Below are 176,043 nucleotides of genomic sequence, written 5' to 3' on the forward strand. Positions count from 1 at the left end.
AGCGCGCCGTTCCCCGCGCCCCTTACGGGGCGCACCCGTCGGCCCGTGCCATAGAGGCACCGAAGTGTTGTCCGTCCGCTGCGCGTGCGTCGTGGCTGAGCGCGCCGTTCCCCGCGCCCCTTGCGGGGCGGGGGGGCTACGGGGCCGGTCTGCCTGTTGCCACCGCGTAGAACGCTACCGCTGCTGCCGCTCCTACGTTCAGGGAGTCGACTCCGTGGGCCATCGGGATGCGGACCCATTCGTCCGCTGCCACCAGGGCCTGGGTGGACAGGCCGTCGCCCTCCGCGCCGAGCATGAGGGCGACCCGGTCCATGCGGTGCGGGGCCACCTCGTCGAGGGTCTTGGCCTTTTCGTCCGGGGTGAGTGCGAGGAGGCCGAAGCCCGCCTCGCGGACCGAGTCGAGACCCTTGGGCCAGGAGTCCAGGCGGGCGTACGGCACGGCGAAGACCGCGCCCATGGAGACCTTCACCGAACGCCGGTACAGCGGGTCCGCGCAGTCCGGTGAGAGCAGGACCGCGTCCATGCCGAGGGCGGCGGCCGAGCGGAAGATCGCGCCGATGTTCGTGTGGTCGTTGACCGACTCCATGACGACGACCCGGCGGGCCGTGCGGAGCAGGTCGTCGGGGGTCGGCAGCGGTTTGCGCTGCATGGAGGCGAGCGCGCCGCGGTGCACGTGATATCCGGTGACCTGTTCGGCGAGGTCGGGGCTGACCGCGTACACCGGGGCCGGAAGTTCGTCGATGACGTCGCGCATGACGTCGACCCACTTGGCGGACAGCAGCATCGAGCGCATCTCGTAGCCGGCGTCCTTGGCCCGTCTGATGACCTTCTCGCCTTCGGCGATGAACAGGCCCTCGGCCGGTTCGCGCTTGCGGCGCAGCTCCACGTCGGTCAGGCCTGTGTAGTCACGCAGGCGCGGGTCGGCTGGGTCCTCAACGGTGATGAGATCGGCCACAGGGTGATACTGCCTTGTCCTGGGTGCGGTGCCAACGGCTTGGAACGGGTTGTGTTACCCGGGGTTACTCAGATGTCCCGTCGGAGGTCCTGTCGGACGTCTCGAACGAACCGTCCGCGCCCACGGTCACGACCTCCCCGATGACGATGACCGCCGGCGGCCGGACCTCCTCGGCCCGGACGGTCTCACCGACCGTCGCCAGGGTCGCGTCGACGCGGCGCTGCGCCGCGGTCGTGCCCTCCTGGACGAGCGCCACGGGAGTGCCGGGCGCCTTGCCGTTCTCGATGAGGGTACGGGCGATCGCGCCGATCTTGTCCACGCCCATCAGGACGACGAGGGTGCCACGGAGCTTGGCGAGCGCCGCCCAGTCGACCAGGGAGCGTTCGTCGTCGGGGGCCACATGGCCGCTCACGACCGTGAACTCGTGGGCGACTCCCCTGTGCGTGACCGGGATGCCGGCCGCGCCCGGCACGGAGATCGAACTGGAGATGCCCGGGACGACCGTGCACGAGATGCCCGCCTCGGCCAGCGCCTGGGCCTCCTCCATGCCGCGGCCGAAGACGAAGGGGTCGCCGCCCTTGAGCCGGACCACCGACTTGCCCTGCAGGGCGTGCTCGATGAGCGCGTTGTTGATGGCCTCCTGGGCCATGAAGCGCCCGTACGGGATCTTCGCCGCGTCGATCACCTCGACGTGCGGCGGGAGTTCGGCGAGCAGGTCGCGCGGGCCCAGGCGGTCGGCGATGACCACGTCCGCCTCGGCGAGGAGACGCCGGCCGCGGACCGTGATCAGGTCCGGGTCGCCGGGGCCGCCGCCGACCAGGGAGACGCCGGGCGTACGGGTGCGGTGGTGGGGGGCCACGAGGGTGCCGTCGCGCAGGCCCTCGACCACCGCGTCACGGATGGCCGCGGTGTGGCGGGGGTCGCGGCCCTTGGCGTCCGTGGTCAGGACGGCCACCGTGACGCCCTCGCTGTGTCCCGTCGCCGGGGTCCAGGCGGTGGCCTCGTCCGCGTCGTCCGCGCGGACGCACCACACGCGGTGGGACTCGGCCTCGGCGGAGGCCTCGGCGTTCGCCGCGGAGTCGGGGGTGGCGATCAGGACGTACCAGGACTCCGCGAGGTCGCCCGGCTCGTACCGGCGCCTGGTCCAGGTCAGTTCGCCGGCGTCCGCCATGGCCTCGACCGAGGGGGTCGCGGACGGGGACACGAGCTGGATGTCCGCGCCCGCCGCGATGAGGGCCGGGAGGCGGCGCTGGGCTACCTGGCCGCCGCCGAGGACCACGACGCGGCGGCCGGCGAGGCGGAGGCCTACGGGGTAGGCGGGGTTTTCGGCCATGGAGGTGCGGCTCCTCATGCGGGTGGTGCGGGGTGGCGCGCTGCGGCGGTGGAGCGGGCCTGACGTGCGGATTTTATGGGGCGGGGTGGTGGGGGGCTGGGGTGGGTGGGGGTACTTTCCCCTGGCCCGCCCCTTCCCGAAACCGGGGCTGCGCCCCGGGCCCCCCGCGTGTGCGGGTCCGTCGTCGGTCCGTGCCCACCCGTTCCGCCTTGCGGAACGCCTGCCCACAGACCGACGACTCGCGCCTACTTCTCGGTCACACCCGCCGAGTCGAACGTCGCCACCTCGTGCATCGCCCTGGCCGCGCTCTGGACCACCGGGAGGGCCAGGAGGGCGCCCGTGCCCTCGCCGAGGCGGAGGTCGAGGTCGACCAGGGGGCGCAGGCCCAGCTTGTTGAGGGCGGCCACATGGCCGGGCTCGGCGCTGCGGTGGCCGGCGATGCAGGCCGCCAGGACCTCGGGGGCGATCGCTCGGGCCACCAGTGCGGCGGCGCCGGCGCTGACGCCGTCCAGGATCACCGGCGTACGCAGGGACGCGCCGCCGAGGAGGAGGCCCACCATCGCGGCGTGTTCCAGGCCGCCGATGGCCGACAGGACGCCGATCGGGTCGGCCGGGTCCGGCTGGTGGAGTTCCAGGGCGCGGCGGACGACCTCGGTCTTGCGGGCCAGCGTCTCGTCGTTGATGCCGGTGCCGCGGCCGGTGACCTCGGCAGGGTCGCTGCCGGTGTAGACCGAGATCAGGGCGGCGGACGCCGTGGTGTTGGCGATGCCCATCTCACCCGTGATCAGTGCCTTGTTCCCGGCCGCCACCAGGTCGCGGGCGGTCTCGATGCCCACCTCGATGGCCGACCTGACCTCCTCGCGGGTCAGCGCGGGCCCGGTCGTCATGTCGGCCGTGCCCGCCCGTACCTTGCGCGGCAGCAGGCCGGGCGTCGCGGGCAGGTCGGAGGCCACGCCCACGTCGACGACGCAGACCTCGGCGCCGACCTGCGCGGCGAAGGCGTTGCAGACCGCGCCGCCGCCGAGGATGTTGGCCACCATCTGGCCCGTGACCTCCTGCGGCCACGGGGTGACGCCCTGGGCGTGCACGCCGTGGTCGCCCGCGAAGATCGCGACGGCGGCCGGTTCCGGGATCGGGGGCGGGCACATCCGGGACAGGCCCGAGAGCTGCGCGGAGATGATCTCCAGCATGCCCAGGGCCCCGGCCGGCTTGGTCATGCGCTTCTGGCGCTCCCAGGCCTCGCCGAGGGCCTTGGCGTCCAACGGCCGGATGTTGGTGATGGTCTCGGCGAGCAGGTCGTGCGGCTCCTCGCCGGGCAGGGCGCGACGGCCGTACGTCTCCTCGTGGACCACCCAGGACAGCGGGCGGCGCTTGGACCAGCCCGACTGCATCAGCTCGGGCTCGTCCGGGAACTCGTCGACGTATCCGACGCAGAGGTAGGCGACGACCTCAAGGTGCTCGGGCAGGCCGAGGCCGCGGACCATCTCGCGCTCGTCGAAGAAGCTGACCCAGCCCACGCCCAGGCCCTCGGCGCGGGCCGCGAGCCACAGGTTCTCGACGGCGAGCGCCGAGGAGTACGGGGCCATCTGCGGCTGGGTGTGGCGGCCCAGCGTGTGCCGGCCGCCCCGGGTCGGGTCGGCGGTGACGACGATGTTCACCGGGGTGTCGAGGATGGCCTCGATCTTCAGTTCCTTGAACTGCTTCGCGCGGCCCTTGGGAAGCGACTTGGCGTACGCCTCCCGCTGGCGTGCGGCCAGTTCGTGCATCGAACGCCGGGTCTCCGCCGAGCGGATGACGACGAAGTCCCAGGGCTGCGAGTGGCCGACGGACGGCGCCGTGTGGGCCGCCTCCAGGACACGGAGCAGGACGTCGTGCGGGATGGGGTCGCTGCGGAAGCCGTTGCGGATGTCGCGGCGTTCGCGCATGACGCGCAGGACGGCCTCGCGCTCGGCGTCGTCGTAGCCGGGCGCGGCCGGGCCGGTGGACTCACGTGTCTGGGCCACTGCGGCCGTGCTCTCTTCCTGGTCGGCGGCCCTGGTGTCCAGGTCTTCCGCCTGCTGTGCGGCTACGGGCTCGGGGGTGTCGTCCGCGGCCTCGTGCACGGGGAGCGTCCCGGTCCCGGGGGCCGGAGCGGGCTCCCGGGGGGCCGGCAGGACGAGGATCGGCTCGTCGTCCAGCTCGTCCTCGGACGCGGTGTCGGGCCCTGCGGCGGGTACCGGCGCGAGCGCCGGCTCCGGGGCGGATTCAGCCACGGGCTCCGGCGCGGGCTCCGGCGCGAGCTGCTCGACGGGCGCCGTGGGCGGGGCCGCCGCGTCTTCGCCGGTCTGCTCGGCCGGCTCCTCCGGGAGGGGCGTCACCGGCATGCCGTGCGGCGGAGTGGGGGCCAGGTGCGGGGTGGTCGGGACCGTGCCCTCGACCGGTACGAACTGTCCGACCTGGGCGGCCGGATCGGCTGGATCAGCCGGGTCGGCCTGTCCGGGGTGCCCCGCGGGCTGCTCCGGCGCCGCCTGGAAGTCGTCCTGGAGCTGGGCCTGCTCTCCCTGCGACGCGTCCCCGGAGGTCTGGTCGGCGGGCGGTGCGGGTGCCTCGGCGTGCACGGCGGGGCCGGGCTGCACCGGCTGTGCCGGGTCGGGCACACCGGCGCTCGGGTCGGCACCCACCTGGGGCTCTACGGCCTCCGCGGGCACCCCGGGCTCGACAGGCGCGGCGAACTGCGGGGCCTCGGCGGTGTCCTGGACCTGGGCCGTGACCTGGGCCGCCTCCGCGGCGACGGGCTCGGCCTCACTCGGCTGAGACTGCGGCTGCGGCTGCGGCTGCGGCTGCGGCTGCTGGAATCCGGCCTGCGGTCCGGCTTCGGCGAAGGGGGCGGCCGTGTCCTGAGACTGCGGGACCGGTGCCTCGTACTCGGGGTGCTGCGGCGCGTCTTCCGCCGTCGGGGCGACGGGGGCCTCGGCGGCGTACGGTCCGGCCTCGTCCTCCGACGGGTGGGCGAAGTGGACGGCGGCCGGTGCGGCCGGGAAGGGCGCTGGCTGCGGGGCGTGCGGGAAGTCGGGAAGCGCCTGGGCGTACTCGGGTCCGAGGCCGCCCTCCGGAGCCTGCGGGAACAGCGAACCGTCGGCGAGCTGCGGGGCCTGCGCGTAGTCCTGCACCAGAACCGGTTCCGGGAACTGGACCGCTTCCGGCGCCGGAACGGCTTCCGCGGGCTGTGCGACGCCGGCCGGCTGGTCCGGGGCCGGGGGCTGGAGCAGCAGTTCCGGCTGCGGAGGGACGTACGCCTGCTCGGCGGCCTCCTCAGGAGCCTGCTCGGCGGCCTGCGGAGTCTCCGGAACCGGTACGGCAGCCGGCGCCACCGCCGGATCGTCCGCCCCGGCGCCACCGGTGGGCTCCACGACGGACTGTGCGGACGACACCTCGTGCACCGGGTCGGCACCCGAGGCGTCGTGCCCCTGCGCCTGCGGGGCCCCGGGCGCCTGCTCCGCCGCCGGAGCCTCGGCCGCCTGCTCCGGTGGAGCGGGAACCTCCTGGCTCTCGGCGGGCGACGGCCCGGCTCCCGCGTCGGATGTCTGCGCGTCGGGCGCCTGCGCGACCGGCGCGGCTCCCGCCGTCACGGGCGCGCCCGCGTACGCCCCCGCACCCTCCGGGAAGACCGTTTCTGCAGGCGTCCCCTCGGAGACGACCTGTGCCACGGGAGGCGCGACCTGGACCTGAGCCCGGGCGCCCCAGGGAGACGCGCCCTGCAAGGCGATCTCGTCACGCGGTGCGTCGAGGTACTCGGGGCCGGGCGCGGCCGGAGCGGCGTGCCGTACGGGGAACGCGGCGGCCGGGGCCCCCGCCGGACCGCGGTCGGCGAGCGAACGCACCGGGCTGCCGGCGCCGTCCGGGGTCGGCGGGCCGAGGTGCAGCGGGCGGCGGGCGACGGGCGGCTGCGGCGCTGAGGTGGACATCCGGACGGCGCTGAGGTCGACCGAACCACTGTCGCGGCCCGACGTCTCGTGCGGACCGGGCTCGTGGACGGCCTCGACGACCGGTACGGGGACCGGTGGGGCCACCTCGTTGCCCCACGCGCCCTGGGCGCCCGGCAGCAGCAACAGGTCTTCGTCTTCGGCGGTGGGCTCGGAGAGGTAGGTGTACGCGCCGGGGGCGGGGACGCCCGGCTGCTCCACCATGCCTGCGTTCTCCGGCAGTCCCTCGCCCGGGACCTGGCCGGTGTCGGTCATGCGTACCCCTCGCCCATCGGTTTAGTGCTCCTACGACCTGCTCGTCCGGGGCGGCGCACCGACCGCCCGTCATGAGAACGAGCACACGGGCCGGGCGGCACGAACGACCGGTCGACAAAGCCATTAACTGGCATTGTCGCGGTCGGCCCGCCCCCGCGACAGGGTGATCCGTCACGGCCCGCTGTGGACTGCGCCACTTTGCGCGTCCTCCGGTTCTGCCGTACCACACGCCCCTCAAAATGGGTGCGTTTCGCGGGCATTGACCGGCGAAATACCGGACAAGCCGATTGCAGTACAACGATCGGCCAGCCTACCGCGCGCAGTACGACAACAGGATCACAGGACGGCGATCAGCCGGCGTCCCGAAGGGGCGCGGGGAACTGCGCGGGCAGCCACGACGCACCCGCAGACAACGCACCTGCCGCCGGCCCAGCACCCCGCGGAGCACTCCGCGGAGCCCCCCGGGGCAGCGCTGAAGCCGGACTACAGCCGGCGTTCCAGTTCCCCGGAGAGCAGGAACGCCACACTCCGCTCCTTCTCCGTCCACGCGCGCGTGTCCAGTTCCACGGACTGCAGAAGGGCGCACTCGACCCGGTACCCGTGCTCGGTCAGGTCCCGTCCGATGAGTTCCGCGGCATCGCGGGTGGCCGCGTGCGTGACGATCCGCTCGGGACGCCGGTCGGCGACGGCGGAGACCACCGCGGCGCCGCCGCCCCCGACGCGTACGACGTCCGGCTCGGGGAGGTTCTCCAGGATGTGCGGGGCGGTGCCGTGCGTGATCTGGAGCTGGACACCGAACCGGCGGGCGGTCGCCATCGTGCGGGCGCAGGCGTCCGCGTCGCGGTCGACGGCGATGACGGCGGCGCCGCAGCGCGCGGCCTCCGTGGCGAAGGCGCCGCTGCCCGAGCCGATGTCCCAGACGAGGTCGCCGATCCGCGGCCCCAGGCGGGCGAGTTGGGCGGCGCGCAGGACCTCGGTCTCGCCCTCCCCCAGCTCGTCGCCGTACGTCTCGTCGGGCAGCGCCCAGCCGCGCGGACCGGTCCCCGGGTCGCGGCCGGCGATCCAGCCGCCGCCCTCGGAGGAGGTGACCGGGCCGCCCATGACGATGACGACGTTCGGGTCGCGCCAGGTGTGGTCGGCGACCTTGTCCGAGGTGAGCATCGAGACGCGCTCGCGCTCGGTGCCGAGTTCCTCGCAGATGACGAAGGTGCGGTGGACTCCGTCGAGGAGCAGTCCGAGTTCGGCAGGTCCGGCACCGGGTGAGGTGAGGACGGCGACCTTGGTGTGGGCGCGGCACACATTCACCGCGCGTCGCAGGGTGCGCCGGTGTGCGACGACCACCTGTGCGTCGTCCCAGGGCATCCCGGCGCGGGCGAAGGCGGCGGCCACGGACGAGACCGCGGGGACGACCTCGACCTCCAGGCCGAACTCGGGGTCGCGCAGGGTGCGTACGACTCCGAAGAAGCCGGGGTCCCCGTCGGCGAGGACGACGGCCGTGCCGCGGTGGGCGGCGACGCGGCGGGCCGCGAGGGCGACACTGCCGAGCCGGATGCGTTCGGCGGCCGCGGGCACCTCGGGGAGTGCCAGGTGGTGTGCCGCGCCCGCCACGAGTGTCGCGGCGCCGAGAGCCGAGCGCGCCGCGTCCGTCAGCGGCGAGCCGTCGCAGCCGATCACCGTGACCCGGTCGGCCATCGTTGTCAGTCTCCTGGAGTCATCGCAGGTCGTCGGATGGGCGGCGGGCCGCCGGGCAGCCGCCCGGAGCCCCGTGAGCGTACCTCGTGACGTCCGGGGGTGTCGGTGGGGGTCTCGGCGCGGTGATCGGGGGGCTGTCGGTGCGGTTCGCGCTTCGCGGTGGGGATGCGGGCCGGGGGCCGGGGGCCTTCCGGTTCAGCCGGTTCAGTTCCAGTCGGAGTACGCGGTGAAACCACCGGTGTCGGCGAGTTGCTCGGCGATGCCCTCGATGTCCTCGGGAAGCAGGCCCCACACGATGAAATCGGTGCGCAGGTCCTCCCAGCGCCCGTCCTCGGTGCGGGTGCGCGCTATGCAGGCGCCCCGCAGGACTCCCTCGCTGATGCAGCCGATCTTCTGCGCGACCTGCTGGGAGGCGGTGTTGTCCGCCGCCGTGCGCACTTCGAGGCGCTCGAACTTCTGGTCGTTGAAAAGCCATTGGGCGGTGGCGAGCGCCGCCTCGGAGGCGTAGCCCTCGCCGCGGGCCCAGGGGGCGGTGATGTACGACAGCTCCGTGGAGCGGACATGCCAATTCGTGTTGCCGAGCTGGATGATGCCGACCAGGCGCTGGGTGAGGAACTCCACGACGACCAGGTCGAGTCCACGGCCGGCGGTGCGCTCGGTGGGCGCGTACTCGTCGATCCACCTGCGGGCGGCGGCCTCGGTGAACGGCTGCGGCACGGACGTCCAGGCCGCGACCTGTTCGTCGTTCATCATCTCCGTGAAGGCCGGAATGTCCTCGTCCTCAAGAGGGCGCAGCACCAACCGCTCCGTGTTCAGGGAGATGTCGGGGAAGGTGTTCGTCATGCGCCGCTCCGTAACCATCAGGGACCGTCGGGCCTGCTGAACTGCCCAGCATGCAGCATGCAGGCACCGAACTGCACCACGGAGTCGGCTCCTTGTCGACGAGTCGACACCGTGGCGCAGCGGGAACGGCTCGGGGACGGCCGCGGTCAGGCGTCACCCGGAAGTGACGGGCAGCACCGATCCCTTGTACTTGTCCTGGATGAACTTCCGCACCTCGTCCGAGGTCAGGAGCTCGGCCAGCTTCTCGACCCGCGGGTCGTCCTCGTTGCCCTTCTTCACGGCAAGGAGGTTCGCGTACGGGTTGTTCTTCGCGGACTCCAGCAGGATCGCGTCGTCGGCCGGGCTGAGGCCCGCATCCTGGGCGTAGTTGTTGTTGATGACCGCGGCGGCCACGTCGTCCAGGGAGCGCGGCAGCTGCGCCGGTTCGAGCTCCTTGAACTTGAGGTTCTTCGGGTTCTTCACGATGTCGCCCGGGGACGCGGTCGTACCGGCCCCCTCCTTCAGCGTGATGACACCCTCGGAGGCGAGGAGTTTCAGGGCGCGGCCCTCGTTGGTGATGTCGCTGGGCACCGCGACGGTGACTCCGTCGGGGAGGTCGGCGACGGCCTGGACCTTCTTCGAGTACACGCCCATGGGCGGCAGGTACGCGTCCACGACCGGAACCAGGTCGGTGCCCTTGGACTTGTTGAAGTCGTCCAGGAACGGCTCGTTCTGGTACAGGTTCGCGTCGAGCGAGCCCTCCTGGAGCGCGGTGTTCGGCAGGACGTAGTCCGTGAACTCCTTGATCTCCAGGTCGAGCCCGTTCTTCGCGGCGAGGTCCTTCTTGATGTACGACAGGACCTCGCCGGCCGGGACCGCGGTGGCGCCGACGATCAGCGCGCCGCCGTCACCTCCGCCGCCGGATCCCTCGTCCCGCGCACCGCAGGCGGTCAGGGTCAGGCCGAGGGCCAGTGCGGCGGCGGCCGCGGAGATGACGGGCTTGCGCATCGTCGGCGCCTTCCTCAGGTGGTTCGGTGGTTCGGGTGACTCGGACGGTGCGGAGCGGTCGGTCAGAAGGACGCGATGACGGAACCGGCGTACTTGTCCTCGATGAACTTCTTGACCTCGGCGGAGGTCAGGAGCTTGGCGAGCTTCTTGACGCGCGGGTCGTCCTCGTTGCCCTCCTTGACGGCGAGGAAGTTGCCGTACGGGTTGTCGTCGGCGGACTCCAGCACGAGGGCGTCCTCGGAGGGCTTGAGGTCGGACTCGATGGCGTAGTTGCCGTTGATGACCGCCGCGTCGACGTCGTCCAGGGAGCGCGGGGTCTGGGCCGCCTCCAGCTCCTTGAACTTCAGGTTCTTCGGGTTCTTCGCGATGTCCTTGGGGGTCGCGTCGTTGCCCGCGCCGTCCTTGAGCGTGATGATCCCGTTGGCGTCGAGGAGCTTGAGCGCCCGCGCCTCGTTGACCGTGTCGTTCGGGACGGCGACCGTCGCGCCGCTCTTCAGCTCGTCGGCCTTCTTGATCTTGCTGGAGTAGAGGCCGAGCGGCTCCAGGTGGACCGTGACGACGGGCACGATGTGGGTGCCGTTCTTCTTGTTGAAGTCGTCGAGGTACGGCTGGTTCTGGAAGTAGTTGGCGCCGACCGAGCCGTCCTCGGTCGCGGTGTTCGGCAGGACGTAGTCCGTGAACTCCTTGACCTGGAGGTCGAGTCCCGCGTCCTTCGCGAGGTTGTCCTTCACGTAGTTCAGGATCTCGGCGTGGGGCACGGGGCTGGCGGCCACGATCAGCGGCCCGCTCGTGTCGGAGGCGTCGTCCTTGTCCGAGCCGCAGGCCGTGAGGCCCAGGGTGAGGGCTCCGGCGGCGAGGACGGCGGTGGTGAGCTTTACGGCGTTACGCACGAAAAGTGCCTTTCCATTTGGGCTGGGTGACCCCGCGAAGGGTGTGCGGGGACGTCTGAGGGTGTGGGGTGGGGACGCCTACGAGGAGGGGCGACGCGTCCGGGATCGCTGCGGCTGTACAGAGATCTCGGAGGGTCTCGGAGGTCTCAGTCGACCTTGCTCACGTCGGCCGCGGGCGTTTCGGCGGAGGTGCCCGCGTCCGCGGGACCTGAGCCGGAACCGGAACCGGCCTCGGTGTCGCTGTCGGTGGTCGCCCGGGAACCGGAGTTCGCCGCGGCCCTGCTCCTGAGCAGCCTGAGCCGCGGCGCGGCACCGGACTGACCGCCGCGCCGGTGCAGCCCCCGGGCGGCGTAGTCGCCGACGAACTGGATGAGGGAGATGACCACGGCGAGAACGGCCACGGTGATCCACATCAGTTCGGTCTCGAAGCGCTGGTAGCCGTAGCGGATGGCGATGTCTCCGAGGCCGCCCGCGCCGACGGTGCCGGCCATCGCGGAGTAGCCGATGAGGGCGACGATCGTCGTCGTGGTGCTGGAGATCAGCGACGGGAGCGACTCGGGGACGAGCACCTTGCGTACGACGGTCCAGGTGTTGCCGCCCATCGACTGCACGGCCTCGACGAGCCCGCCGTCCACCTCGCGGACAGCCGTCTCGACCAGGCGCGCGAAGAACGGGATCGCTCCGATCGCGAGCGGCACGATGGCGGCCTCACGGCCGATGGTGGTGCCGGTGATCGACCGGGTGAAGCCCATCAGCGCGACCATCAGGATGATGAACGGCATCGAGCGGGCGATGTTCACGACCTGCCCGATGACCTTGTTCAGCACGGTGTTCTGCAGCAGGCCGCCCCGGTCGGTGAGGACCAGCAGGATGCCCAGCGGCAGACCGCCGACGACGGCGATGACCGTCGACCAGCCGACCATGTAGAGGGTGTCCCAACACGCCTGCTCCAGCAGCGGCTGCATCTCGGACCAGGTCACTTGGCACCTTCCTTCACCAGCGCGGACGCCAGAGCCGCTGCTCCGACGAGCTCGATCTGCAGTCCCTGCTCGCGCAGGAAGCCGATCGGCACGACGTTGTCCTCGTACCGCCCGGGAAGTTCGATGCGCATCCGGCCGACCTGCCGGCCCGCGACCGTGTCCATCGCGGCGCCGAGGATCGAGATGTCGATGTTGTACGTGCGCGAGAGCTGCGAGATGACCGGCCGGGTCGCGGCGTCGCCGTGGAAGGTGACGTCGATGACCGTGCGGTCGTCGCCGGAGGCGTCGCCGCCGACCGGGAAGAGCGCGGCGGCCAGCTCGGAGCCGGGGGTGGCGAGCAGTTCGGTGACGGTGCCGGACTCGACGATCCGCCCGTTCTCCATGAGCGCCGCCGAGTCGCAGACGGTCTTGACGACGTCCATCTCGTGCGTGATGAGCAGGACGGTCAGCCCCAGCTGACGGTTCAGGTCGCGCAGCAGGTGGAGAATCGAGCGGGTGGTCTCCGGGTCCAGGGCGCTGGTCGCCTCGTCCGACAGGAGCACCTTCGGGTCCCCCGCCAGGGCGCGGGCGATACCGACGCGCTGCTTCTGGCCGCCGGAGAGCTGGGCCGGGTAGGACTTGGCCTTGTCGCTGAGACCGACCAGGTCGAGCAGTTCCAGCGCCTTGCGGGAGCGTTCCTTGCCCGACTTCCCGAGGATCTCCAGGGGCAGCTCGACGTTGTCCTGGACGGTCCGCGTCGACAGCAGGTTGAAGTGCTGAAAGACCATGCCGATACGGCTGCGCGCCTGCCGCAGCTCCTTGCCCGCGCGCGGGCCGCGCCCGGCGAGGGCCGTGAGGTCCTGTCCGGCGACGCTCACGGTGCCGGCGGTGGGGCGCTCCAGCAGGTTGACGCAGCGGATGAGGGAGGACTTGCCGGCGCCGGACTGTCCGATGACGCCGTACACCTCGCCTTCGCGGACATGCAGATCGACGCCGTCCAGGGCGGTGACCTCTCGGCCGCGTGAGCGGTGAGCCCGATAGATCTTCGTCAGGCCTGTTGTCGTGATCACTGGGGTTTCCATCACTGTCGAGTGCGGGGCGTGGGTGTGCGCCGGGCACGGGGACGTTCCGGTCGGAACGCGGCACGGTCGTTCACGCGGTGGCGTGGAGAACCAGGCTTCGGCAGAACCGCGTGCGCGGGGCAGGCTCAGTCGCGTACGAAAAAGGGGCGTACGGGCAGACGTGAGCGGACTCGCTTCGGGGCGCGAGGCTGGGGGCGGTGCGGGGGCCCTCTAGAAGGCGCACATTCGACACATACAGCGAGCACCGGGCGTCATGGTCGCCTCGGTCGCAAGGATGCGGCTGCTCGTCGTGGTCATGAGAAAATTAAAGCAGATCTTTGCGCGGGACAGGGAACCGCTGTCCGCATCACGGACAGCGGTGGACACCCCCTGGACACCTCTCAGTCCCCGACGGAGAGCTCCACTCCCTCGTCGGTGACCAGTGCTGACACGGCCGAAAGGTCCTCGACCACGACATCCGCGATCAGCTCGGCGGCCCGGTGGGTTGTGGTCAATGCCACGGTGGTCATCCCGGCCGCGCGACCCGCCTGGAGACCCGCGGGCGCGTCCTCGAAGACGACACAGCGGGCCGGGTCCACGCCGAGCCGCCGGGCGGCGAGCAGGAACGGCTCGGGGTCGGGCTTGCCGCGCGTGATGTCGTCGGCGGCGACCAGGTTCTTCGGGCGGATGCCGACCTCGGCGAGACGGGCCTCGCCCAGCCGCCGGGTGGCGGAGGTGACGACGGCCCAGCGGTCGGCGGGCAGCGAGTCGAGGAGGGCCTTCGTCCCGGGCAGCAGGTGCACACCGCCCACGACGTCCTCCACCTCCAGCTGCTCGATGCGCACGACGGCTTCGGCGACCCTGGCGGCGGGCAGCAGGTCGGCGGCTATCTCGGCGGCCGGGCGGCCGTGCAGCTCGACCCGGGCGAACTCCTCGGCGGTGATCCCGTACTCCGCGGCCCACCTGCTCCAGCATCGGTACACCGAATCGAGGGACGAGACGAGTGTTCCGTCGTTGTCGAACAGCAGGGCGTCGGCATGGATCTTCATGCCGTCGACCCTACGGGGCACCCCGGGGGCGAGCGCATCGGGCCTTTTGGCCCGTAATAGGGTCGCGGCATGCTTGATGCCCTGACGGTCGCGACGGCCGTCGCCGCGCTCGCGCTCGCCGCCTGGTGCGGCTGGGCCGCCTACCGGGACCAGCCGACCAAGGACTGGCACTTCATCGGCATGGCCGTGGTGACGCTCCTCACCCTCGTCCAGCTGGTGGTCGGCATCGTCCTGCTGGCCCGCGGCGAGAAGCCGGAGCAGGGCACGACGATCTTCGTGTCCTATCTGATCGGCGCGCTCGCGTGCATCCCGGCGGCGGGCTTCATGTCCCTGGCGGAGCGCACCCGCTGGGGTTCGATCACTGTCGCGGCGGGCGGCGTGGTCCTCGCCGTCCTGCAGGTACGGCTCTACGACATCTGGGGAGGCTGAGATGGCGGTGCCCGCCGAGAATCCCGGGACGCCCGAGAATCCCGGGACGCCCGAGGACTCCGGGACGTCCGGCAAGCCCGGCCGCACGCGCCTCATCAGCGGCCCCGGCATGCTGCTGGTCTGGCTGTACGGGGTGATGGTCGTCGGCGCCGTGTCGCGCTCGGCCGTACAGATCGCGACGGAGTTCGACAAGGCGCCGCTCGCCTACTCGCTGTCCGCGGTGGCCGGCCTCGTGTACGGCTTCATCACCTACTCGCTCGTACGCGGCGGCGAGCGGGCCCGCAGGGTGGCACTGGTGTGCTGCGCCGCCGAACTCGCGGGCGTCCTGATCGTCGGCACCTGGACGCTGGCCGACCCCTCCGCCTTCCCCGACGCCACGGTCTGGTCGGACTACGGCATGGGCTACCTGTTCATCCCGGTCCTGCTCCCGATCACGGCGATGTTCTGGCTGCGCACCTCACGCAAGCAGGGGGTCAGCGCCCCGTAGGGCGCGCCCCTTCAGGGGCGCGGGGAACTGCGCGCTCAGCCACGACGAACCCGCTGAATCCCACCGGCCACCGGGCGGAGCAACCGCGCGGAGCGCTACGCGCTGGCGACGAACGCGCCGGCCTGCGCATCCTTCGCCAAGGTCACCAGACTGAGCCGCTCATCGACCCGCTCGGTCGACACGGCCTCGTACCCGTGCTTCCGGTACAACCGCAGATTGCGGTCACTGCGATGCCCCGTGAAGAGCTGGAAGCTCTTGGCGCCGGCGTCCGCAGCGAGCCGCGACTCGATCGCGTCGAGCAACCGCCCGCCCAGTCCATGCCGCTGCATCCGCGGGTGCACGATCAGCTTGTCGATCCGGGCCGTGCCATCCGCGCCCACGGAGCCGCGCACCGAGGCCACCACCTCGTCGCGGAGCCTGGCCACCAGGACCGTGCCGTCCGTGAGCTCCGCCTTGAGGGAGTCCAGCGGCTGGGTGAGGGGCTCGATGCTGTAGTCGCCGTACAGCTCGGCCTCGCTCTGGTAGCAGAGGAACTGCAGTTTGAGGATCTGTTCGGCGTCCTGTTCGGTCGCCGCCGAGATGGTCACGCTCATGCCCATGTGTGCATGCCTCCCGCTCACCTGTTCCGCCGGTTGTCCCTCACTCCTATCCCCGCGGTTCATGCGCCGCAACCTCCGATGTGAGCATTCGGCGCAGACAACTCAGGCATCTGGAACGATCCGGACCGAGACTGCCCTGTGAGATACCCAACTCCCCCGCGATCTCCCGGTACGTGAGGTCTTTCGGGGACAGCAGAGCCGCCATGAGGCGCGGGCAGCGGCCCGGCAGCCGACGTACGGCGGAGTGCAGGGCCCGGCGCCGGGCGGCGCTGAGTGCCAGCTGCTCGGGGCCCGGCCGGGTGTCGTCGGCGGGCTCGGAGACGTACGGCCGTTCGATGTTCGCGGTGCGTCCGGCGCGGCGCGCCTCGGTGCGGACGGCGACGCGCAGCCAGGCGGCCGGATCGGCGGGCGGGCCGTCCGTGCCGAGGCGCTCCAGGAGGCGCACCCAGACGTCCTGTTCCAGGTCGCTGGACTCGGCCCCGGTGGCATATGCCTCGGCCGAGGCCTCGGCGACGAGCAGGGGGCGCAGTGTGTCGAGCATGTCGTGGGTCATATGCGGCACGACGCGACCGCCCCGGCGCGAGGTTGCCGGGACGGCCGTGCGTCACCCGACCGGGTTCGCGGGCGCGGTCGTTGACGACCGCGCCCGCGGACGGATCGGCTCCGGATCAGTTCTGGATCAGCTCTGGATCGGTTCTGGATCGGTTCCGGGTCAGTTCTTCTTGAGGAAGTCCTCGCGGGCGAGGAGGCCGGTGTCCGGGTTGTCGGTGAAGACCCCGTCGATGCCGGTGGCGAAGTACGTGGCGAAGGCGCCGAAGGCGTCACCGTAGGCGTCCGCGTCGGTGCCCTTGCGGAAGTTCGCGGGCAGGAAGGGGTTCTCGTTGCGCATCGTGTACGGGTGCAGGATCAGGCCCTCGGCGTGCGCGTCCCGGACCAGGGTGGTCGGCGTGGTGAGGTTGCCGCTCGCGTCCTTCGGGATGATCAGGTCGAGGGTCGGTCCGATGCCCTGCGCGTAGGAGGCGATCCACTTCAGACCCGCGGGCTTGACCAGGTCGGCGACCGTACGCGGGTCGCCCGTCTCCACGAAGTCCCAGGGGCGGGTGTTCACCGCGGACAGGAGCACGGCCAGCGGGTTGTCCACCAGCTTGTTCAGGCGCTGGATGCTGGTCGGCTCGAAGGACTGGAGGATGACCGGCGAGTTCTTCTTGTGAAGGCCGTGCCTGCGCAGCACCTTGGCGACCCGCTCCTCCAGGCCGAGGCCCAGCTTGCGGAAGTAGGTGGGGTGCTTCAGCTCGGGGTAGATCCAGACCTGCCGGCCGAGCTTCCTGCTCTGCTCCTCACGCCAGCGCAGCACCTCTTCGAAGGTGGGGATCTCCCAGCGGCCGTCGTAGAGCGTGTTGTGCGGGCGGTTGGCCGGAACGCGCTCCTTGGCGCGGAGGGTCTTCAGCTCGGCGAGCGTGAAGTCCTCGGTGAACCACCCTGTCGTGGAGACCCCGTCGAGCAGCTTGGTGACCTTGCGGTCCGCGAACTCGGGGTGCGCGGCGACGTCCGTCGTACCGCCGATCTCGGGCTCGTGGCGGCAGACGAGGTGGCCGTCCTTGGTCGGCACCAGGTCGCCGGCCTCGATGATGTGCGCGCCCGTGTCGAGGGCGAGCTGGTAAGAGCCGAGCGTGTGCTCCGGGCGGTAGCCGCTGGCTCCGCGGTGCCCGATGACCGTGGGCCTGGGCAGGCTCTTGTAGCCGCCGTTGTAACTGCCGCTGCCGTGCTTCTCGGCGGCTCTCGCCGTGGCCGGCAGTCCGAGGACCGCTCCGCCGGCGCCGAGGACCGCGGCCCCGAGCAGTGCGCGCCGGCCCGGGGTGGTCCCGGTGCGGCCCTCGTTCGAGTCCTGCGTGTCCTGCGTCCCCTGCGTGCCCATGAGCGCTCCTCCGCATACTGCCCTGCACCTGTCAAAGCGGGACTGATCGTAGGTGGGGTGCGGTGACGGGTGGGAGACCTTGGACGGAACACGTGGGTGACGGTGGGTGTCTTCCTGCCACTGTCCCTGGGGGCTGCGCCCCCAGACCCCCTGTCGCGCTTGCGCGCTCGTCCTCAAACGCCGGACGGGCTGAAGAAGAAAGGCGGTCGGCGGCAAACGGAAGTTTGGACAGCCGTGGGTGGGAACCTGCCCCATGAGGGCTAACTCGTGCGGATTTCGTCACACCGTCTCGTACGGATGACGGCCGTGTGACACGGCACCACCCCAGGTAAACAAGGGTCAACAGTGCGTATCCAGTCGGTGAACCCGATGTGCAAGACCCCGGCGCGCGCGAGTATCGTCCTCACCTGCACAGACTTGAAACCCACACAGACTTGTCACCCACCCCTTGACACCGGAGGGCCCGTTGTCCCGCTTCGCGCTCATCAAGGCAGTGCTCGGACCGATCATGCGCCTGATGTTCCGCCCACGGGTGGAGGGTGCGGAGCGCATCCCGGGCACGGGTCCGGTCATCCTGGCCGGCAACCATCTCACGTTCATCGACTCGATGATCATGCCGCTGTTCTGCGACCGCCAGGTCTTCTTCATCGGCAAGGACGAATACGTCACCGGCAAGGGCCTTAAGGGGCGGCTGATGGCGTGGTTCTTCACCGGCTGCGGCATGATCCCGGTCGACCGGGACGGCGGACGCGGGGGTGTGGCGGCGCTGATGACGGGGCGTCGGGTGCTGGAGGAGGGCAAGGTCTTCAGTATCTACCCGGAGGGGACCCGGTCTCCCGACGGGCGGCTCTACCGGGGCCGCACCGGTATCGCGCGGCTCGCGCTGATGACCGGGGCGCCCGTGGTGCCGTTCGCGATCATCGGTACGGACAAGATCCAGCCCGGTGGTGCGGGGTTCCCTCGGCCGGGGCGGGTCACCGTTCGGTTCGGTGAGGCGATGGAGTTCTCGCGGTACGAGGGGATGGATCGGGACCGGTACGTGCTGCGGGCCGTGACCGACTCCGTGATGGCTGAGGTCATGCGGTTGTCGGGGCAGGAGTATGTGGACATGTACGCCACGAAGGCGAAGGAAGCGGCGTAGCTCCGCTGGGTTTTTGACCGGGTGGTCGTCGGCCTGTCGGGTGCGGGCCGTCTTGGGCCGGTCGCGCAGTTCCCCGCGCCCCTGAGGGGGTGACGGCCGGTGGCACAGTGCGGGTCGTATGTGGTCGAGCGCGCCGTTCCCCGCGTCCCTGGGTGGTGGGGCGCGGGGAACAGTTCGTACGTGATCGTTGTCGTGGGCTGGGCGCGCCATTCCCCGCGCCCTCTACGGGGCTACAGCTTTTGGTTTCTCAGTAGGTGCCATGCTGCCGCTGACGCGGCCAGCAGGACCAGCGCGCCCAGGCCTGCTGCCAGGGCGACGCCGTCCACGAAAGCCGTGCGGGCCGCGTCCAGCAGGGGCTCGGGGGTGGGCAGGGCCGAGGACGCCTCCACCGCTCCGCCGAGGGACTCGTGGGCCGCGTCGGCCACGTCCCGCGGGGTGCCCGCCGGGGCCGTGAAGCCCGCGTAGACGCCCGTGACGATCGAGCCCAGCAGGGCGATGCCCAGGGCCGCCCCCAGCTCGTACGCCGTCTCGGAGACCGCGGACGCGGCGCCCGCCTGTTCCCTGGGCACGCTGGAGAGGATCACGTCGGCGGTCACGGTGAAGGAGAAGCCCGCGCCGACGCCGACGACCAGCAGGGCCGCGCCGAGGAGCGGATAGCCGGTGGACTGGTCCAGCACGGTCAGCGCGGCCAGGGCGAGCCCGATCGCGGCGAGACCGCCAGCCACGACGGCACGTACCGAGTACCTGCGAGCGAACGTTCCTGCGACCAGTCCCGCCGCCACCGCGCCCACCGCCGCGGGCAGTTCGGCGAGGCCGGCCTCCAGCGGGCCGCGTCCCTGCACGAGTTGCAGGTACTGCGAGAGGAAGAAGACCACTCCGGACAGGCCGAGGATGGTCAGCAGGTCGGCCAGCACCGCTCCGGAGAAGCCGCGGTTGCGGAACAGCCGCATGTTCAGGAGCGGGACGGGGAGGGTCAGTTGGCGGCGTACGAAGCCGTACAGCGCCGCCGCTCCGAGCAGGGCCGCCGCGCCCGCCGTCGCGTTCGGACCGTGCGACGCGGCCTCCTTGATGCCGTACACGATGCCGACCATGCCGACGAGGGACAGCACGACGCTGAGGAGGTCCCAGGGGCCGGGCTCGGGGTTGCGGGACTCCGGCAGGAGCTTCACACCGACCAGGACGAGGACCGCCATGACGGGCAGGTTGATCAGGAAGACCGAGCCCCACCAGAAGTGTTCGAGCAGGAAGCCGCCGAGGACGGGGCCGACCGCCGTACCGGCCGAGGCGGTGGCGCCCCAGATACCGATGGCGAGACTGCGTTCGCGCGGATCGTGGAAGAGGTTGCGGATGAGGGCGAGCGTGGCGGGCATCAGCGTGGCACCCGCGACACCGAGCAACGCCCGCGCCACGATCAGCAGTTCGGGCGTACTCGCGTAGGCGTTGAGCACGGAGACCAGGCCGAACGCGACCGAGCCGACAAGCAGCAGCTTCTTGCGGCCGACACGGTCACCGAGACTGCCCATGGAGACGAGCAGACCTGCGATGACGAACGAGTAGACGTCACCGATCCACAGGAGCTGATTGCCGGAAGGCTTCAGGTCCTCACTGATGTAGGGGGTCGCGAGACCGAGGACGGTCGCGTCGACGGCCACCAGCAGCACGGCGAGGACGAGGACGGACAGCGCGAGCCAACGGCCCGGTCGCTTCTCCGTCTCCGCCGCGAACGCCGGCCGCGTCGTGCTGGTCATGATTCCTCTCTCCGTAGTGCGCCGCCGAGCAACAGCTCGACGATCATGTACTGGAAGTCCTTGGCCGCCACCCGGCCCTCGCTCACGGCCCACGCCCCGGAGGCGAAGAGCCCGTAGAGGGCTTCGGTGAGCCAGGCCGGAGTCAGGTCGATACGGAACTCGCCGCTCTCCTGGCCCCGCCGGAACAGCGCCGCGATCCGGGCGTCGATGCGGGACCAGCCCGCGTTCTGCTCCTCGCCCTCGAACAGCTGGTTCTCGGTGTAGAGGAAGCCGAGCAGTCCCGCCGCGCTCTCGAACTCGCCCACCAGACGGCGTACGGCCTCGCGAGCGGTGCCGTCGTCGAGCCGGGCCGCCCCCAGCGCCGCCTCGCACTCCTGGATGCCCAGCTCTTCGAGCGCCCTGACGAGCGCGTCGCGGCCCGCGAACTGGCGGTGCAGGGTCGCCCGACTGATCCCGGCCGCCTTGGCGACCTCGTCCATGGTGGCGGTGGCTCTGCGGGTCAGCAGGGCGGCTGCGCTGCGCAGCACATGTTCACGATCGACGGCCATGAGACAACCATAGCCCACATGAGACATGAATGTCTCATGTGGGGCATGTGACGCTCACCAGGAGGGGTCGGGGAACGTCAATAAGGGGTGGTCGGGCGGGAGAGGTCAGTGCCAGGGCAGGCCTGCGCGGTGCTCCCAGTAGGCGCCCGGCTCCTCGGCCAAGGTGTCGAGGCGGGCCGCCTGGCCGTCGTCGAGATCGACGACCGCGGCGTGCAGGTTGGAGGCGAGCTGGTTGGTGGTGGCCGCGCCGGAGAGGACCACGCCCGCCCAGGGGCGGCGCAGCACGAAGGCGAGGGCGACCGCGTCGGAACCGGCGCCCGCCTCCTCCGCGATCGCGTGCACGGTGGGCGGCGCGTGCGGGTCGGCGAGGCGGCCGTTGGCCATGCCCTCCTTGATGATCACGGTGAGTCCGGCCTCGTGCGCCTCGGCCAGCGCGGGTCCCGCGGAGGTGTCGAGGATGTTGTACGTGGCCTGGACGGTCCGGAAGAGGGGCGTCGAACCGACGGTCACGGCGAGCGCGGCGCGGATCGCGTCGGCCTGGGCGGGACCGCTGGTGGAGAAGCCGACGGTCAGGCCCTGCACGGCGGCCTCGGCCAGTTCGGCGTGCAGTTCCTTGTCGGTGAGGGCCGGGCTCTCGGGCGTCACCGAGTGGATCTGGTAGAGGTCGAGCCGGTCGCCGAGCAGTTCGGCGCTCTCGGCGCGCTGCCGCACGTACGTGGTGAGGCTGTGGTCCTTGATCTCGTGGGCCTCGGCGTCCGTGCGCCAGTCGGCGGTGTAGGTGTAGCCCCATTTGCTGCCGACGACGATGTCGTCGATGGCGGGGCGCGCGGTCAGCCAGCTCGCCAGGAACTCCTCCGAGCGGCCGTACGAGCGGGCGGCGTCGAAGTAGCGGACGCCTTGGGCGTAGGCGGCGTCGAGGAGTTCATGGGTGCGGGTGCGCAGCGTTTCGACGCTGCGGTCCGCTCCGAGGTCTTCGTCCCGGCCGAGGGTGATGTAACCGGGGCGACCGATTGCGGCGAGGCCGAGGCCGATGTGGCAGGTGGGGGTGGTGGCTGTTGCCAGTCGGGCGAAGGGCATCGCAAGCTCCGTTGGTCGGCTCCGGGCGGCTGTCCGACCAACGTATCCCGATGACCTTCCGGCGGGCGGGTGGGTGGGCCGTCGCCGGGTGCGGGTGCGCTGTGGCTTGTCGCGCAGTTCCCCGCGCCCCTCACAGGGCCGGTTGTCTGGTGCGGGTCGTGTGTGGTTGCCCGCGCAGTTCCTCGCGCCCCTTGGGGGGTGACGGCCTGTCGTCCGCTGCGGGTGCGTCGTGGTTGCTCACGCCGTTCCCCGCGCCCCTTAGGTGGCGACGGCCCGTCATCCACCGCGGGTGCGTCGTGGTTGCTCGCGCCGTTCCCCGCGCCCCCGAAAGGACCGTTGTTCGCTGCGGGTGCGTCGTGGCTGAGCGCGCCGTTCCCCGCGCCCCTTAGGGGCGAAAGGCTGGGGCGCAGCCCCGTTTTTCAGGGGCGCGAGGAACGGCGCGGGCAACCACGGCGTGCCCGCAGCATTCGTCCGGCCCTCACCCACCTCAGGGGCGCGGGGAACTGCGCGACCAGCCACAGCGCGCCCGCAGCACGCCACCGGCCGCCACCCCCCAAGGGGCGCGAGGAACGGCGCGGGCAACCACGGCGTGCCCGCAGCATTCGTCCGGCCCTCACCCACCTCAGGGGCGCGGGGAACTGCGCGACCAGCCACAGCGCGCCCGCAGCACGCCACCGGCCGTCACCCCCCAGGGGACGCGGGGAACGGCGCGGGTGACCGTGGCGTGCCCGCAGCGGTCGGCCGGGCGGTGTCTCCCGAGGGGCGCGGGGAACTGCGCGCAGTCGGCGGCCGGGCCCAGTGGCCCCGGGCTTCCGGACGCCGTTCGGGCCTACCGCCTCGACTTCGCCGTGGACCACGCGTGCTGCGTCGCCACGTCCGACTTCACCTCGGTGAGTTGGACGGCGACCGCGCTCGGGGCCGTGCCGCCGCGCGCGGAGCGGGACGCCAGCGCGCCGGGGACGTTCAGGACCGACCGCACCTCGGGTGTGAGATGCGCGGAGATCTTCGCGAACTGCTCGTCGGTGAGTCCGTCCAGTTCGACCCCGTCGGCCTCGGCGGCCTTCACGCACTCCCCCGCGACCTCGTGCGCGACCCGGAACGGCACCCCCTGCTTCACCAGCCACTCGGCGATGTCGGTGGCGAGCGAGAACCCGGCCGGGGCCAGTTCCTCCATCCGTTCGCGGTTGACGGTCAGTGTCGCCATCATCCCGGTGAAGGCCGGCAGCAGGACCTCCAGCTGGTCGCAGGAGTCGAAGACCGGCTCCTTGTCCTCCTGGAGGTCGCGGTTGTAGGCGAGCGGGAGGGCCTTGAGGGTCGCCATCAGGCCGGTGAGGTTGCCGATCAGACGACCGCTCTTGCCGCGCGCCAGCTCCGCGATGTCCGGGTTCTTCTTCTGCGGCATGATCGACGAGCCGGTGGAGAACGCGTCGTGCAGGGTGACGAAGGAGAACTCCTTCGTGTTCCAGATGATGACCTCCTCCGCGATCCGCGAGAGGTTGACGCCGATCATCGCGGTGATGAAGGCGAACTCGGCGGCGAAGTCCCGCGAGGCCGTGCCGTCGATGGAGTTGCCGACGCTGCCGTGCTCGAAGCCGAGGTCCTTGGCGACCGATTCCGGGTCGAGGCCGAGGCTGCTGCCCGCGAGCGCGCCGGAGCCGTACGGCGACACCGCGGTCCGCTCGTCCCACTGCCGCAGCCGCTCGGCGTCCCGGGAGAGGGCCTGCGCGTGGGCCAGGACGTGGTGGGCGAACAGCACCGGCTGGGCGTGCTGGAGGTGGGTGCGGCCGGGCATCGCGACGTCGGGGTGCGCCTCCGCCAGGCCGACGAGCGCGTCCTGGAGTTCGGCGATCAGGCCGCCGATGATCCGGGCGTGGTCGCGCAGGTACATCCGGAAGAGCGTGGCCACCTGGTCGTTGCGCGAGCGGCCGGCGCGCAGCTTGCCGCCGAGGTCGGGGCCGAGCTGCTCCAGGAGTCCGCGTTCCAGGGCGGTGTGGACGTCCTCGTCGGCGACGGTGCCGACGAAGGAGCCGTCCGCCACTGCGGTCTCCAGCCGGTCGAGGCCCGCGAGCATCCGGGTCAGCTCGTCGTCGTCGAGGAGGTGCGCCTTGTGCAGCACGCGCGCGTGGGCACGTGAACCGGCGATGTCGTAGGGCGCGAGCCGCCAGTCGAAGTGGACGGACGCGGACAGCTTCGCCAGTGCCTCGGCGGGACCGTCGGCGAACCGCCCGCCCCAGAGCCGTACGTCACCACTGTTGCTGCTCACTGGCTGCGCTCCTCAGAACGATCAGGACGATCAGAACGATAGGGAAAAGACGCCCACAAGGGCGCCCCTCAGGGGCGGTGGGAACTGCGCGACCGGCCCGGTACGACCCGCACCTGACGACGGTACCGACCGTTTCCGCAGTACATCACCGCACCGCCATGCATGATTATGCAGACTGACGCATGATTCGTCAATCCAAGGCGCCCGGGACGTCGCCCACAGCGTCGGAGTGGCGCGCGGCGACCGAATTTCCGCGTCCGTTGAACGCGAGAAACCGCTTACCCGTACTCCACCCCGAACGCAGGCGCCGCGTCCGTGAAGCACCTTCGAACCCCACTTCGAAGTCACCGCCCCCTCCCCTGACCCAAGTGAGGCATCCCCATGTCCAGGGCTCTTCCGAAGTACAACAAGCGCCGCGTGGCGATCATCGGCGGCGCGGCCGCGGTGGCGTTGTCCGGAGCGGTGATCGCAGGTTCCGCCCTCGCCGGGGAGACGTCCAGGAGCAACGAAGGCCAGGCCTCCACCCTCGCCTCCCCCGGCACGATCAGCTGCCCCGCCGTGGACGGCAGTCTCCCCGCGATCCCCGCGTCCGCCCAGGACGAGGTCACCAGGAACCTCGCCCTCCTGGACACCCAGATCGCCGAGGCCAACCAGCGGCTCATCGACACCGTCGGCCAGGGCGGCGCCAACTTCGTCCAGAACGCCATCCTCGGCCCCCTGGAGGACAAGCGCGTCGCCACCCTCAACCGCATCGAGACCGCCATCGGCCGCACCGCCGCCAAGCCCGAGGGCCTCGAAGCCCTCGCCCCCTGCGAGCTGAACGCCGACGGCGCTGCCGAAGCGGGCGGCGAGGCGGGCGAGGAGGCCGGGGCCGAGCCGACCGGGGCGGCCACGGAGGAGGCCGGCGGGAACGCGGGCGACACCGGCGGAGCCGAGGACACGGGCGACACGGGTGACGCGGGCGCCGTCGGTACGGTCGACTGCCCCGCTGTCGAGGGCAGCCTGCCCGCGATCCCCGCGTCCGCCCAGGACGAGGTCACCAGGAACCTCGCCCTCCTGGACACCCAGATCGCCGAGGCCAACCAGCGGCTCATCGACACCGTCGGCCAGGGCGGCGCCAACTTCGTCCAGAACGCCATCCTCGGCCCCCTGGAGGACAAGCGCGTCGCGGTGCTCAACCGCATCGAGACCGCCATCGGCCGGGCCGCGGCCAAGCCGGAAGGCCTCGAAGCCCTCGCGGCCTGCGAGCTGAACCAGTAGAGCCGGCGCCACCCCCACGGGCGCCCCGCGCGCCCGCCGGGGCGAGCCCGGGCTCCGGGACCCGGGGCCACACGGCCCCGCGGGTCCCGGAGCCCGCTGTCCGCCGTCAGCCGTCAGCCGTCAGCCGTCAGCGCAAATAGTTAGACAGGCGAAAGACTTTCGCCGATAATCAGCGACCATGGGAAAGACCTACGAACGCATAGACGGCCGCCTGCGTACGTTCATCGAGGCGCAGCCCCTCTTCTTCACCGCCACCGCGCCATTGTCCGGCGACGGCACGGTCAACCTCTCGCCCAAAGGACTGACCGGTTCGTTCGTGGTCCTCGACGACCTCACCGTCGCGTACCTGGACTTCGCCGGCAGCCACGCCGAGACCATCGCGCATCTGCGGGAGAACGGCCGGATCACCCTGATGTGGTGCGCCTTCCAGGGCCCGCCGAACATCGTCCGCGTGCACGGCCGGGGCGAGCCGGTCTTCCGCGACGACCCCCGGTTCGAGGAACTCCTCGCACACTTCCCGGACATCACCCCCGACCCGCACGGCCTACGGGCGATCATCGTGGTGACGGCCGAAGTCGTCCGGGACAGCTGCGGTTACGCGGTGCCCTTCATGTCGTACGACGAGGACCGCGACCTGCACGCCAGGCGCTTCGCGCGCGAGGACGACGCCTCGCTGAACGCGTACTTCGAGAAGAAGGAGCACATCGGGACCAGCATGGACGGCCTCCCCGGGCTGCCGCTGCCCCTGCCGGCCCGTACCGTCTGAGCATGCGCCCCGGAGCCGCCGTACTCGCGACCGTCTCTCTCCTCGTCCTGGCCGCGGGACCGGTTCCCGAGGGCCGGGCCCCGCTGCCCGAGCGGATGGCGGACACGGGCGGCGGGAGCCAGCTCATCACCGCGCGGGCCGCCCGCACCTCCTCGACGACCGGCACGGTCACCTGGTGGGACCGGCGTCACGGGCACTGGGTGAAGACCGGTTCGGCGCCCGCGCGCTTCGGCGCGAAGGGGCTCGTCGAGGGCGGCTCACGCGAACAGGGCACGAACACCACACCCACCGGCCTGTACGACCTGCCGTACGCCTTCGGGATCGACCCGGCGCCCGAGGGGACGCGCACGCCGTACCGGCCGGTGCGGCGGACCTCCTGGTGGTGCCAGGACAACGACTCCCGCTCCTACAACCGGTGGACCGACCCCCGCCCGGCCGACTGCCGCGCCGCCGAGTCCGAGCACCTGATCTCGTACGGGACGCAGTACGCGTACGCCCTCGTCATCGGTTTCAACTACGCGCGGCCCGTACGCGGACGGGGCGCGGGGATCTTCCTGCACGTCAACGGGCCTGGGGCGACGGCCGGTTGTGTGTCCGTGCCCAAGGACGCCATGCGGCGCATCCTGAACTGGGCCGAGCCCGGCCGCAGTCCGCACATCGCCATCGGGACGGACCACGGGCCGACCGCCATCGCTCGCCACTAGGTGGTGGCCGACTCCGGTTACCGCGAGTCTCAGCAGTTCACGGCTTGCCCCGCGGCCCGTTGAACACACAGCCGTCCCGGGACGTACCAGTGGGCCTAGGGGTCACTCCCCCTTCCCAGCGTCCCCCACGGAGGAACCGTGAGCACGATCGCCGGCGGTCGCGCCGCGCGGCGCCAGACGATGCGCCGTATCCGCCCTCGCCGCTCCCCCGCCATCGCGTTGCTGATCGCCGTATGGGCGGGCGCGGCGGGCGTCGTCTGGCTCTGGTGGAGCAACACGCCGGCCATCGCCGACGACAAGGGCCGGATCCTGAACGCGGGCCGGATCACCGGTCTGCTCGCCGGCTATCTGATGGCCCTCGTCGTCCTGCAGATGGCCCGGGTACCCGCACTGGAACGCCGCGTCGGCTCGGACCGGGTCGCCCGCTGGCACGCCATGAGCGGCCGTTACATGCTGTGTCTCGTCCTCGCCCACATCGGCCTGACGATGTACGGCTACGCCCTCCAGGCGAACACCGGGGTCGTCGAGCAGACCATCGACTCGGTCAAGACCCTGCCCGACATGGGCAAGGCGGCGATCGGCACGGGTCTGCTGCTGTTCATCGGCCTGATCTCGGTGGGCGGACTGCGCAAGAGGATCCCGTACGACACCTGGTACCACATCCACCTGCTCACGTACGTGTCCGTGTACCTGTCGTTCTGGCACCAGCTGTCCACCGGCAACGACTTCGCCGTCGAGCCCGCCGCGACCACCGCCTGGTACGCGCTGTACGGGGCGGTCACCGCGCTGGTGATCTGGTACCGGGTGATCACGCCGGTCCGGCTGAACCTGCGCCACCGGATGCAGGTCGAGGAGGTCGTCGAGGAGGCGCCCGGCATCGTCTCCGTGCTGATCAGCGGGAAGCGGCTGCACCGGATCGGCGCCGAACCGGGGCAGTTCTTCCGCTGGCGGTTCATGGCGCCGGGCATGCGGCTCAGCTCGCACCCGTACTCACTGTCGGCCGCGCCGCGCCCCGGGCTGCTGCGGATCACCGTCAAGGCGCTGGGCGACCACAGCACCGCGCTCAAGGGACTCAAGCGGGGCACGCGGGTGTGGGCCGAGGGCCCGTACGGCGCCCTGACCGCGTCCCGGCGCAGCCAGGGCAAGGTGCTGCTGATGGCCGGCGGCGTGGGCATCACCCCGATGCGGGCGCTGTTCGAGACGCTGCCGGCGGAACGTGGCGACCTCACCCTGCTGTACCGGGCCAACAGCACCCAGGACCTGGCGCTGTGGGACGAGTTGTCGGCCATCGCCGACGAGCGCGGTGCCCGGCTGATGTACGCGGTGAACAGCCCCGACGGGGAGCGCCCCGACATCAACCCGGAGACGCTGCGCCAGAAGCTGCCCGACATCGACGACCACGACGTGTTCCTGTGCGGGCCGCCCGGCTTCGCCGAGGGCGCGTACACCGCACTGCGCGGCGCCGGCGTACCCGCCCGCCGCATCCACCACGAGTCCTTCGAACTCTGAGAACTCTTCAGAACTTTTGCGAATCCTGAGAATCCTGAGGAACGGGAGTCCGGACCCATGAAGAAGAGCCATCCCCTGCGCCGTGTCGTGCTGGCCGGTGCCGCCACGGTGTCCGGCATCGTCCTGCTGCTGGCGCTGAAGCCCGCGTCGGACCCGGCGGCGGCGTCCGCCGACAGCGCGGCGCAGCAGCAGGCGTCGGCCGCGCCGCAAGGTTCCGGAGGGGTGCAGGCCGCGGGCGGCACCGAGGCCCAGACGCTCACCGGTGACGTCGTCAAGACCGACTACGGCAACGTCCAGGTGCGGATCACCGTGGCCGGCGGGAAGATCACCTCGGCCGCGGCCCTGCAGTCGCCGACCGGCGGGCGCAGTACGACGGTCAGCACCGACGCGGTGCCCAAACTGAACAAGGCGGCCGTCACGGTCGGCAGTGCCGACATCGACGCCGTGTCCGGGGCCACCTACACCAGCGGCGGCTACAAGAAGTCGCTCCAGTCGGCCCTGGACAAGGCGGGTGCGGCGGGTGCGGCCGACGGTGGCTCGGCCGAGGCGAGCGGCACGGGGGGCACGGGGGGCACCACCGGTGGCGGCAGTGGTTCGGGGGACGCGAGCGGGTCCGGGGCCGGGGCCGCGCAGGCGAAGACCGTCACCGGCAAGGCCGTCACGACCGACTACGGGCCCGTGCAGGTACGGGTCACCGTGACCGGCGGGAAGATCACCAAGGCCGAGGCCGTGCAGCAGCCCAAGGGGGGCCGCAGCGACCAGATCAGCGCGGACGCGGTGCCGAAGCTGAACGCGGCGGCGGTCGCCGCGGGCAACGCCGACATCGACGCGGTGTCCGGGGCCACCTACACCAGCGGCGGCTACAAGGAGTCCCTGCAGTCGGCCCTGGACCAGGCCGGTGGCTGAACCCGCTGAACCTGCCGGGTCCGCGGGGTCCGCCGAGTCCGCGGGGGCGCCCCTTGCCGTGCGGCACGCGGAGGAGGTGATGGGGACGGTCTTCTCCTTCGACGTACGCGGGGGCGAACCCGAAGCCGTACGGGCCGCGTTGGCTGCGGCGGTCGCCGAACTCCACGTGGTGGACGAAGTGTTCAGCACCTACCGTCCGGACAGTCAGATCTCCCGGCTGGCGCAGGGGGTACTGACCGTGGACGAATGCGATCCGGAAGTCGCCGAGGTCCTCGAACTGTGCGCGGAGGCCGAGCGGTTGAGCGACGGCTGGTTCAGTTCGACGTACGCGGGGTCCGTCGACCCGACCGGCATCGTGAAGGGCTGGTCCGTCGAACGGGCGGCCCTGCTGCTCGTGGAGGCCGGGGCGAGCGGGGTGAGCGTGAACGGCGGGGGTGACGTGCAGATGTACGGCGTGCCGGGGCCGCACCGGCCCTGGCGGGTCGGGGTGGCCGACCCGTTGCGGCCGGGCGGGCTGGCCGCGGTGGTGTCCGCGGCGGGAGTGGACCGGCTGGCGGTGGCCACGTCGGGGTCCGCGGAGCGGGGTACGCACATCGTGGATCCGCGTACCGGGCGCTCCGCGGTGACCGATCTGGTGGCGGTGACCGTCGTGGGGCCTCGGATCACATGGGCGGACGCGTGGGCGACGGCGGCGTTCGCGATGGGGTCGCGGGAGGGGTTGGCGTGGTTGGAGTCGTTGCCGGACGTCGAGGCGTTGCTGATCACCGCGGGGGATGAGGTGCGCTGCACGGGGGGTCTGGCCGACCGGTTGGGGTGATCCGACCTGCGGCCGCGTACGGGCCGCGCCCTGACGGGGCACAGCCCCCGGTTTTCGGGTGCGGCTGCGTCGTGGTTGCTCGCGCAGTTCCCCGCGCCCCTGAAAGACGGGGGCTGCGCCCCTGTCTTTCATCCTGGAGCGCCGACCCGCCCCACGCTTTCAGGGGCGCGGGGAACTGCGCGGCCAACCACCACGCACCCGCAGCCGGGGAGCAAGCGAAGCCGGGGCGCAGCCCCGCTTCCCAGGGGCGCGGGGAACTGCGCGGCCGGCCACCACGCACCCGCAGATGGGGAGAAGTGGCGGGCGGCGCAGACCTCAGTGGTGGTTCTGGGCCAGGCGCAGCAAGTGGTCCGCCAGGGCCTGCCCGCCCGTCGGGTCGCGGCTGATCAGCAGCAGCGTGTCGTCACCCGCGATCGTCCCCAGGATGTCCTGCAGTTCCGCCTGATCGATGGCCGAGGCGAGGAACTGCGCGGCGCCGGGCGGAGTCCGCAGAACCACCAGGTTCGCCGAAGCCTCCGCGGAGATCAGCAGCTCCGCGGACAGCCGCCGCATCCGCTCCTCCTTCGCCGACTCCCCCAGCGGAGCGCGCGGCGTCCGGAAACCCCCCTCGCTCGGCACCGCGTAGATCAGGTCGCCGTCGTTGTTGCGGATCTTCACCGCGTTCAGCTCGTCCAGGTCCCGGGACAGCGTCGCCTGCGTGACGTGCAGCCCGTCGTCCGCGAGCAGCTTCGCCAACTGGCTCTGCGAGCGCACCGGCTGCCGGTTGAGGATGTCCACGATCCGGCGGTGGCGTGCGGTGCGGGTCTGCGGAACAGCGGGTCCCGCGTGGTCGTGATCCTGCGCCTGAGTCATCGTCGTCTCATTCTCCGGTCATTCTCCGGTTCGTCCGTCCCCGTTGGACCCGTTGGTCCGGTCGGTCACCGTGTCGAGAACACCGGGGAGGGCCCCGAGGAACGTGTCCACCTCGTCCTCGGTGATGTTCAGGGGCGGCATCAGCCGTACGACATCGGGGGCGGGCGCGTTCACCAGGAGGCCGGCGTCCTGAGCCGCCTGTTGCGCTCGGGGCGCGAGCGGCTCGGTGAGCACGATACCCAGGAGGAGCCCGGAGCCACGGACATGGTCGACCAGCGGGTGTCCGAGGGACTCGATTCCCTCGCGCAACTTCTCTCCGGCCCGCTTCACGTTCTCCAGCAGGCCCTCGGACTCGATCGTGTCGAGTACGGCGAGCCCCGCGGCGCAGGCGACGGGGTTGCCGCCGAACGTCGTGCCGTGGTGACCGGGCTTCAGGAACTGCGCGGCCCGTCCGAAGGCGACCGTCGCACCGAGCGGCAGGCCGCCGCCGAGGCCCTTCGCGAGCGTGACGATGTCGGGCAGGACACCCTCGTGCGCCTGGTACTCGAACCAGTGCCCGGTCCTGCCGACCCCGGTCTGCACCTCGTCCAGGACGAGCAGGCTGCCGGTGGCCGCGGTGATGGCACGGGCCGCCTTGAGGTAGCCGGGGGGCGGCACGACGACGCCGTTCTCGCCCTGGATCGGCTCGATGACGACGAGCGCGGTGTCCTCGGTGACGGCGGCGGCCAGCGCCTGCGGGTCCCCGTACGGGACATGGGTGACGTCGCCGGGCAGCGGCAGGAACGGATCCCGCTTGCCCGGCTGGCCGGTGAGCGAGAGCGCGCCCATGGTGCGGCCGTGGAAGCCGCCGTCGGTCGCGACCATGTGCGGGCGGCCGGTCAGCCGGCCGATCTTGAAGGCGCCCTCGACGGCCTCGGCACCCGAGTTGCAGAAGTAGACGCGGCCCTCGCGTCCGAAGAGCTGGAGGAGCCGTTCGGCGAGCGCGACGGGCGGTTCGGCGACGAACAGGTTGGAGACGTGGCCGAGGGACGCGATCTGCCGGCTCACGGCTTCGACGATCGCCGGGTGGGCGTGGCCGAGCGCGTTGACCGCGATCCCGCCGACGAAGTCCAGGTACTCCGTGCCGTCGGCGTCCCACAGCCTGGTGCCGGCGCCGCGGACGAGGGGCAGCCGGGGGGTGCCGTAGTTGTCCATGAGCGCGCCCTGCCAGCGCCGGGTGAGCTCATCGTTGGCAGAATTGGCGGTGTTGGCGGTGTTGGCGGTGTTGGCGGTGTTGGCGGTGTTGGCGGTGTTGGCGGTCATGCGTCGGCGTCCCCCTCCGCATCGGGCACGACCATCGTGCCGATGCCTTCGTCCGTGAAGATCTCCAGCAGGATCGAGTGCTGGACCCGGCCGTCGATCACGCGGGCGGTGTTCACGCCGTTGCGCACGGCGTGCAGACAGCCCTCCATCTTCGGCACCATGCCGCTGGCCAGCTCGGGCAGCAGCTTCTCCAGCTCCTTGGCGGTGAGCCGGCTGATGACCTCGTCGGAGTTGGGCCAGTCCTCGTACAGCCCCTCGACGTCGGTGAGGACCATCAGTGTCTCGGCGCCCAGCGCCGCAGCGAGTGCCGCAGCCGCCGTATCAGCATTGACGTTGTAGACATGTCCGTCGTCCTGACTGCGGGCGATCGAGGAGACGACCGGGATCCGGCCGTCGGCGAGCAGTGCCTCGATCGCGCCCGTGTCGATCGCGGTGATCTCGCCCACCCGCCCGATGTCGACCAGTTCCCCGTCGATCTCGGGCTGGTGCTTGACGGCGGTGATGGTGTGCGCGTCCTCGCCGGTGAGTCCCACGGCGAGCGGCCCGTGCTGGTTGAGCAGTCCGACCAGTTCGCGCTGGACCTGTCCGGCGAGCACCATCCGTACGACGTCCATGGCGTCCTCGGTGGTGACCCTGAGGCCCGCCTTGAACTCGCTGACGATGCCGTGCCGGTCCAGGGCCGCGCTGATCTGCGGGCCGCCGCCGTGCACGACCACGGGCTTGAGCCCGGCCTGGCGCAGGAACACCACGTCCTGGGCGAACGCGGCCTTCAGGTCCTCGTCGATCATGGCGTTGCCGCCGAACTTGATGACGACGGTCTTGCCGTTGTGCCGGGTCAGCCAGGGCAGCGCCTCGATGAGGATCTGCGCCTTGGGCAGCGCGGTGTGCTTACGGGTGGCGCTCATGACGAGTACGCGCTGTTCTCGTGGACGTACTCGGCGGTGAGGTCGTTGGTCCAGATAGTGGCGGTCTCGGTGCCCGCGGCGAGGTCGGCGACGATGTGGACCTCGCGGTAGCGCATGTCGACCTGGTCGCGGTCCTCGCCCACAGAACCGTTCTTGCAGACCCAGACGCCGTTGATGGCGACGTTCAGCAGGTCGGGCTCGAAGGCGGCGGAGGTCGTGCCGATGGCGGAGAGCACGCGGCCCCAGTTGGGGTCCTCGCCGTGGATGGCGCACTTGAGGAGGTTGTTGCGGGCGATGGAGCGGCCCACCTCGACGGCGTCGTCCTCGCTGGCCGCGTTGACGACCTCGATCCTGATGTCCTTGCCCGCGCCCTCGGCGTCCCGGATCAGCTGCTGGCCGAGGTCGTCGCAGACGGCCCGTACGGCTTCGGCGAACTCCGCGTACTCGGGCGTGATCTGCGAGGCGCCGGAGGCGAGCAGCAGCACGGTGTCGTTGGTCGACATGCAGCCGTCGGAGTCGACCCGGTCGAAGGTGACCTTCGTGGCCGCCCGCAGCGCCTTGTCCAGGCTGTCGCTGTCGACGTCGGCGTCCGTGGTGAGGACGACGAGCATCGTGGCGAGGCCGGGGGCGAGCATGCCCGCGCCCTTGGCCATGCCGCCGACGGTCCAGCCGTCGCCCTGCACGACCGAGGTCTTGTGGACGGTGTCGGTGGTCTTGATGGCGATGGCGGCCTTCTCGCCGCCGTGCGGGCTGAGCTGGGCGACGGCCTTGTCGATGCCCCGGCGCACCTTGTCCATCGGCAGGAGGATGCCGATGAGGCCCGTGGAGCAGACGGCGATCCAGCCCGGGGAGTGACCGCCCGTGTCGTCGAGCCCCGCGCTGTTGAGGGAGTCGGCGGTCTTCTCGGCGGTGGCGTGCGTGTCCTGGAAGCCCTTCGGTCCCGTACAGGCGTTGGCGCCGCCGGAGTTGAGGACGACGGCGGTCAGCTGACCGCCCTTGAGGACCTGCTCGGACCACAGCACCGGCGCGGCCTTCACTCGGTTGGAGGTGAAGACGCCCGCGGCGGCGAGGCGCGGTCCGTTGTTGACCACGAGGGCCAGGTCGGGGTTGCCGTTCTCCTTGATCCCGGCGGCGATGCCGGCCGCCGTGAACCCCTTGGCTGCCGTGACACTCACGGTGCGACTCCGATCGTGGAAAGCCCGGTGGCCTCGTCGAGTCCGAGGGCGATGTTCATGCTCTGGACGGCACCGCCCGCGGTGCCCTTGGTGAGGTTGTCGATGGCGCTGATCGCGATGATGCGCCCCGCGGCGGCGTCGTACGCGACCTGCACCTGAACGGCGTTGGAACCGTGGACGGACGCGGTGGCCGGCCACTGCCCCTCGGGCAGCAGGCGCACGAACGGCTCGTCCGCGTACGCCTTCTCGTAGGCGGCCCGCACGGACTCCGCCGTGACGCCGGGCTTCGCCTTGGCGCTGCAGGTGGCGAGGATGCCCCGGGACATCGGGGCGAGGGTCGGGGTGAAGGAGACGGTGACGGGCCCGTCCGCGACCGCGCCGAGGTTCTGGATCATCTCGGGGGTGTGCCGGTGGCCGCCGCCGACGCCGTACGGGGACATGGACCCCATGACCTCGCTGCCGAGCAGATGCGTCTTGGGGGACTTGCCGGCGCCGGACGTGCCGGACGCGGCGACGACGACGGCCTCGTTCTCGGCGAGGCCGGCCGCGTAGGCGGGGACGAGTGCCAGTGTGACGGCCGTCGGATAGCAGCCGGGGACGGCGATGCGCTTCGACCCCTCCAGCGCCGCGCGGGCGCCGGGCAGCTCGGGGAGGCCGTAGGGCCAGGTCCCGGCGTGCGGGGAGCCGTAGAACCGCTCCCAGTCGGCCGCGTCCTTCAGCCGGAAGTCGGCGCCCATGTCGACGACCAGGACCTCCGGGCCGAGCTGCTCGGCCACGGCGGCGGACTGCCCGTGGGGCAGCGCCAGGAAGACGACGTCGTGCCCCGCGAGGATCTCGGCCGTGGTCTCCTGGAGTACGCGGTCGGCCAGCGGGAAGAGATGTGGCTGCAGCGCGCCGAGGCGCTGTCCCGCGTTGGAGTTGCCGGTCAGGGCGCCGATCTCGATCTCGGGGTGCACCAGAAGCAGACGCAGCAGTTCCCCGCCCGCGTACCCACTCGCTCCGGCCACTGCCGCACGTACCGCCATGGAACCCTCCTCTTGGATGGCATGACTATACGTTTCGCTGCACGTTTATGCAATCTTGTTCGGGCTCCCCGGGCGGGACCTGCTGTGACAAAGACCGATAGATGGCCCCTCCGATCGATAGCTGGCCTCAACCGACCCAGGTCAATCACTTTCCGGACAAGTGCTGCGTTGCATGGCCTCCAGACCCCCCTAGCTGCTGTCCTGGCCTCATGGACACGGAAGCGCACGACGTCGTGCCGTCCGAGCGATGCGGTCTGGAAGATCTGATTACCTCGCATGCGCCGTCCGACTCGGTGCGCGCTCGACTGTCGTTGGACGAGGGTTGGACGCGCTCTTGGAGCACTACCTGGCGACTGGACGGCGACGAGGTCGTCTGGCCCGTGCGCGACCTCGCGATGGCGCCCGTTCTGCTGTCCCAGCCAGTGCGCCACTTCACATGGCGAGCGCGACAACGACACCGGCCCGGCCTTCAGTTCCTGGTATCGACAGGCCGCCATCACGGATTCGAGTCACTGGAGGAGGCCCGACTACTGCTGACGCTGGACTTTCTACGAGTGCAAGAGGTCCTGCCCCAGCCATTCCGGCTGCGCTTTGCCCATTCCGATGGACACCGCGAGCACACACCCGATTTCCTGGCTGTGATGGAGGACGGCTCTCGCTGGCTGTTCGATGTACGAACCAACCCAATGATCAGTAAACTGGCAGACCTGTTGAAATTCTCCGCAGCGGCCGAGGTGGCGTTCTCCTGCCATTGGCGGTACACGGTTGTCACCGGTTGGCGACAGTACGTGTGGTCGGTACTTGATGCACTTTCGGCTCAGCGGCGCCGTCTCGATGATCCTTTGGGAATCCAGACGGAACTTCTCAACGCTGCAGTAGTCAAGTCAAGAACTTTCGGTGAACTCGTAAGACGTACCTCGTTGCCAGCCGTGGCTAGGGCACACGCCCTGCATCTGGTGTGGCATCGCCGTCTAGGAGTGAATATGAACAGTCCTCTTATTGACGACTCCCCAATCTGGCCGACTGAGGAAAGTAAGAAATGACCGTCCGAGAAAGGTTACTCCAGCTTCAGGTTGGGAGTCGGCTGCGTTTCGACGGCATGGATTACGAGGTAACCGGAATTGAACCGCAGTTCGGTCGAATACTACTACTCGGGGAAGACGGCCAAGTAGAACAGCGCTCGTTTCGCTGGCTGGTCCAGCACCCTGATTGTCGAGGGTTACCTGCTGCACCCGCGGCAAGATTCGATGATCGGCAGCCCTTGGCGTGGGAGGACTTGACCAAGGAACAACGGAGCAAAGCTCGGATCAGGGCCGAGCATCTATTGGAGACTGAAACCGGACATAAATCCGGCGACCCAACACGACCCCAGCCCGGTGAACCGCGGCCGGCCTACGATCCAGCTCGCACCACAGTGGGGCAGCGGCGTTGCGCGAAGGTGGCCGAGTTAAAGGCCTTTCCTCGCGAGGAAGCGGCCGCTCTTGGGTTTTCGCAGGTAAGCGAGCGTACCCTGAGACGAATGGCGGCAGCTTGGCGTCGCGACGGACTGCTGGGATGCGCAGATGGCCGATGGCTCCGAAAATCTGGCGGCCGCCCCAGCATTACAGATGCAGCACGGGAGGCGATCTTCGCAGTACGGAAAGAAACCCTGCACCGCTCCCGAATCAGTATGCGTAGCCGGGAGCGGCTAATTCATCAGTACATGCGTGAAAACTTCGGATCAGAGGCAAGCGTTCCAGGTTACGACACCTTGCGAAAGGTCTGGCGCGAATGGTTTGGGCCCGGCGGTGCTCGACAACGCTATGTCCGTTCAGCCCAGCAGACGGAATCCTCTACCTCGCGAGTGGTGATACACCGCCCCGGCCAGGTAGTGGCATTGGATACCACAGTGCTGCCGGTGAAAATCCGTGAAGCAGTATTCGGTGATCCTGTCTCAGCTCATCTGACACTGGCGATGGACTGCTACTCACACTCACTTGTCGCTTTCCGCCTCACATTGATCTCCGACACATCTATCGATGTGGCGATGCTGCTACGCGAGATGACGATGCCGCTGCCGATGCGGGCCGGTTGGGGCGAGGACATGGAGTGGCCGTACCCGGGCGTGCCTGCAGTGGTGGTATCACAACTAGCCGGTCACAGCGCAGCCGCGCTGCCGTTCATGGCCCCAGAAACAGTCACAACCGATCACGGTGGCCCTTACAAGAACCACCACTTAGTCGAAGCCGAGCGCGTGTTGGGGTGCAACATTCTCCCCTCTCGCGCCTTAAGGCCCACCGACAAGCAAGCCGTCGAACGTGCCTTTGGCGGCAGCCGGAGTTTGCTATGCGAGGTGCTCCCTGGCTACACCGGCGTCGATGTTGCCGATCGGGGCGCCGACCCCGAGGGGGACGCGACTCTGACACTGGACCAAATGGAACACCTCATCGCGACATGGATTGTGAAGGTGTGGCAGAACCGCAGACTCGGTGAGTACGCACCGGCCTGGGGCCCAGGCGAGGAACACAGCCCGAACACGTTGTTCGCCGCGGCAATGAACCAGGGCGGGTTCGCTCTGCAAATTCCCAAGCCAGGACTCTATTACCAATTACTGCCACGACACTACGTAAAAATCCATGCCCAACGAGGCGTAAAAATTGGTGGCCTATGGTACGGAAAAGACCACCCTGCTCTGCGCGAGCATTGGAACAAACCGTCGAGCCGTGGCGGCAGACACAAAGGCAAGTGGGTCACTCATGCCGATCGCCGAGACCGTCGGACTACGTTCTTTCAGGATCCCACCGACGCGGAGATATGGCACGTTCTGCGATGGAACGGCCTGCCGGACGAAAACGATGTGCCAGCCTTCTCCTCTACAACAGCAGCGACGCTGCTAACCGCAGCGCGCCAGAGAGGGATTCGCCCCCACAGTGATGCCGATCTGCTGCCAGTCCTGTTGGAACTGCTCGGTGGCATAGCTCCAGCAGATGAGTGGCCCACTGCGATGAGTAAAGGTGCACGCGCCCGGCACGCCCGCCGCACGGCACAAGCTGCGGCAGCCCGTGCTGACCGACCGGGCATCGACGAGTTCGCATACGGGTCATCAAGCACCGAGATCTCTCCCATTACTTGGGCTCGCGATGCACGCGCCACTGAGAGCGCCGTCACGTCGGAGATGCATCGTCGACGCACGGCGGCTGTTCCCGGTAGGCCGGAGCCACCGCCCAGCCTCGGTGACACGCTCCAGCATCGACATTTATTCGCGGCGCTGGACGCAGACGATGAGCCAATCTGCGACACGAGGGCGGAAGCTGAGGACGTATGACAGAACGGCCGGATAGCGCTGCCTGGTTGGCCCGTTTCGTGGGAGGCCGTACACCGCCCACACGCGAGACGTTGCGAGGGTGGGAGCGGTGGCGCAAATCTCGAAACGACTTCCTGCCCGCTCCGCGGATGGATGCGACTGCTTGGCGCTTAATGAGTCCCCGAAAACGGGCACTCCACGATCTGCACCGAGCCGCCACGCACTCCAATCTGCCCGTTCTAGCGACCCCTATGGCGAGGAAAGTCGCTACGAGGCTCACCACTCGACTGAAGACCAACTGGCTCAAACAGAAGCCCACAACTCGGGCCGGCGTGATGATCACCGGAGGAGGAGCACAGGGCAAGACAGAGACCGTGTGCGAGATCGCAGCGACATTCCAAGACGAGTGGGAGCGACTCGGTCAGCTAACTGCCGTTGCGCAGCCGGGCACCCGTGACCTGATTGCGCCGATCGCATATGTCCAAACACCTGTGACGGCTAAGCCAAAGAGCACCTGCAAGGCCATCCTGAACTTCTACGGCGCACCGATTACCAGCCGGATGGATCTGCCAGATCTGGTTCACCAAGTTGCTGCGTCGCTAAGGGATCACGGGACACGTGTTCTGGTACTGGACGACATCACCCGGCTTCGCATGCACCGCGCTGACGATCAGGATACTCTCGACCTGATCCGTGCCCTCATGAGTATGCACGTCACGCTCGTTCTGGTAGGCGTAGACATTCCCTCTTCTGGACTGCTGAGAGAGGGGCGTTTCGATAGGCCACGCAGTCAAGTCTCATTCGCCTCCGCTACGAGCAGGGGAGCATTTGGCCTTCAGGCTACTCAGACCGAGCGTAGATTCGATCTGGTCGAACTCGATCGATTTCGCTACGACACTCCAGATCAAATAGCTGCGTGGGTCCAGCACCTTTCCGGGGTAGAGGAATGCCTAAGACTGCTGAGGGCATCCACAGAAATGCTAACTGGCGGCACAATGCCCGAATATCTTCACCGGCGCACCAACGGAGTTGTCGGACTGCTCGAACGGTTGATCGAGGATGGCTGTGAGGAAGCGATGAGCTCAGGATCCGAATGCCTGACGGAGTCCCTCCTTGAAGGTATCGACATTATTCTCGGTAATTCTTTCGACCAGACATCTCGTGAAGCACCCAAAATACCCAAACACAATCCGACCAGCAGCAGAAGGACACGCAACCGAAACGGAAGCTTTGACGACAAGGGACCATCTTCTATAGACGCCGGCGCGTAAGGTGGGATACCCGCGGCCATTGCCCCGAAGCTTGGAACCTCTAACAGACGAGACACTGACCGGATATCTGCTACGCCTATCCCATCGCCTCAGCGTTTCACCCGCCCACATAGCGCAAAGAATCGGCCTGAATATCGCTCCCACTGGAGGGCGCCTTCGACGCAATCTGATACTTGAACTCACCGACGTCGAAATTGACATGGTTTGCGCGACGACCCGACTTGCCCCCGTTGAGGTTGACTCCATGACCATGAGAACGTGGATTATCCGCTACCCGGCTCTCGGCGCATCATTGCAACATCACAACATTAGACCTCAACTTGATCCGTGGCTGACGCCTGATTTATCTCGCTACTGCCCTCAATGCCTCGCAGGCGACGGAAGCGAGATTCAGAATCGCCACGGAGGGCCCTGGAAAAAGGAGTGGCATCTACCGATCATATTTTCCTGCATCGCTCATAATCGCTTCCTGCAGAGCGGATGTCCAAGCTGCCTCCAGCCAACCCACTCGACTTGGCAACCTTCTCCATTAATCGCACGTAGCGGCGATGGAACACTTCACCCCACTCAATGCCGACAATCAATAGCGGGAAGGCGGCGGGGAGCAAAGCCCTGCGGAAATCAACTCGCCAGCACCACCAAACAGGTAGACCCGCCCCTCCTGAGTCCGGATTTACTAGCCTTCCAGAAATACATCAATTCCTTCTTGACTTCCGAACGCACAACGGAGGAGAGCTCTGCATACTTCACAGACCTTCGCATTGTTTGCGCGCTCTTGGCTACCTCCTGGCCTCACTCCCGCCACCTGGTCGCACGTAATCTCACAAAAGCAGTCCAAACCCACGTTCGCTTGCTGCAAGAGCGCCGCGGCGATCAGCCTTGGGGAAAACAGAGCTATAGAACCCTCGATTCACCACCAGCTACACCCCAAGCTTGCGCTGGTCTCTTCAGAGCCGCCGATAGAATACTTTGTTCCGAGGACGCGGATCTCCCAGATGTCCTTACCCATTACTTTGAGACGTCCTTTGTTGACCGCAACTCTGGTGGAACTTGGAAACGTCTCGCAGGCAGGAATCTTAACCATTGCTCACAGCGTCTGCGGCAGGCCACGAAACCGCTCACATATTCTTTTTCTCCTATAGAGTTACTGGACCCTCATACGGTCTGCAATTACAAGCCCTATCATATTCCTGCCTGGCTGGAGCCTGAATGGTATGTGAATTACTTCGGACGGCTCGATCCAAATTCTGCTCGCACAATCCGTCGCATCGCCGCAGTGAGACTACTCCAATGGGCAACCGGTGGCACCCCGAGCGAGGCAGCAAACATCCTCGACATTCCTGCAGATAAAATCACCCGACACATCGAAACAGGAAAATACACATGGAATCCAGAGAACGAGGAGAGAGCTGAATTCGCTACAGCACTGCAGTCTTTAGCGAATGATTTGAGTACTTATATCCCACTCATTGATTACCGGCATCGGCGAACCGCCCTACGCAACTGGTCTATTCCACTAAAGTCCTGGCATGAGCTGTCCCGGCTACTTCCAGTGCAATATGGGAAGCAGCCGATCCTTGACGACCGAAAACGTCAGGTCGCTTCCATTCTCGTCTGGACTCGCATAACGCATGGCGAGCACTTATTCGCTCCGCGCCCAATTGAAGAGCGCCAACCTGAGGAGATTCGCCGAGACTGGGCCGCCCGTCGTGCCACCACTTGGCATCAACTATGCGGCCGTTCCGATCCGGGACCTCACTACTCATGCCTTCGTCAGCTACTTACCATATACGCGGGAAAACTTGCACAGCAGATCGACGCCAGCGCTCCAGGGGCATCGTCCATCGTTGAAGCACCTAACACACTTCCCTGGAGAGAAACCTGATGCTCACGTTCGCCTGTCGAGGGGTTCGCTTGGCTTTATCGTTTACAACGGAGGCGATACATGCGATACCTACCTTCCTTGGCTGTGAGGATTAGAACCCAAGCATGGCAGAACTAGCGTACGCCTGACGCGCTTTCTAACTTGGCAGTTTGCTTGGCTGTGGACTTGCACCTTGTATTGCATAGGCCACGTTGCGCGAGCCACTAGTGCATGTAACTGTTCATGCCTACGCACATGGCTTTTATCGTCTTGCGGCTAGCGCCAGCACAGCCGCAAGTACAGAGCCAACGGCCAAGGTGAGGAACAGCCCGTCGTAGCCGCCCATTTGTCCCGCCAGTGCTGCTCCCGCCCAAGGCGCGAGCGCCGCGGCCACCGTGGCCGGAGCGATCAAGAGTCCGGACAGGCGGCCGTAGTTCGTTGTTCCCCAGCGGTCGCTGACCGCGGTGGCCTGGAGGAGCGTGAGGTTGCCGCGTACGACTCCTGCGAGGACGGCGAGCAGGATCAGCAGCGGGATCGGGCCGGGGATGAGGGCGAGCGCTGTCGTGGTGGCGCCGCCCGCGGTGAACAGGACCGCGGTGCGAGTGGTGACGCTGGTGGTGCGGGTCAGGGTGGCGTAGAGGGTGCGGCCCAGCGTTTGGCCGGCTCCTCCGAGGCCCAGTGCCCAGGCGGCTGTTGAGGGGCTGGCGCCTCGTTCGATCATCAGCGGGACCATGCCGAAGACGACGGCGTACATGGCGAAGCCGGAAGAGGTGAAGGCCAGGACCAGGAGCAGGAAGGGGCGGCTGCGGGCGATCGGTGTGCGGTTGGGTGCCGGTGTGGACGGTGGGGCCGGTGGCCAGGGGGCTCGTAGGGCCAGGGCGTGCGCGGGGATCGTCACGGCCGCGAGGATGACCGCGAGCACGACGTAGGTGGCGCGCCAGCCGAGGTGGTCCGCGAGCAGGGCGGTGAGCGGGGCGAAGATCGTGCTGGCGAGTCCGCCGGCGAGGGTGACGATGGTCAGGGCGCGTACGCGGTCGGGTCCCCACCAGCGGGTGACGGCGGCGAAGGCGGGCTGGTAGAAGGTGGCAGCCATGGCGAAACCGGCCAGGAGCCATCCGGCTGTGAAGACGTAGAAGTTCGGGGCTGCGGCGATGGTCAGGATGGCCGTGACCGCGAGCACGGAGCCGGTTGTCATGACGGTGCGGGGGCCGCGGCGGTCGAGGATGCGGCCGATGGGGATGCCGGTGACGGCCGAGACCAGGAGGGCCGCGGAGAACGCCGCGGTGGCGGCGCTGGTGGACCATCCGGTGTCCGCTGTCAGGTGCGGGAGCAGGACGGGGAAGGCGTAGTAGACGATGCCCCAGCTGGTGATCTGGGTGGCGCAGAGTGCGGGCAGTGCGGCGCGGGGCCGCGAGCGGCTCGTTGGCCCGCCGGTCGCGGCCTCGTCGGTGTGCAGGTGGGTCATCAGCAGATCAGCAGCAGCCGCCACCGGCGGCGACAGGTTCGCCCGCGTTGGCATCCGTGTCGGAAGCGATCGTGCCTGAGGTGCAGCAGCTGCTGCCTTGCTGCTTGGCGAGGGAGTCTGCGTCGGCTTTCACGACGTACACCTCCCAGGGTTCTTGGCCGGGGCCGTGGACCCAGACCTTGTCCTGGAGTGCATAGCAGCAGGTGGTGTCGTTCTCTTCGTCGGTGATCAGGCCTTCTGCGCTGAGGCGGGTGGTGGCGGCGTGGACGGCTTCGGTGGTGTCGACTTCGACTCCGAGGTGGTCCATGCGCGTGTGCTCGCCCGCCGTGCCTTCGATGAGGACGAGCTTGAGCGGGGGCTCGGCGATGACGAAGTTGGCGTAGCCGTCGCGGAGTTTGGCGGGCTCGGTGCCGAACAGTTTGCTGTAGAAGGCGATCGAGGCTTCGAGGTCGGGGACGCGCAGGGCGAGCTGTACACGGGACATGATCTTTCCTCCTGGCGTAGGAAGGACGCGTCCGGCCGGGCTTTGGCCGAGGCGCGATGGTGCAAGGCCGGGCGACAGCCGGTGGTCAGCAGCCGCCGGATGCCTCGGGCCTGCCGATCTGGAGGGCGGACGTGGCGGATCCGATCTGGACCAGGGCGGGCGCGGGGGCGCAGCATCCGCCGCTGCTCTCCTCGGCAGCCGCCTCGTCGAAGAGTCCTGCGCCGCCGCAGACTCCGGTCTCGGGCAGGGTCAGTTCGACGCGCTCGGCTGCTTCCTGGTCTCCGGCGAGGGATGCGGTGATGGAGCGGACCTGCTCGTATCCGGTCATCGCGAGGAAGGTGGGGGCGCGGCCGTAGGACTTCATGCCGACGAGGTAGACGTCCTTCTCCGGGTGGGAGAGCTCGTTGACGCCGTGCGGGTAGACCGTGCCGCAGGAGTGGACGTTGGGGTCGATGAGAGGGGCCAGCGCGGTCGGGGCCTGGAGGCGTTCGTCGAGGCCGAGGCGGATCTCGGACAGGAAGGTCAGGTCGGGGCGGAAGCCGGTGAGGACGATGGCCTCGTCGACCGCGTCGAGGTGTCGGCCGTCCTCTGCGATGAGGATCAGGCGGCCGTCTTCGTCTCGTTCGATCGTCTCGGTGCGAAAGCCGGTGACGGCGTCGGCGTGGCCGTTGTCGACGGCTGCCTTGGCGGCCAGGCCGAGGGCTCCGCGGGCGGGGAGCTGGTCGGCTTCGCCGCCGCCGAAGGTGGAGCCGCTGATGCCGCGGCGCAGGATCCACACGGCGTGCGTGCCCGGTTCGTTCTGGGCCAGGTCCGCGAGGGTTGCGAGCGCCGTGAAGGCGGAGGCTCCGGAGCCGATGACCGCGGTGCGCTTTCCTGCGTAACGCGACCGTACGGACGGGTCGTTGAGGTCGGGGACGCGGTAGGTGATGCGGTCGGCCGCCGCGTTCTCGCCGAGTGCGGGCAGGCCGCTGGCGCCGGCTGGGCTCGGGGTGGTCCAGGTGCCGGAGGCGTCGATGATCGCGCGGGTGAGGAGGCGTTCCTCGCGGCCGTCGGCGGTGGTGAGGTGGACGACGAGGGGCTGGCTGTCTCGGTCGGCGTCGACGATGCGGTCGCGTCCGGCGCGGGAGATGCCGGTGACGGTGGCGCCGTAGCGGATGCGGTCGCCGAGGGTGTCGGCGAGGGGCTGGAGGTAGCCTTCGGCCCAGTCGCCGCCGGTGGGGTAGGTCGTCGCGTCGGGGCGGCTCCAGCCGGTGGGGGCGAGCAGCTTCTCGGCGGCGGGGTCGGTGAGCTCGCTCCAGGTCGAGAAGAGCCGGACGTGGGACCAGTCGCGTACTGCGCTGGCGGCTACCGGTCCGGCCTCCAGGACCAGGGGTGTCAGCTGCCGCTCCAGGAGGTGGGCGGCGGCGGCCAGGCCGATGGGGCCGGCTCCGATGACGACAACGGGCAGATCCTGGGCAGCGGGCGCAGTCACGACGGGCTCTCCTCGGTTTCGATGTTTGTCGATGTCCTCTGGTCATCAGGATGCACCCGGGTTCGATGTGCGTCAACATAGAGGTTCATCGAAATAACCTCGCCCGTTCGGGCAGATCCAATCCCCTTCGACTCTTGGCAGGTGATTAGATGAGTGTCAACATAGAGGCATGTCGAAGTTAGTCTCTGTCTCCGGTGCTCCGGACGCCACGACGTCTCTGGCTTGCTGCCAGCCGCTGGGGCAGGAAGAGCTCTCCGCGCCCGACGCGGAGAGGATCGCGAGCATGTTCAAGGCCCTTTCAGACCCGGTCCGTCTGAGGCTGTTCTCCCGGATCGCCGCGCAGCCCGGCGGTGAGGCGTGCGTCTGTGACATCCAGGACGTCGGCGTTTCCCAGCCCACGGTCAGCCACCACCTGCGCAAACTCCGTGAAGCGGGTCTTCTGGTCTCCGACCGGCGGGCCAGCTGGGTGTACTACCGGGTGGCCCCGGGCGTGCTTGCCGGCATGGCGGGTCTGTTGTCAGCAGCGGCGTGAGCTGAGCCGGTCGCCGAGTGGCGGCGCACTCCGGTGGGTTGAGGGCTGAGCCGCCCCGGACCGGCCGTGCCCGTCCACTCGCATTCCCAGCCGGACGACGCTGGGGTGAGGAGAAGAGATGTCCCGTGAGGCCGCGGAGCCTGCCGAGAACGCGGAGTGCTTCCAGCTGAGCGCGGCGGATGCGGTCTGGTGGGCCGGCGTCTTCAAGACACTGGGCGATCCGGTACGCCTGCAACTGCTGGTCCATCTGGCGGCACGGCAGGGAGCGGAGGTCGCGGCGCACGACATCTGCGATGTGGGAGTGGCTCAGTCCACCGTGAGTCATCACCTCAAGCGGCTGCGGTGCATGGGGCTCGTGGAGAACAGGCGGGAAGGGCGCATCGTCTACTACCGCATGGGCGCCGGGGTCCGTTCGGCGCTGATGCAGATCCTTCAGCGCGACCAGGCCGAGGCACCCACGATGCCGTCGGCGCCCGAGGCAGCCAGGGCGCCCCTGGTGGAAGACTCCAGCCCGTTGCCGCCCTGAGGGTGAAGCGGCGGCGCCGGGCCGGAAACGGTTGCGGGCCCTGAGCCTTGCCTGCTCAGGGCCCGCTGATCAGTCCGGTACGGCTGCTCCTACGAGGGCTCGATGATGAGCGCTGCCGTCAGGAGACTGCGGCGGCGGCCGGGGATACGGTCGCCGGCTGGTCCAGGTGGACCGTGGTGTCACACAGACGCTCGACCTGCGCCGGGTCGTGGGAGACGAGAAGGACCGTCCGGCTGCCGCGCAGGGCCGCGATCGACTGCTCGACCGTGTCGCGGCTCTGTTCGTCGAGTGCGCTGGTCGGCTCGTCCAGAAGCAGGCACTCCGGTTCCAGGGCCAGCGCCCGGGCCAGGCACAGGCGCTGCCGTTGCCCCGCGGACAGGTTCTGCGCCGGCGAGTCGAGCCTGTCGGAGACCTCCTTCCACAACCCGGCCTCGCGCAGGGCCTGTTCCGCTCGCTCCTTCAGTACTTCCCGCGGGGCCCGCAGGATGTGCCGCAGCCCGAACAGGGCGTTGTCGAGGATGCTGCCGCCGAAGACGACCGGTGTCTGGGGTACGAGGACGATCTTTGCTCTGAGGTCGGCGTCTCCCTTGCCGGGCGCGATCGGCCGCTCCAGCACCTGCAGGTCGCCGTCCCGGGTGAGGCCGGTCGGGAGGAGGTCCACCAGAGCACGCAGGACGGTGGATTTCCCGGCGCCCGACGGCCCGCACAGCCCGGTGGTGGAACCACGCTCCAGGCTGAAGGAGACCGGCCCGACCAGGGTCTTGTCGCGGCTGAGCACGCGCAGTTGACGCACGGCGATTACGTTGTCCATCGCTCTCCTTCGAAGCGGTTGCGCAGCGCGACCGCCGCGCTGAGGAGTACTGCGGTGATCAGTACGAGGACCATGGCGCTCCCCCAGGCCTGGGTAACTGCCTGGGGGTCGCCCGAGTCCTGGGAGAGGGTGAAGATGTGCGTGGGCAGCGCCTGGACCGGCGATTCCACGACGCCGCTCGGGAAGGCGGGAGCCCCGAAGAAGACGGTCGCCGTGAACAGCAGCGGCGCGGTTTCTCCCGCTGCGCGGGCCAGGCCGAGGAGCAGGCCGGTGAGCGTGGCGGGCCAGGCATAGGGGACGACGACCGAGCGGATGAACTGAGCTCGCGTCAGCCCCAACGACAGGGCGCTCTCGGTCAGTTCCGGTGGCATGCTCCGCACGCGCGCTGAGGTGGCCAGGGCGATCACCGGGATGACGACCGGCACGAGCACAATGGCTCCCGCCAGCCAGGATCTGCCCCATCCCATGGTGCTGGACAGGATGACGAACCCGGCCAGCCCCAGCAGGATGGTCGGCGCTCCGCCCAGCACGATCGTCAGGGTCTGCAGCAGCCGTGCGACCCGTTCGGATGCGTGGACGCCGATCAGGATGCCCGCGCCGAAGCCGAGCGGGAGCGCGATCAGACCTGTGGTGACGATGAGCAGCAGGGTGCCGACGATCTGGTCGCGTACGCCTCCGCCCGCGGCGCCCGTGGCCGAGGTGAACCAGAAGGACGGGTTGAACGCGGAGCTTCCCCGCGTCACCAGGAGGGCGAGCATGCCGAGGAGAAGAGCGGTGGGCAGCAGCAGTGCGCCCAGACGCAGTCCCATGGCGAGCCGGTCGCGCTCAACGCGCATCCGGGGCGCGCCGCGGAAGGCGGGGGCTCGCTTGTCCGACGTACCGCGTTTTTGGCCTCGGGTGCCCCAGATGGTGGCCGCGGCCACAAACGCCAGGAGGACGAGGCCCAGTCCGCACAGCGCGGCGAAGTAGGGGCCGGATGTGCCGGCCAGCACCGGTTCGGGGCCGGCCAGTTTCGTCGTCAGTGTCTGCCCGGGATGCACCAGCGAGTGGAGGAACCCGTCGAAACTGGTGGGCAGTCGTCCGTCGGCCCGGCCCACCACCAGGAACACGGCGATGGCTTCGCCGAGCGCGCGGGCCAGGCCGAGCAGGACGGCGGAGCGCATGCCGGGCCGGGCGAGCGGCAGCACCGCGGAGCGGATGACCTCGCGGCGGGTCAGGCCCAGCGAGAAGGCGGCCTCCCGGTAGCGGTCGGGCACCGCGGTGAGCGCGTCGACGCTCACCGCCACGATCGTCGGCGTGATCATGACAGCGAGGACGATCCCGGCAGCCAGGAGACTGTCCCCGCCGGGTACGTCCCCGATCCAGGCAACGACGGGCCGGATGACCATGATGCCGATCAGGCCGTAGACGATGGACGGTACGGCGGCAAGCAGCTCCACGCACATGCGCAGCAACCGGGCCACGCGGGGCGGCAGGTACTCCGACAGGGCAAGGGCCGCTCCCCAGCTGACGGGTACGGCCAGGATCAGAGCGAGGGCGCAGACGACGGCCGTGCCGTAGATCATGGCGAGGCCGCCGTAGGCGGCGTTGGGAGGGCTCCAGGAAGCGTCGGTCAGCAGGGCCGTCCAGTCGACCGAGCCGCTACTGATCCCCGCGACGAGATAGCCCACGACCACGAGGAGGAGGGCTGCCACGGCGAACACCCCGGCGCCCGTCCAGCTCCAGACCCATTTCGAGGGGCGTGGCCGTATTGCTGCGTCAGGTGGCGCGGCATCGCGCGCCAGTGTGGTGGTCATCGGCTACTTACCGATTTCCTTGAGCGTCAGATAGCCGTGCTTGGTCATCAGCTTCTGGCCCTTGGTGGTCAGGACGTAGTCGATGAACTTCTTGGCCGTCCCCTCCGGCTTGCCGTCCGTGATGAAGTACAGCGGCCGGGACATGGGGTACTTGCCGGAGGCGATGTTCTCGGGTGACGCGGCGATGCCGTCCAGGGTGACCACGGCCAGGTCCTTGTGCCCCTCGACGAAGCTGGTGGACAGCGGGGCCACCGAGCCGGGGGTCGACTTCAGCTTGTTGCGGGTTTCGAGGTTGCCGCCCACGATCGCGAAGTTGTCCGACTCCGGCGGCGCGGGGGCCTTCTTGTCGCCGTAGATGTACTTGTCGAGCACCTCGCGGGTCCCGCGGCCGGGTTCCTTGTCGTAGACGAAGACCTTGAGATCGGGTCCGCCGACTTCGGACCAGTTGGTGATCTTGCCTTCGAACAGGTCCCGTACCTGATCCACGGTGAGGTTCTTGACGCCGGCGTCGGCGACCTTCTTGGTGACGATGATGCCGACGGCGTCCGAACCGATCTGGGTGGATTGGAAGTCGGTGTCGGGGCTGGCGGCCTTGTCCTCGTCCGCGAGGGGCTTCGAGCTCATCGCGATCTTGATCTGGCCTGCGGCGAGCTGGGAGATGCCGCCGGCGGAACCGCCCTGGGTGGCGACGGTGATATCGAGTCCGTCGGCCTTGAGGGCCTCGGCGGCGTCCGCGGCCACGGGGGCTACCGTGGTGGAGCCGCTGACCTGCAGAGCACCTGATCCTCCCGCCTTTCCGTCGGCGCAGGCCGTGGCAAGGGACGCGAGGACCAGAGCGGTTGAGGCGAGGTGGGCGAGGCGGCGCTTCGTGCTGAACACCAGTGGGGCCTTTCTGTCTTCATGGGATACCGCGGCGTGGATGTGGGCATGGGTGTGCGACATTTCTCGGTCCCCTCTGCGGCGGTCACTGAGGTGACGGCTGGAGGGAAACCGGCCTGACGTAGCTCTGCGACGACAGGTGCACACCTGTGCCGTCCGCGCTGTGGCTGGTGTTCATCTCGCTCGTGTGGAGCGAGGCGAGGCGGCCGGGCGGGCGGGGCAGGAGTCGGGGTGTGGGCAGCGGAACGCGGGCACCGGCTGGAGCCGGCACCACGAAGGACGTACGTATGAACATGTCAGATCCTTAGGGAATGGCGGTGCCCTGAAGGGATTACGCGGGCAGCACGAACCCCAGAGGGCGGCTGCCTGCGCAGGCTGCAGACGGATCTGTAGCGGTGCAGTAGGGACGGCGCTGTGCGTCGTCATGGCTGTGGTGCCTTCGGCTCAGGGCCGTCGGCACCGCGGTGACGGAGTGCTCCTCCTCAGCGGGTGAAGGTGATCCAGGCGTGGCCGAACGCGGCCAGATGGACGCGGAGTCCGTCGGTCTCCTGCGTGGTGTGCAGGGCGCCGCGGACGAAGTGGGCCTGCTGGCCTGCGGTCTCGGGCAGGAGAGCGTCCAGGCTCGCCGAGACGGCGTCGCTGGAGGGGTTGTGCAGGCACAGCACCTGGCACGAGCGGTCGGGCGACTCCCGAAGAACCGCCCACACGCCTCCCGCGACGGCGAGCGGCCGCACGGTCGAGTCGTCCGCGAAGGCGGACGCGATGGAGGGCGGCAGCGGACAGCCCGCCTGATCGGCGGGGCCCTGGAGGGTGGCCTGCAGCGAGGCGAGCAGTGCGGGGACCGCGTCCTCGGTGCGTACCGTGGCGGCGGTCGGGGTGGGGGGACTCATAGAAGGGGCCTTCCTGTCATGGCGGATCCGGTCTTGTGTCCCAGCAGGTGCAGGACCGTGGGGGCGACGTCGGCGAGCGTTGCCCGCTGGGGCAGCGCGGCAGTGGCTTCCTTGTTCGCGGGCACCACGACGAGGGGCACCGGGTGGGTGGTGTGCCCGCCGTAGGGGCGGCTGGTTCCGTCCGGTGCCTGCTTGGTCATCTTCTCGGCGTTACCGTGGTCGCCCACGAGCAGCAGCCACCGGCCCGACTCGGCGGCGGCTGTCGCGATGCGTGCCACCGCGGCGTCGGTGTGTTCGCAGGCTTTGACGGTGGCCGCGTAGTCGCCGGTGTGGCCGACGACGTCGATGTTGGCGAGGTTGGCGATGACGAGGTCGACTTCAGGGCGGGCCGCGGCGTCGAGGACGGCGTCCGTGACCTGGTCGAGGTTCATCTCTGGGCGGGCCTTGTAGTCGGAGGCGCCGGGGCCGGTGATGCGGACGTGTTCCTCGACGCTGCGTGCCGTGCTGTCACGCCCGTTGATGTAGTAGGTGACGTGCTCGAACTTCTCGGCCTCGGCGATGCGCACGCTGCGTACACCTGCGGCGGTGAGTTCGTCGGCCAGACCTCCGGAGGCGTCCGCCCGCTGCACCAGCGCGGGGATGTCAGCGCGGGTGTCGTACTGGGCCAGGCTGAGGGTGTCCACCGTGCGCGCGGTGGCCGCAAGGTGCTCCAGCAGGCGGTCGGCGAGCTGCTGGATGCGGTCGCTGCGGAAGTTGAACCACACCAGGCCGTCGCCGTCGGCGATGCGCGCTCCCGGTGCGTCCCGCAGGATGCTCGGGTCCACCCACTCGTCGCCGCGCTCGGAGGCGTTAGCGGCTTCGGCCGCGGTGTTCACCTCGGTGCCCTCCGCGTCGGCCACCAGGTGGACGGCCCTGTCGGTCAGGTCGAGGTTGCCGGCCTTGTCCATGGCGTAGCCGCGGCCGATGACGCCGGCGATCGCTCCGGTGCCGGCTGCTGCGGCCAGTTCGGTGACCTGCGTCAGGTAGGTCTCGGCGGTGCCGTCGGCCACGTCGCGTCCGTCGGTGATCGCGTGGATCCACACACGGGGCACCCGCCGGGCGGCGGCCGCGGCCAGCAGCTCGCTGAGATGCCCGACGTTCGCGTGGATCTGCCCGTCCGAGCACAGGCCGACCAGATGCAGCGCCCCTCCCCTGACCGCGAGCGCGTCCAGGAGGGAGACCAGGCGCGGGTTCTCCCGCAGCTCACCGGAGTCGATGTGCTGCTGGACCAGGAGGCTGTCGTAGGGCAGAGGCCGTCCCGCTCCGATGACCATGTGGCCGATCTCGGAGTTGCCGACGGTGCCCGGCAGCAGCCCCACCGCCTCACCGGACGCGTAGGCCAGCGTGGAGGGGTAGCGGCCGGTCAGCTCGTCCAGAACAGGCGTGGATGCGGCGTCGACAGCGTTGTCCGCAGCCGGCGGGGCGTGGCCCCAACCGTCCAGTACCAGCAGGATGCCCGGGTCGCCGGGCGTGGTGTCCGGCGCGGTCACTTGGTGCTCTCCAGGGCGGGGTGGAGGGTGTCGAGGGTCTGCCAGAAGGTGGGGAAGGACTTTGCGACGCAGCCCGGGTCCTTGATGACGACGCCTTCGGTGCGCAGGCCGGCGATGGCGAAGGTCATGGCGATGCGGTGGTCGTCGTAGGTGTCGATGGTCGCCCCGTGCGGGGTGCCGCCGGTGATGTACATCGCGTCGGGGAGTTCCTCGACCTCGATGCCCATCTTGCGCAGTTCGGTGGTGACGGCGGCGATGCGGTCGCACTCCTTGACGCGCAGCGAGGCGATGTTGGTGATGCGGGTGGTGCCTTCGGCGTAGGCGGCGACGGCGGCCAGGGACGGTACGACGTCGGGCATGGCCTCCATGTCGATGTCGATGGCGCGCAGCGGGCCGCCGGTCAGGGTGATCTCGTCGTCGGTGACCTGGGTACGACAGCCCATCCGCTCCAGGGCGTCGACCAGGTGGACGTCGCCCTGGTGTGAGCCGGAGCCGATGCCGGGGATGACGACGCGGCTGCCCAGGATGGCGGCGGCGGCCAGGAAGTAGGACATGCCCGAGGCGTCGGGCTCGACGGTGACCTCGCCGCCGCGGGCCTGCTGGCCGGCCGCGACGGTGAACGTGCGGTAGCCGTCGCGTCCGACGTGCACACCCATCTCCTTGAGGGCGGCCAGCGTCATCTCGACGTACGGCTTGGAGACCAGTTCGTCCGCGATGGTGATGTGGGTGTCGTTCTCGGCGCGCAGCGCGTTGATGATCAGGCTGGAGGTGAACTGGCTGGAGACGAGACCGTTGATGGTGGTGGCGCCGCCCTTGAAGGAGCCGCCCACGACGCGGATCGGCGGGCTGCCGTTGCCGCGGACCGCGGTGGCGTCCACACCGAGCGGCGGCAGCGCCTGCAGCAGGTCGCCCATGGGCCGCTCCTGCATGCGGGTGTTGCCCGTGATGATCGTGGTGCCCTGGGCGTGGCCGGCCATGGAGATCAAGAAGCGCAGGGGGGTGCCGGCGCCGCCGACGAAGATGTCGTCCTTCGGGGCGCGCATGGGCTGGCCGGTGGGGGTGACGTGGATGCTGGCAGTGGCGTGGTCGACGGTGCAGTTGACGTGGCCGAACGTCTCGATGGCGCGGGCGAAGTAGAGGGTGTCGTCGGACAGCAGGGCGCCCTTGATGACGGTCTCGCGGCCCGAGAGGGAGGCGATGGCCAGGTAGCGGTTGGTGTAGCTCTTGGAGCCGAGGACGTTGACGCGTTCGTCGAAGGCCGCCAGGGGCAGCACGGATACCTCTTCGGCCTTCAGGCGCGGGTCGGGTGTCGCGTTCATACGGTCCTCCGTGGGGTTGCGCGGATGCGGGCCTTGGGGCTGGTCAGGCTTTGACGACGCGGCAGGCGAAGCATTTGTAGGCCTGCTGGCCGGAGAGGTTGTCGTAGTACTGGTCGTCGGGCAGCGTGTTGGCGGGTTCGTAGCGCGGGTCGTCGAAGAGGTCGCCGACCTTCTGGGCGGGGCCGAAGGTGTTGGGGACGAACACGGTGTCGGGCCGGATGCCGTCCCAGAAGAGTGCGGTGCCGCTCACGGCGCCCCGCGGGCTCTCCACCCGTACGTCGTCGCCGTCGGCGATGCCTGCGCGCTGGGCCGTCTTCGGGTGGATCTGGATGAAGCGGATGCCGTTGAGCTGTTTGCCGGTGGGGGTCCAGTGGGTCATCTCGGCGAAGTGCACGACGCTGGGCCGTCCGGTCATGCCCATCAGCGGGAAGGTGCGGTGCACGTCACCGTTGCCGGGCACGCCCAGTCGCACCGGGTGGGTGAGGGCCTGCGGGTTGATGGGGCTGGTGACCAGCTTCTTGCTGTAGGCCACGGTGGGGTGGGCGCCGGTGACCTCGGGGTGGGTGTAGAAGATCGGCAGCGCGGTGTGTCCGGCGGTCGACAGGCTCTTCTCCAGCGCGGGGGTGGTGAGTTCGACCTTGCCGCTGGGGGTGAGGAAGCGTTTCCCCCGATGCGCTGCGTCCAGGGATTCCGCGGCCTCGTACCAGCTGGGGTGGTCGAGGTAGAGGGTGCTGACGCCGGGGTGCTCGGGTGTGGGGCACGGCCAGCGCAGCGGCTCGGTGCGCTTGCTCATGCGCTCGCGCGTCATGCCGCCCGCGCCGGGCGTGTGCTTCACGAAGTCGGCCCACAGGTTCTTGTAGTCCATCCACCGCTTGGGGAACGCCTCGCGCCATTCCTTCGCCGGGCGGCGGGTGTCGAGGTCGGCCAGCGCGTGGGCGAGGCCGATCCAGATCTCGTAGTCGGGGCGGGACTGGCCGACGCGGTCGACGACTTGGTCCTGCCAGCGGATGGCGCGGTCGTCGCGGCGCATGTAGACGCCTTCCATCTCCAGTCCGCTGCAGACGGGCAGGATGATGTCGGCGTAGGTGGCGGGCTCTTCCATGAACAGGCCGGTGTAGACGTAGAAGTCGAGCTGTTCGAAGGCTTTGCGGACCTTGGTGGTGTTGGCGGAGGACACCAGCGGGTTGCCCTGGGTGATGACGGCGCGCAGCTGGTAGGGCTGGCCGGTGAGGATGGACTCGGCGAAGTAGTCCGGGCCGACCGGCAGGGCTTCGCGGCGCTCGGGCGTCTCGGCTTCCAGAGGCGGCAGGTGCAGGTCGCCGGGCCAGGTGTTGTGCATGAAGTTGCAGCCGCCGCCGGGCTTGCCGATGTTTCCGGTGATCGCGGCGAGGAACGTGAGCACCCGGTAGGTGTCGAAGGCGCCGAGCTGGTGCGAGATGCCGGCGTTGCAGAAGATCGCGGCGGGTTCGGCGCCGGCGTACTCCTCGGCCATGGCCGTGATGGTGGCGGCGGGCAGGCCGGTGACCTTCGCGGCCCAGGCTGGCGTGTAATGGTGCTTGGCCAGATGGGCACGCAGCTCACCGAAGCCGGTCACCCACCGGTCGATGAACGCCTGGTCGTACAGGCGCTGTTCGACGATGTGGTGCAGCATGCCGAGCAGCAGGGCCAGGTCGGTGTGGGGCTTGGGCGCCACCCAGCGGTCCGCGGCTGCTCCGGTCGGGGTCAGGCGGGGGTCGACGACGGTGAGCGTGGCCTTGGTCTTCTTGCGTTCGCGCAGCAGGTAGCCGAACGTCACCGGGTGGGTCTCGGCCTGGTTGGTGCCCAGGAACAGGTAGTGCCGGGCGGAGCCGAGGTCGTCCTTGCCCGTGGCGCCGTCGATGCCGTAGCCGTTGGTGAAGTTGCCCAGGCCGAAAGTGGCCGCGAGCGCGTTGCCGCCGGCGTCGTTGCAGACCGGGCCGACGTCGGTGTTGTTCGGACTGCCCAGCATCGCGAACAGGCGGCCCACCAGAGAGCCGGTGCCGCGCGGCATACGGCCGGTGGTGCGGTTGGCGATCGTGTGCACCTGGCCGGTGTCGCGCAGGTGCAGCAGCTTGCGGGCGATGGTGCGGTAGGCCTCGTCCCAGCTGATGGCCTCGAACTTGGAGTTCGCCGCACCCTTCTTGCCCGAGACACGACGTAACGGGGTGGTGAGGCGTTCCTTGTTGTAGACCAGCTGCGGCATCATCTCGGCCTTGACGCAGACCTGGCCGTGCTGGACGGGGTCGCCGTCCTCGCCGCGGACGGCGATGATCCGGTCGGCCTTGAGGTCGACGTTGAGGCGGCAGTTGGAATTGCAGAACTGGCAGGCCGTGGCCACCGTCCGGTCCGGGGTCAGGGCCGCCGACTGGTCGGTGAAACTCGCGCCCGGAACACTGCCCGGGGTGTCGGGGCTGCCGGACTCGGCGGCGCTGGCCGCCACCAGCGGCAGCAGAACAGGGGCACCCAGGCCGGCACTGCCGACGACGCTGCCCCGGACAAATCCTCTTCGGGAGATCCCATGCTGGTCGTGCTTCATGCGCGTGAGTGATCCTTCCGCCTGGTGTGGGGACAAGGCGGGCATGGCGGTGCCCGCGGCCGTGCGCACCCGGGCGCACGGCCGTGTCAGAAATTGAGGGGCAGCGAACGAAGCTGCGTCAGAGGGCGTGCTGGGGCGACGGCGTGCTCGCCGACACTCGCACCGCGTTGAGGAAGGTCTTCAGAATGACGTGCTCATCGCCGGGGGCGGAGGACAGTTCGGGCTGGAAGAGGCTGCCCATGAAGAACGGGTGGCCGGTGATCTCCAGGGCGCGCGGCGCGCCGTCGCTGTCCCAGGCGCTGATCTGCAGGGAGCCCTGGCTGGCGGCGCCCATGAAGTCGGCCGTCAGCCCGTACTCGCAGTGGAAGACCTCCTCGACGTTGGTCGTGCCGTAGATCGAGGCGAGCAGCGAGTCCTCCTTGACCGTCAGGGGGGCCTTCTCGCCGCGGAAGGAGCATGTCAGCGGGGTGACCAGGGGCAGGAGCTTCTCCGGGTCCTCGTCCACGCCTTCCGCTTCGGGAAGGTGCAGCACGTTCTGCGCGTGCTCGATGAGGGCGCTGAAGAACCCGCCGCAGGTACCGAGGAAAGGCAGCGCGTTCTCACGGGCGTGGCGGACGGCGAGGTGCACGCCCTTCTGGTTGAAGTACGGCGCCCCGGGGACGACCCAGATGCCGTCGAACCCGTCGAGCCGGGAGGCATCGTGGATGTCGACCGTCGGAACCCACTCTGTGACTACGTCCCACTGCTCGCGCATGGCATCGATCTTGGGGTGAGACGGCTCATCGTGGTTGCCACGATCGCCCACCAGGGCAAGGCGAGGCTGCGCAGAGTCTGACATCGTTTTCCCTTCAAGGATTGCGGGCCAGGCGTGGGACAGCCGTCGCCAGCGACCGTTCCAGCCTCGTAAAACCGCAGCGAGCAGTGCGCCGACCGCACGACCGCTGCGTTCTGGTGGGGATGTGATGTGGTGTCAGGAACCGTGCCGCCACAGCGCGGTTGAAGGGTGAATGGAGCGCGCAATACGCCTACGGCACGGCCGGGCACATTAATGAGCCAACCGTCTGCCTGTCGGGTCCATGCAACGTCTTTCAGCCCCCCTGGCACCAGGACGGGCCCGCTCGTACAGGCCCCCGTGCTGCTTCTCGCTCAATGTATCGATGGCGGTCAAAGTATTCGAGACCCGGTTTTCAGCCGACGGTCTTTTTCCGCCAACCCCGCTCAACACCGCTCACGAACCACCACTCCGAGGCACGTTTCCGCAGGCCATCAGGGAGCAATCGTCGGTAACAGCACACACCGAAGCCCCTGCACAGCCAGCGGCGCGCCACGTCGACGCGAAGAGTTGCCATCGCGGACATGACCGACCTCCTTCAAGTCTCCGCAGGTCAATGCCACTTCGAGCCACATGCGGGCGCAGAGTGGAGATCTCGGGTAGATGGCTGAAACGAGCATCCAAAGCAAGCCGTTATCAACAGCATTCACTGTTGATACCACTCGATGCTGGTTAGTCTGTGGACCGCCGGAGGTCGGCCCTCATCCCCCGTGGAGACCGGCCTCCGGCGCCCCATCACAGGCAGCCCCGCGCACGAACACGCCCCGGGCCCGCCGCTGTTGGCGTCCCCCAGCCTGATTGCTTCCTTGAGGAGATCTTTGTGAACCGCCCTGCCGGACATCCCCGCCGATGGCAGATTCTGGCCATCCTGTGTCTGAGTCTGGTTCTGATCGGGCTTGACACCCTGATCCTGAATCTGGCCCTGCCCAGCATCCAGAAGGACCTGGACGCCAGCAGCAGCCAGTTGCAGTGGACCGTCGACTCCTACGCACTGGCCTTCGGCGGACTGCTGCTGATGGCGGGAGGACTGTCGGACCGCTTCGGCCGCAAGAAGCTGCTCGCCATCGGACTGGCCGCCTTCGCAGTGACCAGCCTCGGTGCCGCGTTCGCCTCCAGCCCCGAACTGCTCATCACTTTCCGCGCCACGATGGGCATCTCGGCAGCCTTGATGATGCCCGCCACCCTGGCCATCATCAAGGACGTCTTCCCGCCGGAGGAACAGGGCAAGGCCATCGGCATCTGGTCGGGCGCCGCCGCGGTCGGCGTACCGCTCGGCCCGGTCGTCAGCGGCCTGCTGCTGGAGCACTTCTGGTGGGGCTCGATGTTCCTCATCAACGTGCCGCTGGCGGCCATCGCGCTCATCGGCGGCTTCAAACTGATCCCCGAGTCCAAGGCCGACGGCCACCCCGGCCTGGACCTCGTCGGCGCGCTGCTCTCGGTCGCCGGGCTCGTCGCCATCGTGTACGGCCTGGTGGAAGCCCCCCACAACGGGTGGGGCGACATCGTGACCCTCGGCTCGCTCCTCGCCGGCGTCGCACTCATGGTCGGTTTCGTCCTGTGGGAGAAGCGCACCGAGCACCCCATGCTCGACATCGGCCTGTTCCTCAACGCCCGCTACGGCGGCGGCGCCTTGGCCATCGCCTGCACGTCCTTCGGCCTCTACAGCGGCCTGTACCTGCTCACCCAGTACTTGCAGTCGGTCCTTGAACTGGACCCGCTCGGCGCCGGTCTGCGGATGCTGGCGATCGGCACCATGATGATCGGCGCTCCGCTCTCCGCCAAGCTCGTCGAACGCACAGGCCTCAGGAACACCGTGGTGATCGGCCTGGCGCTGTGCGCGGTCGGGCTCGGCGTTCTCGCCGGACTGCAGATCGACGACGAAGCACAGGCCCTGTGGGGTCTTGCCGTGTTCGGCCTCGGCATGGGTATCGCCCTCCCCGCCGCCGTGGACGCCATCCTGGCCGTCTCCGCGGCCCGCCAGGCGGGCGCGGGATCCGCTGTCGCCGACGTGGGCATGCAGGTCGGCGGCGCCCTGGGCATCGCGGTCAGCGGCAGCATCATCGCCACCCTCTACCGCGACGACCTCCCCAAGGCCGCGCAGGTGCCGGGAGAGGCGGGCGACGCCGTACGCGAATCTCTCGCCGGTGCCTCCGCCGTCGCGCAAGAGATCGGCGGGGCGGCCGGCGAGCGGGTGCTGTCCGCCGCTCAGGAGTCATTTGTGCACGGCTTCACCGGCACGTTGACGGTCGCTGTCGCGGTCGCAGCCGTCGGAGCGATCGCCTCCGCGTTCATCCTGCCCCGCGGGCAGACGGTGGAAGAGGACGGGGCTCCGGCGGCGGACGTGCCCGCGGAGCCCGAAGCCGACGCCCGGACCGGCTCGTAGTCGGGCACGGCCACCATGCGTAGGATCGAACGCGCAGTTCGCCCCGCCTCCAACAGCACCCGCGCCGCCGGTGCCGGCCCGAGCGACGGGCGCGGGGGCGACAAGGAGGTGGTGATGGCCCGGCCATCAAAGCTGAGGGTCGCGGTCAGCGATCCCGGGCAGTGGCTCAGCGAGCGTGAGCGTGCACAGTTGCTGGCTCCAAAACTGCGGGCGCTGGCGGACGAGACGCGGTTGACGCTGATTCTGCTGATCGCGCAACGACCGCGCACGGTGAAGGAGTTGCAGGAGGCCACCGGGCTGAGCCAGACGCTGGTCAGCCATCACCTGGCGCCACTGCGCGAGCAGGAGCTGGTGGAGGCGATCCCGCAGGGGCGCAGCAACCAGTACGTGATGTGCTGCTCGGCGCTGGCGGAACCGCTGCGCATGTTTGCCAGTTTGGCGGCTCTGGATCCGGAGACGGTGGCGGCCTGTTTGGAGCCTTCCGCCCCGGCCGCCGCTACCGAGGGCTGACCGCCGCCTGCACGCCGAGTCCTGCCTCTGCCCATTGGGGAGAGGCAGGACTCACATGCAAGCCCGAGCATGGCTTCAAGCGCTCCGACTCGTTCCGATGCCAACGACCTGCCCTGATAGCCCACCAACTGAGCACGTGATCGCTGCCGAGGCGGAGTTGATGCGCAGGTAGGATCTATCCTCGGCCACGTCGTCTGCGGCCTCATGCGTAATGCTGCCCCGCCAGCTCGACGATTTCTCGCTTACGGTCTACATCGAAGACCCCGCCGGTCGACAAGGGATGCTCTCGACCTTTAGTGCGGCCCACGATGCCCTATCCGCAAGCATGTGGGGCCCGACCAGGGCCAAGCGGCCCGGCCCCGCAGGCGAGGAGGGGAGCACCACGTGACAGCGGTACCTGCTGTCACCATGGCCGTCATCGTCAACTGCGGCCGGATCCTCATGATCCGGCGCAGCATCGTCGAAGGTGACCTCGTCTGGGCGCTCCCCGGCGGCAAGGTTGAGACGGGCGAGTCCGCCGAGCAAGCGGCAGTGCGGGAGACGTTGGAGGAGACCGGGCTCGACGTCAAGGCCCTCCGGCGTCTGGGAGAGCGCACCCAACCCGACACAGGCCGGCAGATCGTCTACGTCGCCTGCCGGGCCGTCGGCGGCCAGGCGCGCGCAGCCGCTTCTCGGGAGGTCTCCGATGTCGCCTGGGTCGAACACGAACAGATCCCTGAGTACGTACCGCAGGGGCTGTACGGGCCCGTGCAGGCCTATGTCGACGGTGTGGCCGGAGTCGAAGGGAAGGCGCTATACCCCGGCGACCGTTCAGATGCCATGCTGCTGCATTCCCTGCGGAAGGACCGGCAGATGCCCAGCAAGAAGCTTATGGACCCGCGACGGTTCGGTGATCACATCACCACACGGGCACGAATAGTGGGCTACGACCTAGCCACCAAAGACGGCCAGGCCAGGCTGGCCAAAGACAGCGGCCTGCCGGAGGCTGACATAGCGGCCATCACGGAAGGAAAGTACAAGCCCTCCGTCGATCCGTGGAAGACCTTCGCCGAGATCTTGGGCGAACGCCACAAAGACATGCTCTGTATGGTCGGCCGCCTCGCGCCTAGCGGCACCAGGCCGCCCAAGAAGAGCGTCAAGCAGACTGCTGGCGAACTAGGCATCAAACAGCCGAAGACGGTGGCCATCTTCGAGGCCCTCGTGACCGCGCTACTGAACTCCGAGAAGTAGTAACTCCCGCTACGGCGCCGGCTCTCAGTTGACCGTCTCCTGCCCGCAGCCCGCAGCGAGTTCGGCCAGGGCGACGCGCTGCCGGTCGTCGACCGTCAGTTGCCGGTGCACTCTGTTGCCACGCAGTCGATGGTGTACGTGCAGCGGGCGTCGGCGAGCGGGGGCTGCCGTCTTCCCTCGTTCGGCGTCGTCTGCGCTTGCACGTCCTGTCCCTGCTGCAAGCGCCGCAGCTCGTTGCGCACGGGCGACGTTGCGCTGCCCATAGAGGGAAGTGGTGCCGGACGACTCGCCAGGGTCACGGTTCGCATGTGCAGGCGGCATCGAGGTGTCGGCCGTCAGGCCAGTGCCGCAATCGCTGAACCCATGGTCCACGTCCTCGGTGATCATGAATCGGTGCGGTTCCGTATCACCGACTGTGCGGCCCGCTGCGCTGCGGCGACCAGCGGATCGTAGCGGCGCTCCGCCACCCACGCGAGGGCCGAGGTACAGGGAGGGATACCGTCGACATCGACGTAGGTGAGGCCGGGACGGCTGAAGAAGTCACGGGCCACTGCGGGCAGGAAGGACATGCCCTCGCCCTGCGAGATGGCGTGCAGCAGTGCCTCAATGTCCGCGGCGATCGGGCCGTAGCGCACAGGGGTGCCGTCGGGACGCGGGTCCACCGCCCAGAAGCTCCACCACTCTCGTGGTGTCTCAGGCGGGAAGTTCACCACCGGGTATCCGTTGAGCTGCGCGATGGTGATGCGCTGGTGCGCCGCCAACGGGTCGCTGCTCGATATGCAGGCCACTCGGGGCTCGGTCGCGAGATGGAGCAGCTCGATATCGTCCGACACCGGTGGGCGAAGGAAAGCGATGTCAACCTCCTGCCGGTACAGGGCAGCCAGATGGTCGGCGATGGTCAGGCTGAGGATCTGTATCTCCACATGGGGCTGCTGGCGGCGCAATTCCCCTAGAACCGCGCGGGTCTGTGGCATGGAGGCCTCGGCACCGATGGTTCCCACTGTCAACCGCCCGGCGAGCTGACGCTGCTGCACTTCCGCGGCCCGGCGTAAACGGTCTATCGCTTCAACCGCCGCTCGCGCCTCGGGCAGCAACGACCGACCCGCCGAGGTGAGCGCGACTGACCGGCTGGTGCGCTCGAAGAGACGTACTCCAAGGCGTTTCTCCAAGGTGCGCATTTGTTGACTCAGGGCGGATTTGGTGACGAACAGGCGAGTGGCGGCGTAGCCGAAATGGAGTTCTTCACTCAGCACGAGGAAGAACCTCAATTGCTGCGTGCTCGGTTCTATCGACGTTGCGAAGTCTACGACGTGAGGATGTTTCGGCCTCTTCGGTGCGACCATACAGGAGAGCTTAACAATCCCACCGGATCTCTCACCATCGGCTGACTGCCGCAGGCCAACGCGCCGTGCCAGGCTGAGGGACACCGACGTCGACGGTCTACCAGTGCCGACCAAGTGGGCTCTGTACATGGCAGGCCGGCGACGCGTCCTGCCTCACACCAGTGAGACAGGAACAAGAATGGAAAGAGGTGTGCCATGCGTCGTAAATTGAAAGCAGCCGGTGCTGCCGTTTCTTTGGCCATGTCTCTCGTGCTGCTGCCGTCGGCGGCTTCAGCGGCGTCGGGGAATGACGTTTCAATTCAAGCCTGCGGATACTACGAGACTCAGACGGACGCGTATTACAACCACTGTGTGAACAATCCCCCGCCGGGGGTCGGGGCGCGACTGCAGGTGGACTACGACTGGACGCCGTTCGACGGATATGAGTGCGTGCGGCCGGGCGAGACGCACCTCGGATCCACGAGCGACATCGACAACGCCTGGTACCTCAGCACCTGCCGATTCGCATAGCAGCACGCTCAAGTCGGATCAGCTTCACGGGCTGGCTCGTCGAGCTGCACGGGGTTCCCGCCCTGCGAGTCGGCTCCGCCCTCCGGGGGGAGGGCGGAGCCGACTCACTGAATGTGCGGGCACAACATAAGGGATGGCGCCGTTTTCAATTGATCTCCGGTACGGGGTGAGGAGGATGAGCCAGCAGCCTCGGAGGCCCCCCGCGACACCGATGAGTATCGTGATGATGACCGAATCTTTGCCGGGCGTGAGCGCCTTAGCCATGGGGGGGACACCGTATGGGCAGTGTCCCGGTTGTGCAGGGCAAGCAGCATCCACCCGATCCTCCTCGGCAGGTTGCAGCCCAGTGCCGTTGGTGTGGACCCGCCTGTTGAGGCAATTCCAGACACCAACGGCACACAGGTCAGTTGCCGTGCAGGTCCTGCTGGAACCGTTCGCGAATACCGTCTGGAGTGAGGGCGTTGGTGGCGCGCGGCGGTATCGCGCCAGTGCGTGGCAGGGTCCGCACGCTGATCAAGTGCGGTCCGGGTGCGGCCTTGGCGTTCAAGACTGCAGTGCGCAGAGCATCCTCGTTGTCGCAGCCCTCCGCGGTGCGGTAGCCGGCTGCGAGGGCCGCGGCCGGGAACGAGGTGTTGCCCGAGGTGGTCGACTGGCCGCCGGTGGACTCGTGGATCTGATTGTCGAGGATCACGTGGATCAGGTTGGCGGGTGCCTCGTGTCCGATCATCGACAGGGCGCCGAGGTGCATCAGCGCGGCGCCGTCGCCGTCCAGGACGACGACGGTGCGTTCGGGGTGGGCCAGCGCGACGCCCAGGCCGAGCGACGAGGCGTGGCCCATGGAGCCCTGCATGTAGAAGTTTCCGGGGCGGTCGGCGACGGCGAAGACGTCGCGGCCGGTGAAGCCGGTGGTGGCGATGACGGATGCGTCGGGGCAGGTGTCGGTCACCACGCGGATCGCGGTGCTGCTGGCCAGGCCCGTGGGCGTCTCGGTCTCCTGGGCAGCTGCCTTGCCGATGGCTCCGCGTTCGACAAGGACGAAGGGGGCCCGCCGGTCGGCCAGGTCCTTGTCCGCGGCGTCGAGGATCTCGGTGAACCGCTCGATGCCGTCCGCGGCGTGCAGCGTGTAGTGCGGGCTGCCGACGCTGTCGAGGATGCCGTGGGTGGATGGGCCCATGACGGCGTGCTGCGGCTCGTCGCTGGCCGGGTCGGGCCAGCCGCGCAGGCTGGCGAAGGTGAGGATGGGCAGTTGGTAGGTCATCACCAGTGAGGTGAGCGGGTTGATGAGGTTGCCCAGTCCGGAGTTCTGCAGCATGACGTAGGCGCGCTGCCCGCCCAGGGCGGCGCCTGCCGCGACCGCCAGGGCGTTGCCCTCGTTGGGGGCGGGGACGTAGCGGCCGGGCTGGGTGCTGAGGTGGGCGATGGGGCCGCCGAAGTGGGAGCAGGGCACACCGCTGGCGGTGGTGAAGCCTCGGTCGGCGAGGATGTCGCAGAAGTCTTCAGCGGAGATCATGGGCGGGGCAGCTCCGTTTCCGTGGCGGGTGTCGCGGCGGCCTGGGGTGTGGCCGCCGGTTCGTCGGTGGACGCTGCCTGGCGGCTGCGGCGCCTCATCTTGATGCCCTCGATGATGATCGGGATACCGGAGATCAGGACGATGCCGATGACCATGCCTTCGATGTTGTCGCGGACGAAGGCGATCTGGCCGAGGTAGTAGCCGACCAGGGTGAGGCTGACGGACCACAGGACGGCACCGATGACGTTGAACAGGAAGAACGTCCGGTAGGTCATGCGGCCGACGCCTGCGGTGATGGGGATGAAGGTGCGGAACACCGGGATGAAGCGGGCCATCACCAGGGCTTTGGGGCCGTGCTTGAGCATGAATTCCTGCGCGCGTTCGGCGTTCTCCTGCTTGAAGAAGCGGGAGTTGGGCCGCCTGAACAGTGCGGGGCCTATCTTGCGGCCGAAGGCATAGCCGAACTGGTCGCCCAGGACGGCGGCGACGGCGATGGCGAGCATGACCACCCATAGGGGCTGGTGAAGGATCTGGTCGTTGGCGACCAGGAGGCCTGCGGTGAACAGCAGTGAGTCGCCGGGCAGGAAGAAGCAGACGATCAGGCCCGACTCCGCGAAGACGGTGGCCATGATGCCCAGCAGGCCGAAGGTGGAGATGAGTTGTTCGGCATCGAGTAAGGGTGAGGCAGCGAGGTTCAGCATGGCCGGAGGTCCCTGGGTGGTGAGGCGGGAAATGGAAGATCCGGGAGCCGGCCCGTATGGGGGCCGGCTCCCGGAAGCGCGGGCTACTGGGCCCAGTGGGGTCGGTGGTCGATGCGTACGACGGCGCAGGTGATGGAAACTCCGCCGCCGTGGGCGACGATGAGGACGTGGTCGCCCGGCCCGACCTGGCTGGTGGCGACGAGGTGGTCGAGGCCGACGATCTGGTCGTTGACCGTCAGGTGGCCGAGGTTGCGGCCGAAGTCGAGCAGTCCCAGGTCGGTCGAGAGGCCCATCGGGTCGAGGATGACCTTGAGGTAGCTCTCCTGGCCGGTGAAGACGTGGGCGACGCGGGTGACGTCCGCCGGTTCCAGGCCGGCTTCGGCCAGGGTGCGCAGGGCTATCTCGGTCCGCAGTTCGCCCTGGCGGCGTACGACTTCGGCGACGGTCTCCTCCAGACCACCGGCGGCAGCCAGACGTTCCTTGAAGTCCATGCTGCGTCCGACCGTCAACGACGGGGGGAAGAGCGGCTCGGCGCCCCGGTACTGCTCCTCGACCTCGGCGGTGGAGCCGGTGTTGATGGACAGCAGGCTGGCGAAGCCGTCGGTCTTGGACAGCAGGACGGCGCTGCCGGCGTCACCCAGCACGCCGTTCTGGATGCCGAAGGCCCACCGGTTGAAGTTCGGGGTGCCGACGTTGTCGGCGCCGGTGAGCAGGGCGGTGGTGCGCTCGGGGACGGCCTGGAGGTAGCAGGCGGCCAGTTCCAGCGAGCCGATCAGGCCGCTGCAGGCCTGCCAGACGCGGAAGGAGGGCACGTCGCGGTCGGTGATGTGGCGCAGGATGTAGTGCTGTGGCGACCAGCCTTCTGGGCCCTGCTCGTGGCCGCAGGCGTGGATGTGCATGTCGATGTCGTGCGGGTGGGTCTGGGAGCGTTCCATGGCCTGGCGGGCTGCGGCGACGGCCATGTCGGGTGCGGGCATGTCGTCGGCGACGGCCGCGCCGGTCCAGCCGTACCACTCGTAGTCGTCGGCGTCGTACAGGCCGAGTGCGACGGCCTTTCGGGCGTCGACGATCTCGGGGATGTAGGTGCCGAGACCGGCTATGCGGATGTCTGTGGTCTTCACGGGTGGCTCGATCCTCGTCTGTCGCTCGGTCAGGCCGAGGCGTTGGCTGAGTTGAGTTCGGCGGTCAGCGCCTGGACGACCGTGGTGATCGTGCCGTCCTTCAACAGCTGCACCATCGGCAGCTTCACCTGGTACTCCCGCTCGATGCGGTTGCGCAGCTCCACCGCCATCAGCGAATCCATACCGAGCCGGTTCAAGGGCCGGCTGACGTTGAGGCGCTCCGCTCGCAGCCCCATCACGACCGCCACCGCTTCCTTCACGAAGGCCAGCACCGTGTCGTCGGTGCCGTTGACCGGTGCCGCGTCGTCCTCGACCGGCTGCGCCCGCAGTTCCGGCTTCGGCTGCGGAGCGGCGGTCTTCTCGGGCTGGACCGGGACCGGGGAAACGGCTGCCGGTGCGGGCACACGGGGAGCTGCCGGGGCCGCCGCGGCGGGGGTTGTCGGGGCAGGCGCTGTCTCGGGCTGGGAGGCCGAGGGGTTGGCGGAGTTGAGTTCGGCGGCCAGGGCCTGGACGACCGTGGTGATCGTGCCGTCCTTCAACAGCTGCACCATCGGCAGCTTCACCTGATATTCGCGCTGGATGCGGTTGCGCAGCTCCACCGCCATCAGCGAATCCATACCGAGCCGGTTCAACGGTCGGCTGACGTTGAGGCGCTCGGGCTTCAGACCCATCACCACGGCCACTTCCCGCTTGACCGACTCCAGCAGTTCCGTGCTCGGCGCGACGGCTGCGGGTGTCTGCACGGTGTCGGCCGACCGGGGGGCGGGGATGCGGGCCTTCTTCGGCGTCGCCGCGGCGGGTGCGGGCTTCGCCGCGGGCTTGCTCGGGGCGGGTGTCTCTACCGCGACGGGTGTGGGCACCGCCGGGGCCGGGGCTGCGATGACCGGTGCCGGGCCGGACGCGGCCGTGCGGGTCGTGACGGTGAGGTGCTGCAGCAACGGCGCGGTGGCCGCCGTCGGGTAAGCACGTGCCCAGGCGGGCCAGTCAGCGCGCAGGACGGCGGTGTGCAGGCGCCCTGAAGCGAGGATGCCGCCCAGGACGGCGAATCCGTCGTCGGGGCTGAAGGAGGACATGCCCTGGGGCAGGAGGGTGCGTTCTTCCTGCTGTTCCTTGCGGGCGACCATGCCCACGCTGTCCCAGAAGCCCCAGTTGATGACGGTGGCCGGTCGGCCGTGTGCGTTGCGGTGGTGGGCCAGGGCGTCGAGGAAGGCGTTGCCGGCCGCGTAGCCGCCGAGCATGGGCGAGCTGAGGATCGCTGAGCCGGAGGAGAAGAGTACGAACGCGTCGACTTCCTGGTCGTGCAGGAGGCGGTGCAGGTTCCAGGCTCCGGAGACCTTGGCCGCCAGGACCGTGTCGAGGTCGGCGGGGGTCATGTCGCTGAGCGGGGCGTAGTCGATGACGCCTGCCGCGTGGAAGACGCCGCGGACGGGCGGCAGGCCCTGGCGGTGGCGGCCGGTCAGCAACCCCTGCATGGCCTGGTGGTCGGCGACGTCGGCGGCCTCGTACTGCACGCTGACGCCGCGCTCGGCGAGTTCGTCGAGAACGGCGAGCGCAGCAGCGTGCGGGTGGTCGGCGGGCAGCGGGGTTCCGCTGGCGGGCAGGGGGCTGCGGCCGGTGAGCAGGAGGTGGCGGGCGCCCTGGTCGGCGAGCCACAGGGCGAGCCGGCCGCCGATGCCGCCTGCTCCCCCGGTCACCAGGTAGGTGCCCTCGCCATGAATGGCGACGGCCGGTGTACGTGCTGCCGACTGCGTGTTGGAGGCGGTGTGGTGACTGAACGACAGGACGATCTTGCCGGTGTGGCGGGACTGGGCCATGAACCGGAACGCGTCAGCGGCCTGGCCGGCGGGGAATTCCGTGTGCGGCAGGGGCTGCAGGTCGCCGCGTTCGACCAGGGCGGCTGCGGCGCGCAGGATGCGTCCGGCACGCTCCGGTGCGTTCTGGATCATGTGGACGACGTCGACGGCGTGGAAGGACAGGTTGCGGGCGAACGCGCCCAGGGGCAGCGGGTTGTCGTCGAGGATGTCGCGCTTGCTCAGTTCGAGGTAGTGCCCGTAGGGCGCCATCAGGGAGAGGTTGGCAGGGATGGCCTCGCCCGCCAGGGTGTTGAGGATGACGTCGAAGCCGTTCTCGCCGGCGGCGGGGCGGAAGGTGTCGGCGAAGTCCAGGCTGCGGGAGTCGGCGACGCGGTCGACGCCGAGCTTGGCGAGGAGTTGGCGCTTGGCGTCGCTTCCGGCGGTGGCGTAGATCCGGGCGCCCTTCCAGCGGGCGACGTTCAGGGCGGCAAGTCCGGTGCCGCCCGTGGCTGAGTGGATGAGGATCTTGTCGCCGCGGTCGATACGGGCGAGGTCGTGCAGCGCGTGGTAGGCGGTCAGGTAGGAGGCGGGCAGCGTCGCGGCCTGCGCCGAGGTGAGGCGGGCCGGCTTGGGAGCGGTCAGGCAGGCGCGCGTGACGACTTCGCTGGCCAGGGAGCCGTCGGCGAAGGCGATGACCTCGTCGCCGATGGCGACATCGGTGACGCGGCTGCCGGTCTCGGTGACGGTGCCCGCGCACTCCCAGCCGAGGGTCGGTGGCTGGTCGTCCTGTCCCGGGTACATGCCCAGGGTCAGCAGGACGTCGCGGTAGTTGACTCCGGCGTGGGCGACCTGGATGCGGACGTCGTCGGGCCCGAGGGGCCGGCGCGCGGCGGGCTGGAGACCAAGGTCGTCCAGGACGCCGGGGGTGGGCAGTGACAGGTTCCGCGGTCCGTCGTCGGCGGCGGGGGCCGGGCGCAGGCGGGCGGCGAGACGCTGGCCGTCGCGCAGTGCCGTCTGGTCTTCCGTGTCGGGCTTCTGCAGCAGGTCGGCCAAGGCGGGGATGCTGTCCGGGGACCGGTCGAGGTCGACCAGGCGGGGGCTGAGAGCCGGGGTCTCGGCGGCGAGGGTGCGGCCCAGGCCCCACAGGGGTGCCTGGAAGGGGTTGCGGACCGTGTCGGCGGGGCTGGTGGACTGGGCGAGCTGGGTGATCAGCCAGAGCGGTGGGTGGCCGAGGGAGTGCTTGTCCAGGGCCCTCATCAGGTGCAGGACGCTGTGGCCGGTGAGGAGTTGGGTGCGGCCGATCTCGGTGGCGGTGGCGTCGAGGCCGGCCTGCGCGTCGAGTGCCCACAGGTGGATGACGCCGCGGCAGGTGCCCTCACGGGCGATGTCGGCCAGGGTGTCGACGTAGTGGTCGGGGTTGGCGGGGTCGAGGCGGTAGCGCTCGCCCGCTCCGGCCATACGGCCGGCCGCTGCGGTGATGGCGATGACGCGCTCGCCGCGCCAGGTCAGTTCACGGATGAGGGAACGGCCGGTGGGGCCGCTGTCGGTAAGCACCAGCCAGAAGCCGTCCGGCTGCCGGGCGGTGGCCGAACCCTGGTGCGGGGCGGCTTCCCAGGTGAGGGTGTGCAGCCAGGACTCCTGTCCGCCGGAAGCGGGTACGGGCGGGACGGCTTCGGTGGCGGTCACAGTGGTGTCCTCGTGGTGCGGTGTCAGCGGTGCGGGGGCGTGGCCGGCCAGGTATTGCAGGCGCAGGCCGCGCATCTGGGCCAGCAGCCGGCCGTCGTCGTCGCGGATGTCGATGTCGGCGCTGAAGGAGTCTTCGCGGGGGGCGGGCAGCAGGCGGGCGTGGCTGTGCATGGAGGCGGTCGGCCGGCCGAAGAAGCGGACTTCGTCGATGCCTCCGAGGACGAAGACGCCTTCCTCGCCGGGAGCGGTCAGCGGCCGGGCGGCGGCCATGGAGTGGCCGCTGGCGTCGAGAAGGGCGGGGTGGAAGTGGTGCTGCTCCAGGCCCTCGCGCAGTTCGGCGGGGCAGATCAGGTGGGCGAGGACTTCCCCGTCGGTGCGCCACAGTTCGGCCACGCCCTGGAAGGCGCCGTTCCACTGGTTGCCGCGTTCGGCGTTCCAGGGGTAGAAGTCGGCGGCGTCCTGGTGCTCGCCGCACCGGCCGCGGATGGCGTCCAGGGGTTCGGCTCCGGCGGCGGCCTGCGCGGTGAGGGGGCGGGCGGTGGCTTCGGTGTGCAGCGTCCAGTCGACGCTGTCGGTGTCGGCGTCCCGGCTGTAGATGGAGCAGTGCAGGCTGCCGTCGGCGGCGGGGGTGGCGACGACCCGTACCTGGGGCGGCGGTGCGGACTCTTCCAGGAACAGGGCGCGGTGGTAGTGCACGTCGGCCAGTGACAGCGCGCCGTCGCCGAGCACGATGCGCGAGGCTGCGCCGACGAGTTCGAGGTGGGCGGTGCCGGGAAGGATGATCGTGTCCTGGATGCGGTGGTCCCGCAGATAGGCGTTGCGCGTCAGGTCCAGGGGGCCCTGCCAGATCCGGGTGGTGCCCTCGCCTGCGAGCTCCGTGCCCAGCAGCGGATGCGATGCGGCGGCAGCGGTCGAAGGGCGCGGAGTCGCCGCGTCGGCCGGGGTAGGAGCGGACGGTTCGGCAGCGTTGGGGGCGGGGTCGATCCAGTGCCGGGTGCGCTGCCACGGGTAGGTCGGCAGGGGCACGTAGGAGCCGGGGCCCGTCAGGGCGTCGAAGTCGAGCGGCACGCCCGCGGTGTGCAGCAGGGCGGCGAAGGTGAGCAGGCAGCCGCGTTCGTCGTCCTGGCGGCGCAGGCTGCCGACGGCCGTCACTTCCTGGCCGTCCGCGCGGCCGGTCTCCCGGATGCCGTTGACCAGCAGGGGGTGTGGGCTGACTTCGATGAATACGGTGTCACCGAGGGCGAGTTGCCCGCGGACGGCGCCGACGAAGTCGACGGGCTGGCGGATGTTGCGTACCCAGTAGTCGGCGTTCATGGCCGACCCGTCGATGACTTCGTTGAGCAGGGTGGAGTGCAGCGGGATGGTGCCCGGCCCGGGGTTCAGGTGTGCCAGTTCGGCCAGGAGGTCGTCGCGCAGGGCGTCCATCTGCGGGCAGTGGGAGGCGAAGTCCACGTTGACACGGCGGTTGGCGACCTCGCGGGTGTCGAGGTCGGCCAGCACCTTGGCGAGGGCGTCTCCGTCACCGGACAGCAGGGTGGAGGTGGGGCTGTTGATCGCCGCGACGGCGACCTTGTCCTCGTAGCCGGCCAGCGCGCGGGCCGCTTCCTCGGCGGGCAGTCCGACCCAGGCCATGGTGCCGCGTCCGGAGAGCCTCTTGGCGAGGCGGCTGCGGCGGCAGATGACGGCGGCGGCGTCGGTGAGGCTGAGGGATCCGGCGATGTAGGCCGCGGCGGACTCGCCCATGCTGTGGCCGATGACCACGTCGGGCTCGACGCCCCAGGAACGCCACAGCTGGGCGAGGGCGATCTCCATGGCCCACAGGGTGGGCTGGATGACGTCGAGTTCCTTGAAGCGGTCCTCGTCGCCGAAGCGCAGGAGGTCGATGACCGACCAGCCGGTCTCGGTGCGGATGGCGGCGTCGCACTCCCGCATGACGTCGTGGAACACGGGTTCGGTGTTGAGGAGTTGGCGTCCCATGCCGACCCACTGCGAACCCTGCCCGGGGAAGACGAACGCGATCCTGGGCGGGCTGGTGGGGTCGGTGTAGTCGCTGTAGGACAGGCCGGGTTCGTCCTGCCCGTCGGCGAAGGCGCGCAGGGCGTCGGCTGCTTCGCTGTGGTTGTCGACGGGGACGGCCAGGCGTGCGTCGTGCAGGGTGCGGCGCAGTGCTGCGGAGTGGCTGATGTCGCGCAGGCTCTGGGCGGCTCCGTCGCCGGTGAGGTGGTCCGCCATGCGCCGGGCGGCGTCGACGAGGGCCTCGGGGCTCAGTGCGGACAGGGTCAGCAGCTCGGTGCGAGCCGGCTCCTGGTCGTGCGGGGCTTCGGCCTGGGGTGCGGGGGCTGCTTCGAGGACCAGGTGGGCGTTGGTTCCGGAGAAGCCGAAGCTGCTGACCGCGGCGACGTGCGGGCGGTCTCGGTCGGGCAGCGCGGTGGCCTGCGTGGGGATCTGCAGCGGCAGTTCGTCCCAGGCCACGGCCGGGTTGGGGTTGTTCAGGTGCAGGTTGGGCGGCACGGTGCCGTTCTCCAGGCACAGGATTGCCTTGATGAGTCCGGCGATGCCGGCGGCGGCCTCGGCGTGACCGATGTTGGTCTTGATGGAGCCGACCAGGCAGCGCTCGTCGTCGGCGCGGGGGCCGATCACGTCGGCGAGGGCCTGCAGTTCTACGGGGTCGCCGACGCTGGTGCCGGTGCCGTGGGCCTCGATGTAGTCGACGTCGGCGGGGTCGATGCCGGCGTTGGCGTAGGCGCGTACGAGCACGTCGCGCTGGCCTTCGACGGCGGGGGTGACGAGGTAGCCGGAGCTCTGGCCGTCGTTGCCGATGGCGGAGCCGCGGATGACGGCGCGGATGCGGTCGCCGTCGGCGAGGGCGGCCTTCAGCGGCTTGAGGATGACGGCGCCGATGCCGTCGCTGCGGACGAATCCGTCACCGGAGGCATCGCCGAACTTGCAGCGTCCGTCGCTGGCGAGCATCCCCGCGCCGGAGTAGACGACGCCTTCTTCGGGCAGCAGGACGATGTTCACGCCGCCGGCGATCGCCAGGTGGCATTCTCCCAGCCGGAGGGCCTGTACGGCGTTGTGCACGGCGACCAGGGCGGAGGAGCAGGCGGTGTCGACGGTGAAACTGGGCCCGCGCAGGTCGAAGGCGTAGGAGAGACGACCGGAGGTGATGGCGCGGGAGGCGGCGCCGGTCATCGCGTACAGGTCGAGCTGGTCACGCCGGTCGTACTGCAAGTGCCAGTAGTCGCCGCCGAGTTGTCCGATGAAGACGCCCGCGTCGGAGCCCGCGAGGCGGGCGGCGGACTGTCCGGCGTCTTCGAGTGCTTCGTAGGCGGTTTCCAGCAGCAGCCGCTGCTGGGGGTCCATGCGGTCGGCCTCGCGGGGAGAGACTCCGAAGAACTCCGCGTCGAAGGCGTCGATGTCACGCAGGAGGCCGCCCCACCGGCTGACGGTGCGCCCGGGCGTACGGGGGGCGGGGTCGTAGACCGCGTCGATGTCGTAGCGCTCGGAGGGTATTTCGGTGATGGCGTCGCGGCCCTCCAGGAGCATCTTCCACAGTTCCTGAGGGCTGGTGGCGTCGGCGAACCGGCCGGCCATGCCGATGATGGCGATCGGTTCGCTGACAGGGTCTGCGGCAGGTGTGGGGTCGTGCGGCATGGGTGTCCTTCCGGGCATGGCGAAGCCGTTCACTGGAACGCAGCACGTGTGGGACCCATTGCGTGCACGCGGCGAGCTGACGGCAGTGCCTGCTCGGTGGCGGGCGTGCACGCGAATGGTGTTCGAAGGTGGCGGGAGAGTCGGCTCCGTCTACGAGGACGGTGGCGCGGCGCATGGCGAGTGCGTCGTGCGGTCGATGAGCCGTGGCGGCTTGTCGGCGAAGCCACCGGTCTTCCAACGTTGTTGCGGCACAGGGCAGTTGCCCGTTGCCGAACGCCCCCGTTGTTTCGACATGTATCGAGATTGGCTTGTGAAAGCATACTTCGCAACGCGCGACTCGGTGACGCTAGTCACACGCCGTAGATCTCTGGGTTCAGGTTGACATCCATCGAATCAGGAAAGATCCTGGAGTCTTGATTCGTCATTTGTCTATATAAGCGTCGGCGATCAACCGGCCGCGACAGCGGCGAACGGGCCGCCGCCGACGCCACGCAGAGACCCTCGACAGGAGTCGATCTCGTTGAGCGAACAGACCACCAGCTCGGGCCCGGGCCAGACCGGTCAGAACGCCGGGGCCGAGACCGGCGGCGCCTGCTGTGCGGGCATCGCCGATCTGCGTCGGCGGGCCGAACAGGCCGCAGCACTCCGCGCCGAGCGGACCGCTTCCGGCGCGGACGGCACCACACCGTCTCCCGCACCCTCCGGCGCCGCGTGATGCCGCCGACCGCCTTAGTCCCCGCGTCTGAAAGGACACGACACCGTGGTTGACCACAGCCTCGACCAGCTCCCCGTCGCCGTGATCGGAGCGGGCCCGATCGGCCTGGCCGCCGCCGCGCACCTGGCCGAACGCAACGTCCCCTTCGTAGTGCTGGAAGCCGGAGACACCGCGGCGGCAGCAGTACGGTCCTGGTCCCACGTCCAGCTGTTCAGCCCCTGGGAATACAACACCGACCCGGCCGCCCAGCGCCTGCTGGCCGAGGCCGGCTGGCAGGAGCCGGACGCCTCGGAGCTGCCGACCGGCGGAGACCTGGTCAAGCAGTACCTGCAGCCGCTGGCCGAACTGCCCGCCCTGGCCCCGCACATCCGCTACGGCGCGACCGTCACCGCTCTGAGCCGGCTGGGCATCGACCGGCTGCGCACCGCCGGCCGCGAGCAGGCTCCCTTCGTCGTCCGCCTCGCCGACGGCGAGGAACTGCTGGCCCGTACGGTCATCGACGCCTCCGGCACCTGGCGCCAGCCCAACGCCGTCGGCGCCAACGGACTGCCCGCCCACGGCGAGCAGGACGCGGCCGCGTGGATCACCCACGGACTGCCCGACGTGTTCGGCGCGGACCGCGATCAGCACGCCGGGCACCACACCGTCGTCGTCGGCGCCGGGCACTCGGCGGCCAACACCCTGCTGGCTCTGGCCGAGTTGGCGGACGCAGCGCCGGGTACCTCCATCACCTGGGCCATCCGCAGCGCCGACCCGTCCGCCTCGTTCGGCGGCGGCAGCGACGACGAGCTGCCCGCGCGCGGCGCGCTCGGTTCGGGACTGAAGATGCTGGTGGACACCGGCCGCGTCACCCTGGCGGCGAACTTCCGCACCCACAGCATCCGCCGCACGGGCGACAACCAGGTCGAGCTGATCTCCACCCAGGGCGGCGAACAGAGCATCACGGCCGACCGGATCGTGGCAGCCACCGGCTTCCGCCCGGACTACGGCATCAGCGACGAACTGCGCCTGGAACTGGACCCGATCATGTCCGCGCCCCGTGCGCTGGCCCCGCTGATCGACCCCAACCAGCACTCCTGCGGCACCGTCACCCCGCACGGCTACCGCGAACTGGCCCACCCCGAGCCGGGCTACTACATCGTCGGCATGAAGAGCTACGGCCGCGCCCCCACCTTCCTCATGCTCACAGGCTACGAGCAGGTGCGTTCCATCGCCGCGGCACTGGCGGGAGACCTGGAGTCCGCCCAGTCGGTGGAACTGCAGCTGCCGGAGACCGGGGTGTGCTCGGTGACGGCCGGCGGCGAGGCGATCGCCCTGCGGCTGGGCCTGAGCAAGGAGGAGCACGAGCAGCTCCTGCACGTCACCGCCAAGTACCTGGGCACCTCGGCCACCGCGGCGGACGCGGTCCTGTCCGCGGCCACCGAACTCGGCATCGACCACACGGCGGCACTCCAGCTGGCGGCCTACGCCGCCGACCAGTTCGACGCGCCCGGCGCCACCGGCTGCTGACAGCACGCCCCGGGGCCGTCTGCTCCCTCACGCCAACAAGCGCGAAGGAACAGACGGCCCCGGGGCCGTTCGCCAGGAGACGCGACCCGTCAGGAGACGCGGTGCACCTTGTGCTGGGCCGCCTGCGCCCGCGGGCGCACCACCAGCAGGTCGATGTTGACGTGCGAGGGCCGGGTCACCGCAAAGGCCACCACATCGGCGACGTCCCCGGCGACCAGCGGGAAGGGCACCCCCGCATAGACGGCATCGGCCTTCTCGCTGCTGCCGCGGTAGCGGTTGAGGGAGAACTCCTCGGTGTGCACCATGCCGGGTGCGATCTCGATGACCCGCAACGGCTGACCGCACACCTCCAGGCGCAGTGTCTCCGCCAGCACGTGGGCTCCGTGCTTGGCGGCGCTGTAACCGCCGCCGCCCTCGTAATTGGTGAAGGAGGCGGTGGAGGTCAGTACGACGACCACGCCGTCGCCGCTGGCGACCAGCAGGGGCAGCAGCGACTGGGTCATGTGGAGCGCACCGACGACGTTCACGTCGTACATGCGCTGCCAGTCAGCCGGATCAGCCTGGGCGATCTCCTCGGTCCCGTACGCGCCGCCCGCGATGTTGACCAGCACGTCACAGGATTCGAGCTGTCCGGCGAACGCGGTCACGGCCTCGCGGTCGGTCACGTCGAGCGGATGGACCTTCGCCGTCCCGCCGTCGGAGTGCACCTGCTTGGCAACGGCTTCCAGCCGGTCCGCTCTGCGCGCCGTGAGCACCACGGTGTAGCCCTGGCGGGCCAGTTCCCGCGCGGTGGCCGCGCCGATGCCGCTGCTTGCTCCGGTGATCACAGCCGTACGCGACTGAGTGGGCTCTGCCATCAAACGGTCCCCCACACCCTTGATTAGACGGTTATCTAAACAGGTGATCTTGGCATCCTGTTGAACGAGTGTCAACATAGACGCATGTCGAAGCTTCAGGAGAAGGTGGCCGCGCTCCCGGCCGAGCGGTGCTGCCCAGCCCTGACCGAGAGGGAACTCACGGCGGAAGAGGCCGAACTCACCGCCGCCATGTTCAAAGCCCTGGGCGACCCGGTGCGGCTGCGCCTGTTCTCCAAGGTGGCTTCGCACCCGGACAGTGAGGCCTGCGTCTGCGACATCGCCGACGTCGGCGTCTCACAGCCGACCGTCTCCCACCACCTGAAGAAGCTCAAGGAGGCAGGCCTGCTGACCTCCGAGCGGCGCGGAACGTGGGTCTACTACCGGGTCGAGCCGTCGGTGCTGGCCGCCATGGGGCATCTGCTGACGCCGACGCCTGCGTCCGCCCAGGTGGCCTGACTCTCCTCACCCGCCACCCCGGCAGTACCTGCAACCTCGGCGACCGGTGCCGCGCCTCGCAGACCCTTTCGCCGACGATCCGGCGCGTCATCCGCCGCGACTGTGCACAAGCTCGACAGCAGGCGCTGGGCGACTTGCCCTTCCAGTCGGGTCGAAGGTTTACCGTCGGCCGTATGGCGACCTACCGCATCTCGCAGCTGGCCGAGCGCTCCGGTGTACCAGCGACGACGCTTCGCTACTACGAGGGCGCCGGTCTGCTGTCTGCAGATCGGACTCCGGCCGGCTATCGGGTGTACGGCGAGGCGGCGGTCGAGCGGCTGGGGGTCATCGGTGCGGCCAAGCACTTGGGGCTGCGGCTGGAGGAGATCGTCGAGCTGCTCGCGGTATGGGAGGCCGGTACCTGCAGTGAGGTGAAGGCCGATCTGCGACCGCGTATCTGTGCACGTCTGACCGACGCCGAGGCCCGTGCCGCCGAGTTGGCCGCGTTCACTGCCTCACTGCACACGGCCCTGGAACGCTTGGACGCATTGCCCGACCGCGCGAGCCCCTGTGATCCGCAATGCGGCTTCCTCTCGCCCGTGGCGTCCGGCAGCAGCCGTCCACCGGTGGATGTAGTGCTCTCTCCCAGTCGTCAGGCTGCCGAGTCCGAGGCTTGGCGCACGGCGCCGGTGGCCTGTTCCCTGATCGGCGAGGGCCTGGCCGAACGGACCGTGCAGTGGCGCGAGGCGGTCGACGGTGCCGTGCGGGCCGCGGTGCCGGACGGGCTGCGGCTGACGTTGCCCGTCGAGCGGACCTCGCGGATCGCGGAACTGGCCGCGGCCGAGCAGCAGTGCTGCGCGTTCTTCGACTTCCGTCTCCACCTCGACGGCCCTCACCTGCACCTGGAGGTCCGTGCGTCCGCCGAGGGGACAGGCCTGCTCAACGACCTGTTCGGCACGGCCGCCTGACCGTGTTGCCTCTGCCAGTTCCTGTTCGTTTCCCCTGCTCCGGAAAGTCTCCGCCGTGCTCGTCGCCCGTTCCATCGCCCTGTTCGTCGTCGCCGCGCTGTTCGAGATCGGAGGCGCCTGGCTTATCTGGCAGGGCATCCGCGAGCACAAGGGCTGGATCTGGATCGGGGCCGGCGTCATCGCGCTCGGCCTGTACGGGGTGGTGGCCACCTTCCAGTCCGATGACAACTTCGGCCGGATCCTCGCCGCGTACGGTGGCATCTTCGTCGCCGGTTCGATCGCCTGGGGCATGGCCGCCGACGGCTACCGCCCCGACCGCTTCGACATCATCGGCGCACTGGTCTGCCTCGCCGGGATGGCGGTCATCATGTACGCCCCGCGCGGCCACTGAATCGCCGCACAAATCAGAGCAGGGCCTGGGCTGCGTACAGCGCGCCCAGGGCAGCGGCGAGGGTGCCGAGCAGGAGCCGGAGCGCGGTTTCGGGCAGGTGCGGCTGGAGACGGGCACCGAGGTAGCCGCCGACCAGTCCGCCTGCGCCGTAGGCCACGCCCAGCAGCCAGTCGGGGGCGACGGGCCCTGGACTGACCAGGGCCAGCACGGCGTAGGCGGCGGCCCCGGCGAGAGAGGTGGTGAAGGTCGCGGCAAGGGTGGCCGGTGCGATACGGGCCATGGGCATACCGCGCGCAGCGAGGATGGGGCCGAGCAGGGAACCGCCACCGATTCCGTAAACCCCACCGACCATTCCGACCGTGAGAGCGAGGGCGGCGAGAGCGGGCGCCGACGGCCCGTGCGCATTGGACCGTACGCAGGTGGGGTGCAGGGTGCGCAGGCACAGCCAAGTGCCGAGCGGCAGGAGGAAGGCGGCGACCAGGACGCGGAAGACGCCAGGGCCGGGGAGGGCGAAGACGCGGACGGCTGCGCCGGCGATGACGCCGGGCAGTGTCCAGGCGACAAGGCGCCGGGCCAGGGGGCCGCGCAGAGCGCCGTCGCGGCGGTAGCGCCACAGTGCGCCGGGCCCGGCCACCACGTTGAACAGCAGGTTTGTCGGTGTAACCGCGGGGCTCGGCACGCTGAGGACGCTGAGCTGGACGGGTAGCAGGAAGACCGCTCCGGACACGCCGACCGGAGCGGTCACCGTCGAGATCAGCAGGCCGGCCGCGAACCCAGCCCAGATCGTCCACTCCACCGCTGCCCCCACCGTCCCTCAATCGCCCGTTCAGTATCGGCTGACCAGGATGCGCGGGGGCAGTTGGGCAACGAGATGTTCACGAGCAGCAGGCACAGCCCGGCGCACAGTCGCACGCGACGGTCTCGGCCGCGGTGCTCTCGGCGGGGGCGCGGGTGTGGGCAACGGGAGCGCAACAGCCCTTGCCCTGCCAGGCGTCGCGGCCTTCCTTGGCCGCGACGGCTGCGATGACGAGGGCGGCGATCGGGTCGGCCCAGGCCCAGCCAAGCGTGGCGTTGAGGACCAGGCCGGCCAGGAGTACGGCGGACAGGTAGGTGCACAACAGCGTCTGCTTGGAGTCGGCGACCGCGCTGGCGGAGCCGAGTTCGCGGCCGGCCGTGCGCTGAGCGGCGGACAGGAAGGGCATGACCGCGAGCGAGAGCGCGGCGATCACGATGCCGAGGACGGAGGGTTCGGCATCTCCCGTCCCGACGAGGGCACGGACGGCGTCGATGCCGACGTACGCGGCGAGAGCAAAGAACGACACCGAAATGATCTGCAGCGTCCGCCTCTCCCGGGCCTGGCGCACTGTGTGCTCGCGGGCGGAGAACTGCCAGGCGACTGCTGTGGCTGAGGAGACCTCGATGACCGAGTCCAGGCCGAAGCCGATCAGAGCCGTTGAGGAGGCGAGCGTCCCGGCGGTGATGGCGACGCCCGCCTCGATGACGTTGTAGGTGATGGTCGCTGCGACCAGCAGCCGTATCCGGCGGGCCAGTGCGTCGCGGCGGGCCGGGGACGGGCCGATACCGAGGGATATCTCGGCGGTCATCTCAGCAGCAGCCCTTCTCGTCGGCGTCCGCGCAGGTTTTGTCGGCCGCGACCGCCACGACGGCGGTACGCAGGTCGTCCAGTGCATGTCCGAGCCGTTCATCGGCGAGCTCGTAGCGGGTGCGGCGGCCTACGGGCACGGCGACGACGAGGCCGCAGTCCCGCAGGCACGCCAAGTGGTTGGACAGCCGCGTACGGGAGATCTCCAGGGCGTCGGCCAGGTCGGCGGGATGGGCAGGGGCCTCGCGGAGGGCGAGGAGGATCCGGCAGCGGATCGGGTCGGCGAGGGCGCGGCCGAACCGCGCCAGCACCTCGATATCAGCAGCGAGAGTCAGCACACCAACGACAGTACATGAATTCCTGAATTCAGGAAGCTATGAATTCAAACCCACGACCCGCCCAACAGTGGACGCGGGCTCACTGCCGCGAGCTCCACACGGATCCTCATCCGCACGAATGGAATCCACCCTCCGAGGCTTGCCGGACACCCACTCACGTCACATCCAGGCATTGACATGCCCGGGACGGCGGCACCATGCTGACCTTACTTCGGCGTTCATCGATACAAGCCGGTCGGTTGTACCTGCTGCCGTGCGCGCACGGCTGTCCGCAACCAGACAACCGACGTCCACGGCGACATACACCGCTCGCTCCCGATGTCGCTCCAGCGGCAGACCGGATGCAACCCACAACCATGCGTCGTACGCCAGATTGCGGGCGCGCACCAGGATTTGGCATCGACCGTGACAGAAGGAGCTTCACGTGACGCGTGTGTCGGAGTCCGGGCTGCCCATCGAACCGGTTTACGGGCCGGTCGACTTGGAGGGCTGGGACCCGGCGGAGAAGCTGGGCGAGCCGGGTGCGTACCCGTTCACCCGCGGCGTCCACCCGTCCATGTACACCGGTCGGCCCTGGACCATGCGGCAGTACGCCGGTTTCGGCACGGCCGTGGAGTCCAACGCCCGCTACAAGCAGCTGATCGCCGACGGCACAATGGGCCTGTCGGTGGCGTTCGACCTGCCCACGCAGATGGGCCACGACTCCGATGCGCCGATCTCGCACGGTGAGGTCGGCAAGGTCGGCGTGGCGGTCGACTCGATCGACGACATGCGGGTGCTGTTCGGCGGGATCCCGCTGGACAAGGTGTCGACGTCGATGACGATCAACGCACCGGCCGCCCTGCTCCTGTTGATGTACCAGTTGGTCGGCGAGGAGCAAGGCGTGTCGCCCTCGCAGCTGACGGGCACGGTCCAGAACGATGTGCTGAAGGAGTACATCGCCCAGGGCACGTACATCTTCCCGCCCAAGCCTTCTCTGCGTCTGACCGCGGACATCTTCAAGTACTGCCAGGCCGAGATGCCGAAATGGAACACCATCTCGATCTCCGGCTACCACATGGCGGAGGCAGGTGCCTCGCCGGCGCAGGAGATCGCTTTCACGCTGGCGGACGGCATCGAGTACGTGCGCACGGCGGTCGCGGCCGGCATGGACGTCGACGACTTCGCGCCCCGCCTGTCGTTCTTCTTCGTGGCGCGTACGACGATCCTGGAGGAGGTCGCCAAATTCCGTGCGGCGCGCCGGATCTGGGCCCGGGTGATGCGGGACGAGTTCGGCGCGAAGAGCCCCAAGTCGCTGATGCTGCCGTTCCACACGCAGACGGCAGGGGTGCATCTGACGGCTCAGCAACCTGAGGTCAACCTCGTCCGGGTTACTGTGCAGAGTTTGGCCGCCGTGCTCGGTGGCACGCAGTCGCTGCACACGAATTCTTTCGACGAGGCGATCGCCCTGCCGACGGACAAGTCCGCTCAGCTGGCCCTGCGTACCCAACAGGTCCTCGCATACGAGACGGACGTGACGGCGACGGTCGACCCGTTCGCGGGCTCGTACGCCGTCGAGAAGATGACCGACGACGTCGAGGCCGCCGCGATCGCATTGATGAGACGGATCGAAGACCTGGGTGGCGCGGTCGCGGCGATCGAACAAGGCTTCCAGAAAGGCGAGATCGAGCGCAGCGCCTACCGGGTCGCGCAGGAGACGGGCTCCGGCGAGCGGGTCGTGGTCGGTGTCAACCGGTTCCAGCTCGACGCGGAGGAAGCGTACGAGCCCCTGCGCGTCGAGCCGGCCATCGGAGCCCAGCAGGCAGAACGGTTGGCGAAACTGCGGGCCTGGCGTTGCCAGGAGCGAGTGGACGCCGCCATCGCCCTTACCCAGAAGGCAGCCGCAGGCACCGACAACGTGCTGTACCCGATGAAGGAAGCGCTCGCGGCGGGCGCCACCGTCGGCGAAGTGTGCAATGCGCTGCGCGAGGTGTGGGGCGTATACGTCCCACACGACAGTTTCTGACCTGTACGACTCGTCGTCGTCCTCAGCCGCCCGCTGCCGGGGATCTGCCAGCCCGTTGCGCCCACCCCCTACCCGGCGTACGCCGTCAGCGCACCGATGCAGAGATCGGACGGGGTGCCGGTTTCAGTTCTCCACGTACAGGCCGTCGAGATACACCTGCAGAATGCGCGGGCTGAACTGGTCGGTGGCGGACCAACTGGTGCCTGGCAGTGGGCGGCTGAGTTGGATGACAACCCCCATGAACTCTTCCAGGGAGATATCCGCGCGTATCTGTTGCGCCTGCTGCGCACGGCTCAGCAGGCGCTGCGCGGCGTGCACCAGACGCTCTCTCTGCTGAGCCAGTCCCTGCCATTCCTTGGTGAGTTCGTCCGACACGCAGCACAGAGCGGCGAGCCGCGCACGGGCGATGGCCTGCGCGAAGCTGCTGAGCGCGGCAAACGGATCGTCTTCCCGGGCGGCGGCCTCTTCCGCCGCGTCGGCTCCGGTCACGACAATCCGCTCCAGTGCTGCCGCGAGGAGGGCATGGCGTCCAGGAAAGTGGCGGTAGAGAGTCGCGTTGCCTATTCCTGCGCGGCGCGCAATCTCGTCCAAGGAAGCCTTCGGCCCCTGCTCCCCGAACAACTCCTGGGCGACGGCCAAGATCCTGTCCCGGTTGCGTGCAGCGTCCGTCCGCAGTCCCCTCCAGTGACATCCTGTGGCGTCCGCATCCGATTCCCGAGCCCGCATGCGTGCCCCTCTCAACTCCGCCGCCTCTCCCCCGAATTATGTGCCGTTCCTTGCACCTGTAGTCGCAGTACGGCAGGGCCAGCCCGCCCGTCTTCCCTATCCGCTCATCTCAGCGTTACAGACTCCGCGGGGCGGTCCGGCCCGCCCATACTCCAGGGCCGCACGGGCTGTGCCGCAGGTCTTCGACCGCGCCTCGCCGGAGCAGTCCCTGCAGCGCATCAGCTTTCGTGTGAGGTGGACGTCAGCTGTCGGTCGGCGCTGAACTTCCTTCGCCAGGCCAGGGAGACGTACACGAGGGCGACCAGGACCGGCACTTCGATGAGCGGGCCGACGACGCCCGACAAGGCCTGTCCTGAGGTGACACCGAAGGTGGCGATGGCGACCGCGATCGCCAGCTCGAAGTTGTTGCCGGCAGCCGTGAAGGCGAGCGTCGCCGTGCGGTCGTACGCCAGGCCGATCACTTTGCCGAGGGCGAAGGTACCGAACCACATGACCGCGAAGTACACGAGCAGCGGCAGCGCGATACGGACCACGTCCAGCGGCTGGGAGGTGATCGTCTTTCCCTGCAGGGCGAAGAGGATGACGATCGTGAAGAGCAGGCCGTACAGGGCCCAGGGGCCGATCTTCGGGAGGAAGTTGGACTCGTACCTCTCGCGGCCGAGTTTCTTCTCGCCGATCCGGCGGGTCAGGAACCCGGCCAGGAGCGGGACTCCGAGGAAGATGACGACGTTCAGGGCGATCTTCCACATGGAGATGTCGAGGTGCTCGCCGTCGCCCAGGCCGAGCCAGCCGGGCAGCAGGTCGAGGTAGAACCAGCCGAGCAGGCCGAACGCCAGGACCTGGAAGACCGAGTTGAGCGCGACCAGGACGGCGGCGGCTTCGCGGTCGCCGCAGGCGAGGTCGTTCCAGATGATGACCATGGCGATGCAGCGGGCGAGCCCGACGATGATCAGGCCGGTGCGGTACTCGGGCAGGTCCGGCAGGAAGATCCAGGCCAGCGCGAACATGATCGCGGGGCCGACGATCCAGTTGATGACCAGCGACGCGGCCATGAGCCTGCGGTCGCCGGTGACGGCGTCGAGCTTGTCGTAGCGGACCTTGGCCAGGACCGGGTACATCATGATCAGCAGGCCGACGGCGATGGGCAGCGAGATGCCGCCGATCTCGACCTTGGCGAGAGCGTCGTTCAGGCCGGGGATGAGCCTGCCGAGGCCCAGGCCGAGGGCCATGGCGGCGAGGATCCAGACGGCGAGAAAGCGGTCGAGCGTCGAGAGCTTCGCGACGACCGAGGGGTCCTCGGTGGTGGTCGCGGGTGCTTCGGTGGGGGTCACGGACAGGCCCTCTTGTTGTCGGCGGCGCTGCGAGCGGACGCGGCCAGGTCGGCGAACTGGCCGGCGAGCCGGTCGATCACGTCCGGGCGGAGCTTGTAGTAGGTGAACCGCCCGCACGGCTCGGTCTCGACGACCCCCGCCTCGCGCAGCACCCTGAGGTGGTTGGAGAGGTTGGTCTGCTTGGCACCGGTCTCCTCCACCAGGTGGGTGGTGCACAGCGTTTCGCGGGCGAGCAGGGTCACGATGTGGAGTCTGAGCGGGTCGGCTAAAACACGGATCAGATCAGTGTCGACTGATGTCAGCATGCACTGATACTGTCACATCAGTCGGGGCTGATACCAGTCCGGGCTGACCTTTGGGCCCGCCAGCAGCACCCACTGGGCCCATGACCCGTAGAAGGGGGTCACCAATGAACGCATCCCCACCCCCGGTTTTCCCCGATCAGCGCCTTGCAGCAGGCGTGTCCCGGCTCGCGTCGCGTTACCGCGGCCAGTTCTCGGCAGAGACCATCCAGCGAGTCGTCATCGACTCCTACGACCGTCTCGCCCAGCCCGCCCGCGTCCGCGGTCACCTCGTCGTGCTCGCCGAGCGCCTCGCCACCGAGCGTCTTGACGCTCTCGCCCACGTCGAGGAACAGCCCGACGTCGGACTGCCCCGAGTGCTGTTCGTCTGCGCTCACAACGCCGGCCGCTCCCAGATGGCGGCCGCCCTTCTCGCCCATCGCGCGGCCGGGCAGGTGGTCGTCTCCTCCGCCGGCACGCACCCGGCCTCCGAAGTCGAACCGGCCGTCGTCCAGGTGCTGACCGAGGCCGGCCTGAATCTCGGCGACGCGTTCCCCAAGCCGCTCACCGAGGAGGTCGTCCAGGCCGCCGACGTCGTCATCACCATGGGCTGCGGCGACGCCTGCCCGGTCGTACCGGGCCGCCGCTACCTCGACTGGCCCATCAGCGACCCCGAGGGCGCACCGATCACTGTCGTACGCGATATCCGCGACGAGATAGACGCCCGCATCACCGACTTGCTCGATTCCCTGCCGCACGCCTGACGGGCCGGCCGCTCCACCTGATCCACCTCGTAAAGGAAGAACCGATGTCCCCGACTCCACTCGCCTCCGTGCTGTTCGTCTGCGTCCACAACGCGGGGCGATCACAGATGGCCGCCGGATTCCTCAACCACCTCGCGGGCGACCGGGTCGAGGTCCGCTCCGCTGGTTCGATCCCGGGCAACCAGGTCAACCCGGCCGCCGTCGAGGCCATGAACGAGGTCGGCGTCGACATCTCCGACCAGAAGCCGAAGATCCTCACCACCGAGGCCGTGCAGGCGTCCGACTACGTCATCACGATGGGCTGCGGGGACGCCTGCCCGATCTTCCCTGGCAAGAGGTACCTGGACTGGGACCTGGAAGACCCGGCCGGCAAGGGCGTCGAATCCGTGCGCCCCATCCGCGACGAGATCAAAACCCGTATCGAGACCCTGATCGCCGAGATCGACGCCGACCAGGAGCCCTGATTTAGCAGCCTGCCAACAAGTCACGGTTTGGTAGGCGTCGACGCATTGCCAGCCGAAACCCCGCCTCGCTTACGGATGGGCAGCCGAGCCCGAATGTGCTCGTGATGGAGGAAAGGATCGAAGGCCTCCCACTCGGTCACGGCAATATCTGCGGCAGTGGGACTTGCCGCATGCTGAGTGCAACGCTGCGTACGCCAACGCAGTTGCTCCTGATAGGGCAGAGCCATGAGGTCATAAATAGCCATGACCTCGTTGATCAAGGCAAGTTGCCCCCGCTCGGCAGTAGCAGGTACCAGGTTCCACTGACCCGCCGGACCGTGCGAGTCGGCCACGGTGCGGGTGCATCGATGGCGCCGCCGAGTTTGAGCAACACACTGAATCTCATCGATGGGACGGGCAGCCAGGTAACGCACGCACAAGAGCTGCACGATTGGCCGGGCCGGGCGGCATACGGTCAGCGGTGCCGTTCGGCCAATCGGTGCGGCGACCGGCTCGAAGACGCCGTTGTCGACCAAACGGCGCATGTTGACGGCAAGACTGCGACGCAAAGCAGCCAACCTGGACACCGTTGCCGAATCAACGTCGCGGGCGGGGCAAACGACCGCATGCGGCAGGCGGCACCATGCACTGCCATCGTCGGCTGGATACGCAACTCCGGAACTGACGTGCCAGCGGCAGGATTCGGGCACTGTGGCTGCCGGTAGTTCGCGCGGGTGGAGTCGCACGGGCCGCTCGTTGCCGCGGTGGTACCACTCGATCCAGTTACCGCAGTCCCTGCAGCGATCTGGTTGGCCACAACGCAGGAGCCGGCTGGCACCGCCGGGCTCAAGGCGTAGCGATCGGCGGTGATGAACGGTTCGATAGCCCTGATCCCGGCGGTGCAGGGAGGAAGATGAGGAACGCATGTCCGTGAAGGTGCCAGGCAACACGCCGCACTAGTGGCGCCAGGGCCGATCGAGTCCCCCGGATGGCCTTAATCTGTGAAACGTATTGCCGACCATTCGGTCACGCGTTCGCCACCTATCGCTGGTTCGAGTGGTCGGCGCGACCCCCTACAGGTGGCAGTTAGGCGCCCGCCTGCCCTGTCGACTCGTGCCCTTCACACACGGTTCCGAAGAGTTCAACGAATGGTGCATTCAATGCGTGCGCGAGGGCGTGCCAGGTTTTGAGGGTGCCGATAGTGCGCCCCTGCTCGATCTCGATGAGAGTCCTCCTGGCCAGGCCGCTTCGGGCAGCGAGCTCGTCGTAGCTCCAGCCTCGCGCCGCCCGCAACCGCGCGAGCTCCAGACGCAGCGCCTCAAAATTCGGATCGGGCGGGAAGATCGTCACTCGACAATCCGACGGTGCAGACCACTGCCCTGTCAGTGCAGAGCTCTGCCCTATTTCTGCAGGTGGCGACATCGACGTCAGGGCAGAGGTCTGCACTACCGTGTGCGGGCCGCCCTCTCCCTCTGCGGGTACGGCGCGGAATACGACGGGAGGAACACGCCCCCCATGAGGCTTTGCACCACCCGGCCCACAGTCCGACGCACCTGGACCGTGGAACTGCGCGCACTGCCCGGCGGACCGGTTCTCGTCTGCCAGGAGTGCCCGCGCAGCGGACGCGCGCTCAACAGCTCATCCGCACGATCAGAACTCCTCGCCCATCTGGCACGGCACGCCCGCCACGAACTCCTCGCACCCCACCTGCGCACATGCCAGTGTTACGAACGTGGCTGCAGCTGGCATCCGCGCCACCGCGGCTGCAGCGGGCCTATCCGACTCGTGCTCGCCCGCGATCGCGGTGGCCGAATGTGGCGCCTGGCCGACGCATGCACAGCCTGCGCCATGGCCACCTCGCAGGCCGCAGTCGTCCCGGACACGCTCTTGTCATCCGCACCTCCCGCGCCGCTCGGGCGCGCACGACGTAGAGGGCGCCGCTTCAAGAAACCGGACCAGCAGACCCGAGTTCGCGAAATGCTCAGCTACCTCGCGGCTGCGCTACCTAGTGACGTTGGCGCTGCCGCCCGACTCATTGCCTTGCAATGCATTCTGCGCATAAACGACTCAGCACAGGTCAGCCTGCCCACAGGCGTGCTGCGCAGCCTGCGGCTAGGGTCCGATTCGGCGCCGTGGCGGGAGCTTGAACAGTCACGGTGGCTGCATGCCGACCCTCCCCTTCCACCCCGCGCCAGCGCCGTCGTGACCGCGCAACTGCTTGACGCCGGACTGTTCATCCAGCACCCGGCGCGGCCCGATCGACTCAGGGCCGCCGACTGGGCACTACGCGCCGCCTCCCGAGCCCAGTCTGGCTCGGCACCGGTTGCCCGACTAGTCGCAGTCTGCCTCGCGTCTCACACGGAACCGGAAAGCAGGTACGCAAGTTCCGAGAGAGACCGTTTGGCTCACGAATGCGGTTTGACCGGCGCGGCGTTCACCGGCGCACTCGACCAGTTGACGGCGGCGCGATTCCTCAGCTCTTGGCGCCTCCACTCAACATCGGGCGATCTTGAGTGGACACTGACAAAGACTCTCAGCCACGGAGGCTAACTGGAGATCAGACGCGCAGCAATCGGCGTCAGGTGCGATCCGTCCGTAGGCTGGCCAACTCCACGCACAGCTATCGCACATATTCGCGCGGTCAGGCCCTGTCCAATCTGACACCGTCCACAACCCACACCTTTGCGGTAAGACGGAACCCGCCCGACGACCTACACCCGGAAGCAGTGTCCGCTGAGTCGCGTTCCCGAATTCGTCGGATGCGCATGCATCAGCTGCGTCAGCTCACAAGCCCGAGATTAATGAGGCGGAATCCCATCGCCGATTCACTGACGTCGAAAACCTCAGCCAATGCGCTGGTGCAGCGATCCGGATCTTGGCGGACCGCACCGGGCAACTGCTGCAGCATCGATCGAACAAGGCTTGCCGGCATGAGGAGACTGGCCGCGAAGGTGTTCGCTTCGATCTCTTCCCGGTCGGTTGCCATGCTGGAGGTCTTGTCACGGAGGTTAACCCGGACAGGCCGGTCCAGCACAACATCGCGCCCTGGATGCAACAGGAAGTGACCCAGTTCGTGGGCGATGGTGAATCGTTGGCGGTGATCGGAATGGGTGTCGTTGACGCCTACGACAGGGGGTTGACCGTCTTGGCGGACGAGCATGCCTGAGACGTCTCCATCCTTAAAGGCACTCCGCGAGACAACGATGCCGAGGTGAACGGCAAGCCGCTCCACTCGGACGGGTGGGGCGGTCTCTCCCGCTTCCGCCAATAGGCGTACCGCCGCCTGCTCCGCCCGACTAGCCACGACCTGCCTCCTTCTGCGCGTTGGCCAGCACGTTCTGAGCCCAGCCACGTACGTCTTCCGGAACCTCGTCCAAAACGTCTGAGCGGCCGTCGGGCGCGGGCAGCAGCGATTCGGCGTCCACCCGCAGCACCGCCGCGAACTCGAACAGCATGTGCAGCGCGACCCTCTGGCGCCCCTTCTCAATGTTGCTGATTGACGTGCGATTGAGCCCGACGGCACCCCCCAGCTCCTGCTGGTTCATCCCTTGGGCGGCACGCGCCTTACGGACCCGCTCCCCGAATGCCTCGTAGAACTCGTCCATGTGTTCGCATCCTCTCGCACCCACGCCCGTCTTTCCAGTCTCACAAACACTGTTGCCAAGAGTGGAACACTCATGGTTTGCTAAAGTGGAAACCAGGGGGGCCTGAGTCCAGAGAGGTACAGATGGTTCGCAAAGAGACCCTTGCGTCGCTCGTCGACAAAGGACGCCGCAAGATCCAGGTGACCGACGAAGAACTCGACGAGGCCAAACGCCGCCGCCGACTCCTCGCCAGGTCCGCCCTCCGGGCCTTCCCTGGATCGACTACCTACTTCAACGGCAGCATTGCGCACGGCGACGCCAACACCCCGCTGACAGATGTCGATCTGGGCGTGGTCCTGACTGCGGAGGACGCCAAGCCATACGGACCGGGCAAGAAGAGCGCCCTATCCCTCATGGAAACGGTGCGGGACGTGATCCACGAGGACCTCGATGAGGAGTTCCCGAAACTCACGATCGAGGTAGTCGGCCGACGCCGTGCCGTTCTGGTGCGTTTCGGAGACCCGGTGACGAACGGGCAGCCAGACTTCACCGCGGACGTCATGACCGCGATCCCACACCCATCGGGCTGCGGGCTGTACATCCCGAACACAAAGATCGCGGACCAGTGGGACCGCGCCGATCCGATCACCCACACGAAAATGGTGCTGCAGGCCATCGAGGACACAAAGGTGATCTTCGCCCGTACGGTCCGGCTGCTGAAACACTGGAACGGCACCCACAGCAAGCCCCTGTGCTCGTGGAACATCAAAGCCCTCGCCCTCGGGTGTCTCGGTGAGCCGATGCCCCTGGTAAACGCACTCCAGGTCTTCTTCACCCACGCAGCAGACGAGATCAACAAGGGGCGTACACCGGACCCGGCCGGCGTGGCAGGACCCATCCCTCTGAACATGACGCGCCCCGAAGTTCACAAACGGCTGTGCACTGCCCGCGACTACATCAACCTCGCGATCGAGCACGAGGCCGCCGGACGCCCGCTGAGCGCCCAGCACGCCCTCCACCAGATCCTCCCCGAGTTGGTCCCGGATGCGAACGCCACACAGGAGGAAGCCGACAGACTGGCGTCAACCGTCCGCTCAGGCGGCACCGCTGCCACCGGCCTCGGGCTCGCAGTCGGACTCGTCACGCCCACCCGGGCCTGGGGAATCTGACCCATGCCGACCTGGTACGGGGTCCAGCCTGCCTGGTGGGCCCCGCTCGAACGCGATGCCCGACGGCGGATCGGCTCCGCCCTCCGGCACACCTACCGTCACGGTTCACTGACGTACGAACTCACTGGCCTCGACGTCACGGGCGAGCCAGAGCCGGTCGACGTCCGCATCAGCTTCTACAAGGACCCGCCCTACCCGACGTACGGTCTGAAGCCACAGGACTTCCCCCGTGTCCACGCTAAACAGGGGGCTCTCTCGAAGCATCGCTACTCGGCAGACGACGCCCTCTGCCTCTGGCACCCGCTGGATCCAGAAGAGCGAAGGTGGACGAGTTCGAAAGGACTCCTGGACCTCATCGAGATAGTGCGCACACACTTGTTCCTCGAACACTACTGGCGGCTCACCGGCGGTGAGCACGACGGCCGGTGGCTGGTGGAGGATGCCCCACATGGCATGCCGGGGAGTGGTGCGTGGAGGTCATCGCGGCGACGGACAGCGGGTGGACGTGGGCTCAGACAACCGCGCTGATCGTGCCTTTCATCGCCGTGTTCGGCGCCTTCTTGACCTACGCCCTCAACCAGCGGGCGGTACGACGAGAGCGTCGGGCCAAGACCTTCGCAGAAGCCCTGACTGCGGTCGAGGAATACCTGGAGATGCCCTACCGCATACGGCGTCGCCCGGAGTCCTCGGCCCAGGTCCGACAGGAACTTACGGACGAGGTGAGCAGCCTCTTGGCGCGTATGGCATTTCACCAGGCCTGGCTCCAGATCGAAGCGTCGTCCGTAGCCGGACCGTACGCGACTCTCGTCTCCACGGCCCGTGCAGAAGCTGGTGCACAGATGAGTCTCGCCTGGCAGCAGCCCCCCTTGACGTCCGACGACAGCATGAACCTCGGCTCCGCCTATCCCCGCGACCGGTCAAACGGCGCCCGAGCCAGCTGCATCGACGCGATGCGCCGCCACCTCTGAAGACGTGGACACGCTGGCGGTCCAACGGCAACCGGGAACACTAGTGCGGTGTGAAGCTCGCCACGCTCGACAGCGCCGACTGGGCCGGGGTGGAGAACTGCCGCGCCCAACAGAGGCAATCCACGCGACGAGACAGGGTCTATGTCCGTGATGTCGCACCCGAGTGAGGCCAACTATCAGTCCTTAACGCGGCCACAATGGATCCTCGCAGACTCTCCTACCAGGCAACCCTCCAGACGCTGAGGCCAACTATCAAACCTCGTCACACCTGCGCGACGGAGACCCATGAAGATCCACGGAGATCGCCGGCTGACCCCTCGCGACCCCGTCACGCTGCGTCGCGGGCGGTACCGGCGACACACCCGGGACGCCGGCCGGACCGCGGCGTCCCCCGCAGGCGCCCGCGCCGGTGTGCGCCGGCACGTCCGAGGCGGATGGGGCTGCCCGGAGCCGTGAGGCCTCCCTGTTCCGACACAATGCTCCAGCCCTCTGCGCCCGGCCGCGAGCGGCCCTATGATGCACTCAGCGTGACCGCCCCGTCGGCTCGGCCGTATGCCGCCCCGACGGACGGCGAGGGGGAGGTACGGGGGCGATGGACAGAAACGATCTCGGGGCAGCCACCTGCCCGTCCACGGCGGCGAGAACTCTCACGATCCGGTGCTGTTGATCAGCCGGCCGACTTGGCATCCGGCCCGCGTTCCGGACAACTCCGCCTTTTTTCAACGCTGTTGACACCCGCGGATTCCCGCAACGACCACGCCGACGGGCAGAGGGACCCGGCGGGGGTGACAGTCACACCGAGTTGGACCGCACCAGGGGGGAAACATGGTGCACTCATCACTGCACGGCCGGGGGGCACTGTTCGACACCGAACCGCCGGGGCTCGCTCCGCGGCTCACCGGCCTGCGGCCCTACCAGCACATTCCCACGCCGTACGAACACCAGGGGGAACTGCCCTTCGTGGTGCTCGCGGGCGGGAGGGGCCTCGGCAAGAGCGCGGTCCTCGGCGAACTGCGTTCCGCCTATCGCGGCCACACGCCTGTCGCGCTGATCGACGGGGAGGACGCGCAGTTCGACCGGCCCTCCCCGGACGGGCACGCCGAATCCTGGTCGCCCGTGTCGCAGGCGACGGTGACGATCGCCGAGCAACTCGCCGAGCCCGTCACCGGCGCAGGGCGCATCAGTTTTCCGCGCCTGGCATCCGGGCTGCTCGCCGTCGCCGCCGGCGGCTGGAGCGACCGCGATCTGCCGCGGATCAGGCAGGAGGCCGAGCGGATCCTGCTGATGAACGACACCGGGTCCTGGGTGGCCGGGTTCGCGGGACGGTGGATCGGCAAGGTGGTGGCGAAGCTCGTCGCGTCGTTGTCGGAGACGGGGCCGGTGGTCGAGCCGATCATCGAGGCGGCTCTGGAGGCGTTCGGCGAGGGCGTCGCGCCGACCCAGCGGCGGCTGCGCAAGGGAGCCGCGTGGTACTGCGACTACCCGAACGCGGGCGGCAACCCGAAGCTCGGACTGATCCTGCTCTCCGGGCACTTCAGGGCGGGCGGGGCCTCGCACACCCACGCGGAGCGCTATCTCGTACGGGCTCTGCTGGCCGATCTCGACGACGCGTACGCGGGGGTCGTGCAACGTGCACACCGCCTGGGGCGGCCGGTCGTACTGATCGACAACGTCCAGGAGCCCGCCGGGTTCCATCTCATGGAGTCGGTGCTGCGGGACCGCGCCGACGGCATCGCCGACCGGGTCGTCTTCTTCGCCGCGCTGCGCGGCCACGGCCATCCGGCGCTGCGCAACACCGTCCGCCGCACCCTGCCCGAGCTGGCCCGGGGCAGCGGCTGGGTGCCGGGCAGCGCACCGTCCTCCCGGGCCCTGCTGGTCGCGCTGCCGCCGCTCTCGCCCGACGAGACCCTGCACATGGTGAACGCCGCCTGCCCGGGACAGCCGACACATCCCCAACTCCCGCACGCGGTCCATCGGTTGACCGACGGGAATCCGCTCGGCATCGCCCTGATCGCCGAGTCGGCCCGCCAGAACCTGCCCCAAGGGGCGGTGTCACTCGGGGAGTTGCTCATGGCCGACGTGGCCCTGCACGACGACCGCACCGGGCACCCCGCCCACCGGGAGCTGCTCGACCGGCTCGCGCCGGACGACAGACTCGACGAACTGACCGTCCTTGCCGCCGCGCACGACCGTGACTCGGCCTTCGTGCTCGCCGAGACCGGGCTCCCGGACGACTTCGGCACCGCCGGTGTCCTCGATCTGGAGGAGCGGCTGGCCCAGGAGGGCCGCCCGGGAACTCCCGGGCACTTCGTCGGCGACCCCTTCCTCCGTGTGCTCCTCCTGCTCCGGCTGCACCGTCACGACCCCGACCACGCGGCGTGGCAGTGGGTCCACCGCACCCTCATCGACCACTGCCGCGGCACGTCCCCGGACCACTCCGGCTACCGCGTCCGTCACGAACTCGCCCTGGGCAACGTCGATTTCGCGGTCGCGCACCTGCGCGACACCTTTCTCAGGCTGGACACCTGCGACTGGCTGTCCGCGCTCGTCCTCATCGCCTCGGCGCCCTGCTACGACGCGTACGACCCCGAAGGGCGGCACCTGGGCAACGAGCTGTACGACGACCGGGGAGCCGTCGCGCTCGGCCGCACGGACGCCGCACAGCACCTCCCGGACGGCGTGGACGTGACGCTCCATCTGCGCGTACGACGCATCCTGCACGCCGTCTGGCAGTTGACCGATCCGCTGGTGCTGCCGGACCCGAGGGTGACCGAACGGCTGCGGTGGGAGCTGGAACAGCTCTCCAACCAGAAGCCCGCGGGCAGTGAAACGCTCTGGCGGGCCTCCCGGGACTGGCCGGCGGACGCGGCGGCCGGGCGGCCGTTCCGTGTCCCGGGCGACGACGAGGAACAGAACGGGGGCCACTGATGGCAGGCATGACAGCGGGCTGGCCGGCGTGGCTGCGTGAGCACGTCTGGGAGATCCGTTTCCGCCGGTACGTCGCCCTGATGCTCGCGGTCGTCCTGGTGGCCGCCGGCGTGTGGGGCGGTATGACGCTCGCGCGGGAGGACCGGAGCTGTGCTCCCGGAATCGAACGGCCCGAGGGCAGCGACGAGTGCGTGGGCGTGTCGACGACGGCGTACGACTTCGGGCAGCGCCGGCTCACCGACGTCATAGCGGCGATCGACCGGGAGAACGACTCCATCGCCTCCCGCGCCCGGGTCACCGTGGCGGTCTTCCAGCCGTTCTCCACGGCCGACAACGACACCCTGCGTGAGCTGCAGGGGGCCTACCTGGCCCAGTACGAGGCCAATCACCACGAGAGCGGGCAGACTCCCGCCGTCCGGCTCGTCCTCGCCGACCCCGGTGCGGACAGCGCCCACTGGCGGGAGACGGTGGACGCGCTGGGACGCATGGCGAAGGGGCCCGACCGGCTGCGGGCGGTGACCGGCATAGGAAGCAGCACCGACACCAACAAGGAGGCCGTCAGGGAGCTGACCCGGCTCGGCATCCCCGTCATCGGCACCTCCATCACCGCCGACGATCTCGCCAACGGCCAGAACGGGAAGGACCCCTTCCCCGGTCTCGCCCGGGTCGCTCCCACCAACACCGATCTGGCCCGTGCGCTCACCTCGTCCGCGAGGATCTCGACCGACAGGGCCTATCTGGTCTACGACAAGCCGGGCGATCCTTACACCCGTACGCTCCGGCAGTCCTTCGAACGACTGCTGAAGGGCTCGCCGTACCAGCCCTCCGCGTTCCATCCACCCCAGGACCGCACCCGGGAAGGGGCCACGGCCAACGCCTTTCGCAACATCACCTTCAACATCTGCGACACACCGCGCACCACGGACACGCTGCTCTTCGCGGGCCGCCACACCCAACTGCGGCAGTTCGTCAACGCGTTGGGCAGGCGCGGCTGCCTGGACAGGAAATTCACGGTGCTCACCGGTGACGAGGGGTCGTACCTCACGAGCGACAAGGAGCTGGAGACCGCCGCGCTGGGCCGCAACCTGACCGTGCGCTACACCGCTCTCGCGCACTTCGACGCCTGGACCGACAACCCGCCCGCGCGGGGCGGTTCACGGGCCGACGCGCGAACCCTGGCCAAGTTGCTCGCGCAGGCCGAGCACGAACCCGTCGGCCCCATCGGCAGCGCCCCCCTCGACGGCGGCCAGCTGACGGTCGCGTACGACGCCACGCGTCTCGCCGTGAAGGGCATCCGCCAGGCCACACCCGACGGCAGCAGGTTCCCGGGCCTCGCCGACGTCGGGGACGTGTGGCCACAGCTGCGGGGCAGTCTGCGGGTCTACGGCGCGAGCGGCTGGCTCTGTCTCGACAACCACGGCAACCCGTACGACAAGGCCGTGCCGATCGTGGAGTTGACCCCGGCCGGCGGCTCCGAGTTCGTGGAACTGGCGTGGCCGGAGGGCCGACCGCCGAAGGACAACTGCCTGCCACCTGCCTAGACCGGGGCACCCGGACAGGAGCGGTGTGCCGAGCGCTATATTCTTCGTCCTCAGGGCGGAGCGACGTAACGGTGGCACCGGAACCGACATCCCGCCGCAGAGAGTCTTGGACACCAGCCCCGTCCCTACGGACGCGCGTGTCTCGACTGCCTGGAGGGCGTGTCAGGTGTACCCGCTGCAAGATTCCGACCCGACGAACATGGGCCGCTACCGTCTACTGGGCCGGCTCGGTTCCGGCGGCATGGGAAGCGTCTACCTCGGCCGGACGCCCGGGGGCCGGCCCGCCGCGGTCAAGGTCATCAACGCCCATCTGCAGTACGACCCGGCGGCGTTGCAGCGCTTCCGCCGCGAGGTGGAGACGCTGGGGACCATCCGCAACGCCTTCACGGCGGCGCTCATCGACGCCGAGGTGGACAGCCCGCCGTTCTGGATGGCGACCGAGTACGTGCCCGGTCCGACGCTGGCCGACGCGGTCGCCGCGGCGGGGCCCTTCCCGGTCGACCTCGGCCGTGCCGTGCTGGCCGCGCTGGCCGAGGGACTCGCGGACGTCCACGTGCACGGTGTGCTGCACCGGGACATCAAGCCGCAGAACGTCATCCTCTCGGCCACGGGTCCCCAGCTCATCGACTTCGGGATCGCCCGCAGCGACGACATGGCGAACATCACGCAGGTCGGCACCGCGATAGGCACCCCGGGGTTCATAGCCCCGGAGAGCCTGACCCGCAGCGAGGCCGGTCCGCCGTCCGACGTGTTCGCGCTCGCCGTCACGCTGGCCTACTGCCTCACCGGCCGCGCGCCGTACGGGCAGGGCTCGCTCGCGACCGTCTCCTACCGCACCGTCCACGAGGACATGGACCTCGCCGGGGTTCCCGCGGAGATGGCCGAGCTGCTCGCCCTCTGCGCGCACAAGGACCCGGCGATGCGCCCGGAGCCGCAGCGCATCGTGGAACTCTGCGCCAGCGAGACCGACATCGTGCGGCATCCCGCCTACCAGCGGATCATCGCCATGGCGCCCGCCTCGGACCCGACCGCGACGGCGACCACGGCCGTGGCGGCTCCTTCCGCGTCGCCCGCGCCCGCGGCGCCGTACGCACCCACGGAGATCAACGCCGGCACGCCGGCCGCCGCCGAGCCCGCCCCGCCGACCGTCGCCCAGACACGGTTCCTGGCGTCTCCGCCGTCGACCGGACCGGCCGGCACGCCCGCGCGCGGCACCCGGCCGCCCTGGTACCGCCGCACCCCGCTCATCGTCGCCGGCGCGGTGGTCACGGTCGCCGTCGTGGTGGCCACCGTGTTCGCCCTGCAGGGCGCCGGTTCGGACGCCGAGGCCAAGGACCCGAAGGGGTCAGCGAGTCGTGACGGCTCCCACCGGAGCACGGACGGCGCGGACGATCCGGAGGCGAGCGGGAAGCCGGAGGCGAGCGAGGAGCCCGAGAGCCCCACGCCCCTGCCGGAGACGCTGACGGTCCAGCCCCGGCGGACCCTGCAGACGGGTGAGTTCCTGCAGACCGCGCACCTGAAGCTGATCATGCAGCCGGACGGCAACCTCGTCGCCTACGACGCGAACGACAAGGCCACCTGGGCGTCGCTCACCTCCGGCGAGAACTACAAGGCCGTGTTCCAGGAGGACGGCAACCTGGTCGTCTACACCGCCGACGACAAACCGGTGTGGGCCACCAACACGGGCTACCCCGACGGAGGAGCCGTCCTCGAACTGCGTGCCGACGGCAGCTTCGCCGTCACGAAGAACGGCCAGGACCTGTTCCTGAGCACCAACGACACCACCGAGAAGGGCTGACCCGTCCGCGCACCGGGGCGGTCCGGGCAGCCGCCACCACGCCCGGACCGCCCGGCCGGTCACCCCTTCTTGATCCGCAGGAACGTCACCGAGTTCGCCGGGAAGGTGTACGTGAACTTCCTCGCGACTCCCGAGAAGGTGGACGCGACCGGTGCGACGGCCGTGGCCGTCTCGGTGTTCACGGCGTCGGGCGCGGCGGCGAGGGTCGTCACCTCGGCCCTCGGGCGGACCTGCGCGCTTCCGAGGTCGACCGCCGTACGGGCGTCCACGGCCTGGGCGTTGACCACCTTCACGATCAGGTCACCGGTCTTCTTGTCCTTGGTGACCACCTGCCGGAACGGCTCGGCGGGCTTGTCGTCGGTGAAGCCGCCCCACTCCTGGCCGTCGAGGTAGAGGGTGACCTGCCGGCCGCGCACCTTGATGTCGATGTCGTAGGCGCGGCCCGTCTCGATGGACCCGGCCTTGGAGACCAGCGTGGACTTGCCGCCGTCCACGGCCTGTTCGACGGCGGACTGGGTGTTGTTCCAGCCGCCCAGGTTCCACCAGTAGTAGTTACCGGTGTCCTTGACGCCGAAGGCGACGAGGAAGCCCTCCTTGCCGGCCTTCTTGGTGGCCTTCACGTGCACGTCGTAGTCGTGCCAGGCGGGGTCGCCCGCGGAGACCATGGTGTTCTCGGCGGCCTCGTCGCTCTGCACGTACTGCCCGTCCTGGACGCTCCAGCTGCCGCCGCCGGTGTGGGTCCACCGCGAGGCGTCACCGGAGAAGTCGTCGGCGAGCAGTTCGGTACCGTCCGCGCCGGTCACCTTCACATCGTCGTACGCGGCGCTCGTCGCCCATGTCGACAGGCCGACCGCGCCCGTGACGGGACCGATGACCGACGGTGTGCCGGTCGCGCGCGACGGTACGACCCGGTCGCCGACATTGCGCATGAAGAGCTTCTGCACCTCGTAGTTGGCGGAGTTCCAGGACGCGTGGTTGTTGAACCAGATCAGGTCCGGGCGCCACTGCACGTAGTCCTCGTTGGCGAGCAGCGGGGCGTACGAGGCGAGCTTCACGACGTCCGCGTTACGCTCCAAGCCGGTCATGAACGCGGCTTCGGAGAGGGCGTTCCTGAAGGTGTTGCCCTGGGAGGCGTACTCGCCGAGGAAGACCTTGGGGCCGCTGCGGTCGTACGAGTCGTAGCGGTCGTTGTTCTGCAGGAACCACTGCGGGCTGTTGTAGTAGTGCTCGTCGACCAGGTCGACGTTCGCTTCCCGGTTGAGCTTCCAGGCCGTGTCGAAGGTCGAACCGCTGTCATCCGGCCCGGAGTTGGAGACGACGGTGACGTCCGGGTACTTCGCCTCGACGGCCGCGCGGAACTGCTTGAACCGCTCGAAGTACTCGTTCGGCAGGTTCTCCTCGTTGCCGACCGCGAGGTGCGTGAGGCCGAAGGGCTTCGGGTGGCCCATCTTCGCGCGCTTCTTGCCCCACTCACTGGTCACCGGCCCGTTGGCGAACTCGATGAGGTCCAGGGTGTCCTGGATGTGCCGCTTGAGGAGCGCGTCGTCGTCGACGGCCTGGTTCTGGCCGCAGCCGGTGACCAGGGCGGGCACCACAGGCAGCGGCATGGCTCCGATGTCCTCGGAGAACTGGAAGTACTCGTAGTACCCGAGTCCGTAACTCTGGTTGTAGCCCCAGAAGTTGGCGTTCGTGGCGCGCTGCTCGACCGGGCCGATCGTGTCCTTCCACTGGTACGCGCGCCTGCGCTCCCAGCCGGACTCCTCGTCGTACCCCTTCATGCTGCCGGTGTTGACCAGGCAGCCGCCCGGGAAGCGGACGAAGCCGGGGTCCAGGGCGGCGATCTTCCGGGCGAGGTCCGCGCGCAGGCCGTGACCCTTGTACGTGTCGCGCGGGATCAGCGAGATCATGTCGAGCGCGGCCGGGCTGCCCGACGCCACCGTGAGTCGCCCGGTGGCGCTGGTACGGGTCGCGGTGAGGCGTGCCGTGTACCGGGCCCAGCCGCCGCGCGCGGTGACGCGGCGGGCCTGCGCCAGTTCGCCGTCGGCGTCCTGGAGGGTCACCGTGAGGGCGGCGGATCCGTCGGCGCGGGCCCATACGGAGAAGTCGTACGTCTCGCCCTCCTGCACCGAAAGGCCGGTGTTGTAGCCGGAGTTGGTGACGGACGAGCCGGCGCCCAGGGCGAGGTAGGTGCGGTTGCGGGCGTTCAGCCGGCCGTCGTCGTCCGCGGTCGCCGCGGTGCCGGTGGTGGCCCAGGAGGTGAGCGGGGTGTACGAGCGGTTGTCGGCGGTCGAGTACTCGAACGACCGGTTCTGCACCAGTTCCGCGTAGAGCCCGCCGTCCGCGGCCCGGTTGATGTCCTCGAAGAAGACGCCGTACATGGTGTCGTCGATCTTCGCGCCCGTGGCCTTCGGGTCGACGGTGATCGCGTAGTCGGTGGCGTCCTCGGCGGCGGCGTTCACGGGCGTGGCGCTCACCGGCGTGGCGCTCACCGGGGGCGGGACGAGGAAGGAGGCGGCCAGCAGGGCGGTGGCCGTGAGGGCGAGTCTCCACCGAGTGCGGGTGCGGGCATGTGACATGGATCCTCCGCGGCTCTGAGAGGTGCGTCTGAGAGGCAGTACACGTTCGAGATACCGGACGCTGATCAATACTTCGAACGGCAAGATAGGTAGGGGGCAGGATCACGTCAATGGGTTGGACAGGAGAGGCCGCGGTGACGGAGGGGATGGCCGGATTCCGGCCGGTGGACGATGTACTGGCATACCTGGCCGGGAGCTGGCACGTGGAGCGTTCCGTGCGGGACCTCGCGAGCGGAGCGGACGGCACGTTCCGCGGGGTGACGGTGTTCGAGCAGGTGAACAGCGACCCCGGGCTGCTCCACCACGAGTCCGGCACCTTCGTGTGGCAGGGCGTGGCCCGGCCCGCCGAACGCACCCTCAGGTTCCTGCCGGGCGAGGGGGCGAGCCGGGCCGACGTACGGTTCGCCGACGGCCGCCCCTTCCACGACCTGGACCTCGCCACCGGCAGGTACGTCGCCGACCATCCGTGCTCGGCGGACCTCTACCGGGGCGAGTTCACCGTGTACGACGCGGACCGCTGGCGGACGGTGTGGCGGGTGGGCGGCCCCGCCAAGGACCTGGTTCTCACGACCGACTACACGCGCTCGACCGACTACACACGCTCGGTCTGAGCGTCGAAGCGGAGGTTCCAGCGGCCGGCCCAGCCGATGAGGGTGGCCGTCGACAGCGGGCGCACGTCGAAGTTCCAGTATGTCGACGGGTGCGACTTCAGGGCGTAGACGAGCGCGGCGCGGACGACCGCGGGTTCCGCCACGGCGACGATCCGGCCGCCGTCGTCGGCGGGGCGGGTGTCGAGCCAGCCGCCGATCCGCTGAATGAACTCCGCGAGCGGTTCGCCGCCGTGGGCCGCGGAGTACGGGTCGGCGAGCCAGGCGTCCACCGCCTCGGGCTCACGGGCCATCGCCTCACCGAGGGTCATACCGCGCCAGCGGCCCATGTCGCAGTCCCGCAGGGCCGGCTGGGCCAGCGGCGCGAGACCCAGCGCGTCCCCGGTGGCCCGGCTGCGCGGGGTCGGCGAGCAGTACCGCAGCTCGGCGGCGGCGAGCGGGATGAGGGCATGGGCGACGCGCTGCACCTCGCCCCAGCCCGCCTGGTCCAGCGGCCGGTCGTCGTCGAAGCGCTCGGCGAGCAACGAGGAACCGCGGGCGGCGGCGATCAGCGTGACCCGAACATGCATGCGGCGATGGTGAGCGCCGGAACTGCGCAGGTCAAGAGCTGATCGACGGCACACACGGAATGCTCACGCGAAGGCCCGCACAAAGTACGTGGACGACCCACGGAAGGAGAATCCAGACACCGTCAATCGGCACACCGTCCATCGGGGCACCGTCACTCGAAGTTCAGTGCCATCCACCGGTCGGGCCGGTCCAGCGCCTTGAACCCGAGCTTCTCGTACACCCCGTGCGCGTCGTGCGTGGCGAGCAGCACGCGGCGCAGACCGAGGGGTCGCAGGTGGTCGCGGACTGCGGTGACCAGGGCGGTGCCGAGCCCCTTGCCCCGTGCGGACCTGTCGACGTACACATCGCAGAGCCAGGCGAAGGTGGCTCCGTCGGTCACCACGCGCGCGTACGCCGCCTGGTCGCCCGAACCCGTCTCGTACGCCCCGAAGTTGAGCGATCCGGCGATCGCGCGCTCCTGCTTCTCGCGCGGTCGGCCGAGTGCCCAGTACGCGTCGTCGGCGAGCCAGCGGTGGACCCGGTCCACGTCGAGGCGCGCGGGGTCGGTGGAGATCTCGTAGCCCTCGGGCAGGCTGGGTATGTCCGTCATGGCGGGAGAGTCGCAGGTCAGGCTTCCGCTGTCGAACCGGTTTCGGCGCAGGCCGCGCGCAGCCTGCGGACGCCCTCAGTGATCTCGGCGGTGCTCGCGACCGCCGCGAAGCTCAGGCGCAGGTGGGCCGCCGGGGGTTCGGCGCTGAAGTAGGGGCGGCCCGGGGTGACGGCCACGCCCGCGCGCAGGGCGGCGGACAGGAGCGCCGACTCTCCCCCGGAGCCGAAAGCCTGGGAGGTGCCCCCGGTGCCGTCGGGCAGGCGCAGCCACAGCTGGTAGCCGCCGGACGGGATGTGCGGCAGGGCGAGTTCGGGCAGCTGCAGGCGCAGCGCGGCGGCCATCGCGTCGCGCCGGACGCGCAGTTCGGCGGAGACGGCTCGCAGATGGCGGGGCCAGGCGGGCGAGCCGACGAGTTCGAGGGCCGCCTCCTGGAGGGGGCGCGGTACGAAGAAGGTGTCGACGACCTGGATGGCCCGCAGCCGTTCCAGTACGGGCCCGCGGGCGGCCAGCGCGCTCACGCGGAAGCTCGGCGAGGTGGCCTTGGTCAGCGAGCAGACGTGCACGACGACTCCGTCGGGGTCGTCCGAGGCCAGCGGACGCGGCAGCGGGCCCGCGTCCTCGTGCACGAGCCGGCGTACGAAGTCGTCCTCGATGACGAACGCGCCCGCCGCGCGAGCGATCCGCAGCACCTCGCCGCGCCGCTCGGGGGCGAGCACCGCGCCGGTCGGGTTCTGGAACAGCGGCTGGCAGACGAAGACGCGGGCGCCGGTGGCCCGGAAGGCGTCGGCGAGCAGGTCCGGTTTCACCCCGTCCCGGTCCACGGGCACGGGCACGGGCCGCAGTCCGGCCGCGCGGGCGATCGCCAGCATGCCGGGGTAGGTGGGCGACTCGACGAGGACCGGGGCGCCCGGCGGGGCGAGTGCGCGCAGGGCCGTGGTCAGCGCGGACTGGCCGCCGGCCGTGATGAGCACCTCGGCGGCGGTGATGGCGCCGCCGATGCCCCGCGCGAACCACTCACGCAGCTCAAGCAGTCCCTCCACCGGCGGGCGCGCCCAGACGCCCGGACGGCGGCCCGCCCGGGACAGCGCCGCGGCCATCGCCCGTTCCGGCTGCAGCGAGGGGTGCAGATAACCGCCGTTGAACTCGATGACTCCCGGCGGCGGCGCGGCCAGCGAGACGAGCACGCCCGAGGCGTCCACCGTGCGGGGTACGAGTTCGGTCGTGGCGTCCGCGCTGAGGGCGACCTCCTGCCAGGAGGTGTCCCCGACGGCGGGACCGGCGGCGCGCGGCTCGGCCCGGAACGCCCCCGCCCCGGGCCGGGTGACCACCAGGCCCTCGGCGGCGAGCCGGGCCAGCGCCCGGGACACGGTCACGGGGCTCACCCGGAACCGCTCGACGAGTACACGACTGGACGGCAGCTTTCCACCGGGAGAGTAGCGGTCCAGCTCGTTCCGCAGCCGATCGGCCAGTTCAGCGACGCTGCTACGCTCATGCATGAGAGCAGAGAATAGCGCTACCACGCGGACCTCGATAGCGGTGACCGGCACACCCCGTCCGTCCGGCACACCCCGTCCGCCGGGCGCACCCCGCGCATCCGGCACAACCGGCGGCCCTTCCGGGGACATCCGGGACTCCGGCCACGCGGATCCCCGTACCGGAACGCTCATGGCCGCGCTCGGTGTCGTCGCCTTCTCCCTCACCTTTCCCGCCACCGCGTGGGGCCTGGAGGGCTTCGGCCCCTGGTCGCTCGTGGCCGTGCGGAGCGTCCTGGCCGCGATCGTCGCGGGCGGCTGTCTGCTCGCCCTGCGCGTCCCGCTGCCCGGCCGCCGGCACTGGGCGGGGCTCGCCGTCGTCGCCGCCGGAGTCGTCCTCGGCTTCCCGATGCTCACCACCCTCGCCCTGGAGACGTCCACCACCGCGCACGCCGCGGTCGTCGTCGGCCTGCTCCCCCTGACCACCGCCCTGTTCTCCGCCCTGCGCGTCGGCACCCGCCCCTCCCGCACCTTCTGGGCGGCGGCGTCCGCGGGCGCCGCCGTGGTCATCGCGTTCACCGTGCAGCAGAGCGGCGGCGCCCTGAGCAGCGCGGACGCCTACCTCTTCGGCGCCCTCCTGATCTGCGCGGCGGGGTACACGGAGGGCGGCCGGCTGGCCCGCGTGATGCCGGGCTGGCAGGTCATCGGCTGGGCGCTGGTCCTGTGCCTGCCGCTCACCGTGCCGGTGGCGGCGATCGCCCTGTCGTACGAGCCCGTCGAGCTGACCGCGCACAGTGTGACCGGGCTGCTGTGGGTCGCGGTCGGCTCGCAGTTCGTCGGCCTGGTCGTCTGGTACCGCGGGATGGCGGCGATCGGCATACCGAAGGCCAGCCAGCTGCAGCTGGCACAGCCGCTGCTCACCCTGGTGTGGTCGGTGCTGCTCCTGGGCGAGCACCTGACCCCGGCCGCTCCGCTGACGGCGGCCGCCGTACTCGTCTGCATCGCGGTCACGCAACGGGCCCGGGGCTGACCGGTTCGTCCGGCCCGGCCCCAACGCGCGCCACCCGCCGTAGACTTGCGGTCACGAAGCGCCACTCCCGTGCGGAACGAGGAGGCCCCACAGATGCAGGCAACGGTAGGCGACCATCTGCTGGTGCACGGCAGGATCGTCGGGCAGCACGACCGGGTCGCGGAAGTCATCGAAGTGCTCGGGCAGAAGGGGAGTCCCCCGTACCGGGTCCGCTTCGAGGACGGTCACGAGTCCCTGATGTCACCCGGCCCCGACTGCGTGGTCCAGCACCACGAGGACACCCCCCGGTGAATGAGCGGGTGCGTCAACGCGTGAATCAGCGTGTGGATCAGCGTGAGGGCTTCGCCGGCTGCTGGTAGTGGTCGGCGACCACCCTCGCCATGGCACCGATCCGGTCGGCGGCCACTTCCTTGGCCGAGAAGAAGACATGTCCGGCCACCTGCGGATGGTCCGCGGCGAGAGTGAGATGCCCGGACAGCTCGGCCGGGTCCTGCCAGGCCGCGGGCTGCGCCGGGTCACCGGCCTTGTACAGCGCCTCGCCCACGTACAGCTTCGTCCTGGTGCCCTGCGCGACCTGCGACCACCAGGGGACGAGCTTCGCGTAGTCGGCCGCGGCGAAGCCGATGTTCCAGTACAGCTGTGGGCAGATGTAGTCGATCCAGTTCTCCCGGACCCATTTCCTGGTGTCCGCGTGCAGGTCGTCGTACGTCTGCACGCCGGCCCGGCTGTCCGAGCCCAGCGGGTCGGTCGTGGCGTTGCGCCACACCCCGAAGGGGCTGATCCCGAACCGCGTGCCGGGCCGGACCTCCTTGATCCGGGCGGCCGTCTCCAGCACCAGCCGGTCGATGTTGTCGCGCCGCCACGCGGCCCGGTCGGGGAACAGCCCGCCGTGCGCGGCGTACGCGGCGTCGTCGTCGAAGACCTGGCCCGCCACCGGGTACGGATAGAAGTAGTCGTCCCAGTGGACGGCGTCCACGGCGTACTTCTTCACCGCGTCCAGCATCGCGTCCTGCACGAAGGCGCGGACCTCGGGCAGACCGGGGTTGTAGTAGAGCTTCCCGCCGTAGGGCACGATCCAGTCGGGGTGCACGCGGGCCGGGTGCGAGGCGACGAGCCGCGTCGGGTCGGTGTGGTTGGCGACGCGGTACGGGTTGAACCAGGCGTGCAGTTCGAGCCCCCGCGCGTGGGCCTCCTCGACGGCGGTGCCCAGCGGGTCCCAGCCGGGGTCCTTGCCCTGGACCCCGGTCAGGTACTGCGCCCAGGGTTCGAAGGGTGAGGCCCACAGGGCGTCTGCGGTGGGGCGCACCTGGAAGATCACGGCGTTCAGCCGGCGCTCCACCGCCGTGTCGAGGTGCGCGAGCAGTTCGGCGCGCTGCTGCGCCGCGCTCAGGCCGGGCTTCGAGGGCCAGTCGCGGTTCGCCACGGTCGCCAGCCACATACCGCGCAGCGCGCCGGCCGGGTCCCGGCGCCGGTGCCGGCGGCCACCGTGCCCGCCTCTGCCTCCGCCGCCTCCGCCGCCGCCCCCTCCCCCGGACAGCTCCGCCGCCACGGCCACTCCCGCGGTGACGAGTCCCGACAGTCCGGCCGCCGCGGTGAACGCGAATCCCCGTCGTGACATACGCCCCATGCCGCACACCCCAAACGCAGTGGGTCCGCCCGGTCACGGACCGTCTACGTCGCACAGCATGCACGACCCGGCCCGCCGTACGTGGACAGATCCGGAGTAACGTGCGTGGCGTCGGCGGGTACCGGACAACGGACACCCGCCGGACCCATGACAGTGAGAGCGGACAGTGAGAGCGAAAGGGACGATGTGACCGACATCGAACGCGTCGGAGTGGTGGGCTGCGGCCAGATGGGAGCGGGCATCGCCGAGGTGTGCGCCCGCGCCGGCCTGGATGTGAAGGTCGCCGAGACCACTGGTGAGGCGTTGGAGATTGGCCGGACCCGGCTCTACAACTCGCTCTCCAAGGCCGCCGAGCGCGGCAAGATCTCCGAGGAGGAGCGGGACGCCACCCAGGCGCGCCTCTCCTTCACGACCGACCTCGGCGAGTTCTCCGACCGCGATCTGGTGATCGAGGCGGTCGTCGAGAACGAGCAGGTGAAGACGGAGATCTTCCAGGTGCTCGACCAGGTGGTGCTGCGGCAGGACGCGATCCTCTCCTCGAACACCTCCTCCATCCCGCTGGTGAAGCTCGCGGTCGCCACGTCGCGGCCCGACCAGGTCATCGGCATCCACTTCTTCAACCCGGCCCCGGTGCAGAAGCTCGTCGAACTGATCCCGGCGCTGACCACGTCCGAGGGCACCATCAGCCGGGCGCAGTCCCTGGTGGAGAAGGTCCTCGGCAAGCACGCGATCCGTGCGCAGGACCGGTCGGGCTTCGTGGTCAACGCGCTGCTGATCCCGTACCTGCTCTCCGCGATCCGGATGTTCGAGTCCGGTATGGCGAGCCGTGAGGACATCGACAACGGGATGGAGCTGGGGTGCGCGCACCCCATGGGGCCGCTCAAGCTGTCCGATCTGATCGGGCTCGACACGGTGGCTTCCGTCGCGTACTCGATGTACGAGGAGTACAAGGAGCCGCTGTACGCGGCTCCGCCGCTGCTTCAGCGGATGGTCGACGCGGGGCGTCTTGGGCGGAAGTCGGGGTCCGGGTTCTACACGTACCCGTAGGCGGCCCCGCCCGGCGGTTCGGGGGCTGCGGCTGCTTGTCGGGTGCGGGTCCGCTGTGGCTGGGCGCGCAGTTCCCCGCGCCCCTTAAAAGCAGGGGCGCCGGCGCCCCCTTAAGCGCCCGGGCCCTCGCCAAGCCGAAATAGTCACCCTCCGTATAAGTCTTGGCCTGTGCGGGCCCGGCTCTCTTTTGAGGGCCGGGCCCGCCGTATTCACACACCGTGTGCGCTCCGGGCCCGCATATGCCCCTCGCACACGCTCCCCACGCACCCACCAGCACTGTTGACTTTCCGTGCACATGTTAGGGATGTGACGACTACGGAAAGGAGCGGACACGTGACCGCCGACCCGGAGCATCCCGTGGTCCGAGGAGAAGTCGCAGAGTTACGTCGCCGTCTCGATGTGGCCCATGCCACCGTCGAGGGGTGCATGACTCTGCTCAGTCATCGCGCCGAACAGACCGCCAAGGAGCTCGACGACCTGAGTACCCGGGTCATCGCGCTGGAGCACACCCGCTGGCCGCTGCGCGCGGTCGCGGTCGTCACGGCAGTGGGCGCGCTGGCCGTGGCGGTCTGGCAGGCTCTGGGCCATTGAGCCCGTGGACGCGGTGGGGGATCAGGGCAAGGCGTCCTGCCCGAGCCTCAGATGGTGCAGGAGGAGCAGCGCGGCAGCCATATTGGCGGCCGGAACCTCACCGCGGGCGACCATGTCGGGAGCGAGCTTCAGGGGAACCCATTCCCGGCGGTCGGACTCGAAGTCGTCCACAGGATGCCCGATGTACGCGCCTTCGTCGGCCCAGTAGATGTGGTGCCGGGCGTCGGTGAGCCCGTTCGAGGGCTCGACGCTCATCAGATGGCGCAGAGGTCCCGGCCGCCAGCCGGTCTCCTCCTCCAGTTCGCGGGCCGCCGCGACGGCGATGTCCTCACCGTCCTCGACGACACCCGCGGGAAGCTCCCATCCCCAGCTGTCGGTGATGAAGCGGTGCCGCCACAGCAGCAGCACCTCGTTCGCCTCGTTCACGACAGTGGCCACGGCGACGGGACGCAGCCGTATTAAGAAGTGATCGAGATGCCGCCCGTCGGGCAATGCGACATCCGCGAGATTGACGCTGAACCAGCGATTTGCGTACACGATTTGTTCGTTCTGTTTCGTCCACTGCACTTTTCTGCCACCTTTCGACGGGTAGGTGGCAATATCGCAGCAGGAGTGTCCGCACAGCAGGCTCGCAGTGGGCCGCTACCGGCGCAGTGGCAGGCGCAGAGGCAGCCGCCGGGAGAGCTCGTGGCCCCCCGGGCGGTCGGGACGGTCGATGGTCGGAGCTGTTCCTAGAGCGGCACGCGCAGCGCTCCGTCGATGAGTTCGGCGGCCTCGGAGGTGCCCGCGCATCCGCTGGCCACCAGGTGTTCGCGTACCGCCCGCAGTCTGTCGCGCAGCCGCTGGGACTCCATCCCCCGGGCCCGTTCGGCCATTTCGACCGCGGTGACCACCGCTCTGTCGGCGTTGCCCTGGCGCAGTTCGATCTGGCTGAGCATGGCGAGCCGGTGCACCCTGCCCCGGTCGTGCGCCGGGTTGTCCACGGCTGCCGCGGCGTGCTCCTGGGCGGCGCTCAGGTCGCCGAGGCTCAACAGCGCCTCCGCCACCTGCACATTGACCAGACCGGGCTGGACATAACCGGTCTCGTCCGGCTCGTAGCCGCGCCGGATGCGGTCGGCGGCCTGCTCGGCCCGCCGGATGCAGGACAGCGCGCTGCTGCCGTCACCGAGGTGCGCGTACGCCTTGGCCTGCATCGCGGAGAGGTCCGACGCGAGCGCCGGCGTGATGTGGCGCCCCGCGGCGCGCAGCGCGGCCTCGGCGAAGGCGACCGCCTGCCGGTGCTCACGCATGAACAGCGCCTGGTTGACGAGCAGTGCGATCACATAGGCGCCGAGTCCCCTGTCCCCGCTGGCCTTCGCGAGCCTGAGCGCCTGGTGGAAGTAGCGCTGGGCGAGCCCGTGCGCGTCGGAGTCGTACGCGCAGATGCCGGCGATCGCCACCAGGCCGCCGGTGGCCCGGTGGAGCTGCCGGCCGGTGGCGTCGGTGTAGCTGCCGCGCAGGAGCGGCGCGGTCTCGGAGTTGAGGAATCCGACGATGCGCGTACGGGTCGCGACGCCGCCGGCCTTGCGGTACATCTGCTCGTAGTGGGCGCGGGCGGCGCGCAGCATCTCGATGTCGGACATGCGGACGCGGTGCCGTCCGCCGCGTGAGACGTCCACGTCCTCCGGCGGATTCTCCCACTCCCACACGGGCATCACGGCGGGTGTGCCGGTGACGGCGGGGGCGCCCAGTATGTGCGGGCGCTGCTGTTCGTCGGAGCGCCACAGGGCGGTGGCCCGCTCGACGAAGCCGGAGAGCGTCGTACCGTGCGGTGTGGCCGGTTCGCCGGGTACGCCGAGGCCGATGTCGTCGAGCGTGACGGGCCGTTGGAGGCGGGTGGCGAGGACCTCGCAGATCAGGTCGGGCACCTGGCCGCGGGGGCGCTGGCCCTTCAACCAACGGGCCACGGCGGTGTGTTCGTAGCGGAGTGCGAGACCGCGCACCCGTCCTGCCTGGTTCACATGGGCCGCGAGTCCCGCGTGGGAGATTCCGGCCTCGTCGAGGATCGCGTCGAGCAGAGTGTTGGGCTGCATGAAGGCCATCCGATGGCTGGGTGCAGACGGTGCTTTTCAACCTAGCGCCTCTCCCTTCACACGGGGTGTGAACGGAGTGCCCGGATCCGGGCAGTGTGCGCGCTGTCGCGGAGAGTGGTGAGCCGGTTGACTGAACTGCCTCGCAAGAGGCCGGCCGGGCCGCCGGCTCCCCCTCGTACAGTGCGGCGGCCCGGAATTACGCCGTCCGTCCCGCTGCCTGCCCGACACTCCGTGGCGGGCGGACGGTGCCGTTCCACTGGGCTGGGCTTGGCAACTGGGCGTTTGCTGTCGGGTGCGGGTTCGATGTGGCTGGTCGCGCTCACGCGGCGGAGCCGCATATGTCACAGCCCCGCGCCCCTAGAGGGGCGTTGCCAGTTGCTCTCGGTGGGCTGTCTGAACCTGGGTTCTGCCGTTGGCCACTACCAACAGGGCCACGTCGTCCGTCGGGAAACCGTCTGCGTGGGCCAGCAGCTGGGTGAAGACCGTGCCCAGGACCTCCTGGGGGGCGGTCGGGTGGGTGCGGGTCGCCTCGGTCAGGGCGGCGGGGAGGGGGAAGAAGCGGCCCTGGCTGTCGCGGGCGTCCTCGACACCGTCCGTGTACAGGAACAGTGCCTCGCCCGGCAGCAGGGGTCCGCAGCGGACGACGGGCAGTTCGGTCGGGAGCGGGAAGGCCCCGAGCGGCGGCAGCGGATCACCGAACCCCAGATGCTCCACCCGGTCCCCTCCCCCGGCCCCGCCCCCGCCCCCGCGCAGCAGATACGGCCATGGATGCCCGCAGTTGAGGGCGCGCATCTCGCCGTCGCGGCCGATCTCCAGCAGCAGCACGGTGACGAACTCCTCGGCGACCGGGCTGTCGGGGTCGGGTCCGGACGGCCCGGACGAGGGGTGCCCGGCCTTGGCTCGCTCCCTGAGGTGCCGGGCCATGGCACGCTCCAGTCTGCGCAGCACGCCGGGGAGTTCGGGTTCGTCGTGGACGGCCTCGCGGAAGCTGCCCAGTACGGCGGCGACAGTTCCGATGGCGGCCAGTCCGTGCCCGCGGACGTCGCCCATCACGACCCGGACGCCGTGCTCCGTACCGATCACCTCGTACAGGTCGCCGCCGACACTGGCCCCTCGGTCCGCGGAGACCTGGGCGGCGGCGACGTTCAGGCCGTCGACGCTGGGCGGCAGCGGACGCAGGAGGACGCCCTGAGCGGCCCCCGCCACTCTGCGGATCTGCCGCAACTCGCGCAGCAGCCCTCGTCTGACGTGCAGGATCAGTCCTGTGCCGACGGCGAAGAACACGGCGCAGGTGGCGATCCGCGCGCCGAGCCCGTTCTGCTGGGCGAGCGGACAGGCCAGTTTGTAGGTGATCGCCACCGCGCCCCAGGCGGTGGGCAGTCCCAGCGCGAGCAGCCGGCGCAGCCGCTGCCGACGGCGGGCGCCGGCCCTGGTGCGACCGAATGTCAGGTGTTTCCCCCGGGGCCCCGCCCGACGGGGCACCCCAGCCTTGCTACGGATCATGCCGACGGCCCCCCTAGGCCCTGTCCAGCACAGGCACCGGCCACTTCGGCCGGGTCGATTCTGTCGACCCCACCCCCCGCCCACCCCGAACCCCCCACACTTGTCACCCAAATGAGTGATCCCCCACAAACACCACAAAGGACGCCCCCACAAGGAGGCGCCCTCAGCACTCAAGCGGCGCGGGAACCCGCGCGCCCAGCCCCCGAAGGGGCGCGGGGAACTGCGCGACCGGCCACGATGCACCCGCACCCGACCAGCGACCGCAGTCCCCCGCCACCACACCAACTAGCGGAGCTAACTCCGCAGAACAGCCCCCGTACGCGAGCCCGCCAGGGCAACCGCCGCATCCCGCGCGGCAGACGCCTCGTCCACGGTCAACGTGCGATCCCCCGCGCGGAAGCGCAGCGCGTAAGCGAGCGACTTCCGCCCCTCACCGAGCTGCTCCCCCTCATACACGTCGAACAGCCGCACGGACTCCAGGAGTTCACCCGCGCCCTCACGCAACGCGGCCTCGACGTCGGCGGCCGGGACGTCCCGGTCGACGACGAGCGCGACATCCTGCGTGGCGACGGGGAACGTGGAGATGCGCGGCGCGGCCGGCACACCGACGCCCGCCTGCTCCAGCAGATCGAGCTCGATCTCCATGGCGCAGCTGCGCTCCGGCAGATGCAGCGCCTTGACGACCCGCGGGTGCAGCTCACCGGCGTGACCGACGAGCGTCTCCACGCCGTCCACCGTGACGTACAGCGCGGCGCAGCGCCCCGGGTGCCAGGGCGCGTGCCGGTCACCGCGCACGGTCAGTTCGACACCGGCCTCCCGGGCGACGGTACGCGCGGCCTCGACCGCGTCCGCCCAGTCGGCCGGACGGCCCTTGCCCCACCAGCCGGCCTGCTCACGGGCGCCCGCGAGGACGACGGCGGCGCGGCGCGGCTGCCGCGGCAGCGCGGAGTCGATCCCGGCGATCTCCTCGTCGGTGGGCCGGCGGTCGACGGGCAGCCGCTCGGCCTTGTGCTCCTGACCGGTCGGCCGGAAGACCAGACCGGTCTCGAAGAGCGCGAGGTCGTGCGAGCCCCGGCCGTCGTTGCGGCGCAGCGCGCCGAGGAGCCCCGGCAGCAGCGTCGTACGCATCGCGGGCTCTTCGTCGGAGAGCGGGTTGGCGAGCGTCACCACGGTGCGGCGCGGGTCGTCAGCGTCCAGGCCGAGCTGGTCGAGCACCTCGGTGCCGATGAACGGGTAGTTCAGCGCCTCCACGTACCCGGCGCCGGCCAGCGCGCGGCCGACCCGGCGGTGCAGCCGCTGCCGGTCGGTCAGGCCCAGGCCCGCGGGGGGCTTGGGCAGCGTCGAGGGCAGGTTCTCGTAGCCTTCGAGCCGGATGACCTCTTCGGCCAGGTCGTTCGGGTCGGTGAGGTCGGGCCGCCACGACGGCACGGTGACGATCAGCTCGTCCTGGCCGTAGACGTCGCAGCCGACCTGCTGGAGGCGGCGTACGACGGTCTCGCGGCCGTAGTCGACGCCCGCGACCTTGTCGGGGTGGTTCGCCGGGATGGTGATGGTGTGCGGCGCGGACGGGGAGATGACCTGGGTGACACCCGCGTCGGCGGTGCCGCCCGCGAGGAGGACCAGCAGGTCGACCGTGCGCTGCGCGGCGGCGGCAGCGGCCTCGGGGTCGACGCCCCGCTCGAAGCGCTTGGACGCCTCGGAGGCCAGCTTGTGCCGGCGGGCCGTACGCGCGATGGAGATCGGGTCGAAGTGCGCGGCCTCGACGACGACCTCGGTGGTGGTGCCCTCGGTGTCGTCGATCTCGGTGTTGGCCCCGCCCATGACACCCGCGAGACCGATGGGCCCGCGGTCGTCGGTGATGACGAGGTCCCCGGCGTCGAGCGTGCGCTTGGCGCCGTCGAGGGTGACGAGCTTCTCGCCCTGCTCGGCCCGGCGCACCCCGATCGCACCCTGGATGCGGGAGCGGTCGTACGCGTGCAGGGGCTGGCCGAGCTCCAGCATCACGTAGTTGGTGATGTCGACGGCCAGCGAGATCGGGCGCATGCCGGCCTTCTGGAGGCGGCGCGTCAGCCAGATCGGGGAGCTCGCCTCGGGCGACAGACCGGTGACGGTCCGTGCGGTGAAGCGGTCGCAGCCCAGCGGGTCGGCGACCTGGACCGGGTACCCGAAGGCGTTCGGGCCGGGCACGTCGAGCAGCGCCGGGTCGCGGAGGTCGAGGCCGTAGGCGGTGGCGGCCTCACGGGCCACACCGCGCATCGACAGGGCGTAGCCGCGGTCGGGCGTGACGGCGATGTCGAGGACCTCGTCGACCAGTTCCAGCAGCTCGATCGCGTCCGTGCCGACCTCGTGCTCGGGCGGCAGGACGATGATGCCGCCGCTGCCGTCGTCGCCCATGCCCAGCTCGTCGCCGGAGCAGATCATGCCGTGCGAGGTCTTGCCGTACGTCTTGCGCGCGGCGATCGCGAAGTCGCCGGGCAGGACGGCGCCGGGCAGGACCACGACGACCTTGTCGCCGACGGCGAAGTTGCGGGCGCCGCAGACGATCTCCTGCGGTTCACCCGTGCCGTTGGCGCTGCCGACGTCGACGGTGCAGAAGCGGATGGGCTTCTTGAAGCCCTCCAGCTCCTCGATGGTCAGCACCTTGCCGACGACGAGCGGCCCCTTGAGGCCGGCGCCGAGCTGCTCGACCCGCTCGACCTCAAGGCCTGCGGACACGAGCTTGGCCTGCACGTCGCGGCCGGTCTCGGTGGCGGGGAGGTCGACGTACTCCCGCAGCCAGGAAAGCGGGACCCGCATCAGATCTCCATCCCGAACGGCCGGGTGAACCGGACGTCACCCTCGACCATGTCTCGCATGTCTTCGACGTTGTGGCGGAACATCAGCATCCGCTCGATGCCGAACCCGAAGGCGAATCCGCTGTACTTCTGGGGGTCCACACCGCAGGCGGTGAGCACCCGCGGGTTGACCATGCCGCAGCCGCCCAGCTCGATCCAGCCCTCGCTGGAGCAGGTGCGGCAGGGACGGTCGGGGTTGCCGACGGACTCGCCCTTGCAGACGTAGCAGAGCATGTCCATCTCGGCGGACGGCTCGGTGAAGGGGAAGAAGTTCGGCCGCAGCCGGGTCTTCATGTCGGCCCCGAAGAGCGAGCGGACCATGTGGTCCAGGGTGCCCTTGAGGTCGGCCATGGTCAGGCCCTCGTCGATGGCGAGCAGCTCGATCTGGTGGAAGACCGGGGTGTGCGTGGCGTCCAGCTCGTCCGTGCGGTACACGCGGCCGGGGCACACGATGTAGACGGGCGGCTCGCGGTCCAGCATGGCGCGGGCCTGCACCGGCGAGGTGTGGGTGCGCAGCACGACCCCGGACTCGTCGCCGGAGCCCTCGGCGCCCCGCGCGCCCTTCGCGCCCTGGACGAAGAAGGTGTCCTGCATCTGCCGGGCCGGGTGGTCCGGGGTGAAGTTGAGGGCGTCGAAGTTGAACCACTCCGCCTCGACCTCGGGGCCCTCGGCGATCTCGTATCCCATGGACACGAAGACGTCCGCGACCCGCTCCATCATGGTGGTCAGCGGGTGCCGGGCGCCGGCCGGTACGCGGTCGTGGGGCAGCGTGACGTCCACGGCCTCCTCGACCAGCACACGGGCGTCCCGCTCGGCCTCCAGTTCGACCTGGCGGGCGGCGAGTGCCTTGTTCACCGCGCCGCGGGCCTGGCCGACGAGCTTGCCGGCGGCGGCCTTGGCGTGCGGGGGCAGGGCGCCGATCTCGCGGTTGGCGAGGGCCAGCGGCGAGGCGCCCCCGGTGTGGGCGACCTTGGCCTCCTGGAGCGTGTCGAGGTCACCGGCGGCGGCGAAGGCGGCGAGCGCCTCGTCCCGCATGCGCTCGATCTCTTCCGGTTTCAGTGCCTCGACCTCAACAGGGTCGTACGACTTGTTCGGTGCCGACATCTCTTCCCGTGCTTCCGATTGGTTGGCCGACGGTCCCCGTCGTGACTCGCGGGACGCTGTGTCCCTGAAAAGCCCTGTCCCTGAAATGGGGACACAAAAGTGCCAAAGGCCAAGTCTAACGGGGGTGAGTGCCCGGCTCGGACGCCTGGTCCGGGCCGGGCCGGGTGTGCGAATGCGCCCGTGGGGGCCGCTTCGGCGTTACTGCAGATACGCCGGGGTGCCCACGGGCAGCGTAAATCGGAACTGTGCGCCGCCCTCGGGGGCGCGGCCGACGGTGATGGTGCCGCCGTGGGCTTCGACGATGCCCTTGACGATGTACAGCCCGAGGCCGGTGCCGCCGCGCTTGCTGCCCCGCCAGAAGCGGGTGAAGACGCGGTTCATGGACTCCTCCGGGATTCCGGGGCCCTCGTCGCTCACCGTGACCGACGTGCAGACGTCCTCCCCTTCGCGGGGCGACGGCGCGGGCTCCACGTCGATGGTGACGGTTCCCTCGCCGTGCCGCACCGCATTTTCCAGCAGATTGCTGAGGACCTGGTCGACCTTGTCGGGGTCGGCCCACAGGTCGGGCAGCGGCTGGCCGATGCGCAGCAGGAAGCGGTCGGCGGACTGTCCTGAGGCCACGTACGCCTGGATGTGGCGGCCGACGGCGGCGCCTATGTCCACCGGCTGCCGCCGTACCTCAAGGCGCCCGGAGTCGATGCGGGAGATGTCGAGGAGTTCGGCGATGAGGCGGGTGACCCGGTTGGCGTCCGCGTCGACCGTCTCCAGCATCAGCTTCTTCTGGTCGTCGGTGAAGCGCTCCCACTTGGCGAGCAGTGTGGCGGTGAAGCCCTTGACGGAGGTGAGCGGCGAGCGCAGTTCGTGGGCGACCGTGGCGATCAGCTCGGCGTGGCTGCGCTCGGTGCGGCGGCGGCCCTCGGTGTCGCGGAGCGAGACGACGACCCGGCGGACCGGTCCGGTGGGCCGCACCCGTACGTACCGCGCCGTGACCAGGACCTCGCGGCCGCCGGGAAGCAGGAGGTTGCGCTCGGGCTGCCCGACCCGGATCGCGAGTCCGCCGTACGGGTCCGTCAGCTGCCACCAGCGGCGGCCTTCGAGGTCCTCCAGGGGCAGGGCCCGCTCCAGATGGTGGCCGAGTGCCTCGGCGGCCGGGGTGGCGGTGATCCGGGCGGCGGCGGCGTTGAAGCAGATCACCCGGCCGCGTTCGTCGGCGATCACGAGGCCGTCGGGGAGGTCGTCGGGGTCGATGCCGAGCTCTTGGATGCTCGCGGGATCGGCGTGCCGGGGCGCGGGCGCGCTCCGCACCTCGTGTGCCCGCAGCGCGCTCTGCGCACCGCTCGTGCCGACACTCATCCCCGTACCCCACCTCTCGTCCGGCATCCGGGGCCAACCTCCCTGCTCAAGCGCAGCCGAGAGCTTGGGGGGCGGGTCCCCGGGCCCGTCACCCTACTAGCTGGGAGTGACCGGACGGACCCCCTCAGGAACGAGCACGGCGGGCACGCTGCGCGCGAGCCGACGCGTAGAGACATACGGCGGCGGCCGTCGCGAGGTTCAGGCTTTCGGCCTTGCCGTGGATCGGTACGCGCACGACGGCGTCCGCCAGCGCACGCGTCTCCGCCGGGAGCCCCCACGCCTCGTTGCCGAAGACCCAGGCGGTCGGCCCGCCCATGGTGCCCTTGTCGAGTTCGTCGTCGAGGTCGTCCTCGCCCGCGCCGTCGGCGGCCAGGATGCGTACGCCGGCGTCCCTGAGCCCTTGCACGGCCTGCTCCACGGGGACGCCGACCGCGACGGGCAGGTGGAACAGCGAGCCGACCGACGCCCGTACGGACTTGGGGTTGTAGAGGTCGACGGAGGCGTCGGTGAGGACGACGGCGTCGGCGCCGGCCGCGTCGGCGCAGCGCAGCACGGTGCCCGCGTTGCCGGGGTCCCGGACGTGCGCCAGGACGGCGACCAGCTTGGGCCGGGCCGCGACGATCTCTTCGAAGGGGGTGTCCAGGAAGCGGCAGATGCCGACGAGTCCCTGCGGGGTGACGGTCGTCGAGATGTCCGCGATCACGTCGTCGTCGGCGAGGTGCAGCCGGGCTCCGGCGTCCCGGGCCTCCCCCACGATGTCGGCGTACCGCTCGGCGGCGTCGACCGTGGCGAACAGTTCGACGAGCGCGGGTTCGCCGCCGACGCGGTGGGCGGCGGCCTCCCGTACGGCCTGGGGGCCCTCGGCGAGGAACAGCCGCTCCTTGCCCCGGAAGCTGCGCCTGGCGAGCCGCCGGGCGGCGGAGACGCGCTGCGAGCGGGGGGAGATCAGCTCGGGGCCGGTGGGCATGGCTTCACCTTCGGTTCACGGGCAGCGGCGGAGCGCCCTCTGTTGTTTCCGCCGCGGCGGTGCTCTGCCACGACGGCGGATTCCGGCGGTGCCGATCCGGCCGACTCCACGCGCAGCGAGAAGAAACCACATGAGAACAAAACAAATGTGGGCCCGCAGCCGTGAGGCGAGCGAGCCCACACACAGGTTCCGGCCGAGGCCAGCGCCAGCGTCACGCAGCCTTGGGCGCGTTGACGTCCGACGGCAAAGCCTTCTGCGCGACCTCGACGAGCGCGGCGAACGCGCCCGCGTCGTTGACGGCCAGCTCCGCGAGGATCTTGCGGTCCACCTCGATGTTGGCGGCGTTCAGACCCTGGATGAGGCGGTTGTACGTCATGCCGTTCTGGCGGGCCGCAGCGTTGATGCGCTGGATCCACAGCCGGCGGAAGTCGCCCTTGCGCTTCTTGCGGTCGTTGTAGTTGTAGACCAGGGAGTGGGTGACCTGCTCCTTGGCCTTGCGGTACAGACGCGAACGCTGACCGCGGTAGCCGCTGGCGGCTTCGAGGATCGCCCGGCGCTTCTTGTGGGCGTTGACTGCCCGCTTGACGCGTGCCACTTGTTAACTCCTTGTAGCGGGACCGTGGTGGTCGTCACACGGTCCGAAATCGACTGGGTCCCGGTCCTGACGTGCGGCGCCGAAGCGCCGGACGTCACTTGCCGAGAAGCTTCTTGATCTTCTTGGCGTCGCCCGGGGCCATCTCGGCGTTGCCGGTGAGGCGGCGCGTCACGCGCGACGACTTGTGCTCAAGCAGGTGGCGCTTGCCGGCACGCTCGCGGAGCACCTTGCCGGAGCCGGTGATCTTGAAGCGCTTGCTGGCACCGCTGTGCGACTTGTTCTTCGGCATGGCGCCGTTCTCTCCTCGTCGGTGGCGTTCCTGTGCCCGGTCGTCAGACCGGGCACAACGGAACGTCATATGTATCGGTTGACGTCCCCGGACTCGCGTCCGGAAACCCCTGGGACTCGCACCCCGGGATCAGGCTTCGGCGGGAGCCTCGGCCGGGGCCTCTGCGGCCTCGGTCGCGGCGACCTCCTCGTCGGAGATGTCGTCACCCGCGTGGTTCTGCGACTTGCCCGGGTTGGCCTTCGCCTCCGCCTTGCGGGCCGCCTGGGCCTCGCGGGCTTCGGCCATCGCCTCTGTCTTCTTCTTGTGCGGGCCGAGAACCATGATCATGTTTCGGCCGTCCTGCTTCGGGTTCGACTCGACGAACCCGAGGTCCTCGACGTCCGAGGCGAGCCGCTGCAGCAGTCGGTAGCCGAGTTCCGGCCTGGACTGCTCGCGACCACGGAACATGATCGTGATCTTGACCTTGTCGCCCTGCTTGAGGAACCGGACGACGTGACCCTTCTTGGTGTCATAGTCGTGCGGGTCGATCTTCGGCCGGAGCTTCATCTCCTTGATGACCGTGTGCGCCTGGTTCTTGCGCGCCTCACGGGCCTTCATGGCCGACTCGTACTTGAACTTGCCGTAGTCCATGAGCTTGCAGACCGGCGGACGCGCGGTCGCGGCCACCTCGACCAGGTCGAGGTCGTACTCCTGCGCAAGCTCCAGGGCCTTGGCAAGCGGAACAATCCCGACCTGCTCACCGCTGGGACCGACAAGTCGTACCTCGGGAACGCGAATCCGGTCGTTGATGCGGGGCTCGGCGCTGATGGATCCTCCTCGGATAGCACCACACGGCTGTCTGGCAGACAGCTCGCGTACGTCTTCTCACTGAACCAACCGCCATGGGACATGAAAAATGCCCCGGACGGGACACAGGCGGTGGCTCCAAGGATGACCGGAGCACCGCCGCGGTCAACCGCGGGGCGCATATCCAGCGGCTCCATCGTCCGTACGGAACGATGGGGGCCGCCTGACCGGGTGACCCGCCTTCCCGGAGGATGGTCGGGTGGGAGTTCGGAGCCTCCACTTGTGGGCCGGGCACAGGAGTGTCCGGCCGGTCGTTACACAAGGTTAGCAGTTCCCCCCGGGTGGTGCGAATCGGTGTGCGCGCACCGGTTCCGGCTCTCGCGCGCGCGGGGTGTACGCGTCTCCCGCGGGCGGGGCCCGGCGGGCCGGGGCCTATCGTGTGGGGCATGAGTGACACCCCTCCTGAGTCCCCCGGTTTCGACGACATGACCCGCGACATCGCCGAGGTCCCCGCGGTCGAGGTCCTGGTCACGGTCGCCGTGAACCTGATGAGCGCCGCCGCCGTGAAGCTCGGCCTGTCCGAGGAGGGCGACAAGTACAAGGACCTCGACGAGGCCCGCAAGCTGGTCCACGCCCTGGCCGGGCTGCTCGACGCGAGCGCGACCGAGATCAGCTCCTTCCACGCCTCGCCGCTGCGCGACGGCCTGAAGTCGCTGCAGCTGGCGTTCCGCGAGGCGTCGCTGGTCCCGGACGAGCCGGGCCAGGGCCCGGGCGAGAAGTACACGGGTCCGGTCTACGGCTGATACCGACCGCCTCCTCGCACGGGGCGTATCTACTGGCGTACGTACAGGGGCTCGCCCGGTGGCGTCGCCTCGGCCGGCAGGAGTGCCAGGTCGAGGCCGCGCACCAGGCGGGCCCTCAGTGTCTCGTCGGCCGCGAGCCGCCGGGCGACGGCCTGCGCGGCGCCGGCCGGGTCGGCGGCCGGGTCCAGCACGAGGGCCAGGGTGCCGTCGGCCCGCCCGGGGCCGAGGTGGGCGCGCAGCACCAGGGGCTCGGCGGCGACCGCGGCGCGTACCGCGGCGACCACGGCGGGGTCGGCCAGCGGGTCCGTCGTCGTACGCCCCTCGGCGAGCGCCAGCAGCGCCGGTCCTGTCAGCTCGTACGCGACCGGTCCCGCCAGGTCCAGGACGACCGTGTCGGCCTTCTCGTGCGCGGCGGCCTGGAGGGCCTGGCGCAGGGGTACGGCGACGGGGCGGGCCGCCGGGTCCCAGCGGGCCAGCGACTCCGTGGAGGTGAAGGCGGGCAGCGCGGTGCGGTCGCCGGCCTTCAGGGTGGGGACGGCCATGTCGCTGGTCTTCTCGCGGCGCAGACCGTTCTCGTCCTCCTCGACCTCGCCGAGCACGGCGACGACCGGTACGAGGAGCCGCGCGTCCTTGAGGGCCGCCAGGACGGGGCCGTGCGCGGACCTGTCCTCGGCCCAGGCCGCGAGCGCCGCGCTCAGCCGGGGGTCGGCGGAGCCGTCGTCGTCGGAGAAACCGGGGTCGGGGATGTTCTTGTTCGCCACGGGAGCCGAGCCTATCGGTGGCGCCCGCCCAGCTGATCCGCCGGGCCGACCGCTTGATCCGCCGGCCGACCGCGCGCTTTGCCCGTCCCTGCCCGCGCCTGTCCGTCCCGGAAACAGGCTGTTCACCGGACTCAGGGGTTTCTCAGCGATCCCTGACACGCTTCTCACACGCGTCTAACCGGGCGCACAGTGGCACGCCCCAGGCTCGCGGCATGTTCCCTCACAGAGCACGCCGGCACGGTGACCGCCCGTCCCGCGCCAGGCCGCTCGGGCACGCGGCGATCGCCTCCCTCGTCCTGCTCGGCGCCACGGCCTCGGGGACGGTGTACGTGACGGCGCGGGCGCACGACGCCGGTGAACTCGTATCCTCCTCGGCGTCCCGGACGACAGCCACCAAGGAGGCGACCGTGGAACCTGTGACGGCACCCACGTCGGCGGAGCCCGCCTCCGTGTCCGGGGACGCGCTGCTCGCCGAGGCGATGGAGTCCGTCCCTGTGGAGGCCGGTGCGCGGCTGTCGGTGGCGGTGCTGGACACGGAGTCCGGGCTGAGCGCGGTGTACGGGGACGCGGCCTTCGACACCGCGAGCATCGTGAAGGCCGACATCCTGGCCGCGCTGCTGCTGCAGGCGCAGGACGCGGGGCGGGAGCTCACCGCGCAGGAGAGGACGTACGCCTCCGCGATGATCCGCGACAGCGACAACGCGTCCGCCACCGCGCTGTGGAAGGCGATCGGTCAGGCGCGGGGGCTGGCGGCGGCCAACGCGCGTCTCGGCCTCGACGACACCGAGGGCGGCGACGGAGCGCTGTGGGGACTGACGCAGACCACGGCCGCCGATCAACTCACCCTGCTGGGGCAGGTGTTCGGGGATACGGCCGACTCGGAGCTGGACGCGGGCTCCCGGTCGTATCTGCGGGGGCTGATGGGTGACATCGCCGCGGGGCAGGACTGGGGGGTGTCGGCCGCGGGGCCGGCCGGGTTCGCCCTGAAGAACGGGTGGCTGCCGCGGACCGCGACCGGACTGTGGGACATCAACAGCGTCGGGCGGGTGGAGGCGGACGGCCGCGAGTACCTCGTCGCGGTGCTGTCGGACGGCAACTCCACGAAGGCCGAGGGGATCTCGATGGTGGAGGCGGCGGCGAAGGCCGCAGTGCGCGCCCTGACGGAGCCCTCCGAGAACTGAGGCTCGCCGCAGGTCGCTGAGGCTTACGGGATGTCGGAGTGGCGGCTTACGGGGTGTCGGGGTGGCGGGGCCGTCTGCTGCCTCGCCAGAGGATGGTCGCCATGACGAGGAGGACGCCGCCGACGCTGCCCGCCAGGGGGCCTGCCCAGGCGGTCGAGGGTCCGTCGTCCTCGGCGGTGTCGGGGCCCTTGCCGAAGTACTGGTCGGAGTTGGCCGCCGCCCTCAGGTTCTCCGGCTTCAGACCGGCCGCCGCCTTGATGGCGGCCGCCGGGTCCACGAAGCCGTATCCCAGGGAGTCGTCACGGCCGCCGGAGGGTGCGTTGCGGGCCGTGTCCTCAAGGAGGTCCTTGATCTGCGCCGGGGACAGCCCGGGGTGCGCGGCCTTGACCAGGGCGACGGCCCCGGAGACGAAGGCCGAGGCGGCGCTGGTGCCCCAGCCCTCGTAGTACTTGCGGTCCGGATCGGCTATCACCACGTCGACGCCGGGGGCGCTGACCGTGGCGTACCAGCGGCGGGTGGAGAACGAGGCGCGGGTCCCGTAGCGGTCGACGGCGGTCGCGGCGATCACACCCGGGTAGGCCGCCGGGTACGAGATGTGGTCGCCCTTCTCGCCGCCGTTGCCGGCCGAGGCGATGACGGCGGCGCCCTTCTTCAGGGCGTACTGCACGGCGGCGTCCTCGGCGGGCTCCGGGTGGGCGGACTTGGAGTCGTCGCCGAGGGAGAGGTTGATGACGTCGGCGCCGTGGTCCGCGGCCCAGCGGATGCCTTCGGCGAGGGCGTTGCCGCGGGTGTTGCGGGCCTTGCCGCGGGCCGAGTCGCCGTCTTCGAGGATCACGCGGACCGGGAGGATCTTCGCCTCGGGGGCGATGCCCATGACTCCCTCGTCGCTGCCCGAGCCGTGTCCGTGGCCCGCGATGATGCCGGCCATCGCCGTGCCGTGCCGGGCCCAGGGGCGGTCTCCGCGGCCGGCGCCGAAACCGACCATGTCCTTGCCGTCGAGGACGTTGCCCGCGAGGTCGGGGTGTTCGTCGTCGACACCCGTGTCGAGGACGGCGACGGTGATGCCCGCGCCCTTCGTCGTCTGCCACGCCTCGGTCGTGTGCATCGCCTCCAGCGCCCACTGCTTGGCGCGGATGCCGTCGGCGTGGGCGGCGGTGGAGGGCAGGAGGGCGAGGCCCGCGGCCAGCGTGACGACCAGCAGGCCCCTCGCGCGGGGCGGCGCTCCGCGGGCTCCGCGCGGGGTCCGGGGGCTCATGACGGCTTCTCCGTGGCCGAGTCGACGGTCTTGCGGAGGCTGCGCTCGACGCGGTCGGCGAGGCCCTGCGCGTCGTGGCCGAGGCCCGCCTGGGCGGGCGCGGTGGTGGCGCCGGCCTTCATCGCGTCCGCGGCGGGCTGCGGCTCGCCGACGGGACGGCCGTCGGCGAAGCCGGAGACCGCGTAGGTGACGACCGGGGCGTCGGTCAGGACCGACAGGGCCCACGACGCGCGCTGGCCGTCACCGAAGCCCTCGGCGACGGTGCCCTTCGCCGCGTACGTACGGGGCATGAGGTCGCCCCGGCTGTCGAGCTTCTGCTCCTCGAAGCGGCGGTGCAGTACGGCCATGGCGGCGGAGTCCGCCTTCGTGAACAGCAGGCCGACCGTGGTGACGTGGCTGCGGGTCGCGTCCGTGTACGTGGCCCGCAGGAGGCGCAGGCAGCCGGCGGGCGCGAGGGCCTTCTGCAGGAGCGGGTCGAAGGCGTCGCCGCAGCCGCTGTCGGGGGCGACGGCGATACGGGTCCAGGTGCGGTCGGAGCCGCCGGGGCCCGCGCCGTCGCCCTTGACCGTGGGCGGGAAGAGTTCGTCGACGGGCACGCTGTGCCAGAGGTCGCCGGCCGCGGTGAACGCGTCCGGCTTCCCGGCTCCGTCCGAGCTGTCCCCGGTGAGCCAACTCCCGGTCAGCGCACCGCCGATGAGCCCGAGCCCCAGCACCACGCAGGCCGCGGCGGCGGCCACGCTGCTGCGCCGGCGGGGGCCCGTCGGACGCACCCGCGCGGTGTCGGCGTCGTACGTGTCCGGGTCCGCGAGGGACACGAACGGCCTGAGCGGCGGCTCGGCGGGGGGCGCGGGTGCGTGCCGGACCGCACCCGCGAAGGGCTCCCCGGTGAAGGACTCCCCGATGAACGGCTCACCGGGCCCGGACATCGCCCTGCCGGACGGAGCCGTACGCGGCGGCGCCGGGGCAGGCTCGGCGGGAACGGGCCGCAACCGGGTCGTGGTCTCCGACGGAGGCTGCGCGTCCGCCCCACCCCGCCCCACGAAGGCCTGATGGGCCCCGGGCACCGGCGGCGGCGCGAAGGCCCGCAACGACGGCCCGCCACCGGCCCCCTGACCGACGTCATCACCGGCCGCACGGGACTCGCTCCGGTCGGGTCGCTGCCCTGAGGTGCCACCGGCCGTTCGGGGCTCGGCCCGATCGGCGCCGGGCCGTTGCGCGTAGCCGCCGCCGACCCCTCCGGGCGCGCCCGGAGGACGGGCCGGGGCCGCACCGGACCACTGCGTGCTGTCGCCACCAGCCGCTCCGGCGACGGGCCGCGGCGCGGTGTCGCCACCGGCCGCCCGGGACTCGCCCCGAGCGGCGCCGGGCCGCTGCGCGGAGCTGCCGTCGGCGGCTCCGGGCGCGGTCGCAGGACGAGCTGGGGCCCCGCCAAGCCACTGCGCGGCGTCGCCGCCCACCGCACGGGACTCGGCCCGATCGGGGGCGGGCCGTCGCGCGAAGTCAGCGCCCGGCGCTCCGAGCTCGGTCGTACGGGGCTCGGTTCGGTCGGTGCCGGGGCGTTGCGCGGTGTCGGCGGTGTTTGTCCGGGGCTTCGTCGCCGGGCGGGGCGGCCGTTCCGGGTCGTTCGGCGGCGTGGGGTGCGGGGCGCTCGTGGGACGTGGTGGGACCTCGGGGCGTCGGGTGGTCGACGGGGCGCCGGGTTCGTTCGCGGGGCGGAGCGGGAAATCCTGCTGGTCGGAACGCGGGGGCCGCCCGGGAGTCGTGCCCGGACCCGACTGCGTACCCCCTGCGTCCGCCGGACGCGCGGCGGAACGCGACGGGGGCTGTGCCGAGGGGACGCCCGGTGCGGCGCTCGACCACTCGGCGCCTGCCATGGGGGCACGCGGCTCCGTCGTGGGGCGCGCTGGGGCAGCGGCACGGGCCGCGTCCGCCCCGGTGCCGGGGCGCGGCGTGACGCCCGCCCACTCGGCGTTCCCCGGAGGGGCCGGCGGAGTGTCCGGGTAGCGGGTCGAAGCCTGCGGGGGCGAGGCCGTCTCAGGAAGGGGGCGCTGTCCGCTCTCGCCGGGGCGGAGGTTCGGGAAGCGCGTTGTTCCGGTGGGCGCCGCTTCCTCGGAGGTGCGCGGTCGCGGCGGCGCCCCGACAGGGCGGCGCGGTCCGAACCAGCCGCCCCCGGTGGACTCCCCGCCATCACGATCCGAGGCCGAGGCCGCCTTCGACGTCGAAGGCGAAGGCGAAGGCGAAGGCGAGGGTGCAGGCGGTCGCCGGTCCGTGTTTCCGGGCCACTCCGAAGGGTCGCGGTCACCGTCCGCCGCAGGCGTCCCCGCAGGCGTCCCCGGCGGCGTCGCCGGACGCGGAGGAATGGAGGCGCGGCGCGCTTCCGTGCTCATGCACCCCCCGTTTCCTCGACCCCGGACGACCGAGACTGACCGAAGGAACCCCTCCGGATCCGTTCCCCGCTTGCGTGCGCGTCACTCTACGGGCTGACGCCATGCCCGTGGGAACCAGTCCGCAGGCCCGGGGCATCTGCCCGGAACGTCCCCCTACCCTGCGGTAATCCGGTCTGGCAGGCTTCGCACATGACAGCCCGCGCCGCAGACCGAGCCCGATACGACCGGGCCACCGCCCACCTCGACGCCCCCGTCGCGATCGTGGACCTGGAGGCCTTCGACGCCAACGCGGACGACCTCGTCCGGCGGGCGGCGGGCAAACCCGTACGCGTCGCGAGCAAGTCGGTGCGCTGCCGGGCCCTGCTCGAACGCGTCCTCGCCCGCGACGGTTTCGCCGGACTGATGTCCTACACGCTCGACGAGTCGCTGTGGCTGGCCCGCTCCGGTTTCGACGACGTACTGCTCGCCTACCCGTCCGCCGACCGGACCGCGTACGCGACACTCACCGGTGATCCCAAACTCGCCGCCGCCGTGACCGTCATGATCGACGACCCTGCGCAGTTGCAACTGATCGACGACGCTAGGGACGGCGGACGCGAAGAGGTGCGCGTCTGCCTGGAGTTGGACACCGCGCTGAAGATGTTCGGCGGCCGGGTCCGCGTCGGCGCCCGCCGCTCGCCCCTGTACTCCGCCGCCCAGGTCGCCGACATGGCGCGTACGGTCGCCCGCCGGCCCGGTTTCCGGCTCGTCGGGATCATGGCGTACGAGGGACACATCGCCGGGGTGGGCGACGCCCTGCGGGGGCGCCCTTTGCGGTCGCGTGCGATCCGGCTGATGCAGGCGACGGCCCGCAAGGAGCTGGCGCAGCGCCGCGCGGACGTCGTGCGGGCGGTCCGGGCGGTCGCGCCGGACCTGGAGTTCGTCAACGGCGGTGGCACGGGCAGTGTCCAGCACACCGCGGCCGAGGACTCGGTGACGGAGATCGCGGCGGGATCGGGGCTGTACGTCCCACGTCTCTTCGACAACTACACGTCGTTCAGCGGGCGTCCGGCCGCGCTCTTCGCGCAGCCCGTCGTGCGCCGGCCGGGCGTCGGCGTGGTGACGGTCCTCGGCGGCGGCTACCCGGCGTCGGGCGCCCCCGGCCCCGACCGGCTGCCGGTGCCGTACCTCCCCGAGGGGTTGAAGTACGACTCCCAGGAGGGCGCGGGCGAGGTGCAGACGCCCCTGCTCGGCTCGCCCGCCGACGATCTGCTGATCGGCGACAAGGTGTGGTTCCGGCACGCGAAGGCCGGGGAGCTGTGCGAGCGGTTCGACGTGCTGCATCTCGTGGAGGGCGACAGGGTGACGGCGTCGGTGCCGACGTACCGCGGCGAGGGTCACACGTTCCTCTAGGCCCCGAGGCACCCGTTCCTGTGGTCCGGGCCCGGAGGGACGCCACCCGGGCCGGGGACACCGGCGGGGCGCTACTGCGTGGGTCCGATGCTGCTGCCCACGCCCCCGCCGGTGTCCGCGTCGCCGACGGGCCGGATCCCCTTGGTGATCCGGTCCATGTCGGCGAGCGGCGGCCCCTCCGCGCCCGCGTCGAAGACGTACCGCACCATGACCAGCGACTCCGAGCCGACGCTGGACGGGAACGCCATCGACTGGACGTAACCGCCGGGCCCCGCCTCGGTCCTGACACGCCAGCGCACGAAGTACCCGGTGCGCCCAGCGACCGCGACCTGGCCCTGCTCTACCAGCCGGTGGGACGTGATGCCGTGGAAGGGCCGCTCGTCGATCTTGTTGCGGTCGTACGCCAGATCGGCCGCGTCGGAGATGTCGTCCCGGGCGAGCGCCGCGGTGGACTTCTCGTCGTTCGCGGTCACCGTGCGCGAGAAGACCGTGCCGTGGCGGCAGAGGCCGTCGTCGCCCGGACAGTCGTACGTCCCTGGTGTGGTCATCACGACATCGGTGTCGGACACGTTCTCGGGCCTGGCCCAGCCGTCGAGGAGGGGCAGGGTGATGCCGTTCAGCTCGTCCACGACGCGGCCGGGATCGGCGGACGGCTCCGGGGCGGCCTCCGAGGAAGAGGACGAGGACGGCGGGTCCGCCGGTACGGAGGTCGTGGGCGCGGCTATCGCCCCGGGGTCGCCGTCGCCGTCGTCCTTGCTCAGGACGACGGCACCCGTGACGATGGCCGCGACCAGGACGGCCGCCGCGGTGGTGAGGGCGACCGCCTTCGCCCGTCCGGAGCCGTCGGCCGCCGGCATGGGCACCGTCGGGGCGGGACCGTACGACTGCGGGTGCGACTGCTGCAGTTGCTGCTGTTGGTGTCCCTGCTGCTCTGTCCCGGGGGCTCGGCGGTGCTCGGTCCAGGCGGTCCCGTCCCACCAGCGCTCCGTGTGCGGGGCGGAGGGGTCCCGGTACCAGCCGGGCGGGGTCGTCATACTCATCCCGGCACTCTAGGACGTGTCCGGCGCGGGCACAGGGCCGTCCGCCCGACGGGCCTGCGGTGGTGTCCCGACAGGCCCTGGGGCGGTGTCCCGACGGGCCCTACAGCGGTGTGACGTACGCGCCCGAGATCCCGCCGTCCACCAGGAAGTCCGTGGCGTTGACGAACGAGGAGTCGTCGCTGGCGAGGAAGGCCACCGCGGCGGCGATCTCGTCCGCCTCCGCGAACCGCCCGAGCGGGATGTGCACGAGCCGTCGCGCGGCCCGCTCCGGGTCCTTGGCGAACAGCTCCTGGAGAAGGGGGGTGTTGACCGGCCCGGGGCACAGGGCGTTGACCCGGATGCCCTCGCGGGCGAACTGCACGCCCAGCTCACGGGTCATCGCCAGCACGCCGCCCTTGGACGCGGTGTACGAGATCTGCGAGGTCGCGGCGCCCATCCGGGCCACGAAGGACGCGGTGTTGATGATGGACCCCTTGCCCTGGCGCCGCATGTAGGGGATCGCGGCCTTGCAGCACAGGTACACGGAGGTGAGGTTGACCTCCTGGACGCGCTTCCAGGCCTCCAGCCCGGTCTCCAGGATCGAGTCGTCGTCGGGCGGTGAGATGCCCGCGTTGTTGAAGGCGATGTCGACGGACCCGTAGGTGTCGTTCGCGGTCCGGAAGAGCTCTTCGACCTGGTCGGGGTCGGTGACGTCCACCTTGACGAAGATCCCGCCGATCTCCTCCGCGGCGGCCCGGCCCCGGGTCTCGTCGACGTCGCCGCAGACGACATGGGCGCCCTCGGAGGCGAGCCGGCGCGCGGTGGCGAGGCCGATCCCGCTGCCCGCGCCCGTGATGACGGCGGTACGGCCGACGAGGCGGCGGCAGACGACGGCGTCGGTCGATGAGGCCGTCGAGGCGGCCGTCGAGGCGGCCGGGGTCGATGAGGTCACTGTGCGGGGCCCTCCGTGCTGATGAAGACGTTCTTGGTCTCGGTGAAGGCGGTCAGGGCGTCCGGGCCGAGTTCGCGGCCGATGCCGGACTGTTTGAAGCCGCCGAAGGGGGTCCAGTAGCGGACGCTGGAGTGGGAGTTGACGGACAGGTTCCCGGCGCGGACGGCGCTCGACACGCGCAGGGCGCGGCCCACGTCCCGGGTCCAGATGGAGCCCGCGAGGCCGTAGTCGGTGGCGTTGGCGAGCCGGATCGCGTCGGCCTCGTCCTCGAAGGGGAGGACCACGGCGACCGGCCCGAAGACCTCTTCGACGGCCACGCGCGCGTGGGGCTCGACCCCGGTCAGGACGGTGGGCGGGAACCAGAAGCCGGGCCCGTCGGGCGCGGTGCCCCGGATACCCGCCAGGTCGTCGGTGACGTACGACCGTACGCGTTCCAGCTGGGCCCGGGAGATCAGCGGGCCCATGGCGGTCTTCTCGTCGGACGGGTCGCCGACGACGACGGACTCGATCGCGGGGGCGAGGAGTTCGAGGAAACGGTCGTACGCCGGACGCTGGACGAGGATGCGGGTGCGGGCGCAGCAGTCCTGGCCGGAGTTGTCGAGGAAGGACATCGGGGTGGCTGCCGCGGCGGCCTCGATGTCGGCGTCGGCGAAGACGATGTTGGGGCTCTTGCCGCCGAGTTCGAGGGTGACGCGCTTGAGCAGGGCCGCCCCCTTGGCGAGCACCTGTTTGCCCACGGTCGTCGATCCCGTGAAGACGATTTTCGCGACACCGGGGTGCTCGACGAGCGCGTCACCCGTGACGGGGCCCGCGCCCGGCAGGACCTGGAACAGATGCTCGGGAAGGCCTGCCTCCAGGGCGAGTTCGGCCAGCCGCAGGGCCGTCAGCGGGGTCGTCTCGGCCGGCTTGAGGACGACGGCGTTCCCGGCGGCGAGCGCGGGGGCCGTGCCCCAGGCCGCGATCGGCATGGGGAAGTTCCAGGGCGCGATGACGGCGACCACGCCCAGCGGTTCGAGGATCGTGACGTCGAGACCGCCGGCCACCGGGATCTGGCGCCCGGTCAGCCGTTCCACTCCCCCGGCCGCGTAGTCGAGCAGGTCGCGGACGTTGCCCGCCTCCCAGCGGGCGTTGCCGAGGGTGTGCCCGGCCTCCCGGACCTCCAGCCGGGCGAGTTCTTCGAGGTGTTCGTCGACGACGACGGCGAACCGGCGCAGCAGCCCGGCCCGCTCGCCCGGTGCGAGGGCGGCCCAGCGGACCTGTGCCGCACCGGCCCGTACGACGGCCGCGTCGACGTCCGCCGGGCCGGCGCCCGGGACGGTGGCGACGACTTCTTCGGTGGCCGGGTCGAGCACGACGAGTTCGTGCCCGTCGTGCTGTGCGGGCCGGGTGGGGGTGTGCGACAACGAAGGACCTCTCACATGCGTTCGAAGGAGCGGCGCAGCTCCCAGTCGGTCACCGCGGCGTCGAAGGCGTCCAGTTCGACGCGCGCCATGTTGCGGTAGTGGGCGACCACCTCGTCACCGAAGGCGGCCCGGGCGATCGGGCTGTTCTCCCAGACCTCGGCGGCCTCGCGCAGGGTGGTGGGCACGTGCGCGTAGTCCGCGGTGTACGCGTTCCCCGTGCACGCCTCGGGGAGCTCCAGCTTGTGCTCGATGCCGTACAGCCCGGCCGCGACGAGTCCCGCGACGGCGAGATGCGGATTGACGTCGCCGCCGGGGAGCCGGTTCTCGAAGCGCATCGAACGGCCGTGCCCGACCACGCGCAGCGCGCAGGTGCGGTTGTCGTACCCCCAGGCGACGGCGGTCGGCGCGAACGAGCCTGGCTGGAACCTCTTGTACGAGTTGATGTTGGGCGCGTACAGGAGGGAGAAGTCCCGCAGCGCAGCGAGCTGCCCTGCGAGGAAGTACCGCATCACCTGCGACATACCGCCCTCGCCGTCACCCGCCATCTTGTTGGTGCCGTCGGCGTCGGCGAGCGAGAGGTGGATGTGGCAGGAGTTGCCCTCGCGCTCGTTGTACTTGGCCATGAAGGTGAGCGAGACGCCCTCCTGGGAGGCGATCTCCTTGGCCCCGGTCTTGTAGACGGCGTGCTGGTCGCAGGTGACCAGGGCCTCGTCGTACTTGAACGCGATCTCGTGCTGCCCGGGGTTGCACTCGCCCTTGGCGGACTCGACGGTCAGCCCGGCCGCCGCCATCTCGTTGCGGATACGCCGCAGCAGAGGTTCGATGCGTCCGGTGCCGAGCACCGAATAGTCGATGTTGTACTGGTTCGCGGGCGTCAGGCCACGGTAGTTGGCGTCCCAGGCGTGCTCGTAGGTGTCCTTGAAGACGATGAACTCCAGCTCGGTGCCCACCTGGGCGGTGAAGCCGTGCTCGGCGAGCCGCTCCAGCTGGCGGCGCAGGATCTGCCGGGGCGCGGCCACCACGGGCGAGCCGTCGTTCCAGGCGAGGTCGGCGACGAGCAGGGCCGTGCCCTCGTTCCAGGGAACCCGACGGAGGGTGGCCAGGTCCGGATGCATGGCGAAGTCCCCGTACCCACGCTCCCAGGACGACATCTCGTAGCCGTCGACCGTGTTCATGTCGGCGTCGACCGCGAGGAGGTAGTTGCAGCCCTCCGTGCCGTGCCGCAGGACGTCGTCGAGGAAGAAGCGTGCGGCGAACCGCTTGCCCTGGAGCCGTCCCTGCATGTCCGGGAAGGCCAGGACGACCGTGTCGATCTCGCCGCTCGCGACGAGGGCGTGCAGTTCCTCGACGGTGAGCGGGGGTGTGCGGTCTGCCACGGGAAGGGCCTCCTTCGGTTCGGCCAGGAACCGTCCAGGAACCGTCCCCGGCCATCCCCTGCCATCTCTGGCCGTCGACGATCGGCAATGGCCCTAAGGTATTGCGGGGAACCATTGCTTGGGAAGGGGGCGCGGCCGGATGCCGGACTCTGATCCACACGGTCACGGCCACGGCGACCGGCTGGCGCCGGTGCTGCGGCCGGTGCGCGCGGGCAACGGCTTCGAGGAGGCGCTGGAGCAGATCCTCCAGATCGTCCGGCTGGGTCTGGTACCCGGCGGTGAACGGCTGCCCGCCGAGCGGGAGTTGGCGCAGCGGCTCAGGATCAGCCGGGTGACGCTCCGCGAGGTCCTGAAGGTGCTGCAGGACCAGGGACTCGTCGAGTCCCGGCGCGGCCGGTACGGGGGCACGTTCGTGCGGGCGCGCGCCGAGGCGGCCGGGGCGACGGGCGGGGCCGCGCTGCGCCGGCGCGTGGAGGGGGTCGACATCGAGGACGTACTGCGCTTCCGTGAGGTGCTGGAGGTCGGCGCGGCGGAACTCTGCGCGGCGCACGGCCTGTCCGGGGCGCGGGCCGGGCTGCTGCGCGAGGCACTGGCCCGCACGCAGGACGCTCCGCTGGCCGAGTACCGGCGCCTCGACACCCTCCTCCACCTCACCCTCGCGGAACTGTCCGGGTCGCCGACCCTCACCGCCCAGTACGCGGCCGTCCGCTCGACCGTGAACGACCTCCTCGACTGCATCCCCCTGCTGGTACGCAACCTGGAGCATTCGCAGCGTCAGCACACGGCGCTCGTCGAGGCGGTGCTGACCGGGGACGCGGACGGGGCGCGCGGCGCGATGCGAGAGCACTGCGCGGGTACGGCGGCGCTGCTGCGCGGTTTCCTGACATAGCCGGGCGCACGGCCGCTTCACCGGCAAAGGTATGAACGCGTAACCTTTAAACATTTCTCGGCGGGAGTGGTGGACGTGGGGAGCACGGGGACGGCCGACCGGCCACTGATCGGGGTCAGTACGTATCTGGAGACGGCGCGGTGGGGGGTGTGGGAGCTGGAGGCCGCGCTGCTGCCGGCCGGCTATCCGCGGCTGGTCCAGGCGGCGGGCGGAGTGGCCGCGATGCTGCCGCCGGACGACCCGGCGTACGCCGCGGGGGCCGTGGCCCGGCTCGACGGCGTGGTGATCGCGGGCGGCCCCGACGTGGACCCGGCGCGGTACGGGGCCGAGCGCGACCCGCGCTGCGGGCCGGAGGCGCGGGCCCGTGACAGCTGGGAACTCGCGCTGATCGAGGCGGCGCTGGCGTCCGGGACGCCGGTGCTCGGCATCTGCCGGGGGATGCAGCTGCTGAACGTCGCGCTCGGCGGGACGCTCGTCCAGCACATCGACGGGCATGTCGAGGCGGTGGGGGTGTTCGGACGGCATGCGGTGAAGCCGGTGCCGGGGTCGCTCTGCGCGGACCTGCTCGACACGGAGTCGTCGTCCGTACCGACGTACCACCACCAGGCGGTGGGGCGCCTGGGAACCGGCCTCGTAGCGAGCGCGTTCGCGGAGGACGGGACGGTGGAGGCGGTGGAGCTTCCTGGGCCCGGGTGGGCCCTGGGCGTCCAATGGCACCCGGAGATGGGTACGGACCTACGCGCAATGAAGGCCCTGGTACAAGCATCCACCCCCACACCCCCCTGACCCGAGGCTCCACCCCCGCCCCCACCGAACGCCACGTCTCGACTGCGGGCCGCCGGGGGCGCCCCTATGGGGGCCCTCCGGCTCGGATGCCGACCGCGGACCGATGGGGGTTGCCCGCGCCGTTCCCCGCGCCCCTAGAGGGGTGGGCCCTCCGGCTCGGATGCCGACCGCGGACCAGTGGGGGTTGCCCGCGCCGTTCCCCGCGCCCCTAGAGGGGTGGGCCCTCCGGCTCGGATGCCGACCGCGGACCGGTGGGGGTTGCCCGCGCCGTTCCTCGCGCCCCTGACGGGGCGAGGTGCGTCATGTCGCGGGGGACGAACCTACGAACCACCCCCACCCCCACTCACCCAGGGGCGCGGGGAACTGCGCGACCAGCCACAACGGACCCGCAGCCGACATTCCAGCCTTACCCCCTACCCCTAGGGGCGCGGGGAACTGCGCGGGCAACCCCTACCGGCCCGCAGCCGACACCCCGACCCGAAGGACCCACCCCCCAGGGGCGCGGGGAACTGCGCACTCCCCCACCGGCCCGCAGGCACGAACCGGCCGGAGCCACCCCAGGCCCACCCAGGCGCGGCGCAGCGGGCCGCAGGCGGCCCGTCAGGACCGCGTCAGGGCCAAAAGATCCCGCGCAGGCCCCGCCGGCCGATGCCCCGTCGGCCACACCGCCCGGAGGGCCCTGCTCAGCCGAACCCCTTCCACCGGAATCTCCACCAGCCGCCGCGCGGACAGCTCCTCGCCGAGGGCCAGTTCGCTCAGGACCGCTGGCCCCGCCCCCGACGCCGCGGACGCCTTCACCGCCGTCGTCGACGACAGTTCGATCAGCGGGCGGGCCAGCCCGCCGAGCGCCGCGTCCAGCACCTGCCGCGTCCCCGACCCCTCCTCCCGCAGGATCAGCGGCGTTCCCGCCAACTCCCCCGCGTCGAGCGCGCGCCGCCGCCGCGCCCACGCATGTCCCGGCGCGGTGACGACGATCAGCCGGTCGTGCGCGATGACCACCGAGTCGAGCCCGCCCGCCACGGACACCCCCTCCACGAACCCGAGGTCGGCCTCCCCCGAGAGCACCCGCTCGGCCACCACCGTTGAGTTCCCGGCGAGCAGCGACACCGCCGTGTCCGGCCGCTGCCCCCGCAACGCGATCAGCCACCCCGGCAACAGGTACTCCGCGATCGTCATGCTCGCGGCAACCCGCAGCCGCGAGTCCCGCCGGTCCCGCAGCGCCTGCGCCCCCGCGTCGAACACCTCCGCCGCCTCCACCACCCGCCGGGCCCAGTCCGTGACCAGCGCCCCCGCGTCGGTCAGCCGTGACCCTCTGGGTGACCGCTCCACCAGCGCGACCCCCAACTGCCGTTCCATGGACCGGATCCGGCTGCTGGCGGCGGGCTGGGTGATGCCGAGTTCCCGCGCCGCCCGGCCCAGGCTCCCGAGCCGCGCCACGGCGAGCAGCAGTTCCAGCGCGCCCAGCTCGGGCACGCGGTGCGACAGCCCGCCCCCGCTTCCCGCCGCTCGAACCGGCTGGTCGTCCGTCCCGTCGCTCCGACTCATAAACCTACCTTATGCCCCCATAGGCCGGCACTCCCTGGTGACCGCCCCGCCCGGGCGGCACCGTGGATCCATGGTCACCGCCGTCCCCCGCCTTTCCACGCCCACAAGGCACACCGAGCTCGCCGATCCCACCGATCTCCCCGGCCTCGCCCACCCCCGCGCCGCCGCCACCGCCGTCCGTCACCTCGGACCCAACTGGTACGCCCCCGTCATGGGCACCGCGATCGTCGCGACGGCGGGCGCCGGCCTGCCACTCGGCGTCCCCGGACTGCGTACCGTCTGCACGGTGTTCTGGGCGCTCTCCCTGGTCTTGCTCATCGGCCTGCTCGCCGCGCGGGCCGCGCACTGGATCCACCACGGGGACCGGGCGAGGGCCCACCTCATGGACCCGGCCGTGGCACCGTTCTACGGGTGCCTCTCGATGGCCCTGCTCGCCGTCGGCGGCGGCGCCCTCGTCGTCGGCCGGGACTGGATCGGCACCCCGGCCGCGGTCGCCCTGGACGCCGTCCTGTTCACCGCCGGCACCCTGACCGGGCTGGCGGCCGCCGTGGCCGTCCCGTACCTGATGATCACGCGTCACCGGCTGGACGCCTCCCAGGTCACCCCCGTATGGCTGCTCCCCCTCGTCGCCCCGATGGTGTCCGCGGCCCTCGGCCCGCTGCTCGTACCGCATCTGCCGGCGGGCGCGCCCCGCGCGACCCTGCTGCTCGCCTGCTTCGCGATGTTCGGCCTCAGTCTGCTGGCCACGCTGGTGATGCTGCCGATGATCTTCGCCCGGCTCCTCACGGGCGGTCCGCCGCCGCTCGCCCTCACCCCGGCCCTGTTCCTGGTCCTGGGTCCGCTGGGGCAGTCCACGACGGCCGTGGACAAGTTCGCCGTCGCCGCGCCGGGGGTCGTACCGGCCCCGTACGACCAGGGTCTCGGTGTCCTGGCGGTGCTCTACGGTGTGCCCGTGCTGGGTTTCGCGCTGTTCTGGCTCGCGCTGGCCGGCGCGCTGGTCGTGCGGGCCCACCGCCGGGGCATGGGCTTCACGATGACCTGGTGGGCGTTCACCTTCCCGGTGGGCACGTGTGTCACGGGCGCCGAAGGCCTCGGACGGCATACGGGGCTCGTGGTCCACGACGGCCTCGCAATCGCCCTGTACGCCCTGCTGCTGGCCGCCTGGGCCGTGGCCGCCGTGCACACCGTCCGGGGCCTGCTCAGCGGACGGCTGCTCGCAGCGCCTCGGCCAGTACCCGTGGGGCCTGCGCCAACGACGGCCCGTACCACGTGAGATGCCGTCCGTCGACGAGCGCGCACGGCACCCCGGGGAACTCCTCGGGGCCGTCGTCCCGGGTGAAGCGGTACGGCTCGTCGGGCAGGACGAGCAGGTCGAGGCGGGCCGCGCGCAGTGCGTCGGCGGTGACCCGCGGATAGCGCTCGGTGTGGTCCGCGTACGCGTTGTCGACGCCGAGGCGTGCCAGCAGGTCGCCCGCGAAGGTGTCCCGGCCCAGGACCATCCAGGGGCGCCGCCAGACCGGCACGGCCGCGCGCAGCCGGATCGGCGGGCGGGGCGGGTCGAGCCAGGCCGCCTCGGCCTCGTCCAGCCAGCGCGGTCGCCCGCGTACGCCGCACGCCCCGCTCACGCGCTCCAGTTCGCGGAAGGCGCCCGGCAGATCCCGTACCTCGGTGACGAGGACCTCGATGCCCGCCTGCCGCAGCGGGCTCAGGTCGGGCTCGCGGTTCTCCTCCTCGTTGGCGATCACGAGGTCCGGGGCGAGCGCAATGATCCGCTCGACGTCCGGGTTCTTGGTGCCGCCGACACGTACGACGTCGAGTGCGGCGGGGTGGGTGCACCAGTCGGTCGCCCCGACGAGCACGCCGGGCGCCGACACGGCGACCGCCTCGGTCAGGGACGGGACCAGCGACACCACCCTCGGCCGCGCTCGCGTGCCCGGGCCCGCGCGCCGCTCACCGGCTGAGATCGTCGACCGCCTCGATGTGGTCCGCGACCGCGACGACCAGGACGCGGGTGTCCTCCTCGGTGGCCCGCCAGCGGTGGCGCACCCCGCCGGTCAGATACAGGGTGTCGCCCTTGCCCAGCCGGTACGCGCGGCCCTCCGCCTCGACCTCGACGACGCCTTCGGCCACGTACATCAACTCGTCGTTGCGGTGCTGGAACTCGCGGCCGGCGTCCTGGTCGCCGGAGAACTCCATGGCGTGCAACTGGTGGTGACCGCGCACCAGGGGGCGCACACGGGGCTCATGGGTGAACTCGGAGTCGTCGGCGCGCACCACGTCGACACTGCGCGCCGGGTCGGCGGCGGCCAGCAGCTCCACGCGGGTCGTGCCGAGGGCGTCGGCCACGCGTTCCAGTGAGCGCGTACTGGGCCGGGCCCGTTCGTTCTCGACCTGGCTGAGGAACGGCACCGACAGGCCGCTGCGCTCCGCGACGACGGCGAGGGTGAGCTCCAGCGCCCGGCGCCGCCGCCTGACGGCCGCGCCCACTCGAAGGGATTCCTTGTTCTCGTCCATCGCTTCGGCTCCCCCCTGTGCGTCGTCGGTGCGCGGGTTCCTGATGTGTTGTCTGCACCCTACGGGTGTTCGCCAAACCGTTTCATGCGGCCGTCACATTGCCGTAAACATTGCCGCATCCGTCGTGTATATGCGGAGAGGGGCGGACGGCACCGTACGGCACCGTCCGCCCCTCCTCGTCCGTACTCGTCCGCTGCTACGGAGTCATACGTTCCACCATGTCCGGGTGCTCCTTGAGCCACGCGGACACGGCGTCCTCCTCATGTCCCTGGCCGCGGTCCTTGATCTCGGCCTCCAGGCTGCCGAGTTCGTCCTCGCTCATCTTGAAGTTCTTGATCCACTTGGTGAGCTGCGGATACTCGCCGGGGAACTTCTTGTTGGAGATGGTCCGGATCGTGTTGCCCTCACCGAACAGCTTCTTCTCGTCCGAGAGCTTCGTCAGCTCGTACTCGCTGTAGGCCCAGTGCGGGGACCACAGGACGACGGCGACGGGCTCCTTCTTGGCGTACGCGCGCTTCAGCTCGGCCAGCATCGCCGGCGTCGAGCCGTCGACGACCTCGTACTCCTTGTCGAGCCCGTAGCCCGGAAGCACGTCCTTCTTCAGGAGGTTCATCTCGCCGGTGCCCGGCTCGATCCCGATGATCCTGCCGTCGAACGTGTCGGCCTTGCCCTTGAGGTCCGCCAGGGACTTGACGTCCTTGACGTAGGAGGGCACCGCGATCTCCAGAGACGTCGGCTCGTACCAGGTGCCGAGGTCCTTCAGGTTGTCCTTGTGCTTGTTCCAGTAGTTCGACTGCGCGTACGGCAGCCAGGCGTCGAAGTTGAGGTCGATGTCGCCCGAGGCCAGGCCCGTGTAGACCGGGCCGACGTCCATCTGCTTCAGGTTCAGCGTGTAGCCGCGCCGGGCCAGGACGTCCTTCCACAGGTACGTGACCGCGACGTCCTCGTCCCAGGGGAACCAGGCGACGTCGATGGCCTTCTTCGCCTCGGCGGGGGTGCCCGACGAGGAGCTCGCGACCGGGGCCAGCTCGTCGACGACCTTGGAGTTGCTCTTCAGCCAGGTGCGCACGGCGTCCTGCTGAGCGCCCTTGCCCGCCTTGTTGATCTCCGCCTCAAGGCCGGTGAGCTGCTCCTCGGTCATCTTGAAGTCCTTCAGCCACTTGCCGACGACCGGGTCGTCCTTCGCGAACCCCTTGCGGGACAGCGTGTGCACACCGTCGCCCTTGCCCCAGGCGTTCTTGGTGTCCTCAAGCTTCTTCAGCTTGTACTCGCTGTACGCCCAGTGCGGCGACCAGAGCGTGCCGACGAACGGCTCCTTCTTGGCGTACGCGCGCTTCAGCTCGGCCAGCATCGCCGGCGTCGAGCTGTCGACGACCTTGTACTCCTTGTCGAGCCCGTACTCCTTGAGGACCTTCTTCTTGAGGAGGCCCATCATTCCGGCGCTGGACTCGATGCCGGTGATCTTGCCGTCGAACTCGCCGGCCTTGCCCTTGAGGTCCTCAAGGGAGTCGATGCCGTCCATGTAGGCCGGCACGCTCAGCTCCAGGGACGTCGGGCCGAACCACGAGCCGAGGTCGTCGAGCTGCTTGCCGTACTTCTTCCAGTACTCCGCGTGCGTGACCGGCAGCCAGGAGTCGGTCTGGAAGTCGATGTCCCCCTGCGCGAGGGAGGTGTAGAGGGGGCCCGCGTCGAACTGCTTGACGTCGACCTTGTAGCCGCGCTGCTCCAGGATCTCCTTCCACAGGAAGGTGGAGGCCACGCCCTCGTCCCACGGGATGTAACCGATGGTGATCTTCTTGCCCTGGCCGACGTTCTTGGAGTCGGACGCGGCAGTCTCGGTGTCGTCGGAGCCGAACATGCCCATGCCGCCCGCGACGAGCGCGAGGACGACGACACCGATCACGGCGACGGTGGGCTGCGGACGGTAGGTCCAGATCTTCAGGCCCTGCGCGGCGCGCAGCTTGGCGGCGGCGCGGCGGCCGAGCGGCGAGACCTGCGTGCCCAGCGCGCTGGTCATCCGGTCCAGGTAGATGGCGAGGATGACGATGGCGACGCCCGCCTCGGAGCCGAGGCCGACGTTCAGCTGGCCGATGGCCTCGTTCACGTCACCGCCGAGCCCGCCGGTGCCGACCATCCCCGCGATGGCGGCCATGGACAGACCCAGCATGATGACCTGGTTGACGCCCGCCATGACGGTGGGCAGGGCCAGCGGCAGCTGGACGCGCAGCAGGATGTTGCCGGGGGTGGTGCCGAACGCGTCGGCGGCCTCGACCAGTTCCTTGTCGACCTGCCGGATGCCCAGCTCGGTCATCCGGACGCCGGGTGCCAGCGCGAAGATCAGGGTGGCCACGATGCCCGCGGGGGCGCCGGTGCCGAAGAACAGGATCGCCGGGATCAGATAGATCATCGCCGGCAGCGTCTGCATGAAGTCGAGCACGGGCCGCACGATGGCGCTGACCCGGTCCGAGCGGGCCGCCCAGATGCCGACGGGCACGGAGATGACGAGCGCGATGATCGTCGCCACCAGGACCAGCGACAGGGTCACCATCGCGTTCTCCCACAGTTCGAGGGAGTCGATGAACGCGAATCCCACGAAGGTGAGGAGACCTGCCGAGGTGCCGCGCAGCCAGAACGCGATGACCGCGAAGATGCCCGCGAGGAGGAGTGGTTCGGGGGCCTGGAGGACGGCGTTGATGCCGTCGTAGGCGCCGAGGAAGACGGTCTTGAAGAAGTCGAAGAGCCACGCCATGTGGTTCAGCAGCCAGTCGACCGCGTCGTTGACCCAGTCGCCGAAGGGGACTCTAGGCATCGGTCTTCACCGCCCCGAGGGTCTTGCCGCCGGGAGAGTCGCAGGGCGCGGGTTCCCCCTGCTCGTCACCGAGGAAGCCGACGAGCCGCCGCCGTGGCACGACTCCGACCAGCTTCCCCTTCTTGTCGACGACGGCGACGGGATGCGTCAGCCGCGCGCTGATCGCGCACAGGTCGCCGAACGAGGAGTCGGGCCTTGCTGTCTCGCAGCCGCAGTCCGCCTCGTTGCCGCGCAGCTCCGTGTCCATGACGGAGGCAGCGGTGAGGACGCGGGAGCGGTCGACGTCCTGGGTGAAGGAGGCCACGTAGTCGTTCGCGGGGCGCACGAGGATGTCCTCGGCGGTGCCTATCTGTACGATCCGGCCGTCCCGCATGACGGCGATGCGGTCGCCCAGGCGCATGGCCTCGTTGAGGTCGTGGGTGATGAACACGATGGTCTTCTTGAGCTTCTTCTGCAGTTCGATCAGCTGGTCCTGCATGTCGCGGCGGATCAGCGGGTCGAGCGCGCTGAACGACTCGTCCATGAGCAGCAGGTCGGCGTCGGTGGCGAGGGCGCGGGCGAGGCCCACGCGCTGCTGCATACCGCCGGACAGTTCGTCGGGCCAGGACTTCTCCCAGCCGGCGAGGCCGGCCAGGATCAGGGCCTTGTTGGCGCGCTCGTGGCGTTCGGCGCGCGGCACCCCCTGCACCTCAAGGCCGTACGCGGCGTTCTCCAGGACGCTGCGGTGCGGGAAGAGCGCGAAGTGCTGGAAGACCATGCTCACCTTGCGGGAGCGCACCTCGCGCATCTCACGGTCGTTCAGCGCGGTCAGGTCCTGCCCGTCGAAGACGACGCGTCCCGCGGTCGGCTCCAGAAGGCCGTTGAGCATGCGCAGCAGCGTGGACTTGCCGGATCCCGAGAGTCCCATGACGACGAAGATCTCGCCGGGTTCCACCGTGAAGGAGGCGTCGATCACCGCGGCGGTGGTGCCGTCGGCGCGCAGTTCCTCACGGTCGGCTCCCCCTCGCAGTCGCTCGACGGCCTCGCCGGGTCGTCTGCCGAACACTTTGTAGAGCTGTTCCGCCTGCAGCCTGGATGACACAAGTACCTCTCCGGTCGAACGAAGACGGCCCGCCTCCCCCGCCGGCGGGCCGTGGAGCGATGCGGGTTCCGCCCGCTCATCCGGTCCGCGCATGTTCAGGTGTGGTTGAAAATGCGACCGGGTTCGCTCCGGTTGCGCCCCTGCCCCGACTCCCTTGGCGCAAACCCGACCGTGTCCCAGTTCACATTTTGTTTACTTCCCGACGGTTGCGGAACTCGCCTTCGCCCGCCTCGCCGTGCGGGCCGTTTCGCGCACTGTCCGCGCCGGGCGGTGACTGTCAGTGCCGTACGGCATGATGCGAGGCGTGACGCAGCAGACTCAGCAGCCCCGGCGAACCATGCTCCTCGACACCGCATCCCTGTACTTCCGCGCCTACTTCGGGGTGCCGGAATCCGTGAAGGCCCCGGACGGCACTCCTGTGAACGCGGTGCGGGGACTTCTTGAGTTCATCGACCGCCTGGTGAAGGACCACCACCCGGACGACCTGGTGGCCTGCATGGACGCGGACTGGCGCCCGCAGTGGCGGGTCGACCTGATCCCCTCCTACAAGGCGCACCGTGTGGCCCGGGAGACGGAGACCGGCCCGGACGAGGAGGAGGTGCCCGACACCCTCTCGCCGCAGGTGCCCGTCATCGAGGAGATCCTGGACGCGCTGGGCATCGCGCGCGTGGGCGTCGAGGGGTACGAGGCGGACGACGTGATCGGCACGTTCACCGGCCGCGCCACGGGCCCGGTCGACATCGTCACCGGCGACCGCGACCTGTACCAACTGGTGGACGACGAGCGGGGCATCCGCGTGCTGTACCCGCTCAAGGGCGTCGGCTCCCTGCAGCTCACGGACGAGGCATGGCTGCGCGAGAAGTACGGCGTCGACGGACCGGGGTACGCGGATCTCGCGCTGCTGCGCGGCGACCCCAGCGACGGGCTGCCGGGCGTGCCGGGCATCGGTGAGAAGACGGCCGCCAAACTGCTGGCCGAGTTCGGGGACCTGGCCTCGATCATGGCGGCGGTGGACGACCCGAAGGCCAGGCTGACCCCGTCGCAGCGCAAGCGCCTGGCCGAGTCGCGGCCGTACGTGTCGGTCGCGCCCAAGGTCGTGAAGGTGGCCGGTGACGTGCCCCTGCCGGAGGTGGACACGGCGCTGCCGCGCACGCCTCGGGATCCGGCGGCACTCGACGCGCTGGCGGCGCGCTGGGGTCTCGGCGGTTCCTTGACGCGGCTGCTGTCGACTCTGGGTTCCTGAGAGGGACACTGGACACGTGGGGTCGCATCACTGCCCCCTGTCCGACTGAGGCGTGTCACCAGGGTGCGGCACAGGGAGAGGTGCTAACTTAGGTAAGCCTTAGCGAACTTATCCTGGAGGCCGTTATGGCAGAGCGTCCGGCACGCAAGGCTCCCAAGCCGCACTCCGCGCGGGTCGTCCGTACGGAACGGCTGACTCCGCACATGCAGCGCGTGGTCCTCGGGGGCGAGGGGCTCGCCGACTTCACGGCGGGCACCAGCACCGACCACTACGTGAAGCTGTTGTTCGGCGCCGAGGGCGTGACGTATCCGGAGCCCTTCGACATGGCGCGGATCCGCGAGGAGTTCCCCCGCGAGCAGTGGCCCGTCACGCGTACGTACACCGTGCGCGCCTGGGACCCCGAGCAGCGTGAACTGACCCTGGACTTCGTGATCCACGGCGACGAGGGGCTCGCCGGGCCCTGGGCCGCCCATGTCCAGGCGGGCGAGCTCGTACGGTTCCTCGGACCGGGCGGGGCGTACGCGCCCGACACCGGGGCCGACTGGCATCTGCTGGCCGGTGACGAGAGCGCGCTGCCCGCCATCGCCGCCTCGCTGGAGGGAATGCCCCACGGAGCACAGGTGCGTGCCTTCGTGGAGGTCTCCGGGCCCGAGGAGGAGCAGAAGTTCGACTCCGCCGTGGAGGTCGTCTGGCTGCACCGCGGTGAGCGGCCCGTCGGCGAGGCCCTGGTGGCGGCCGTACGGGCACTGGAGTTCCCGGCGGGCCGGGTGCACGCGTTCGTGCACGGCGAGGCGGGCTTCGTGAAGGAGCTGCGGCGGCTGCTGCGCGTCGAGCGGGAGATCCCGCGCGAGGACATCTCCATCTCCGGGTACTGGCGGCTGGGGCACAACGAGGACGGGTGGCAGGCCGCGAAGCGGGACTGGAACGCGCAGGTCGAGGCCGAGCAGGAGGGTGCGCCTCCTGCCGCCTCAGCCTGAGGGGGTCCCCTCCGGGGTGGGTACGACTTGTGTCTGCGGGTCGGTAAGGGCTGGTCGCGCAGTTCCCAGCGCCCCTCTGCGTACGCTGATCAGGTGAGAAGCAAAAGCAGGATCCCGCCCTCTCCTCTGCCTCAGCGCGAAGGGGTGGACCCGGTGCGGGTGCGGCTGCCGGCCGGCGGGGCCTGGAGCACCGTACGGGAGTACCTGCTGGAGCGGCTCGCACCGCGGGCCGCGGTGATCGAGGGGATGCTCGGCGCCGGGGAGATCGTGGACGCGGACGGGCGGCCGGTGACGGCGGACACGGCCTACGCGCCGGGCCTGTTCGTGTGGTTCCACCGGGAGCTGCCCGACGAGGAGCGGGTGCCGTTCCCCGTCGAGGTCGTCCACCACGACGAACACATCGTGGTCGCCGACAAACCCCACTTCATCGCCACGACACCCCGGGGCAGCCATGTCACCGAGACGGTTCTCGCACGGCTGCGGCGGGACCTCGGGCTGCCGGCGCTGGGCGCCGCGCACCGGCTCGACCGGCTCACCGCCGGACTCGTGCTGTTCACGGTGCGGCCCGAGGAACGGGGCGCGTACCAGTCCCTGTTCCGCGACCGTCTCGTACGCAAGGAGTACGAGGCGGTGGCGGCGTACGCACCGGCGCTGGACCTGCCCGTGACGGTCCGCAGCCGGATCCTGAAGGAGCGGGGCGTGCTCGCCGCCCAGGAGGTGCCGGGCGAGCCGAACGCCGAGACCCGGGTCGAGCTGATGGAGCACCGAGAGGGCCGGGCCCGCTACCGGCTGCTGCCGCACACCGGCCAGACCCATCAACTGCGGGTGCACATGAACGCGTTGGGTGTGCCGATCCTCGGCGACCCGCTGTATCCGGTGGTCACCGGCCCCGTGCCGGCCGGTGACTTCCGGCGCCCGCTTCAACTGCTCGCGCGGGTACTGGAGTTCACCGATCCGCTCACGGGGCACAGCCATGCGTTCCGCAGCCGACGGGCCCTCCAGGCCTGGTCGGCGCACGACGACTGGTCCGGTGACGGTCGGACCGGGTGACGTCGCGCCGGCCGGACGTCGTGCCGGCCGGGCTCAGTAGCCGCGCCACCAGCGCACGAAGCGCTGCCAGGCGCCGAGCCGGTGTTCCGGTCCGGTGGCCGGGTCGGCCGCCGGGGGCTCCGGCAGGTCGATCGTGGGGCGCGGCACGGGGGTGGCTTCCAGGGACGGGTCGGAGGTGTCCCAGTCGGGACGCGGGCGGGGCACCTCACTCACACCGGGCCGCTCCATGACGTCCTGCGGCGAGGCCGGGGCGAACACGACCGGCAGTTCCGCGAGGTGCCGCGAGGAGATCGACGCGGTCCAGGCCAGGTCGTCCTCGTCCACGGCGAGCTGGACGTCAGGGAGCCGCTTGAGGAGCGCGTCGACGCCGACGTCCGCGATGGCACGGCCGATGTCCTGGCCGGGGCACTCGTGCGGGCCGCCGCCGAAGGCGAGGTGCGAGCGGTTGCCCATCATGTTCGCCTTGAGGTCCGGGCGGACGTGCGGGTCGACGTTGCCCGCCGCCATCCCGAGGAGCAGCCCGTCACCCTTGCGGATGCGCTGCCCGCCCAGCTCCGTGTCCTGCTTGGCGAAGTAGCCGAGGACGTTGCTGAACGGCGGCTCGTTCCACAGGGACTGCTCCACCGCCTGGGGCACCGTCATCTGGCCGCCGTTGAGCTGGGCGCGGAAACCCGGGTCGGTGAGGACCACGCGCAGCACGTTGGCCAGCAGGTTCGCCGTGGCCTCGTACGCGGCGAGGAGGACGACCCGCAGATGCTGGCCCACCTCCTCGTCGGTGAGTCCGGCCGGGTGGTTGATGAGATGGCTGGTGAAGTCCTCGGCGGGCTCGGCCCGGCGGCGCACCGTGAGCCGCATCAGCACGCTCATGACGTACTCGTTGCTGGCGATCGCGGTCTCGGTGCCCTTGAGGAGGTCGCGGGTGGCCTGCACCATCCGGTCGTCGTACTCCTCGGGCATACCGAGGATCTCGCACAGCACGGCCATCGGCAGATGTTCGGCGAACTGGGAGACCAGGTCGGCGGTGCCGCGGTGGCAGAAGTGGTTGACCAGCTCCTGGGTCCAGTGGCTGATGTGGCGGCGCAGGTCGCGGGAGTTGATGGTCGACATGGCGCCCATCACCGAGCCGCGCAGCCGCTGGTGTTCGTCGCCCTCGGCGTGGGAGCAGATGGGCTGCCAGGTGATGAGCGGCATCAGCGGGTGGTCGGGACCCGCGGTGCCGTCCAGGAGGGGCGTCCAGATACGGCTGTCGCGGGTGTAGACCGAGGGATTGCTGATCATGTGGAGGTTCTCGCCGTGTCCGAGCACCATCCAGATGGGCACATCGTTGTGGAGCAGCACGGGCGCGACGGCACCGTGCTCGGCGCGCAGCTTCTCGTACAGCCCCGCCAGATCCTGCGCGTCGGGCCCGTACAGCCGGCGCAGCCCGCCGGGCCCCGTGCCGTGGGCGGGACAGCCCGGTGGCGGCCCGGCCATGGGCTCGTCCATATCGGTCGGAGAATGAGATTCAGACGTCACGGTGATCGCTTTCGGGGAGGGGTTCATCCGGGGTCGGGAATGTCGGGCGAATGAATACGGCGACAGGCTGAGGACAGGGGCGCAGCCCCGTCTTCAGGGGCGCGGGGCTGTGTCGATCTGCGGCTCCGCCGCGTGGGTACGCCCAGCCCCCACCGGACCCGCAGGTCAGCACGGCGCACGCAGCGGAGCGCTCACGCCGAGGCCATCGCGATGGAGTGCAGAAACCGCATCAACGTCATCAGGACGTCCCGGCTGGAAGCCCGCCGCCGCGCGTCGCACTTCATCATGGGAATCTCCTCGGACAGATCGAGCGCCGCCCGCAGGTCCTCCATGGGGTAACGGGGCCCGTCCGGGAAGTCGTTGACGGCGACGACGAACGGCACCCCGCGCTCCTCCAGGCGTCCGATGACGTCGAAACTGACCTCCAGGCGCCGGGTGTCGACCAGGACGACCGCGCCCAGCGCACCCTCGAACAGCCCGTTCCACAGGAACCAGAAGCGCTCCTGGCCGGGGGTGCCGAACAGGTACAGCACCAGCTGTTCGGTGATGCTGATGCGGCCGAAGTCCATCGCGACGGTGGTGGCCGTCTTCGTGTCGGAGCCGTAGTTGTCGTCGACCCCGATGCCGGCCTGCGTCATGGTCTCTTCGGTGGTCAGCGGCCTGATCTCGCTGACGGAACCCACCATCGTCGTCTTGCCGACCCCGAAGCCGCCCACGATCACGATCTTCACCGCGGCGGTCGCCGTGTGCGGGAGATGGTCCTCGGCGCGGGGCCCCGGGACGGTGTCAGAGCTTTTGAAGTCCATGCATCACCGCTTCGAGAAGGGAACGGTCGGGCAGCTCCGCGCGGACGATCGGAGCGCGCGCCTGTACCAGTTCGGCCGTCAGCAGCTCCGTCAGCAGTACGGTCACCACGCTGACCGGCAGATTGAGATAGGCCGAGACCTCGGCCACGGACATGGGGGCCTGGCAGAGCCGGAGCAGCGCCGACTGTTCCGGCTGGGCGGTGGGCGGGGCGTCGGCGCACGCCACGATTAAGGTCACCAGGTCGAGTTCGGCGCGGTCGCCGCCCTCGACCTGGCCGGTGACGACGTACAGCCGTTCCGGCTCGCGAGGCCTGCCCTGCCCGCCCGGCCCGGCGTGTGGGCCGGGCCCTTCGGGCGGGGGCGCGGGTTTCGGTTTGGGCGCCGCCTTGGGCAGGCGGCGGCGTCGTTGGGGAGGACTCATACGGTCTGCCCGTTCCGCCGGGGCGGACTCGTGAGGTGCGCGCCGATCCGGACGACGAGGTCACGCATCCGGGCGCTCATGAGTCCGGCGTCGACGTGGGCCTCCGCCAGCACCGCGAGGTAGGCGTTGGGGCCCGCGGCCATCATGTAGAAGTAGCCGCCCTCCATCTCGATGATGACCATGCGCATCTTGCCGTCGGTGTCGGGGATCTCGGTGGCGACGGCCCCGGCGAGGCTCTGGAGTCCGGCGCAGGCCGCGGCGATGCGGTCGGCGGCGTCGGGGTCGCCGCCGTAGCGGGCGATGCGCAGACCGTCGGCGGAGAGGACGACCACCTGCCGGGTGCCGTACACCCCGTCGGACAGCTCCTTGAGCATCCAGTCGAAATTGGCGCGCTGCTGGATCACTTGAGGTCCCCCTCGTCGTCGGCCTCGGTGCGGGCCGGACTGTTCGTCGCTCCGGGCGTCTGCGGCTGGTCGCCGTCGCCTTTGAGGCCGGCCATGAACGCCTCGACCCACAGCCCGGGTTCCTTCTCTTCCTTCTTCTTCTTGGGCACCTGGGTGGACGACCGGGTCCAGTCGATGACGGGGCGGCCCTCCTTGCGCGCGGCCTCGGCCTCCGCCTCGGCGGCCCTGGCCTCCTTCACCCGCTGGCTGTAGGGGACGTGGACCCGGCTGCGGCGCTGCGGCAGGCCGTTGGCGGTCCACTCGGTGACCTCGGGGACGTCGTCCTCCATCTCGTCCGGCTTGGAGGTACGGGGCCCGGTGGTGGGGCGGCGCTTCTTCTCCTTGCGCGCGGGGCCCTCGACGCCGTCGAAGTCGACCTTGGGCACGGCGGCGGCACCGATGCCGTGCGCGAGCGCGGGCGCGTCCCCCTCGGTGAGCAGCTTGCGCGGTACGACGAGGACCGCGCGCACGCCGCCGTACGCGGACTGGCGCAGGGAGACCTGCATGTCGTACATGTCCATGAGGCGGCCGACGACGGCGAGGCCGAGCCGGGGGTCCTCACCGAGCTGGTTGAGGTCGGGGCCCTTCGCCGCCTGTTCGAGCATGCGCTCGGCCCGGGTGCGGGCCTCCTCGCTGAGGCTGACTCCGGCGTCCTCGATCTCGATGGCCACGCCGGTCTGCACCTCGACGGCGGTGACGTGGACCTTGGTGTGCGGCGGCGAGTAACGCGTGGCGTTGTCGAGGAGTTCGGCGGCGGCGTGGATGACCGGCTCGACATGGATGCCGTCGACGCTCACCTTGGCGATGGAGTGCAGCTCGATGCGCCGGTACTCCAGGATGCGGGACATGGCACCGCGCAGCACGCTGTACAGCGGGACCGGCGCGGGCCACTGGCGGCCGGGGCGGCCGCCGCCGAGGACGGCGATGGAGTCGGCGAGGCGGCCGATCAGCGCGGTGCCGTGGTCGATGCGCAGCAGGTCGTCGAAGACCTCGGGGTTGCGCCCGTGGTCCTCCTCCATCTCGCGGAGTTCCACGTTCTGCTGGTGGACGATCGCCTGCACGCGGCGGGCGATGTTGACGAAGGAGCGCTGCGCGGCCTCGCGCTGCAGTTCCTCGTTGTCGATGATCCGCAGCGTCTCGATCAGGAGTGCGCGCTGGGAGCGGGGGATGTTCCGCTGGGCGGGGTCGTTGTCGACGAGCCGCCGCACCGTCTCCTCGGGGGACCGGCCGCCGCGCATCGCCTTGAGCACGGTGGGCAGCAGGTGCTCGCGGAGATGGTCGATCTCGGCGTCGTGCAGGGAGACGCGCCGTTCCATGGATTCTGTGCGGCGGGCTAGTTCGGCCCGTGCCGCGCGGATGACCCGGCCGCGCCGGACCGCTTCCGCCGCTGTGGCGATGACGAGCAGGGTCGCGACGGCTCCGCACCAGCCGACGGCCGCGCGAGCCGGCTGCGTCACCAGGGCGACGGCGGTGCCGGTCGCGGCGGCCATCACTATGGCCGGCAGCAACAGCATGCGCGCGTAGGGAACGTCACGGCCACCGGGAGGCAATTGAACACTCACCATGTATGCCCTCTGAGACAAGTCGACTGGAGGTCGGGGGGGGAGGTATCTGGATCTTCAGAACTTGGGGGAACAAGCGCACGAATTCATCTCAACTCGGTGCGCTGCGGGCGAGCTTAGTCCGACCGGATCATCGCTGTGTCATATTCAGCAACCACCTGAAATCGCCCTCGCAACAGGAGTACGCTCAGCCCCATTTACACGCCACGCATCCACACGAACACCCAGCGTGACGGCGCACGGGCATGCGAAAACCCCTCATCAGAAGGGGTGATGGGGGCTTTCGCAGTCTCAGCGTCTCAATGTCTCAGCGCCCGGGGCGTGTCAGCCCACCGACGAGTACGCCACCACTCCGCGCAGTAGTTGGTCGACCGCCTTACGGGCGTTCTTCGCCACCGTCGAACTCGCGGCGGACGACGTCGGTGCCGCCGCCGAGATCTGCCCGAGCACGTCGATGACCTGTTTGCACCAGCGTACGAAGTCGCCGGCGGGCATCTCCGCCTCGCGCAGCACCTCGTCGAGGCCCTTGCCCGACGCCCACTCGTGCGCCGCCCAGGCGAAGCCCAGGTCGGGCTCGCGCTGGCCCACACCCTCGGTCTGGGTGATGCGGAAGTCCTCCTCCAGCGCGTCGAGACGGCCCCAGATGCGGACCATCTCGCCCAGTGCGGCCTTCGCCCTGCCGGACGGCAGTTTGGGCGCCATGGCGTCGTCGCCGACCCGGGACTCGTACACCAGCGCCGAGACGCACGCGGCCAGTTCGGCCGGTCCCAGGCCCTCCCACACGCCCTCGCGCAGGCATTCGCTGGAGAGCAGGTCCATCTCGCCGTACAACCGGGCGAGCCGCTTGCCGTGTTCGGTGACCTCGTCGTTGCGCAGGTAGTCCATCTCGGTGAGCAGGGCGACGATGCGGTCGAAGGTGCGGGCGATGGTGTTCGTCCGGCCCTCGATGCGCTGCTCCAGCTGCGCGGTGTCGCGCCGCAGCCGGTGGTAGCGCTCGGCCCAGCGGGCGTGGTCCTCGCGGTCGCTGCACCCGTGGCAGGGGTGGGCCCGGATGGCGGTCCGCAGCCGGCCGATCTCGCGGTCGTCGGCGGCCTCGGCGCGCTTCTTGCGGTGCCGGTCGGGCACGATGTGCCCGGCCTTGGTCCGCAGCGCGGAGGCCAGGTCGCGGCGCGACTGCGGTGAGCGCGCGTTGAACGACTTCGGGATGCGCATCCGCTCCAGGGCCTCCACGGGCACCGGGAAGTCCATCGACGCGAGCCGCTTGACCTGCCGCTCGGCGGTGAGCACCAGCGGGCGGGGCCCGTCGTGCTGCTCGAAGCCCCGGTGGCCGTTGGACCGGCCCGCGGGCAGCCCCGGGTCGAGGACCAGCGCGAGCCCCGCGAACTTGCCGGTGGGCACGTGGATGATGTCGCCCGGCTTGAGCTTCTCCAGCGCGACGGCCGCCTCGGCGCGCCGCTGGGAGGCGCCCTGCTTGGCCAGCTCGGTCTCCCGGTCCTTCAGCTCGCGCCGCAGTCGCGCGTACTCGTCGAAGTCCCCGAGGTGGCAGGTCATCGACTCCTTGTAGCCCTCAAGTCCCTCCTCGTTGCGCTGCACCTGGCGGGAGATCCCGACGACCGACTTGTCGGCCTGGAACTGCGCGAAGGACGTCTCAAGGAGCTCGCGCGAACGGTGCCGCCCGAACTGCTCGACGAGGTTGACCGCCATGTTGTACGACGGCTTGAAGCTGGAGCGCAGCGGATACGTGCGCGTGCCGGCGAGTCCCGCGAGATGGTCGGGGTTCATCCCCCGCTGCCACAGCACCACGGCGTGGCCCTCGACATCGATGCCGCGGCGGCCGGCCCGGCCCGTGAGCTGGGTGTACTCACCGGGGGTGATGTCCGCGTGCTGCTCGCCGTTCCACTTGACGAGCTTTTCCAGGACCACCGAACGGGCGGGCATGTTGATGCCCAGCGCGAGGGTCTCGGTGGCGAACACGGCCTTCACCAGGCCGCGTACGAACAGTTCCTCGACGACTTCCTTGAACGTCGGCAGCATGCCCGCGTGGTGGGCCGCGATGCCGCGCTCCAGGCCTTCCAGCCATTCGTAGTAGCCCAGGACGTGCAGGTCCTCGTCCGGGATGGACGCCGTGCGCTCCTCCACGAGGGCGCGCACCCGTTCCCGGGCGTCCTCGTCGTTCAGCCGCAGGCCCGCGTACAGGCACTGCTGGACGGCCGCCTCGCAGGCCGCGCGGCTGAAGATGAACGTGATGGCGGGCAGCAGCCCCTCGGAGTCGAGCCGCTCGATGACCTCGGGCCGGCCCGGCGTCCACACCCGGGACCGCTGCCTGCGCTCACGCTCCCGGTCGGCGTCGCGCATCGCGCGGCCGCGCTTGCGGTCCTGGTACGACGGACGGCTGGCCTCCATGCGCGCCATACGCGTGAGGTCGGGGTTGACGGCCTTCTTGTGGCCCTCGCCCTCCTCGAAGAGGTCGTACATCCGCCGGCCGCCGAGCACGTGCTGGAACAGCGGGACGGGCCGGTGCTCGGAGACGATCACCTCGGTGTCGCCGCGCACGGTGTCGAGCCAGTCCCCGAACTCCTCCGCGTTCGACACGGTCGCCGACAGCGACACCAGCGTGACCGACTCGGGAAGGTGGATGATCACTTCCTCCCAGACGGCGCCGCGGAAGCGGTCCGAGAGGTAGTGCACCTCGTCCATGACGACGTACCCGAGGCCCAGAAGGGTCTGCGAGCCCGCGTACAGCATGTTGCGCAGCACCTCGGTGGTCATCACGACCACCGGCGCGTCGCTGTTGACGCTGTTGTCGCCGGTGAGCAGGCCCACCTTGTCCGCGCCGTAACGGCGGGACAGGTCCGCGTACTTCTGGTTCGACAGGGCCTTGATGGGTGTCGTGTAGAAGCACTTCTTGCCCTGCTGGAGGGCGAGATGGACGGCGAACTCGCCCACGATCGTCTTGCCCGAGCCGGTGGGCGCGGCCACCAGGACTCCTTTGCCCCCTTCAAGAGCTTTGCAGGCCTCGATCTGGAAGGGGTCGAGGCCGAAGTCGTACATCTCGCGGAAGCCCGCGAGCGCGGTGGCCTGCTCGACAGCGCGCTTCCGTGCTGCCGCGTACCGCTCGGCCGGTGAGAGGTCGTCTGTCATCGTGCTTTCGAGACTACCGGCCACCACTGACAACAGGACGATCATTATCCGATCGGAACACCCGGATCCGACTCACCGCTTTCCACCCGGTGTGTCCGCCCACCGCCTCCGAGGGGTGCGGGGAACGGCGCAGGCGGCCCCGTCGCCGGGAGGGCAAGGCCACTCAGGGGCCGGCGACCCGCACAGCCCCTCGCACGCACTCCGCGACAAGCGGCAGCGGCCCCACCGGTTCGCCGTCCGCGTAGGCCGTGACGGCCTCCGCGGCCAGTTCGATCTTCGCGGCGCGGTGTGTGGTGACCATGGGGTGGTTCAGGTGGGTGCCCTTGTAGACCTGCGGGAAGACCCGGAGCAGCGAGGTGCGGCTGCACGCGCCCACCACGGTGATGTCGAAGAGCCCGTCGGTGAGGTCCGCGTCCGCGCATATGCGCATGCCGCCTCCGTAGGAGGAGCCGTTGCCGACGGCCACCAGCGTCGCCTCGGTCTCCCGTACCTCGCCGTCGTCCAGCGTGATCCGGTACGGGAAGGGCTTGAAGGCGGCGAGTTCGGCGAGCATCGCGAGGTCGTACCTGAACCGGCCGCCGGGCCACCGCATGCGGTTGCCGCGGTCGTTGACCCGCGAGTCGAAGCCGGAGGCGAGGACCGTGCCGAACCAGGTGCCGTCCACCCGCCCGAGGTCGACGTCCCGCAGCCGGGCCCCCTTGAGCGCCTCGGCGACCGTGCGCCCCGCGGCCGCCGGGTCCCGTACGGGCAGTCCCAGCGCCCGCGCGAAGTCGTTCCCGGTGCCGACGGCGACCAGCCCGAGCGGCGTGTCGGTCCCCGCGACGGCCTGCAGGGCGAGGCCCGCCATGCCGTCGCCCCCGACGGCCACCAGGGCGCCCGTACCGGCCGCCACGGCGGCACGCGCGCGCGTGAGGGCGTCCCGGGCGTTCTCACCGAGAACCGTGCGTACGGAGAAGCCCGCGGCCCGCAGAGCCGAAGCGGCCGGCTGCGCCGCGCGGGCGCCCCGGCCGCGTCCCGCGGTGGGATTGACGAAGAGGGTGATCTCGCTGGTCACGGCCCGGACCCTACAAGGCCGGTGCCGAGGTCGGGTCCCGTCGTCAGGTCACGTCGTCGTAACCGTTGATCCGCTCCCGCTCGCCGTCCGGCTGCGCGGGCAGCGCGCGGTTGGCCGTCACGGGTTCGATCTCGCCGATGTCCTCGGGGGTGAGGTCGAGTTCGGAGGCCTCGTCGTCGTCGGGGCCCTCGGCCTCGCGACGGGCCCTGCGGCGGTCGTTCAGCAAGGAGAAGGCGGTGGCCGCGAAGTACAGGATCCAGATGGGTCCGGCGAGCGCCAGCATCGTCAGCGGGTCCGTGCTGGGCGTGGCGACGGCGGCGAAGACGGTGATGCCCATGATCATGCCGCGCCACCAGCCGGCCATGCGCCTGCCGGTGATCACGCCGGTCATGTTGAGCATCACCAGGAGCAGCGGGAGCTCGAAGGAGAGACCGAAGACGACGACCATGCGGGTCACGAGGTCGAGCAGGTCGTCCAGCGGCAGCAGGTTGTCGACGCCGAAGGGCGTGAACTCGATCAGGACCTTGGCGGTGGTGGGAAGCACCTTGTAGGCGAAGAAGGCGCCGCCGAGGAAGAGCGGGACACCCGACGCGACGAACGCGTACGCGTACTTCTTCTCACTGCGGTGCAGGCCCGGCGCGACGAACGCCCAGAGCTGGTACAGCCAGACCGGCGAGGCCAGCACGACACCGGCCATCAGCGACACCTTCAGGGCCAGCGTGAAGGGCGTCAGCAGACCGTTGATCGTGATCTGCGCGCAGGGGTCGTCGGACGACGACTTCGCCAGCTGCTGGAAGGTCTTGTCGCAGCCGACCTCTTTGAGGATCGGCTCCGTGAAGAAGTTGATGATGTCGTTGTAGAAGAAGGCGGCGACGATCGTCACGAGGACGATGGCCAGCATCGCCTTCGCGAGCCGGTTGCGGAGCTCGCGAAGGTGTTCCGCGAGGGGCATCCGCCCCTCGGGATCCTTCTCTTCCTTCTTGCGGGCGGACTTCAGCAACCCACGTTCCCATCTCGTGCGGCAGGCCGGCGGTCACCGGCCCCCTAGGTCAGCGCTTGGTCGTGTCCGTGGGCTCGGTGACCGGGCGGGAACTGGTCACGTCGCCGGGCGCGGCCTGGATGGTGCGGTGGGGCTGCTGATCGTCCTGCGGGGGCGCGGCCGGAGCGGCGGCGTCGTCCTTGCCCTCGCTCTTCATCGCCTTGGCCTCGCTCTTGAGGATGCGGGCGGACTTGCCCAGGGAGCGGGCCATGTCGGGAAGCTTCTTCGCGCCGAACAGCAGGATGACGACGACGAGGATGAGAATGATCTCGGGAGCGCCGAGCCTTCCGAACATAAGCTTTTACCTTCTCACCGAGGCGGCGTGGTTGGGTTGCTGCCCGACCGGTCGGACGTCTGTCCGAGGGTCGCGCTGGCAGCGATCGTAACGCTCAGGGGTGAACGCGAGGCAATCCCTGTGCGTACTCCCAGTTCGCGGTCGGCGCCTCACTTTCCGGTCCGCGACCTGCAGCGTACCTGCCGACCCTGCGAAGTTGACAGGTCAGAGTGACTCAAAGCCCCGGCACAGGACGGCTCAGAGGGCGTCCGCGGAACGGGCCACTCCGACGGACGCGTGCTCCAGATCCTCGGCCGCGCGGCTGATCCGGCGTGCGGATTCGTCGACCTGCCTGCCCAGGCGCTCCGCCTCCAGGAAGACACGGACGGCGAGCACGCCGAGCACGGCGATTCCCAGGAAACCCACAGCGATCGCGAACATCGGCCAGAACATGGCTCGACCCTAAGCCCCCCGGACCGCCCCCTGCAGACGCAGGGCCCGCACCCCTCCCCCGGTGAGCAGCTCGACGATGCGCTCCCCGGCCGGTTTACGCACCGCCGTGCGGCACTGGGGGCAGGTGAAGGAGTAGAAAGTGGTCCGATGTGTGGCGCCGACGACCAGGCGCAGGGCGCTCGCGGCGAGCTCGAAGCCGCCCCGGCACTCCGGGCAGGCGGCCTTGAACACCACGGGGTCCACCCTCGTCATCCCGGAGAACGCGGACGCCACGGACATCTCACTCGTACCAGACATTGCCGACCCGCTCACAGCCCTTGCTCCTGCCTGCCGTACAGCCCGTCATGAACTCCGTGCGGCCCGCCCCGCGGGCTCCGCACTCCCCCGTCACCACCGGAGGGAGCATCCGTGACACCGTCGCGAGACGCCTCAGGGAGGGCCTGCGGCCCGCTCCCGGCGTCGTACGCGTCCAGTGGTCCGTCGTAGGCCGCGAGCGCCTCACGCGCCGCCCGGCGGGCGCTGTCGGCGACCTCCGGCGGTGAGACGATCCGGCCGTCACGTCCGAGCCGCAGCGCCAGCCGGCGCAGGGATGCCGGGTCCGGGGTGCGCAGCGTGATGCGCAGCCCGCCGTCCGGCAGCTCCTCGGCGCTGTCGTGGGGGTAGTACTCGGCGACCCAGCGTCCGCCGGGGCCGACCTCGACGACCACCTCGGGATCCTCGGCGGCCGGCTGCACCAGCCCCTCCGAGAGGTCCCGCAGTTCGATCTCGGGCGGCGCGGACGGCTCGTCGAGGATCTTGATCTCGGCAACCCGGTCCAGCCGGAACGTACGCCGGGCCTCCGAGCGGCGGCACCAGGCCTCCACGTATGTGTGCCCGACGCTGACCAGGCGGATCGGGTCGATCTCGCGCTCGCTCAGCTCGTCCCGCGAGGGCGAGTAGTAGCGGATCCACAGCCTGCGCCGCTCCGAGATCGCCCGGTCGACGTCGGCGAAGACCCCGCCCTCGGCCTCGAAGGTGACCGACAGCCGGGAGCTGGCGCTCGCCGCCTCGCCGGAGGCGGCCTCCACCTTCGCGGTGGCCCGCAGCAGTGCCTGCCGGTCGCCCTCGCGCAGGCCCGGCAGGGTCGACACGGCCCGCGCCGCCACCAGGAGCGCGGTCGCCTCGTCGGCGGCGATCCGCAGCGGCTCGGCGACGTCGTCCGGGTTGTGCCACCAGATCCGGTCGCCGTCGGTGTCGATGTCGAGCAGGTCGCCGCCGCGGAAACTGGTCCCGCACAGCGGCAGCACGTCGAGGTCGGAGATCAGCTCGTCCTCGGTGATCCCGAAGGCCCGCGCCACGTCCTCGATCCGCGCACCCGGACGCTCGCGCAGATACGTCACCAGGGACAGCATCCGCCGCGTCTGGTCGATCGCGTTCGTGGGCCTGGCCGGTTTTCCTGCCACTTTCCTACGTCCCCCTCAGCCCTTGGCCACAGCGCGCAGCCGGTCCACGACGTCGGCCCGCAGCTCGGCCGGCTCCAGGACCACCACGTCGGGCCCGAACTCCACCAGCCAGGCGTCCAGACCGTGCCCGTACGGAACCTCCAACTCGTCCCACCCGTCACCGAGTTCCCGCACGGACGCCGCCTTGGCGCGCAGCGGGTATCCCGAGCCCGTCCGCAGCCGGATCAGCGCGGAGCGGTCGGTGATGTCCCCGGCCCAGCCCGCGACGGTCTCCCGCACGGTGACGACGTCGGGCACCTCGGCCGTGTACTTGCCACTGCGGGTACGGACCTTGCCGGTGATCCGGGACAGCCGGAAGACACGCTCGGCCTGCCGGCCGCGGTCCCAGCCGGCCAGGTACCAGTGGCCGCGCCAGCACTCCAGGGCCCAGGGCTCCACATGGCGGGGCTCGGGGCGGGCCGCGGTCGCCTTGCGGTAGTCGAAGGTGACGGGACGCCGGTCGCGGCAGGCCAGCATCAGCGGCTCGAAGGCTGCCTCGTGCACGGGGATGCGCGGCTCCAGCGCCCCATGGGGCTCGTACGGGTCGACGCCCTCGGGCAGCCCCGCGGCGCGCAGCTTCTGCAGGGCGCCGCTCGCCGCGCCCGCGAGCCGGGCCTGCTGCCAGACCTTGGCGGCCAGCCCGAGGGCGGCTGCCTCCTCGGCGTCCAGCGTGATGGGCGGCAGCCGGTTGCTGTCGCGGCGGGCCAGATAGCCGACCTCGCCGTCGAGGTTCTCCACCGTCTCGATGACCAGGCCGAGTTCGCGCAGATCGTCCTTGTCCCGCTCGAACATCCGGTTGAAGGAGTCGTCCGAGCCGGCCTCCAGATAGGCCTCGATGGACTCGCGGAGTTCGCGCTTGCTGAGCGGTCGCCGCGTCCCGAGCAGACACAGCGCCAGGTTCATCAGCCGCTCTGCCTTGGCAATGGCCATCGACGCCCTTCCTATGGTGCTTCCGACCGATGACCGTACCGCCCCGGGGTGTCGTGGCAAAAGCCGAGGGCCCATGCCCGGACAGGCATGGACCCCAAGTGATCGAATCCAGTCGGAAAACGATCACACGACCTATGAAATACGACCTATGAAAATCGGAGCGTCAGACCCCTACGAGGTCGCAGACGAAGATCAGCGTCTCACCGGGGGCGATACGGGCACCGGCGCCGCGGTCGCCGTACGCCAGGTGCGAGGGGATGACCAGCTGGCGGCGGCCGCCGACCTTCATACCCTGCACGCCCTGGTCCCAGCCCGCGATGACCTGACCGACGCCCAGCTTGAACTGCAGCGGCGTACCGCGGTTCCACGACGCGTCGAACTCCTCGCCGGTGGAGAAGGCCACACCGACGTAGTGGACCGAGACGGTGTCGCCCGCCTTGGCCACCGGGCCGTCACCCTCCCAGATGTCCTTGACTTCGAGGTCCTTGGGGGGCTCGCCGCCCGGGAAGTCGATCTCGGGCTTATCGATGCTCACGTCAGTGCTCCTGCTCGTTCTCGGTGGGACAACCCGGACAGTCTGCCATCCTCAGCTCGCGGCCAGGATGTCGACCACGAACACCAGGGTGGACTTGGCCGGCAGCTCCTCGCCCTTGGCCTCGTCGCCGTACGCCTGCGCCGGCGGAATCACCAGCAGGACCCGGTCCCCGACGTGCTTGCCGACCAGCCCCTTGTCCCAGCCCGCGATGACCTGACCCTGACCGATGGCGGTACTGAAGGGCTGACCGGTCTTCCACGACGAGTCGAAGAGCGTGGCCTTCGCCTTGCCCTCGTTCAGCTTCCACGCGGCACCGCTGTACTGCATGGTGACCGACTGGCCGCTCTTCACCTCGGCGCCCTTGCCCGCGATGAGGACCTTGTCGACGAGCTTGGCCGGCGGGTCGTTCTTCGGCACCGAGATCGTGGCGGGCGCCTCGTCGTCTGCCTTGATCTGCGGCAGGTCCGACGGGATCGCGGCCTGCTTGCCCTCGACCTTGTTCGGGACGACATCGCCCACGTCCAACGCGAACACCAGGGTGTCGGTGCCCGTGACCCCGGCCTGCTGGTTGCCCTGGCTGCCGAAACCGGCGGCCGGCGGCGCCACGACCAGGACGCGGCTGCCCTCCTTCTGACCCACCAGCGCCTGCGAGAACGCCGGAATGACCGTCTCGGAACCCGCCGTGATCAACTGCGGCGCCCCGCCCTCCTGGTACGAGGAACCGAGGTCCTTGCCGCTCTTCCAGACCTTCCCGGTGAAGTTCATCGACACCAGGTCGTCCTTCTTCACCACCGAGCCGTCACCCTCGGAGACCGTGTGCACGACGAACTTGTCGGTCGGGTCTCCCTTGGGCACCTCGATCGTCGCCTTCTTACCGAAGGCACCCTTCACCGCGGGCATCGGCGACGCCGAGTCCACCGGCTTCGGCGCCGCGGCGTTGGACGCGGAGGACGACGCCGACGGATCGGCCTTGTCCTTGTCGCCCTTGTCGTCGTCACTTCCGCAGGCGGACGCGGTCAGCGCCAGGGCAGGCACGATCAGGAGAGCAGCAAGTCGGCGTCGCACATCGATCCTCAGGTCGCTCGAATGGGGTCCGGCCACTCTAGGCCCTCACACCACCGGGCCGGGGCAGGCGGAACCGACCGTACCGACCGAGACATACAGAGGACGTAACGGAGGACATAACAGGAGGACATAGCAGGGGTCCCGCACACCCACGGCGCACAGGACCCCTGCCATACCGACGAACTCCTACATGCCGGCGATCAGCTTCTCCACGCGATCGTCGACGGACCGGAACGGGTCCTTGCACAACACCGTGCGCTGCGCCTGGTCGTTGAGCTTCAGATGCACCCAGTCGACGGTGAAATCACGGCGCTGCTCCTGCGCACGCCGGATGAAGTCACCCCGCAACCGGGCCCGAGTGGTCTGCGGCGGAACGGACTTGCCCTCGAAGATCTTCAAGTCGTTGCAGATCCTCGCGGCCTGACCCCGCTTCTCAAGCAGATAGTAGAGACCCCGGCGACGGTGGATGTCGTGGTAGGCGAGGTCTATCTGGGCGACGCGCGGATTCGACATCGTCATGTTGTGCTTGGCGCGATACCGCTCGATGAGCTTGTACTTCATCACCCAGTCGATCTCGGTACCGATCCGGTCGAGGTCCTCCGACTCGATCGAATCCAGCGTGCGGCCCCACAGCTCCAGAACCTGGTCCACCACGCCCGTACGGATACCGCGGCGCTCCACGAAGTCCACGGCCTTCTCGTAGTACTCGCGCTGCACCTCCAGCGCGGATGCCTCCCGGCCACTGGCCAGGCGCACCTTGCGGCGGCCCGTGATGTCATGGCTGACCTCGCGGATCGCCCGGATCGGGTTCTCCAGGGTCAGGTCACGCATCACCGTGCCCGCCTCGATCATGCGCAGCACGAGATCGGTGGCACCGACCTTGAGGAGCATGGTCGTCTCGGACATGTTCGAGTCACCGACGATGACGTGCAGCCTGCGGTAGCGCTCGGCGTCCGCGTGCGGTTCGTCCCTGGTGTTGATGATCGGCCGGGAACGGGTCGTCGCCGAGGAGACGCCCTCCCAGATGTGCTCCGCCCGCTGACTGACGCAGTACACCGCGCCCCGCGGGGTCTGCAGCACCTTTCCGGCACCGCAGAGGAGCTGCCTCGTGACGAGGAAGGGAATGAGAATGTCCGCGAGCCGGGAGAACTCCCCGTGACGGGCCACCAGATAGTTCTCGTGGCAGCCGTAGGAGTTGCCCGCCGAGTCGGTGTTGTTCTTGAAGAGGTAGACGTCGCCCGCGATTCCTTCCTCGTGCAGGCGTCGTTCCGCGTCTACCAGGAGTCCTTCCAGAATGCGTTCGCCGGCCTTGTCGTGGGTGACGAGTTCCGTCAGGTTGTCACATTCGGGAGTGGCATATTCCGGATGTGATCCCACGTCTAGATAGAGGCGGGCACCGTTTCGCAGAAAGACATTGCTGCTGCGGCCCCATGACACGACACGGCGGAAGAGGTACCGCGCCACCTCGTCGGGAGACAGGCGCCGCTGTCCCCTGAACGTACACGTGACGCCGTACTCGTTCTCCAGCCCGAAAATGCGGCGGTCCATGACTGAACATTACGCCTGATGGACTGTGCTGAAACGGGGTTCGGCTCCTACGTTTCGATCATTTCCGAACTTCCCTCCACCACCGCACCGCCGCCCGTAGCTGCGAGGACCCGCTGCGTGGCCAGCAGAACCAGCAGCGCGGCACCCCCCGCCACCCCCGGCACGGCGAAGCCACGCACCGCTCCGCCCCACTCGACGACCGGCCCCGCGAGACCCGTCCCGACCGACGCACCCACGGTGAACGTCGTCACCAGCCACGAGAACGCCTCGGTGACCGTGCCCCTCGGAGCATGCCGGTCGACGATGATGAACGCACAGGCGATGCACGGCGCCAGGAACACACCCGCCAGCGCCACAAGACCCGTCATCGCCACCGCGCCCGGCATGAGCATCAGCGGCAGATAACACAGCGCCAGAAGCGCCACCAGCACCCGCAGTCGCCGCTCCGGCGCACCGCCCCACTGCCGCGCCCCGTAGACCGTGCCCCCGACGAGCGCACCGAGTCCGAGCGCCGCCATCAGCCAGCCGTACGTCGCGTCACCCCCGTGGTCGTCCGCGTACGACACACCCGCCACCGTGATGGAACCCAGCGCCATACCCACAAAAAGGAACGCGCCCAGCAGCGCGATGAGCCCGCGCGAGCGCAACGCACCGAGCCAGTGCGCCTCCCGCGGCGCCGAGCGCCACGCGCGCGAGGGCCCCGACACCACTACGGAGAGGGCACCCAGGACACCGATGACGTTGATGACGACCAACGCAGCCTGCGCGGACCACAGCGACACGCACAGGGTCACCAGCAACGGCCCGACGGTGAACATCACTTCCTGCGCCACGGCGTCCATCGCGTACGCCGTGTGCACCTGCCCCTCCTTGCGCAGGACCGACGGCCACAGCGCCCGCAGACCGCCCTCAAGCGGCGGCGTGAAGAAACCCGCGACCACCATGAGCACGTACGCGAGTGGCAGCGACTGCAGGCCCGTGAGGGCGAACACGGTCACCCCCAGGGCGGAGACGAGCGCGGCGGGCAACTGGACCCGCGGCTGCCCGTGCAGATCCACCAGACGACCCAGCAGCGGCTGCCCCACGGCGTTGGACACTCCGTAGACCGCGGTGAGCGCCCCCGCCAGGCTGTAGCTGCCGCCCTCGGCACGCACGAAGAGCACGACCGCGATGGCTCCCGCCGCGTTCGGCAGCCGGCCCACCAGCGTGCCCGCGAGCAGCCGTGCGGCGTGTCTCGTCCGGAGGATCTCCAGATAGCCCGCGGCCATGCCCCGCCCCTCTGTCCTGTCCGGCCGTCTTGTCCGGCCGCCCTGTCCGTGCCGTGGCGAACGCCGGAGGTTTTACGTATAACGTCGCTCGTCATACGTACCATGTGCGCTGTCCGCGAGTCCAGGTCCGCGAGTCCCGCAGAAAGACAGGTCGACGGTGGCAGCAGGCAGCCCCCGCCCCACGAGCCGTGACGTCGCCCAGGCCGCGGGAGTGTCCCAGGCGGCCGTCTCCCTCGTGCTCGGCGACAAATGGCGCGGACGTGTCTCCGTACGCACCGCCGAACGCGTACGCGAAGCCGCCCGCGAACTCGGCTACCGCCCCAACCTCGCCGCCCGCAACCTCCGCCTCGGCAGCACCCGTACCGTCCTCCTGGTGGTACCCGCCCTCACCACGGAGTTCTTCGCAGGCGTGTACACCGGCGCGGCCCGCGTCGCCGCCGACCACGGATTCGGCGTACTGCTCTACCCCTCCCCCGAAGGCATCGGACCGGCCCGCGACCCCTTCGCCTCCGCACAGGCCGCCCTCGACGGCGTCATCGCCTCCTCCATGGCCGCCGACGCCCTCACCGCCATCCGCGGCGACCAGCTCCCCCTCGTCATGCTCGACAGCGACCCCGCCGGCAGCACCGGCGCGGCGACCGTCAACCTCGACATCCGCGACGGCGTCCGCCAGGTCGCGGAACACCTCCTGGCCCTGGGCCACCGCCGCTTCCTGCACCTCGCGGCCGACATCCCGTCCTGGACCTTCGACATTCGCGCCCGCGAACTCGCCGCACGCCTCGCCGACGTCCCCGGCACCGAGCTGCGCACGGCCGCCGCCCCGATCTCCATCGACGAGGCCCGGGCCGCCGCGGAAACCGCCCTCTCCGCCCCCGGCCCCCGCCCCACGGCCCTCGTCTGCGACGACGACAAACTCGCCGCCGGCGCCTACAAGGCCGCCCGCCGCCTCGGCCTGCGCATCCCCGACGACCTCTCCGTCACCGGCCTCGACGACCTGGCCCTCGCCACCGCCCTCGACCCCGAACTGACCACCGTCCGCCTCGACGCCGAACTCTTCGGAGAACGCGGCATGCAAGCACTCCTGGCGGTCCTGGAGTCCCGCGTCCCCACCCCGGGCGACATCCCGGTCACCTTGGTCGTACGAGGCTCCACGGCACGACCGGGGCCCCTGTAAGGAACCACGGTTCCATGGAGGCGCGGGGAACAGCGCAATCTTGCGTCCTCGGCTGCTAGGGGCGCGGGGAACAGCGCAGTCTTTTGTCTGTCAGGGGCGCGGCGAACAACGCAGCCTTCCGCCCCTCAGGGGCGCGGGGAACGGCGCATTCTTTTGTCTGTCAGGGGCGCGGGGAACGGCGCAATCCTGTCGCTTGCAAGGGGCGCGGGGAACGGCGCGACCAGCCCCCACCGGCCCGCACAACACCACGTGCCCCCGGCCGGAGAGGCCAGGGGCACGCATGAGCCATCAAGGTCGAGGAGACCGAGGAGGTCACTCCTCGTCGTCAGGATCCTCCGCCTCCGCAGCGGTGGAAGCCCCACCCTCCTCCAGCAACCGCCCAAGCTGCCGCCCGACGATCCGCTTGAACTTCCGCGCCTGCGGCCGCGTCCGGTCCAGCACAGCCACTTCCAGCCGCTCCGCCGGAATCTCCCGCTCACTGCCGTTCGTGTCACGCGACAACGCCTGAACGGCCAGCTTCAGCGCCTCCGCCAAGGACATCCCGTCCTCGTGCCGCTGATCCAGATACGTACTGATCGTCTCGGCGTTCCCGCCGACCGCCACCGACCCGTGCTCGTCCACGATCGAACCGTCGTGCGGCAGCCGGTAGATCTGGTCGCCCTCAGGGGTCTCCCCCACCTCGGCGACCACCAGCTCCACCTCGTACGGCTTCTCCGCCGCGGACGAGAAGATCGTGCCCAGCGTCTGGGCATAGACGTTGGCCAGACCACGGGCGGTCACGTCGTCACGGTCGTACGTGTAACCCCGCAGATCGGCATAGCGCACACCGCCGATCCGCAGATTCTCGTACTCGTTGTACTTACCGGCGGCCGCGAAGCCGATCCGGTCATAGATCTCGCTGAACTTGTGCAGCGCACGGGACGGGTTCTCGCCGACGAACACGATGCCGTCGGCGAACTGCAGCACAACGAGGCTGCGACCACGGGCGATGCCCTTGCGGGCGTATTCCGCCCGGTCGGCCATGGCCTGCTGGGGTGATACATAGAACGGCGTCGACACCGGCTATCCGTCCCTTTCTGTGGAAGTCACTGGATCACCTGGAAAACGGGCCGCTGCTAGAGCAGCGCGGCACGCGGACCGTCGGGCTGCTCCAGACGCCGCTCGATGATCGCGCGAGCGATCTCGGAGGACTCCTCGTCCGTGAGCCGGCGGAAGCCGTCCTCGGTGATCACGGTGACGATCGGGTAGATCCGGCGGGCGACATCGGGCCCACCGGTCGCCGAGTCGTCGTCGGCCGCGTCGTACAGCGCCTGCACGACGAGCGTCGTGGCCTGCTCCTCCGTCAGGTCCTTGTGGAACAGCTTCTTCATCGCACCGCGCGCGAAGAGCGAGCCGGAGCCCGTCGCCGCGAAGCCGTGCTCCTCGGAGCGGCCGCCCGTCACGTCGTAGGAGAAGATGCGGCCCTTGTCGCGGTCGACGTCGAAGCCGGCGAAGAGCGGGACCACGGCGAGGCCCTGCATGGCCATGCCGAGGTTCGAACGGATCATCGTGGACAGGCGGTTCGCCTTGCCCTCCAGGGAGAGCGTCGTGCCCTCCACCTTCTCGAAGTGCTCCAGTTCGAGCTGGAACAGCTTCACCATCTCGACGGCCAGGCCTGCCGTACCGGCGATACCGACGGCCGAGTACTCGTCCGCCGGGAACACCTTCTCGATGTCCCGCTGCGCGATGACGTTGCCCATCGTGGCCCGCCGGTCGCCGGCGAGGACGACACCGCCGGCGAAGGTGACGGCGACGATGGTCGTGCCGTGCGGGGCCTCGATGACTCCCTGCGTGGGCGGCAACTGCCGCTTGCCCGGGAGCATCTCCGGCTGATGGTCGGACAGGAAGTCCATGAAGGACGACGACCCGGGCGTCAGGAAGGCAGCTGGTAGACGCCCGGTGCTACGAGTGTTGGCTTCCACGCGTTTCCTTCCACGTATGTCGCAGCCCGCCTTATGACGTCGGGCCGATCCTTGAACTGCCCCAGTGCGGCATTGCAGCTGAAGCACAGTACGCCTCGGACCCTACCCGTCTCGTGGTCGTGATCCACATGTCCGGCAGGGGCAGAAAGGCAGATGCAACAGATTCCCTGCTGCTCCGCGATCATCGCGTCCAACTCCGCTGGCGTGAGGCCGTACTTGCGCTGGAAGTAGCTGACTCGGTTCCGCTCGGCACGGCACGGTCGGCAGTAGCTCGCCCAGCCGTCCGAGGATGTCTGGTTGCGCTCCCATTCGGCGTGGGACTTGACCTCTTCGCACTGCGGGCAACGCTTGTGCCCACGCGGGACGGGCACCTTGACCCGCACGGTCCGTCCCTTGGCTTCTTGGCGTTCCCGGTAGTACTCCGCAGCACACTCGCGGCAATTGGCCTGCAGACCGTCAGGCCGGGACTTGTTGCGCGCGAATGCGCTGACCGGAAGCACCTTCTGGCACGCCGAGCACTTCTTCATGTCGGCGTTCACCTATGTGATTACTGTCCGCCCTTTTGAACGAACGACCTCACGAAATCCTCTGCGTTCTCTTCGAGCACGTCATCGATTTCGTCCAGGACCGAGTCGACATCGTCGCTCAGTTTCTCCTGGCGTTCCTTGAGGTCCTCCGATGCCTGTGCTTCGGGCGCTTCCTCGACCTGCTCGGTCTCGCGCGTCGCCTTCTGCTGTCCGCCGCCGGTGTCCTTGGTCGCCATAACCCTCACCCCGCTCGGTTTCGACGTTCTTGATCAGACCCTACAAGCAGGGTCCGACATCGGCCCCACAGTTGTCACAACGTCCGGGAACCACCTCGATGATTCCCGGACTGCGGCTTTTCCACCCTGTCGGGCCGGATCGGCCCGGTGGTCGTTTCAGTTGCCCGACAGGACCTTGACCAGGTCTTCTGCCGTCCGACAGCGGTCGAGAAGCGCTTTCACGTGATTACGCGTTCCGCGAAGCGGCTCCAGGGTTGGAACGCGCTGGAGCGAGTCCCGGCCCGGCAGATCGAAGATCACCGAGTCCCAGGAGGCCGCCGCGACGTCGTCCGCGTACTGTTCGAGGCAGCGTCCGCGGAAGTACGCGCGGGTGTCCTCCGGCGGCTTCGTCTCGGCCCGCTCGACGCCCGTCTCGTCCAGCAGCCGCTTGATGCGGCCGCGGGCCACCAGGCGGTTGTAGAGGCCCTTGTCGGGCCGTACGTCGGCGTACTGGAGGTCGACCAGGTGCAGCCGGGCGGCGTCCCAGTCGAGGTTGTCGCGGCGCCGGTAGCCCTCCATGAGCTCCCGCTTGGCCACCCAGTCCAGCTCGCCCGACAGGCTCATCGGGTTGGTCTCCAGCCGGCCCAGGACGTCCTCCCAGCGGGTCAGCACGTCCTTGGTCTGCTCGTCCGCGTCGGCGCCGTAGCGCTCCTCGACGTACTTGCGGGCCAGTTCGAAGTACTCCATCTGGAGCTGGACCGCGGTGAGGGTCCGGCCGCTGCGGAGGGTGATCAGGCGCTTGAGGGTGGGGTCGTGCGAGACCTGGTGCAGGGTGCGCACCGGCTGGTCGACGGCGAGGTCCACGGCGATGAAGCCGTCCTCGATCATGGACAGGACGAGGGCGGTGGTGCCGAGCTTGAGGTAGGTCGAGATCTCGGAGAGGTTGGCGTCGCCGATGATCACGTGCAGGCGGCGGTATTTCTCGGCGTCGGCGTGCGGCTCGTCACGGGTGTTGATGATGGGGCGCTTGAGGGTGGTTTCGAGGCCCACCTCGACCTCGAAGTAGTCGGCGCGCTGGCTGAGCTGGAAACCGTGTTCGTGTCCGTCCTGACCGATGCCGACGCGGCCCGCTCCGGTGACGACCTGGCGTGAGACGAAGAACGGGGTGAGGTGGCGCACGATGTCCGAGAAGGGGGTCTCCCGCTTCATCAGGTAGTTCTCGTGCGTGCCGTAGGAGGCGCCTTTGTTGTCGGTGTTGTTCTTGTAGAGGTGAATCGGCTGGGCGCCGGGGAGCTGGGCGGCGCGCTCGGCGGCTTCCGCCATGATGCGTTCGCCGGCCTTGTCCCACAGGACGGCGTCCAGCGGGTTGGTCACTTCGGGGGAGCTGTATTCGGGGTGTGCGTGGTCGACGTACAGCCGTGCCCCGTTGGTGAGGATGACGTTGGCGAGGCCGATGTCCTCGTCGGTGAGCTGACTGGAGTCGGCGGCTTCGCGGGCGAGGTCGAAGCCCCGCGCGTCCCGCAGCGGGTTCTCCTCCTCGAAGTCCCAGCGGGCCCGCCGGGCCCGGTGCATCGCCGCCGCGTAGGCGTTGACGATCTGGGACGAGGTGAGCATGGCATTGGCGTTGGGGTGGCCGGGGACGGAGATCCCGTACTCCGTCTCGATGCCCATTACTCGCCGTACGGTCATGCGGCCCTCCTTGCCCGGCGGCGTCCTCGGTCGGGGACGCCGCTCAAGTACCGCTGGCGCTCCGGTGCGTGTGCGGTGCCCGTCCCCGCACTGCGCGACTCGGCGGTACCGAAGAGCCTAGAGCGCCTTTGCGCTGGTGGGGAGATCATTTGCGTCATTGCTCAGCTCCAGCTGTGCCCTGGAAAACAGTTGGCTGCGGGTACCCGGTGAGGGCACCCGCAGCCACCCTGTCTTTTACAGGTACTGACCGGTGTTCGCCACCGTGTCGATGGAGCGTCCGGTGTCCGCGCCCTGCTTTCCGGTGATGAGTGTCCGGATGTAAACGATCCGTTCGCCCTTCTTTCCGGAGATGCGGGCCCAGTCGTCCGGGTTGGTGGTGTTCGGCAGGTCCTCGTTCTCCTTGAACTCGTCCACGCAGGCCTGGAGCAGGTGGGAGACCCGCAGGCCCTTCTGGGTGTGTTCGAGGAAGTCCTTGATCGCCATTTTCTTGGCGCGGCCGACGATGTTCTCGATCATGGCGCCGGAGTTGAAGTCCTTGAAGTAGAGGACTTCCTTGTCGCCGTTGGCGTACGTGACTTCGAGGAAGCGGTTTTCCTCGGATTCGGTGTACATGTGCTCGACGGCGGTCTGGATCATGCTCTGGACGGTGGTGCTCTTGCTGCCTCCGTGCTCGCCGACGTCGTCGGGGTGCAGCGGGAGGCGTTCGGTGAGGTACTTGGCGAAGATGTCCTTGGCCGCTTCGGCGTCCGGACGCTCGATCTTGATCTTCACGTCGAGGCGGCCGGGGCGCAGGATGGCGGGGTCGATCATGTCCTCACGGTTGGAGGCGCCGATGACCACGACGTTCTGCAGGCCTTCCACGCCGTCGATCTCGGCGAGCAGCTGGGGGACGATGGTGTTCTCCACGTCCGAGCTGACGCCTGATCCGCGGGTGCGGAAGAGGGATTCCATCTCGTCGAAGAAGACGATGACGGGGGTGCCCTCGCTGGCCTTTTCACGGGCGCGCTGGAAGACGAGGCGGATCTGCCGCTCGGTCTCGCCGACGTACTTGTTGAGGAGTTCGGGGCCCTTGATGTTGAGGAAGAAGCTCTTGCCGGTGGCCTGGCCGGTCACTTCGGCGACCTTTTTGGCCAGTGAGTTGGCGACGGCCTTGGCGATGAGTGTCTTGCCGCATCCGGGGGGCCCGTAGAGCAGTACGCCCTTGGGGGGGCGCAGTTCGTGCTCCTTGAAGAGGTCGGGGTAGAGGTAGGGGAGCTCGACGGCGTCGCGGATCATTTCGATCTGGCCGCCCAGACCGCCGATCTGCTCGTAGCCGATGTCGGGGACCTCTTCGAGGACGAGCTCTTCGACCTCGCTCTTGGGCACGACTTCGTAGACGTAGCCGGAGCGGGGTTCGAGGAGGAGGGCGTCGCCCGGACGGATGACTACGTCCAGGAGTGGTTCGGCGAGCCGGACCACCCGTTCCTCGTCGGTGTGGCCCTGTACGAGGGCGCGCTCGCCGTCCTCAAGGATCTCCTTGAGGGTGACGATGTCGCCGACGCTCTCGTATTCCATGGCCTCGACCACGTTGAGAGCTTCGTTGAGCATCAGTTCCTGGCCGCGTCGGAGCTCTTCGAGTTCGACGCTGGGGCTGACGTTCACGCGGAGTTTTCGGCCGCCGGTGAAGATGTCGGCGGTGCCGTCCTCGTTCGCTGCGAGGAAGACTCCGAAGCCGGCCGGCGGCTGTGCGAGCCGGTCGACTTCCTCCTTGAGTGCCACGATCTGGTCGCGGGCCTCTCGGAGGGTGTTGGCCAGCCGCTCGTTCTGCGCGGACACGCCGGCCAGATTGGTCTGCAGCTCGACGATCCGCTCTTCGAGAATCCTCGTGTGTCGCGGAGAGTCGGCGAGCTTGCGTCGCAGGACGGCGATCTCCTGCTCAAGGTAGGCAATCTGCCCGGACGGGTCGTCGGACCCTCGTCCCGGGCGGATGCCGCGGTTCATGTCGTCGTCGTGGGCTGCCACGGTCCTCACCTCCTCCAAGGGGAGCTGGACGCTTCCAGACCCTACCTGGGTGGGTGTCGATTGAAACCCCTAGATCAAAAGACTGTCGGGGTGTGTCCGATCTTCACCCTTGCGCTCTCCCTCACGCCAGTGGAATACCCACCCAACATGATTGGGAAGCCGACGGAGGTAGGGTCGAAGTGTTCAACACCCGTCAGAGCTGGCGCGATTCCCCCGTCTTCGGGCCGCTCTGCGCAGGAAACGGCAGGAGAAATGACCGTGCAGCAGGAGGCCGGAGTCGACGGCGAGGCGCTTGAGGTCTGGATCGACCAGGACCTGTGCACCGGCGACGGGATCTGTGTCCAGTACGCGCCCGAGGTGTTCGAACTGGACATCGACGGGCTGGCCTATGTGAAGAGCCCGGGTGACGAGCTTCTGCAGACCCCGGGTGCGACAACGCCCGTACCGCTGACGCTTCTGCGTGATGTCGCCGACTCCGCGAAGGAGTGTCCTGGCGACTGCATCCATGTACGTCGTGTGTCGGACAGTGTCGAGGTGTACGGGCCCGACGCGGAGTGAGTGTGCGGGCACCTCGCGTGACGCGGGTGCCCGGTTCCTCCTGGTTGTCTTTTTTCTCACATGCGCGGATTTACCCGCTGCGGTGCCGTGGTCTCACATACTGCGGGCCGCGGGCGGTGTCGAGCGTACGAAGGCGCCGTTCTTCCACTGCCATGCGGCGCTCTCGTTCACGTCGGGGCAGCAACTCGGTACGTCGGGCGAGGAGTAGCCGAGCAGGGTGGCGGTGACGGTGGCGTCGCGCAGGGCGAAGTCCTGGACGGAGAGTCGGTCCTTCGGGTCGACGAGGGTGGCGACGACTCTGGCCTTCGGGGTGCCTTCGGACGCGGTGAGGACGTAGACGCCGCTGGGCGGGGTGCCGGACCCGGCGTCGCAGCGGACGACGGCGACCGTCTCGGGGAGGCCGTCGCCGTCGAGGTCGCCGGAGGCCTTCTTCTGGACGAGTACCTTCGCGGGGCCGCAGTCCAGGGGGAAGTCCGCGCGGGCGGGGTCGGGGGCTGTGGCTGTGGCCGGGGCGCCCTTGGCCTCGATGCCGTGCTGGGCGGCCGTGGCCTCGTCGGGCTGCAGGAATCCGGAGGCCGCGACGACCGCGGCGAGCGCTGCCGCCGTGGCGACCCAGTGGATCGGGCGGGTGTGGGTGTGGGCCAGTTCCGGGACGGCGGGGTGCTGCACTAGGAGTGTCTCCTGTGAGGGCTGTGCCGGTGGGGTGGCCAGAATGGTGCCACACGTCACACCGCGAGGGAACGGTGGGGTGGACGGTACTGGCGGAACGTCAAGGGAAATGCGCTGTGGCCGAGTTCCGAGGGATCCTCGGGAACTCGGCCACGGTGCTTGCGCGTTGTGGGCGGCACAGGGCCGCTTCAGCGGCCGGCGGCTCCGCCGTCGGCGTTCGGTCCGGTGTAGTCGTCGCCGTAGGCGCCCTTGGAGGGGCGGCGGCGGCGCATGGGCGGCTCGACGCCGTCGGCGAGGCGGCGGGCGGTGAGCAGGAAGCCGGTGTGGCCGATCATCCGGTGGTCGGGGCGGACGGCCAGGCCCTCGATGTGCCAGTTGCGGACCATCGACTCCCAGGCGCTCGGCTCGGCGAAGCAGCCGATCTCGCGGATGGACTCGACGGTCCGGGCGAGCTGGGTGGTGGTCGCCACGTAGCAGCAGACGATGCCGCCGGGGACGAGCGCCTTGGAGACGGCCTCCAGGCACTCCCAGGGGGCGAGCATGTCGAGGACGACGCGGTCGACCTCGGTGTCCGAGAGGTTGTCCTGGAGGTCGCCGACGGTGAGCTGCCAGGCGGGGTGGGGGCCGCCGAAGTAGCGCTCCACGTTCTGCTGGGCGATCTCGGCGAAGTCCTCGCGGCGCTCGTACGAGTGCAGCATGCCCTGGTCGCCCACGGCGCGGAGCAGGAAGGTGCTGAGGGAGCCGGAGCCCACGCCGGCTTCCACGACGCGTGCGCCGGGGAAGATGTCGGCGAAGGCCAGGATCTGCCCCGCGTCCTTGGGGTAGACCACGGCGGCGCCGCGGGGCATGGACAGGACGAAGTCGGGGAGCAGGGGGCGCAGCGCCAGATAGGCGACGTTCCCCGTGGTGCGGACAACGCTGCCCTCGGGTGCGCCGATCAGCTCGTCGTGCGGGAAGGAACCCTTGTGGGTGTGGAAGTTCTTCCCTGCTTCGAGCGTGAACGTGTAGTGGCGGCCCTTGGGGTCGGTCAGCTGTACCTGGTCCCCGACCTTGAAGGGCCCGCGTCTGCGGGCGGCACCGGTCGGTTCGGACATGTGCGCCAGCCTACCCGCCTCCGGGGCGGGGTCCGACCACTGTCCGGGTGTGCTCGGGTGCGTGGCTCGCTGCGGGTGCTTCGTGGCTGAGCGCGCAGTTCCCCGCGCCCCTACGGGCGCTCAGCTGGGGCGGGCCATGGCCTTCACGAAGGCCTTCTCCACGTCCGCCGCTGAGAGGACTCCGTAGATCTCTCCGGAGTCCTCGACCACGAGGTACTCGGTGGCCGGGGTGGCGCGGAGGACTTCCAGGAGGTCCTCTCCGGCCAGTTCGGCGGAGACGCGCATGCCGTCGGTGAGGTCCTGGGCGAGTCCGCTGACGGCGACCCAGGGGCGGCGGTGTTCCGGTACGCCCACGATGGCGGCCTCGCGGACAAGGGAGAGGGGGTCGCCGTCGGCGTCCACGACGACCAGGGCGCGTGCGCCGGCCTCGTTGGCGCGGCGCAGTGCTTCGGAGAGCGGGGTGTGGGTCTCGACGGGGACCGCGCGCCGGGTGAGGGCGCGGGCTCTCAGCTCGGGCAGGTGTTCGCGCAGGCGGGCCACGCGGAGGCTGTTTCCGGCGCCGGTCCAGATGATGCCGGCGAGGATCGCGGCGAGCAGGGCGTCCATGACGGTGTCCATGCCGCCGATGTCCTGGGCTTCGGTGCCGAGGCTGCCGGAGTGCGTGAGCAGGGGCAGTCCGATGAGTACGGAGATGGCGAGGGCGCGGCCTACCCAGGCGGCGGCGATCGTGCCGCTCATGGGTTTGCCGGTGATCTTCCAGACGACGGCGCGGAGCATGCGGCCGCCGTCGAGGGGCAGGCCGGGGAGCAGGTTGAACGCGGCGACGATCAGGTTGGAGATCATCAGGCCGCCCAGCAGGACGCCGGGGACGGTGCCCGGTTCGACGGTCTGGAGGGCGAGGTAGAAGACGCCGCCGAGGATGAGGGAGAGCAGCGGGCCGACGAAGGCGAGGACGAACTCGCGGCCGGGTGTCTCGGATTCCTTCTCGATCTCGGAGACGCCGCCGAAGAACTGCAGCTGGATACGGCGCACGGGGAGCCCGAAGCGCAGGGCCGCGACCGTGTGCGCCAGTTCGTGGACGAGTACGGAGGCGTAGAAGGCGACCGCGAAGAAGAGGGAGACGAGGTAGCGGGCCATGCCCAGCTCGGGCAGGACGCGGTCGAGCTGTCCGCCGAAGACCCAGGTGATGAGTGCGGCGACGAGGAACCAGCTGGGTGCGACGTACACGGGTACGCCGAAGGGGCGTCCCATGAGGAGGCCGCCGCCGGGTTCCTTGGGCCGCTTGGGGGCGGGGCCCTTCTTGCCGCCCGGCGGCGCAGGGGTGTGGGCCTCGGACCTGTGGGCGGTGTGCGGCTGTTCGGTCGTGTGGCTTTCGGTTCGCGGGTCCGTGGGGGCCGGGGCGGGGTGGTGGCTCGTGTCGGTGTGCGGTGCGGGCGTCCGCTCTTCGCCGTCCTGGCCGTCGGTGGGGCGGGGTTGGGCCGGTCCCGTCGGCTCCGCTGATTCAGCCGGGGTGCCGGCGTCGTGCGGCTGCTGGTCGGAGGGCGGCCGGGCCGTCGTGGTCGCCGGGTCACCGGGTCGCGGCTGACCCGTGCGGATCTCGTCCGCCTCGTCAGTGCCGGAACGCGGCTGCCCGCTCCCGCCGCTCTCGTCCACGATGTCCCCTCGTTCGACGCGTATCCCGCTCGCGATCATGCACGCGAGAGGTCTTGTGGTCGATGGTATGCGGCCGTCGCGGCGTGTTCGGCCCCGGCACCCCCTCCGTTTCCCGGACGGGCGTTCGGCGCGCAGGTCACCGTGTGTCGCGGTGTCAGTGGCGAGCCGTAAGGTCTGTCGTCATGGAAACCAGCACCGACGGCGTCGCGCGGGACGGCTCCGAAGCCGTACCGGCGGACGACGTGGTCCAGCCGTCCGACGTCGTGGCCGCGCCGCCCGCGGCCTCCCCTGCCGAAGCGGCCGGAGCTGCCGGAGCTGCCGGAGCCGTGGTGCCCCGGCCCGCCGAGCCTGCGGCCGGGGCCGTGGTCGCCCCGCCGGGGGCCGGGGACGAGAGCGGCGACGGATCGGCTCCGGCCGCGCAGGCGCGGGCCGCCGACGCCACGCCCGGATCGGGCGGGCGGTCCGGGTCGGGCGGGCCGGCCGGTCGTGTCCGGGATCCCGCGGCGCCGACCTCGTTGTCGCCCTCGCGGGCCGGGGACTTCATGCAGTGTCCTTTGCTCTACCGCTTCCGGGTGATCGACAAGCTGCCGGAGAAGCCGAGCGAGGCGGCGACGCGCGGGACGCTGGTGCACGCGGTGCTGGAGCGGCTCTTCGACGCCCCGGCCACCGAGCGGACCGCGCCGCGCGCCAAATCGCTGATCCCGGGTCAGTGGGACCGGCTGCGGGAGGCGAAGCCCGAGCTGGCCGAGTTGTTCGCGGACTCCGACGAGCAGACGGCGGGCGAGAAGCTGACGCGCTGGCTCGGTGAGGCGGAGCGGCTGGTCGAGCGCTGGTTCACCCTGGAGGACCCGACCCGTCTGGAGCCGGCGGAGCGCGAGCTGTTCGTGGAGGCGCAGCTCGACTCGGGTCTGAAGCTGCGGGGCATCATCGACCGGGTGGACGTGGCGCCCTCGGGTGAGGTGCGGATCGTCGACTACAAGACGGGCAAGGCCCCGCGTCCGGAGTACGCGGAGGGTGCGCTGTTCCAGATGAAGTTCTACGCCCTGGTGGTGTGGCGGCTGAAGCAGGTCGTCCCGCGCCGTCTCCAGCTCGTCTATCTGGGCAGCGGTGACGTGCTCACGTACGACCCGGTGCCGGCCGATCTGGAGCGTGTGGAGCGGAAGTTGCACTCGTTGTGGGAGGCGATCCGGCTCGCCACGGAGACCGGTGACTGGCGTCCGCGGCCCACGAAGCTGTGCGGCTGGTGCGATCACCGGGCGGTGTGTCCGGAATTCGGCGGTACTCCCCCGCCGTATCCGCTGCCGGTGCGGGCGCCCGGGTCCGGCGGCGTCTGAGCGCGGGGGCCGTCGGCGTGCCCCGCGGGCGTGGTGGGTGACCTCCGCAGGGCAGAATGGGGCCGGACTAGCGAAGGAGACTTACGTGGCCATCCGCGTCCTACTGGTCGACGACCAGCCGCTGCTGCGCACCGGCTTCCGGATGATTCTGGAGGCGGAGCAGGACATCGCGGTCGTCGGCGAGGCCGGTGACGGTCTCCAGGCGATCGATCAGGTCCGTGCCCTGCAGCCCGATGTGGTTCTGATGGACATCCGTATGCCGAGGATGGACGGGGTCGAGGCGACCCGGCAGATCACCGGTCCGGGCCGGGACGGTCCGGCGAAGGTGCTGGTGCTGACGACCTTCGACCTCGACGAGTACGTGGTGGAGGCCCTGCGCGCCGGCGCCAGCGGTTTCCTCCTGAAGGACGCCCCGGCCAACGAGTTGGTGCAGGCGATCCGGGTGGTGGCGGCGGGCGAGGCGATGCTGGCGCCGAGTATCACCCGTCGGCTGCTCGACAAGTACGCGGGGCATCTGCCCTCGGGGGACGAGCCGGTGCCGGACACCTTGCACACGCTGACCGAGCGTGAGGTCGAGGTTCTGAAGCTGGTGGCCCGGGGGCTGTCGAACGCGGAGATCGCGGCCGATCTGTTCGTCAGCGAGACCACGGTCAAGACGCATGTGGGCCATGTCCTGACGAAGTTGGGGCTGCGGGACCGTGTGCAGGCCGCGGTGTACGCGTACGAGAGCGGTCTGGTGCGTCCCGGCGCGCAGTGAGCGTGACCGCTGCCGTGCGCGGCCCGATGTGATGGCCGGGCACGGCAGCGACTGACGACCAGCACATGAGAACGGCCGCCCCCTTCCGGAAGGGGGCGGCCGTTCTCATGTGCTGGTCGTCAGTC

Annotated in this window: 153 protein-coding genes and 2 pseudogenes; 51 read left to right on the top strand and 104 right to left on the bottom strand. The window is 69.9% G+C overall.

The features are described from left to right. Positions 1-136: 136 nt before the first annotated feature. The 10 genes from C6Y14_RS28635 to C6Y14_RS28680 all read right to left on the bottom strand — a co-directional run bounded on the left by C6Y14_RS28635 (position 137) and on the right by C6Y14_RS28680 (position 13,986). Positions 137-955 carry a TrmH family RNA methyltransferase gene (locus C6Y14_RS28635; RefSeq protein WP_107019732.1) on the bottom strand — a complete coding sequence of 273 codons (819 nt, stop codon included), beginning with the start codon at positions 953-955 and terminating at the stop codon, positions 137-139. Between the two features lie 64 nt (positions 956-1,019). After that, entirely contained in the window at positions 1,020-2,288 is a 1,269-nt protein-coding gene (gene cobA, locus C6Y14_RS28640) for a uroporphyrinogen-III C-methyltransferase (RefSeq protein ID WP_107019733.1), read from the bottom strand. Between the two features lie 245 nt (positions 2,289-2,533). Continuing rightward, on the bottom strand, positions 2,534-6,505 hold the full coding sequence (gene cobT, locus C6Y14_RS28645; protein ID WP_107019734.1) for a nicotinate-nucleotide--dimethylbenzimidazole phosphoribosyltransferase: 3,972 nt from the start codon (positions 6,503-6,505) through the stop codon (positions 2,534-2,536). A 483-nt stretch (positions 6,506-6,988) separates the two neighbouring features. Further along, positions 6,989-8,197, bottom strand: a complete 1,209-nt coding sequence (gene cbiE, locus C6Y14_RS28650) for a precorrin-6y C5,15-methyltransferase (decarboxylating) subunit CbiE (RefSeq protein WP_107019735.1) — start codon at positions 8,195-8,197, stop codon at positions 6,989-6,991. Between the two features lie 204 nt (positions 8,198-8,401). Continuing rightward, a complete protein-coding gene (locus tag C6Y14_RS28655; RefSeq protein WP_107019736.1) occupies positions 8,402-9,040 on the bottom strand; it encodes a GNAT family N-acetyltransferase in 639 nt (212 codons plus the stop codon). Between the two features lie 153 nt (positions 9,041-9,193). Continuing rightward, the gene (locus C6Y14_RS28660; protein WP_107019737.1) at positions 9,194-10,027 is read right to left on the bottom strand and encodes a MetQ/NlpA family ABC transporter substrate-binding protein; all 834 of its coding nucleotides are present in this window, start codon (positions 10,025-10,027) and stop codon (positions 9,194-9,196) included. Between the two features lie 62 nt (positions 10,028-10,089). Continuing rightward, on the bottom strand, positions 10,090-10,917 hold the full coding sequence (locus C6Y14_RS28665; protein ID WP_107019738.1) for a MetQ/NlpA family ABC transporter substrate-binding protein: 828 nt from the start codon (positions 10,915-10,917) through the stop codon (positions 10,090-10,092). Between the two features lie 146 nt (positions 10,918-11,063). Continuing rightward, complete coding sequence (locus C6Y14_RS28670; protein WP_225891331.1) at positions 11,064-11,897, bottom strand: methionine ABC transporter permease; 834 nt, start codon at positions 11,895-11,897, stop codon at positions 11,064-11,066. Then, positions 11,894-12,958 (bottom strand): methionine ABC transporter ATP-binding protein, encoded by a 1,065-nt coding sequence (locus tag C6Y14_RS28675; protein ID WP_107019739.1) that lies wholly within the window; start codon positions 12,956-12,958, stop codon positions 11,894-11,896. The genes C6Y14_RS28670 and C6Y14_RS28675 overlap by 4 nt, the downstream gene beginning before the upstream one ends. A 380-nt stretch (positions 12,959-13,338) precedes the next feature. Continuing rightward, positions 13,339-13,986, bottom strand: coding sequence for an HAD family hydrolase (locus C6Y14_RS28680; protein WP_107019740.1), 648 nt, complete (start codon positions 13,984-13,986; stop codon positions 13,339-13,341). Positions 13,987-14,055: 69 nt separating this feature from the next. Here C6Y14_RS28680 and C6Y14_RS28685 point away from each other — a divergent pair, with 69 nt between their 5' ends. Further along, complete coding sequence (locus tag C6Y14_RS28685; protein ID WP_107019741.1) at positions 14,056-14,415, top strand: hypothetical protein; 360 nt, start codon at positions 14,056-14,058, stop codon at positions 14,413-14,415. A 109-nt stretch (positions 14,416-14,524) separates the two neighbouring features. Further along, positions 14,525-14,902, top strand: coding sequence for a hypothetical protein (locus tag C6Y14_RS28690; RefSeq protein ID WP_199854897.1), 378 nt, complete (start codon positions 14,525-14,527; stop codon positions 14,900-14,902). A gap of 95 nt (positions 14,903-14,997) precedes the next feature. Here the strand turns inward: C6Y14_RS28690 and C6Y14_RS28695 are convergent, their stop codons facing one another. The 3 genes from C6Y14_RS28695 to C6Y14_RS28705 all read right to left on the bottom strand — a co-directional run bounded on the left by C6Y14_RS28695 (position 14,998) and on the right by C6Y14_RS28705 (position 17,416). After that, positions 14,998-15,501, bottom strand: coding sequence for a GNAT family N-acetyltransferase (locus tag C6Y14_RS28695; RefSeq protein WP_107019742.1), 504 nt, complete (start codon positions 15,499-15,501; stop codon positions 14,998-15,000). 46 nt (positions 15,502-15,547) lie between these two features. Beyond that, positions 15,548-16,054, bottom strand: coding sequence for a sigma-70 family RNA polymerase sigma factor (locus C6Y14_RS28700; RefSeq protein WP_107019743.1), 507 nt, complete (start codon positions 16,052-16,054; stop codon positions 15,548-15,550). A gap of 159 nt (positions 16,055-16,213) precedes the next feature. Further along, complete coding sequence (locus C6Y14_RS28705) at positions 16,214-17,416, bottom strand: glycerophosphodiester phosphodiesterase (protein ID WP_107019744.1); 1,203 nt, start codon at positions 17,414-17,416, stop codon at positions 16,214-16,216. 517 nt (positions 17,417-17,933) lie between these two features. Here C6Y14_RS28705 and C6Y14_RS28710 point away from each other — a divergent pair. Next, entirely contained in the window at positions 17,934-18,557 is a 624-nt protein-coding gene (locus C6Y14_RS28710; protein WP_225891333.1) for a lysophospholipid acyltransferase family protein, read from the top strand. Positions 18,558-18,787: 230 nt separating this feature from the next. On the opposite strand, the gene C6Y14_RS28715 is transcribed toward C6Y14_RS28710, so the two are convergent. From C6Y14_RS28715 to argH, 4 genes are all read right to left on the bottom strand, one after another. Further along, complete coding sequence (locus tag C6Y14_RS28715) at positions 18,788-20,305, bottom strand: MFS transporter (RefSeq protein WP_107019746.1); 1,518 nt, start codon at positions 20,303-20,305, stop codon at positions 18,788-18,790. Continuing rightward, positions 20,302-20,853 carry a TetR/AcrR family transcriptional regulator gene (locus tag C6Y14_RS28720; RefSeq protein ID WP_225891334.1) on the bottom strand — a complete coding sequence of 184 codons (552 nt, stop codon included), beginning with the start codon at positions 20,851-20,853 and terminating at the stop codon, positions 20,302-20,304. Before C6Y14_RS28720 ends, C6Y14_RS28715 begins: the two co-directional genes overlap by 4 nt. 105 nt (positions 20,854-20,958) lie before the next feature. After that, positions 20,959-21,930 carry an aldo/keto reductase gene (locus C6Y14_RS28725; protein ID WP_107019748.1) on the bottom strand — a complete coding sequence of 324 codons (972 nt, stop codon included), beginning with the start codon at positions 21,928-21,930 and terminating at the stop codon, positions 20,959-20,961. 829 nt (positions 21,931-22,759) lie between these two features. After that, a complete protein-coding gene (gene argH / locus C6Y14_RS28730; RefSeq protein WP_107019749.1) occupies positions 22,760-24,193 on the bottom strand; it encodes an argininosuccinate lyase in 1,434 nt (477 codons plus the stop codon). A gap of 381 nt (positions 24,194-24,574) precedes the next feature. On the opposite strand from argH, the gene C6Y14_RS28735 reads away from it, so the two are divergent. The 6 genes from C6Y14_RS28735 to C6Y14_RS28760 all read left to right on the top strand — a co-directional run bounded on the left by C6Y14_RS28735 (position 24,575) and on the right by C6Y14_RS28760 (position 30,155). Continuing rightward, positions 24,575-25,453, top strand: coding sequence for a hypothetical protein (locus C6Y14_RS28735; RefSeq protein WP_107019750.1), 879 nt, complete (start codon positions 24,575-24,577; stop codon positions 25,451-25,453). A 178-nt stretch (positions 25,454-25,631) separates the two neighbouring features. After that, entirely contained in the window at positions 25,632-26,219 is a 588-nt protein-coding gene (locus tag C6Y14_RS28740) for a pyridoxamine 5'-phosphate oxidase family protein (RefSeq protein ID WP_107019751.1), read from the top strand. A gap of 2 nt (positions 26,220-26,221) precedes the next feature. After that, a complete protein-coding gene (locus tag C6Y14_RS28745; protein ID WP_107019752.1) occupies positions 26,222-26,923 on the top strand; it encodes a L,D-transpeptidase family protein in 702 nt (233 codons plus the stop codon). A 180-nt stretch (positions 26,924-27,103) separates the two neighbouring features. Then, entirely contained in the window at positions 27,104-28,432 is a 1,329-nt protein-coding gene (locus tag C6Y14_RS28750) for a ferredoxin reductase family protein (RefSeq protein WP_107019877.1), read from the top strand. A 57-nt stretch (positions 28,433-28,489) separates the two neighbouring features. Then, on the top strand, positions 28,490-29,338 hold the full coding sequence (locus tag C6Y14_RS28755) for an FMN-binding protein (protein WP_107019753.1): 849 nt from the start codon (positions 28,490-28,492) through the stop codon (positions 29,336-29,338). Positions 29,339-29,417: 79 nt separating this feature from the next. Then, the gene (locus tag C6Y14_RS28760) at positions 29,418-30,155 is read left to right on the top strand and encodes an FAD:protein FMN transferase (RefSeq protein ID WP_107019754.1); all 738 of its coding nucleotides are present in this window, start codon (positions 29,418-29,420) and stop codon (positions 30,153-30,155) included. A gap of 315 nt (positions 30,156-30,470) precedes the next feature. Here the strand turns inward: C6Y14_RS28760 and C6Y14_RS28765 are convergent, their stop codons facing one another. Genes C6Y14_RS28765 through argC form a run of 5 tightly spaced genes read right to left on the bottom strand, consistent with a single transcriptional unit; the run spans position 30,471 to position 35,414 of the window. Then, complete coding sequence (locus C6Y14_RS28765; RefSeq protein WP_107019755.1) at positions 30,471-31,007, bottom strand: arginine repressor; 537 nt, start codon at positions 31,005-31,007, stop codon at positions 30,471-30,473. An 18-nt stretch (positions 31,008-31,025) separates the two neighbouring features. Continuing rightward, entirely contained in the window at positions 31,026-32,309 is a 1,284-nt protein-coding gene (locus C6Y14_RS28770; protein WP_107019756.1) for an acetylornithine transaminase, read from the bottom strand. Beyond that, entirely contained in the window at positions 32,306-33,214 is a 909-nt protein-coding gene (gene argB, locus C6Y14_RS28775; RefSeq protein ID WP_107019757.1) for an acetylglutamate kinase, read from the bottom strand. Before argB ends, C6Y14_RS28770 begins: the two co-directional genes overlap by 4 nt. Continuing rightward, positions 33,211-34,389: a bifunctional glutamate N-acetyltransferase/amino-acid acetyltransferase ArgJ gene (gene argJ, locus C6Y14_RS28780; protein WP_107019758.1), complete on the bottom strand. Its 1,179-nt coding sequence runs from the start codon at positions 34,387-34,389 to the stop codon at positions 33,211-33,213. Before argJ ends, argB begins: the two co-directional genes overlap by 4 nt. After that, positions 34,386-35,414, bottom strand: a complete 1,029-nt coding sequence (gene argC / locus C6Y14_RS28785; protein ID WP_107019759.1) for an N-acetyl-gamma-glutamyl-phosphate reductase — start codon at positions 35,412-35,414, stop codon at positions 34,386-34,388. Before argC ends, argJ begins: the two co-directional genes overlap by 4 nt. Before the next feature lie 209 nt (positions 35,415-35,623). Here argC and C6Y14_RS28790 point away from each other — a divergent pair, with 209 nt between their 5' ends. The 4 genes from C6Y14_RS28790 to C6Y14_RS45925 all read left to right on the top strand — a co-directional run bounded on the left by C6Y14_RS28790 (position 35,624) and on the right by C6Y14_RS45925 (position 41,853). Next, a complete protein-coding gene (locus C6Y14_RS28790) occupies positions 35,624-36,457 on the top strand; it encodes a hypothetical protein (protein ID WP_225891335.1) in 834 nt (277 codons plus the stop codon). Positions 36,458-36,933: 476 nt separating this feature from the next. Further along, positions 36,934-38,718 (top strand): transposase, encoded by a 1,785-nt coding sequence (locus C6Y14_RS28795; protein WP_199854889.1) that lies wholly within the window; start codon positions 36,934-36,936, stop codon positions 38,716-38,718. Between the two features lie 230 nt (positions 38,719-38,948). Beyond that, positions 38,949-39,968, top strand: coding sequence for a TniB family NTP-binding protein (locus C6Y14_RS28800; RefSeq protein WP_199854890.1), 1,020 nt, complete (start codon positions 38,949-38,951; stop codon positions 39,966-39,968). Position 39,969: 1 nt separating this feature from the next. Then, a complete protein-coding gene (locus C6Y14_RS45925; RefSeq protein WP_107019879.1) occupies positions 39,970-41,853 on the top strand; it encodes a TniQ family protein in 1,884 nt (627 codons plus the stop codon). A 241-nt stretch (positions 41,854-42,094) separates the two neighbouring features. Here C6Y14_RS45925 and C6Y14_RS28810 read toward each other — a convergent pair whose 3' ends face one another. The 3 genes from C6Y14_RS28810 to C6Y14_RS28820 form a co-directional block, all read right to left on the bottom strand. Beyond that, positions 42,095-43,297 (bottom strand): MFS transporter, encoded by a 1,203-nt coding sequence (locus C6Y14_RS28810; protein WP_107019761.1) that lies wholly within the window; start codon positions 43,295-43,297, stop codon positions 42,095-42,097. A gap of 7 nt (positions 43,298-43,304) precedes the next feature. Further along, complete coding sequence (locus tag C6Y14_RS28815) at positions 43,305-43,781, bottom strand: ArsI/CadI family heavy metal resistance metalloenzyme (protein WP_107019762.1); 477 nt, start codon at positions 43,779-43,781, stop codon at positions 43,305-43,307. Positions 43,782-43,866: 85 nt separating this feature from the next. Further along, entirely contained in the window at positions 43,867-45,252 is a 1,386-nt protein-coding gene (locus tag C6Y14_RS28820; protein WP_107019763.1) for an NAD(P)-binding domain-containing protein, read from the bottom strand. Between the two features lie 169 nt (positions 45,253-45,421). Here C6Y14_RS28820 and C6Y14_RS28825 point away from each other — a divergent pair, with 169 nt between their 5' ends. Both C6Y14_RS28825 and C6Y14_RS28830 read left to right on the top strand, forming a co-directional pair. After that, positions 45,422-45,784: an ArsR/SmtB family transcription factor gene (locus C6Y14_RS28825; RefSeq protein WP_107019764.1), complete on the top strand. Its 363-nt coding sequence runs from the start codon at positions 45,422-45,424 to the stop codon at positions 45,782-45,784. Between the two features lie 118 nt (positions 45,785-45,902). Continuing rightward, a complete protein-coding gene (locus tag C6Y14_RS28830; RefSeq protein WP_107019765.1) occupies positions 45,903-46,310 on the top strand; it encodes an ArsR/SmtB family transcription factor in 408 nt (135 codons plus the stop codon). Positions 46,311-46,428: 118 nt separating this feature from the next. Here C6Y14_RS28830 and C6Y14_RS28835 read toward each other — a convergent pair whose 3' ends face one another. The 9 genes from C6Y14_RS28835 to C6Y14_RS28870 form a co-directional block, all read right to left on the bottom strand. Beyond that, a complete protein-coding gene (locus tag C6Y14_RS28835) occupies positions 46,429-47,121 on the bottom strand; it encodes a phosphate ABC transporter ATP-binding protein (RefSeq protein ID WP_199854891.1) in 693 nt (230 codons plus the stop codon). Next, entirely contained in the window at positions 47,109-48,917 is a 1,809-nt protein-coding gene (gene pstC, locus C6Y14_RS28840) for a phosphate ABC transporter permease subunit PstC (protein WP_107019766.1), read from the bottom strand. Before pstC ends, C6Y14_RS28835 begins: the two co-directional genes overlap by 13 nt. Positions 48,918-48,920: 3 nt before the next feature. After that, positions 48,921-49,796: a phosphate ABC transporter substrate-binding protein gene (locus tag C6Y14_RS28845; RefSeq protein WP_107019767.1), complete on the bottom strand. Its 876-nt coding sequence runs from the start codon at positions 49,794-49,796 to the stop codon at positions 48,921-48,923. A gap of 85 nt (positions 49,797-49,881) precedes the next feature. After that, on the bottom strand, positions 49,882-50,091 hold the full coding sequence (locus tag C6Y14_RS44215; RefSeq protein ID WP_159074328.1) for a hypothetical protein: 210 nt from the start codon (positions 50,089-50,091) through the stop codon (positions 49,882-49,884). Between the two features lie 187 nt (positions 50,092-50,278). Then, a complete protein-coding gene (locus tag C6Y14_RS28850; RefSeq protein ID WP_107019768.1) occupies positions 50,279-50,686 on the bottom strand; it encodes a hypothetical protein in 408 nt (135 codons plus the stop codon). Beyond that, positions 50,683-52,215 carry a 2,3-bisphosphoglycerate-independent phosphoglycerate mutase gene (gpmI, locus tag C6Y14_RS28855; protein ID WP_107019769.1) on the bottom strand — a complete coding sequence of 511 codons (1,533 nt, stop codon included), beginning with the start codon at positions 52,213-52,215 and terminating at the stop codon, positions 50,683-50,685. Before gpmI ends, C6Y14_RS28850 begins: the two co-directional genes overlap by 4 nt. Continuing rightward, positions 52,212-53,534: a 3-phosphoshikimate 1-carboxyvinyltransferase gene (gene aroA, locus C6Y14_RS28860; protein ID WP_107019770.1), complete on the bottom strand. Its 1,323-nt coding sequence runs from the start codon at positions 53,532-53,534 to the stop codon at positions 52,212-52,214. Before aroA ends, gpmI begins: the two co-directional genes overlap by 4 nt. A gap of 43 nt (positions 53,535-53,577) precedes the next feature. Beyond that, positions 53,578-56,088, bottom strand: a complete 2,511-nt coding sequence (locus tag C6Y14_RS28865) for a molybdopterin-containing oxidoreductase family protein (RefSeq protein WP_199854892.1) — start codon at positions 56,086-56,088, stop codon at positions 53,578-53,580. 118 nt (positions 56,089-56,206) lie between these two features. Beyond that, positions 56,207-56,842: a glutamine amidotransferase-related protein gene (locus C6Y14_RS28870; RefSeq protein ID WP_450152395.1), complete on the bottom strand. Its 636-nt coding sequence runs from the start codon at positions 56,840-56,842 to the stop codon at positions 56,207-56,209. Between the two features lie 898 nt (positions 56,843-57,740). On the opposite strand from C6Y14_RS28870, the gene C6Y14_RS28875 reads away from it, so the two are divergent. From C6Y14_RS28875 to C6Y14_RS45730, 3 genes are all read left to right on the top strand, one after another. Then, positions 57,741-59,303, top strand: coding sequence for an MFS transporter (locus tag C6Y14_RS28875; RefSeq protein ID WP_107019772.1), 1,563 nt, complete (start codon positions 57,741-57,743; stop codon positions 59,301-59,303). 15 nt (positions 59,304-59,318) lie between these two features. After that, on the top strand, positions 59,319-59,813 hold the full coding sequence (locus C6Y14_RS28880; protein ID WP_107019773.1) for an ArsR/SmtB family transcription factor: 495 nt from the start codon (positions 59,319-59,321) through the stop codon (positions 59,811-59,813). 408 nt (positions 59,814-60,221) lie between these two features. Then, positions 60,222-61,043 (top strand): NUDIX hydrolase, encoded by an 822-nt coding sequence (locus C6Y14_RS45730; protein ID WP_107019774.1) that lies wholly within the window; start codon positions 60,222-60,224, stop codon positions 61,041-61,043. Between the two features lie 24 nt (positions 61,044-61,067). On the opposite strand, the gene C6Y14_RS44220 is transcribed toward C6Y14_RS45730, so the two are convergent. Next, complete coding sequence (locus tag C6Y14_RS44220) at positions 61,068-61,430, bottom strand: hypothetical protein (RefSeq protein ID WP_159074329.1); 363 nt, start codon at positions 61,428-61,430, stop codon at positions 61,068-61,070. After that, on the bottom strand, positions 61,427-62,386 hold the full coding sequence (locus C6Y14_RS28890; protein ID WP_107019775.1) for a LysR family transcriptional regulator: 960 nt from the start codon (positions 62,384-62,386) through the stop codon (positions 61,427-61,429). Before C6Y14_RS28890 ends, C6Y14_RS44220 begins: the two co-directional genes overlap by 4 nt. A 240-nt stretch (positions 62,387-62,626) precedes the next feature. On the opposite strand from C6Y14_RS28890, the gene C6Y14_RS28895 reads away from it, so the two are divergent. After that, positions 62,627-62,896 carry a DUF6355 family natural product biosynthesis protein gene (locus tag C6Y14_RS28895; protein WP_225891342.1) on the top strand — a complete coding sequence of 90 codons (270 nt, stop codon included), beginning with the start codon at positions 62,627-62,629 and terminating at the stop codon, positions 62,894-62,896. A 403-nt stretch (positions 62,897-63,299) separates the two neighbouring features. On the opposite strand, the gene aepY is transcribed toward C6Y14_RS28895, so the two are convergent. From aepY to C6Y14_RS28920, 4 genes are all read right to left on the bottom strand, one after another. Then, the gene (gene aepY, locus C6Y14_RS28905) at positions 63,300-64,406 is read right to left on the bottom strand and encodes a phosphonopyruvate decarboxylase (RefSeq protein WP_107019777.1); all 1,107 of its coding nucleotides are present in this window, start codon (positions 64,404-64,406) and stop codon (positions 63,300-63,302) included. Continuing rightward, the gene (locus C6Y14_RS28910) at positions 64,403-65,107 is read right to left on the bottom strand and encodes a DedA family protein (protein ID WP_107019778.1); all 705 of its coding nucleotides are present in this window, start codon (positions 65,105-65,107) and stop codon (positions 64,403-64,405) included. The genes aepY and C6Y14_RS28910 overlap by 4 nt, the downstream gene beginning before the upstream one ends. An 83-nt stretch (positions 65,108-65,190) precedes the next feature. Then, a complete protein-coding gene (locus C6Y14_RS28915) occupies positions 65,191-66,228 on the bottom strand; it encodes a ketoacyl-ACP synthase III family protein (RefSeq protein WP_107019779.1) in 1,038 nt (345 codons plus the stop codon). 29 nt (positions 66,229-66,257) lie between these two features. Continuing rightward, positions 66,258-73,361, bottom strand: coding sequence for a type I polyketide synthase (locus tag C6Y14_RS28920; protein ID WP_107019780.1), 7,104 nt, complete (start codon positions 73,359-73,361; stop codon positions 66,258-66,260). Positions 73,362-73,881: 520 nt separating this feature from the next. Here C6Y14_RS28920 and C6Y14_RS28925 point away from each other — a divergent pair. Together C6Y14_RS28925 and C6Y14_RS28930 are read left to right on the top strand one after the other, a co-directional pair. Further along, on the top strand, positions 73,882-74,076 hold the full coding sequence (locus C6Y14_RS28925) for a hypothetical protein (protein ID WP_107019781.1): 195 nt from the start codon (positions 73,882-73,884) through the stop codon (positions 74,074-74,076). Between the two features lie 45 nt (positions 74,077-74,121). After that, entirely contained in the window at positions 74,122-75,585 is a 1,464-nt protein-coding gene (locus C6Y14_RS28930; protein ID WP_107019782.1) for an NAD(P)-binding domain-containing protein, read from the top strand. 89 nt (positions 75,586-75,674) lie between these two features. On the opposite strand, the gene C6Y14_RS28935 is transcribed toward C6Y14_RS28930, so the two are convergent. After that, positions 75,675-76,442: an SDR family oxidoreductase gene (locus tag C6Y14_RS28935; RefSeq protein ID WP_107019783.1), complete on the bottom strand. Its 768-nt coding sequence runs from the start codon at positions 76,440-76,442 to the stop codon at positions 75,675-75,677. Between the two features lie 84 nt (positions 76,443-76,526). Between C6Y14_RS28935 and C6Y14_RS28940 the strand changes: the two genes are divergently transcribed. The 3 genes from C6Y14_RS28940 (at position 76,527) to C6Y14_RS28950 (ending at position 78,236) form a co-directional block, all read left to right on the top strand. Beyond that, complete coding sequence (locus C6Y14_RS28940) at positions 76,527-76,898, top strand: ArsR/SmtB family transcription factor (RefSeq protein WP_107019784.1); 372 nt, start codon at positions 76,527-76,529, stop codon at positions 76,896-76,898. A gap of 173 nt (positions 76,899-77,071) precedes the next feature. Then, positions 77,072-77,845: a MerR family transcriptional regulator gene (locus tag C6Y14_RS28945; protein ID WP_107019785.1), complete on the top strand. Its 774-nt coding sequence runs from the start codon at positions 77,072-77,074 to the stop codon at positions 77,843-77,845. Between the two features lie 55 nt (positions 77,846-77,900). Then, positions 77,901-78,236: a YnfA family protein gene (locus C6Y14_RS28950; protein ID WP_107019786.1), complete on the top strand. Its 336-nt coding sequence runs from the start codon at positions 77,901-77,903 to the stop codon at positions 78,234-78,236. A gap of 13 nt (positions 78,237-78,249) precedes the next feature. Here C6Y14_RS28950 and C6Y14_RS28955 read toward each other — a convergent pair whose 3' ends face one another. The 3 genes from C6Y14_RS28955 to C6Y14_RS28965 form a co-directional block, all read right to left on the bottom strand. Then, positions 78,250-79,032: a sulfite exporter TauE/SafE family protein gene (locus C6Y14_RS28955; RefSeq protein WP_107019787.1), complete on the bottom strand. Its 783-nt coding sequence runs from the start codon at positions 79,030-79,032 to the stop codon at positions 78,250-78,252. 79 nt (positions 79,033-79,111) lie between these two features. After that, the gene (locus tag C6Y14_RS28960; protein WP_107019788.1) at positions 79,112-79,840 is read right to left on the bottom strand and encodes a cation transporter; all 729 of its coding nucleotides are present in this window, start codon (positions 79,838-79,840) and stop codon (positions 79,112-79,114) included. Position 79,841: 1 nt separating this feature from the next. Then, a complete protein-coding gene (locus tag C6Y14_RS28965; protein WP_107019789.1) occupies positions 79,842-80,177 on the bottom strand; it encodes an ArsR/SmtB family transcription factor in 336 nt (111 codons plus the stop codon). A 424-nt stretch (positions 80,178-80,601) separates the two neighbouring features. Between C6Y14_RS28965 and C6Y14_RS28970 the strand changes: the two genes are divergently transcribed. Then, the gene (locus tag C6Y14_RS28970; RefSeq protein WP_107019790.1) at positions 80,602-82,182 is read left to right on the top strand and encodes an acyl-CoA mutase large subunit family protein; all 1,581 of its coding nucleotides are present in this window, start codon (positions 80,602-80,604) and stop codon (positions 82,180-82,182) included. Positions 82,183-82,305: 123 nt separating this feature from the next. Here C6Y14_RS28970 and C6Y14_RS28975 read toward each other — a convergent pair whose 3' ends face one another. The 3 genes from C6Y14_RS28975 to C6Y14_RS28985 form a co-directional block, all read right to left on the bottom strand. Beyond that, positions 82,306-82,821, bottom strand: a complete 516-nt coding sequence (locus C6Y14_RS28975; protein WP_159074330.1) for a TetR/AcrR family transcriptional regulator — start codon at positions 82,819-82,821, stop codon at positions 82,306-82,308. 305 nt (positions 82,822-83,126) lie between these two features. Continuing rightward, the gene (gene arsB, locus C6Y14_RS28980) at positions 83,127-84,239 is read right to left on the bottom strand and encodes an ACR3 family arsenite efflux transporter (protein ID WP_107019792.1); all 1,113 of its coding nucleotides are present in this window, start codon (positions 84,237-84,239) and stop codon (positions 83,127-83,129) included. Then, a complete protein-coding gene (locus C6Y14_RS28985; RefSeq protein WP_107019793.1) occupies positions 84,236-84,544 on the bottom strand; it encodes an ArsR/SmtB family transcription factor in 309 nt (102 codons plus the stop codon). The genes arsB and C6Y14_RS28985 overlap by 4 nt, the downstream gene beginning before the upstream one ends. A gap of 104 nt (positions 84,545-84,648) precedes the next feature. Here C6Y14_RS28985 and C6Y14_RS28990 point away from each other — a divergent pair, with 104 nt between their 5' ends. Both C6Y14_RS28990 and C6Y14_RS28995 read left to right on the top strand, forming a co-directional pair. Next, positions 84,649-85,284 carry an arsenate-mycothiol transferase ArsC gene (locus tag C6Y14_RS28990; RefSeq protein WP_107019794.1) on the top strand — a complete coding sequence of 212 codons (636 nt, stop codon included), beginning with the start codon at positions 84,649-84,651 and terminating at the stop codon, positions 85,282-85,284. 44 nt (positions 85,285-85,328) lie between these two features. After that, a complete protein-coding gene (locus C6Y14_RS28995; RefSeq protein WP_107019795.1) occupies positions 85,329-85,748 on the top strand; it encodes an arsenate reductase ArsC in 420 nt (139 codons plus the stop codon). Between the two features lie 20 nt (positions 85,749-85,768). Here C6Y14_RS28995 and C6Y14_RS45255 read toward each other — a convergent pair whose 3' ends face one another. The 4 genes from C6Y14_RS45255 to C6Y14_RS29020 form a co-directional block, all read right to left on the bottom strand. Next, a complete protein-coding gene (locus C6Y14_RS45255) occupies positions 85,769-86,653 on the bottom strand; it encodes a DUF6083 domain-containing protein (RefSeq protein WP_225891336.1) in 885 nt (294 codons plus the stop codon). 160 nt (positions 86,654-86,813) lie between these two features. Further along, the gene (locus C6Y14_RS29005; RefSeq protein ID WP_107019796.1) at positions 86,814-87,077 is read right to left on the bottom strand and encodes a helix-turn-helix transcriptional regulator; all 264 of its coding nucleotides are present in this window, start codon (positions 87,075-87,077) and stop codon (positions 86,814-86,816) included. 1,429 nt (positions 87,078-88,506) lie between these two features. Beyond that, on the bottom strand, positions 88,507-89,079 hold the full coding sequence (locus C6Y14_RS29015) for an ImmA/IrrE family metallo-endopeptidase (protein ID WP_318658068.1): 573 nt from the start codon (positions 89,077-89,079) through the stop codon (positions 88,507-88,509). Further along, a complete protein-coding gene (locus C6Y14_RS29020) occupies positions 89,024-89,332 on the bottom strand; it encodes a helix-turn-helix domain-containing protein (protein WP_107019799.1) in 309 nt (102 codons plus the stop codon). The genes C6Y14_RS29015 and C6Y14_RS29020 overlap by 56 nt, the downstream gene beginning before the upstream one ends. A gap of 77 nt (positions 89,333-89,409) precedes the next feature. Here C6Y14_RS29020 and C6Y14_RS29025 point away from each other — a divergent pair, with 77 nt between their 5' ends. The 5 genes from C6Y14_RS29025 (at position 89,410) to C6Y14_RS45260 (ending at position 97,715) form a co-directional block, all read left to right on the top strand. Beyond that, the gene (locus C6Y14_RS29025) at positions 89,410-90,480 is read left to right on the top strand and encodes a nucleotidyltransferase (RefSeq protein ID WP_159074331.1); all 1,071 of its coding nucleotides are present in this window, start codon (positions 89,410-89,412) and stop codon (positions 90,478-90,480) included. Between the two features lie 470 nt (positions 90,481-90,950). Further along, positions 90,951-91,448 carry a hypothetical protein gene (locus C6Y14_RS29035; protein WP_225891337.1) on the top strand — a complete coding sequence of 166 codons (498 nt, stop codon included), beginning with the start codon at positions 90,951-90,953 and terminating at the stop codon, positions 91,446-91,448. A gap of 825 nt (positions 91,449-92,273) precedes the next feature. Then, entirely contained in the window at positions 92,274-94,376 is a 2,103-nt protein-coding gene (locus tag C6Y14_RS29040) for a hypothetical protein (protein ID WP_225891338.1), read from the top strand. Continuing rightward, a complete protein-coding gene (locus C6Y14_RS29045) occupies positions 94,376-95,917 on the top strand; it encodes a type 1 periplasmic-binding domain-containing protein (protein ID WP_107019802.1) in 1,542 nt (513 codons plus the stop codon). Before C6Y14_RS29040 ends, C6Y14_RS29045 begins: the two co-directional genes overlap by 1 nt. 166 nt (positions 95,918-96,083) lie before the next feature. Further along, positions 96,084-97,715: a protein kinase domain-containing protein gene (locus tag C6Y14_RS45260; protein WP_107019803.1), complete on the top strand. Its 1,632-nt coding sequence runs from the start codon at positions 96,084-96,086 to the stop codon at positions 97,713-97,715. A 59-nt stretch (positions 97,716-97,774) separates the two neighbouring features. Here the strand turns inward: C6Y14_RS45260 and C6Y14_RS29055 are convergent, their stop codons facing one another. After that, a complete protein-coding gene (locus C6Y14_RS29055; protein WP_107019804.1) occupies positions 97,775-100,291 on the bottom strand; it encodes an alpha-L-arabinofuranosidase C-terminal domain-containing protein in 2,517 nt (838 codons plus the stop codon). Positions 100,292-100,437: 146 nt separating this feature from the next. Between C6Y14_RS29055 and C6Y14_RS29060 the strand changes: the two genes are divergently transcribed. Beyond that, positions 100,438-100,902 carry a DUF6314 family protein gene (locus C6Y14_RS29060; RefSeq protein ID WP_107019885.1) on the top strand — a complete coding sequence of 155 codons (465 nt, stop codon included), beginning with the start codon at positions 100,438-100,440 and terminating at the stop codon, positions 100,900-100,902. On the opposite strand, the gene C6Y14_RS29065 is transcribed toward C6Y14_RS29060, so the two are convergent. The 3 genes from C6Y14_RS29065 to C6Y14_RS29075 form a co-directional block, all read right to left on the bottom strand. Next, a complete protein-coding gene (locus tag C6Y14_RS29065) occupies positions 100,884-101,468 on the bottom strand; it encodes a histidine phosphatase family protein (RefSeq protein WP_107019805.1) in 585 nt (194 codons plus the stop codon). The genes C6Y14_RS29060 and C6Y14_RS29065 overlap by 19 nt on opposite strands. A gap of 152 nt (positions 101,469-101,620) precedes the next feature. After that, entirely contained in the window at positions 101,621-102,058 is a 438-nt protein-coding gene (locus tag C6Y14_RS29070; RefSeq protein ID WP_107019806.1) for a GNAT family N-acetyltransferase, read from the bottom strand. A 17-nt stretch (positions 102,059-102,075) separates the two neighbouring features. Then, on the bottom strand, positions 102,076-103,554 hold the full coding sequence (locus tag C6Y14_RS29075; RefSeq protein ID WP_107019807.1) for an aminotransferase-like domain-containing protein: 1,479 nt from the start codon (positions 103,552-103,554) through the stop codon (positions 102,076-102,078). Here C6Y14_RS29075 and C6Y14_RS29080 point away from each other — a divergent pair. After that, on the top strand, positions 103,553-104,560 hold the full coding sequence (locus C6Y14_RS29080) for a DMT family transporter (protein ID WP_107019808.1): 1,008 nt from the start codon (positions 103,553-103,555) through the stop codon (positions 104,558-104,560). The genes C6Y14_RS29075 and C6Y14_RS29080 overlap by 2 nt on opposite strands. A 93-nt stretch (positions 104,561-104,653) precedes the next feature. Further along, positions 104,654-104,851, top strand: a complete 198-nt coding sequence (locus tag C6Y14_RS29085) for a DUF1918 domain-containing protein (protein ID WP_107019809.1) — start codon at positions 104,654-104,656, stop codon at positions 104,849-104,851. Positions 104,852-104,888: 37 nt separating this feature from the next. Here C6Y14_RS29085 and C6Y14_RS29090 read toward each other — a convergent pair whose 3' ends face one another. Beyond that, a complete protein-coding gene (locus C6Y14_RS29090) occupies positions 104,889-106,187 on the bottom strand; it encodes a glycoside hydrolase family 10 protein (RefSeq protein ID WP_199854893.1) in 1,299 nt (432 codons plus the stop codon). Between the two features lie 186 nt (positions 106,188-106,373). On the opposite strand from C6Y14_RS29090, the gene C6Y14_RS29095 reads away from it, so the two are divergent. After that, positions 106,374-107,234 (top strand): 3-hydroxybutyryl-CoA dehydrogenase, encoded by an 861-nt coding sequence (locus C6Y14_RS29095; RefSeq protein ID WP_199854894.1) that lies wholly within the window; start codon positions 106,374-106,376, stop codon positions 107,232-107,234. Between the two features lie 333 nt (positions 107,235-107,567). Further along, positions 107,568-107,825 carry a hypothetical protein gene (locus C6Y14_RS29100; RefSeq protein ID WP_107019812.1) on the top strand — a complete coding sequence of 86 codons (258 nt, stop codon included), beginning with the start codon at positions 107,568-107,570 and terminating at the stop codon, positions 107,823-107,825. A gap of 21 nt (positions 107,826-107,846) precedes the next feature. On the opposite strand, the gene C6Y14_RS29105 is transcribed toward C6Y14_RS29100, so the two are convergent. From C6Y14_RS29105 to infC, 10 genes and pseudogenes are all read right to left on the bottom strand, one after another. Beyond that, the gene (locus C6Y14_RS29105) at positions 107,847-108,392 is read right to left on the bottom strand and encodes an NUDIX hydrolase (protein ID WP_107019813.1); all 546 of its coding nucleotides are present in this window, start codon (positions 108,390-108,392) and stop codon (positions 107,847-107,849) included. A 164-nt stretch (positions 108,393-108,556) separates the two neighbouring features. Next, complete coding sequence (locus tag C6Y14_RS29110; protein ID WP_107019886.1) at positions 108,557-109,897, bottom strand: transcriptional regulator; 1,341 nt, start codon at positions 109,895-109,897, stop codon at positions 108,557-108,559. A 357-nt stretch (positions 109,898-110,254) separates the two neighbouring features. Beyond that, positions 110,255-111,400: a PP2C family protein-serine/threonine phosphatase gene (locus C6Y14_RS29115; protein WP_107019814.1), complete on the bottom strand. Its 1,146-nt coding sequence runs from the start codon at positions 111,398-111,400 to the stop codon at positions 110,255-110,257. 294 nt (positions 111,401-111,694) lie between these two features. Continuing rightward, on the bottom strand, positions 111,695-114,196 hold the full coding sequence (gene pheT / locus C6Y14_RS29120; RefSeq protein WP_107019815.1) for a phenylalanine--tRNA ligase subunit beta: 2,502 nt from the start codon (positions 114,194-114,196) through the stop codon (positions 111,695-111,697). After that, positions 114,196-115,338, bottom strand: coding sequence for a phenylalanine--tRNA ligase subunit alpha (gene pheS / locus C6Y14_RS29125; protein WP_107019816.1), 1,143 nt, complete (start codon positions 115,336-115,338; stop codon positions 114,196-114,198). The genes pheT and pheS overlap by 1 nt, the downstream gene beginning before the upstream one ends. 198 nt (positions 115,339-115,536) lie before the next feature. Beyond that, positions 115,537-116,691, bottom strand: coding sequence for a sensor histidine kinase (locus C6Y14_RS29130; RefSeq protein WP_107019887.1), 1,155 nt, complete (start codon positions 116,689-116,691; stop codon positions 115,537-115,539). Between the two features lie 124 nt (positions 116,692-116,815). Next, the gene (locus tag C6Y14_RS29135) at positions 116,816-117,658 is read right to left on the bottom strand and encodes a TrmH family RNA methyltransferase (RefSeq protein WP_107019817.1); all 843 of its coding nucleotides are present in this window, start codon (positions 117,656-117,658) and stop codon (positions 116,816-116,818) included. A gap of 211 nt (positions 117,659-117,869) precedes the next feature. Next, positions 117,870-118,253, bottom strand: coding sequence for a 50S ribosomal protein L20 (gene rplT / locus C6Y14_RS29140; RefSeq protein WP_107019818.1), 384 nt, complete (start codon positions 118,251-118,253; stop codon positions 117,870-117,872). A 94-nt stretch (positions 118,254-118,347) separates the two neighbouring features. Next, on the bottom strand, positions 118,348-118,542 hold the full coding sequence (gene rpmI / locus C6Y14_RS29145) for a 50S ribosomal protein L35 (protein ID WP_019065473.1): 195 nt from the start codon (positions 118,540-118,542) through the stop codon (positions 118,348-118,350). Positions 118,543-118,671: 129 nt separating this feature from the next. Beyond that, positions 118,672-119,374 (bottom strand): annotated as a pseudogene (gene infC / locus C6Y14_RS29150) (translation initiation factor IF-3). Between the two features lie 400 nt (positions 119,375-119,774). Between infC and C6Y14_RS29160 the strand changes: the two are divergent. Continuing rightward, entirely contained in the window at positions 119,775-120,131 is a 357-nt protein-coding gene (locus C6Y14_RS29160) for a DUF1844 domain-containing protein (protein WP_107019820.1), read from the top strand. Positions 120,132-120,160: 29 nt separating this feature from the next. Here the strand turns inward: C6Y14_RS29160 and C6Y14_RS29165 are convergent, their stop codons facing one another. Beyond that, positions 120,161-120,892, bottom strand: coding sequence for an SseB family protein (locus C6Y14_RS29165; protein WP_107019821.1), 732 nt, complete (start codon positions 120,890-120,892; stop codon positions 120,161-120,163). Between the two features lie 212 nt (positions 120,893-121,104). Between C6Y14_RS29165 and C6Y14_RS29170 the strand changes: the two genes are divergently transcribed. After that, entirely contained in the window at positions 121,105-122,073 is a 969-nt protein-coding gene (locus C6Y14_RS29170) for a serine hydrolase (RefSeq protein ID WP_107019822.1), read from the top strand. Between the two features lie 46 nt (positions 122,074-122,119). On the opposite strand, the gene mycP is transcribed toward C6Y14_RS29170, so the two are convergent. After that, the gene (mycP, locus tag C6Y14_RS29175; protein ID WP_107019823.1) at positions 122,120-123,328 is read right to left on the bottom strand and encodes a type VII secretion-associated serine protease mycosin; all 1,209 of its coding nucleotides are present in this window, start codon (positions 123,326-123,328) and stop codon (positions 122,120-122,122) included. Beyond that, positions 123,325-124,254 carry a hypothetical protein gene (locus tag C6Y14_RS29180; protein ID WP_225891340.1) on the bottom strand — a complete coding sequence of 310 codons (930 nt, stop codon included), beginning with the start codon at positions 124,252-124,254 and terminating at the stop codon, positions 123,325-123,327. Before C6Y14_RS29180 ends, mycP begins: the two co-directional genes overlap by 4 nt. Here C6Y14_RS29180 and C6Y14_RS44230 point away from each other — a divergent pair. Both C6Y14_RS44230 and C6Y14_RS29185 read left to right on the top strand, forming a co-directional pair. After that, on the top strand, positions 124,229-124,378 hold the full coding sequence (locus C6Y14_RS44230; protein WP_159074332.1) for a hypothetical protein: 150 nt from the start codon (positions 124,229-124,231) through the stop codon (positions 124,376-124,378). The two genes, C6Y14_RS29180 and C6Y14_RS44230, sit on opposite strands and share 26 nt — an antisense overlap. A gap of 1,526 nt (positions 124,379-125,904) precedes the next feature. After that, on the top strand, positions 125,905-127,107 hold the full coding sequence (locus C6Y14_RS29185; RefSeq protein ID WP_107019824.1) for an amino acid deaminase/aldolase: 1,203 nt from the start codon (positions 125,905-125,907) through the stop codon (positions 127,105-127,107). 71 nt (positions 127,108-127,178) lie between these two features. Here the strand turns inward: C6Y14_RS29185 and C6Y14_RS29190 are convergent, their stop codons facing one another. From C6Y14_RS29190 to C6Y14_RS29205, 4 genes are all read right to left on the bottom strand, one after another. Next, entirely contained in the window at positions 127,179-128,147 is a 969-nt protein-coding gene (locus C6Y14_RS29190; RefSeq protein WP_404828844.1) for a DUF2510 domain-containing protein, read from the bottom strand. Between the two features lie 100 nt (positions 128,148-128,247). Then, positions 128,248-129,078 (bottom strand): 3-oxoacyl-ACP reductase, encoded by an 831-nt coding sequence (locus tag C6Y14_RS29195; protein WP_107019826.1) that lies wholly within the window; start codon positions 129,076-129,078, stop codon positions 128,248-128,250. Beyond that, the gene (locus C6Y14_RS29200) at positions 129,075-130,481 is read right to left on the bottom strand and encodes an aldehyde dehydrogenase family protein (protein ID WP_107019827.1); all 1,407 of its coding nucleotides are present in this window, start codon (positions 130,479-130,481) and stop codon (positions 129,075-129,077) included. The genes C6Y14_RS29195 and C6Y14_RS29200 overlap by 4 nt, the downstream gene beginning before the upstream one ends. A gap of 11 nt (positions 130,482-130,492) precedes the next feature. After that, positions 130,493-131,857 (bottom strand): glutamine synthetase family protein, encoded by a 1,365-nt coding sequence (locus C6Y14_RS29205; RefSeq protein ID WP_107019828.1) that lies wholly within the window; start codon positions 131,855-131,857, stop codon positions 130,493-130,495. A gap of 139 nt (positions 131,858-131,996) precedes the next feature. Between C6Y14_RS29205 and C6Y14_RS29210 the strand changes: the two genes are divergently transcribed. Further along, on the top strand, positions 131,997-132,746 hold the full coding sequence (locus tag C6Y14_RS29210; RefSeq protein WP_107019829.1) for a FadR/GntR family transcriptional regulator: 750 nt from the start codon (positions 131,997-131,999) through the stop codon (positions 132,744-132,746). A gap of 75 nt (positions 132,747-132,821) precedes the next feature. Next, positions 132,822-133,532, top strand: coding sequence for a gamma-glutamyl-gamma-aminobutyrate hydrolase family protein (locus C6Y14_RS29215; protein WP_107019889.1), 711 nt, complete (start codon positions 132,822-132,824; stop codon positions 133,530-133,532). Positions 133,533-134,132: 600 nt separating this feature from the next. Here the strand turns inward: C6Y14_RS29215 and C6Y14_RS29220 are convergent. Beyond that, complete coding sequence (locus tag C6Y14_RS29220) at positions 134,133-135,077, bottom strand: LysR family transcriptional regulator (RefSeq protein WP_107019830.1); 945 nt, start codon at positions 135,075-135,077, stop codon at positions 134,133-134,135. Between the two features lie 70 nt (positions 135,078-135,147). On the opposite strand from C6Y14_RS29220, the gene C6Y14_RS29225 reads away from it, so the two are divergent. Continuing rightward, positions 135,148-136,350 carry a TDT family transporter gene (locus tag C6Y14_RS29225; RefSeq protein WP_107019831.1) on the top strand — a complete coding sequence of 401 codons (1,203 nt, stop codon included), beginning with the start codon at positions 135,148-135,150 and terminating at the stop codon, positions 136,348-136,350. Here the strand turns inward: C6Y14_RS29225 and C6Y14_RS29230 are convergent. The 4 genes from C6Y14_RS29230 to C6Y14_RS29245 form a co-directional block, all read right to left on the bottom strand. Further along, positions 136,277-136,987, bottom strand: coding sequence for a helical backbone metal receptor (locus C6Y14_RS29230; RefSeq protein WP_318658069.1), 711 nt, complete (start codon positions 136,985-136,987; stop codon positions 136,277-136,279). The two genes, C6Y14_RS29225 and C6Y14_RS29230, sit on opposite strands and share 74 nt — an antisense overlap. Positions 136,988-137,027: 40 nt before the next feature. Continuing rightward, positions 137,028-137,591 carry a helix-turn-helix domain-containing protein gene (locus C6Y14_RS29235; protein ID WP_107019833.1) on the bottom strand — a complete coding sequence of 188 codons (564 nt, stop codon included), beginning with the start codon at positions 137,589-137,591 and terminating at the stop codon, positions 137,028-137,030. A gap of 196 nt (positions 137,592-137,787) precedes the next feature. Then, complete coding sequence (locus tag C6Y14_RS29240) at positions 137,788-140,400, bottom strand: ABC transporter permease/substrate binding protein (protein ID WP_107019834.1); 2,613 nt, start codon at positions 140,398-140,400, stop codon at positions 137,788-137,790. Further along, complete coding sequence (locus C6Y14_RS29245; RefSeq protein WP_107019835.1) at positions 140,393-141,481, bottom strand: quaternary amine ABC transporter ATP-binding protein; 1,089 nt, start codon at positions 141,479-141,481, stop codon at positions 140,393-140,395. The genes C6Y14_RS29240 and C6Y14_RS29245 overlap by 8 nt, the downstream gene beginning before the upstream one ends. Before the next feature lie 295 nt (positions 141,482-141,776). Here C6Y14_RS29245 and C6Y14_RS29250 point away from each other — a divergent pair, with 295 nt between their 5' ends. The 3 genes from C6Y14_RS29250 (at position 141,777) to C6Y14_RS29260 (ending at position 144,751) form a co-directional block, all read left to right on the top strand. Beyond that, entirely contained in the window at positions 141,777-142,724 is a 948-nt protein-coding gene (locus tag C6Y14_RS29250; protein WP_225891344.1) for a 5'-3' exonuclease, read from the top strand. Positions 142,725-142,849: 125 nt separating this feature from the next. Next, positions 142,850-143,701 carry a siderophore-interacting protein gene (locus tag C6Y14_RS29255; protein WP_107019836.1) on the top strand — a complete coding sequence of 284 codons (852 nt, stop codon included), beginning with the start codon at positions 142,850-142,852 and terminating at the stop codon, positions 143,699-143,701. A gap of 93 nt (positions 143,702-143,794) precedes the next feature. Continuing rightward, a complete protein-coding gene (locus tag C6Y14_RS29260; protein ID WP_107019837.1) occupies positions 143,795-144,751 on the top strand; it encodes an RluA family pseudouridine synthase in 957 nt (318 codons plus the stop codon). Positions 144,752-144,784: 33 nt separating this feature from the next. Here C6Y14_RS29260 and C6Y14_RS29265 read toward each other — a convergent pair whose 3' ends face one another. The 17 genes and pseudogenes from C6Y14_RS29265 to C6Y14_RS29345 all read right to left on the bottom strand — a co-directional run bounded on the left by C6Y14_RS29265 (position 144,785) and on the right by C6Y14_RS29345 (position 162,286). After that, entirely contained in the window at positions 144,785-146,236 is a 1,452-nt protein-coding gene (locus C6Y14_RS29265) for a cytochrome P450 (protein ID WP_107019838.1), read from the bottom strand. 221 nt (positions 146,237-146,457) lie between these two features. Then, positions 146,458-147,072 carry a GTP-binding protein gene (locus C6Y14_RS29270; protein WP_107019839.1) on the bottom strand — a complete coding sequence of 205 codons (615 nt, stop codon included), beginning with the start codon at positions 147,070-147,072 and terminating at the stop codon, positions 146,458-146,460. Then, positions 147,053-147,493 (bottom strand): DUF742 domain-containing protein, encoded by a 441-nt coding sequence (locus tag C6Y14_RS29275; protein WP_107019840.1) that lies wholly within the window; start codon positions 147,491-147,493, stop codon positions 147,053-147,055. Before C6Y14_RS29275 ends, C6Y14_RS29270 begins: the two co-directional genes overlap by 20 nt. Continuing rightward, positions 147,490-147,897: a roadblock/LC7 domain-containing protein gene (locus tag C6Y14_RS29280; RefSeq protein WP_107019841.1), complete on the bottom strand. Its 408-nt coding sequence runs from the start codon at positions 147,895-147,897 to the stop codon at positions 147,490-147,492. Before C6Y14_RS29280 ends, C6Y14_RS29275 begins: the two co-directional genes overlap by 4 nt. Then, positions 147,894-149,501 (bottom strand): sensor histidine kinase, encoded by a 1,608-nt coding sequence (locus tag C6Y14_RS29285; protein WP_107019842.1) that lies wholly within the window; start codon positions 149,499-149,501, stop codon positions 147,894-147,896. The genes C6Y14_RS29280 and C6Y14_RS29285 overlap by 4 nt, the downstream gene beginning before the upstream one ends. A gap of 321 nt (positions 149,502-149,822) precedes the next feature. Further along, entirely contained in the window at positions 149,823-152,684 is a 2,862-nt protein-coding gene (locus C6Y14_RS29290; protein ID WP_107019843.1) for a DEAD/DEAH box helicase, read from the bottom strand. Positions 152,685-152,802: 118 nt separating this feature from the next. Next, entirely contained in the window at positions 152,803-153,693 is an 891-nt protein-coding gene (locus tag C6Y14_RS29295; protein WP_107019844.1) for a diacylglycerol kinase, read from the bottom strand. A 43-nt stretch (positions 153,694-153,736) separates the two neighbouring features. Then, complete coding sequence (gene tatC / locus C6Y14_RS29300) at positions 153,737-154,693, bottom strand: twin-arginine translocase subunit TatC (RefSeq protein WP_107019845.1); 957 nt, start codon at positions 154,691-154,693, stop codon at positions 153,737-153,739. A 49-nt stretch (positions 154,694-154,742) separates the two neighbouring features. After that, the gene (gene tatA / locus C6Y14_RS29305) at positions 154,743-155,027 is read right to left on the bottom strand and encodes a Sec-independent protein translocase subunit TatA (RefSeq protein ID WP_107019846.1); all 285 of its coding nucleotides are present in this window, start codon (positions 155,025-155,027) and stop codon (positions 154,743-154,745) included. Between the two features lie 237 nt (positions 155,028-155,264). Then, positions 155,265-155,459 (bottom strand): hypothetical protein, encoded by a 195-nt coding sequence (locus C6Y14_RS29310; protein WP_107019847.1) that lies wholly within the window; start codon positions 155,457-155,459, stop codon positions 155,265-155,267. A 9-nt stretch (positions 155,460-155,468) separates the two neighbouring features. Further along, positions 155,469-155,756: a hypothetical protein gene (locus C6Y14_RS29315; protein ID WP_107019891.1), complete on the bottom strand. Its 288-nt coding sequence runs from the start codon at positions 155,754-155,756 to the stop codon at positions 155,469-155,471. 11 nt (positions 155,757-155,767) lie between these two features. Continuing rightward, a complete protein-coding gene (locus C6Y14_RS29320; protein WP_107019848.1) occupies positions 155,768-156,901 on the bottom strand; it encodes a helix-turn-helix transcriptional regulator in 1,134 nt (377 codons plus the stop codon). Between the two features lie 15 nt (positions 156,902-156,916). Next, positions 156,917-157,870, bottom strand: a complete 954-nt coding sequence (locus tag C6Y14_RS29325) for a helix-turn-helix transcriptional regulator (protein WP_107019849.1) — start codon at positions 157,868-157,870, stop codon at positions 156,917-156,919. 163 nt (positions 157,871-158,033) lie between these two features. Beyond that, positions 158,034-158,405 (bottom strand): FKBP-type peptidyl-prolyl cis-trans isomerase, encoded by a 372-nt coding sequence (locus C6Y14_RS29330; protein WP_107019850.1) that lies wholly within the window; start codon positions 158,403-158,405, stop codon positions 158,034-158,036. A 51-nt stretch (positions 158,406-158,456) separates the two neighbouring features. Beyond that, positions 158,457-159,470 (bottom strand): FKBP-type peptidyl-prolyl cis-trans isomerase, encoded by a 1,014-nt coding sequence (locus C6Y14_RS29335; protein WP_107019851.1) that lies wholly within the window; start codon positions 159,468-159,470, stop codon positions 158,457-158,459. 186 nt (positions 159,471-159,656) lie between these two features. Then, the gene (gene pafA, locus C6Y14_RS29340; protein ID WP_055518986.1) at positions 159,657-161,018 is read right to left on the bottom strand and encodes a Pup--protein ligase; all 1,362 of its coding nucleotides are present in this window, start codon (positions 161,016-161,018) and stop codon (positions 159,657-159,659) included. 9 nt (positions 161,019-161,027) lie between these two features. Then, positions 161,028-162,286, bottom strand: a pseudogene (locus C6Y14_RS29345) (MFS transporter). A 157-nt stretch (positions 162,287-162,443) separates the two neighbouring features. Here C6Y14_RS29345 and C6Y14_RS29350 point away from each other — a divergent pair. Beyond that, positions 162,444-163,460: a LacI family DNA-binding transcriptional regulator gene (locus C6Y14_RS29350; protein ID WP_107019852.1), complete on the top strand. Its 1,017-nt coding sequence runs from the start codon at positions 162,444-162,446 to the stop codon at positions 163,458-163,460. Positions 163,461-163,772: 312 nt separating this feature from the next. Here the strand turns inward: C6Y14_RS29350 and prcA are convergent, their stop codons facing one another. From prcA to arc, 6 genes are all read right to left on the bottom strand, one after another. Continuing rightward, positions 163,773-164,519, bottom strand: coding sequence for a proteasome subunit alpha (gene prcA, locus C6Y14_RS29355; protein ID WP_107019853.1), 747 nt, complete (start codon positions 164,517-164,519; stop codon positions 163,773-163,775). A 56-nt stretch (positions 164,520-164,575) separates the two neighbouring features. After that, positions 164,576-165,421 (bottom strand): proteasome subunit beta, encoded by an 846-nt coding sequence (prcB, locus tag C6Y14_RS29360; protein ID WP_107019854.1) that lies wholly within the window; start codon positions 165,419-165,421, stop codon positions 164,576-164,578. After that, complete coding sequence (locus C6Y14_RS29365; protein WP_107019855.1) at positions 165,373-165,948, bottom strand: endonuclease VII domain-containing protein; 576 nt, start codon at positions 165,946-165,948, stop codon at positions 165,373-165,375. The genes prcB and C6Y14_RS29365 overlap by 49 nt, the downstream gene beginning before the upstream one ends. Positions 165,949-165,968: 20 nt before the next feature. After that, positions 165,969-166,184: a ubiquitin-like protein Pup gene (locus tag C6Y14_RS29370; RefSeq protein ID WP_107019856.1), complete on the bottom strand. Its 216-nt coding sequence runs from the start codon at positions 166,182-166,184 to the stop codon at positions 165,969-165,971. Positions 166,185-166,340: 156 nt separating this feature from the next. Continuing rightward, positions 166,341-167,852 (bottom strand): depupylase/deamidase Dop, encoded by a 1,512-nt coding sequence (gene dop / locus C6Y14_RS29375; RefSeq protein WP_107019857.1) that lies wholly within the window; start codon positions 167,850-167,852, stop codon positions 166,341-166,343. Positions 167,853-168,086: 234 nt separating this feature from the next. Continuing rightward, entirely contained in the window at positions 168,087-169,853 is a 1,767-nt protein-coding gene (gene arc / locus C6Y14_RS29380; protein WP_107019858.1) for a proteasome ATPase, read from the bottom strand. A gap of 252 nt (positions 169,854-170,105) precedes the next feature. Between arc and C6Y14_RS29390 the strand changes: the two genes are divergently transcribed. Then, the gene (locus C6Y14_RS29390; protein WP_107019859.1) at positions 170,106-170,411 is read left to right on the top strand and encodes a ferredoxin; all 306 of its coding nucleotides are present in this window, start codon (positions 170,106-170,108) and stop codon (positions 170,409-170,411) included. Positions 170,412-170,504: 93 nt separating this feature from the next. On the opposite strand, the gene C6Y14_RS29395 is transcribed toward C6Y14_RS29390, so the two are convergent. From C6Y14_RS29395 to C6Y14_RS29405, 3 genes are all read right to left on the bottom strand, one after another. Next, on the bottom strand, positions 170,505-171,080 hold the full coding sequence (locus C6Y14_RS29395; RefSeq protein ID WP_107019860.1) for a hypothetical protein: 576 nt from the start codon (positions 171,078-171,080) through the stop codon (positions 170,505-170,507). Between the two features lie 188 nt (positions 171,081-171,268). Continuing rightward, complete coding sequence (locus tag C6Y14_RS29400) at positions 171,269-172,174, bottom strand: tRNA (adenine-N1)-methyltransferase (protein WP_107019861.1); 906 nt, start codon at positions 172,172-172,174, stop codon at positions 171,269-171,271. Positions 172,175-172,294: 120 nt separating this feature from the next. After that, positions 172,295-173,827, bottom strand: coding sequence for a site-2 protease family protein (locus C6Y14_RS29405; RefSeq protein WP_107019892.1), 1,533 nt, complete (start codon positions 173,825-173,827; stop codon positions 172,295-172,297). A 182-nt stretch (positions 173,828-174,009) separates the two neighbouring features. Here C6Y14_RS29405 and C6Y14_RS29410 point away from each other — a divergent pair, with 182 nt between their 5' ends. Both C6Y14_RS29410 and C6Y14_RS29415 read left to right on the top strand, forming a co-directional pair. Next, positions 174,010-175,161, top strand: a complete 1,152-nt coding sequence (locus tag C6Y14_RS29410) for a RecB family exonuclease (RefSeq protein WP_225891341.1) — start codon at positions 174,010-174,012, stop codon at positions 175,159-175,161. Between the two features lie 85 nt (positions 175,162-175,246). Next, positions 175,247-175,918 (top strand): response regulator, encoded by a 672-nt coding sequence (locus C6Y14_RS29415; RefSeq protein ID WP_107019862.1) that lies wholly within the window; start codon positions 175,247-175,249, stop codon positions 175,916-175,918. The last annotated feature ends 125 nt before the right edge of the window (positions 175,919-176,043 follow it).

The sequence above is a fragment of the Streptomyces dioscori genome, assembly GCF_003024195.1.
GTDB lineage: Bacteria > Actinomycetota > Actinomycetes > Streptomycetales > Streptomycetaceae > Streptomyces > Streptomyces dioscori.

Excerpts from the sequence above, each read along its gene's own strand:
- cobA (WP_107019733.1), bottom strand. The coding sequence starts at position 2,288 with ATGGCCGAAAACCCCGCCTACCCCGTAGGCCTCCGCCTCGCCGGCCGC.
- cobT (WP_107019734.1), bottom strand. The coding sequence starts at position 6,505 with ATGACCGACACCGGCCAGGTCCCGGGCGAGGGACTGCCGGAGAACGCA.
- cbiE (WP_107019735.1), bottom strand. The coding sequence starts at position 8,197 with ATGGCCGACCGGGTCACGGTGATCGGCTGCGACGGCTCGCCGCTGACG.
- C6Y14_RS28655 (WP_107019736.1), bottom strand. The coding sequence starts at position 9,040 with ATGACGAACACCTTCCCCGACATCTCCCTGAACACGGAGCGGTTGGTG.
- C6Y14_RS28660 (WP_107019737.1), bottom strand. The coding sequence starts at position 10,027 with ATGCGCAAGCCCGTCATCTCCGCGGCCGCCGCCGCACTGGCCCTCGGC.
- C6Y14_RS28675 (WP_107019739.1), bottom strand. The coding sequence starts at position 12,958 with ATGGAAACCCCAGTGATCACGACAACAGGCCTGACGAAGATCTATCGG.
- C6Y14_RS28680 (WP_107019740.1), bottom strand. The coding sequence starts at position 13,986 with ATGAAGATCCATGCCGACGCCCTGCTGTTCGACAACGACGGAACACTC.
- C6Y14_RS28685 (WP_107019741.1), top strand. The coding sequence starts at position 14,056 with ATGCTTGATGCCCTGACGGTCGCGACGGCCGTCGCCGCGCTCGCGCTC.
- C6Y14_RS28690 (WP_199854897.1), top strand. The coding sequence starts at position 14,525 with ATGCTGCTGGTCTGGCTGTACGGGGTGATGGTCGTCGGCGCCGTGTCG.
- C6Y14_RS28695 (WP_107019742.1), bottom strand. The coding sequence starts at position 15,501 with ATGGGCATGAGCGTGACCATCTCGGCGGCGACCGAACAGGACGCCGAA.
- C6Y14_RS28700 (WP_107019743.1), bottom strand. The coding sequence starts at position 16,054 with ATGACCCACGACATGCTCGACACACTGCGCCCCCTGCTCGTCGCCGAG.
- C6Y14_RS28705 (WP_107019744.1), bottom strand. The coding sequence starts at position 17,416 with ATGGGCACGCAGGGGACGCAGGACACGCAGGACTCGAACGAGGGCCGC.
- C6Y14_RS28710 (WP_225891333.1), top strand. The coding sequence starts at position 17,934 with ATGTTCCGCCCACGGGTGGAGGGTGCGGAGCGCATCCCGGGCACGGGT.
- C6Y14_RS28715 (WP_107019746.1), bottom strand. The coding sequence starts at position 20,305 with ATGACCAGCACGACGCGGCCGGCGTTCGCGGCGGAGACGGAGAAGCGA.
- C6Y14_RS28720 (WP_225891334.1), bottom strand. The coding sequence starts at position 20,853 with ATGGCCGTCGATCGTGAACATGTGCTGCGCAGCGCAGCCGCCCTGCTG.
- C6Y14_RS28725 (WP_107019748.1), bottom strand. The coding sequence starts at position 21,930 with ATGCCCTTCGCCCGACTGGCAACAGCCACCACCCCCACCTGCCACATC.
- C6Y14_RS28735 (WP_107019750.1), top strand. The coding sequence starts at position 24,575 with ATGTCCAGGGCTCTTCCGAAGTACAACAAGCGCCGCGTGGCGATCATC.
- C6Y14_RS28740 (WP_107019751.1), top strand. The coding sequence starts at position 25,632 with ATGGGAAAGACCTACGAACGCATAGACGGCCGCCTGCGTACGTTCATC.
- C6Y14_RS28745 (WP_107019752.1), top strand. The coding sequence starts at position 26,222 with ATGCGCCCCGGAGCCGCCGTACTCGCGACCGTCTCTCTCCTCGTCCTG.
- C6Y14_RS28750 (WP_107019877.1), top strand. The coding sequence starts at position 27,104 with ATGCGCCGTATCCGCCCTCGCCGCTCCCCCGCCATCGCGTTGCTGATC.
- C6Y14_RS28755 (WP_107019753.1), top strand. The coding sequence starts at position 28,490 with ATGAAGAAGAGCCATCCCCTGCGCCGTGTCGTGCTGGCCGGTGCCGCC.
- C6Y14_RS28760 (WP_107019754.1), top strand. The coding sequence starts at position 29,418 with ATGGGGACGGTCTTCTCCTTCGACGTACGCGGGGGCGAACCCGAAGCC.
- C6Y14_RS28765 (WP_107019755.1), bottom strand. The coding sequence starts at position 31,007 with ATGACTCAGGCGCAGGATCACGACCACGCGGGACCCGCTGTTCCGCAG.
- C6Y14_RS28770 (WP_107019756.1), bottom strand. The coding sequence starts at position 32,309 with ATGACCGCCAACACCGCCAACACCGCCAACACCGCCAACACCGCCAAC.
- argB (WP_107019757.1), bottom strand. The coding sequence starts at position 33,214 with ATGAGCGCCACCCGTAAGCACACCGCGCTGCCCAAGGCGCAGATCCTC.
- argC (WP_107019759.1), bottom strand. The coding sequence starts at position 35,414 with ATGGCGGTACGTGCGGCAGTGGCCGGAGCGAGTGGGTACGCGGGCGGG.
- C6Y14_RS28790 (WP_225891335.1), top strand. The coding sequence starts at position 35,624 with ATGGACACGGAAGCGCACGACGTCGTGCCGTCCGAGCGATGCGGTCTG.
- C6Y14_RS28795 (WP_199854889.1), top strand. The coding sequence starts at position 36,934 with ATGGCGGCAGCTTGGCGTCGCGACGGACTGCTGGGATGCGCAGATGGC.
- C6Y14_RS28800 (WP_199854890.1), top strand. The coding sequence starts at position 38,949 with ATGGCGAGGAAAGTCGCTACGAGGCTCACCACTCGACTGAAGACCAAC.
- C6Y14_RS28810 (WP_107019761.1), bottom strand. The coding sequence starts at position 43,297 with ATGACCCACCTGCACACCGACGAGGCCGCGACCGGCGGGCCAACGAGC.
- C6Y14_RS28815 (WP_107019762.1), bottom strand. The coding sequence starts at position 43,781 with ATGTCCCGTGTACAGCTCGCCCTGCGCGTCCCCGACCTCGAAGCCTCG.
- C6Y14_RS28825 (WP_107019764.1), top strand. The coding sequence starts at position 45,422 with ATGTCGAAGTTAGTCTCTGTCTCCGGTGCTCCGGACGCCACGACGTCT.
- C6Y14_RS28830 (WP_107019765.1), top strand. The coding sequence starts at position 45,903 with ATGTCCCGTGAGGCCGCGGAGCCTGCCGAGAACGCGGAGTGCTTCCAG.
- C6Y14_RS28835 (WP_199854891.1), bottom strand. The coding sequence starts at position 47,121 with ATGGACAACGTAATCGCCGTGCGTCAACTGCGCGTGCTCAGCCGCGAC.
- pstC (WP_107019766.1), bottom strand. The coding sequence starts at position 48,917 with ATGACCACCACACTGGCGCGCGATGCCGCGCCACCTGACGCAGCAATA.
- C6Y14_RS44215 (WP_159074328.1), bottom strand. The coding sequence starts at position 50,091 with ATGTTCATACGTACGTCCTTCGTGGTGCCGGCTCCAGCCGGTGCCCGC.
- C6Y14_RS28850 (WP_107019768.1), bottom strand. The coding sequence starts at position 50,686 with ATGAGTCCCCCCACCCCGACCGCCGCCACGGTACGCACCGAGGACGCG.
- aroA (WP_107019770.1), bottom strand. The coding sequence starts at position 53,534 with ATGAACGCGACACCCGACCCGCGCCTGAAGGCCGAAGAGGTATCCGTG.
- C6Y14_RS28865 (WP_199854892.1), bottom strand. The coding sequence starts at position 56,088 with ATGAAGCACGACCAGCATGGGATCTCCCGAAGAGGATTTGTCCGGGGC.
- C6Y14_RS28870 (WP_450152395.1), bottom strand. The coding sequence starts at position 56,842 with ATGCGCGAGCAGTGGGACGTAGTCACAGAGTGGGTTCCGACGGTCGAC.
- C6Y14_RS28880 (WP_107019773.1), top strand. The coding sequence starts at position 59,319 with ATGCGTAGGATCGAACGCGCAGTTCGCCCCGCCTCCAACAGCACCCGC.
- C6Y14_RS45730 (WP_107019774.1), top strand. The coding sequence starts at position 60,222 with ATGGCCGTCATCGTCAACTGCGGCCGGATCCTCATGATCCGGCGCAGC.
- C6Y14_RS44220 (WP_159074329.1), bottom strand. The coding sequence starts at position 61,430 with ATGATCACCGAGGACGTGGACCATGGGTTCAGCGATTGCGGCACTGGC.
- C6Y14_RS28890 (WP_107019775.1), bottom strand. The coding sequence starts at position 62,386 with ATGGTCGCACCGAAGAGGCCGAAACATCCTCACGTCGTAGACTTCGCA.
- C6Y14_RS28895 (WP_225891342.1), top strand. The coding sequence starts at position 62,627 with ATGTCTCTCGTGCTGCTGCCGTCGGCGGCTTCAGCGGCGTCGGGGAAT.
- aepY (WP_107019777.1), bottom strand. The coding sequence starts at position 64,406 with ATGATCTCCGCTGAAGACTTCTGCGACATCCTCGCCGACCGAGGCTTC.
- C6Y14_RS28910 (WP_107019778.1), bottom strand. The coding sequence starts at position 65,107 with ATGCTGAACCTCGCTGCCTCACCCTTACTCGATGCCGAACAACTCATC.
- C6Y14_RS28920 (WP_107019780.1), bottom strand. The coding sequence starts at position 73,361 with ATGCCGCACGACCCCACACCTGCCGCAGACCCTGTCAGCGAACCGATC.
- C6Y14_RS28935 (WP_107019783.1), bottom strand. The coding sequence starts at position 76,442 with ATGGCAGAGCCCACTCAGTCGCGTACGGCTGTGATCACCGGAGCAAGC.
- C6Y14_RS28940 (WP_107019784.1), top strand. The coding sequence starts at position 76,527 with ATGTCGAAGCTTCAGGAGAAGGTGGCCGCGCTCCCGGCCGAGCGGTGC.
- C6Y14_RS28945 (WP_107019785.1), top strand. The coding sequence starts at position 77,072 with ATGGCGACCTACCGCATCTCGCAGCTGGCCGAGCGCTCCGGTGTACCA.
- C6Y14_RS28960 (WP_107019788.1), bottom strand. The coding sequence starts at position 79,840 with ATGACCGCCGAGATATCCCTCGGTATCGGCCCGTCCCCGGCCCGCCGC.
- C6Y14_RS28985 (WP_107019793.1), bottom strand. The coding sequence starts at position 84,544 with ATGCTGACATCAGTCGACACTGATCTGATCCGTGTTTTAGCCGACCCG.
- C6Y14_RS28990 (WP_107019794.1), top strand. The coding sequence starts at position 84,649 with ATGAACGCATCCCCACCCCCGGTTTTCCCCGATCAGCGCCTTGCAGCA.
- C6Y14_RS28995 (WP_107019795.1), top strand. The coding sequence starts at position 85,329 with ATGTCCCCGACTCCACTCGCCTCCGTGCTGTTCGTCTGCGTCCACAAC.
- C6Y14_RS45255 (WP_225891336.1), bottom strand. The coding sequence starts at position 86,653 with ATGCGTTCCTCATCTTCCTCCCTGCACCGCCGGGATCAGGGCTATCGA.
- C6Y14_RS29020 (WP_107019799.1), bottom strand. The coding sequence starts at position 89,332 with ATGGACGAGTTCTACGAGGCATTCGGGGAGCGGGTCCGTAAGGCGCGT.
- C6Y14_RS29040 (WP_225891338.1), top strand. The coding sequence starts at position 92,274 with ATGGTGCACTCATCACTGCACGGCCGGGGGGCACTGTTCGACACCGAA.
- C6Y14_RS29045 (WP_107019802.1), top strand. The coding sequence starts at position 94,376 with ATGGCAGGCATGACAGCGGGCTGGCCGGCGTGGCTGCGTGAGCACGTC.
- C6Y14_RS29055 (WP_107019804.1), bottom strand. The coding sequence starts at position 100,291 with ATGTCACATGCCCGCACCCGCACTCGGTGGAGACTCGCCCTCACGGCC.
- C6Y14_RS29060 (WP_107019885.1), top strand. The coding sequence starts at position 100,438 with ATGGCCGGATTCCGGCCGGTGGACGATGTACTGGCATACCTGGCCGGG.
- C6Y14_RS29065 (WP_107019805.1), bottom strand. The coding sequence starts at position 101,468 with ATGCATGTTCGGGTCACGCTGATCGCCGCCGCCCGCGGTTCCTCGTTG.
- C6Y14_RS29070 (WP_107019806.1), bottom strand. The coding sequence starts at position 102,058 with ATGACGGACATACCCAGCCTGCCCGAGGGCTACGAGATCTCCACCGAC.
- C6Y14_RS29080 (WP_107019808.1), top strand. The coding sequence starts at position 103,553 with ATGAGAGCAGAGAATAGCGCTACCACGCGGACCTCGATAGCGGTGACC.
- C6Y14_RS29075 (WP_107019807.1), bottom strand. The coding sequence starts at position 103,554 with ATGCATGAGCGTAGCAGCGTCGCTGAACTGGCCGATCGGCTGCGGAAC.
- C6Y14_RS29085 (WP_107019809.1), top strand. The coding sequence starts at position 104,654 with ATGCAGGCAACGGTAGGCGACCATCTGCTGGTGCACGGCAGGATCGTC.
- C6Y14_RS29090 (WP_199854893.1), bottom strand. The coding sequence starts at position 106,187 with ATGGGGCGTATGTCACGACGGGGATTCGCGTTCACCGCGGCGGCCGGA.
- C6Y14_RS29110 (WP_107019886.1), bottom strand. The coding sequence starts at position 109,897 with ATGCAGCCCAACACTCTGCTCGACGCGATCCTCGACGAGGCCGGAATC.
- C6Y14_RS29115 (WP_107019814.1), bottom strand. The coding sequence starts at position 111,400 with ATGATCCGTAGCAAGGCTGGGGTGCCCCGTCGGGCGGGGCCCCGGGGG.
- pheT (WP_107019815.1), bottom strand. The coding sequence starts at position 114,196 with ATGCGGGTCCCGCTTTCCTGGCTGCGGGAGTACGTCGACCTCCCCGCC.
- pheS (WP_107019816.1), bottom strand. The coding sequence starts at position 115,338 with ATGTCGGCACCGAACAAGTCGTACGACCCTGTTGAGGTCGAGGCACTG.
- C6Y14_RS29130 (WP_107019887.1), bottom strand. The coding sequence starts at position 116,691 with ATGAGTGTCGGCACGAGCGGTGCGCAGAGCGCGCTGCGGGCACACGAG.
- C6Y14_RS29135 (WP_107019817.1), bottom strand. The coding sequence starts at position 117,658 with ATGCCCACCGGCCCCGAGCTGATCTCCCCCCGCTCGCAGCGCGTCTCC.
- rpmI (WP_019065473.1), bottom strand. The coding sequence starts at position 118,542 with ATGCCGAAGAACAAGTCGCACAGCGGTGCCAGCAAGCGCTTCAAGATC.
- C6Y14_RS29160 (WP_107019820.1), top strand. The coding sequence starts at position 119,775 with ATGAGTGACACCCCTCCTGAGTCCCCCGGTTTCGACGACATGACCCGC.
- C6Y14_RS29170 (WP_107019822.1), top strand. The coding sequence starts at position 121,105 with ATGTTCCCTCACAGAGCACGCCGGCACGGTGACCGCCCGTCCCGCGCC.
- mycP (WP_107019823.1), bottom strand. The coding sequence starts at position 123,328 with ATGAGCCCCCGGACCCCGCGCGGAGCCCGCGGAGCGCCGCCCCGCGCG.
- C6Y14_RS44230 (WP_159074332.1), top strand. The coding sequence starts at position 124,229 with ATGAACGGCTCACCGGGCCCGGACATCGCCCTGCCGGACGGAGCCGTA.
- C6Y14_RS29180 (WP_225891340.1), bottom strand. The coding sequence starts at position 124,254 with ATGTCCGGGCCCGGTGAGCCGTTCATCGGGGAGTCCTTCACCGGGGAG.
- C6Y14_RS29185 (WP_107019824.1), top strand. The coding sequence starts at position 125,905 with ATGACAGCCCGCGCCGCAGACCGAGCCCGATACGACCGGGCCACCGCC.
- C6Y14_RS29190 (WP_404828844.1), bottom strand. The coding sequence starts at position 128,147 with ATGAGTATGACGACCCCGCCCGGCTGGTACCGGGACCCCTCCGCCCCG.
- C6Y14_RS29210 (WP_107019829.1), top strand. The coding sequence starts at position 131,997 with ATGCCGGACTCTGATCCACACGGTCACGGCCACGGCGACCGGCTGGCG.
- C6Y14_RS29220 (WP_107019830.1), bottom strand. The coding sequence starts at position 135,077 with ATGAGTCGGAGCGACGGGACGGACGACCAGCCGGTTCGAGCGGCGGGA.
- C6Y14_RS29225 (WP_107019831.1), top strand. The coding sequence starts at position 135,148 with ATGGTCACCGCCGTCCCCCGCCTTTCCACGCCCACAAGGCACACCGAG.
- C6Y14_RS29235 (WP_107019833.1), bottom strand. The coding sequence starts at position 137,591 with ATGGACGAGAACAAGGAATCCCTTCGAGTGGGCGCGGCCGTCAGGCGG.
- C6Y14_RS29240 (WP_107019834.1), bottom strand. The coding sequence starts at position 140,400 with ATGCCTAGAGTCCCCTTCGGCGACTGGGTCAACGACGCGGTCGACTGG.
- C6Y14_RS29250 (WP_225891344.1), top strand. The coding sequence starts at position 141,777 with ATGCGAGGCGTGACGCAGCAGACTCAGCAGCCCCGGCGAACCATGCTC.
- C6Y14_RS29255 (WP_107019836.1), top strand. The coding sequence starts at position 142,850 with ATGGCAGAGCGTCCGGCACGCAAGGCTCCCAAGCCGCACTCCGCGCGG.
- C6Y14_RS29265 (WP_107019838.1), bottom strand. The coding sequence starts at position 146,236 with ATGGACGAGCCCATGGCCGGGCCGCCACCGGGCTGTCCCGCCCACGGC.
- C6Y14_RS29270 (WP_107019839.1), bottom strand. The coding sequence starts at position 147,072 with ATGGACTTCAAAAGCTCTGACACCGTCCCGGGGCCCCGCGCCGAGGAC.
- C6Y14_RS29275 (WP_107019840.1), bottom strand. The coding sequence starts at position 147,493 with ATGAGTCCTCCCCAACGACGCCGCCGCCTGCCCAAGGCGGCGCCCAAA.
- C6Y14_RS29285 (WP_107019842.1), bottom strand. The coding sequence starts at position 149,501 with ATGGTGAGTGTTCAATTGCCTCCCGGTGGCCGTGACGTTCCCTACGCG.
- C6Y14_RS29290 (WP_107019843.1), bottom strand. The coding sequence starts at position 152,684 with ATGATCGTCCTGTTGTCAGTGGTGGCCGGTAGTCTCGAAAGCACGATG.
- tatA (WP_107019846.1), bottom strand. The coding sequence starts at position 155,027 with ATGTTCGGAAGGCTCGGCGCTCCCGAGATCATTCTCATCCTCGTCGTC.
- C6Y14_RS29310 (WP_107019847.1), bottom strand. The coding sequence starts at position 155,459 with ATGTTCTGGCCGATGTTCGCGATCGCTGTGGGTTTCCTGGGAATCGCC.
- C6Y14_RS29315 (WP_107019891.1), bottom strand. The coding sequence starts at position 155,756 with ATGTCTGGTACGAGTGAGATGTCCGTGGCGTCCGCGTTCTCCGGGATG.
- C6Y14_RS29325 (WP_107019849.1), bottom strand. The coding sequence starts at position 157,870 with ATGGCCATTGCCAAGGCAGAGCGGCTGATGAACCTGGCGCTGTGTCTG.
- pafA (WP_055518986.1), bottom strand. The coding sequence starts at position 161,018 with ATGGACCGCCGCATTTTCGGGCTGGAGAACGAGTACGGCGTCACGTGT.
- C6Y14_RS29365 (WP_107019855.1), bottom strand. The coding sequence starts at position 165,948 with ATGAAGAAGTGCTCGGCGTGCCAGAAGGTGCTTCCGGTCAGCGCATTC.
- C6Y14_RS29370 (WP_107019856.1), bottom strand. The coding sequence starts at position 166,184 with ATGGCGACCAAGGACACCGGCGGCGGACAGCAGAAGGCGACGCGCGAG.
- dop (WP_107019857.1), bottom strand. The coding sequence starts at position 167,852 with ATGACCGTACGGCGAGTAATGGGCATCGAGACGGAGTACGGGATCTCC.
- C6Y14_RS29390 (WP_107019859.1), top strand. The coding sequence starts at position 170,106 with ATGACCGTGCAGCAGGAGGCCGGAGTCGACGGCGAGGCGCTTGAGGTC.
- C6Y14_RS29400 (WP_107019861.1), bottom strand. The coding sequence starts at position 172,174 with ATGTCCGAACCGACCGGTGCCGCCCGCAGACGCGGGCCCTTCAAGGTC.
- C6Y14_RS29410 (WP_225891341.1), top strand. The coding sequence starts at position 174,010 with ATGGAAACCAGCACCGACGGCGTCGCGCGGGACGGCTCCGAAGCCGTA.